General features: G+C 41.2%; 195 protein-coding genes, 1 tRNA gene, 5 pseudogenes and 1 CRISPR repeat array (1 of these 202 only partly in view). Of the genes and pseudogenes, 102 read left to right on the forward strand and 99 right to left on the reverse strand.

Features of this window, described 5'->3' with window-relative positions; genetic code table 11:
- Positions 1 to 678: 678 nt before the first annotated feature.
- Positions 679 to 1,572 carry a nitrogenase iron protein gene (gene nifH, locus GSQ19_RS02165; RefSeq protein WP_011321148.1) on the forward strand — a complete coding sequence of 298 codons (894 nt, stop codon included), beginning with the start codon at positions 679 to 681 and terminating at the stop codon, positions 1,570 to 1,572.
- 252 nt (positions 1,573 to 1,824) lie between these two features.
- Here nifH and GSQ19_RS02170 read toward each other — a convergent pair whose 3' ends face one another.
- Positions 1,825 to 3,483, reverse strand: a complete 1,659-nt coding sequence (locus GSQ19_RS02170) for an alpha-amylase family glycosyl hydrolase (protein ID WP_011321149.1) — start codon at positions 3,481 to 3,483, stop codon at positions 1,825 to 1,827.
- Between the two features lie 291 nt (positions 3,484 to 3,774).
- On the reverse strand, positions 3,775 to 4,152 hold the full coding sequence (locus tag GSQ19_RS02175; RefSeq protein ID WP_011321150.1) for a DUF1823 family protein: 378 nt from the start codon (positions 4,150 to 4,152) through the stop codon (positions 3,775 to 3,777).
- A 106-nt stretch (positions 4,153 to 4,258) separates the two neighbouring features.
- Here GSQ19_RS02175 and GSQ19_RS02180 point away from each other — a divergent pair, with 106 nt between their 5' ends.
- Positions 4,259 to 4,564: an acylphosphatase gene (locus tag GSQ19_RS02180; RefSeq protein ID WP_011321151.1), complete on the forward strand. Its 306-nt coding sequence runs from the start codon at positions 4,259 to 4,261 to the stop codon at positions 4,562 to 4,564.
- 51 nt (positions 4,565 to 4,615) lie between these two features.
- On the opposite strand, the gene GSQ19_RS02185 is transcribed toward GSQ19_RS02180, so the two are convergent.
- Both GSQ19_RS02185 and GSQ19_RS02190 read right to left on the reverse strand, forming a co-directional pair.
- Entirely contained in the window at positions 4,616 to 5,602 is a 987-nt protein-coding gene (locus GSQ19_RS02185; RefSeq protein ID WP_011321152.1) for a zinc-dependent alcohol dehydrogenase family protein, read from the reverse strand.
- A 142-nt stretch (positions 5,603 to 5,744) separates the two neighbouring features.
- The gene (locus tag GSQ19_RS02190; RefSeq protein WP_041456439.1) at positions 5,745 to 6,485 is read right to left on the reverse strand and encodes a hypothetical protein; all 741 of its coding nucleotides are present in this window, start codon (positions 6,483 to 6,485) and stop codon (positions 5,745 to 5,747) included.
- A gap of 250 nt (positions 6,486 to 6,735) precedes the next feature.
- Between GSQ19_RS02190 and GSQ19_RS02195 the strand changes: the two genes are divergently transcribed.
- The gene (locus GSQ19_RS02195) at positions 6,736 to 8,844 is read left to right on the forward strand and encodes a M3 family metallopeptidase (RefSeq protein WP_011321154.1); all 2,109 of its coding nucleotides are present in this window, start codon (positions 6,736 to 6,738) and stop codon (positions 8,842 to 8,844) included.
- A gap of 141 nt (positions 8,845 to 8,985) precedes the next feature.
- Here GSQ19_RS02195 and GSQ19_RS02200 read toward each other — a convergent pair whose 3' ends face one another.
- The gene (locus GSQ19_RS02200) at positions 8,986 to 9,249 is read right to left on the reverse strand and encodes a DUF4278 domain-containing protein (protein WP_011321155.1); all 264 of its coding nucleotides are present in this window, start codon (positions 9,247 to 9,249) and stop codon (positions 8,986 to 8,988) included.
- A 936-nt stretch (positions 9,250 to 10,185) separates the two neighbouring features.
- On the opposite strand from GSQ19_RS02200, the gene GSQ19_RS02205 reads away from it, so the two are divergent.
- Positions 10,186 to 11,037: a universal stress protein gene (locus tag GSQ19_RS02205; RefSeq protein ID WP_041457035.1), complete on the forward strand. Its 852-nt coding sequence runs from the start codon at positions 10,186 to 10,188 to the stop codon at positions 11,035 to 11,037.
- 199 nt (positions 11,038 to 11,236) lie between these two features.
- Here GSQ19_RS02205 and psbM read toward each other — a convergent pair whose 3' ends face one another.
- From psbM to GSQ19_RS02240, 7 genes are all read right to left on the reverse strand, one after another.
- A complete protein-coding gene (gene psbM / locus GSQ19_RS02210; RefSeq protein ID WP_010995057.1) occupies positions 11,237 to 11,353 on the reverse strand; it encodes a photosystem II reaction center protein PsbM in 117 nt (38 codons plus the stop codon).
- Positions 11,354 to 11,452: 99 nt separating this feature from the next.
- Positions 11,453 to 11,749 (reverse strand): 2Fe-2S iron-sulfur cluster-binding protein, encoded by a 297-nt coding sequence (locus GSQ19_RS02215; RefSeq protein WP_011321157.1) that lies wholly within the window; start codon positions 11,747 to 11,749, stop codon positions 11,453 to 11,455.
- Between the two features lie 162 nt (positions 11,750 to 11,911).
- Positions 11,912 to 12,049 carry a photosystem II reaction center protein K gene (locus GSQ19_RS02220; protein ID WP_010995059.1) on the reverse strand — a complete coding sequence of 46 codons (138 nt, stop codon included), beginning with the start codon at positions 12,047 to 12,049 and terminating at the stop codon, positions 11,912 to 11,914.
- Positions 12,050 to 12,326: 277 nt separating this feature from the next.
- The gene (locus GSQ19_RS02225; protein ID WP_011321158.1) at positions 12,327 to 17,879 is read right to left on the reverse strand and encodes a trifunctional serine/threonine-protein kinase/ATP-binding protein/sensor histidine kinase; all 5,553 of its coding nucleotides are present in this window, start codon (positions 17,877 to 17,879) and stop codon (positions 12,327 to 12,329) included.
- Between the two features lie 292 nt (positions 17,880 to 18,171).
- Positions 18,172 to 18,711, reverse strand: coding sequence for a DUF4126 domain-containing protein (locus GSQ19_RS02230; protein ID WP_011321159.1), 540 nt, complete (start codon positions 18,709 to 18,711; stop codon positions 18,172 to 18,174).
- A 444-nt stretch (positions 18,712 to 19,155) separates the two neighbouring features.
- Positions 19,156 to 19,866, reverse strand: a complete 711-nt coding sequence (gene rpiA, locus GSQ19_RS02235) for a ribose-5-phosphate isomerase RpiA (protein WP_011321160.1) — start codon at positions 19,864 to 19,866, stop codon at positions 19,156 to 19,158.
- 306 nt (positions 19,867 to 20,172) lie between these two features.
- Positions 20,173 to 21,990, reverse strand: a complete 1,818-nt coding sequence (locus GSQ19_RS02240) for a tetratricopeptide repeat protein (protein ID WP_011321161.1) — start codon at positions 21,988 to 21,990, stop codon at positions 20,173 to 20,175.
- Positions 21,991 to 22,246: 256 nt separating this feature from the next.
- On the opposite strand from GSQ19_RS02240, the gene GSQ19_RS02245 reads away from it, so the two are divergent.
- On the forward strand, positions 22,247 to 22,474 hold the full coding sequence (locus GSQ19_RS02245) for a hypothetical protein (RefSeq protein WP_104009980.1): 228 nt from the start codon (positions 22,247 to 22,249) through the stop codon (positions 22,472 to 22,474).
- Positions 22,475 to 22,715: 241 nt separating this feature from the next.
- Here GSQ19_RS02245 and GSQ19_RS02250 read toward each other — a convergent pair whose 3' ends face one another.
- The gene (locus GSQ19_RS02250; RefSeq protein ID WP_011321163.1) at positions 22,716 to 23,105 is read right to left on the reverse strand and encodes a DUF6335 family protein; all 390 of its coding nucleotides are present in this window, start codon (positions 23,103 to 23,105) and stop codon (positions 22,716 to 22,718) included.
- Positions 23,106 to 23,416: 311 nt separating this feature from the next.
- Here GSQ19_RS02250 and GSQ19_RS02255 point away from each other — a divergent pair, with 311 nt between their 5' ends.
- From GSQ19_RS02255 to GSQ19_RS02285, 7 genes are all read left to right on the forward strand, one after another.
- The gene (locus GSQ19_RS02255) at positions 23,417 to 23,818 is read left to right on the forward strand and encodes a DUF2267 domain-containing protein (RefSeq protein WP_011321164.1); all 402 of its coding nucleotides are present in this window, start codon (positions 23,417 to 23,419) and stop codon (positions 23,816 to 23,818) included.
- A gap of 43 nt (positions 23,819 to 23,861) precedes the next feature.
- Positions 23,862 to 24,956, forward strand: coding sequence for a DJ-1/PfpI/YhbO family deglycase/protease (locus GSQ19_RS02260; RefSeq protein WP_011321165.1), 1,095 nt, complete (start codon positions 23,862 to 23,864; stop codon positions 24,954 to 24,956).
- Between the two features lie 124 nt (positions 24,957 to 25,080).
- Positions 25,081 to 25,779, forward strand: a complete 699-nt coding sequence (locus tag GSQ19_RS02265; protein ID WP_011321166.1) for an SRPBCC family protein — start codon at positions 25,081 to 25,083, stop codon at positions 25,777 to 25,779.
- A gap of 85 nt (positions 25,780 to 25,864) precedes the next feature.
- The gene (locus tag GSQ19_RS02270; RefSeq protein ID WP_011321167.1) at positions 25,865 to 27,034 is read left to right on the forward strand and encodes a zinc-dependent alcohol dehydrogenase; all 1,170 of its coding nucleotides are present in this window, start codon (positions 25,865 to 25,867) and stop codon (positions 27,032 to 27,034) included.
- 289 nt (positions 27,035 to 27,323) lie between these two features.
- Complete coding sequence (locus GSQ19_RS02275; RefSeq protein ID WP_011321168.1) at positions 27,324 to 27,731, forward strand: hypothetical protein; 408 nt, start codon at positions 27,324 to 27,326, stop codon at positions 27,729 to 27,731.
- A gap of 104 nt (positions 27,732 to 27,835) precedes the next feature.
- A complete protein-coding gene (locus GSQ19_RS02280; protein ID WP_011321169.1) occupies positions 27,836 to 29,014 on the forward strand; it encodes a zinc-dependent alcohol dehydrogenase in 1,179 nt (392 codons plus the stop codon).
- A 2-nt stretch (positions 29,015 to 29,016) separates the two neighbouring features.
- On the forward strand, positions 29,017 to 29,355 hold the full coding sequence (locus tag GSQ19_RS02285; RefSeq protein ID WP_011321170.1) for a cupin domain-containing protein: 339 nt from the start codon (positions 29,017 to 29,019) through the stop codon (positions 29,353 to 29,355).
- Positions 29,356 to 29,629: 274 nt separating this feature from the next.
- Here GSQ19_RS02285 and GSQ19_RS02290 read toward each other — a convergent pair whose 3' ends face one another.
- The gene (locus GSQ19_RS02290) at positions 29,630 to 29,959 is read right to left on the reverse strand and encodes a hypothetical protein (protein ID WP_011321171.1); all 330 of its coding nucleotides are present in this window, start codon (positions 29,957 to 29,959) and stop codon (positions 29,630 to 29,632) included.
- 157 nt (positions 29,960 to 30,116) lie between these two features.
- Between GSQ19_RS02290 and GSQ19_RS02295 the strand changes: the two genes are divergently transcribed.
- The 3 genes from GSQ19_RS02295 (at position 30,117) to GSQ19_RS02305 (ending at position 42,268) form a co-directional block, all read left to right on the forward strand.
- The gene (locus GSQ19_RS02295) at positions 30,117 to 35,510 is read left to right on the forward strand and encodes an ATP-binding sensor histidine kinase (protein WP_011321172.1); all 5,394 of its coding nucleotides are present in this window, start codon (positions 30,117 to 30,119) and stop codon (positions 35,508 to 35,510) included.
- A 216-nt stretch (positions 35,511 to 35,726) separates the two neighbouring features.
- A complete protein-coding gene (locus GSQ19_RS02300) occupies positions 35,727 to 41,114 on the forward strand; it encodes a trifunctional serine/threonine-protein kinase/ATP-binding protein/sensor histidine kinase (protein ID WP_011321173.1) in 5,388 nt (1,795 codons plus the stop codon).
- A 299-nt stretch (positions 41,115 to 41,413) separates the two neighbouring features.
- A complete protein-coding gene (locus GSQ19_RS02305; RefSeq protein WP_011321174.1) occupies positions 41,414 to 42,268 on the forward strand; it encodes a DUF72 domain-containing protein in 855 nt (284 codons plus the stop codon).
- Positions 42,269 to 42,347: 79 nt separating this feature from the next.
- On the opposite strand, the gene GSQ19_RS02310 is transcribed toward GSQ19_RS02305, so the two are convergent.
- The 3 genes from GSQ19_RS02310 to GSQ19_RS02320 form a co-directional block, all read right to left on the reverse strand.
- Complete coding sequence (locus tag GSQ19_RS02310; RefSeq protein WP_011321175.1) at positions 42,348 to 43,094, reverse strand: DsbA family protein; 747 nt, start codon at positions 43,092 to 43,094, stop codon at positions 42,348 to 42,350.
- A 252-nt stretch (positions 43,095 to 43,346) separates the two neighbouring features.
- Complete coding sequence (locus GSQ19_RS02315) at positions 43,347 to 44,207, reverse strand: sulfurtransferase (RefSeq protein ID WP_011321176.1); 861 nt, start codon at positions 44,205 to 44,207, stop codon at positions 43,347 to 43,349.
- A gap of 143 nt (positions 44,208 to 44,350) precedes the next feature.
- Positions 44,351 to 45,439 (reverse strand): PDDEXK nuclease domain-containing protein, encoded by a 1,089-nt coding sequence (locus GSQ19_RS02320; RefSeq protein ID WP_224311688.1) that lies wholly within the window; start codon positions 45,437 to 45,439, stop codon positions 44,351 to 44,353.
- A gap of 73 nt (positions 45,440 to 45,512) precedes the next feature.
- Here GSQ19_RS02320 and GSQ19_RS02325 point away from each other — a divergent pair, with 73 nt between their 5' ends.
- Both GSQ19_RS02325 and GSQ19_RS02330 read left to right on the forward strand, forming a co-directional pair.
- Complete coding sequence (locus GSQ19_RS02325) at positions 45,513 to 46,886, forward strand: GTP-binding protein (protein WP_011321178.1); 1,374 nt, start codon at positions 45,513 to 45,515, stop codon at positions 46,884 to 46,886.
- Positions 46,887 to 47,218: 332 nt separating this feature from the next.
- Positions 47,219 to 47,497 (forward strand): Calvin cycle protein CP12, encoded by a 279-nt coding sequence (locus GSQ19_RS02330; protein WP_011321179.1) that lies wholly within the window; start codon positions 47,219 to 47,221, stop codon positions 47,495 to 47,497.
- Between the two features lie 136 nt (positions 47,498 to 47,633).
- Here GSQ19_RS02330 and GSQ19_RS02335 read toward each other — a convergent pair whose 3' ends face one another.
- From GSQ19_RS02335 to pstS, 6 genes are all read right to left on the reverse strand, one after another.
- A complete protein-coding gene (locus GSQ19_RS02335; RefSeq protein WP_011321180.1) occupies positions 47,634 to 48,452 on the reverse strand; it encodes a TlyA family RNA methyltransferase in 819 nt (272 codons plus the stop codon).
- A 93-nt stretch (positions 48,453 to 48,545) separates the two neighbouring features.
- Positions 48,546 to 49,331, reverse strand: coding sequence for a phosphate ABC transporter ATP-binding protein (locus GSQ19_RS02340; protein ID WP_011321181.1), 786 nt, complete (start codon positions 49,329 to 49,331; stop codon positions 48,546 to 48,548).
- 766 nt (positions 49,332 to 50,097) lie between these two features.
- Positions 50,098 to 50,880, reverse strand: coding sequence for a phosphate ABC transporter ATP-binding protein PstB (gene pstB / locus GSQ19_RS02345; RefSeq protein ID WP_011321182.1), 783 nt, complete (start codon positions 50,878 to 50,880; stop codon positions 50,098 to 50,100).
- A 296-nt stretch (positions 50,881 to 51,176) separates the two neighbouring features.
- Positions 51,177 to 52,058 carry a phosphate ABC transporter permease PstA gene (gene pstA / locus GSQ19_RS02350; RefSeq protein ID WP_011321183.1) on the reverse strand — a complete coding sequence of 294 codons (882 nt, stop codon included), beginning with the start codon at positions 52,056 to 52,058 and terminating at the stop codon, positions 51,177 to 51,179.
- A gap of 22 nt (positions 52,059 to 52,080) precedes the next feature.
- A complete protein-coding gene (gene pstC, locus GSQ19_RS02355) occupies positions 52,081 to 53,055 on the reverse strand; it encodes a phosphate ABC transporter permease subunit PstC (protein WP_041457039.1) in 975 nt (324 codons plus the stop codon).
- Positions 53,056 to 53,151: 96 nt separating this feature from the next.
- Complete coding sequence (gene pstS, locus GSQ19_RS02360) at positions 53,152 to 54,195, reverse strand: phosphate ABC transporter substrate-binding protein PstS (protein WP_011321185.1); 1,044 nt, start codon at positions 54,193 to 54,195, stop codon at positions 53,152 to 53,154.
- Positions 54,196 to 55,277: 1,082 nt separating this feature from the next.
- Here pstS and era point away from each other — a divergent pair.
- Both era and GSQ19_RS02370 read left to right on the forward strand, forming a co-directional pair.
- Positions 55,278 to 56,252: a GTPase Era gene (era, locus tag GSQ19_RS02365; protein WP_041457040.1), complete on the forward strand. Its 975-nt coding sequence runs from the start codon at positions 55,278 to 55,280 to the stop codon at positions 56,250 to 56,252.
- A 152-nt stretch (positions 56,253 to 56,404) separates the two neighbouring features.
- Positions 56,405 to 57,082, forward strand: a complete 678-nt coding sequence (locus tag GSQ19_RS02370) for a response regulator (RefSeq protein ID WP_041457041.1) — start codon at positions 56,405 to 56,407, stop codon at positions 57,080 to 57,082.
- On the opposite strand, the gene GSQ19_RS29935 is transcribed toward GSQ19_RS02370, so the two are convergent.
- Positions 57,012 to 57,245 (reverse strand): hypothetical protein, encoded by a 234-nt coding sequence (locus GSQ19_RS29935; RefSeq protein WP_104009984.1) that lies wholly within the window; start codon positions 57,243 to 57,245, stop codon positions 57,012 to 57,014. The genes GSQ19_RS02370 and GSQ19_RS29935 overlap by 71 nt on opposite strands.
- Before the next feature lie 96 nt (positions 57,246 to 57,341).
- Positions 57,342 to 57,707, reverse strand: coding sequence for an IS200/IS605 family transposase (gene tnpA / locus GSQ19_RS02380; RefSeq protein ID WP_235622522.1), 366 nt, complete (start codon positions 57,705 to 57,707; stop codon positions 57,342 to 57,344).
- Positions 57,708 to 57,827: 120 nt separating this feature from the next.
- Between tnpA and GSQ19_RS29940 the strand changes: the two are divergent.
- Positions 57,828 to 58,919, forward strand: a pseudogene (locus GSQ19_RS29940) (RNA-guided endonuclease InsQ/TnpB family protein); the annotation flags it as partial.
- Between the two features lie 96 nt (positions 58,920 to 59,015).
- The gene (locus GSQ19_RS29945; protein ID WP_041457042.1) at positions 59,016 to 60,557 is read left to right on the forward strand and encodes an NAD(P)/FAD-dependent oxidoreductase; all 1,542 of its coding nucleotides are present in this window, start codon (positions 59,016 to 59,018) and stop codon (positions 60,555 to 60,557) included.
- Positions 60,558 to 60,660: 103 nt separating this feature from the next.
- Here the strand turns inward: GSQ19_RS29945 and GSQ19_RS02390 are convergent, their stop codons facing one another.
- The gene (locus tag GSQ19_RS02390; RefSeq protein WP_011321191.1) at positions 60,661 to 61,011 is read right to left on the reverse strand and encodes a Rieske (2Fe-2S) protein; all 351 of its coding nucleotides are present in this window, start codon (positions 61,009 to 61,011) and stop codon (positions 60,661 to 60,663) included.
- A gap of 496 nt (positions 61,012 to 61,507) precedes the next feature.
- Between GSQ19_RS02390 and GSQ19_RS02395 the strand changes: the two genes are divergently transcribed.
- Positions 61,508 to 62,308: an exosortase-dependent surface protein XDP2 gene (locus GSQ19_RS02395; RefSeq protein ID WP_011321192.1), complete on the forward strand. Its 801-nt coding sequence runs from the start codon at positions 61,508 to 61,510 to the stop codon at positions 62,306 to 62,308.
- A gap of 254 nt (positions 62,309 to 62,562) precedes the next feature.
- Here GSQ19_RS02395 and GSQ19_RS02400 read toward each other — a convergent pair whose 3' ends face one another.
- On the reverse strand, positions 62,563 to 64,077 hold the full coding sequence (locus GSQ19_RS02400; protein WP_011321193.1) for a hypothetical protein: 1,515 nt from the start codon (positions 64,075 to 64,077) through the stop codon (positions 62,563 to 62,565).
- A 320-nt stretch (positions 64,078 to 64,397) separates the two neighbouring features.
- Between GSQ19_RS02400 and GSQ19_RS02405 the strand changes: the two genes are divergently transcribed.
- The gene (locus GSQ19_RS02405; RefSeq protein WP_011321194.1) at positions 64,398 to 65,801 is read left to right on the forward strand and encodes an amidase; all 1,404 of its coding nucleotides are present in this window, start codon (positions 64,398 to 64,400) and stop codon (positions 65,799 to 65,801) included.
- Between the two features lie 153 nt (positions 65,802 to 65,954).
- Here the strand turns inward: GSQ19_RS02405 and GSQ19_RS02410 are convergent, their stop codons facing one another.
- The 6 genes and pseudogenes from GSQ19_RS02410 to GSQ19_RS02430 form a co-directional block, all read right to left on the reverse strand.
- A complete protein-coding gene (locus GSQ19_RS02410) occupies positions 65,955 to 66,251 on the reverse strand; it encodes a hypothetical protein (protein ID WP_011321195.1) in 297 nt (98 codons plus the stop codon).
- A gap of 545 nt (positions 66,252 to 66,796) precedes the next feature.
- Positions 66,797 to 67,636: a lysophospholipid acyltransferase family protein gene (locus GSQ19_RS02415; RefSeq protein WP_104009985.1), complete on the reverse strand. Its 840-nt coding sequence runs from the start codon at positions 67,634 to 67,636 to the stop codon at positions 66,797 to 66,799.
- Between the two features lie 131 nt (positions 67,637 to 67,767).
- Positions 67,768 to 67,896 (reverse strand): annotated as a pseudogene (locus GSQ19_RS29655) (IS5/IS1182 family transposase); the annotation flags it as partial.
- Positions 67,897 to 67,934: 38 nt separating this feature from the next.
- A complete protein-coding gene (locus GSQ19_RS02420) occupies positions 67,935 to 68,720 on the reverse strand; it encodes an SMI1/KNR4 family protein (RefSeq protein ID WP_011321197.1) in 786 nt (261 codons plus the stop codon).
- Between the two features lie 313 nt (positions 68,721 to 69,033).
- Positions 69,034 to 69,693: a (2Fe-2S) ferredoxin domain-containing protein gene (locus GSQ19_RS02425; protein ID WP_011321198.1), complete on the reverse strand. Its 660-nt coding sequence runs from the start codon at positions 69,691 to 69,693 to the stop codon at positions 69,034 to 69,036.
- A gap of 66 nt (positions 69,694 to 69,759) precedes the next feature.
- On the reverse strand, positions 69,760 to 70,017 hold the full coding sequence (locus tag GSQ19_RS02430) for an Asr1405/Asl0597 family protein (protein WP_011321199.1): 258 nt from the start codon (positions 70,015 to 70,017) through the stop codon (positions 69,760 to 69,762).
- A 317-nt stretch (positions 70,018 to 70,334) separates the two neighbouring features.
- Here GSQ19_RS02430 and GSQ19_RS02435 point away from each other — a divergent pair, with 317 nt between their 5' ends.
- The 3 genes from GSQ19_RS02435 (at position 70,335) to GSQ19_RS02445 (ending at position 74,308) form a co-directional block, all read left to right on the forward strand.
- The gene (locus tag GSQ19_RS02435; protein ID WP_011321200.1) at positions 70,335 to 71,030 is read left to right on the forward strand and encodes an S-layer homology domain-containing protein; all 696 of its coding nucleotides are present in this window, start codon (positions 70,335 to 70,337) and stop codon (positions 71,028 to 71,030) included.
- Positions 71,031 to 71,478: 448 nt separating this feature from the next.
- A complete protein-coding gene (gene dxs / locus GSQ19_RS02440) occupies positions 71,479 to 73,386 on the forward strand; it encodes a 1-deoxy-D-xylulose-5-phosphate synthase (protein WP_011321201.1) in 1,908 nt (635 codons plus the stop codon).
- Between the two features lie 433 nt (positions 73,387 to 73,819).
- The gene (locus GSQ19_RS02445; RefSeq protein WP_011321202.1) at positions 73,820 to 74,308 is read left to right on the forward strand and encodes a hypothetical protein; all 489 of its coding nucleotides are present in this window, start codon (positions 73,820 to 73,822) and stop codon (positions 74,306 to 74,308) included.
- Positions 74,309 to 74,418: 110 nt separating this feature from the next.
- Here GSQ19_RS02445 and GSQ19_RS02450 read toward each other — a convergent pair whose 3' ends face one another.
- From GSQ19_RS02450 to GSQ19_RS02470, 5 genes are all read right to left on the reverse strand, one after another.
- Complete coding sequence (locus GSQ19_RS02450) at positions 74,419 to 75,489, reverse strand: anthranilate phosphoribosyltransferase family protein (protein WP_041456442.1); 1,071 nt, start codon at positions 75,487 to 75,489, stop codon at positions 74,419 to 74,421.
- A gap of 317 nt (positions 75,490 to 75,806) precedes the next feature.
- The gene (locus GSQ19_RS02455; RefSeq protein ID WP_011321204.1) at positions 75,807 to 76,745 is read right to left on the reverse strand and encodes a LysR family transcriptional regulator; all 939 of its coding nucleotides are present in this window, start codon (positions 76,743 to 76,745) and stop codon (positions 75,807 to 75,809) included.
- Between the two features lie 255 nt (positions 76,746 to 77,000).
- Positions 77,001 to 78,875: an iron uptake porin gene (locus GSQ19_RS02460; protein ID WP_011321205.1), complete on the reverse strand. Its 1,875-nt coding sequence runs from the start codon at positions 78,873 to 78,875 to the stop codon at positions 77,001 to 77,003.
- Positions 78,876 to 79,206: 331 nt separating this feature from the next.
- The gene (locus GSQ19_RS02465; protein ID WP_011321206.1) at positions 79,207 to 80,409 is read right to left on the reverse strand and encodes a HEAT repeat domain-containing protein; all 1,203 of its coding nucleotides are present in this window, start codon (positions 80,407 to 80,409) and stop codon (positions 79,207 to 79,209) included.
- A 136-nt stretch (positions 80,410 to 80,545) separates the two neighbouring features.
- On the reverse strand, positions 80,546 to 80,956 hold the full coding sequence (locus GSQ19_RS02470) for a QcrA and Rieske domain-containing protein (protein ID WP_011321207.1): 411 nt from the start codon (positions 80,954 to 80,956) through the stop codon (positions 80,546 to 80,548).
- Between the two features lie 827 nt (positions 80,957 to 81,783).
- Between GSQ19_RS02470 and GSQ19_RS02475 the strand changes: the two genes are divergently transcribed.
- From GSQ19_RS02475 to GSQ19_RS02510, 8 genes are all read left to right on the forward strand, one after another.
- Positions 81,784 to 83,394: a ferredoxin--nitrite reductase gene (locus GSQ19_RS02475; RefSeq protein WP_011321208.1), complete on the forward strand. Its 1,611-nt coding sequence runs from the start codon at positions 81,784 to 81,786 to the stop codon at positions 83,392 to 83,394.
- A 156-nt stretch (positions 83,395 to 83,550) separates the two neighbouring features.
- Positions 83,551 to 84,873, forward strand: coding sequence for a CmpA/NrtA family ABC transporter substrate-binding protein (locus tag GSQ19_RS02480; RefSeq protein WP_011321209.1), 1,323 nt, complete (start codon positions 83,551 to 83,553; stop codon positions 84,871 to 84,873).
- Between the two features lie 35 nt (positions 84,874 to 84,908).
- On the forward strand, positions 84,909 to 85,748 hold the full coding sequence (gene ntrB, locus GSQ19_RS02485) for a nitrate ABC transporter permease (RefSeq protein WP_011321210.1): 840 nt from the start codon (positions 84,909 to 84,911) through the stop codon (positions 85,746 to 85,748).
- Positions 85,749 to 85,929: 181 nt separating this feature from the next.
- Positions 85,930 to 87,903: an ABC transporter ATP-binding/substrate-binding protein gene (locus GSQ19_RS02490; protein ID WP_011321211.1), complete on the forward strand. Its 1,974-nt coding sequence runs from the start codon at positions 85,930 to 85,932 to the stop codon at positions 87,901 to 87,903.
- 126 nt (positions 87,904 to 88,029) lie between these two features.
- Positions 88,030 to 88,863: a nitrate ABC transporter ATP-binding protein gene (locus GSQ19_RS02495; protein WP_011321212.1), complete on the forward strand. Its 834-nt coding sequence runs from the start codon at positions 88,030 to 88,032 to the stop codon at positions 88,861 to 88,863.
- Between the two features lie 194 nt (positions 88,864 to 89,057).
- Entirely contained in the window at positions 89,058 to 91,241 is a 2,184-nt protein-coding gene (locus GSQ19_RS02500) for a molybdopterin oxidoreductase family protein (protein WP_011321213.1), read from the forward strand.
- Positions 91,242 to 91,483: 242 nt separating this feature from the next.
- The gene (locus GSQ19_RS02505; RefSeq protein WP_011321214.1) at positions 91,484 to 91,942 is read left to right on the forward strand and encodes a phosphate-starvation-inducible PsiE family protein; all 459 of its coding nucleotides are present in this window, start codon (positions 91,484 to 91,486) and stop codon (positions 91,940 to 91,942) included.
- Positions 91,943 to 92,031: 89 nt separating this feature from the next.
- On the forward strand, positions 92,032 to 92,484 hold the full coding sequence (locus GSQ19_RS02510) for a nitrate reductase associated protein (RefSeq protein ID WP_011321215.1): 453 nt from the start codon (positions 92,032 to 92,034) through the stop codon (positions 92,482 to 92,484).
- A gap of 456 nt (positions 92,485 to 92,940) precedes the next feature.
- On the opposite strand, the gene GSQ19_RS02515 is transcribed toward GSQ19_RS02510, so the two are convergent.
- A complete protein-coding gene (locus GSQ19_RS02515) occupies positions 92,941 to 93,492 on the reverse strand; it encodes a ferritin-like domain-containing protein (RefSeq protein ID WP_011321216.1) in 552 nt (183 codons plus the stop codon).
- 236 nt (positions 93,493 to 93,728) lie between these two features.
- On the opposite strand from GSQ19_RS02515, the gene GSQ19_RS02520 reads away from it, so the two are divergent.
- From GSQ19_RS02520 to GSQ19_RS02530, 3 genes are all read left to right on the forward strand, one after another.
- Complete coding sequence (locus GSQ19_RS02520) at positions 93,729 to 94,409, forward strand: HEAT repeat domain-containing protein (protein WP_011321217.1); 681 nt, start codon at positions 93,729 to 93,731, stop codon at positions 94,407 to 94,409.
- A 71-nt stretch (positions 94,410 to 94,480) separates the two neighbouring features.
- Positions 94,481 to 95,047 (forward strand): phycobiliprotein lyase, encoded by a 567-nt coding sequence (locus tag GSQ19_RS02525; protein WP_011321218.1) that lies wholly within the window; start codon positions 94,481 to 94,483, stop codon positions 95,045 to 95,047.
- A 90-nt stretch (positions 95,048 to 95,137) separates the two neighbouring features.
- Complete coding sequence (locus GSQ19_RS02530; protein WP_011321219.1) at positions 95,138 to 95,854, forward strand: Crp/Fnr family transcriptional regulator; 717 nt, start codon at positions 95,138 to 95,140, stop codon at positions 95,852 to 95,854.
- Positions 95,855 to 95,870: 16 nt separating this feature from the next.
- Here GSQ19_RS02530 and GSQ19_RS02535 read toward each other — a convergent pair whose 3' ends face one another.
- From GSQ19_RS02535 to GSQ19_RS02545, 3 genes are read right to left on the reverse strand one after another with little or no spacing between them, the layout of a single operon-like run.
- A complete protein-coding gene (locus tag GSQ19_RS02535; RefSeq protein ID WP_011321220.1) occupies positions 95,871 to 96,374 on the reverse strand; it encodes a hypothetical protein in 504 nt (167 codons plus the stop codon).
- A 26-nt stretch (positions 96,375 to 96,400) separates the two neighbouring features.
- Positions 96,401 to 96,745: a cupin domain-containing protein gene (locus GSQ19_RS02540; protein WP_041457045.1), complete on the reverse strand. Its 345-nt coding sequence runs from the start codon at positions 96,743 to 96,745 to the stop codon at positions 96,401 to 96,403.
- A gap of 41 nt (positions 96,746 to 96,786) precedes the next feature.
- Complete coding sequence (locus tag GSQ19_RS02545; protein ID WP_011321222.1) at positions 96,787 to 97,572, reverse strand: SAM-dependent methyltransferase; 786 nt, start codon at positions 97,570 to 97,572, stop codon at positions 96,787 to 96,789.
- 310 nt (positions 97,573 to 97,882) lie between these two features.
- On the opposite strand from GSQ19_RS02545, the gene GSQ19_RS02550 reads away from it, so the two are divergent.
- Entirely contained in the window at positions 97,883 to 99,526 is a 1,644-nt protein-coding gene (locus GSQ19_RS02550; protein WP_011321223.1) for a tetratricopeptide repeat protein, read from the forward strand.
- 122 nt (positions 99,527 to 99,648) lie between these two features.
- Here the strand turns inward: GSQ19_RS02550 and GSQ19_RS02555 are convergent, their stop codons facing one another.
- The 4 genes from GSQ19_RS02555 to cax all read right to left on the reverse strand — a co-directional run bounded on the left by GSQ19_RS02555 (position 99,649) and on the right by cax (position 104,408).
- On the reverse strand, positions 99,649 to 101,001 hold the full coding sequence (locus GSQ19_RS02555) for a (Fe-S)-binding protein (protein ID WP_011321224.1): 1,353 nt from the start codon (positions 100,999 to 101,001) through the stop codon (positions 99,649 to 99,651).
- 36 nt (positions 101,002 to 101,037) lie between these two features.
- Positions 101,038 to 102,333, reverse strand: a complete 1,296-nt coding sequence (locus GSQ19_RS02560) for an FAD-binding oxidoreductase (protein WP_011321225.1) — start codon at positions 102,331 to 102,333, stop codon at positions 101,038 to 101,040.
- 186 nt (positions 102,334 to 102,519) lie between these two features.
- Positions 102,520 to 103,209, reverse strand: a complete 690-nt coding sequence (locus GSQ19_RS02565) for a class I SAM-dependent methyltransferase (protein ID WP_011321226.1) — start codon at positions 103,207 to 103,209, stop codon at positions 102,520 to 102,522.
- 107 nt (positions 103,210 to 103,316) lie between these two features.
- A complete protein-coding gene (gene cax, locus GSQ19_RS02570; protein WP_011321227.1) occupies positions 103,317 to 104,408 on the reverse strand; it encodes a calcium/proton exchanger in 1,092 nt (363 codons plus the stop codon).
- A 618-nt stretch (positions 104,409 to 105,026) separates the two neighbouring features.
- Here cax and GSQ19_RS02575 point away from each other — a divergent pair.
- Positions 105,027 to 107,750 carry a DUF3536 domain-containing protein gene (locus GSQ19_RS02575; RefSeq protein WP_011321228.1) on the forward strand — a complete coding sequence of 908 codons (2,724 nt, stop codon included), beginning with the start codon at positions 105,027 to 105,029 and terminating at the stop codon, positions 107,748 to 107,750.
- 74 nt (positions 107,751 to 107,824) lie between these two features.
- Here GSQ19_RS02575 and GSQ19_RS02580 read toward each other — a convergent pair whose 3' ends face one another.
- The 6 genes and pseudogenes from GSQ19_RS02580 to GSQ19_RS02610 form a co-directional block, all read right to left on the reverse strand.
- Complete coding sequence (locus GSQ19_RS02580; protein ID WP_011321229.1) at positions 107,825 to 108,073, reverse strand: hypothetical protein; 249 nt, start codon at positions 108,071 to 108,073, stop codon at positions 107,825 to 107,827.
- Between the two features lie 39 nt (positions 108,074 to 108,112).
- Positions 108,113 to 108,358: an HNH endonuclease gene (locus tag GSQ19_RS02585; protein ID WP_011321230.1), complete on the reverse strand. Its 246-nt coding sequence runs from the start codon at positions 108,356 to 108,358 to the stop codon at positions 108,113 to 108,115.
- Complete coding sequence (locus GSQ19_RS02590) at positions 108,355 to 108,741, reverse strand: KGK domain-containing protein (protein ID WP_011321231.1); 387 nt, start codon at positions 108,739 to 108,741, stop codon at positions 108,355 to 108,357. Before GSQ19_RS02590 ends, GSQ19_RS02585 begins: the two co-directional genes overlap by 4 nt.
- Positions 108,742 to 109,002: 261 nt before the next feature.
- On the reverse strand, positions 109,003 to 109,392 hold the full coding sequence (locus tag GSQ19_RS02595) for a KGK domain-containing protein (protein WP_011321232.1): 390 nt from the start codon (positions 109,390 to 109,392) through the stop codon (positions 109,003 to 109,005).
- A gap of 98 nt (positions 109,393 to 109,490) precedes the next feature.
- On the reverse strand, positions 109,491 to 110,255 hold the full coding sequence (locus GSQ19_RS02600; protein WP_011321233.1) for a hypothetical protein: 765 nt from the start codon (positions 110,253 to 110,255) through the stop codon (positions 109,491 to 109,493).
- 264 nt (positions 110,256 to 110,519) lie between these two features.
- Positions 110,520 to 110,897: pseudogene (locus tag GSQ19_RS02610) on the reverse strand (transposase); the annotation flags it as partial.
- 56 nt (positions 110,898 to 110,953) lie between these two features.
- Here GSQ19_RS02610 and GSQ19_RS02615 point away from each other — a divergent pair.
- On the forward strand, positions 110,954 to 112,426 hold the full coding sequence (locus GSQ19_RS02615; RefSeq protein ID WP_011316419.1) for an IS66-like element ISAva2 family transposase: 1,473 nt from the start codon (positions 110,954 to 110,956) through the stop codon (positions 112,424 to 112,426).
- A gap of 14 nt (positions 112,427 to 112,440) precedes the next feature.
- On the opposite strand, the pseudogene GSQ19_RS02620 reads toward GSQ19_RS02615, so the two are convergent.
- The 3 genes and pseudogenes from GSQ19_RS02620 to ppsA form a co-directional block, all read right to left on the reverse strand.
- Positions 112,441 to 113,730: pseudogene (locus tag GSQ19_RS02620) on the reverse strand (IS5-like element ISAva5 family transposase); the annotation flags it as partial.
- Positions 113,731 to 114,197: 467 nt separating this feature from the next.
- Positions 114,198 to 114,719, reverse strand: a complete 522-nt coding sequence (locus GSQ19_RS02625; RefSeq protein ID WP_011321235.1) for a universal stress protein — start codon at positions 114,717 to 114,719, stop codon at positions 114,198 to 114,200.
- 86 nt (positions 114,720 to 114,805) lie between these two features.
- The gene (gene ppsA, locus GSQ19_RS02630; RefSeq protein ID WP_011321236.1) at positions 114,806 to 117,271 is read right to left on the reverse strand and encodes a phosphoenolpyruvate synthase; all 2,466 of its coding nucleotides are present in this window, start codon (positions 117,269 to 117,271) and stop codon (positions 114,806 to 114,808) included.
- Between the two features lie 337 nt (positions 117,272 to 117,608).
- Between ppsA and GSQ19_RS02635 the strand changes: the two genes are divergently transcribed.
- Positions 117,609 to 117,863, forward strand: a complete 255-nt coding sequence (locus GSQ19_RS02635) for a hypothetical protein (protein WP_041457049.1) — start codon at positions 117,609 to 117,611, stop codon at positions 117,861 to 117,863.
- A gap of 382 nt (positions 117,864 to 118,245) precedes the next feature.
- On the opposite strand, the gene GSQ19_RS02640 is transcribed toward GSQ19_RS02635, so the two are convergent.
- The 3 genes from GSQ19_RS02640 to GSQ19_RS02650 all read right to left on the reverse strand — a co-directional run bounded on the left by GSQ19_RS02640 (position 118,246) and on the right by GSQ19_RS02650 (position 120,929).
- On the reverse strand, positions 118,246 to 118,467 hold the full coding sequence (locus GSQ19_RS02640) for a DUF4327 family protein (RefSeq protein WP_011321238.1): 222 nt from the start codon (positions 118,465 to 118,467) through the stop codon (positions 118,246 to 118,248).
- Positions 118,468 to 118,757: 290 nt separating this feature from the next.
- The gene (locus GSQ19_RS02645) at positions 118,758 to 120,482 is read right to left on the reverse strand and encodes an ABC transporter ATP-binding protein (protein WP_041456447.1); all 1,725 of its coding nucleotides are present in this window, start codon (positions 120,480 to 120,482) and stop codon (positions 118,758 to 118,760) included.
- Between the two features lie 147 nt (positions 120,483 to 120,629).
- Complete coding sequence (locus GSQ19_RS02650) at positions 120,630 to 120,929, reverse strand: YkvA family protein (RefSeq protein WP_011321240.1); 300 nt, start codon at positions 120,927 to 120,929, stop codon at positions 120,630 to 120,632.
- Positions 120,930 to 121,266: 337 nt separating this feature from the next.
- Between GSQ19_RS02650 and GSQ19_RS02655 the strand changes: the two genes are divergently transcribed.
- The 3 genes from GSQ19_RS02655 to GSQ19_RS02665 all read left to right on the forward strand — a co-directional run bounded on the left by GSQ19_RS02655 (position 121,267) and on the right by GSQ19_RS02665 (position 123,640).
- Positions 121,267 to 121,986 carry a MotA/TolQ/ExbB proton channel family protein gene (locus tag GSQ19_RS02655; RefSeq protein WP_011321241.1) on the forward strand — a complete coding sequence of 240 codons (720 nt, stop codon included), beginning with the start codon at positions 121,267 to 121,269 and terminating at the stop codon, positions 121,984 to 121,986.
- Positions 121,987 to 122,242: 256 nt separating this feature from the next.
- A complete protein-coding gene (locus tag GSQ19_RS02660; protein ID WP_011321242.1) occupies positions 122,243 to 122,896 on the forward strand; it encodes a biopolymer transporter ExbD in 654 nt (217 codons plus the stop codon).
- A 378-nt stretch (positions 122,897 to 123,274) separates the two neighbouring features.
- On the forward strand, positions 123,275 to 123,640 hold the full coding sequence (locus tag GSQ19_RS02665; protein ID WP_011321243.1) for a phage holin family protein: 366 nt from the start codon (positions 123,275 to 123,277) through the stop codon (positions 123,638 to 123,640).
- Positions 123,641 to 123,717: 77 nt separating this feature from the next.
- Here GSQ19_RS02665 and psb29 read toward each other — a convergent pair whose 3' ends face one another.
- Positions 123,718 to 124,419 carry a photosystem II biogenesis protein Psp29 gene (gene psb29, locus GSQ19_RS02670; RefSeq protein WP_011321244.1) on the reverse strand — a complete coding sequence of 234 codons (702 nt, stop codon included), beginning with the start codon at positions 124,417 to 124,419 and terminating at the stop codon, positions 123,718 to 123,720.
- Positions 124,420 to 124,928: 509 nt separating this feature from the next.
- Between psb29 and GSQ19_RS02675 the strand changes: the two genes are divergently transcribed.
- Positions 124,929 to 126,152, forward strand: a complete 1,224-nt coding sequence (locus GSQ19_RS02675) for an RNA-guided endonuclease InsQ/TnpB family protein (RefSeq protein ID WP_011321245.1) — start codon at positions 124,929 to 124,931, stop codon at positions 126,150 to 126,152.
- A gap of 90 nt (positions 126,153 to 126,242) precedes the next feature.
- Entirely contained in the window at positions 126,243 to 126,839 is a 597-nt protein-coding gene (locus tag GSQ19_RS02680) for a chromophore lyase CpcT/CpeT (protein ID WP_011321246.1), read from the forward strand.
- 185 nt (positions 126,840 to 127,024) lie between these two features.
- Here the strand turns inward: GSQ19_RS02680 and GSQ19_RS02685 are convergent, their stop codons facing one another.
- Together GSQ19_RS02685 and hemF are read right to left on the reverse strand one after the other, a co-directional pair.
- The gene (locus GSQ19_RS02685; RefSeq protein WP_011321247.1) at positions 127,025 to 127,393 is read right to left on the reverse strand and encodes an STAS domain-containing protein; all 369 of its coding nucleotides are present in this window, start codon (positions 127,391 to 127,393) and stop codon (positions 127,025 to 127,027) included.
- A 414-nt stretch (positions 127,394 to 127,807) separates the two neighbouring features.
- On the reverse strand, positions 127,808 to 128,851 hold the full coding sequence (hemF, locus tag GSQ19_RS02690; RefSeq protein ID WP_011321248.1) for an oxygen-dependent coproporphyrinogen oxidase: 1,044 nt from the start codon (positions 128,849 to 128,851) through the stop codon (positions 127,808 to 127,810).
- 507 nt (positions 128,852 to 129,358) lie between these two features.
- Here hemF and GSQ19_RS02695 point away from each other — a divergent pair.
- From GSQ19_RS02695 to GSQ19_RS02730, 8 genes are all read left to right on the forward strand, one after another.
- Entirely contained in the window at positions 129,359 to 129,883 is a 525-nt protein-coding gene (locus GSQ19_RS02695; protein ID WP_011321249.1) for an SRPBCC family protein, read from the forward strand.
- A 401-nt stretch (positions 129,884 to 130,284) separates the two neighbouring features.
- Positions 130,285 to 131,355 carry an Mrp/NBP35 family ATP-binding protein gene (locus GSQ19_RS02700; protein WP_010994828.1) on the forward strand — a complete coding sequence of 357 codons (1,071 nt, stop codon included), beginning with the start codon at positions 130,285 to 130,287 and terminating at the stop codon, positions 131,353 to 131,355.
- A gap of 213 nt (positions 131,356 to 131,568) precedes the next feature.
- The gene (gene rodA, locus GSQ19_RS02705; protein WP_011321250.1) at positions 131,569 to 132,885 is read left to right on the forward strand and encodes a rod shape-determining protein RodA; all 1,317 of its coding nucleotides are present in this window, start codon (positions 131,569 to 131,571) and stop codon (positions 132,883 to 132,885) included.
- A gap of 96 nt (positions 132,886 to 132,981) precedes the next feature.
- On the forward strand, positions 132,982 to 133,179 hold the full coding sequence (locus tag GSQ19_RS02710) for an NAD(P)H dehydrogenase subunit NdhS (RefSeq protein WP_011321251.1): 198 nt from the start codon (positions 132,982 to 132,984) through the stop codon (positions 133,177 to 133,179).
- An 80-nt stretch (positions 133,180 to 133,259) separates the two neighbouring features.
- Entirely contained in the window at positions 133,260 to 133,916 is a 657-nt protein-coding gene (locus GSQ19_RS02715) for an ATP synthase (protein WP_011321252.1), read from the forward strand.
- 145 nt (positions 133,917 to 134,061) lie between these two features.
- Complete coding sequence (locus GSQ19_RS02720) at positions 134,062 to 136,200, forward strand: cation:proton antiporter domain-containing protein (protein WP_011321253.1); 2,139 nt, start codon at positions 134,062 to 134,064, stop codon at positions 136,198 to 136,200.
- Positions 136,201 to 136,544: 344 nt separating this feature from the next.
- The gene (locus GSQ19_RS02725) at positions 136,545 to 137,480 is read left to right on the forward strand and encodes a UDP-glucuronic acid decarboxylase family protein (RefSeq protein WP_011321254.1); all 936 of its coding nucleotides are present in this window, start codon (positions 136,545 to 136,547) and stop codon (positions 137,478 to 137,480) included.
- Positions 137,481 to 137,636: 156 nt separating this feature from the next.
- Positions 137,637 to 139,025 (forward strand): UDP-glucose dehydrogenase family protein, encoded by a 1,389-nt coding sequence (locus GSQ19_RS02730; protein ID WP_011321255.1) that lies wholly within the window; start codon positions 137,637 to 137,639, stop codon positions 139,023 to 139,025.
- Positions 139,026 to 139,129: 104 nt separating this feature from the next.
- Here the strand turns inward: GSQ19_RS02730 and ybaK are convergent, their stop codons facing one another.
- On the reverse strand, positions 139,130 to 139,600 hold the full coding sequence (gene ybaK / locus GSQ19_RS02735) for a Cys-tRNA(Pro) deacylase (RefSeq protein ID WP_011321256.1): 471 nt from the start codon (positions 139,598 to 139,600) through the stop codon (positions 139,130 to 139,132).
- Between the two features lie 4 nt (positions 139,601 to 139,604).
- Positions 139,605 to 139,751, reverse strand: a complete 147-nt coding sequence (locus GSQ19_RS30605) for a hypothetical protein (RefSeq protein WP_011321257.1) — start codon at positions 139,749 to 139,751, stop codon at positions 139,605 to 139,607.
- Positions 139,752 to 139,872: 121 nt separating this feature from the next.
- Here GSQ19_RS30605 and GSQ19_RS02740 point away from each other — a divergent pair, with 121 nt between their 5' ends.
- The 3 genes from GSQ19_RS02740 to GSQ19_RS02750 all read left to right on the forward strand — a co-directional run bounded on the left by GSQ19_RS02740 (position 139,873) and on the right by GSQ19_RS02750 (position 141,738).
- Complete coding sequence (locus GSQ19_RS02740) at positions 139,873 to 140,160, forward strand: DUF433 domain-containing protein (RefSeq protein ID WP_011321258.1); 288 nt, start codon at positions 139,873 to 139,875, stop codon at positions 140,158 to 140,160.
- A complete protein-coding gene (locus GSQ19_RS02745) occupies positions 140,157 to 140,522 on the forward strand; it encodes a DUF5615 family PIN-like protein (RefSeq protein WP_041456449.1) in 366 nt (121 codons plus the stop codon). Before GSQ19_RS02740 ends, GSQ19_RS02745 begins: the two co-directional genes overlap by 4 nt.
- A gap of 202 nt (positions 140,523 to 140,724) precedes the next feature.
- Entirely contained in the window at positions 140,725 to 141,738 is a 1,014-nt protein-coding gene (locus tag GSQ19_RS02750; RefSeq protein ID WP_011321260.1) for a hypothetical protein, read from the forward strand.
- 163 nt (positions 141,739 to 141,901) lie between these two features.
- Here the strand turns inward: GSQ19_RS02750 and GSQ19_RS02755 are convergent, their stop codons facing one another.
- Both GSQ19_RS02755 and GSQ19_RS02760 read right to left on the reverse strand, forming a co-directional pair.
- On the reverse strand, positions 141,902 to 143,497 hold the full coding sequence (locus GSQ19_RS02755; RefSeq protein ID WP_011321261.1) for a nickel-dependent hydrogenase large subunit: 1,596 nt from the start codon (positions 143,495 to 143,497) through the stop codon (positions 141,902 to 141,904).
- Between the two features lie 75 nt (positions 143,498 to 143,572).
- A complete protein-coding gene (locus GSQ19_RS02760) occupies positions 143,573 to 144,535 on the reverse strand; it encodes a hydrogenase small subunit (RefSeq protein WP_011321262.1) in 963 nt (320 codons plus the stop codon).
- A gap of 469 nt (positions 144,536 to 145,004) precedes the next feature.
- Here GSQ19_RS02760 and GSQ19_RS02765 point away from each other — a divergent pair, with 469 nt between their 5' ends.
- The 12 genes from GSQ19_RS02765 to hypB all read left to right on the forward strand — a co-directional run bounded on the left by GSQ19_RS02765 (position 145,005) and on the right by hypB (position 155,404).
- Positions 145,005 to 145,271 carry an asr0689 family protein gene (locus tag GSQ19_RS02765; RefSeq protein WP_011321263.1) on the forward strand — a complete coding sequence of 89 codons (267 nt, stop codon included), beginning with the start codon at positions 145,005 to 145,007 and terminating at the stop codon, positions 145,269 to 145,271.
- An 8-nt stretch (positions 145,272 to 145,279) separates the two neighbouring features.
- The gene (locus tag GSQ19_RS02770) at positions 145,280 to 145,504 is read left to right on the forward strand and encodes a hypothetical protein (protein ID WP_011321264.1); all 225 of its coding nucleotides are present in this window, start codon (positions 145,280 to 145,282) and stop codon (positions 145,502 to 145,504) included.
- Positions 145,505 to 145,715: 211 nt separating this feature from the next.
- The gene (locus GSQ19_RS02775) at positions 145,716 to 146,693 is read left to right on the forward strand and encodes a hypothetical protein (protein ID WP_011321265.1); all 978 of its coding nucleotides are present in this window, start codon (positions 145,716 to 145,718) and stop codon (positions 146,691 to 146,693) included.
- Positions 146,694 to 146,749: 56 nt separating this feature from the next.
- Positions 146,750 to 147,226 carry a NifU family protein gene (locus GSQ19_RS02780; protein ID WP_011321266.1) on the forward strand — a complete coding sequence of 159 codons (477 nt, stop codon included), beginning with the start codon at positions 146,750 to 146,752 and terminating at the stop codon, positions 147,224 to 147,226.
- Positions 147,227 to 147,251: 25 nt separating this feature from the next.
- Complete coding sequence (locus tag GSQ19_RS02785) at positions 147,252 to 148,424, forward strand: NHL repeat-containing protein (RefSeq protein WP_011321267.1); 1,173 nt, start codon at positions 147,252 to 147,254, stop codon at positions 148,422 to 148,424.
- A gap of 23 nt (positions 148,425 to 148,447) precedes the next feature.
- Complete coding sequence (gene hypF, locus GSQ19_RS02790) at positions 148,448 to 150,808, forward strand: carbamoyltransferase HypF (protein WP_011321268.1); 2,361 nt, start codon at positions 148,448 to 148,450, stop codon at positions 150,806 to 150,808.
- A gap of 89 nt (positions 150,809 to 150,897) precedes the next feature.
- Positions 150,898 to 151,158: a HypC/HybG/HupF family hydrogenase formation chaperone gene (locus GSQ19_RS02795; RefSeq protein WP_011321269.1), complete on the forward strand. Its 261-nt coding sequence runs from the start codon at positions 150,898 to 150,900 to the stop codon at positions 151,156 to 151,158.
- A gap of 234 nt (positions 151,159 to 151,392) precedes the next feature.
- A complete protein-coding gene (gene hypD / locus GSQ19_RS02800; RefSeq protein WP_011321270.1) occupies positions 151,393 to 152,544 on the forward strand; it encodes a hydrogenase formation protein HypD in 1,152 nt (383 codons plus the stop codon).
- Positions 152,545 to 152,597: 53 nt separating this feature from the next.
- Positions 152,598 to 152,813 carry a tautomerase family protein gene (locus tag GSQ19_RS02805; RefSeq protein ID WP_011321271.1) on the forward strand — a complete coding sequence of 72 codons (216 nt, stop codon included), beginning with the start codon at positions 152,598 to 152,600 and terminating at the stop codon, positions 152,811 to 152,813.
- Positions 152,814 to 153,104: 291 nt separating this feature from the next.
- The gene (gene hypE / locus GSQ19_RS02810; RefSeq protein WP_011321272.1) at positions 153,105 to 154,208 is read left to right on the forward strand and encodes a hydrogenase expression/formation protein HypE; all 1,104 of its coding nucleotides are present in this window, start codon (positions 153,105 to 153,107) and stop codon (positions 154,206 to 154,208) included.
- Between the two features lie 18 nt (positions 154,209 to 154,226).
- Positions 154,227 to 154,568, forward strand: a complete 342-nt coding sequence (gene hypA / locus GSQ19_RS02815) for a hydrogenase maturation nickel metallochaperone HypA (protein ID WP_011321273.1) — start codon at positions 154,227 to 154,229, stop codon at positions 154,566 to 154,568.
- On the forward strand, positions 154,559 to 155,404 hold the full coding sequence (gene hypB / locus GSQ19_RS02820; protein WP_011321274.1) for a hydrogenase nickel incorporation protein HypB: 846 nt from the start codon (positions 154,559 to 154,561) through the stop codon (positions 155,402 to 155,404). Before hypA ends, hypB begins: the two co-directional genes overlap by 10 nt.
- 39 nt (positions 155,405 to 155,443) lie before the next feature.
- Here the strand turns inward: hypB and GSQ19_RS02825 are convergent, their stop codons facing one another.
- On the reverse strand, positions 155,444 to 155,656 hold the full coding sequence (locus tag GSQ19_RS02825) for a hypothetical protein (RefSeq protein WP_041456455.1): 213 nt from the start codon (positions 155,654 to 155,656) through the stop codon (positions 155,444 to 155,446).
- A gap of 9 nt (positions 155,657 to 155,665) precedes the next feature.
- A CRISPR array of direct repeats spans positions 155,666 to 158,084; the repeat unit is 37 nt; unit sequence ATTGCAATTAACTAAAATCCCTATCAGGGATTGAAAC.
- A gap of 179 nt (positions 158,085 to 158,263) precedes the next feature.
- Here GSQ19_RS02825 and GSQ19_RS02830 point away from each other — a divergent pair.
- Entirely contained in the window at positions 158,264 to 159,505 is a 1,242-nt protein-coding gene (locus GSQ19_RS02830; RefSeq protein ID WP_041456457.1) for an HhoA/HhoB/HtrA family serine endopeptidase, read from the forward strand.
- Between the two features lie 121 nt (positions 159,506 to 159,626).
- Here the strand turns inward: GSQ19_RS02830 and GSQ19_RS02835 are convergent, their stop codons facing one another.
- From GSQ19_RS02835 to GSQ19_RS02870, 8 genes are all read right to left on the reverse strand, one after another.
- Positions 159,627 to 159,998, reverse strand: coding sequence for a sulfite exporter TauE/SafE family protein (locus GSQ19_RS02835; RefSeq protein WP_011321277.1), 372 nt, complete (start codon positions 159,996 to 159,998; stop codon positions 159,627 to 159,629).
- A 72-nt stretch (positions 159,999 to 160,070) separates the two neighbouring features.
- Positions 160,071 to 161,045 (reverse strand): acetamidase/formamidase family protein, encoded by a 975-nt coding sequence (locus GSQ19_RS02840; RefSeq protein WP_011321278.1) that lies wholly within the window; start codon positions 161,043 to 161,045, stop codon positions 160,071 to 160,073.
- A 130-nt stretch (positions 161,046 to 161,175) separates the two neighbouring features.
- Positions 161,176 to 162,246 carry an IS630-like element ISAva6 family transposase gene (locus GSQ19_RS02845; protein WP_011316335.1) on the reverse strand — a complete coding sequence of 357 codons (1,071 nt, stop codon included), beginning with the start codon at positions 162,244 to 162,246 and terminating at the stop codon, positions 161,176 to 161,178.
- A gap of 145 nt (positions 162,247 to 162,391) precedes the next feature.
- The gene (locus tag GSQ19_RS02850; RefSeq protein ID WP_011321279.1) at positions 162,392 to 164,314 is read right to left on the reverse strand and encodes an Hsp70 family protein; all 1,923 of its coding nucleotides are present in this window, start codon (positions 164,312 to 164,314) and stop codon (positions 162,392 to 162,394) included.
- 12 nt (positions 164,315 to 164,326) lie between these two features.
- On the reverse strand, positions 164,327 to 165,226 hold the full coding sequence (locus tag GSQ19_RS02855) for a hypothetical protein (RefSeq protein ID WP_011321280.1): 900 nt from the start codon (positions 165,224 to 165,226) through the stop codon (positions 164,327 to 164,329).
- A gap of 148 nt (positions 165,227 to 165,374) precedes the next feature.
- Positions 165,375 to 167,663: a 1,4-alpha-glucan branching enzyme gene (gene glgB, locus GSQ19_RS02860; RefSeq protein WP_041457054.1), complete on the reverse strand. Its 2,289-nt coding sequence runs from the start codon at positions 167,661 to 167,663 to the stop codon at positions 165,375 to 165,377.
- Between the two features lie 368 nt (positions 167,664 to 168,031).
- Positions 168,032 to 168,346, reverse strand: coding sequence for a hypothetical protein (locus GSQ19_RS02865; RefSeq protein ID WP_041456459.1), 315 nt, complete (start codon positions 168,344 to 168,346; stop codon positions 168,032 to 168,034).
- 656 nt (positions 168,347 to 169,002) lie between these two features.
- Positions 169,003 to 169,191, reverse strand: a complete 189-nt coding sequence (locus GSQ19_RS02870; RefSeq protein ID WP_011321283.1) for a hypothetical protein — start codon at positions 169,189 to 169,191, stop codon at positions 169,003 to 169,005.
- A gap of 479 nt (positions 169,192 to 169,670) precedes the next feature.
- On the opposite strand from GSQ19_RS02870, the gene GSQ19_RS02875 reads away from it, so the two are divergent.
- The 4 genes from GSQ19_RS02875 (at position 169,671) to GSQ19_RS02890 (ending at position 174,416) form a co-directional block, all read left to right on the forward strand.
- Positions 169,671 to 170,348 (forward strand): hypothetical protein, encoded by a 678-nt coding sequence (locus GSQ19_RS02875; protein WP_041456461.1) that lies wholly within the window; start codon positions 169,671 to 169,673, stop codon positions 170,346 to 170,348.
- Between the two features lie 170 nt (positions 170,349 to 170,518).
- Positions 170,519 to 172,348, forward strand: coding sequence for a peptidoglycan D,D-transpeptidase FtsI family protein (locus tag GSQ19_RS02880; RefSeq protein WP_011321285.1), 1,830 nt, complete (start codon positions 170,519 to 170,521; stop codon positions 172,346 to 172,348).
- Positions 172,349 to 172,495: 147 nt separating this feature from the next.
- A complete protein-coding gene (locus GSQ19_RS02885; RefSeq protein ID WP_011321286.1) occupies positions 172,496 to 173,602 on the forward strand; it encodes an iron-containing redox enzyme family protein in 1,107 nt (368 codons plus the stop codon).
- 121 nt (positions 173,603 to 173,723) lie between these two features.
- The gene (locus GSQ19_RS02890; RefSeq protein WP_011321287.1) at positions 173,724 to 174,416 is read left to right on the forward strand and encodes a class I SAM-dependent methyltransferase; all 693 of its coding nucleotides are present in this window, start codon (positions 173,724 to 173,726) and stop codon (positions 174,414 to 174,416) included.
- Between the two features lie 129 nt (positions 174,417 to 174,545).
- Here GSQ19_RS02890 and GSQ19_RS02895 read toward each other — a convergent pair whose 3' ends face one another.
- A complete protein-coding gene (locus tag GSQ19_RS02895; RefSeq protein WP_011321288.1) occupies positions 174,546 to 175,649 on the reverse strand; it encodes a glutamate-cysteine ligase family protein in 1,104 nt (367 codons plus the stop codon).
- Between the two features lie 168 nt (positions 175,650 to 175,817).
- On the opposite strand from GSQ19_RS02895, the gene GSQ19_RS02900 reads away from it, so the two are divergent.
- Positions 175,818 to 176,738, forward strand: a complete 921-nt coding sequence (locus tag GSQ19_RS02900; RefSeq protein ID WP_011321289.1) for a hypothetical protein — start codon at positions 175,818 to 175,820, stop codon at positions 176,736 to 176,738.
- Positions 176,739 to 176,764: 26 nt separating this feature from the next.
- On the opposite strand, the gene ychF is transcribed toward GSQ19_RS02900, so the two are convergent.
- Together ychF and GSQ19_RS02910 are read right to left on the reverse strand one after the other, a co-directional pair.
- Positions 176,765 to 177,856, reverse strand: coding sequence for a redox-regulated ATPase YchF (gene ychF, locus GSQ19_RS02905; protein WP_011321290.1), 1,092 nt, complete (start codon positions 177,854 to 177,856; stop codon positions 176,765 to 176,767).
- A 21-nt stretch (positions 177,857 to 177,877) separates the two neighbouring features.
- Positions 177,878 to 178,087 (reverse strand): hypothetical protein, encoded by a 210-nt coding sequence (locus tag GSQ19_RS02910; RefSeq protein WP_011321291.1) that lies wholly within the window; start codon positions 178,085 to 178,087, stop codon positions 177,878 to 177,880.
- A gap of 190 nt (positions 178,088 to 178,277) precedes the next feature.
- On the opposite strand from GSQ19_RS02910, the gene GSQ19_RS02915 reads away from it, so the two are divergent.
- On the forward strand, positions 178,278 to 178,727 hold the full coding sequence (locus GSQ19_RS02915) for a hypothetical protein (RefSeq protein ID WP_011321292.1): 450 nt from the start codon (positions 178,278 to 178,280) through the stop codon (positions 178,725 to 178,727).
- A 64-nt stretch (positions 178,728 to 178,791) separates the two neighbouring features.
- Here GSQ19_RS02915 and GSQ19_RS02920 read toward each other — a convergent pair whose 3' ends face one another.
- Positions 178,792 to 180,366, reverse strand: coding sequence for a hypothetical protein (locus tag GSQ19_RS02920; protein WP_011321293.1), 1,575 nt, complete (start codon positions 180,364 to 180,366; stop codon positions 178,792 to 178,794).
- Between the two features lie 343 nt (positions 180,367 to 180,709).
- Positions 180,710 to 181,486 carry a glucosamine-6-phosphate deaminase gene (locus GSQ19_RS02925; protein WP_011321294.1) on the reverse strand — a complete coding sequence of 259 codons (777 nt, stop codon included), beginning with the start codon at positions 181,484 to 181,486 and terminating at the stop codon, positions 180,710 to 180,712.
- 135 nt (positions 181,487 to 181,621) lie between these two features.
- Here GSQ19_RS02925 and GSQ19_RS02930 point away from each other — a divergent pair, with 135 nt between their 5' ends.
- Positions 181,622 to 182,299 carry an HAD family hydrolase gene (locus GSQ19_RS02930; RefSeq protein ID WP_011321295.1) on the forward strand — a complete coding sequence of 226 codons (678 nt, stop codon included), beginning with the start codon at positions 181,622 to 181,624 and terminating at the stop codon, positions 182,297 to 182,299.
- Positions 182,300 to 182,502: 203 nt separating this feature from the next.
- Here GSQ19_RS02930 and GSQ19_RS02935 read toward each other — a convergent pair whose 3' ends face one another.
- A complete protein-coding gene (locus GSQ19_RS02935) occupies positions 182,503 to 187,521 on the reverse strand; it encodes a GAF domain-containing protein (RefSeq protein ID WP_011321296.1) in 5,019 nt (1,672 codons plus the stop codon).
- Between the two features lie 321 nt (positions 187,522 to 187,842).
- On the opposite strand from GSQ19_RS02935, the gene GSQ19_RS02940 reads away from it, so the two are divergent.
- The 5 genes from GSQ19_RS02940 to ureG all read left to right on the forward strand — a co-directional run bounded on the left by GSQ19_RS02940 (position 187,843) and on the right by ureG (position 191,303).
- Positions 187,843 to 188,655, forward strand: a complete 813-nt coding sequence (locus GSQ19_RS02940; RefSeq protein ID WP_011321297.1) for a radical SAM protein — start codon at positions 187,843 to 187,845, stop codon at positions 188,653 to 188,655.
- Between the two features lie 98 nt (positions 188,656 to 188,753).
- The gene (locus GSQ19_RS02945) at positions 188,754 to 189,377 is read left to right on the forward strand and encodes a 4Fe-4S single cluster domain-containing protein (RefSeq protein ID WP_011321298.1); all 624 of its coding nucleotides are present in this window, start codon (positions 188,754 to 188,756) and stop codon (positions 189,375 to 189,377) included.
- A 153-nt stretch (positions 189,378 to 189,530) separates the two neighbouring features.
- Entirely contained in the window at positions 189,531 to 189,974 is a 444-nt protein-coding gene (gene ureE / locus GSQ19_RS02950; protein ID WP_011321299.1) for an urease accessory protein UreE, read from the forward strand.
- Positions 189,952 to 190,641 (forward strand): urease accessory protein UreF, encoded by a 690-nt coding sequence (locus GSQ19_RS02955; RefSeq protein WP_011321300.1) that lies wholly within the window; start codon positions 189,952 to 189,954, stop codon positions 190,639 to 190,641. Before ureE ends, GSQ19_RS02955 begins: the two co-directional genes overlap by 23 nt.
- Positions 190,642 to 190,700: 59 nt before the next feature.
- Positions 190,701 to 191,303, forward strand: a complete 603-nt coding sequence (gene ureG, locus GSQ19_RS02960) for an urease accessory protein UreG (RefSeq protein ID WP_011321301.1) — start codon at positions 190,701 to 190,703, stop codon at positions 191,301 to 191,303.
- 161 nt (positions 191,304 to 191,464) lie between these two features.
- Here the strand turns inward: ureG and trxB are convergent, their stop codons facing one another.
- On the reverse strand, positions 191,465 to 192,835 hold the full coding sequence (gene trxB, locus GSQ19_RS02965; RefSeq protein WP_011321302.1) for a thioredoxin-disulfide reductase: 1,371 nt from the start codon (positions 192,833 to 192,835) through the stop codon (positions 191,465 to 191,467).
- 200 nt (positions 192,836 to 193,035) lie between these two features.
- Between trxB and GSQ19_RS02970 the strand changes: the two genes are divergently transcribed.
- From GSQ19_RS02970 to GSQ19_RS03005, 8 genes are all read left to right on the forward strand, one after another.
- Positions 193,036 to 193,962, forward strand: a complete 927-nt coding sequence (locus tag GSQ19_RS02970) for a carbohydrate ABC transporter permease (protein ID WP_011321303.1) — start codon at positions 193,036 to 193,038, stop codon at positions 193,960 to 193,962.
- 208 nt (positions 193,963 to 194,170) lie between these two features.
- A tRNA-Asn gene (locus GSQ19_RS02975) sits at positions 194,171 to 194,245 on the forward strand.
- Between the two features lie 373 nt (positions 194,246 to 194,618).
- Positions 194,619 to 195,167 (forward strand): RNA 2'-phosphotransferase, encoded by a 549-nt coding sequence (locus GSQ19_RS02980; protein WP_011321304.1) that lies wholly within the window; start codon positions 194,619 to 194,621, stop codon positions 195,165 to 195,167.
- A 9-nt stretch (positions 195,168 to 195,176) separates the two neighbouring features.
- Positions 195,177 to 195,758 (forward strand): YdeI/OmpD-associated family protein, encoded by a 582-nt coding sequence (locus tag GSQ19_RS02985; RefSeq protein WP_011321305.1) that lies wholly within the window; start codon positions 195,177 to 195,179, stop codon positions 195,756 to 195,758.
- Between the two features lie 48 nt (positions 195,759 to 195,806).
- The gene (locus GSQ19_RS02990; protein ID WP_041457058.1) at positions 195,807 to 197,333 is read left to right on the forward strand and encodes a slipin family protein; all 1,527 of its coding nucleotides are present in this window, start codon (positions 195,807 to 195,809) and stop codon (positions 197,331 to 197,333) included.
- Positions 197,334 to 197,539: 206 nt separating this feature from the next.
- Complete coding sequence (gene rbp / locus GSQ19_RS02995) at positions 197,540 to 197,848, forward strand: RNA-binding regulator (RefSeq protein WP_010994915.1); 309 nt, start codon at positions 197,540 to 197,542, stop codon at positions 197,846 to 197,848.
- 130 nt (positions 197,849 to 197,978) lie between these two features.
- The gene (gene rpsU / locus GSQ19_RS03000) at positions 197,979 to 198,167 is read left to right on the forward strand and encodes a 30S ribosomal protein S21 (protein ID WP_010994916.1); all 189 of its coding nucleotides are present in this window, start codon (positions 197,979 to 197,981) and stop codon (positions 198,165 to 198,167) included.
- Positions 198,168 to 198,526: 359 nt separating this feature from the next.
- On the forward strand, positions 198,527 to 198,949 hold the full coding sequence (locus tag GSQ19_RS03005) for a type II toxin-antitoxin system RelE/ParE family toxin (protein ID WP_011321307.1): 423 nt from the start codon (positions 198,527 to 198,529) through the stop codon (positions 198,947 to 198,949).
- Positions 198,950 to 199,302: 353 nt separating this feature from the next.
- Here the strand turns inward: GSQ19_RS03005 and GSQ19_RS03010 are convergent, their stop codons facing one another.
- Positions 199,303 to 200,943, reverse strand: a complete 1,641-nt coding sequence (locus tag GSQ19_RS03010) for an adenylate/guanylate cyclase domain-containing protein (protein ID WP_011321308.1) — start codon at positions 200,941 to 200,943, stop codon at positions 199,303 to 199,305.
- 448 nt (positions 200,944 to 201,391) lie between these two features.
- Between GSQ19_RS03010 and GSQ19_RS03015 the strand changes: the two genes are divergently transcribed.
- The gene (locus GSQ19_RS03015; RefSeq protein ID WP_011321309.1) at positions 201,392 to 202,876 is read left to right on the forward strand and encodes a VanZ family protein; all 1,485 of its coding nucleotides are present in this window, start codon (positions 201,392 to 201,394) and stop codon (positions 202,874 to 202,876) included.
- A 62-nt stretch (positions 202,877 to 202,938) separates the two neighbouring features.
- On the opposite strand, the gene ylqF is transcribed toward GSQ19_RS03015, so the two are convergent.
- From ylqF to rpsO, 5 genes are all read right to left on the reverse strand, one after another.
- Complete coding sequence (gene ylqF, locus GSQ19_RS03020) at positions 202,939 to 203,820, reverse strand: ribosome biogenesis GTPase YlqF (protein ID WP_011321310.1); 882 nt, start codon at positions 203,818 to 203,820, stop codon at positions 202,939 to 202,941.
- Between the two features lie 94 nt (positions 203,821 to 203,914).
- Positions 203,915 to 204,298 (reverse strand): VOC family protein, encoded by a 384-nt coding sequence (locus GSQ19_RS03025; protein ID WP_011321311.1) that lies wholly within the window; start codon positions 204,296 to 204,298, stop codon positions 203,915 to 203,917.
- 116 nt (positions 204,299 to 204,414) lie between these two features.
- Entirely contained in the window at positions 204,415 to 205,473 is a 1,059-nt protein-coding gene (gene aroF, locus GSQ19_RS03030; protein WP_011321312.1) for a 3-deoxy-7-phosphoheptulonate synthase, read from the reverse strand.
- Between the two features lie 430 nt (positions 205,474 to 205,903).
- Complete coding sequence (locus GSQ19_RS03035; RefSeq protein WP_011321313.1) at positions 205,904 to 206,374, reverse strand: PAM68 family protein; 471 nt, start codon at positions 206,372 to 206,374, stop codon at positions 205,904 to 205,906.
- 12 nt (positions 206,375 to 206,386) lie between these two features.
- The gene (gene rpsO / locus GSQ19_RS03040) at positions 206,387 to 206,656 is read right to left on the reverse strand and encodes a 30S ribosomal protein S15 (RefSeq protein WP_011321314.1); all 270 of its coding nucleotides are present in this window, start codon (positions 206,654 to 206,656) and stop codon (positions 206,387 to 206,389) included.
- Positions 206,657 to 206,953: 297 nt separating this feature from the next.
- On the opposite strand from rpsO, the gene GSQ19_RS03045 reads away from it, so the two are divergent.
- From GSQ19_RS03045 to GSQ19_RS03055, 3 genes are all read left to right on the forward strand, one after another.
- On the forward strand, positions 206,954 to 207,496 hold the full coding sequence (locus tag GSQ19_RS03045) for a universal stress protein (protein WP_011321315.1): 543 nt from the start codon (positions 206,954 to 206,956) through the stop codon (positions 207,494 to 207,496).
- A gap of 118 nt (positions 207,497 to 207,614) precedes the next feature.
- Positions 207,615 to 208,109: a bidirectional hydrogenase complex protein HoxE gene (gene hoxE, locus GSQ19_RS03050; protein WP_011321316.1), complete on the forward strand. Its 495-nt coding sequence runs from the start codon at positions 207,615 to 207,617 to the stop codon at positions 208,107 to 208,109.
- Positions 208,110 to 208,319: 210 nt separating this feature from the next.
- Positions 208,320 to 209,927 carry a NuoF family protein gene (locus GSQ19_RS03055; RefSeq protein ID WP_011321317.1) on the forward strand — a complete coding sequence of 536 codons (1,608 nt, stop codon included), beginning with the start codon at positions 208,320 to 208,322 and terminating at the stop codon, positions 209,925 to 209,927.
- 80 nt (positions 209,928 to 210,007) lie between these two features.
- Here the strand turns inward: GSQ19_RS03055 and GSQ19_RS03060 are convergent, their stop codons facing one another.
- Together GSQ19_RS03060 and GSQ19_RS03065 are read right to left on the reverse strand one after the other, a co-directional pair.
- Positions 210,008 to 210,289: a type II toxin-antitoxin system RelE family toxin gene (locus GSQ19_RS03060; protein WP_011321318.1), complete on the reverse strand. Its 282-nt coding sequence runs from the start codon at positions 210,287 to 210,289 to the stop codon at positions 210,008 to 210,010.
- Positions 210,290 to 210,297: 8 nt separating this feature from the next.
- The gene (locus GSQ19_RS03065; protein ID WP_011321319.1) at positions 210,298 to 210,567 is read right to left on the reverse strand and encodes a type II toxin-antitoxin system prevent-host-death family antitoxin; all 270 of its coding nucleotides are present in this window, start codon (positions 210,565 to 210,567) and stop codon (positions 210,298 to 210,300) included.
- Positions 210,568 to 210,884: 317 nt separating this feature from the next.
- Here GSQ19_RS03065 and hoxU point away from each other — a divergent pair, with 317 nt between their 5' ends.
- The 5 genes from hoxU to GSQ19_RS03090 all read left to right on the forward strand — a co-directional run bounded on the left by hoxU (position 210,885) and on the right by GSQ19_RS03090 (position 215,153).
- Positions 210,885 to 211,601 (forward strand): bidirectional hydrogenase complex protein HoxU, encoded by a 717-nt coding sequence (hoxU, locus tag GSQ19_RS03070; protein ID WP_011321320.1) that lies wholly within the window; start codon positions 210,885 to 210,887, stop codon positions 211,599 to 211,601.
- A 114-nt stretch (positions 211,602 to 211,715) separates the two neighbouring features.
- Positions 211,716 to 212,312 (forward strand): DUF3122 domain-containing protein, encoded by a 597-nt coding sequence (locus GSQ19_RS03075; RefSeq protein ID WP_011321321.1) that lies wholly within the window; start codon positions 211,716 to 211,718, stop codon positions 212,310 to 212,312.
- A 72-nt stretch (positions 212,313 to 212,384) separates the two neighbouring features.
- The gene (locus GSQ19_RS03080; protein ID WP_011321322.1) at positions 212,385 to 212,930 is read left to right on the forward strand and encodes an NADH-quinone oxidoreductase subunit B family protein; all 546 of its coding nucleotides are present in this window, start codon (positions 212,385 to 212,387) and stop codon (positions 212,928 to 212,930) included.
- 81 nt (positions 212,931 to 213,011) lie between these two features.
- Positions 213,012 to 213,611, forward strand: a complete 600-nt coding sequence (locus GSQ19_RS03085; protein WP_011321323.1) for a CBS domain-containing protein — start codon at positions 213,012 to 213,014, stop codon at positions 213,609 to 213,611.
- 78 nt (positions 213,612 to 213,689) lie between these two features.
- On the forward strand, positions 213,690 to 215,153 hold the full coding sequence (locus GSQ19_RS03090) for a Ni/Fe hydrogenase subunit alpha (RefSeq protein ID WP_011321324.1): 1,464 nt from the start codon (positions 213,690 to 213,692) through the stop codon (positions 215,151 to 215,153).
- A gap of 75 nt (positions 215,154 to 215,228) precedes the next feature.
- On the opposite strand, the gene GSQ19_RS03095 is transcribed toward GSQ19_RS03090, so the two are convergent.
- The 7 genes from GSQ19_RS03095 to GSQ19_RS03125 all read right to left on the reverse strand — a co-directional run bounded on the left by GSQ19_RS03095 (position 215,229) and on the right by GSQ19_RS03125 (position 223,811).
- Positions 215,229 to 215,786 (reverse strand): RidA family protein, encoded by a 558-nt coding sequence (locus GSQ19_RS03095; protein ID WP_011321325.1) that lies wholly within the window; start codon positions 215,784 to 215,786, stop codon positions 215,229 to 215,231.
- Between the two features lie 121 nt (positions 215,787 to 215,907).
- Complete coding sequence (locus GSQ19_RS03100; RefSeq protein WP_011321326.1) at positions 215,908 to 216,783, reverse strand: GNAT family N-acetyltransferase; 876 nt, start codon at positions 216,781 to 216,783, stop codon at positions 215,908 to 215,910.
- Between the two features lie 112 nt (positions 216,784 to 216,895).
- The gene (locus GSQ19_RS03105; protein WP_011321327.1) at positions 216,896 to 219,652 is read right to left on the reverse strand and encodes a bifunctional acetate--CoA ligase family protein/GNAT family N-acetyltransferase; all 2,757 of its coding nucleotides are present in this window, start codon (positions 219,650 to 219,652) and stop codon (positions 216,896 to 216,898) included.
- A gap of 422 nt (positions 219,653 to 220,074) precedes the next feature.
- Positions 220,075 to 220,551, reverse strand: coding sequence for a HybD peptidase (locus GSQ19_RS03110; RefSeq protein ID WP_011321328.1), 477 nt, complete (start codon positions 220,549 to 220,551; stop codon positions 220,075 to 220,077).
- Positions 220,552 to 220,713: 162 nt separating this feature from the next.
- Positions 220,714 to 221,748: a 4-hydroxyphenylpyruvate dioxygenase gene (gene hppD, locus GSQ19_RS03115; RefSeq protein WP_011321329.1), complete on the reverse strand. Its 1,035-nt coding sequence runs from the start codon at positions 221,746 to 221,748 to the stop codon at positions 220,714 to 220,716.
- Positions 221,749 to 221,863: 115 nt separating this feature from the next.
- Complete coding sequence (locus tag GSQ19_RS03120) at positions 221,864 to 222,568, reverse strand: SDR family oxidoreductase (RefSeq protein WP_011321330.1); 705 nt, start codon at positions 222,566 to 222,568, stop codon at positions 221,864 to 221,866.
- A 628-nt stretch (positions 222,569 to 223,196) separates the two neighbouring features.
- Positions 223,197 to 223,811: a class I SAM-dependent methyltransferase gene (locus GSQ19_RS03125; protein WP_041456469.1), complete on the reverse strand. Its 615-nt coding sequence runs from the start codon at positions 223,809 to 223,811 to the stop codon at positions 223,197 to 223,199.
- A gap of 524 nt (positions 223,812 to 224,335) precedes the next feature.
- On the opposite strand from GSQ19_RS03125, the gene GSQ19_RS03130 reads away from it, so the two are divergent.
- Both GSQ19_RS03130 and GSQ19_RS03135 read left to right on the forward strand, forming a co-directional pair.
- Positions 224,336 to 224,623, forward strand: a complete 288-nt coding sequence (locus GSQ19_RS03130) for a Mo-dependent nitrogenase C-terminal domain-containing protein (RefSeq protein WP_011321332.1) — start codon at positions 224,336 to 224,338, stop codon at positions 224,621 to 224,623.
- 297 nt (positions 224,624 to 224,920) lie between these two features.
- Positions 224,921 to 225,301, forward strand: a pseudogene (locus GSQ19_RS03135) (response regulator transcription factor); the annotation flags it as partial.
- Between the two features lie 185 nt (positions 225,302 to 225,486).
- Here the strand turns inward: GSQ19_RS03135 and shc are convergent.
- A complete protein-coding gene (shc, locus tag GSQ19_RS03140; RefSeq protein ID WP_011321334.1) occupies positions 225,487 to 227,400 on the reverse strand; it encodes a squalene--hopene cyclase in 1,914 nt (637 codons plus the stop codon).
- A gap of 161 nt (positions 227,401 to 227,561) precedes the next feature.
- Between shc and GSQ19_RS03145 the strand changes: the two genes are divergently transcribed.
- A complete protein-coding gene (locus tag GSQ19_RS03145; protein WP_011321335.1) occupies positions 227,562 to 228,761 on the forward strand; it encodes a glycosyltransferase in 1,200 nt (399 codons plus the stop codon).
- Between the two features lie 126 nt (positions 228,762 to 228,887).
- Here the strand turns inward: GSQ19_RS03145 and GSQ19_RS03150 are convergent, their stop codons facing one another.
- Positions 228,888 to 230,216, reverse strand: coding sequence for a serpin family protein (locus GSQ19_RS03150; RefSeq protein WP_011321336.1), 1,329 nt, complete (start codon positions 230,214 to 230,216; stop codon positions 228,888 to 228,890).
- Between the two features lie 410 nt (positions 230,217 to 230,626).
- Positions 230,627 to 230,686: the end of a S8 family serine peptidase gene (locus GSQ19_RS03155; RefSeq protein ID WP_011321337.1), read on the reverse strand. 1,530 nt of this gene lie beyond the right edge of the window; 60 of the gene's 1,590 nt are visible here — the last part of the coding sequence; the start codon falls outside the window, past its right edge; the stop codon is at positions 230,627 to 230,629.

Below are 230,686 nucleotides of genomic sequence, written 5' to 3' on the forward strand. Positions count from 1 at the left end.
ACTGAACATAGCAGCAGAAAAACTCACCATTTTGATTCGCTTACTATGTTCTGGCAATTGCTTATTTTAGTAGATAACCGTTCTTAAGATTTAGGAATTTCAGCATATTGGCAACAGCCACCAATACATTGCCCAAATCGTAGTTTTAGGGGTTGCTGATGTATGGCTTGACTGCTGTAGGTAGAGATTTATCTGCCTGCACGAATTGTAAGCTATGTGAGTGATTTTTCCGGAATATTTGCTAGAAATTACCCAAAAAAGAGCAGAATTAGAATTACTAAGCACTGATGACATATACAAGCGCAGGAAACTTGTAGAACCATTCGGAGTGGATGGCAAATTTGGTTAGTTGGGTTCAGGAATAAAACCTGGATAAATTTAAATTGCCACTGTAGCCACTCTTAAGGCCTGAGCAACCGATGGTGATTTATCACAATGACCTGCAATATATATGTCCAGCTTAACTAAGCTTTGCTCTGCATGAGCAGATACAACTTTGTCTGAATAGGAAGTTCTAGAAACCACTCTAAAATTCCGATTTCATCTTAGGAAACTATCGGACTGTGCTTTTGGTGATACTTGCAATCTTTCCTCGATAAAAATCCTTATCTACGCAACCTCTGACCAATATTTACTCTAGAACATCGTATTTACATTCATCGCAGGAAAACACAAATCATGAGTATCGACAAGAAAATTAGACAAATTGCTTTCTACGGTAAAGGCGGTATTGGTAAGTCTACCACTTCTCAAAACACCTTGGCAGCTATGGCAGAAATGGGTCAACGCATCCTCATCGTAGGTTGCGACCCTAAAGCTGACTCCACCCGTTTGATGCTCCATTCCAAAGCTCAAACCACCGTACTTCACTTGGCGGCTGAACGTGGTGCAGTAGAAGACCTCGAACTCGACGAAGTAATGCTGACTGGTTTCCGTGGCGTTAAGTGCGTAGAATCTGGTGGTCCAGAACCCGGTGTAGGTTGCGCTGGTCGTGGTATCATCACCGCCATTAACTTCTTAGAAGAAAACGGCGCTTACCAAGACGTTGACTTCGTATCTTATGACGTATTAGGCGACGTTGTATGCGGTGGTTTCGCAATGCCTATCCGCGAAAATAAAGCGCAAGAAATCTACATCGTTACCTCTGGTGAAATGATGGCGATGTATGCTGCTAACAACATCGCTCGTGGTATTTTGAAATATGCACACACTGGTGGTGTACGTTTAGGCGGCTTGATTTGTAATAGCCGTAACGTTGACAGAGAAATCGAACTCATCGAAACTCTGGCAAAACGTTTGAACACCCAAATGATTCACTACGTACCCCGCGACAACATTGTTCAACACGCTGAGTTGCGCCGGATGACAGTTAACGAATACGCACCCGACAGCAACCAAGGTAACGAATACCGGATTTTGGCTAACAAAATCATCAACAACGAAAACCTAAAGATTCCTACCCCAATTGAGATGGAAGAATTAGAAGAGTTGCTGATTGAGTTCGGTATTCTCGAAAGCGAAGAAAATGCTGCAAAAATGATTGCTACAACTTCAGAAAGCAAATCTAAGTAAGTAATGTGATGCAGTTCTGATAGGGTTTATAACCCCGACTTTTAGACAAGTCGGGGTTATACCATTTGACTTTAGAATTGGTATAGTGCCCCCCACTTGTACTGTGTAAGATTAGCATTGAATTGTTGAAATCTAGGTAGGGCATTGCCTAACACATCATGGTTTTGGTGGGCAATGCCCACCCTACAGATACTTAGATTTTTATGCACAAGTGTAGGCTACGCTAACAATAATCAAATCGGATTCCTACTATTACTGCCAAACAAATACCTTAGCTTCATAAGGCCCGATATCAGTGATGATACCATCATCACCAGCTTCAACATCATAGTCGCCAGTCCACTCATGCCATGTACCACCAGAGGGGAAATTAGGGACATGATAACCGGCGAGGAAGTCTTCGGAGAAATTCGTCACCACTACCACACGAGAACCTTCATCATTCCAACGGCTGTAGGCTAACACCTTGGCTTCTGGATTTTCGTGGATGAAATCAATATTTTCTGTATACAACGCGTGATTATTCTTACGTAAACCTATCAATCCTCTGTAGTAATCAAACAAACTACGATTGAGATCATTACCTAAGAGTGTCCAATCAATTTTAGATTGGTCTTGTTGTTTGGGTTTATACTCGCCGAATTCTTCTCCCATCCAAATCAAAGGTACACCAACAGCTGTCATTAAAATTGCAGTTCCCAGTTTAGCTCTTCTAAAAGCTTCGTCGTGAAAAATTTCTCGATTACCTAGCTCCACCATGATATGGTCATGGTCATGGTTGGTGAGATAGTTCACAACATTAGTTGCACCCAAGAAACCTTGGCGTTTAGGGTCAATGACATCTTTGAGACTTTCTAAATCAAAGGTGTCACCGCATATATGAGCTTTAATGGTGTGGTAAAAACTATCATGCCAACATCCATCCATCGGCCCATCTAAATTAGTAATGCTAGTGGTTTCTGGGATGTGTTCAGCAACATTATAGAATGGTTTTGCTCCGGCAGTTTTCTTTGCTTCTTGAGCAATCCAGTGCATGAAATCGTAGTTGGCTATTTGCCTTGCTGCATCGTAGCGAATACCATCTAGATGATATTCTCCGACCCAATATCTGACAGTATCACCAATAAATTTTCTTGCTGGATAAGTCTCTAAATTTTCATCATAGTGTTCGTAATTAAACTCTGGCCCCCAGTTATTATCAGGGTCGCGTGGTTCATGGTGATACCAGTAGTCATGGTCAATTTGTGTTAATGGACTGGATGCTTCGGAGTGGTTATAAATCCCGTCCATAATGATGCGAATACCTCGTTGATGGCATTCATCAACCAATTTTTTTAAATCAGCTGTAGAACCATAGCTGGATTCAGTAGCAAAGAAATAGCGAGGATTATAACCCCAACTATAATCACCTGGATATTCTTTTACTGGTAACAACTCAATGGCATTGATGCCCAATTCACACAAATAATCTAACTTTTCAATAACGTGTTTATATTTGCCCCGTGCATAAAGGTCATCTTCTCCACCAGAAAAGTCACCTACGTGTAATTCATAAATAACTAATTCGTGGTCAGCAGGTAAAGGTTTATCATCATGTTGCCAAACATATGTATCAACAATTTTTTCACCATCTTTTATTTTGATGATGCCATTATCTTTACCACTTGATTCATCAATATCAGTAGCATAAGGGTCTGTAACATCTACCCATTGATCTTCTTCAAAAAACCATGATCTTGTTTGTACACGAAATTTATATTGATATGTACCATCTTCTAATTCAATAGTTGCGCGAAAATAACCATCATCACCTTTTTGCATAGGAATTTCTTGCCAATCGGAAAATGAGGCAATTAATGCTGCTCCTTTGTTATAGGGTGCAAATAAGGTAAATTCAATGGGCTTTGCCATAAAAATCAGTAAAATATAAAATGCTAGTATTAAGCATTTTCTAAATTATTAATCAATTTGCAAATCGGTCGCAGGAAATAATTAGTTTTATACTTCCTCTATCAGCAGATAGATGGTCTATTCTATCAATAGATTATTTATTGGTGACTCAAATATTTAAATGATGATGTTTCGACAAAAATATATTGTCTACTGTCATAGGTTATAGATTTATAAATAATATTTTTACTGTATAAAAGCAAATATTCGGGTAAATATAATCTTAATCAACCGAATATTTGCCAAAATGTATTATTTGCCTTGGTCAATTTGCTGCTGCAAATAACTTAGCAACCAGTTAGCAGAAGTAGCTCTGCGAGTTTCTCTTGGTGTAAAGGTACCAATTTTATACCCTTTAAAACCCAGTTTCTCTTTGGTAATTTGTTTGTATTGTTTAGGAATAGAACGAGTTAATTTCATCGTTGCAGGGCGACTTTCTAGAAAGTTTGGTGGTTCTGGATACTCATCACGCCATTCTGATGGAACGGCGTTGTTGTCCCATTTCTCTGTTGTTGCGTCGTAGCGATAGCCCAGGTAATACCAAACTAATTGCATGACTGTAGCATCATCAATTTGATCGTTGAGAATACCCCAGATAGTATCTGTATTCAATGGTGGTAGTTCAGACATAAGTAATGCAAAATTTAGAATTTTAAATTAGCAGATTTCGATCTAAAAAATCCGTTCCTGATTCACAAACAATGTAGACTGGTAATCGTAAATCATAGATGGGTCAATGCCAAATTCTACACCACAGTCGCAGCTAATTCGCGTCCATGTCTTCGTTACTGGTAGAGTGCAGGGGGTAGGTTTTCGTTACTCTACTGTCGATACCGCCAGTCAACTGGGTTTAACTGGTTGGGTGCGGAATCTTCCTGATGGTCGTGTAGAAGCGGTGTTTGAGGGGGCGCGGGACATTGTGGAAGAGATGGTGAGGTGGTGTCATGCAGGCCCACCGGCGGCTGTGGTGCAAGATGTGGCGGTTGAGTATGAAGAACCGGAAGGGTTACGGGGATTTGAGGTGAAACGGTTGGTAAATTAAGTTTAATTGTACTTGACCTGAAAATACTCTTGAAATCCAATATGAGTCTCCTCACTTCATCACTAAAACAGCAGACCCCTCTATTTTGCCACTACGTAGCGCATCTAAAGCCTCATTAGCTTGAGTCAAGGGGAAAGAATTAATCTTTGTCCGGATGGGAATTTGCGGCGCGATAGTCAGAAACTCTTCGCCATCTTGGCGTGTTAAATTAGCTACAGACCTTAACACCCGTTCTTCCCAAAGAATGCTGTAGGGAAATGAGGGGATATCGCTCATATGAATACCAGCACAAACGACTACACCACCTTTAGCAACTGCACGCAAGGCGGTAGGAACTAGTTTCCCCACTGGTGCAAAAATAATTGCTGCATCTAAAGATTCTGGCGGTAATACATCTGAGTCACCAGCCCAATTTGCACCTAATTGACGGGCAAATTCTTGCCCATCAATATCCCCAGGACGAGTGAAAGCAAATACTTTGCGCCCTTGATAACGTGCTAACTGAATTAAGATATGAGCAGAGGAACCGAAACCGTAAAAACCGAGTTTCTCAGCATCTCCAGTCATATTGTAAGCCCGGTAGCCAATTAAACCGCCACATAACAGAGGTGCAGCTTGTAAGTCTGGATAAGTGGGGTCTAAAGGAAAACAAAAGTGGTGGTCAGCTACTGTATAGTCTGCATAGCCGCCGTCTATATTATAACCTGTAAATTCAGCATAATCACAGAGGTTTTCCCGCCCAGAGAGACAGTAAGGACAATGAGCGCAAGTATGACCCAACCAAGGTACACCAACCCTTTGACCTAGATGAAATTGATCAACTTTTTCCCCTAAAGCCTCAATCGTCCCTACAATTTGATGTCCCAAAATCAAAGGTAGTTTTGGGTGTGTCAATTCTCCATCCACTATATGTAAATCAGTGCGACAGACGGCGCAAGCATGAACGCGAATCAATACTTGCTCAGAATTAGGTCTTGGTATTGGTAACTCTGTCAGGCGTAAGGGTTGACGCGGTGCGTCTAAAATCATGGCGCGCATAATAATTCGTAATTCATCCAGAAGTGTAAAAATATTAGTACAGGTAGTTTCCGAGAGTTTACACAATACTAATAAATTACTTATCGCCTATTCCTATAACTCAAGGTGCAAAGTTGTCAGGAGAATTTTGCAAAATTGCTGCTTAACTTGCTTGATTCTTTCGCTTTGTTTTCAATTGTGATAGCTGATTAGCACCAAAGCCTAAAACCGCTATTGTTCCCATGCTAAGTATGAATGAGGGTTCGGGAACTGATTGGGCTGATTGTATTACTTCTGTTTGCTGGTTGATTAAGGTCGGCTCATCTATACCAATACAGGAATTAATACTACCAGGGAAATTATTACATAACGATGGGGATGTTCTCGGTACCAATATTCCCGAATTATATTCTTGAAGTCTTATATTACTAGGTAAAGGGTTAGGAAGCGATTGACCGATTTGGACAAGAAACCGAGGTGTTAATTCCACATTGTATGTAATCCCTTGAGTTACCTGTGGCTGGGATTGCAATGGTGTACCACCACCTATGTCGTTTTTAAACTGAACAATAGCCCCATCATAATACCAGAAAGAGATATCAGAGATGGAACGTTGTACTCCACCAATGGCTTGTACTGCTCCATTTTTGATGACATCTTCTGAATATATTAAAGACGCTCCTTCAAAAAGTTGATATGACAAATTATCTAAATCATTCTCGGTGATGAATTGATTGCTGGTTTGGTCGCTTGACCAATCAACCACTATTTTAGTGACATCAGTGACAAGGGAATTGGAAAATGCCAAAGTAGTCCGAAAATCAGCAGCCATCACAGATGATGACGCATTAGCCAAAGTCATTGTAGTTCCTACTACGATCGCCAACTTTTTGATTAACTTCATAGGATTGGGATAACTGCTGATTTAAGCTACATTGGGGAATATACACGTTGAAGTGTCATGTCTAATAGTACCCTGGAGGGTACCATAAGATGTCGTAAATTTTATCAGTAACAAAGTGGGGCGATCGCTACAATTTTCAGAAAAGAGTCAAAATCGATGGCGATTTTGGCATTATGGCAGGGCGAAATAGTGCAGCGATCGCTACATTAGTAGAATATAGTCACCCATAATCTGCGGCTCACATCAAACCATGAGTGCGAATACTACCATTACTCAAAATCCTTTACTTAAAGGTTCTGGCTTGCCTCCATTTACGGAAATTCAGCCAGAACAAGTACAACCAGCCTTTGAACAATTATTGGCGGAACTGGAACAAGAACTGACTACCTTGGAAGCGAATGTACAGCCTACTTGGGATGGCTTGGTCGAACCTTTGGAAAAGTTAAGCGATCGCCTTACCTGGAGTTGGAGTATAGTAAATCATCTAATGGGTGTGAAAAATAGCCCAGAACTGCGTACAGCCCATGAAGCTGTGCAGCCACAAGTAGTGCAGTTTGCTAACAAGTTGGGACAAAGCCAACCCATCTACAATGCTTTTAAACAACTCCGCGCCAGTGATAGTTGGCAAACTTTAGAATCAGCTCAACAGCGAATTGTGGAAGCAGCCATTCGGGATGCAGAACTGTCCGGTGTGGGCTTGCAAGGAGAAGCACGGGAACGTTTCAATGCTATTCAAATGGAATTGGCAGAATTGGCTACCAAGTTCTCTAACCATGTCCTTGACGCAACCACAGCATTTAGCCTCACCCTCACTACTCAAGCAGAAGTTGACGGCTTACCCCAAAGTTTACTTAGTTTAGCAGCACAAGCCGCACGGGCAACTGGTGCAGAAAATGCCACACCAGAAAATGGCCCTTGGCGTATTACTTTAGATATCCCCAGTTACACCCCCTTCATCCAGCACAGCACCAGGCGTGATTTGCGCGAACAGCTTTACAAAACTTATATTACCCGCGCCTCATCTGGTGAATTAGATAACAACCCAATTATCGAACGGACTTTAGAGTTACGCCAAGAACTGGCAAATTTATTGGGCTTCCAAAATTATGCCGAGTTGAGCCTAGCCAGTAAAATGGCTCCCAATGTGGAAGCAGTTGAAGCACTATTAGAAGAATTACGCAGTGCTAGTTACGATGCATCTGTTAAAGATTTAGAAACCTTGAAAGCCTTTGCAGCCTCTAAAGGAGCGCCAGAAGCCGCAGATTTACGACACTGGGATATTAGCTTTTGGGCTGAACGCCAACGAGAAGAAAAATTTGCCTTCACCGCCGAAGAACTACGTCCTTACTTCCCCCTACCCCAAGTCCTCGATGGCTTATTTGGACTGGTGCATCGGCTGTTTGGCATTACTGTTACCCCAGCAGATGGACAAGCCCCAGTTTGGCACGAAGATATCCGTTATTTCCAAATAGCTGATGAAACTGGCAATCCCATCGCCTATTTCTACTTAGACCCTTACAGCCGTCCAGGTGAAAAGCGTGGCGGTGCATGGATGGATACCTGTATCAATCGCGCCATAATTACAGAAAATGGTGTAAAAACTGTACGTTTACCTGTGGCTTATTTGGTGTGTAACCAAACTCCGCCAGTGGATGGTAAACCTAGTTTGATGACATTCTATGAAGTAGAAACGCTGTTCCATGAATTTGGTCATGGGCTACATCATATGCTCACCAAGGTTAACTATGCTGGAGCCGCAGGCATCAATAATGTAGAGTGGGATGCAGTGGAACTACCAAGTCAGTTTATGGAAAACTGGTGTTATGAACGTACCACCTTATTTAGCTTGGCTAAACATTACGAAACTGGGGAAACACTACCAGAACATTATTATCAAAAGCTCCTAGCCGCCCGTAATTATATGAGTGGTAGCGGTATCTTGCGCCAACTCCACTTTAGTAGCGTTGATTTGGAATTACACTCTCACTATCACCCAGGTGGTCAGGAAACCGCCGCCGATGTGCGTCATCGAGTTGCCCAAAAAACTACTGTCTTACCACCACTACCAGAAGATGCTTTCCTCTGCGCTTTTGGACACATCTTTGCAGGTGGTTATGCTGCGGGATACTACAGTTACAAGTGGGCTGAGGTACTTAGTGCTGATGCTTTCGCCGCTTTTGAAGATGCTGGGCTAGAAGATGAAGTTGCCATTAAAGCTACGGGTAGACGTTATCGAGATACTGTATTAGCTCTTGGTGGTAGCAAGCATCCGATGGAGGTGTTTGCAGCGTTCCGAGGACGGGAACCGAGTACAGCTTCTTTGCTCAAGCATAATGGGTTGCTGCCCAATGCTGCTTAAGTATTGAGGTAGGAACTTAAACGCAGAGTTACGCCAAGGGTTACGGGGAGGAACGCGGAGAGTGTGATACTTCTCTGCGCCTCTGCTTGAGGTTATTTCGCAAAGATGGCACAGCAATTACAGCAATTATTTAAATAGGAATTATACCAACCCGTGAATTTTTACTGCTCCATCGACTGGGTTAATTTCTGGTTGAGTTCTACTGATAAAGTAAGCGATTCCTCGGTAAATTAATTTATGCGCTACAAATGATAAACTAACTTTGTCTACTGTTACCTCAGGGTTAGTATCATAAGCAATCCCCCGATACTTTAACTTATGCGATCGCTGACCGTGGGAAACTTGGTATTTTTCTGCTTGATTGGGTTCGTATTCATAACTCAAACCACGATAGCAAAGTTTCATATTTTTACTTCCTGAATCAATAAATTCACTCTTGATGACTACAAGGATTCCTTTGACCTCAAGCAATCACCAAAGTTATGTTTACTTGGGAGTTATCACAGGTTGATTCGGGATTTACGCATTGATTAATGAAGAAATATTACGCAAAGAGTATTATTTCCTCTGTAATTTGACAACAATAACCAAATGTGGCGAGAAATTCCTAAGAATTTGTTAATGCTCTAGCTGAGTAGATTATGCAAACGACTGGGTAGAGGGAATGACCTACGGTTGGCAAAACGCCATTGCTAGCTGTAATTGACTACCTTACCTATATTATAATCCACGGGAAGATACTAACTGCCAAAGAAATCTTTGCCCATAATACTACTTTACAAAATTACATATATTAGTCTCATTTAAATATATAAAAGTTTGTAAAATATTTGGGCATTTCTTGGTTTAAATTTGCTAATTAACAGCAAAAATAAAGTAAAAAAAGACTCATTGTCATAATAACTCTTTTCTATTATATAAAGTATAAAATAAATCTATTAATCCGGTGCTTTTTTCACATACTTTATCGGTTACATCAGCTATAATCTCAACCAATCACAAGAGGATTAACTTTGCAATATTTAACGTTTCTCTAATTAAAAATATTGAATATAGATTAAAAATAATAACCAACATCATAAATTGTGAATTTTATCAGGCAATATTGAGAGTAAGCTTAATGATTGCAACCTTGATGAAAAGTTAAGTAACTCAAGTGCAATGAAACTTAACAAACATTAGTCTCTTCAAAGGAATTAATTTTTTGAGTGTTGATGGCTAATATCTATATAGTGGCATTGTGCTAACTTAACTACTAAGTTGTTGAGCCAGGTGGTGAACATTTCATCCGAACCAAGAAGAAAAATTAAACACCAAGCAACCTTAAAACAAGAACTAACAATGATAGAAAAGATTTTGCTAGCTGTTTCTGGATTGGGACACGCAGAAGAAATGCTCAAAACTTTGAAAGAAGTGCCATCAATCCAATCTGCAAAAGTTACAGTCCTGCACGTAGTTCCTTCTCAAGCAACATCTTCTGCCATGACAGATAAATGGGAAGAAGGTGGCAAAATTTTGGCTAATGCAATTCAGAGTTTGAACTTAGATCCTAGCCAGGTTTCTTCGATTTTGCGCCAAGGAGATCCTAAAGATGTTGTTTGTCAGGTAGCCGATGAAATTGACGCTGACTTAATTATTATGGGTTCACGCGGACTTAAACGTCTGCAATCGATTTTATCAAACTCAGTGAGTCAGTATGTCTTTCAGCTGTCTTCTCGCCCAATGTTACTGGTTAAAGATGACATTTATGTCAAAAAAATTAAGCGCGTGATGGTAGCGATTGATAATTCTGATGCAGCAAAACATTGCTTAAATCTAGCCTTGTTTTTGTTGCAGGGTATTGTCGGTAGTCAATTAATTTTGGCTAATGTGACAACCGATTTGCGTGGTAAAACCTCAGATGTATCGGAAATTAACCCAGATAAAAATCCTGTTTTGGCTTCAGCCGTAGCGGAAGCACAAAAATATGGTGTACAAACTCGCTGCTTTACCAGTAGCGGCAAACCAGGAGAAGAAATCTGTCGCCTAGCAGATGAGTTGAACGTAGATTTATTATTACTCGGATCACCCGATCGCCGTCCGTCGGTGGCTAAGAATTTTGTCGATCTAGACAGACTCATCGGTGCTTCACTGTCAGACTATGTGCGAGTTAATGCTAGCTGTCCTGTATTATTAGCGAGGACAACTGGTTAAATGGGGGTTTAGGGGTGTAGGGGTGTGGTGAAGTAATTTATAGCTGTTGACTGTTGACGGTTAACAGACTTGAAAGTCTTTTCCTTATCCCTCTACCCCCTTATACCTTTATCCCCCCTACATTCCTCACCCAAACTTTCGACATGAAAAACCCCTCTACCATCGGGTACAGGGGTTTCTTATTTTATACGAAAATCAATCAACTATCTTTTTTACCTTCGCGGCTGGCTGTTTGAATGTACAGAATTATTAAAAACACAGAGGGTACTAGTACGAACAGAATGCTCGCTACGAACCCTAAGTCATTAACTTGCATGGCAAGAACGCCTCTCTTTAATTTCCAGTCAACAATTTTAGAATAGCATCAACGATGCCAGTGTTAGCTCTTTTTTTTTACTTGCTCAATACCAATCCTTCAAGGTTTGGTTACTACACTTACTGGGCCATTTACTAAAGTTTGACAAGCCAAACGGTAATTAGCTGGCTTTTTCTTTAACATCCGATTTTCCACATCTGTCGGAGTAGAAAGATTTTCGATTCCTTCAACTATCTCAACAATACAAGTACCACATTGACCGACACCACCACAATTTGTGAGTTTGCCAAAAAACTTATAAATGTCAACGCCATTATCCATTGCCTTAAGCCGCAGATTTGCACCATCCGCAGCGATTACTTCTTTATCTTCTTTAACGAATTTGATATTACCCATAGCTGACTAATTCCTCGTTGACTGTAAGCGGGTCAAGCTTTACACCTATATTACTGAATTTATCCCCATTTATTACAAAAAATTAAGAATTATCAAGATAGAGTAATTACAAAAAAATAGGACAGGTAAACTACCTGTCCTAGAAATTGACTATAGTTGAACTTACCTAAATCCGACAGCTGCTTGCCACACAAAAGCAAGTAATAAAAAGAAAACAGGAATAATTGGGAGAACATCGACCAGAGGATCGAAGATTTGGTAAGCTTCAGGCAGTTTTGCTAATAATAGTGCTGCTTCCATGTTTGTTTAAATCCACCTAATCCAACACAGCTTTCATAATTGAGATGTATCTTAACATGGATTGGGCAACCCCTTATGGGAATTCAAAATTCAAAATACCCTACGGGAGGCTAAAGCTACAAAATTTAAAATTACAATCCCCATCAAAAAATTTAGCGCCTAGCTAGAGAGGAAGTTGTATTTTTTTATGCTTCGGTCATCAGTCATTAGTTAGTAATTATTACCCTCTGCTCATAGCAATTCATAACAAACATGATGTAGATGAAAACTCTCAAACCTATGCTGAATCACACTTTCTTAATTTTGAATTGGTGTTAGTTGTTTCTCTACTGATTGCAGTATCAAAAGTCTGAATAGGGATTACAATGGTGAACTCTGTACCCATGCCTGGGCCAGAGGAGCAAAGTAATTGACCACCATGCTTTTCTACCACGATCGCGTAACTGATCGATAGTCCTAGACCTGTACCACTACCCACTGGTTTAGTTGTAAAAAAGGGGTCAAATATTTTACTGAGTACTGAATCGCTCATACCAGGGCCATTATCAGCAATGCGAATTAGTATTGATTCTGCATTTTTGACCTCTGTAGATATGGTAATTGTCGGCTGTTTTTCTCTCCCTGATTGATTACTTACATCCTCTTGCAAAGCGTCTATGGCATTACTGAGGATGCTGATAAAGACTTGATTTAACTCGGAAGCATAACAGTAAATTTGTGGGATATTACCGTAGTTTTGTTTGACGGCTATAGGTAAAGATTGCCTATTTTGCTTAAATTTCAGCCGATGTTGCAAAATTAACAAAGTGCTATCAATACCAGAGTGAATGTCTACTCGTTTCATTCCTGCTTCATCTAATCGTGCAAAAGTCCGTAAAGATGAAACAATCTCTTCTATGCGTTGCGCTCCAAACCGCATGGATTTAAGCATTTTAGGCAAATCTTCTGTGATGAAATCTAGTTCAATATCTGAGATTCTTTGCTGAATTTCTGGTAGGGGTTGGGAATATAATTGCTGGTATAAATTAATCAAATCCAATAAGGAGTTAATGTATTCAGATGTGTAGGTCAAATTGCCGTAAATAAAGCTAACAGGGTTGTTAATTTCATGAGCAATACCAGCAACTAATTGACCCAGGCTAGACATTTTTTCGGCTTGAACTAATTGTGATTGGGTTGAGGAAAGTTTTTGCAGTGCGGACTCTAATTGGTTGGCTTTTTCTTTTAATTCTTGAGTACGTTGCTCAACTTTTAATTCTAGATTTTGAGAATATTCTGCTAGTTGTCCGTAAAGCTGCGCATTTTCTAGAGATATAGCGGCTTGGGCCATTAATAGGTTAATAACTTGTAGGCGATCGCTAGTAAATGCCCCTGTGGTTAAATGATTTTCTAGATATAGTATGCCCATCAATTTACCTTGTTTGATGATGGGAGTACATAATAAACTTTTGGGTTCTTTTTTTTGGATATAGGGATCGGAGATAAATGAATCCTCAATTGTCGCATCATCAATTACTAAGGTTTGAGAAGTATGAGATACATAGTTAATTAAAGAGATAGGAATTTCGTCACTTTCTGCAATTGGTATTGATACCAAAATAGTTGATATGGGAATTTGATTGATTGAGGCGATCGCCTCAATCACTAATTTTTCATTTTTGAGTAAAACTAACACACATTTTTTTGCTCCTGCATTCTCGATTACCAATTCCATTAATGCAGAAAGTAGTTTATCAAGCTTGATTTCACTCGCTAGGGCTTGGGAAGCTTTAATGACACTAGATAAATCTAAGACATTAGAATTTGTCGTACTATAGTAATGAGTATTATGTTGGGTTTGATGAATATGTGAGGAATTAGAATCATGTTTGACAATTGTATCATTGGGGTTGAATATCAAGTTCGAGCGTCGAGATAGAAGAGAAAATAGCTGAGAATAACGCTGCTCTAAATCCTTGACTTTTGCTATAGACCCCCAACGTGTATAAGCATAATAAGCATCAGTAAAGTAAACTTGAGCTATTTTCTCTTTACCCAATTCCCAGTAAAATTTAGCTGCTAATTCATTGGCTAAGGCTTCTTCTTGTAAATACTTATTTTCTTTAGCCTTTGTAATAGCAAGGTCATACTCATTCATCGCCTCTAGATATTTACCAAGAACGCGATTTTGCTCTGCTGCTACTAAATAAAATTTATGCTGATGATTCATTGGGGCATAATCTGCCCATTGTTTGATTTTGGCTTGATTCTCACTAACTCGATGCAGAATCTTCTGTTGAATATCAACTGTTGTATGGGGATATAACGCTAGACGAGCCAGGGAATCATAAAATGGTAAAAGTACAACAACATATATTCCTAGAACACCATCTAAATACTGTTCAGCAATTTCTGCATTCTTAATTGCCTGTTCATACTCGCAAAATAGGTAACAAAGAATCAGTTTGTTAATATATAAATGATAAATTGCTGGGCGGTCACTTGCCTGCTCATGTATTGATAACATGACTGCTTCATCGTATATATTGCCCTTAATTTGTAGGTGGTTTTCTGTAACACCAAGCAAGCAGGAAACAGACTGGTAATAGATGTTAAGATAATTGAGAGATGTCTTTTGCTTAAATTGGGCGATCGCCTGAGAATAGATGGACATTTCTTGCTCTAGGCTATATAGTTCGGTGCCAGCTAAATACAAGTAAAGAGTATAGGAAAAAGCACACCAAGCCGACCATTCTAAGTCTCCAGTTTCCCAACCACTATGATACCCTTCAATAAATAGTGGGAACGTATATCTGAGATGTTTTTTCCAATGTTTAATCAAACAACTAACTACACAAAAAGTTTTTGCTTTTAGTTCCTTAGCATCTAGCTTGGCGATTAAATTCAAAGCAAGGTTACCAAATTCATAGCCAGCATCAATATCTCCCATAAATGTGAGTAAAATTGCGCCGTAACTAGCATAAGCAAAAGCTGAAACAGGTGCATTACCATACTTAACTGATAATATTACTTCCTCACAAATCAATGGAGGGAACATTGCGGGATAACCATTATAAGCAGCACCAAACATACTAGAAAGAATAGACAAGGCTGCTAATTTTTCAGGATTGTCCATTTTGGGTAAATTAATTAAATCTGAAGTTGTATTACCCATTAGTACTGAATTTGCATCTTGGAGCGACTTAACAATGTCTGTTTGTGTAGGTTTAGGAGGTAAATGTACACCTAGCATTTGCAAAACGGGCAAAGCAGTTTCAATACCTAATAACAGTTGATTTTGAGCAATGCAGGCTTGTATTTTAATGCTATAAATATTGATTTTATCTAGTAATATTTTGGCATTTTTTAGCACAGTTTGAGCTAGGGTTTCCATCCTCTGAAATTCTGTACTAAGATAAGCTATTTCAACTGCTTCTGAATATAGTGTTAATGTCAACCTATATTGACTTTCCCAACGATTTGCTGTCAGTAATCCTATCCCTAAATTTATATATTCTATGGCTGCACTGTAAGCAGTAGCACTTTTAGCTTTAGTTCCAGCCTGTAAATTTAGCTGTGCTAATTCATGACGTGCTGGCGCTTCTGTAATTAAATCTACCCCAATATTGAATTGATTGACTATTTCAAAAATCTTGTCTTCTCTGGTTTCTGGGGTGCTGTTGGCTAACATTAACTGCCCAATTTTTAAGTGGGTAAGTTTTTTGTTATCTTCGGGAATTAAACTATAAGCAGCTTGTTGAACACGGTCATGGAGAAACTTATATTCAACTGTGATGGGTTCAATATTATTGTTTAAATTATAAGAATTATTGAGAGATAAATCATCATGAAAAAATTTATAAACTTTGTTTGTCGGAATTATTAAACCCTCTCGTAAAGCTGTCCATAAAGCTGCTGCTGTTTCTGCAAGAGATGTTTCGTAAATATTTGCTAGAACGGATAAGTTAAAATGATTATTAATACAAGCAGCTAATTTCAAAACATTCTGCGTTGCTTCAGGTAACTTTTGCAGTTGCAATGACATGAAATCAACGACATCATCTGTTAGAGATAATGTCTTAACTTGGGCTATATTACATTCCCAAAAACCTTTATCAAAATTAAAGCTAATTAAATTTTCATTATATAGATATTTAAGAAACTGATTGCTAAAAAAAGGATTACCTTGTGTTTTTTGATATACTAACTGTGTTAATGGTAAAGCCACTTCTTTATCGCATTTAAGCGTATCAGCAACAAGATAGTTTAAATCCAAAAGCTCTAGAGGTTTTAGAGTAATAGTCTCGATAATTTCTGTGTTTTTTTGAATATCCTGTAGGGTTAAAATTAGAGGATGTCCTGAAGATACTTCGTTATCACGATAAGCTCCTATCAGCAATAGATAATGATTATCTCTTTGGCTCATCAATAACTGAATTAACTTTAATGATGCGGAGTCAGCCCATTGTAAATCATCGAGGAAAATGACTAGAGGATGTTCCTTAGTTGTGAAGACTTGAATAAACTTCAAGAAGAGTGTATTGAAGCGATTTTGTGCTGCACTGGGTTCAAGTTCTGTAACTTGACGTTGCTGACCAATGATTGATTGCAGTTCGGGGATAACATCGATAATTACCTGACCTTGTTCTCCCAATGCGGCTAAAATCCGTGTTTTCCAGTCTTGAATTTGAGTATTGGCTTCACCCAATAATTGTCCCATCAAATCCTGAAATGATTGGACGATCGCAGATAAAGGGATATTCCGTTGGAATTGGTCATATTTACCCTTAATGAAATACCCGCTTTGTTTAACAATTGGTTTGTGGATTTCGTTAACAATTGCAGTTTTCCCGATACCAGAGAACCCCGCAACTAATATCATTTCCCTATGTCCTTGGGATACTCTCTCAAAAGTGGCGAGTAATTGTTGAACTTCTGCTTGGCGACCATACAGTTTTTCTGGGATAATGAAGCGATCGCAAATATCCCTCCTCCCCAACTCAAAAGCGCTAATTTCTCCTTGGGTTTTCCATTGTCGCCAGCAAGTTTCCAAATCATGTTTTAACCCCAAAGCACTTTGGTATCTGTCTTCAGCATTTTTAGCCATCAGCTTGAAGACAATGTTAGACACAGCTAAAGGAATAGTAAAATTAATTTCGTGGACTTGTGGCGGATGTTTGGCAATATGACAGTGGAGTAACTTCATGGGCTCATCACAGCAAAAAGGTAACTGTCCTGTGAGGAGTTCAAAAAAAGTCACCCCAAGAGAGTAAAAATCACTGCGATAGTCAATTCCCCGGTTCATGCGTCCCGTTTGTTCTGGTGAAAGGTAAGCCAGGGTTCCTTCCAAAACGTTAGGACTAGTTAGAGTTTGGGTTTCTCTGGGAAGAAGGGATGCAATCCCAAAGTCAATTAATCTGATTTCTTTAGTTATTGGATTAATCAGGATGTTGCTGGGTTTAATATCTTTGTGAATTACCCGGCTCCGATACAGTCCATCTAAGATGGTGACAATTTGAATAGCTATATGAAAAAACTCATCTAAAGATATTTCGCTATTCTGGTTTGACCAATCTTTGAGAGAAATTCCCCCAAAATCTTCCATTACTAGAGCATAACTATTTTCATAATTTTCTAGACTATAAGTTTGAATGATTCCAGGAATATGGAGATTTTTAGTAATAGTATATTGATTACGAAATTGTACCAATTCACTAAAGCTAGGATATTCATACCGTAATATTTTAAGAACTATTGGCTTTTGATCTTCTTCCCTAATCCCTCGATAAATTAGGGTTCTTGTCCCAGCGTAAATTTGCGTCAAATTTTGATAGCCAACTAACCTAAGCATAGTAACTTGATATATAGATACTTTTTGAGACTAGGGCTAGTTTTGCATTTTTGCAGGAGTATTTAAACGTAATTTTTTGCCTTTAACAAAAACTTTAACACTTATGTATAATTTAATTATAAGTTTTTCCGTAATTACTCGTATATTATTGATGCACAAAAATTTGTTATTGAAATTAAATTGAAGTATATAAGGGCATAAAAGTATAGGAATGTAAGCACTTTACGGTTTTATATCCTCACACCCCCGTACTTTGATACCTGAATTTACTGATTTTCCAGTCCCAAGTCTCTTATGCCTTATTGTGGTACCATTCGTACCATTCTTTCGCACTACGCACAGCAAACCAAAGCAGGATTAAAGCGATGACTCCGCCTTGCCAAGGAGCATCAAAAGCAAACAGTACTAGAGCTACACACAAAGTATCTTGCAAAAAAACAGCCCACAGTGGCAAACCACGCAAGCGATAAAACCAACCTACTTGAACTAATTGCAGGACTAAAGCCAGTGAACTTCCTATAGTAATAATTAGCCAATTTGGGGTTGCTGTTGCTGAAACTACGGCTAAACCCATAATTGCTCCTGCAAGGGGAGATAATAATAACTGAATAACTTGTAAAATCCTTTGTCCCCATAATTTTTTAGAGGCAAATAATTCTACTAATGAGTAAGTGATTAAACAGCCTAATAGAACTGGCGAAGAAATACGAGATAAAATCGGAATATGCGACCAAAAGTTACTCCCCTGCAACAATCCAATAATCAATAAAGGTACGCCTATTCTGATTCCTGCCGCCGCAGAAGCAGAAAGTGTTGCTAGGATTTCAATCATGAGATAAACTCAGGAAATTAACAAATAAGTGGGTATTTATTATTGAGATTACCCACAATGTTGAATAATTCCCGCAGCAATCTGAAATTACTTAATTATTGCTTAATACTTTGGTGTTGCACATTCACGGGAGAATTGTGCTAGGTAAGGTACAACCTTGATAGTGGACTGACACAGCTAAAGTAGTGCATTAGATGTAGGTTGGGTTAAGCAAAGCGCAACCCAACATTGATCTCGAAAACTCAACATAGATTCCTGGTGTTGGGTTTCCTTACGTCAAACGCCACTCGCCCCAAGCCGGGAGACCCGTCCAAGGCGGTGGCTTCCCAACCTACAATTTTTTGCAACATTTTAGCCTTGCCATGCCACTACAAAATTGGATTGGAACTATGATAATTGGAATCTGGGAAAGTGTAGGGAATTTGAACACCTACACCCTTAGTTTTATAGTTGTCTGACTAGTGGCTGGCCGTCTTTGACTTCACCAACTAAAACTATGTCTGCACAGTTGACAAAGATACCATTCTCCAGAACCCCAGGAATATTATTCAATATTTTTTCGAGGTTAACTGGGTCGTCAATGGAATCAAATCTGACATCTAAGACAAAGTTGCCCTGGTCAGTGATGACTGGCCCTGCTTTTTTTACACCCATCCGCAATTCTGGTTTGCCACCTAGCTGCTTAATGGCATTGGTAACGGGGGTGATTGCCATTGGGATGACTTCTACTGGTACGGCAAAAACCGAACCCAAGCGGTCTACTAATTTACCACTGTCTACTACAACGATGAATTGATTAGCTAAGTAATCAACTACTTTTTCGCGGGTATGGGCTGCACCACCACCTTTAATCAGGTTTTTCTGGGGGTCAACTTCATCAGCCCCATCAATAGCGATATCAATATGATCTACAGCGTCTAAGGTTGTGAGAGGAACGCCGTATTGCTTGGATAAAACTTCTGACTGAAATGAGGTCGGAATCCCAACAATATCGGTTAGTTCACCCGACTTGAGGCGATCGCCTAAATATTGAATTGTGTAAGCTGTAGTTGACCCTGTACCTAAGCCTACAATCGAGCCGGACTTTACCAAGGCGGCGGCGGCTTTGCCCACTTCTTGCTTCATCAAAGTCACGGGGTCTGCTGTAACGGTCATTCCCAAAACTCCTGAAATTATCGACTAAACAGATGGCACTATCACAGCAGACTATACTATATTCGCGGGAACTCAAGGTGTATCTGGCTAAAGAAAATGATTGTGTGGTTAGTTGTCAGTTGTCAGTTGTTCGTTGTCCGTTGTTAGTAGGGGTGGGTTTATGAAGATCATCGCCCAAGAGTGAGGATATCTGTAAACCCGCCCTTACAGTTTTCAATAGTCAATAGTCAATAGTCAATAGTTTTCTCCTCCCCCTGCTTCCCCTGCTCCCCTGCTTCCCCTGCCCCCTGCGCCTGCCCCCTGCCCCTACTTAAGTCCAGCTATAATTTCGAGAATTTGTTGATAGTTTTGTGTGTTGCCTTCTTGAGAGTAGAGGTCAGCTGATTTTTGGAAGTCGGTGATCGCTGCTTGATAGTCACCGCGATTACGAAGGATGTCGGCTCGGAGGAGGTAAGCTGAAGCCCAGTGGGGTTGAAACTTCAAGGCTTGGTTTAAGTCAGCTAGTGCTTCTTCTAGGTATCCCAAGAGTAAATAACTACGACCTCGATTGTACCAGTCTTCCGCATAACCAGGGTTGATGGCGATTGATTGGGTATAATCTGCAACTGCTCCTTGATAATCTTGTAAGGCGTAACGGGCATGGGCGCGATCGCTGTAATATCTGGCGGATTCGGGCTGTAGTTCCAAGGCTTGGGTATAGTCGGCGATCGCACTGCGATAATTTTGTTGGTCGTAGTGCAGGGAGCCTCGGTTGTAGTAGGCTTCGCTGAGTTGGGTATTGATTGTTAGGGCTTGATTGTAGTCTGCTAAGGCTCCCTTGGTATCTCCCAACTGACGACGGGCATTGCCGCGATTGCAGTAAGCGGGGGCAAAATCCGGGGATATGCGGATGGAATGTGTATAGTCTGCTATTGCCCCAATCAAGTCTTGTAGGGCTTCGTGGGCGATGGCTCGACCGTAATAGGCTTCAGCAATATTAGGATTAATTTGTAATGCCTGATTGTAATCGGTAATTGCTCCTCGATAATCGCCTAAGCAACGGCGAGATGTGCCACGATCGCAATATCCGGCGGCGAAATTAGGTTGTAGTTGCAGTAAGCGATTGCCGTCTGCTAAGGCGCTGGGGTAGTCTCCTAGATGGCGGTGGATATTGGCACGAACACCATAGACTACAGCTAATTCAGGGTTTAGCTGTAATGCTTGGTTGTAGTCTGCCAATGCACTTTGATAGTCTTGCCAAGCTTCATAAATTAATCCCCGTTGGTAATATGCTTGTGCATCTTTGGAGTTGAAACTTAAGACTTGGTTGAAATCTGCGAAGGCTTGTTGATATTCGTTGAGATAAAAACTAATCAGACCGCGATTATAATATGCTCCTACTTGGTGAGGATTAATTTCTAGTGTGCGGTTGTAATCGGCGATCGCTTTTTGATAAGCTCCTAAGGCATAGTAGGCGTTACCTCTATTTTGGTAAGCTTCGGCTAGGTTGGGGTCTAATTGCACTGCTCGCTCATGGTCGGCGATCGCTTGTCGGTACTCTCCCAATTTATAGTAAATGTTCCCGCGAATGCTGTAAGCGGCGGCAAAGTAAGGATGCCATTGCAACGCTTGTTGTAAATCTATAATCGCTTCTTGATAATTCCCGTGGTCGCTATTATGTAAGCCCCGGTAATAATAGGCGTTAGCAATATCTTCATTTATATTACTGGCTAACAGAGGATCAAACTCAATGGTGCTGATATAGTTGGCAATTGCTTGATCGTAGTCACCTTGAGCCAAGTAAGCGTTACCTCGACAATAATAATATTCTGCGAATGTAGGATTTATTTGTAATGCTTGGTCATAATCGGCGATCGCGGCTGTAAAGTCTGCAAGACAGTAACGCGCATTCCCCCGATGATAGTAGGCTTGGGCATAATTAGGATTAATTTCTACAGCTAGATTAAAAAAGGCGATCGCCCCCTGATAATCTTTCAATTCACGGCTAAAAGTAATCCCTCGTTTACAGTAAGTTTCTGCATCAACCTTGCGATTGGTTGGCTTAGTGCCACCAATGACCGTTCTTTGATATTCTCTCGATAAATTATCGGATAATCCCTGATTAAAAAAATAGTCAGCATTCATCTATTTTTTTGTGCTATTACACTCCATTAAAACTATGATGTAGGCATAAATCGCCCCAGCTACTAGTCGGAGTAGTTTAAACATCACTACTAATAGAGTAAGATATTTGTCTTAATTAAACAATTGAGTTAATCATAAGATATACATCTAGCTGTTGTGAAAGCAATATCTATCTCATTCTATTGCAATATATGAAGATAGCCACATTGCGGGTATTATCCAAATATATATAGAATCTACAACTTTTCTCCGACCTATGGGACTAGACGCGTGCGATGGAGACGGCAATATGTACAGCAAAGAAGACATCCAAGCCATGCTAGATAGCATGAATGTGTCAGACGTGCTAAAGATTATGTCGCAAATTTGTTACGAAAAAGCAGAAATTCTTCGCTCTGACTGGCAAGACATAGAAACAGCTAGAGCCTGGGAAAAAGTTGGTAGAGCCGTCGGCAAAATCAAAATCAAAACCGAGCTATATTAAGTAGCTACTAACAGGCTACCTATTAGCCACCTAAGTATATACTTATAAATCCGTGTTCAGAGAATAGTTCACAAGATTTTTAAATACTTAAGGGTGAATTCTTTAAATAGAATCCACCCACAAATCGCACTTTTGTGCTGTTCAGTTATTGTCTTGCGAAAGTTGAAAAGGAAACAGGGAGAGAGGAGTAAGGTGCAAGGGTGGAGAACTTACTTAAAGATTTTCCCCAATCCCCAATCCCTCAACCCCTATCTTCATAATCTTCAGAAGAAGTGGGATCTAATTCCCAGCGTCTATCATCACGCTGTTCTAAAATCTCATTAGTGTGAAGAAAAGCTTGATCGGGCATTTCTAAACCCACGGCGGCCTCTATTTCCTCAGTGATATCTTGTTCAGGTGTGGGAGCAGTACCACCTACCGCTTCATCACCCACGGTATCTGCCCAATAATTATCGTCATTGCCGTCACTCAGGTCAAATTCTGGGCTAGTCTCTGTGTACTCATGCCCTATACCAATGTTGTATCCTGGTGGTTCTTTGACACCAGTACCATAGGATTCGGTAATTTCCTGCGGCAAATCATCAGTATTAACTTCTTGGTTATTAGTTTCTTCTGTCATAATTCTAGCCATTTCTATGTTCTCACAATAACTTTTTATTTCCATTAAGTTGTACTGCAAAAGATGTACAACTTTAGAAATAAAGGGATCTATCTCCTGAGAACGAAGTAATGCTAGCTATTTACACCTAATCTAAAAAGTATGAAATCAAGGTTAAGCCACTTGTAGTTGAATCTGTTAGTTATGAGTTAGGAGTTTTTAATACCCAGTAAAACTGATCAATAATTTTTAACTCATAACTATTTTTTGTGCTGATCCAAAACATATTTACTGTTATTTGAATCTTACTTTCGACCATCGATTTTCATTAGTGGAGGTAGAAGGTGGAATACAACGAATTTATTACTCATGTACAAAGCCTTGCTCAATCCAATTCTCGTGACGAGGCTCAAAGAGCTACCTGTGCCACTTTAGAAACTATCAAAGAACGCATTTCTGGAGAAGAAGCGCAAACCTTATCTGCTCAACTACCACAAGAGTTGGCAGACTGCTTACGAGGAAGAGCAGGGGAACCAGACGAAAGTTTTAATTTGCAAGATTTCATCATGCGGGTGAGTAGAAAAGAGAATCTAGAACCCACAACAACAGCAATTCATGTACGTGCTGTTTTTGCAGTTTTGCAAAACGCTATTAGACCAGAAGAATTTGCCAAACTACATTCTCACTTCTCCCATGATTATGAAGAAATGTTCGGTACATCACCCACTGGTGAAGTACCAGCATAATTACCAAGTTGAAATTTTAGTTTATCGTTAGACAGGAAACAATATGACCAACCATAATAATTCTGGGAAAAAGAAAGTAGCTATTCTCATCGAACAAGCAGTAGAAGATACCGAGTTTATTATTCCTTGTAATGGTTTAAAACAAGCAGGATTTGAGGTGGTTGTCCTTGGTTCGCGGATGAATGAAAAATATAAGGGAAAACGAGGCAGACTTTCCACCCAAGCTGATGGTACTACAACAGAAGCGATCGCCTCTGAATTTGATGCGGTAGTAATTCCTGGTGGAATGGCTCCCGATAAAATGCGTCGCAACCCCAATACAGTCCGCTTTGTACAAGAAGCGATGGAGCAAGGAAAATTGGTAGCGGCTGTTTGTCACGGGCCACAAGTCTTAATTGAAGGCGACTTACTCCGAGGTAAACAAGCCACCGGTTTTATCGCTATCAGCAAAGACATGATGAATGCTGGTGCTGATTATCTCGATGAAGCGCTAGTTGTTGACGGTAACTTGATTACATCCCGTGAACCTGGAGATTTGGCAATTTTCACCACAGCGATTTTGAGTCGTCTTGGTTATGGCGGTAAAGATGCAGCCTTACCAGATGAAAAAGATAGGAATGCAGAATGGTGGAAACTGGCTGATGCTTGGGGCGGTTCAACCAAAGGTGATATTGTCAGAGGTCTGAACACTGCTTTAGGTGGGGAACGTTATTCTCTGGAAGCGCTGGAGAAGTACACGGAAAAAGAATCTGATGTAGAAGCAAAAGCGCTGTTCCAAGAAATGATTACCAATAAACAGCGTCATATTGAATATCTAGAAACTTATTTGACTAGATTGGGTGAAAAACCGTCCCTCAGTGCAAATATCGCTAATCAATACGCCAAAGTAAAAACCGCTTTAACTGGTAGCGATGACATATATCAAATTCGCAGCGCCTTAGGCGATATACAAACAGGTATTGGTGATATTGGTAATCTCTGCGCCATGTACACTGACCCCATAGCCACCGCTATTTTCAAAGAAATCTACAAAGACTTGGTCAAATACGAACAGCGATTAGTATCACTATACCGTACACGTACAAATGCTACAGTCCAGCCGCCTAAGCCAACAACAGGGGCAGCTGTATCGATGTAAAAGAGGGAATAAAAAGTGGGGAGGAGATTCTTTAATTTTGAATTTTGTACTCCTGCGGAGAACCGAAGGGTATTTTGAATTTTGAATTGGTATCACTCCCCATATTTAATTGGAGATATAGAGCGTGACTTTGACATCAGGAGATAAACAGGGAAATACACCTGGCCAAGCTAGTGATACGGAACGTTGGGCTTCTCTGATTGGCGGCGGGGCGTTAGTGTTGCTGGGTTTAAGACAAGCCTCGTTGCGGGGAGTGCTGACGGCTTTAGCTGGTGGTGGTTTAATTTATCAAGGCGCGACGAAACAAAGCACAATTCAGCAAGCGCAAGAAGCGATAGGGATAAATAAACCCATCAAAGTTGAAAAGACGGTGACAATCAATAAGCCAGCAGATGAACTATACCGTTATTGGCACAACTTTGAGAATCTACCCACATTCATGAAGCATCTTAAATCTGTGAAGGTGTACAACGAAAAACGTTCTCATTGGATAGCCAACGCACCTTTAGGTAACAGTGTGGAATGGGATGCAGACATTTTAGAAGACCGAGAAAATGAGTTTATTTCTTGGGCTTCTGTGGAAGGCGCAGACGTGGAAAACTCCGGTTTTGTGCGTTTTCAAAAAGCCCCAGGCGATCGCGGTACTGAAGTGAAAGTAGTCTTAGAATACAATCCCCCCGGAGGTGCTTTAGCTGCCGTTGTTGCCAAACTTTTCGGTGAGGAACCAGAACAGCAGATTGGCGACGAACTACGCCGTTTCAAGATGCTCATGGAAGCCGGAGAAATCGCCACCACCGAGGGACAACCATCGGGGAGGAAGTAAGAAAGCAGGGGGAGCAGGGGAAGCAGAGAAGAATAACTATGGACTACTGACTACTGACTATTGACCAATGACCAATGACTAAATTATGAAAGCAGTCTGCTGGTATGGTGCTAACGAGGTGCGGGTGGAGAATGTACCAGACCCGAAAATCCTCAATCCGCGTGATGCGATTATTAAAATTACTTCCACCGCAATTTGTGGTTCTGATTTACATATTTACGGCGGCTATATCCCGACAGTGCAGCAGGGTGACATTATTGGTCACGAGTTTATGGGGGAAGTTGTCGAGGTGGGGAGCGGAGTTGATAATTTAAAAATAGGCGATCGCGTTGTTGTTCCTTCTACAATTGGCTGTGGTAGATGCCACTATTGTGAGCATGATATGTGGTCGCTGTGCGATAACTCCAATACCAAAGGTTGGTTAGAAGAAAAACTCTACGGCAACATCACCTCAGCCATTTACGGCTATTCTCACCTCTTAGGTGGTTACGCTGGCGCACAAGCTGAATATATCCGCGTCCCCTTCGCTGATGTCGGTGTGGTGAAAGTTCCACCAGACTTACCAGACGAAATGCTGTTATTCATCTCCGACGCTATCCCCACAGGTTATATGGGTGCAGAGATGTGTGATATTCAACCGGGTGATACTGTCGCCGTTTGGGGTTGTGGCGCTGTTGGACAATTCGCCATGATTAGCGCCTATATGATGGGTGCAGAAAAAGTCATCGCCATAGATCGCTTTCCTGAACGTCTAGAGATGGCGAGAAAATACGCTAAAGCCGAAGTCATAAATTACGAAGAAGTCAATGCAGGTGAGGCTTTAAAAGAAATGACCGGCGGACGAGGCCCTGATGCTTGTATTGACGCGGTTGGGTTGGAAGCGCATGGCGTTGGTTTAGAAGACTTTTACGACCAAACAAAGCAAAAGCTGAAACTAGAAAGCGATCGCCCCCATGTATTGCGGGAAATGATGGTTGCTTGTCGTAAAGGCGGGACTCTCTCAATTATGGGTGTCTACGGTGGATTTGTAGACAAAATACCTTTTGGCGCGGCTTTTAATAAAGGTCTAACCTTCAGGATGGGGCAAATGCACGGTCAAAAATACATGAATTTGTTACTACAACTCATCCTAGATGGCAAACTCGACCCATCTTTTGTAGTCAGTCATCAATTACCTTTAGAACAAGCACCATTTGGTTATCACATTTTCCAACAGAAAAAAGACAACTGCACTAAAGTTGTACTCAAACCGTAAAAATGGAGAGCAAAAGAATTATTAATTAGGACTTACCGATGAAAACGAAAAATCGAGGGTTTGGACAAGGTTTAGAATTCTTACACCCCTATACCCTTACACCCTTACACCCAGACTCAACAGACAACCTGGGCGTGTAAGTCCTATTAATTTCTTCTTACTCCTCACTCAGTACTCATTTCTAGACCGAAACTACTACTAATTACTGATTACTAAACCTAGTTGCGGATAGATGCTTAATTACATTCATTAAACGAACAATATACACATAATCTCATTGAGGATTTTTATGAATCGCGTAATCTCTTGGATACAAAATATTTTGCTTCGTCAAATATTGGTTGTTTTCTTAGTAGCAGCAACATTCTTTATAGGTCAATCTTTTACCTACGGTACTGCGATGATTGCACAAGCTAATACAGTGCAAACACCAGAAGGTACTTACTATAAAGGTACTCCCGACAACGAAGGTATCAGAAATGATAACCAAGTAAGAAATGCCCAAAATCGCCTCAAAAACACCGCAGATAATGTACGTGAAAAGTTAAACTTGGATGAAGAAACACCCAGAGCTACTAAAGATTTTGGTAAATCTGTACAAAGGAAGATAGGTAAAAATGTTAGTCGGAATACTCAGAATGAGGGTGGTTATTATCAACAACCAGAGCGTGTAAGAGAAGCTAGAAGCCGGAGTTAATAATTAACAACCTGCGGGTGTTTAGATCCCCGATTTTTTTAAAAAGTCGGGGATATATGACCTGAATACAGAGATAAGAAATTAATGACTAAGGATTAATAAATATGAAAGCAGTTTGCTGGCACGGGACAAATGATGTCAGGGTAGAAACTGTACCCGATCCAAAAATTCTTAACCCGCGCGACGCAATTATTAAAATTACATCTACCGCTATTTGTGGGTCTGATTTACATATATATAATGGCTATATTCCCACAATGCAAAGTGGCGATATCCTTGGTCATGAATTTATGGGGGAAGTTGTCGAGTTAGGTAGTGCTGTAAAAAATGTGAAAGTAGGCGATCGCGTGGTTGTCCCTTTCACTATTTCCTGCGGTTCTTGCTTCTTCTGTCAACGGGATTTATGGTCTTTGTGCGATAACTCCAACCCCAACGCCTGGATGGTAGAACTGCAAATGGGGCATTCTCCAGCAGGTTTATTCGGCTACTCTCATCTATTTGGCGGCTATGCTGGTGGTCAAGCAGAATACGCCCGTGTACCTTTTGCAGATGTCGGTTTACTCAAAATCCCCGATAATCTACCAGATGAACAAGTATTATTTTTAACTGACATTTTTCCTACCGGCTATATGGCAGCGGAAAACTGCAACATCAAACCAGGCGATATTGTGGCTGTGTGGGGTTGTGGCCCCGTCGGGCAATTTGCTATCAAGAGTGCATATATGTTGGGTGCGGAAAGAGTTATCGCCTTTGACCGCATCCCTGAACGCCTACAAATGGCTAAAGAACAATGTAATGCGGAAGTCCTCAATTACGAAGAGGTAAACATTGGGGAAGCACTGAAAGAAATGACTGGTGGACGCGGCCCTGATGCTTGTATAGATGCGGTGGGAATGGAAGCCCACGGTACAGATTTGATGGCTTTCTACGACCAAGTAAAGCAAGCTGTAAGGCTAGAAACAGACAGACCAACAGCATTACGACAAGTCATTGTGTCTGCGGCTAAAGGCGGTCATGTTTCCCTGGCTGGTGTATATGGCGGCTTTCTAGACAAAATCCCGATGGGTTCAGCAATGAATAAGGGCTTAACTTTCAAGATGGGACAAACTCATGTGCATAAATACTTGAGGCCTTTACTAGAACGCATTCAAAACGGTGAAATTGACACCTCATTTGTCATCACCCACACCCTCCCCCTAGAACAAGCACCCCACGGTTACGAAATTTTTAAGCACAAAAAAGATAACTGCATCAAAGTTGTACTCAAACCCTCAGGTAATTAAATATGAGCGATACCAGCGTCAAAAAAATCGACTCTCACCATTCCCCCAAAGGTAAACTCGGTCAGAAATATTTAGCATCTGGTAAATCCGTTTCTATGCGTCTTTGGGAAGATGAACAACCAGGGGAAGATAAACAACCAACCAGGCGCGAATACGAAACTGTAGGTTATGTAATTAATGGTCGCGCCGAGCTGCGTATTGAAGGACAAATGATCCTACTAGAACCAGGAAGTTCTTGGACCGTACCGAAAGGCACAAGCCACACCTACAAAATTTTAGAACCATTTACTGCCGTGGAAGCAACTAGCCCACCCGCACAAGTTCACGGCCGGGATGAGTAGAAGACGCGATGAATCGCGTCTCTACAGATGGTTTATTTATCGATGAATTCAAAATTCAAATACCCTACGGGTTCGCGTAGCGTTCTCGTACCCCTATGGGGAAGCAAGCTACGCGCAGCGTCTCCAACAGGAGAAGGAGAAGAGTAGGCTACGCCAACAAAATTCAAAATAAATGTTTGAAACCCTTACACCCCTCCCTTACACCCTTACACCCGGTCTCAACAGAAAATTTGGGTGCGTAAGTCCTAATGGTATATCTGAGTATCAACGAAATCTAAATATTGAGGCGACCTGTAGTTAACAATTGATACCCTCCGACAAAGCAAGCCATTGACAGGCAAAATTGCCAAAGACTTGTGGGGTTGAGAATAGCGCGGCTACTGAAAAAGATCAGGAATATTCCTACCCAACCTAAAGCTTTATCCTGACGGGGTAGAACAAATAACATGAGGATTCCAGAAGTGAGAAAAAGTATGGAAGCATCAGCCGCTATACCTCGCCACCAATAGGGATACACGTTAGTGGAAAAGTAAATATTTTGACCAAGAAAGTAGACCCCAGCTAGTAGTAGTGCTAAACCAATCAGTTTGAATAAAAATCTCATGATCAAAATGGGGATGAAGTTCTCAGATTATGTTGCCCAAATCGATTATAGGGTTTTAGTCTTGGGTAATAGACAAAGTTAGAGTTAGCCAAATGATGGGCATACTAAGGGCTAAATATCCTACACAGTTTAGCCCTGTAAGATGAGGTCGTTGTCCATGAGTGCAACCGTAGATACAACTGTTTTACTGTCTGGATATCAGTTGATTGAGCAGCTTTATCACGGTTCTAAAACTCTTGTTTATCGTGGAATACGGCGAAAAGAAAGTGTAGCGCAACCTGTGGTGATTAAGCTGTTGCAACGCGATTATCCTAGCTTTAGTGAACTATTACAGTTTCGCAATCAATACACCATCGCCAAAAATTTAAATATTCCTGGTGTTGTTCGCCCTACTTCTCTAGAACCCTATGGCAACAGCTACGCTTTGGTCATGGAAGATTTTGGTGGGGTATCATTGGGAACATATAGTCAAACCCACTCTTTGTCTTTGGTGGATGTATTAGCGATCGCGCTGCAACTAGCCGATATTCTCCATGAGCTTTATCAGCATCGGGTAATTCATAAGGACATTAAACCCGCTAATATCCTAATTCATCCAGAATCGCAACAAGTCAAACTCATTGATTTTAGTATCGCTTCCCTATTACCGAAAGAAAACGAAGAAATCAAGCACCCCAATGTCTTAGAAGGCACATTAGCTTATATTGCACCAGAGCAAACCGGGCGGATGAATCGGGGCGTTGACTACCGTACAGACTTTTATAGTCTAGGTGTGACGTTGTTTGAATTGTTAACAGGACAGTTACCTTTTGCTGGTAACGATCCTTTAGAACTGGTGCATTGTCACATTGCCAAACCTGCACCCAGGATAGATGAAATTAACTCAGAAATACCAGAAGCGATCGCGCAAATTGTCGCTAAGTTAATGAGCAAAAATGCCGAAGACCGCTACCAAAGTGCTTTAGGCTTAAAGCATGATTTGGCAATTTGTTTAGAACAGTTAAACCAAACAGGCCAGATTGAACAGTTTATCATTGGGCAACGGGATATTTGCGATCGCTTCACCATCCCGGAAAAACTCTATGGACGAGAAACAGAAGTTCAGACACTCTTAGATGCTTTTGCGCGAGTCAGCAACGGTACCTCAGAATTACTGCTAGTAGCTGGTTTCTCTGGGATTGGGAAGACGGCGGTGGTGAATGAAGTTCATAAACCAATCGTCCGGCAACGGGGCTATTTTATTAAAGGTAAATTTGACCAGTATAATCGTAATATCCCCTTCTCTGCTTTTGTCCAAGCCTTTCGAGATTTAATGGGACAGCTGCTTTCAGAATCGGATATCCAACTAAAAGCATGGAAAGCCAGTATTCTTGAGGCTTTGGGAGATCATGCCCATGTAATTATTGATGTCATCCCGGAATTGGAATGTATTCTTGGTATACAACCACCTGTAGCAGAACTATCGGGTACGGCGGCGCAGAATCGGTTTAATTTGTTGTTCCAGAAATTTACTCAAGTTTTTACAACAAAAGAACATCCCTTGGTGATGTTTTTGGATGACTTGCAATGGGCGGATTCTGCATCTTTAAAATTGATGCAGTTGTTGATGAGTGAGAGGGAACAGGGGTATTTGCTGCTAATTGGGGCTTATCGGGATAACGAAGTATTTCCTGGCCATCCGTTAATGCTGACTTTAAATGAAGTCAGCAAAGTAGGAGCTACAATCAACAGAATTACCTTAGCATCTTTGAGTAGAACCAGCCTGAATCAGTTAGTTGCAGATATGCTCAAATGTGCTGAGGTATTGGCGCAACCTCTAGCAGGATTAGTCTATCAAAAAACCCAGGGGAATCCCTTTTTTGCCACGCAATTTCTTAAAACTCTGCATCAAGAGCAATTCATCACCTTTAATATCCAAGCGGGACATTGGCAATGTGATATTACTCAGATACGCAAGGCGGCATTAACCGATGATGTGGTGGAGTTCATGGCCAAGCAGTTGCAAAAATTACCTGATGAGACTCAAAATATCCTGAAACTAGCAGCCTGTATTGGTAATCAATTTGACTTGAATACTCTGGCGATCGTTTCGGAGCAATTGCCGCAACAGGTGGCATCTGACTTGTGGAAAGGGTTACAGGAAGGATTAATTTTACCCATCAGTGAAACCTACAAGTTTTTTCAAGATAATAATTTAAATGATACCAATACTGATGGGATTAGCGTTACTTACAAATTCCTCCACGATCGCGTCCAGCAAGCTGCTTATTCCCTGATTCCCCAGGAAGAGAAACAGGTTGTGCATCTGACAATTGGTCGTCACTTATTGAACCATACATCAGCCGAACAATTAGAGGAGCAAATTTTTGATATCGTCAACCAATTGAATATCGGCTGTACGCTCATCAGTGATACCCTAGAGCAAGCAAGGCTGGTAGAGCTAAATTTAAGAGCAGGACGGAAAGCGATCGCCACTACTGCCTATGATACTGCCACCTATTGCTTAAAATATGCCTGTAATTTGCTGCCGACTGATAGCTGGCAAACTCAGTATGATTTGGCATTAGCTTGCTATAGTAGCGCGGCTGAAGCTGCTTATCTGAATACAGATTTGGTGCAGATGGAAACTTTGGCGGAAATTGTTTTGCAACAAGCGCGGAGTTTGTTAGATGCTGCCAAGGTGTATGAAATTAAAATCGATGCTTACACTAGCCTTGGTGAATTTAGCAAAGCTTTAACCACGGGTTTAAACTTTCTCCAATCTTTTGGGATTGAATTTCCCACTCAGCCTAATAAACAAGATTTTGCCGATTTTCTCCGGCAAACCCGACAGCAATTGGCAGGGCGTTCTCCAGATGAACTGTTAAACTTACCTGTGATGACTTCGCCCCAGTATCAAGCACTGCTGCGAATGTTAGTCCAGATTAGTGGAGCTACTTACTTAGCATCTCCAGCCCTGTATCCTTTGATTTGCTTTCAGCAGGTACAGCTATCAGTCGCCCACGGCAATATTCCCGCCTCCAGCTTTGGATATGTGGTTTATGGACTAATACTTTGTGGTGTAGTTGGTGATATCAAAACAGGTTATGAATTTGGTCAACTGGCTTTACAGTTAGTAGATAAATTCAATAATCAGGAATATGCTGCTAAAGTCTTATACATAACCAGCAAGTTTACTGTTCACTGGGTGAAAAATGCGGCGACAACTCTCCAGCCATTACAAGAAGCCTATACCCTGGGACTAAAAGTCGGCGCTCTTACTTATGCTGGCTATTCTGGTTATACCTACGCCTTTCATGCTTATTTTGTCGGTAAAGAACTTACAGCTTTAGAAACAGAATGTCAGGCTTACAGCATCGGCTTGGCAAACATCGAACAACAAGCATTCTTAGGCTACCTGCATATCGTCCACCAAACCGTTGCCAATCTCTTAGGAAAATGTGAAAACCCAACTAAATTAGTAGGCACAATTTTTGATGAAGGGGTAACTTTAGCAAATCTGGAAAAAGCCAACGACAAAACGGGGTTATGGCATTTCCATCTGTGCAAAGTAACTTTAACCTATTTATTCGAGTGCCATGATCAGACACTTGATCATTGCCAACAAGCAAAGCTGAATGCTGGCGGCGGTAGTGGGATGCTGAACGTGCCAATACTGTATTTTTATAGAGCTTTAGCCTGTTTCACTCAGTTATCGGCACATTCTCAGACAGATGAATTATGGGCATTAATTGCGGATGCTCAAGAAAAGCTGCAAAATTGGGCTATCTATGCACCCATGAATTGTCAGCACCGATATGATTTGATTTGTGCTGAAGAACAGCGTGTTTTAGGACATCCACAACAAGCCATAGATTTCTACGATCGCGCTATTTCTCTAGCCCAAGAAAATGGCTACATTGCAGAACAAGCGATCGCTAATGAACTTACTGCCAAATTCTACCTTGGTTGGGGCAAAGAAAAAATTGCTGCTGTCTATATGCAGGAAGCTTACTATTGCTATGCTCGTTGGGGAGCGAAAGCTAAAACTAATCACCTAGAACATCGCTATCCCCATTTGCTGCGTCCGATTCTTCAGTCAGTTTCCCAACCCTTGAACGTGTGGGAAAGCTTGACAAGCACAATTACACCAGATATTTCCCTTCATACCTCACACTCTAGCTTGGGTAATAGCACAAACATCAATAACGCTATCGATATTGCAAGTATGATCAAGGCTTCTCAAAGTCTATCTGCTACTCTGCAACTCGATGAGTTACTACATCAACTCACCCATATTATTCTCCAAAACTCCGGGGGCGATCGCTGTGCTTTAATCTGTCCTAATTCCGAGGGTGAATGGCAAGTTGTCGCTATAGCTACACCCGAAACCACACAACTTTGTTCAGAACTACTCGATGGTAATCCGAATCTACCTGTGAAATTGATTCAGTATGTCAAAAACACGCAACAAATCGTGATGATTGACAATCTCAAAACGGATTTACCTGTTACAGATGAATATCTGATTCGTCAACAACCAAAGAGTTTGTTATGCTTGCCAATTATTAGCCACGGGCAATTAATTGGGATTGTATCTTTAAAAAATCGCTCCACCAGTGGAGTATTTACTAGCGATCGCATTTTCTTGCTTAACTTTCTCTGCACTCAGGCGGCTATCTCTTTAGAAAATGCCCGACTTTATCAAAAAGCACAAACCTACGCCCAAAAACTAGAACAATCACAACTGCAAATAGTCCAGAGTGAAAAAATGGCTTCCTTGGGTAACTTAGTCGCCGGTGTCGCCCACGAAATCAACAACCCCATCGGCTTTCTTAATGGCAGTATTAGCAATGCCCAAGAATATGTCCAGGATTTACTCGACTATATCGCCCTATATCAACAATATCATCCCAAAGCCGCCGCACCTGTCAAGACAAAGGCAAAAAACATTGATTTAGAATATCTCTGTGAGGATTTACCAAAGTTGCTTAATTCTATGCAGGGTGCAAGCGATCGCATTCAATCTATCAGTACCAGCCTGCGTACCTTTTCTCGTGCTGATAGTGAGTATAAAGTCATGGCTAACCTGCACGAAGGCATTGACAGCACACTGTTAATCTTGAAATATCGCCTCAAAGCTAATGAGTATCGCCCTGCAATTCCAGTAATTACGGAATACAGTGAGTTACCAGCTATTAAATGTTTCCCAGGGCAATTAAATCAAGTATTTATGAACATCCTGGCTAATGCCATTGATATGTTTGATGAGATGGCAAAATCTCAATCTTATAAAGAAATAGAAGCCCATCCTCAAAAAATCACGATTCGCACAACAATGGAGGCAAATCAAGTTATCATCTCGATTGCAGATAATGGTAAGGGTATGAGCGAAGATGTGAAAGTGAGAATCTTCGACCATTTATTTACTACTAAAGGTGTGGGCAAAGGTACAGGTTTAGGATTGGCGATCGCTCGGCAAATTGTGGTAGAAAAACATGGCGGTAGCTTAGAAGTACAATCTCAATTAGGTAAAGGCAGTGATTTTTGCATTCAACTGCCATTGTTGTAAATTTACTGAGCATCATCAGTTTCAGGTAAGGCAACTGACCCTATCAAGTCAACCTCGATTCTCCTGGAAGAAGCTACAAATCCCCAAGCTGGATTCAGGCGGATGTATTCTGAATTCTTCTTCGGTAATAGACAAAGTTAGAGTTAGCCAAATGATGGGCATACTAAGGGCTAAATATCCTATGCAGTTTAGCCCTGTAAGATGAGGTCGTTGTCCATGAGTGCAACCGTAGATACAACTGTTTTACTGTCTGGATATCAGTTGATTGAGCAGCTTTATCACGGCTCTAAAACCCTTGTTTATCGTGGAATACGGCGAAAGGAAAGTGTAGCGCAACCTGTGGTGATTAAGCTGTTGCAACGCGATTATCCTAGCTTTAGTGAACTATTACAATTTCGCAATCAATACACCATCACCAAAAATTTAAATATTCCTGGTGTTGTCCGCCCTAGTTCTCTAGAACCCTATGGCAACAGCTACGCTTTGGTCATGGAAGATTTTGGTGGGGTATCATTGGGAACATATAGTCAAACCCACTCTTTGTCTTTGGTGGATGTATTAGCGATCGCCATTCAACTGGCAAATATTCTACATGATCTCTATCAAAATCGTGTCATCCACAAAGATATCAAACCCGCTAATCTGCTAATTCATCCTGATACTAAAAAAATTCAGCTCATCGATTTTAGTATTGCTTCACTACTACCCAAGGAAACCGAAGCCGTTAAACACCCGAAGGTTTTAGAAGGGACACTCCCCTATCTCGCACCAGAACAAACTGGAAGGATGAACCGGGGGATAGATTATCGTAGCGATTTTTATGCTTTCGGTGTGACATTATTTGAGATGTTAACAGGACAGTTACCTTTTATATCAGATGATCCTTTGGAATTAGTGCATTGTCACATTGCCAAACCTGCGCCCTCGGTGTGTGCATTACGACCAGAAATTCCCTCAGTAATTGGAGAAATCATAGGGAAATTAATGGCGAAGAACGCCGAGGATCGTTATCAAAGTGCATTGGGCTTGCAGTATGATTTACAAAATTGTTTGGAACAACTGCAAAATACAGGTAAAATTGAGGCATTTGAGATTGCTACACGGGATATTTGCGATCGCTTCCTGATTCCTGAAAAACTTTATGGTCGGGAGGAGGAAGTCGCTACACTACTCACAGCCTTTGAGCGTGTCAGCAATGGTAATTCTGAACTGATGTTAGTAGCTGGTTTCTCTGGGATTGGCAAAACAGCCGTTGTCAATGAAGTTCATAAGCCCATTGTTGAGAAGCGGGGCTATTTTATTAAAGGTAAATTTGATCAATTTAATCGCAGTACGCCCTTCTCGGCGTTTGTGCAAGCATTTCGTGATTTAATAGGGCAATTGTTGAGTGAGAGTGATGAGCAATTGCAGACTTGGAAAACCCAGCTTTTACAGGCTTTAGGTGAAAATGGACAAGTCATTATTGAAGTCATTCCCGAATTAGAACGCATTATTGGCGAGCAACCCCCTGCTAGAGAATTATCTGGGAATGCAGCACAAAATCGCTTTAAATTACTATTTCAGAACTTTATCCACGTTTTTACTAAACCGGAGCATCCCTTAGTTATCTTTTTAGATGATTTACAATGGGCAGATTCCGCTTCCCTCAACTTAATGCAAGGATTAATAGCGGAGTCAAAAATAGGTTATTTGCTGCTGCTTGGGGCATATCGTGACCATGAAGTTTACCCTGCTCATCCTTTGATGTTGACTCTGGAGGCAATCGAGAAAACAGGAGCAACAATCAATACAATTACTCTACAACCATTGAGTTTAACTAGTCTCAATCAATTGATTACGGATACCCTAAATTGTACAGCAACCTTAGCGCAACCATTAACTAAATTAGTCAACCAAAAAACCCAGGGTAATCCCTTTTTTGCTACCCAATTTCTCAAGGCATTATATCAAGATGAACTGATTTATTTTGATTTAGTAACCGGATATTGGCAATGTGATCTTGTTCAAGTGAAGGCAGCAGCGTTAACTGATGATGTGGTGGAATTTATGGCATTGCAGTTACAAAAACTGCCACCAGTCACCCAAGATATTTTAAAGTTAGCTGCTTGTATCGGCAATCAATTTGATTTAAATACCCTGGCGATCGTCTCGGAAATATCTCCAGCAGAAACATCTACAATCTTGTGGAAGGCATTACAAGAAGAGTTAATTCTCCCCCTGAGTGAAACATATAAATTCTTCCAGTCTAGCCCACATCAAACAACAGGCGATTGCCAAATTACCATCAGCTATAAATTTTTCCATGACCGTGTACAACAAGCTGCTTATTCTCTAATTCCCCAAGAGCAGAAAACAGCTACTCACTTGAGAATCGGTCAACTCCTTTTAACTCATACCCCAGAAACAGAATTAGAAAATCGCATTTTTGATATTGTTAATCAGTTAAATGTCGGTGTTGCTTATTTAACGGATCAGCCTGAAAAACAGCGATTACTGGAATTAAATTTAATGGCTGGGCGTAAAGCGAAAGTTGCTACTGCTTATGTTGTCGCTGTCGATTATTTAAATACAGCCATCAAACTCCTTGAAGAAGATAGTTGGCAAAATCAATATGAACTTACTCTGAGTTTATATGATTTGGTAGCGGAGACTGAATATTTAAATACGAATTTTCCCACTTCCGAATTACTAGTGAGAGAAATACTGGTAAATGCCAAACATACCTTAGATAAAATCAAAGCTTACGAAATTCAAATTCAAGCTTATACAGCGCAAAATAAACTCATAGAAGCGATCAATATAGGTAGAGAAGTTTTAGGTTTACTTGGTATTGATTTGCCCGAAGATGGCAACATAGAAACCATCATAACTGAACATGGTCGATTGAAGTCACTGTTTGGGGAACGGCTGATTGAAGATTTAGTAAATTTACCCGAACTGACAGATTTACAACAAGGTGCAGCTTTAAGAATCTTATGTGGTTTATTTGCTCCGATTTATCTTGCCAAACCAATGCTGTTACCTTTAAAGATATTCACAATGGTGAAAATCTGTATTCAATATGGTAACTCTCCGCAATCTGCGATCGCTTACAGTTTGTATGGATTATTTTTGTGTGCATCGGAGGAAATTGCTGATGGCTATCAATTCGGTCAATTAGCCATGACAGTGTTGGATAAATTTAATGCCCAAGAGCTAAGAAGTAAAGTTTATCTAACTTTTGCACTGTTTATTAAACATTGGCAAGATAGTATTAACTCCACTTTAAATATATTTTTAGAAGGTCTCAAAAGTGGTCTAGATACTGGTGATTTAGAATATGTTGGTTATTGTGCCAATTGTTATGCTCAGTTTTTATTCTGGACAGGACAAAATCTAGAAATTGCCGAAGCAGAGGCTAATAAGTATTGTGCTTTGATGCAGGATCTTAAACAAGATGTCTCGTTAATTTGGGGAAATACATGGCGACAAACTGTCATGAATTTACAAGCTAAAGTTGATAATCCACAAATGTTAGTGGGTGAATGTTTTGATGAAACCGTCACTCTCCCTGCTTTAATTTCTAGCCGTAATACCAATGGTATTTGTTACGTTTATCTGGCTAAATTATTCTTGGCTTATTTGTTGGGAGCAGATGAGCAAGCTATTAAATACGCCAGTCTATTTGAAGAGTACGAACAGGGTGCGGCTGGTTTATTAATTGTGCCGTTGAAGAATTTTTACCAATCCCTGAGTATACTTTCGTTGTATCCCAAGTTGGATACCGAGCAACAATCTCGCCATTTAGAAAAGATTACAAATAATCAACAAAAAATGCAAAATTGGGCAGATCATGCGCCCCTAAATTATCAACATAAGTTCTATTTAGTCGCAGCCGAAAAACATCGCGTTTTAGACGAGAAAACAGCTGCGATAGAATTATATGACCAAGCGATCGCCCTAGCCAAAACCAACGGTTACATCCAAGAAGCCGCCCTAGCTAACGAACTAGCGGCTAAATTCTACCTGGACTGGGGTAAAGAAAAAGTCGCCGCCGCCTATATGCAGGAGGCTTATTACTGCTATGCCCATTGGGGTAGCCTCGCCAAAACCAATGATCTAGAAAGCCGCTATCCCCAACTGTTACGTCCAATACTGCAACAAGTCATTCACCCCTTGAGCATTTTAGAAACCTTCGCCAGCCTCACTAGTTCCGTGCATTCTACCCGTCACCAAAGTTCTTCCAGCACCAGCATTAACCATATGCTGGATTTTGCCGCACTACTGCAAGTATCCCAGGCAATTTCTAGCACGATTCAACTAGATAAGTTACTACAAACCATGACTGAGACAGTGCTGGAAAATTCCGGGGCTGATTATTGTGCTTTAATACTGTGTCAAGAGGGCGAATGGCAAGTCAAAGTAATAGCTAACTCTCAGCAAACCTCCTTACAATCCACTCCCCTGGAAAACAATCCTACTGTTCCTGTCAAGCTCATTCAGTATGTCAAAAATACCTTAGAAACAGTTGTCATCCATGATCTAAAAACCGAGATACCAGGTGTGATGAGCAATTATCTTGATCAGCATCACCCCAAAAGCGTGCTATGTTTGCCGTTAGTTAATCAAGGTAATTTAAGCGCGATTTTATACCTAGAAAATCAAGTTACCAGTGATGTGTTTACAAGCGATCGCCTCCTGGTGCTGAAATTCCTCTCTAGCCAAGCCGTGATCGCCCTAGAAAATGCTCGTCTTTATCATCAAGTGCAAAAAACCCTAGAGGATCTGCAACAAGCACAAGTGCAAATTGTACAGAGTGAAAAGATGTCTGCATTGGGTAACTTAGTAGCTGGGGTGGCTCACGAAATCAACAATCCCGTCGGCTGTATTGTTGGTAATATTGGTGCAGCCCAAGAATATATTAACGACCTGTTGGGAGTGATTGACCTCTATGGTGAGAAATTTCCCCAGCCCGGTACGGAAATTGAAGATGAACTACAGGCAATTGACTTAGAATATCTGCGGGAAGATTTGCCCAAACTCATCAGGGCGATGAAAGACGGAAGCGATCGCATTAAGGCTATCAGTGAGAGTTTGCGTACATTCTCCCGCGCCGACAGCGACCAAAAACAGCCCTTTAACCTCCACGACGGTCTTGAAAGTACCCTGCTGATTTTACGTCATCGTCTCAAAGCTAACCAATATCGCCCAGCCATTGAAGTTATCACCGAATACGGCAATCTTCCCCTGGTGAAGTGTTTCCCTGGACAATTAAATCAAGTCTTTATGAATATTCTCGCCAATGCCATTGATGCCTTAGATGAATCAAATCCAGGATATAGCTTTACTGAAATTGAAGCCAACCCCAATCGAATTATCATTCGCACCACTGTCGCAGGTGAACAAATCAAGATTGCAATTAGTGATAATGGTCACGGTATCCCAGAAGAAGTGAAAGCCAAAATTTTCGATCACCTGTTCACTACCAAAGGAGTAGGTAAAGGTACGGGTTTAGGACTAGCCATCGCCCATCAAATTATCGTAGAGAAACATGGAGGGGCGATCGCGGTTAACTCTCAACCAGGTATAGGAACTGAGTTCTTATTAACATTGCCAATCTCTTAGAGGTTGTTTGAAAAGTATGATTTTAAACATCAAAATCATAAGGGAACACCAAAAAATACATTATTCCAAATAGACGGTTAATAGGGTGCGTCAGTATGAATAATTTCTTGCTATAGCTGGTTTTTCTCGCACTGACGCACCCTAAATTTTGGATATTTTTTTATTTGTAAGTCCCTAAAAACCTAACCCCTTGAGCCTCCCCTGCCTATCTGAACCATATTGCCCCCTAGCCCCCAATCCCTTTTAATATTTAAGTATGTGAACTCAAAATTTTCCTGTAAATTGTTTTGCCAAAGCTTGTGAACTTTTCTATTGGTTGCGCTGTTTGGGCTTATAAAGGTTGGGTAGGCGAACTTTATCCCCCAGGAACTCGTGCTGGGGAATTTCTTCACCTCTACAGTCGTCGCTTCACTACCGTAGAAGGTAATACTACTTTCTATGCAACACCAAATCAAGAAACTGTCAGCCGTTGGGCAAAAGAAACACCACCAGGCTTTGAGTTTTGTTTGAAATTACCACGGGATATTACCCATCAAGGTTTATTAAAACCCTATATTCCCGCCGCTTTAACATTTTTGGCAGGGATGCGCCCTTTGGGTAAGCGTCTTGGCCCTATATTTGCCCAGTTACCACCAAGTTACGCACCAACATTAATTGAAGATTTGGCTGCTTTTCTGGAAGCTTGGCCGCGCACAACAGCACCCCTAGCCCTAGAAGTAAGACATCCTGACTGGTTTCGAGAACCCCATACAAGTAATTTGACACAGCTTTTAGAAAGTCTGGGCGTGGGAAGAGTACTACTGGATTCACGGCCTATCTACACGGGAGATGATGACCCCCAGTTACAATCAGAACGACGTAAACCAAAATTACCATTACAATTTAGCGTAACTGCACCTTTTAGCTTGATTAGGTTTATTTCCCATCCTAATTTGGCAGTGAATCAACCATTTATGGAAGAGTGGGTACAACAGATTCAACAATGGTTACAAGCAGGGACAAAAATCTATTTCTTTGTTCATTGTCCTATAGAGGAGCGATCGCCTAACACTGCCCGTCACTTCCAAAAACTCTTAGAACAGAACGGTGTACCAGTCCCACCGCTACCGTGGAATCATCTGCAATATCCACCTAATCAACTGAATCTCTGGTAACTTTGGGGGTGTAAGTGAAAGAATTAACAAGTGGAATCGATAGAGTTTTATTCACACCCCTACACCCCTACACCCCTAATTAACTAGCCTCAGCCAATTTGTTTTCTATTTCTGATAACTCGATGCCACCAGAGAAAGTTTTACTATTCATAATGAAGAAAGGTGTGCCAGCAATAGCTAACTTTTGCGCTATTTGGATATCTTTACTAATTGCGGCATCAGCAAGCAGGCGATCGCTGTTAAACTTTTCTAAATCTAGATTGAGTTTTTTGGCAATATCTAAATACAAAGTTTCACCAAGTTGCTTTTGATTAGTAAACAAAGCATCGTGATATTCCCAGAACTTACCTTGCTGAGTGGCTGCCCAAGCTGCCTTGGCTGCTGGCATAGCTTCATTATGAATGGGTATCAAAGGTAGATGTTTATAAACTAAGGTTATTTCACCTGGATGCTTTGCTAGTAATTGTTTCAATGTGTCATGGGCTTTCGCACAGTAAGGACATTGAAAGTCAGAAAATTCTACTACTACCGCCTTTGATTGAGTGGCACTAGTAGTAGGAGAATCACCAATTACTGCTTGTGGATTATTTTTTAAATCTTGGAGAAATGCCTGCCGTATTTGATTGACTTGCTCTTGTTGTTGCTGTTGGTAAACTTGCACAGAATCAATAATTACGTCTGGATGTTCGCGGAGAATTTGTAGAACCTGTTCTTCTAGTTTGGGACTGATGCGGCTGGCTGCTTGCACCGGTAAAGACCAACTTAAAACTAGGCACAATAGACCGAATATCACCCAATTACGTAGATACTGAAATAATTGACGCATAGAAACATCTGGGAGAAAACAACACCTCCCTAGTATTCCCTGGAATTGCGCGAAGTAATAGTCTTGTTGCAAAAATCCAAAATTTTAGAAATCATTAGGACTTACGCACACAGGTTGTCTGTTGAGACCGGATGTCAGGGTGTAAGGTTTTCAAACATTTATACCCCTATACCCCTACACCCCTATACCCCTACACCCCTATACCCTTCTCCCAACCCTTGATCTTTCGTTTTCATGGGTAAGTCCTCATCATTACAAATCAATGACTTTACTATCAATAGGTAAAGAAAAATCACGCGACCACTCATTCCAAGAGCCAAAATAATTCCTAGCAGCAATTCCCACTTCATGGAGAGCCATAATTGTATTAGCAGCCCTAGAACCTTTAAAGCAATAAACATACACAGTAGACTCGGAAGTAATCCCGACTGATTGACAAATGTCTAAGATTTCTGCTGTGGAACGGAACATGGGGATTCCCGTTTCAGAATTCATGAAAAGATGCCATTCCAACCAGATAGCGTTGGGGATTCGACCCTTGCGGGGACAAAAATCAGCACCGTAGGGAGAAGAACTCAGTCCTTGCCATTCGGGGCGATCGCGCACATCTAATTTTATAATGGCTGGATTATCCAGCGCCTCTAACATCTCGCTTGTCGTCACTATCATCTCAGCTTGGGGACGTAATCTAAAGATACTGCTATCCCCTTGCGGAACTTCATCAGTGGTAGGTAAACCAGCCGCCAGCCAAGCTTGATATCCTCCGTGTAAAACAGATACCTGAGGACAACCCAAATACTTGAGTAAAAAAGCGGCTCGACAAGATTGTCCGTAGCCTCTATTGAACGCATCTTCATAGACAATTATTCTCTCCCCCCCAGATATTCCTAAATTGCTCATAATTTTTGCAAAATACTCTTGCAAGTTCTTTAATCCGGTAGGAGAAGAATCTGCTGAAAGATAAGTGAAAAAATCTCGAATATTAACAGATTCAGGAATGTGAGCAACTGCATAATCTTCGGGAGCGCGTGTATCGATAATGACGGTTTTAAATGATTTTAGTGCTAATAAAGACGTGAGTTCTTGAGGAGTGATGAGGAGTTTTGTATTCACGCTTTCATACTTCTGTTATCGTGCTATTGGGCATTATCGCGCCCAGTTAATTTGCACTTTGAAGTAAAAATAACAGAAGTTGACTATAAATTTAGGTAAGCGTTAGGCTTAGGCGATCGCTACTTAATTCATAGTTGTATTATTTATAAATCATCTAGTTTTTCTAATTTTAATACTACGGTTTCCAACTCAGATTCTAACTGCTCGATAGTTGGTAAATTATCTTGCACAAACTCCGGCAAGTTATCTTTTAATTGATATGTAGAAACACCAATAGGTTTATACATATCTCGTAGTGAATATTCGGCGATCACTTTATTTTTACTTCTACACAAAATGATTCCAATCGTAGACTGATCATTAGGGTGTCTCAATAAATCATCTACGGCACTCACATAGAAATTCATTTTGCCAGAAAACTCTGGTTTAAAATCTTCAATCTTCAAATCAATCACCACAAAGCAGCGTAAACGCAGGTGATAAAACAATAAATCTATATAAAAATCTTCGCCACCAACCTCTAGATGATACTGGCTACCAACAAAAGCGAAACCAACTCCTAACTCCAGCAAAAAATCACGGATGTGCTTGATTAAAGCACGCTCTAAATCCCTTTCTAAAAAATCTTCGCCTAAGTTGAGAAAATCAAATGTATAGGGGTCTTTTAATAACTGCTGTGCTAATTCTGATTGTGGTTGAGGTAAGGTGTTGTTAAAGTTTGTGGTTGCTTTACCTTGGCGTTGATATAACTTGCTTTCAATCTGGTGAACTAAAACATTGCGACTCCAACCATTTTGAATGGTTTGCTGTGCATACCATAAACGCTCTGCTGGATCTTTAACAGCATCTAAAAGACGGACATTATGACCCCAAGGAATTTGTGCAACAGCTTGTTGCACAAACTCTTCATCATTATAAGCTTCAGCAAATGCCCGCATATACTTGAGGTTTCTAGATGAAAAGCCTTTGATGTCCGGAAAAGCCTTTCGCAAGTCAGAGGCCAGTCGATCAATTACTTTTGCACCCCACCCTTGCTGCTGTTGCCGATGGAGAATATCTCGCCCAATTTGCCAGTACAGCAAGACTAACTCTTTATTGACTGCAACTACCGCCCTTAATTGTGCGTTGGAAATTCGCGTCTTTAAATCAACTAAAAAATCTTCGTAACCTACAGTATCAGATGTACTACCTTGTGAAAATTTAGGTGTATTATCTGCCATAAATACTTTCATCACCTGACTAACTCTCACTTTACTGTAAGTTGACTAACAATACAGACAGGCTCGGAATTAGATCAAAATAGAAATGTCACTTGTTGTTTATCCTAACCCCGTGCGTAATCTCCAAGAAACTCATTTAAACCGCGCCCGTGCCAGCTTGAGACAAGCACTGTCTTGGTATGGATATCTTCGTAAATCGGGGCATTTATCATCTAACCCAGAGTTGGCTGGTTTGGTGAAACCAGAAATTGAAGCTTTAAACTCCACACTGAACAAGCTGGACTCGAATGTGATTAGAATCGCCGCTTTTGGTCTGGTGAGTCGCGGTAAGTCGGCGGTGTTAAATGCTTTATTGGGCAGTAAAATTTTGCAAACAGGCCCCCTCAACGGTGTGACTCAATGGCCGCGTTCTGTACGTTGGCAGCCAGGGGGCAAGGTGATAGTAGAGTTAATTGATACCCCAGGACTGGATGAAATTCAGGGTGAGTCTCGCGCACAAATGGCGCGGGATGTGGTGCGTCAAGCTGATTTGATTTTATTTGTGGTGTCTGGGGATATTACCCGCACTGAATATCAAGCACTCTTGGAATTACGACAGGCACAGAAACCGCTAATTTTGGTTTTTAACAAAATCGACTTATACCCAGATACAGACCAGGCGGCAATTTATCGAAATTTACAACAACTAGGCGCAGGAAACCCCCAAGCCAAGCCTTTATTACCTGACGAAATTGTTATGGTGGCGGCGGAACCTGCACCGATGGAGGTGCGAGTTGAGTGGCCTGATGGGCGGGTGAGTTATGAATGGGAAACACCACCACCCCAGGTAGACGAACTTAAGCAGACCATTTTAAATATTCTCAACCGGGAAGGCCGATCTCTCCTCGCTTTAAATGCCCTAATTCAAGCAAGGGACGCAGAAGCAGCGATCGCCCAAAAAACTATTGACATCCGCCAACAAGAGGCGGAAGATATCATCTGGCAATTTACTAAATACAAAGCCCTCGCTGTAGGACTAAATCCCATTGCCTTTTTGGATATTCTCGGCGGAACCGTGGCTGATTTGGCTTTAATTCGCTCTCTGGCGCGGTTATATGGTCTGCCTATAACTAGCTATGAAGCCGGAAAAATTTTAAAAACAATCTTCATCAGTTCCGGTGGCTTATTGCTGGGAGAATTGGGTAGTAGCTTTTTATTAGGATTAGGTAAAAGTGCTGCGGCTTTAACTAGTGGCGATAATCCTACAAATGTTACTGCCTTTGCTGGAAGTGCGATCGCTCAAGCCGGAATTGCCGGTTATGGAGCCTATTCTGTTGGCAAAGCTGCCCAAGTATATCTGGAAAAAGGCTGCACTTGGGGGCAGTTAGGCGCTAGTACCGTAATTACAGAAATCTTGTCTCAAGTTGACCAAAATACAATTCTGTATCGGCTGCAACAAGAATTAGGCATGAAATATTGAGAATAAATAAATAATATTGCCCTAATTATTACTATTGTTGAGAAATTGTCAATTTCCATCAAATTCCTCTGATAAACGTGTTCAAATGCAATTTTCAGAGGCAACATAAAAGATATGGCAGTTATTTGCTAATAGTCCAGTTAGCACAGCACTTATACCTGTTTCCATTCAAGATGAAAAGAGAGGAATTCCCAATAAGATTGGCTCACAAAATGGCGGTGTTCACCACTACAATCTTGGGAAAGCCTATCTAAACTGGAAATATCTGCTCTGAAATCAGTTAACTGTTAACTGTTAACAGTCACAGCGTAGTCATAAAAAGGCGAAAAACCATGACAATGACCTTCAACGTAGCCCCAGCAGCCGCAAACTCTGACAACAACGGGACTACAAATTTAGAAAAAGCCATCCTCGCAGCGATCGCTGAAGCTCGTAATACTTGCGAACAAAATGGTGATGGTTCTCCCAACTGTGCCGTAGCTTGGGATATTGTGGAAGAATTACAAGCTGAAAAGTCTCATCAACAGCAAGCACAAAAACGTAAGAATTCTCTAGAAAGTTTCTGCGACCTCCATCCAGAAGCCTTGGAATGTCTGATTTATGATGTTTAATTAATAGGACTTACGCACCCAGATTTTCTGTTGAGAACGGGTGTAAGGGTGTAAGGGTTTCCAACATTTATACCCATAACGGCTAACTGGTAAAACACAATTACCAATTAGCCATTACCAATTTCTTGATAAATATTTAACCCGACTTGATATCAGTCATAGCCAATTGAGTAACTTGTTGAATCGCATTTAAATCTGGTGGTGGCGTTTCGCTTTCCATGTTCAACCATAGGAGATATTCGATATTTCCCGCCGGGCCAGTAATCGGTGACCAAGTTAAGCCCTTATACTTCCAGCCTAATTTATCAGCCGCTTGCCACACCTGAAAAATAGCGTCAGCTTGGTCGTGGGGATCGCGAACAACGCCTTTTTTACCCACACGAGATTTTCCCACCTCAAACTGTGGCTTAACCAATAGCACGGCTTCTCGTGGGGGTTGAGTTAATTGCCATAAGGCTGGCAAAATCTTAGTTAAGGAAATAAAAGAAACATCCACCACTGCCAAATCGGGGATAGCATCCCCATCACCATATAAATCTTCAGGTTGCAATTGACGTAAATTAGTACGTTCGCGCAAAATCACCTGAGGATTGTTTCGTAAACCCCAATCGGTTTGCCCGTAACCCACATCGATACCGTAAACTAGCTTTGCCCCAGCTTGGAGTAAACAATCAGTAAAACCACCCGTAGATATGCCCCCATCCAAGCAAACACGCCCATTTACAGAGATGGCGAATAATTCCAAACCCTTAGCCAGTTTCTCACCACCACGGGAAACAAAGCGCGATCGCTCTTTAATTTTAATCTGAGCCGCAACATCAACCTCTGTCCCCGGCTTATCAATTACCTGTTCATTAACAGTCACTTCCCCCGCCTGAATTAGCCTCTGTGCTAAAGTGCGAGAATTACATAAGTTTAACTCTACTAATAAATTATCTAGTCGCTGTTTAGCCAAATTTACCTTCCACAAATATTCTGGAAATACTAATAATATCAATTCTGGCTAATTACTTACCTTATTCTTAACCTCGTTGCAGGCTATTACAAATTACCCAAGTCTGCTTAAAACATATTCACGAGTGCGAGAATCATGAGGGCTGTTAAATATTTTCTTAGTCAGACCAAATTCAACTAATTGACCAATTCTACTTTCATTGCCTTTAAAAAATGCAGTGAAATCTGATATACGACTAATCTGAGGTAAATTATGGCTGACTATCACCATCGTTAATTCAGAACGAAGACGTAAACTCTGAATTAAACTTTCTACTTTCATACTAGCTATAGGGTCAAGACCAAAACAAGGCTCATCCATTAACAAAACTTTTGGCTTAACTGCTAAAGCACGGGCAATACAAAGTCGTTGTTGTTGACCACCAGAAAGGTCTAATGCGGATTTGTGTATTTTATGTTTTATTTCATCCCACAAATCAGCATCTTTAAGTGCGGATTCTACAATATCATCTATTTCTAATTTTGGTCGCCATCCAACTATTTTTACCCCATAAGCCACATTATCATAAACACTCATGGGGAAAAGATTAGGTTTGGGATGTACCATACTCACTTGTCGGCGTAGCCGATTCAAGTTAACTCGACGCTCATAAATATTTTGATTAAAAAATTCTACCCTGCCTTCTACACGCACTTCTGACTCTAGTTCATTCATCCGATTGAGACATTTAAGGAAGGTAGATTTTCCACAACCACTAGGGCCAATAATAGCAGTTACTTTGCTCTGGTATATCTCCATAGACACCCCCTCAAGTATTTTTTGGGTGTCATAATAAAAGCTGAGATTGTTGACTTTAATGGCTGGAATTAGTTTACTCATAAAAAGGCTGGCAATAAATATTGACTCGACAAAGTAGTAGAAATCAGTGCTGTTGTTTCACGATTTGTGAAGCCAATATTGAATAGTCATGCTTCCAGATTGGGAAGACCAATATTCATTTATAGCTAGATAGCAGTTTTTATCAAACAGATATTTGCATCACAAGCATTTTCTTTACCAAAGATATGTGGTATGATTCAATCAAGTTAAAATCAAGCAGTTAGCAACCCAAACTAAACCTACACTTACTCATGAGTTTAAGGTGAGGTAATTTTTTGTTTATCGTTTGAAATTATCTCATTCCTGTACCCCAATATCAGGAAGTATATTACTTTTATTGCCTAAAGATTGAAAATACTAGTGTATACACTGACTAAATTTAATTTAGACGCTCTGATAAATGGTGATAATTAATTCATGAGACAGATATCTAATACAACACTTACTTAATCATTTATATCTCTGTATTTTACAAAGTATATAATAATTACTATTTTATAAGATGTATTAAAAGTCTTGGTAAACTCATTCGCCCATAAGCGATAAAGTTTACCAAGACTTTATATTATTTAGACGCAAGAAATTTACCCAAGAAATTAGTTGGTCATTTTTATAAATATAGGGCTTACGCAAGTGTCATCATCAAACTAACTGTAGTGTGCGTCAACCCGGATATGATGGGCAATGCCCACCCTACAGATACTTACTTGATTTTGAATTTTGAATTGGTATAATTTATTGTTTGGTGTTTCCTAAATACCTCACTTTAGCCAAAGCGACCTGAAACATAGTCACGGGTGCGAGAATCGAGGGGGTTGCTAAAGATTTGAGTAGTTACACCAAATTCCACCATTTGACCAATACGACTTTCATCCGTACTGAAAAAAGCTGTGAAATCAGATACGCGAGTTGCTTGCTGCATATTATGCGTGACGATCGCAATGGTCAATTCTGAGCGTAAACTATGAATAAGTTCCTCAACTTTCATCGTAGCGATGGGGTCTAGTGCAGAACAAGGCTCATCCATTAACAGAACTTTTGGCTTAATCGCTAAAGCACGCGCAATACAAAGCCGTTGCTGTTGACCTCCAGAAAGCCCTAAAGCTGATTTATTTAACTTATCCTTGACTTCTTGCCATAAAGCTGCACCCTTGAGCGCAGATTCAACAATTTCATCTAAATCTGCTTGTGGTAATTTAGCAGATATTCTCACACCATAAGCCACATTTTCATAAATACTCATGGGGAAGGGATTAGGTCTTTGAAAAACCATACCAATTTGGCGGCGTAATCTATTAATATTGATGCGCGGGTCATAAATATTTTGACCAAAGAAATCAACAACCCCTTCTACCTTGACTGGGCCTTCTAATTCGCTAATACGGTTGAGGGTTTTGATAAAGGTTGACTTACCGCAACCACTAGGGCCGATAATTGCTGTTACTTTATTGCGGTAAATATCCATTGAAATCCCTTCAATGGCTTTTGATGTGTTGTAATAAAAACTCAGGTCTTTAACTTTAATTGCAGGGATTAATTGTTGATTCATAGTGCTAAATTAGGTCAGTATAAATAATTGACTTTAGGTACAAGTAAATTAAGTATTATGTTTTTGCTGGGCATTGCTCATTATATAAGTGCCGAGATTTTTGAGAAAATCCAATCAGATTCCCACATAAAATCAAGAAAAAGCTTTTGTCTTATACCAACTTTATATAAGATTTCACATAATATAAAATTTATTGATTTATCTGCATTTATCTGCGTCCATCTGCGTTCAATTATTCTCGGCATATCATTCTATTTAGCTTCATATTAATTTTGTATGAGTGTGGGTTATATTTTCTATTTAATTTTCTTCTTACGAGTAACTAAACGAGAAAGCAAACTAAAGCTCAAAACTAAGCCTAGTAAAACGATAGAAGTTGTCCAGACGAGTTGATTTTTCTGGGGGTCAGGGTCGTTGTAAAGGTTGTAAATTAAGACTGGTAAGGAAGCTGTGGGGCCGAGTAATCCGGCTGACCAATCTAGACTAAATAAGGCTGTAAAAATTAGGGGTGCTGTTTCACCAGCAGCACGGGCTACAGCTAGTAAAATACCTGTGGTAATTGCGGGTATAGCAGCAGTAACAACGATACGAATGGTAGTTTGAAAGCGCGTTCCTCCCAAGGCGGCTGAGGCGAGGCGTTGGTCTATGGGAATGAGTTTTAAGGCTTCTTCAGTAGTCAGGGCGATGATAGGTAACATGATTGTGGCTAAGGCGAATCCACCAGCGATCGCGCTAAATTGTTTAGTAGCCAAAACTATTAAACCATAAGCGAAGATACCAACAACAATTGAGGGAACACCAGTCAGGATACTAACGATAAAGCGGACAAAGCGAGCTAACGGACTAGTTTGTCCAAATTCTGCTAAAAATATGCCTGTAAACAACCCTATAGGAATACTGAATAAAGAACCAAGAGCAACAACTGTAATAGTTCCTAAAATGGCATTACCAAATCCGTTATCGATGACAGATTTGACAAACATTTCTGCTTTTAAACCGATGATTCCTCGTGTAATAATTTCCCAAAGAATCGAAAATAAAGGAATTAAAGCTAATGCAGAGAATGCAAAAGCGATCACATTCATTACATAAGTAAAGAAAAGTCTTCTTGGTGGTAGAGGACTACATAACTCTGACGCTAAAAGCTGGTCAATTTCTGACGGTTGAGAACTGGTCATATCGTTGACTATTGACTATTGACTATTTATTCTTACTACCAACCCACTGCACTAATAACCTAGCGCTAATATTTACAGCTAAAGTGACAGCAAATAATACTAATCCCAAATAACATAAAGCCCCAATGTGTAATCCAGGTTGAGCTTCGGCAAATTCATTAGCTAATACCGAAGGAATTGTATAAGCTGGATCAAGTAAGGAAAGACTAATTTGCGCTGAGTTTCCTATCACCATCGTTACAGCCATTGTTTCGCCTAAAGCTCTGCCTAAAGCCAGCATGGCTGCACTGACAATTCCCGAAAATCCCGCAGGTAACAATACCCGAAAAATTGTTTCCCAACGAGTACCACCCAAAGCCATAGAAGCACTACGTAATTCTTTAGGGATGGCTCGCAATACATCACGGCTAATTGCTGCCATTGTTGGCAAAATCATAATGGCTAAAATAATCCCAGCCGTTAACATATTTGTGCCAACTGGAAATTCAGAATTAAATAATGGTATCCATTTAAAATTAGTTCCTAACCACTTTTGTACAGGTTCTAAAACTGGAATGAAAATAAAAATCCCCCACAAACCAATAATGACGCTGGGGATAGCAGCAATTAACTCTACAACAAACGCTAAAGTTGTTTGTACAGATGGTGGTAGGAAGTTTTCACTAGTGACTAAGGCAACAGCTATACTCACAGGGACTGCGAAGAAAATAGCGATTATGCTACTCACCAAAGTGCCGTAGATATAAGGCAATGCTCCGAAAATCTCATTAGCTGTATCCCAATCTTGACCCCAGAGAAAACCAATGCCAAACTTATCAATGGCTGGTTTAGCTTCGAGGAAGATGATCCAACTCATCACGAATAACACAGCAACGGCGATCGCTGCAAAAGTATAAACTAACCATGTGAATCCTTTGTCTAGCAAAAAATTTCTGCCGTCGTTAGCTGTTAATCCGAGATTTTCATGATCAAAATTGGGTGGAGCTAAATTTGTCATATAAATTTCAGCAATTATATTCATCAATATCTTGGGACTCGTAAGGGTGGACATATAGTCCACCCAACTGAGAAAAGCCAGTATTAAAATTCCTGACTATGGTTTGACGTTGCTATTGACTGTTTGCAACACACGATTAGCTACAGCATCAGGAATTCTTGTGTAATTAAGGTCATCATTGAATTGTTGACCGTCTTTTAGAACCCAATTGATCCATTTCTTGATGGCTTGAGACTTAGCCGCATCAGCATATTGTCTATAAACCATCATCCAGGTGAGTCCCACAATGGGATAACCTTGTCCTGGATCTCCCACAAAAACGCGGAAATTGTCTGGGAAACTGACAGCTGATAAAGCAGCGTTAGCAGATTGGAGAGAAGGGGCTACAAATTCTCCTTTTTTGTTTTGAATCTGCGCTGATTTGAGGTTATTTTTGGCTGCATAAGCATATTCAACATAACCAATAGAGCCAGGAGTACGAGCCACTAATGATGCTACACCAGGGTTTCCTTTACCTTTGAGGACATTAGGTAAAGTCCATTTGGGTGCAGTATTAGCGCCAATTCTGCCTTTGAAATAACCACTAATAGCACTCAAGTGGTTTGTAAAAATGAATGTGGTACCACTACTATCCGCACGCACAGCAAATCTAATTGGCTGGTTTGGCAGATTTACACCAGGATTATCAGCTTTAATTTTGGCATCATTCCAGTTGGTAATTTGACCAGAAAAAATTGCTGGTAGTGTAGTACGGGATAATCTCAGATTATTGACACCCGGAACGTTATAGACGACGGAAACAGCACCGCCGGCTGTGGGAACAAGGATGACACCATTTTTGACTTTAGCAATTTCAGCATCTGTCATTGCCGCATCACTACCACCGAAGTCAACAGTTCCGGCTGTTACTTGCCGAATACCACCACCACTACCAATTCCTTGATAGTTAATTCTCAGTTCTGGATGCTTTTTTCTAACTTCACGAGCATACCGTTCATAAAGTGGAGCCGGAAAAGTCGCTCCTGCACCGTTGAGAGTTTGAGCTTGAGCGATCGCTGTAAAAATAGGAGTAACAACAACAGCAGATGTTACCACAGCAGTAGTAAATACACGCTGTAAGACGGTGGTGGAAAAATTCATATTACCTCGTAACGTAGCGATTACTTTCGACTTTCATCACAGCAATCAAAAGGTTATATTTATTACCTTTAATTCAAGTTAAGTATAGGTAAACGAGAAGTTAAGATATCTTTAAACTATGCAATTTTCTTCTCTAGATTTTTCAATAAACTGTTGAAATAATTCTTGGCAGCAATGATGGGTTAAATTTAAGTGCTTACGGAAAAGGAGCTAATCTAATTATTCGGATATCCCAAAATAAATAAACCCAGCAGGGGCTAAAACAGCAGACCACCCGCCAGGAAGGCACGGTATATTCTCGCCATGTTTGATCGGGGTAGAGCTTATTTATGAGAAATAATGCCTATCCGTAATCAGGATAACTGAACTAGTTATAACTAAGGGTTAAGAAAATTCAGTGATATGGTTAATTTCAAGTTAAAATATACAAATACGGGAAAGAAAAGATATTACAAGAAAATATTGTTTTATTATGAATTGATCCATCAAAATTTTTCAATAAATTATGTCTTACGAAATAAATTTGTAGAGAAATATTTGTTTGTTTTAGTTTTTTAAAATATAATTAAAATAAATTTTACAGGACTTGATTTAAAATATAGATCAGATCCAATTATCATTGGAAATAAATGTCATATTTTTAAGTGTTTGATTTTAAATCATAAGTGGAACGACTTGGAAAAACAACTTATGTTAAGTGATGTAAAATACTAGGCTTCACTTCGCAGTAAGGAATTTAGTCCTTGTTTGAGAATTAAAGTTTTCACTACAAAAATTTAATTATTTACCCTGTTCTACTTAGTAAAAAGTTCAGCAGAAATAAATGTTTCTCCTATTGCAAGTTAAGGAAACTCAGAATTAAATGTACAGCAGATAAGAGCATAATAGTTAAATTAGAGCAATCCCCTAAAGGAAAGATAATTTTAGATTTTTGTATATTCATATCTCATTTTTTGAGATTAAAGCTAAATATATTTAGTAGTAGATTAAACTAAAGCAAGGCAGTTCCCCCGAAAATCCCAGGGTGAATTTATGCGGGTTATGTGTCTAAAGAAAAAACTAAGTTATCCCAGCTAGAAAATATGACGGCGGAACTAAAAGTGGCTAGTATTGATAATCACATCTCCTCCTTGTCAGGCGAAGTATCAATTCCCCAAGCTCCACCTGAATTTAAATCAGGGTTTATCGGCATTATCGGCCGTCCTAATGTCGGCAAATCTACCTTGATGAATCAATTAGTAGGACAAAAAATTGCCATCACTTCACCAGTAGCCCAGACAACACGCAATCGTTTGAGAGGAATTGTTACTACACCAGAGGCGCAGTTAATCTTTGTTGATACGCCAGGAATTCACAAACCCCATCATCAATTAGGTGAAGTACTGGTAAAAAATGCCAAACTCGCTATCGAATCAGTGGATGTAGTATTGTTTGTTGTCGATGGTACAGTGGCTTGTGGTGCAGGCGATCGCTTTATTGCCGATTTACTAATTCATAGCAAAACCCCAGTTATCTTGGGTATCAATAAGGTAGATCAACAACCCTCCGACTCCCAAAATATAGATGATAGCTACCAGCAGTTAGCAAGTGCATATCAATGGCCGACGGTAAAATTCTCGGCTAAGACTGGTGCAGAGTTGCCCCAACTACAAGAATTATTAGTAGAGCATTTAGAGCATGGGCCGTACTATTATCCCCCAGACTTGGTAACAGACCAGCCAGAACGGTTCATTATGGGGGAGTTAATCAGAGAACAGATTTTGTTGTTGACTCGTGAAGAAGTACCTCATTCAGTAGCGATCGCCATTGACTTAGTTGAAGAAACACCAACTATTACCCGTGTTCTCGCAACAATCCACGTTGAGCGGGACTCCCAAAAAGGCATTCTCATCGGGAAAGGTGGCTCAATGCTCAAATCTATCGGTAGCGCAGCCCGTGAACAAATTCAAAAGCTCATTGCTGGTAAAGTCTACCTAGAGCTATTTGTCAAAGTCCAACCCAAATGGCGACACTCCCGTGTCAGACTAGCAGAGTTAGGCTATCGCGTGGAAGAATGAATCAATTCAAAATTCAAAATACCCTACGGGAAGGCTACGCCAACAAAATTCAAAATAAAAAGTTAGTCATTAGTCATTAGTCAACAGTCAAAACAGTTTTGGACTCTGAACTATAGACTATGGACTATGGACTCTTAACTATTGACAAAAAAATGTCTCCAAATACCGGCTATTTTCTCAATCTGCCAAGTAATGCTCCCCGGTTGCGAATTTTGATTGTGGAAGATGATCCGATGATGCAACTGGGGTTGGAACAGTCATTAATGGCTCATCCCCAATTAGAGATTGTGGGACAAGCAGAAGACGGCTATTTAGGTGTACAAGCAGCACTAGCACTGAAACCGGATTTGGTAGTCATGGATATTGGCTTACCGCGACTTGATGGGATTGCAACCACACAGCAAATCAAGGCCGCACTACCAGAAACTCATGTGGTTATGCTGACATCCCATAAAACAGAAACAGAAATTATTGCCGCACTTTCTAGTGGTGCAGATGCTTATTGTATCAAAGGCGCAAGCATCGAGCGATTATTGAACGCGATCGCCGCCGCCGTCGATGGTGCAGCCTACCTCGATCCCCAGATTGCGCGACAAGTAATTGATCATCTCAAACCCCCCTCAGCGAAGGGAAACACCGCCAATCTATCTGGACGGGAGTTAGAGGTATTAAAACTCATGGTAGAAGGACTGAGTAACCCAGAGATAGCCGAAAAACTATATCTCAGTCCTAATACTGTGAAAACCCACGTCCGGGGAATTATGAATAAATTAGCGGTTGACGATCGCGTACAAGCTGCTGTTGTAGCGCTACGTTCTGGTTTAGTGTAGTTGGCGTAGCATCAGCAACAACGACTGATCCTGGTTGGAGTTGACCGACGGGCGCTGGCTGCATATCGCGGTAATCTAAGATTTGGACAACGATCAGATAGGCGATCGCTAAAATAATCGAAATAGCCCCTGTAATAATTGCCACAATTTTTTTGCGATCCATCATTAGTGCCTAAAATTCAATTTATCAGGATTTGCGGAAAACCCCATCAGTCTACACGGTGGGGATGGATAGCAGTCTGGGGAGCGCAGTAGACAATCATTCTTTTCCACCCGACTGCCCTTTAATATAATCTTTGACTATTTCCAGTGGCGCTCCACCACAAGAAACTACACATTTAGAATCATGCCATAGTTTAACTTTTTCCGACCAGTAAAACTTACCTATTTCTGATTTGTATTGTTGTCTCAAAATTCTGCTAGAAGCAGATTTAAGTGAAGCCATTAAATCAGAAATATTGTTGTCTGGGTGTAGATTGATAAGCAAATGTACATGATCCGGTTCTCCATTGAATTCCTCAAGGATGCACTGATGAGCCGTCAATACCCGCACAAAAATAGGCTCCATATCTGCAAGCATCGCCTCTGTAAAAACTAACCTACGAAACTTGGTTATAAAAACCATGTGTAAATGAATATCAAAAACTACGTGCGCTCCTTTTCTCAAACTATCTCTACTCACTTCGGGTCAACCTTAAAATCTGTGGTATCCTTTTGAGGGTAACATAACTACACAATTCGACTCATGCCGTATGGCTGCCAACAAATACTATTAAACCCTGATAATGATCTTCATGCAATCTTAGAGTTTTTGTGTGGTGAAGCCACAAAACTCTCTAATTGCGGGACTTACTATGCGCGTCAACTTTACTTTAAGACGGGTAAAATTCCTAGCAAATTTGATTTAAATAATGAGCTATCTAACAATATTCATTTTGCGGCAATGTATTCTCAAGCAGCACAACAATGTTTGATGGGTGTAGCGGAGTCATTCAAATCATTCATGGGACTGCTAAAAGGGATAAAAAATAGTACTGTAACGCAAAAACCAAAACTTCCAGGATATCGAGATGGCGGGTTAAGTTTGGTCACATATCCGGCTCAAGCTATAAAACTGAAACCACAAGGTTTACGTTTTCCGTTGGGTAGCAAGGTTAAAGCATGGTTTGGAATAGCCGAATTTTACTTATCTATGCCCTCGAATCTTGACCATAAGCAAATTAGAGAGTATCGGATTCTGCCTAGAAATGGTAAATTCTATCTTGAACTTGTTTACAAACTTCCGACCATTAAATCTGATGTGGATTTCGGTAAATGTCTTGGTGTAGATCCAGGACTCAATAACTGGTTAACCTGTGTTAGCAATATTGGCACATCTTTAATTGTAGATGGACTGCACCTCAAGAGCTTGAATCAATGGTATAACAAACGAGTCTCAGTTCTTAACGAAAACCAGCCGCAAGGCTTCTGGTCTAAGCAGTTAGCTGCTATCACTGAAAAGCGAAATCGACAAGTTCGAGATGCAGTTAATAAAACTGCTCGAATAATATTAAATCACTGCCTTGAAAATCGTATTGGAACAATCGTTTTTGGGTGGAATGAAGGTCAGCGTCAAAACATTAATCTTGGCAATAAGACTAATCAAACATTTGTACAAATTCCTACTGCTAGGTTGAAAGATAGAATCGCTCAACTCTGCGAACAGTACGGACTGAGGTTTGAGGAAACTGAAGAAAGCTACACAAGTAAGGCAAGTTTTTTAGACTCTGATTTGCTACCTACATTCGGCGAAAAACCTGAAGGGTGGCAACCATCTGGGAAAAGAGTAAAACGCGGTCTGTACGCTTGTGCAAGTGGTTTAAAAATAAATGCCGATGCTAACGGTGCAGCAAAGATAGGATCAATACGAGAAACTCTGCTGGAACTCAAACTCATGTCCCTAACTGAAGAAATTCTCTCCCAACTACCAGGAGACGTTCTAGGAAATTTACGCCGTGCTGATGATGTCCTCAAATCTATTCGAGAAAACACTGCACCAACACCCTCAGTAGTTAAAGAAAGCCCAGCCACCTTAGAGACTGTAAACTGGGATGTAATTATTTGTGGTGGTACATTAGGCATTTTAATTGGTTGTGCCTTAGCTGTACGGGGATTGCGGGTGGCGCTACTTGAGAGAGGTACTTTGCAGGGACGGGAACAAGAGTGGAATATCTCCCGTAAAGAGTTAGAAGTCTTTGTGGAGTTGAATCTGCTGACACCAGAGGAGTTAAAGAAAGCGATCGCCACTGAATATAATCCAGCCAGAGTCCAATTTAAAGATGGTGCAGAAGTTTGGGTAAAGGATGTCTTAAATATTGGCGTAGATCCAGTTTATTTACTAGCTACCTTAAAACAGAGATTTTTAGATGCTGGTGGTCAGTTATTTGAACATACACCTTTTAGTGAAGTCGTCATTCATCCAGATGGGGTAATGGTCAATCAGCAATTTACAGCCAAGTTATTGATAGATGCAATGGGACACCTTTCTCCCATTAGCAAACAAGCACGCCAAGGCAAAAAACCAGATGCACTTTGTCTGGTGGTGGGTAGTTGCGCTCAAGGTTTTAGTGAAAATTCTGCCGGTGATTTAATTTTATCTTTTACATCTTTGCAAAACCAATGTCAGTATTTTTGGGAAGCCTTTCCTGCTAGAGATGGTAGAACAACATATTTATTCACCTACATGGATGCTCATCCCCAACGCTTGAGCTTAGAAGACTTGTTTGGAGAATACTTGGGTCTCTTACCAGAATACCAAGGTGTAGAATTACAGCAGTTGAAATTTCAAAGAGCCTTGTTTGGGTTTTTTCCGAGCGATCGCCAAAGTCCATTAAAAACACCCTGGAACCGCATCCTACCAGTAGGAGACAGTAGCGGTAATCAATCACCCCTAAGTTTTGGCGGTTTTGGCGCAATGCTACGTCACCTGCAACGTTTAACATTGGGTACCCAGGAAGCCTTGCAAACTGAGCAATTATCAGCCACAGCACTAGCATTACTGCAACCATATCAACCAAGCCTCAGTGTTACTTGGTTATTTCAAAAAGCCATGAGCGTTGGTGTTAATCAAAATATTGCTCCAGAGCAAATTAACCAACTACTATCAACGGTGTTTCAAGAAATGGCACAACTCGGAACACCCGTATTAAAGCCCTTTTTACAAGATATAGTCCAATTTTCAGCACTGACACAAACACTAGCAAAGACTGGCCTATCTCATCCAGTATTAGTTGCTAAAATAATTCCCCAAGTAGGTTTAGTCAATCTATTAGATTGGCTAGTGCATTACACCAACTTAGGCATTTATACTGCGCTGTTTGCACTAAGTCCAACCCTAGAAATATGGATTAAGAATTTTCCACCTACGCAACAATACTATTGGCATCGTTTAATGGATGCTTGGAAATTCGGTTCTGGCGGTGATTATAACGCTTAAATCCCCACTCACAAGGGCGGGGATTTGGTAACGGGTAATGGGTAATAGGCCAATTACCTATGATTGATTCTTTGATAAAGTATAGTGCGCTACTTTACCAGACTTAAATACTTACCCAAATGCTGCCTTCTTCCACACGGGTAGGAAAGACAGATAGCCCCTTTTCTTTAGAAATCATACCCATGACTTTCCCAATACCGGGAGGAAAGGGAGTCCACTCAGTGGGATTACCACTAGTCAGATCAAAGGCGCTACGGTGAAAAGGACAGACAATCGCTCCATCATCTGTGATTTTGCCCTTTTGTAAAGGTAGCTTCAAGTGGGGGCAAGAATTTTCCACCGCAAAAACTTGGTTGTTATGGTTCAGTAGCAAGATGTTCCGTTGTTCAACCTTGACCACTTTACGCCCATTGGGTGGTAATTCATCTTGGCCAATAACTTTAATCCAGTTCATTGATACCTCTCTTATCGATCAGCCTGTTAAGTACATCATTTCACAAGTTTGTGACTGTATATAGTAATGGGGGGTAGATAAGAGCAACTGAGTTTAAGTCCTCAACGATTGACACGAGTATAACTTTCATTAAATCTTATCAATAAATTGAGTAAATTCAATAGTCTTTTATGTATTTTTCATGTATTAACATTTGCACATTCTTTATTTAAAGCAAGTAGGATAAAGAATACATAAATATTTCTCTGATACAATTAAGTTCCTTTATAAAACTCTTTTAATAAGAAGCTAAATTAAAGCTTATATCTTACAGCAACTTCAAATAACTTGTAGAGATAGAGAATAATTTACCCCATAGTTAATTGAAACATCATCAGATAAATCCTTAGTGAGATTCACACAAAAAATAAACTTACTTTCAGGATATTTACGGGTCACTGTCAGTATTTTCATGGAACATAATGGATGGCATAGCAAGTAAATCAAAGTAAAAACCATGAAAACTAAAAACTTATATATAACTGTCGGATTACTTGTCAGTACAATACTAACTACAGCTAATTCTGCTCAAGCAGCTATTTTCACCAGCAATGTCAGTCAGAACACTAATCCCAAGGCTAATATTTTCTTAAATTCCATTACTCAAAATGGCAAGACATTCAGCAATTTCTCGTATGTAAATAGTGCCAACATATTGTTCAATACTCCTAGAACTATCAAACCAGTTAATGAAGGCGGCGCTAGCACTGATAAAGGAGATAGTGCCAATGCTCCTCTGCCAACTAACGAAGAGCCAACTGGTGCCGAGATTGCTGCATATTTAGGTAACAATAACCTGAACAATATTATTGACACTGAAGACACAGGTTCCTTTGAGATTGATATCTTCTTCGAGCATAAAATAATCAAAGATAACTCAGGACTTGATAATATCTTCTATTGGGAACGTGGTCAGAATAGCTCCATCGGTATTCAGGCTATTGATCATCTGGGAAATACCATTGGTAATTTCATCACCATTACTAAAAATGATCTTACTTACGCAAACTTCGACATTAATACCAAAGAAATTGCTAGCGCTCAACCTGTCGGTTCTGTAGGTATCAGTCTCGACGCATTGGGAGTAACTAGCTTGAGTGGTTTAAAACTTACAGCACATGGTAGCTATCATGGCCCTGACTTCAAATTCATTGCCAGAAAAACAACATCAGAACCAACAACTGTTCTGGGTTTAGGTGCAGTAGCAACTCTGGCTTTCTTACGCCGTCGCCAATTCAAGTTTAATTCTGTTAAATAATCAAGATGAGGTATCTATAGCAAGACTGATAAAACAGTGAGCGGAGAAATTAGTTAAGCTAATACACATCTAAATTGCATAACTACTAATAAGGTCTGTTGACTGTCAACGGTCAACAGACCTATATCTTTACCCCCTTATACTCAGCTTCAACAGACAATCTGGGTGCGTCAGACCCAAGAATTTCGTATACATTAGAGGATTTTCCACATCTGACGCACCCTACTATTGTGCCAGTTGCGTAAATCATATATCTAATTTACAGACTGTAATCTGTTTTGAATGATGGCATTAATTGCTGCATAGTGTGTTTTATAGTTGGGAAGTGTAGCTTGAGCCTGTTGATAAGTAAAGCTATTTCGAGGGATAGCTTCCAATAATGTAATAGCCTGTAGCCATTTATCTTTTGATTGCTGCCAAGCTAATAATGAATTTGGCGAATTTTTTATAAAAAACGCAGCTTCTGTAGCTAACTTTTCGGCTGCTTCTAAGTTCATTAACGCTTGTTGTTCAGATGCTGCTCTTTTATTAATCGCATCATAATTACGTCTGTAACGAATCAGTCTATCGTGTGCCTTTATAGAAACAGATGTTCCTTCGGGAATCAAGTTTAAAAATTTTATTGCCTGCTGCCACTTACTTGCGGCTTTTTGCCAAACTGTCACAGGATGGGGCGGATTTTGAGCTATGGAAGAAGCTTCCATTCCCAGTTTTAAAGCAGATTTGAAGTTACTGGCAGCTTGTGTTTCTGGATCAACATTTTGGGTAGTGTGTTGAGGTTGATTGATTTTATCTTTGATAATTCCAATACCAAAGATTAAAATAACTAAACTTGATGTGATAAATAGAGTTGTATGTAATATTGGTGAGAAATTATTAGCTAGTTTTTCTGTACGGCGATTTATATACTTGTTATTAGTTAAACTTTTCTGTGCCTGCTCTTTTAATTGTTGGCATTCGGTTAAGAAAGCAGTGAGTCTATCCTGGAATTTTTCGCAATCATCGAGAATATCAGTCAATTCTTGAAACTTATTTTCACTAGATATAATTAATTCGTGCGTATCATCTAACCATTCTATAGCAAAGCCTGATTGACCACAAAATGATGATATTGCCAGTAGAATTGTTAATAATCCCTGACTATTTTTAATAGTGTTGACAACATAAAATAGTCTGTCTTGAGCTTTTAATACTTCCTCTTCAATGTTAATAATTTGCTGAATTTGCTTTTCTAGAATTTTAGGATTACTAAAAGCTAACTTGATATCTATACTCTTGCTTAAATGTTCAATATGAGTGCTTAAGCTGGGATGACTAATATCTGCATTGACTTTATTGACCAGATGAGAATCGCTTAAAATATCTGCGGCGATCGCTTGTAATAAATTCCCCCACTCTAACCAGTAATTTATTTTCGATTTTAAAGTATCTAAAGATATTTCTATGGCGGGATTGCCAAATTTTTCAGTAATTAGTCTTGTGTTACCAGTGATAGTTGGTTCTACCCGCAAAATACTAGGTAATAACAAACATCTTGCAGCACTCAGCTGAGGCGGGGTAGCAGTACCTTTATGGGTAGCAAGACTTAATGGTTGAGTAATTGCCTCCGCCAGTGCATAGCTAATCGCCTGTTGAATATTGTGCAGTTGCTCCTGAGCCTGATTAATCAGGACAACTTGTTGTATGATCTCCTGAGAATTACCTAAAGTAAGTCTTAGACCATAAACAATTTTTGGCAAATTATTAATAAGTATTTCCAAATCTGTCATAGCTATCCCTGGGGGATGGAACAAAAATTTATGTAAGACCGTGAAAATAACAATTGGGGATGAGGGACTGGGAACTGGGAAAAGGAATTTTTACTTCCTTGTTGTGTGAGTGATTACATGACTACTATGAAAGAGTTCTGAGTAAAAACCACTAGCCCAAGTACCTCTATTGTTTAAACTTTGAGAAAATGTCTAATAGCACTAGTGAAACTGCTTAATTGTTAAATCATAGGAACGATAGATTTATATTTCCCAGAAATTTTGCTAAAGTAACGAGTCCAGTTTTTGAGTTAAATATCGGGCATTTCTCTTCTGACTTTATGAATGAAACTGATTTAGCTTTTACCCCAGCACTAGAGTTGGCGCAATTGATTCGCCACCGGGAAGTATCGCCGTTAGAGTTGGTGGAAATATATTTACAAAGGATTGAGCTGTTAAACCCGGAATTGGGAAGTTACTTTACGGTGACGGCAGAATTGGCTAGTGCTGATGCTAAAGCCAAAACAGAATTACTCACAACAACCTCAGAACTGCCTCCATTTTTCGGCGTACCAATTTCCATCAAAGACCTTAACGCCGTGGCTGGTGTCCCTTGTACCTACGGCAACCCAGCTTTGTTAAACAACATCCCAGAATTCGATGACGGGGTAGTGACACGCATTAAACAAGCTGGATTCACAATTTTAGGTAAAACAGCTACATCCGAACTAGGTTCATTTCCCTACACAGAACCTACGGGATTTGTCCCAGCCAGAAATCCTTGGAACTTAGAATACACTCCTGGCGGTTCTAGTGGTGGGGCAGCTGCCGCAGTTGCAGCCGGTCTATGTGCGATCGCCCAAGGTTCCGATGGTGGTGGTTCGATTCGGGGGCCTGCGGCTTGTTGCGGCGTGGTAGGCATTAAACCAGCAAGGGGTAGAGTTAGTAAAGCGCCAGTAGGCGATCGCTTGGCGGGTATTTCCACTAATGGGCCAATTGCCCGTACTGTTGCCGACGCAGCCGCCCTATTAGATGCTATGTCTGGTTACGTGACGGGTGATCCTTATTGGCTACCAGATCCTGAACCGTCGTTTTTAACCGCCGCACAAACACCACCCACTCAGTTACGAATCGCATTTGCCACGGATATTCCTCCCTTGGGTGAAGCAGACGCTAATTGCCAACAGGGTGTGTTGACAACAGTTAAATTATTAGAACAACTCGGACATCATATAGAACAAAAGTCTTTAGACTTGAGTGGGTTAGTAGAACCGTTCCAAATCGTTTGGCAATCTGGTGTAGCTGGATCAGGTTTACCACCGGAAATATTACAGCCAGTTAATCGTTGGTTATTGGCCAGAACTGGTACTGTTGCTGATTACATCCAAGCCGTTTACAAAATGCAAATAGTAGCACGGCAAATTGTGGCATTTTTTGACAATATAGACGTATTAGTATTGCCAGTATACCTGCACTCACCTATCCGTGTTGGGGAATGGGCTGCTTTGAGTCCAGAAGATACATTCCAACAAATTATTAACTGGGTAGCCCCTTGTCCACTAGCCAATGCTACCGGACAACCGGCGATCGCTTTACCAGCAGGTTTTGACCGTAACGGTTTACCTATTAGCGTTCAGCTAATTGGCAGACCTGCGGCGGAAGCTACTTTAATCAGCCTGGCAGCACAAATAGAAGCTGCTAATCCTTGGAACAAAGATCGTCCAGCCTTTGCCGTCTTTAGCTAAATTAGCTAACACTACATCTGGCAGCAAGCCGAGGATTTATTGTGGCGAGACCGATTGTTCTCAATTCCAGACTATTAGCGTATCACCCAATAATATTTAAATCCCATATCTGAAGCTGATGTATTAATTACATAAGTCCCGAAAAATCAACAATCAAAACATTGGCTGATGTTCACTATCCCAACATTGATTATCACGCCAATAACGTCCAGTGTATTCGCATTCAGATTTACTATGTAACCAAGGTATGGCTGTAGACTCAAACTTACTACCACTGGCAGCAGATAAACAAGATATCAGGAAGGGATAAAGAGCTGTAGCTGTAGCGTATGTACAAAGTAGGATGGTTATGGTCAAACCTATGTATAACAAATTGCTCAAAGTTGGCAGTTTTTTATTCTGCTTAGTTTGACGAAAAATTTTTGGAGATTTTGAATTTATTGAAGTCATATCTAAATCCCTATGAATATTAGTTAGTTCATGGGATGCACCTTGTTGTAATTCAATCTTGTTCTGTAAATAAGACGATTACTAGGGAAATATTACTGGTTTTAGTTGTTAACTTAATTGATAGTCTCAATAATTAAGAAAAGATAAAAAAACCTATTAGGTTCAGTTTTTAGGCTGAGAGAAAAGTAAAGTTATCATATACTCTTTATGTATTTTTTTTAATCTACAATGATATTTAGGGCTTTATGGGAAAAACCTTTGAATTTGTATAAAAAAGAGTGTATCTAAAAATACATTTGGCACGTATCTTCCAGAAACGATTGTCTGATAAGGCATATCAGGCTTTTAATCTAGAAAAAAAAGTTTAAAAATACTCATATATCTCGTATAAAATAACGCTTACACAACAGGGAATGAGCCATACGCTAAGTGCAGTTCAACTAAGCACTTGACGAACGTCTGAGAGAGTATCTCTAATTTTGCATTTTGTAGGCTTACTCCCTGCGCCCTAACTCCTCTTCTTAATTTTTCGCAGCTTGTGATGGCTACTTCTGTTGTTTGATATTGCTCACTAAATTGTCTAACTCATATTGCGTTTTCGTATAGACTAATTCATAGCAACTATTTACATAATCACGATCCTTAGCTGCATCTTTTCCATAACGTTCAAAAATAATCGGACGACAGACACGAGTGTGAATCTGCACAGGTAGGGGAATATTTGGTAGGGGGCCTATAGACAAACCCCAAGGTAAACCCAAGTATATTGGGAAAACTCCTGGATCTACTTGATAAAACCACGGTAAGCCCCATTGATGGAATTGTTTGACTAAATCATAGCAATCACATAAAACAATCAATGTGTCGTGGGCACCTACTGATATGAGGGGAATGATGGGTACTTCTTTTTTCAAAGCTAGCTTGATAAAACCTTGGTGTCCGGCAAAATTAATTTTGTGGCGTTGGCTGTAAGGACGGAACATATCATATTGTCCTCCAGGGTAAACAAGAACGCTAGCACCCAGATCAAAAGCATTGCTGGCTATTTTTGGATGCGCCACAATAGCGCCGATTTTCTGTGCTAGGTGGGCTATTTGAGGACTTACTTTCCAAGCGTAAGGGTGCATCAGCCCATACACTAAACGCTTAGTCCCAAATCGAGAAAACCAATCATACATCATCATTATCAAGTCAGGGGAAGCCATTCCACCATTGTGAGAACCAACCAGCAGTACTTTGCCTTCTGGTGGGATATGATGCCATCCGTCAGTTGTGACTCGAAAGTAGTAACGATAAAACCATTCCCAAACTGGCATCAATAATTCAATAACCTCAGGATCTCGCTCTATTAATGATGAACCGGGGAGTGAGGTATATGTAGGCATTATTTGATTACTTATAAACATACTTGTAAATAACGTAAGTTCGACGAACTAAAAAACGGTAGGTAACTCTTACCGTGGCGATCATCTACTTTAATGTTTACAAGTATTAGAGCTGATTCGTAAAATAAATATTAAATAGCCAATCGCCTAACCATAAGACGAAGCAAGGAGCCATAAATCATAGCTTCACTTACCTCTGAATACACTTCATAATCTTTACTCAAGCGTCAAAATCGATTCAGCCATCCAAATGTTCCTCTAAGTATAGTTTCTGAGACACGTTGGGGGAAAGCTTCAGCTAAATTGCTATCAAGCCATCAAGCCATAACTCATACCAATCTAAAAACGTTGCTGATGATTCAAAAGTAGGTGGACCCCAATCACCTAGAAACCAACCAATTCGCCCTTTCAGCGATCCATTCAAGACCATAAACCCAAATGGTCCACATTCATCCTTAGAAACAGTAATTGTTCCAAATTGTGGTGACCAGAGTTCTTGCTCGTACTTCTGTTCCCAATGTTCGCCAGCGATCTCGACAAGCCATCGCTCCCATGCTTCATCGCTTTGGTACTCTTCGAGCAAAAGGCAAGGCTGACTTGGAGCTATGAGTGCTTTGTCTTCATCGCCGAAACACAGACCAACAGCCCAATCTTCTAGCCGCAGCATTTCCATCCCATGAACGTCCCCGCCTCCATTCCCAATTTGTTCAAGAAAACTTCGGTACTCTACTGGAAGAAAAGTGTTATACTTGGTCTCCCAAGCATCAATTTTATGCGAACTGAGTGGAGGATTGAATTTAAAGCTATAGTTCAATGGATCGGTTGAGGGGTAAAACTCTTGGTAAAGTTGATTTTGAACACTTTGAAGTTGTCTAGCTTTCTCAAGCTTTTCTTTGATGCGTTCAATCTGAATTGTAATGTTTGTACCTGGAGACCACTGCCAATTGTGCTTACACTTGGGACATGCCAGCCTTAATTCACCTCGATCAATTGGAGTACGTAGTTTTTGAGAGCAGTTTGGACATATAACTATAACCTTTTCTGTATGTGATAACTGTTGTTCACCGGATGATCCTATATTCATCAAGCTCTTACCTAAAATCGGAGAACCATAACGTACAGCAGTTTGGCAAGTTGCAACTTTCTGTTATACACCAAGTTTAGCGTGTCAGAAGTATAGGGAAGCGATCGCCAAGGCGCAAGTGAATTGCTTCGGTTCTTGTCAGATTTTGGTGACGATGAAAGCTTACGCACTTTAAGGCAGTCCCAACTGTCTAAGTAATAAGGGGTGGACAAAATGCCCCACCCCAAAAAATGAATCATTTAATTTTTGATAACGGCATATCAAGTCAACCATTAAAAGAACACAATACAAGAACTCTCGAAGCACCTGATGCTTAAAAAGCGGAAACTTTGGTAAAAGGTTCAAAGTTATTGGTGTTTGATATTACCACCTGATGGGAATGACTTGATTGCTGGCTGTCAGCAAAATGCTTATTCATCAGCTGAGGAACCTGGTCTGCTTGAATACGGGTGTAGCGAGTTTTATCTGGCATCACTAAGTTAGGCCCAGCTTTGCAGTTTTTCATGCAGCCAGTACCTTTAATGGTTACTTGGTCTTCTAAACCGCGATCGCTTAAAGTTGCTTCTAATGCTTGACAAAGTGCCTTCCCGCCCCGTTTCATGCAGTCGGACTTCTGACATACCAAAATCGTAGCTTTAGCTTTATCTGGTTTTGGCTTTGTGTTTTCCATTGCTGGGAGTTGCTTAACGGCTGGTGATGTCTCTGTTCTAGCCGCCATTACAGCTTCAGCTTTGAGAGTAACTTTGCCAGTTTTAGCATCATACTTTTTTTCACCAACTACTTGTAACAAAGTACCAGTAGGTAAACGCCAGTCAAAAGTAAATCTTAATTGCTTGGATAACTTAACGTAACATTCACCGTCAGCAGTTAGCAGTAATAAACCTTTAAGCTTATAGCCATCTTTAATAACAAATTCAATAAATCTGCCTTCAAGGCAAAACTCTGATACATCTTTACTGTGGCATACACCCATATTGTTCCACCTTTGTTTAACTAAAGCGAGTTTGAGTAATTAAGTGAGAAAGATTGCAGCCATCTATCAGGAATACGGATCACCGCTTTGCCAATTAATTTCAAGAGAGTAAATTAAATCTTGGCGAGAAGATGTGAACTGTCGCATCACACTCCAAAGCTGAACAACTGTCATAGGGGTGACAAGTTCAACCTTCAATGGCTGGTTAGCTTCACACCAACAAGGAATTTCTAATTCCTGTAAGCGCTGATATACCTGCCAACGATCTGCCCAATCTACTTCTACAACGGACTTTTCTTCTACTTCGGAACTGAACGGTTTCAAGCGACTAGCCCTCAAGGTGCAACTAACTTGCAGTAATCATCGAACTTTTACTCCCCAATATTGAGAATTTTTAGGAGTACAGTTTCTTCTATTAGCATATCGTAAGTGCAAACAATTCTCAGTTAGTTTAGCAAAAAATTCTCAACAATTTTTTTGATCCCCAAACTCAGGTTGATTCATCGATATCGAAGATGGGACACCTGAGTGAGTAAAAATGCGTCACCATAGTTAAGAGCAACCCCCTGAAGGGGAATTCAAAATTAGAGAATAGCTTACTCAGCACTCAGTATTAAGAACTGCATCGAAACAAATTAACGATGGTAAGAACTATGCGGCCTTTACTCAGTACCCTTTCATTAGTACTACTACTCCAGGGCTTCCCAGTAATTGTTCAAGCCCAAGGAACCGAAAATACTGGGAATGTGGCATCCACAGCAATTCAACAGGTAATTGCTGCCAATTTGATGACTAATTCCGCAGATGGGAACTTTTATCCAGAAAGGTTAATGAATCGTGCCGAACTAGCCTCGATTTTGGTAAAAGCATTCCGCCTCAATAAACAAGAAGCTGCTAACCAACCAAAATCAATCACAGTTGCAGATGTACCTCGTTCTCACTGGGCGTATCAAGATATTCAAACAGTTTTGAAGACAGATGTGATGAAAGGCTATCGGGGGAATTTGTTCTTTCCTAATCAACGGGTGACAAGGGCAGAAGCCTTAGCAATTTTTGCCCAAGCTTATGGAGTATTTCAATTTTCTGATGATGTTGTCAACGAAATACTCGCACCCTACCCAGATGCAAATTCTATACCAACTTGGGCGAGAAGAGCGATCGCCACAGTCATTACAGAAGGATTCATTAACACTGATGCTCAGAATAACATCACCCCATTAAGACCTATGACCCGTGGAGATATGGCTTACTTGCTGAGTAAATATTTGCAAAGACAGCAAAAGCAGCCAGACACGCCAGTAGTTCCCACGACTACAGATAGTCCACAACTGCCTTAATACCCAAACTACGTAAAACTCAGCAGATAAAAGTAAAATTACAACATAGCTATACGGTGCTATTTTTGCTTAAGAGTAGTATGTCTATTTTCGTTGCACCGTATCATAGTAGATTTGGATAGAATAGACTAAATATAGGCTCTATTCCTTAGCCTCTAGACTCTTACCACCCTTGCATAGTGTGTTTTTAACAACCTATCAGCAGGATATTCTTCTACTTTGCTAATTTTGCAAAAATGAATCCAATTACACTTTTTCAAGTAATTTTGCGGTGTAGGTTATAAAGCATGATTACTAGTAAAAAATGCTGACAACCTAGTGCTTAATTACCCATCCTTAGTGAACACATTTTAGGCTGCTACTTAGTAACAGTCTAATTCTCCGGGCTACCCGACCGTGGGAAAATCAGAATACCAAAAGTAGAGATTAGAGAGGAAAACCCTATAATATGCATCTGAGTGAAATCACCCATCCCAATCAGCTGCACGGTCTATCCATCCGTCAACTGCAACAAATTGCCCGTCAGATTCGAGATAAACACCTGCAAACAGTAGCCGAATTTGGTGGACATCTAGGGCCTGGCTTGGGTGTTGTAGAGTTAACACTAGGGCTTTACCAGACTCTAGATTTAGACCGGGATAAAGTTATATGGGATGTAGGACACCAAGCTTATCCCCACAAATTGATTACAGGACGCTACAGCGACTTTCATACCCTTAGGCAAAAAGATGGAATTGCTGGTTATCTCAAGCGTGGTGAAAATAAATTTGATCATTTTGGTGCAGGCCACGCTTCAACCAGCATCTCCGCAGCCTTGGGTATGGCTTTAGCACGAGACATGAACGGGGAAAAGTTTAAAGCCGTGGCCGTGATTGGCGATGGTGCATTAACAGGTGGTATGGCGTTGGAAGCTATCAACCATGCTGGACACTTGCCGAAAACCAACTTATTGGTTGTTCTCAACGACAATGAGATGTCTATCTCTCCCAATGTCGGCGCGATTCCTCGCTACCTCAACAAAATGCGCCTCAGTCCCCCGGTGCAGTTCATCAAGGATAATTTTGAGGAACAGTTCAAACACATTCCCTTTGTTGGCGAATCCCTATCTCCCGAACTAGGAAGAATTAAAGAAGGGATGAAACGTCTAGCTGTTCCCAAGGTAGGTGCAGTATTTGAAGAACTGGGCTTTACCTACATGGGGCCAGTTGATGGGCATAACTTAGAGGAATTGATTGCTACCTTCCAACAAGCACACCAAATAGCTGGGCCAGTGTTAGTTCATGTAGCCACTATCAAAGGTAAAGGCTACGAACTCGCAGAAAAAGACCAAGTAGGCTACCATGCCCAAACTCCTTTTAACCTGACAACTGGCAAGGCAATTCCCTCCAACAAACCCAAACCCCCTGCTTATGCCAAAGTCTTTTCCCATACCTTAGTTAAATTAGCCGAACAAAACCCGAAAATTATTGGGATTACTGCGGCGATGGCGACAGGAACAGGCTTAGATAAGCTACAAGCAAAACTGCCCAATCAATATATTGATGTGGGCATTGCGGAACAACACGCAGTCACCCTTGCAGCTGGGTTGGCTTGTGAAGGAATGCGTCCTGTAGCCGCCATCTACTCTACTTTCTTACAACGGGCATACGACCAAATTATCCATGATGTCTGTATCCAAAATTTACCAGTATTCTTCTGTTTGGATCGGGCAGGAATTGTCGGTTCTGATGGCCCTACCCACCAAGGTATGTATGACATTGCCTATCTACGGTGCATTCCCAACATTGTAATGATGGCACCGAAAGATGAAGCAGAAATGCAACGGATGGTAGTTACTGGTATTGAATATACCACCGGGCCCATCGCTATGCGTTTCCCTCGTGGCAATGGCTACGGTGTACCTCTGATGGAAGAAGGTTGGGAACCTTTGGAAATCGGTAAAGGTGAAATTCTCCGCAACGGTGATGATGTGTTAATCATCGGTTACGGCACAATGGTTTACCCCAGTATGCAGGCGGCGGAAATTCTCAGCGAACACGGGATTGAAGCGACTGTGATTAATGCCCGGTTTGTGAAACCCTTGGATACTGAGTTGATTGTGCCTTTAGCTCAGAAAATCGGCCGAGTTGTCACTCTAGAAGAAGGCTGTGTGATGGGTGGCTTTGGTTCAGCCGTAGCAGAAGCATTGTTAGATGCTGATGTTGTGGTTCCTGTCAAACGCATTGGTATTCCCGATGTATTGGTAGAACACGCCACTCCAGATGAGTCTAAGGCGGAATTAGGTTTAACTAGCCGTCAAATCGCTGAAAGAGTTCTACAGGCTTACTTTCAAAAGCAGGTATCTGCGGTGATTTAGCTTTGGTTAGTAGTTAGTTTTGCGAAGTACAAATTGAGCATCAGGTGGGTATTACCCACCTTTTTTATGCTTCAAGGTGCCCAGGAATTTAATAACCGCATTACGGGATCAAGAAATTGTTCACCCCAAATACTTGATAGTAAACCACATGATATAACCAGCATGGATGCAATACCAATTTGAACTAGATTTAAATCTATGGATGATCCATAGGAAATAGGAATGATGACTATAAGAGTACCGAGTGCCGCGCCCCCAAAAAATCGGTAGATAACCTTACCACGAGAATGTTGCTTGGAGTGAGTGTCTTCTGAGTTCATAAAACTAAGTTTAATTGTTCAAATTGAGAGTATAACGTTCGGAGAATCAATCTATTGAAAGAGCGAATTTCTCTAACTACTAATGATTATAGAACCTCTGCCCAGAGAACGATATGGCTGATGAGCTAGATCAAGTAAAACTAGAATGCTTAATCTCAAGCAAATTACATTCTATGAAACTGAATTTTTCTATGAAAAAGCTCTCAAATTTAGGACGTTGGATAGCTACAAGTGTATTTTGTTTATCAGCGATCGCTTTTGTTTGGCAAGGTGCATTTTTCGCCAACACCTCAGCAATGGCTGATACCTCTACATATTTAATCGCAACTGCCGATGCAACAGATAGTTTACGCGAAAAATCTAAAGAGTTCATCCGCGACACCAAAAATAACGTTAAGGAAGCAGCAAGAACAAATGCTAGCCGTGTCGATGATGCAACCGATAGGGGTAGCGCAGCTGAGCGCAAAGCCAACAAAGATGCGTCTCGGATTCAGAAAAGAGCAGAAGAAGATGCTGCCCGTACAGAAACAGCAGTAGACAAAAATCTAAATGCTGTTGAGCGTACTATTGATAATATCAAAGGCGCTTTCACCAATAATTAGAAAAGAAATATCAAGGGTGCAGATATCCGATTTCTTGAAGAAATCGGGTATCTTATTTTTTGAGTTTTTACCAGGAGACTTTTTCCATCTTGATTCTATGATTTTTGGGTTTAAGTAATCGTGAGTAAATTTTCTGAAAGTGAATTAACCACCTGAATCAGTTCTTGTAATTTGGCAGCTACTACCCCACTATTTAATAATTCTTCTGCCTTAGCAATACCCGATCGCATATCCGCACAAATTCCACTCCGCCAAAGGTAAAACCCACCATTCCACAAGGCTGTTTGTTGTAATTCACTGGATTTACCAGCAATTACGTCTTGTATTTGAGTTAGTAATTCTTCGGTGCTACCCAAAGGTACATTCTTGGTGGTAAAACCATAGTCATGGGGTGAAAGGAAAACTCTTTCTAGCTCTGGTGATATTGAAGATAAGCTAATAATGGCAGTGCGATCGCGTGGTAAATCACAACTCCCTTCTAATCCCTTCACTAAGGTAAATTTAGTAACTCCCCGCAGTTCCAATGCTACTTGTAACATCCCTTCTGTGGGCGGATGAACATACCCAGCAATTACGTGAGTATCCCCAGCATAGGGACACCAAATTAATTCCATCGTTGCCAATGGTGGACGCTTACCTAATTGGTCACGGTATTCCCAAATACTATTGGTTAAGGGAAAATGCCGTGGGGTATAAACAAAGCCGATTCCTGTTTGTGCAAATACTTCTTGGGTTTTTTCTAGCGATAGGGTAGTCCAATTTACTCCTAACCCTTGCCAAATCTCAGTTAAGGGTAAACCATATTTCGTCGGTAGGCGATCGCCTCCGTGCATTACCACTGGTTGTCCGACTGCGGATAGTAGTAGTGCTGTTACCGGACTGATTGGTGCGGTGCGTGTTCTGCCATCATAAGGTATACCAAAAACTATAACTGGGCGTTGAGACGAGATTGGTTGCAGTTTTGGCCCCAGTTCATCGAAAGCATCTAACATTCCCGCTAACTCTTCTCCCGTTGGGCGCTTAATCCGGTGAGCGATCAAAAATGCGCCTATCTGGGCTGGTGTAGCTTCACCCAAAAACATCATCTTAGTGGCGGTGGCGGCTTCAACACGGTTTAAACTTTCTCCCGTATGGTTCCCACTCCCTACTTTTTTCAGCAGATCCCTGAATACAATACTCATAAAAGTCATTAGTCAATGGTCAATAGTCAATAGTCATTCGTCATTGGTCATTCGTTGTGTTGTTGCTTTGGACTGTGGACTTTTGACTGTGAACTATGAACTATTGACTAATCCTATACCTTATATAGGAATCCGATTAGATTTGTGTTAGCGCAGCCTTTCCTGCGGAACGCTACCGCGTTCGCCAAAGGCGTTCTCGCAGAGTACCCGCAGGGTATGAGGGAATTTTGTTGGCGTACCCCTTCGGGGAAGCAAGCTACGCGGTAGCGTCTCGTAGAGAAGCCTTCCCGTAGGGTATTTTGAATTTTGAATTGGTACTACGATGCCGATCGCTGCCGCTCAACTACTGGCGGAATATTTTCTCTCACTAGTTGCCAAAAATGTTTGATAGGAGGAATTTGTAGACGGTCTTGAGTTGTGACCATAACTACTCGACGCGTTAAGCCAGAATTTTCCGGTAATGCACTATTAGCTAGGGGACGCACTGCTAAGGTGGGGTCAAGGCGCGCTTCTACTAATGCGGAAGTAGGAAGCAAAGCAATTAATTCCCCTTGGCGCACAACTCCTCGGAACGCATCTAGGGTGTTGACTTCTAAAGCCGCTTGTAGGGTGGCTTCCAATCGCTCAAATTTTTCCTGCACTAGGCGTTGCATCCCATAGCCATCTTTAAAAACCACCTGGGGATAACGTACCAACTCCGACCAAGGGACGCGCTCATATTCCGCTAAGGGATGATTGGCTGCGGTTAAGAGTTCTATCGGTTCATCATAAAGGACTTCCACCACCATATCCCTACCAGTGGTGAGGAAGCGATTATTCATGACAATTGCCAAATCTACCAAGCCATCTTTGAGGACTTTGAGTGCGCGATCGCTACCTAAGGATGTTACCCGTAATTGTACTTCTGGATAATCACGGCAAAATTTTTGTAACACTGGTGGTAAATAAGAACCACATAGGGAATGAATCGCCGCAATACACAATTCTGGCTGCTTACCGGCGATTAAATCTCCTAACTCCTGTGTAGCAGTTTCCCACTCCAGGCAAATTTTGCGGGCGCGCGGTAACAAACGCTCACCACCCAAGGTTAGCTTGGCATGATTTGTTCTGTGAAACAGTTCTAAACCCAAATCAGCTTCTAATGACTGGATTTGACGACTAATTGTCGATTGGGTGACACCACATTTACCAGCAGCTTTTTGAAAGCTGCCAGTTTCCGCGATCGCCAAAAAAGCTTGCAACTGCTCTAGTCGCATTTGTATGTAGCCTGAATTACATTTATCGCACTAATTTAAGTTAGCGGATTTTGTTCCCCAATTTGGTAGATTCTGCTACATATTTGGTCAATAGTTACCTTCCCTTATGTTCCTCATCTCCCTTAAGGGACTTCCAGATAAAAAATGTCCCAATGTAGGGTGCGTCAGTATGAATAATTTCTTGGTACAGCTAGGTTTTCTCGTACTGACGCACCCTACTAACTTGCGGTTAGCGGCGAGAGAATGTCAATTTTTTTAAAAGGTAAAAGTAGTTCGCAGTACACCTACAGTTGTCGTTTCATTTCGGCTGTCACCTTCTGGGTTAAACAAAATAAATGCACCAGGAGTAATACTGATGTTATCGCTGACCCTGACGCGATAATATGCTTCTAAATGGTAAGGCGTAGCGCGATTTGAACCAAGTACAGCCGCACCGCTAGCATCAGTACGGTAAAGTGGCTGACCAAAAATAATCCCTCCATTATTCCCAGATTTGAATAAATCTTTGAAGTGAACTCCCGCCATCCAACTTGTAAAAGTGGTGGAAGCATCAACGTTATTAGCAGAATCATCAACAAACAGTGCTGCACCATAGCCGGACAAGGCTACTTTAGGAGAAAATCGCCATGTTACAGTACCCCCAAAAGAGTTGAGTTTCACTGGTGTGCCAGGAGAAACACCAGATAAAGCACCGATGTCACCGCTAATTAATCCTGTACCTAAAATATTAATTTCGTGGTAGCTGTTGGCATAGTTTAGACCAATATCAATGTCACGGCTGGGCTTGAAGGTTAACTGTGCAGCAATAACGCTACTACCACTAAAGAACCCTGCACCTAAAGGTGTAGTAGATACTCCTGGTAGCGCTTCAGTTGGAGATTTTTGAGGAAGGTTGGCATTAACACTGCCATATAAAGCTCGGAAATCCAAATTTGGGGAAATGCTATAAATAAATCCCGCCGCCGATGCTAAACCAGAACCAGAAGTTCCACCAGAAACTCGTACTACTGGATTCAAACCTGCAAAACGAGAAATTGATTCTTGTCCCTCGCCGTAAAAAGGTGTAATTGCAGGGAAAGCATCTGATGTTTCCGCCGCAGTTCCCACAAATAAAGTCAATTTATCAGCGACGGGAAAAATATACAACAACTTGTAAAGCTCTAAACTATTCGCCCCAACGCTGGACAAATTCTTGACATTAAGACCAGGAAACTGTGGTTCAAAACTAGTACGAGCGCTACTAGAACTTAGTATGGGCGAACCTAGTCCTAAGCTATTTTGCACACTACCTTCGCCCGTAGCTCCACCTAAAAAGTTGTAAGCTTGCAGACCAGTAATTAATAAATCTTTGCCTGTAAAGCTAGTAGTCAGATTTAACCGCACTCTATTGACGAGAATGAGATTAGAATCATTGCTTCCAGGAGCGCCGCCTGTCGCACCAATAGCGGCAATAATTGCTTCACCATTGAGTTTGGTGGTAGTAGAAAACTGATTTGCTTCTAGTTCTGTGGTACGCGCTTCTAGGGCATCTACTCGACCCCGCAAGGTTGCCAATTCCGCCGCAAATTGTTCTTGCAGTTTTTGCAGGGTTGCTAAATCTTCTTTTTTGACTAAATCAGCAGTTGCTGTAGCAATTAATTCGTTGATTCTATCAAGACACGCATTTAAGCCAGCCGCAAATTCATAGCGAGTCATCGCCCGATTACCACGGTAGGTAAGATTGGGATAACCCGCTATACAACCATAGCGCTCCACCAAGGATTGTAATGCGCCAAATGCCCAATCAGTAGGTTGTACATCAGATAATTGGGATACAGATGTGACTTGGGCCAATTGGTCTGATGGTGGAGATGAATTTGTGGATTCTTGTATGATTAATGGTAAAGAATTAATAGTGTTATCTGAGTCTAAATTTTCACTTTTTTGTGGTTGATTACTTGAGGTTAAATCTTTTTGGGTTAATTCCTGAGATACAAGAGAATCAATATTTTTATGGTTGATATTATTTTGAGCAATTTCGAGATTTTTATCTGAATTATTTAAATTGGTAATGGCTTGTACAGGAAATAATCCACAAAATAACCATAAAAAACCTGCTCCACCAGCAGAGGCTAGTAGATATTTTGCCATGATAACTCCTAAGATATTATGAATTGGAAAAACTTTAATTGTGATGTTTAAATATGATTGATAAGTAAATATAAAGTGTATTTAATCAGCTAACACTGCTTAACTTTAAATCTCAGGAAATTAATTCACTGAAATGGCTTATCAATCTATAAATTTCATCGCAAGTAGTAAATTCTAGTAAATACTATTTTCGAGAACAAATTAACATCGATACTATTGGGTAATTCTATAATTACTATTGACTAATACCCACCATAATGATGACTATTTATGGTATTTGACGGGAGAGAAAGATCACGTTAAGTCTGTATTTGCTTATTGTGGTTTCAACTTATACAGCAGCAGGGGCTAGCTTATTGAGTGCAGCGATCGCATGGACTCGGACAAGTTCATCTGTATCTTGTGACAGCATGGTTAAGCTTTCCGTTGCTTCTGGACTACCTAGCTGACCCAAAGATAAAGCGATCGCACTTTTCACACTATTAGTTTTTATAGCTGGATGTGGCGAGTTCAGTATCTCTAACAGAATGGCTGTGGCTGGTATTTTTAACTCAGGCTTTTGTGTTCTTCCTAGAACTGTGACAACTTCTTGGCAAAGAGTTATGGAAGTGACTTGATTTAAAGCTTGTCGTAAATACTCCAGCGCCTTTAGTGACTCTAGCCAATTCAAAGCGCGAATAATTTCCAGTTGTAAGGTAATAGGTGTGTGAGGTGATATCAAACCTGTGAATAGGTGCTTGGCTGCGTCATCACCACCCATCCGGGCAAGAGCATTGGCAGCTGCACAACACACCTCCACACTAAAGTCGTACAATTTGGGTTGTAATGTGGCGACTAAATTTAATTCTGAAGATAAATCAGAGCGAAAACTTAAACCCTGAATCGCTGTACGTCTGACTGCGGCAGATAAATCATTTAAAGCGTTCAACAGTATGGGTGGTACACGTTCATCATGAAAACTGCTGAGGGCTTCGAGTGCGGCAGCGCGGACGGAGGCTTGAGTATCTTGCACCACACTCAATAAAGGCGCAATAGTTTCTGTACGCCGAATATAAGCAAGCGATCGCACTGCCAAAAGTCTTGTATTTTCTTGTGTTAGCAGTTCTACAAGCACAGGAATAGCCATACTACCCATTTGCGCTATTGCGGATGAGGCGATCGCTTTCAGTTCATCCTCCTCACTAGTTTTCAATAGTTCTACCAGAGGCATAATCGCATCTGGGTGCTGTAATTCACCTAAAATTCGGGCAGCAAACCAGCGCAATTCATCCTCTGTATCTTCATCTTCTAGGATGTCAATTAATGGGTTGATGGTCGCAGTTCCCAAATGAACTAACACCTTGGCAATATCCCAACGTTGCTGAAAATCTCCCATCTCAAAAATAGAGAGGGCTAATTTCAGCAGTTGTTCTGAGTGACCTATTTCATTGCTATCCACTAAAATCAACTGTTGCAGATCATTAATCACCAATGACAAATCATCTGCACTATGCGCCGCCTGCGCTTGTACTAAAAGTTGACCGATATTATTCACAATACCTTTGGAATGGTGAAGTTATGAGTGCTGTAAAGCCCTGTGGGCATAGCTGCGGCGTTTAGCCAGTGCTGAGTCGGGAGTGATAAGTAATAAATTTATTCTTCCCCTGCTCCCTGCTCTCTGCTTGCTTACACTAGCTTTGCTTAACTACAACTGAATCACCCTCAATCTTGGCGGCGTAAGTTTTGAGTGGTTTTGTAGCTGGGTCTTTCTGCACTTTACCATCAACTCCATATTCTGCGCCATGACATGGGCAGACAAATTTTTTGGCTTGGGCTTGCCATGCTACAGTACAGCCTTTGTGGCTACAAGTAGGATTAACAGCAATCAGATTTGCGTCCTTCGATGTACCCACCACCAAAACCGGGCCAATAGGTGAATTTTCGTTGAGTAATTGACCAGTTTTATCTAATTCGGCAACAGTCCCGATCGCTTGCCCCTCTGTAGATGTTACAGGCTGGGAAGAACAAGCAGCGATCGCTACAGGTAAGCTACTTGCTATCCAACCCAAACCTACCCAATTGATAAAATCCCGACGTTTCATAGTTTTTAGTCAATAGTCAATAGTCAATAGTCAGTAAAATCTCATGACACCAATCTAGGAATGAGGTATTAGAGCATATTCACTAACAACTGAGATGGAAAGTGTAGCAATGCTTTACAGGCATTTTGGGCTACTTGTTTAAGTATATGTGATGCAGAAAACGCATGTTAATTATTTAATTTAAGCATTAATACTAGAATTCTGTAGCTACTTATACTATTTTACATTAGATCCCAACATAACCTTAGAAGTATCGAAATTGTTACATAAACATTCACACAAGCCACTTGACAAATTTAGCCAATGTAAAAGATTACAGTTTCCCCCCGGTTTAGTTCTAGAGTTACCTTCAGTGAAACATCGGCGGCGTGTCATTCATTGAAGTAGCGCGATGTGCAACTTATTTTTGAAACCCCTCTCCAAACCTCTCCCCGAAGCGGAGAGAGGCTTTGAATCTTACTCCCCTTCCCTGCGTTCGCGTAGCGTGTCGAAGACAGGGAAGGGTTTGGGGGTTAGGTTTGAGAGAAAGTTGCACACGGTGTGAAGCAGCATAAATCAATTCAAAATACCCTGCGGGAAGGCTGCGCCAACAAAATTAAATATTTCGTTTTTCACTATTAGAACATCGATTCATTAATCAAAAACTTAACCCCCCAGCCCCCTTCCCTTGTGAGGAAGGGGGAGCCAAACTCCCCTCTCCGCGTCGGAGAGGGGTTGGGGGAGAGGTTCTTCCAGAATTACTGAATTGCTATCACTAGACCTCGTAGAACCAGCAAGACTACGGGTGGATTTATCTTGAGCAAATAAAAATTTATGAGAACCAGCTCATGACAGATACAGCAACTACCCCCAAAGCCAGTCTCAATAAGTTTGAGAAATTCAAAGCCGAAAAAGATGGCCTTGCCATCAAGTCAGAGATTGAAAAAATTGCCTCTTTGGGATGGGAAGCAATGGACGAAACAGACCGAGACCATCGCCTCAAATGGGTGGGTGTATTCTTTCGTCCAGTCACCCCTGGCAAATTCATGATGCGGATGCGGATGCCTAATGGTATTCTCACCAGCGATCAAATGCGTGTTTTAGCTGAAGTGGTGCAGCGTTACGGAGATGATGGCAACGCTGATATTACAACTAGGCAGAATATCCAACTACGGGGAATCAGAATAGAAGACTTACCGCACATATTCAATAAATTTCATGCAGTAGGTTTAACTAGTGTGCAGTCGGGGATGGACAATATCCGCAATATTACAGGCGACCCCATAGCAGGGTTGGATGCAGATGAATTGTATGATACCCGTGAGTTAGTGCAGCAAATCCAAGATATGCTCACCAACAAGGGAGAAGGTAATCGAGAGTTTAGTAATTTACCACGGAAATTTAATATTGCGATCGCTGGTGGACGGGATAATTCAGTTCATGCAGAAATCAACGATTTAGCTTTTGTTCCCGCATTCAAAGAAGGGATTGGGGATTGGGTATTGGGAGGTGGTGAAGAATCTTCTACTCACCAAAAAGTCTTTGGATTTAACGTGTTAGTTGGTGGCTTCTTTTCTGCCAAACGTTGTGAAGCGGCAATTCCTTTAAATGCTTGGGTAACAGCTGAAGAAGTCGTAGCCTTATGTAGAGCAGTTCTGGAAGTCTATCGTGACAACGGACTTAGAGCTAATCGGCTTAAGTCTCGCTTGATGTGGCTAATTGATGAATGGGGTATAGATAAGTTCCGTGCAGAAGTCGAACAGCGTTTGGGTAAATCCTTACTATACGCTGCACCCAAAGACGAAATTGATTGGGAAAAACGCGACCATATCGGAGTCTATAAACAAAAGCAAGAGGGATTGAACTATGTAGGCTTACACATACCCGTAGGTAGATTGTATGCCGAAGATATGTTTGAACTAGCTCGGATAGCCGATGTTTACGGTAGCGGTGAAATCCGTATGACTGTTGAACAAAACATCATCATTCCCAACATTACCGACTCGCGGTTAAAGACTTTGTTGACAGATCCTTTACTAGAGAGATTTTCTCTTGATCCGGGAGCATTGACGCGATCGCTAGTTTCCTGCACAGGCGCACAATTTTGCAACTTCGCCCTCATCGAAACCAAAAACCGCGCCCTAGAAATGATTAAAGGCTTAGAAGCAGAGTTAACATTCACCCGTCCAGTGCGAATCCATTGGACAGGTTGCCCCAACTCCTGCGGACAACCCCAAGTTGCAGACATCGGTTTAATGGGAACAAAAGCCCGTAAGAACGGTAAAGCCGTCGAAGGTGTTGACATCTATATGGGGGGCAAAGTCGGCAAAGACGCACATTTAGGTAGTTGTGTACAAAAAGGCATCCCCTGCGAAGACTTGCACCTAGTATTACGAGACTTGCTGATTACTAATTTTGGAGCCAAACCCAGGCAGGAAGCCTTAGTTAGTAGCCAGTAGAGGGGGTAGGGGAGTAGAGGAGCAGAGGAGCAGGGGAAGCAGGGGGAGCAGGGGAAGATTAATGAGTAATGACAACTGACAACTGACGACTGACAACCGACAACTGACAACCGACAACTGACAACCAACAACCGACGAATTAACAACATACAAAAAATGACACACGTTTCCAGAAGAAAATTTCTTTTCACCACAGGTGCGGCGGCGGCGGCTTCTATTTTGGCTCATGGTTGCACTTCCAATGGTTCTCAATCAGCTACCACCGGAGAACAAGCACCTTCAGCAGCACCAGCCGCTAACGTCTCAGCCGCTAACGCACCCAAGGTAGAAACAACCAAAGCCAAGCTAGGATTCATCCCGCTTACTGATGCTGCACCCCTCATCATTGCTAAAGAGAAAGGCTTCTTTGCTAAATATGGCATGACCGATGTTGAAGTCATCAAGCAAAAATCTTGGCCTGTCACCCGCGATAACTTAAAAATTGGCTCATCTGGTGGTGGTATTGATGGCGCACATATCCTTAGTCCCATGCCTTACCTCATGACCATCAAAGATAAAGTGCCAATGTACATTTTGGCTAGATTAAATACTAATGGCCAGGCTATTTCTGTAGCTGAAAAATATAAAGACCTGAACATTAATTTAGAAAGCAAAAACCTTAAAGACGTAGCCGCCAAAGCCAAAGCTGATAAGAAAGCCTGGAAAGCTGGTATTACCTTTCCTGGTGGGACACATGATTTATGGATGCGCTATTGGTTAGCGGCTGGTGGTATTAATCCTGATCAAGATGTTGTGTTGGAACCTGTTCCACCGCCACAAATGGTAGCAAACATGAAAGTTGGGACTGTCGATTCCTTCTGTGTTGGAGAACCTTGGAATGCTCAGTTAGTCAACCAAAAATTAGGTTATTCCGCTTTAGTTACAGGCGAATTATGGAAAGATCATCCAGAAAAAGCCTTTACCATGCGGCAAGATTGGGTTGATCAAAATCCCAATGCAGCCCAGGCAATTTTGATGGCAATTTTAGAAGCACAACAATGGTGCGACAAGGCAGAAAACAAAGAAGAAATGTGTAAAATCTGCGCTGACCGTAAATACTTAAATGTTGCTGCCGCAGATATTGTAGAAAGAGCTAAAGGCAATATCGATTATGGTGATGGTCGTAAGGAAGAAAACTTTGCTTATCGGATGAAATTCTGGGCAGATAATGCTTCCTATCCCTATAAGAGTCACGATATTTGGTTTTTAACTGAAGATATTCGCTGGGGTTATTTACCAAAAGATACTAAAGTTCAAGACATTGTTAACCAAGTTAATAAAGAAGACTTGTGGAAGAAAGCAGCGAAAGCAATTGGTGTGGCTGATGCGGAAATTCCTGCTAGCAGTTCCCGTGGGGTGGAAACTTTCTTTGATGGCGTGAAATTTGACCCAGAAAAGCCAGAAGAATACTTAAATAGTTTGAAAATCAAAAAAGTTTAATTAGGCTGTAAATTTTGAATTTGGAGTAAGGCGAAGTGACAGCTATTTTAGGGAATCGCGCTAGGGTAAGGAAATCTCAAAAAGCCATCAATAATTTCTTGTGGAAAAAAGTTGTACCACCATTAGTAGCATTAGGAATTTTTCTGGTAATTTGGCAACTGCTTTGTTTGAATCCTAACTTTAAATTACCAGGGCCTATAGAAACCTTTTCGGAAACTTGGGACCCTTTTATTATCAATCCATTTTTTGATAACGGTGAAAGCGATAAAGGCTTAGGCTGGCAAATTCTGAGTAGTTTGGGAAGGGTTGGTTTAGGTTTTTCTTTGGCGGCGATCGCCGGAATTATATTAGGCATTTTAATCGGTGTAAATCCCTTAGTTTACAATGCTGTAGATCCTATATTTCAAGTGTTGCGAACTGTACCGCCCCTAGCATGGCTACCCATTTCACTGGCAGCATTTCAACAGGCGAATCCCTCAGCAATTTTCGTTATTTTCATCACCTCAATTTGGCCGATTTTGATTAACACTACAGTCGGTGTACAACAAATTCCCCAGGATTATATCAATGTAGCGAAAGTGTTACGGCTGAAGGGGGTAAAGTACTTTTTTAAGATAGTGTTTCCTGCGACGGTTCCATATATCTTTACAGGATTAAGGATTGGTATCGGTTTATCTTGGTTAGCAATTGTGGCGGCGGAAATGTTAGTTGGTGGTGTGGGGATTGGTTCGTTTATTTGGGATGCCTATAACACAACTACTGAAACTAATTTGAGTGAGATTATTTTGGCATTAATTTATGTTGGGTTGGTGGGGTTGTTGTTAGATAGATTGGTCGGTTTTGTTGCTAGTAAAGTTGTGGCGGAGCAGAAGTAGTTAATTAAGATTTAAACGCGGAGGGGCGCGGAGGTTGGCGCTGAGGTGCGCGGAGAGGTGGGAGAGGGAAGAGAGGGAAGGAATTAGTTAAGGACTAATGACCTCTTTAACTTTGAATTTTGTTGGCGCAAGCCTTGCCGAAGGCTATTTTGAATTTTGAATTCCCCAAAGGGGTTGAGTAATGCCTACTTTTGTTGAAGTTGATCACGTTGATCGGATATTTGATTTACCTAATGGTGGTAGATATATTGCACTGAAAAATATTGAGTTGAAAATTAAGCAGGGGGAGTTTGTTTCTTTAATTGGACATTCTGGTTGTGGTAAGTCTACTTTGCTCAATATTATTGCTGGGTTGGATCGAGCTAGTATTGGCGGTGTGACTTTGGAAGGGCGGGAAATTCGAGAACCTAGTCCAGATAGGATGGTGGTTTTTCAAAATTATTCGCTGCTTCCTTGGTTAACTGTGCGGGAAAATGTTGCTTTGGCCGTGGATGAGGTTTATCAAGGTAAGTCTAAGGGTGAGCGTCGGGCAATTGTTGAAGAACATATTGATATGGTGGGGTTGCGTCTAGCGGCGAATAAACGTCCTCGTGAGTTATCGGGGGGGATGAAACAACGGGTGGCGATCGCCCGCGCTTTAGCTACTCGTCCCAAGTTGTTGCTGTTAGACGAACCTTTTGGGGCTTTGGATGCTTTGACAAGGGGGAGTTTGCAAGAACAGTTGATGAAAATCTGCAATGAACATCAAATTACTTGTGTGATGGTGACACATGATGTGGATGAGGCGCTGTTGTTGAGCGATCGCGTGGTGATGCTTACCAACGGCCCAGAAGCTCACATCGGGCAGATTCTCGAAGTCCCTATCCCCCGTCCCCGTCAACGTTTGGAGGTTGTCAAACATCCCAGCTATTACAATCTGCGGAATGAGATAATTTACTTCCTCAACCAACAAAAGCTAGCTAAGAAACGTCAAACACAGCAGGCTTCTGCACCACTGGGGACAGCCAAAGCCGTCATCGAAATCGGCTTTATGCCTTTGACTGACTCTGCACCTTTAATTGTTGCCAAAGAAAAAGGCTTCTTTGCCAAGTATGGCTTAGATAATGTTATCCTCAACCGGGCAAACAACTGGCAGGCGATCGCTACTGGTGTGGTAACGGGCAAATTAGATGCAGCCCAAATGGTTGCAGGAATGCCGATTGCGTTAACTTTAGGTGCTGGGAGTCAAACACCAACTCCTGTCATCAACGCCTTAAATCTTTCTCGCAACGCTAACGCCATCACCTTCAGCAAAAGACTATACAGCCAAGGCGTGAGAAGCCTAGCTGACTTAAAAGCAGTAATTGATAGTTCCCCAGACAAAATCCTCACCTTAGGGGTAGTTCATTCCGCCTCCATGCAAAACCTAATTCTGCGTTACTGGTTAGCAGCCGGCGGTATAGATCCCGATAGAGATGTTAGCTTGACAGTCATTCCCCCAACCCAAATGGTGTCTCAACTCAAAGCCGGCAACATTGACGGTTACTGTGCAGGAGAACCTTGGAACTACCAAGCAGTCCACGATGATTTAGGCTTCGTTGCAGCTACAGCTTTAGAAATCTGGTCAGGACAGCCGAAAAAAGTCTTGGGAGTGCGGGAAGATTGGGCGCAAAAATATCCAGAAACTTATCTTAACCTCGTCAAAGCACTAATAGAAGCCTGCAAATATTGTGACGACCTCCGCAACCGTGAAGAAATCCTCGAAATACTCTGTCGTCCCGAATATTTAGATGTGAATCCCGCCTACGTCCGCCCTGGCTTCATCGACCCCTACGATCGCGGGGACGGTACACCACCCCAACAACTCACAGCCTACAACCAGTTTTACCTCAACAAAACCAACTATCCCAACCGCACCGAAATCTTGTGGATGATCACACAAATGGCACGTTGGGGCTTAACACCATTCCCCAAAAACTGGGTAGAAATCACCGAAAGAGTTTGCCGCACAGACATATTTGGTGCAGCAGCCCGCGACCTCGGCTTACTAGATATCGGCGAAGACGACCCCATTCACCTATTCGACGGTAAACTATTTAACCCATCAGAACCAATCGAATACCTCAAAAGCTTAGAAATTAGACGACAAATACGTATTGAAGAAGTGTTTATTTAGTCATTAGTCATTAGTCATTAGTCATTAGTCATTGGTCATTAGTCAACAGTCATCTCTCCCCTCTCCCTCCGCGTCTCTGCGCCTCTGCGTGAGCCAATCATAAATCCAATCACCACCGAAAATAATATGCAAATAATCAATAGAAATAATCAAACCAACCCAAAACCCCAAAAAACAGATAACTTCCTAGTAGTTGAAGGCGTAAGCAAAATTTACCCCACCCCCGAAGGCCCCTACACCGTCCTCGATGGAATTGACCTAAAAGTCCGTGAAGGCGAATTTGTCTGCCTAATCGGTCATTCCGGCTGCGGTAAATCAACCCTACTCAACATGATTTCCGGCTTCAACACCCCCAGCGAAGGCGTAGTTCTCCTACAAGACAAACCCATCACCGAACCAGGCCCCGACCGGATGATGGTCTTTCAAAATTATTGCTTACTCCCTTGGTTGAGTGTTTTTGAAAACGTTTACCTAGCCGTAGATGCAGTATTTCCCCACAAACCCCAAGCCGAAAAACGCGCCATCGTCAGAGAACATTTAGCAATGGTGGGGCTGACAGAAGCCGCAGAGAAGAAGCCTAGCCAAATTTCCGGCGGGATGAAACAACGAGTGGCGATCGCTCGCGCTTTATCCATCCGCCCCCAAGTATTGATTCTCGATGAACCTTTCGGCGCATTAGACGCAATCACCAAAGAAGAATTACAAGAAGAACTACTACAAATTTGGAGTGATCATCAAGTCACCGTCCTGATGATTACCCATGACATTGATGAAGCTTTATTCCTAGCTGACAGAGTTGTGATGATGACCAACGGCCCAGCAGCCCAAATCGGCGAAATCCTCGATATTCCCTTCGATCGCCCCCGCAACCGTCGCCGCATCATGGAAGACCCCGAATATTACAACCTCAGAAATTACGCCCTAGATTTCTTATATAACCGCTTTGCTCATGAGGAGTAGTCATTAGTCATTAGTCATTAGTCATTGGTCATTGGTCATTGGTCATTAGTCATTGGTCATTAGTCCATAGTCCATAGTTATTCTTCTCTGCTTCTCCTGCTCCTCCTGCTCCTCTGCTTCCCCTGCTCCCTGCTCACTACCCCACTCTTTTTTTGAATTTTGAATTTTGAATTTTGAATTCGGAGCGCAGCGACGTGACTGAATCTACCAAAACCCTATGTCCTTATTGTGGTGTCGGCTGTGGACTAGAAGTAACACCACCAGCCCAACTCAACAAAGCCACAAATCGAGATAGCCAAGGAAATCCAATTTGGCGGGTGCGGGGTGATAAAGCCCATCCATCTAGCCAGGGGATGGTTTGTGTCAAAGGGGCGACGATCGCTGAGTCTTTGGATAAAAATAGATTACATTACCCAATGGTGCGGGACTCACTAGATCAAGAGTTCCGCCGTGTGAGTTGGGATGAAGCTTTTGACCTCATCACCAAGCGTATTCAAACTGTGCGCCTTACTCAAGGGGCGGAAGCTATATGTATGTATGGTTCCGGTCAATTTCAAACTGAGGATTATTACATAGCCCAAAAACTGATGAAAGGTTGTTTGGGTAGCAATAATTTTGATGCTAACTCCCGCTTATGTATGTCCAGTGCTGTCTCTGGGTATATTCAAAGTTTTGGGGCTGATGGGCCTCCCTGTTGCTATGAAGATTTGGAGTTAACTGACTGTGCATTTTTAATTGGGACAAACACCGCCGAATGTCACCCCATTGTTTTTAACAGACTGGAGAAGTACCACAGAAAAAACCATCAGGTAAAGATGGTTGTGGTTGATCCTCGACGCACACCTACCGCCGAAGCAGCTGATTTACATTTGGCGATTAAACCGGGTACAGATATCGACTTGTTAAATGGTATCGCCCATTTATTGATGCGTTGGAACATGATTGATGTCGGTTTCATCGATGACTGTACCAGCAACTTTTCGGCTTACGCTGAGGTAATTCGCCACTATTCGCCGGAGGTAGTAGCTCGTCAATGTGGTATCACCGTTGAGGATTTAGAAATAGCCGCCCGTTATTGGGGTGAATCGCAGCGTGTGTTGTCTTTGTGGTCGATGGGTGTGAATCAATCGAGTGAAGGTACAGCCAAAGTTAGAACGATTATCAACCTACATTTAATGACCGGACAAGTCGGAAAACCAGGGATGGGGCCTTTTTCTCTCACTGGTCAACCGAATGCAATGGGAGGACGGGAAGCAGGTGGTTTAGCTCATTTATTACCGGGTTATCGATTGGTGAAAAATCCCCAACACCGGGCGGAAGTGGAAGGATTTTGGGGATTCCCATCAGGACAAATTTCACCCCATCCCGGTTTAACTGCGTGGGATATGATCACTGGCTTGGAAGACGGTAATGTGGGTTTACTGTGGATTGCAGCTACTAACCCAGCTGTAAGTATGCCAGATTTGGAACGGACGAAAAAGGCATTATTGCGATCGCCTTTCACAATCTACCAAGATGCTTACCACCCTACAGAAACTACAGCTTACGCTCATGTTCTGTTACCAGCAGCCCAATGGGGTGAAAAAACTGGGGTCATGACCAACTCAGAACGCCGAGTCACACTATGTCAAGCCTTCCGCCAACCACCACGAGAAGCCAAGCCAGATTGGGAAATTTTCGCGGAAGTGGGACGGCGATTAGGTTTTGAGGACAAGTTCGCTTTTGGAAACTCAGATCAAGTCTACGCCGAGTTTGCCCAACTGACCAAGGGTCGCCCTTGTGATATGTCTGGTATTAGCCATCAAAAATTACAAGCCCAAGGCCCCACCCAATGGCCATATCCAGAAATGGGGAATGGGGATAAGAATAAAAGACTCTACACTGACTTACGCTTTCATACCCCTGATGGTCGCGCACGTTTTGGGGCTTATTATTCTCAAGGACTAGCAGAACCACCAGACCCGGCTTATCCTTTTGTGTTGACTACTGGACGATTATACGGACATTGGCACACCCAAACCCGTACAGGTCGGATAGAAAAAATCCGCGCCATGCACCCCGAACCATTTATCGAAATTCATCCTCGTGATGCGGCGAAGTTAGGCATTATAGATCATCAGGTGGTAGAAGTGCGATCGCGTCGAGGTAGTGCTAAGTTTCCCGCCAAGGTGACAAAAGCTATTTCCCCAGGTACAGTTTTCGTCCCTATGCACTGGGGTACACTCTGGGCAGAGGATGCGGAAGCTAATGCACTCACCCATTCAGAATCTTGCCCCGATTCATTACAACCAGAGTTAAAAGCCTGTGCAGTCCAATTAATCCCAATTTCTGTAGAAATTACAGCCGAAAATTATCAACTCCAGTCATCTCAGTGGTAAGCTTCTAGGTATCGATAATCAATAATAGAATAAAACCAATAGTTACCATTAGTATTTAATATGTAATAACTATTGGGATATCAGCTTTATTTGATTACTGTTACTGAATAGTAAGAGTTATAGAAAAGTCAATTTTTCTCTTTTTCTTATTTTTTATAAGAGAGAACTTTTAATCCTCTAGATTAATCTACGGGATTTTTATTTTGACTGAATCAAGGCTTACCAAAACTGGGGTGTAGGTGATGAAGAGATTAATTAAAAGAATTGTGGGAATTGCTAGCGATGAGAACTTCATGCACATTATTGAAAATGTAGAAGTGCTTGTTTCTAAAGTTCTATCTCTTTTTATGGTATTAGTAATTTTGGTGGCGATCGGTGATTTAGGAATCTTTATTGTTAAAGAAGTTTTTACTGTCCCATATGGCAAAATTAACACTACCCTATTCAAGGTTTTTGGTCTATTCCTAAATATTCTCATTGCTTTAGAAATTTTAGAAAATATCACCGCTTATCTCAAAAGACATGTTTTTCAGGTTGAATTAGTAATTGTTACCTCTTTAATTGCCGTTGCCAGGAAAATCATTATTCTTGATTTAGAAAAGGTCAATGGTATTGATATTATTGGTTTAGGTGTTGCCGTACTAGCACTTTCAATTAGCTATCTAATTATTCGTTCCAGTAATTATGGAAATAGAAATTAAATATTTAATTGTATTATTATGCTGATATAATTATAGTCTGACAAGATTGATAGATTTTGGTGTTGAAATTATAGTTTCAATCGCTAATTATGGCAGACTTCTTTAAATTTGAAGCAGACTTTGTTGATTCTCTACGTTGCATACCCATGCAGGTGCGCTACAAACTTGATACCTGCGGCATTAAACTTAAATTATCTGATTGGAACCAAATGACTCAAGCCGAAAGAGAAGCTTTAGTCGAACTACCATGCACTACAACCGCAGAAATTCAATATTATCAAGAATATATCCAGCAGCTGATTGTAAATCGAACTGGCACACTACCCACAACGCTACCGATTGAGTCTGAACCTGCATGGCTAGACTCTAAGGCCATACCAATTAGTATTCAGGATAAAGCTCAAGAAACAGGCGTGATTGTAACTTTATCACAGTGGGAGAATTTAAGCCCATTACAGCGTTTTGCCTTGATTAAACTCAGCCGTTCAGGACATGAAAACAAAAATTTCCCCAAGGCGATCGCAGAGTTTAATATAGTTTAATTAGTTACTGGTAGGCTAACGCACATCTACATGACATAACGGCTGTTAGCTGTTGATTTTGCTGTATAAAAGATTACGAATTAAGTTGCTGTTACGGAGCATATTTGAATAACATTTAGTTGAGTTGATGATTACTTAAATACTGAGCATTTGCGACTAAAGAAATAATCAGCAACGCCGAAAAATAAAACCCCGTTTATTCAACGGGGTAATATCTGCGGCAATTTTGTAGTGCTGCCACTGTATGAAATTTTTAAAGCACAGCAATTATCTTCATTCAAATAAGATTTTATCTCATATATCAAGGTATCTTTTATATCTTTATAAATATATAAATATCTATCAAGCGGCTGAGTTCTATCAAGCGGCTGAGTTTTTGAGATTGGACAAAGGGGAAAAGATACTTACAACATCTTTTCCCCTTGCTTTTACCTTAGTTTACTTTTGGCGATCGCACTAGCGAGACTTACTAGTCTTGGAACCACCTGCTGATTGGGCTTCTTGAATTAACTGCGGCAGATGTTGTTCTATTTTTTGAGCTGTTTGTTCCTCTTGCTGTAAGTTTTGCCGTAACAATTGTACAACTTGATCTTGTCCCATCTGTTCGGCAGCTCTAATCAAACCACGGTAGCAGGCAATTTCTAACTGTTCTACCTTAGCTTGACCACCAGCCAACCCCAAATTAAGAATTGGTTGATTCTCTGAAGCTAGGAGCATTAACTTTTGACCGTCACTGACAAGACCAGCCGCAGCATCACAAGTGACCCGCGTTGGTTGCTGTCCCAAAGCGTTGAACACCTGTTCTAGATTCCGAATTTGTTGTTCTGTTTCTCGGATGTGAGTTTCAATCAAAGACCTGAGTTGATTATTTTGGCAACACTGCAACATTGTCTGCTGGGCCTCCCAAAAGCGATGTTCCGCGTCATAAATCGCCCCAACTTCGTAGATAAACTTTTCTTGGAAGTTGTTGATTCTGGCAGTCCCTGGACGTTCGCTTAGTTGAACCATTGTTCTTCACCTGAACTTCGGTTGACCCCTCTAAACTACGTTTGTCACTCAAGGCTTCTCGTCTTACCTAAGACACAACAGACATTAAATACTGTTAATTCTCAATGCTAAGACAGATACAAAAAACTCTACGGAGGCGGAAAACACTCTACTCTCATTCCTGAACCCCCGACCAAGCCACATGAGACATCAGGTAAAGTAAAGTAAAGATACATTAAGAATGCGCTGAGAATTAAATGACTGTTTCACAATTGCAGGAAATTTCTGCTCAGTTAGAAAGTCCAGATTTGCGCGATCGCATGGTAGCTCTTGCTAATTTGCGAAATATAGCTGCTGAAGATGCTGTACCTTTAATTAAAAAGGTATTGGATGACGAATCTTTGCAGCTGCGATCAATGGCAATTTTTGCTCTAGGCATCAAACAAACAGCAGAGTGTTACCCAATTTTGGTAAAGATTCTCCAAAATGACCCAGATTATGGCATTCGTGCTGATGCGGCTGGCGCATTGGGATACTTGGGTGATATTAGAGCCTTTGAAGTGCTGTCACGAGCATTTTATGAAGACACCGATTGGTTAGTCCGTTTTAGTGCGGCGGTTTCTCTTGGTAATCTCAAAGACCCACGCGCCCATCAAGTCTTGATGCAGGCGTTAGACAGCAAAGAAGGAGTCATCCAACAAGCTGCTATCTCTGCCTTAGGTGAAATACAAGATATTGAATCTGTTGATAGTATCCTGCGCTTCGCTCAGTCAGATGATTGGTTAGTTAGGCAACGTTTAGCAGAATCCTTGGGTAATCTTCCCACCCCCAAAAGTGTATCAGCTTTAAAATATTTAGAAAAAGACAGCCATCCTAATGTTGCTGAAGCTGCAAGGATTGGTCTGAAAAGACTTGAGGAAATGGGTAATCAAGCTTAATATCACGTCCCATACTAGCTTTTAATAATAATAAGTGGGATTTTTAAATTAAGACTCAGGGAATTTAATTCATGAATATTGAAGAATTTTTTGAATTGAGTGCAGGTAAATGGTTTTCTCATCGCACTAGCCATCATTTAGCTTTTAAGCAATCGGAAGATGGCAAATCTGATCTGGTAATCGAGTCACTAGCCGCAGATCATCCAGAAGTCATCAAGTTGTGCGAATTATACGAAGTTCCTGCTAGTGCTGCTTCATGCGGTGCGAGGGTTAGCTGGAACGGTACTATGGAATGGGATGAAGAAAAACATACCGGATCTACAGTGTTAGCTACTGTACCCGATGTGGACAATCCCAACGAAGGCAGATTACTGCGGGAAATGGGTTATGCCGAGAAAGCCCCTGTAGCTGGACGTTACAAGATGGGTGATGATGGCGCTTTAACTCTCACGACAGAGTACGAAACCATGTGGTCTGAAGAACGCTTATGGTTTGCTAGCCCTAATTTACGGATGCGTGTCAGTGTGTTAAAGCGGTTTGGTGGCTTTAGTATGGCTTCCTTTACTTCTGAGATTCGTATGGGCGGAAGTCCAGCTACAGCAAAAGCTGAAGAAGCGGCTAATTCTGCATCCAGTTAAGAATAGGCAGGGAATGGGGAATGGTAAGGCTTGTGAAACTTCCTTAATCATGACTCCTCCCGCCTCCTGCCCCCTTAAATCAGGCTAATTATGCAGGCCTCCCTAGAACAACTTTCACAAATTATGGTGTTTGTAGGTATAGAAACCTCAGACAAGGAAAGTTTGCAACCTTACACTCAGGTGCAAGGCTACAAAAAAGGAGAGATTATTCTGCATGAGGGCGATCGCCTGCCTGCTAAGTTATATGCTGTAGTTAGTGGCTCAATTCAAGTCACCAAAACAGCAACCACAGGAAAAGAAACGATTTTGCGGGGACTGAATGCTGGGGAAATTTTCGCCGCCCCTGCATTGCTAGGAGATAGCATTGCGCCTGCAACTGTGACTGCTGAATCTGATTGTGAAATTCTCACTGTCCAACGTGATGCTTTATTACAAGCCATCCAAAGTAATCCAGAAATTGCTTTACGAATGTTGATGGTTTTTAATACTCGGATTCAGCAACTCCATGAAACAGTTCACGGGTTAGTTTCGGAGAGGGCTATTGTTCGTCTGGCTAGGTTAATCGAATATTTCGCCACGGAATCGGGAACTGAACCAAGTCCACAAGGTCAGATTTTAAAAATCAAGTTATCTTACTATCGGATGGCTCGCAGCATTGGTATTACCTATGAAGAATGCGTGCGGTTAATTAAAACACTCAAGTCAGTTGTTGCCTATAGTCGAGGTGGCAAAATCATTATATTGGATGTTGAGAAATTGAATGCGATCGCCTGTGGTCAGTCAGAGACCATCACCTGTGGAACATAGATGAAATTTGACATCTTTAGGAATTTGCTAAAGCTCCTAAATTTAATCTATCCTGTTCACGAGATGCGACAACTAAAACTAAACACAGCGCTGCAACAGCTTTTTGCCATTCTTGCCTGATTTGTTCGTCTTCCACACCTGCGAACACCCCTACTAAGCGAGGAACAGAAGCTTCTAACGCTGGACGCGGGACAGGACGGTGTAATTCAACTAAATGAGTGAGACTTTCCTGATTATTTACAAAACCCACGACCCATTTTGTTGTATGGTCTGGACTATCAGGAACCCTCTTGACTCCTAACTCATTTTTTAACCAGTTGTAAAAAGGTGGGAGTTCCTTAGCTAAAACTGCTCCGGCCGTGGGTAAGGTTTCTTTGAGCAAATCGATATCTAAACTATTTAGTTCTTGTTGCAATTTGGGTGAATTGAGAACCTCATACAGCGATTTTGAGAGGATAACTTCTAATTCAATGGAGGTAACATCTAAGTGTTGGGTGAATGTGGAAAATAAGGCTGACATTGTACAAAAACCCCAAAAATTATTGATTATTTATCTGTATTTTTTTCAGAAAGTGTGAGCAGAAAAGCTAGATTTTCTTCAGACTTTAGAGCATGAGGTGCATTAGCAGGAATCAAGACAAAAACACCAGGAATGAGAGTAATATCTTGACCTGATAAATTCAAAATTCCTCTGCCTTCTAAAACATTGATAGTGGCGTTGCGAGTAGAGGTATGCTCAGAAATCTCTGTTGTAGCTGCCAGACAAAACAGAGTGTATTGGCAAGCTGTATCTTGAAATATGACTTGGCTTTTAATTCCTTTACGGGGATATTCAATTTGTTCTTGTAGTTGGATAACAAGAGATTTGTTAGTTATGGTTTGGTTAGTCATAGTTGATAAAATTTGATGATTGTGTGACATTTATTGTGCTATCAATTATCCTCTTGAGCTACAGCACAGAGAATGATATAGCCTAATTCGTGGCGGTATTTGTTAAAGATGTGACGCATTGCTAAAACTCTTTCACGGATAGATTTATGCGTCAAGATATTAACTAAAATCTGTATCGTGTTGAAAATACCTTCATCTTGGAACATCCGCCATAAGTTCAATAAATTCATCGAGCCGATTTGATGTTTCTCTACTTTTAATCCTGCTGTTTCACAAGCTGCAATCCAGTTAGTCTCTGAAAGTGGTGTAGAATTTACTCGAATTACTCTTGCTAAATCAGCACGAATTTGTTCTTCTTTGTCATTAGCTAATAATTCATGGGAGAGAAACTTACCCCCCGGTTTGAGTCGATTGTGAATTTCCGCTAACAGCTTGGCTTTCCCTAATGGGGATTGCATTGTGAGAATGGCTTCGGCTAAAACATAATCAAACTTTCCTGGTATTACATCCAGATGGAAAATATCGCCTTCGATAATTTCAATTTGATTTTCTAAACCAGCCACGCGGACATTTTCACGCGCACGAACTACGCTATCAGGATTTTTTTCTACCCCGACTACTTTCACACCATAGCGTTGAGCAAGGGATATTGCACTGTATCCAAAGCTAGAAGCTAACTCTAAAACTGTTTCGCTAGGCTGGAAATTCGCCCACCGGCATAATTGTTCTGTAGCTATTCGTCCACCGGGACGCAGATATTTTTTACCGACTGCTGCGAGAACTTCGTGTCCAGAAGCGTTTTGGAAATTGAGGGTTGTATTGGTCATTTCTTTGACCCTCTGAATTTGTTATACCCTCAATTTGCCAGAAATTTATAATGCTGTCTCTGAGGTAGCTCAAAGAAGGAGATAAAATAACGCCGTGTGCAACTTTCTCTCAGACCTAACCCCCAACCCCTTCCCTATAAGGGAAGGGGAGTAATAATTGAAGCCTCTAACGCCACTTGCTACAACGCGGGTAACCCGCGCAACGCAGTGGCTCCTCCTTGCAGGGGAGAGGTTTGGAGAGGGGTTTTAAGAATAAGTCGCACATCGCGTAAAATAAGGTAAAATCATCAAAAAACTCGCAGAACTATAAATGGACTGGATTACGCTACTGCGATCGCTACAGTCTGATTTTATTAAAAGGTTATCATCTGGTTGTCTGCTGCATTGCGAAATCGAAGGTCAATATAGTGAGTTAACAGTCATCTCTGGCGAAAGATTAAAAACCCTACGAGATTTTTGCTGGCTGATGGCTGAAAAATACAAGCGGGTTTCGCCAGTTCGTGATGTTTTTATTAGCTACCTCAAGGGGAAATTAGGTGAGGAAGTTGTTAAAGAACGTTTAGCTGATTTGATTACCGAAGTAGATTATGAGAAGCGGCTTGGTGGCGATGGCAAGATAGATTTTACTTTAACTGCTAACCCTGCAATTGGCATTGAAGTTAAATCTCGTCATGGCAACATTGATAGAGTGAGATGGTCAGTTAGTGCCGAAGAAGTGGAAAAAAATGCAGTTGTAGTTTGCATTTTTATTAAAGAAGATGTTAATGAAGCACAATCATCATATCATCTGTTATTAGCTGGCTTTTTACCTACTCAAATGATTAAATTAAAGACAGGTAATATCTCATTTGGAATAGAGCAATTACTTTATGGTGGCGGCTTATGGGGTTATTTGGAACAGTTGCAAGCTTCCAGCAACTATCATCAGTTCCAGCAATCTCCGCCAATTTATGAATATCAACCCCAGCCAGAATTTTCAACTAAAATCAATCAAAGTCAATCAATCAAACCAGCTTTATTTACTGGTATCAAAAATATTCTATCTTATAGACGAGAAGAAGATATAAATATAGATTATATAAAACTTGGTGATGAGTGTTTTGCTCAAGGTGAATATACTGCATCTATTAAGAATTATAGCCAAGCTTTACAAGCAAGTAGTAATAATGGTGAATTATATTATAAACGAGGTTTAACTTATTATCAATTGGGAGATTATGAGGCGGCGATCGCTGATTATTCTCAAGCCATAAATCTCAACTTTCACGATGCTAAATCCTATCATAAACGTGGCTTGGCTTTATCACAACTAGCAGCTTATGAAGCGGCAATTGACGATTATAACCAAGCAATTAGAATTAATCCTCATGCTGCTTCTATTTATAAAAACCGAGCAGAAGCACGCTCTCATTTAGGAGATAATCAAGGAGCGATTGAAGATTATACCCAAGCGATCAAGATTAATCCCCAATATGCAGATACATATAAAAATAGAGGCATATCTCGTTATTTATTAGCAACACAACCAGGATTTACCCAAGCAATTAAGATTAATCCCAATGATGCTAATGCTTACAAAAATCGTGGTAATGCGCGTGCTGATATTGGTGATTATGCAGGAGCGATTGAAGATTATAATCAGGCAATCCAAATTAATCCCAAGGCGGCTGATGCTTATTATAACCGTGGTAACGCCCGTTATGATTTAGGGGATGAAGAAGGAGCGATCGCTGATTACACCCAAGCAATCCAAATTAATCCCAGCTATGCTGATGCTTATTATAACCGTGGTAATGTGCGTGCAGGCATAAAAGATAAACAAGGCGCGATCGCTGACTTTCAAAAAGCAGCAGATATATATCGTAAAGAAGGTAAATTAGCAGAACTCAAAGATGCAACAGAAAGAATTGTAGAATTGGAAATAGAAGAATCCATTGATATTTTAAATTTTTAAATTCAAACCTCTACCTGGAGGAGAGGCTTTGACAGCGTTATTTTTCTAACAGAAGCAAGATATTCAAGCCCCTCTCCGCGTCGGAGAGGGGTTGGGGTGAGGTCTATCGAAATCACTTTAAATTACGTCAACTTAATTCCCCTGATTGAATAATCTAACAACTCCATCGGGTGCATAACACCCATTTTCTTACCTTGCAATTCTAAATGTTTAGTAATTTGCAAAGCACAGCCAGGATTAGGAGAAGCAATCAATTCAGCACCAGTATTCAATAAATTTGTGACTTTTTGCTTGCCTAATTCTTCAGCAACTTCCGGTTGCAACATATTATAAACACCAGCACTACCACAACACAAAGCTGCATCTAATGGTTCTTTAATTTGCACCCCTGGTATTTGTTTTAATATCTGACGAGGTTGCACACTAATTTTTTGTCCATGTAATAAATGACAAGCATCTTGATAAACCAAATTCAAAGGTTTATCTTTCAATGGTGAAAGTTTAGCGGTTAATCCTACAGTAGCTAAAAACTCTTGTGCATCTTTAACTTTAGCAGCGAAATTTTTGGCTTTCTCTCGATATTCGGCATCATCTTCTAATATATGACCATATTCTTTTAAAGTATGACCACACCCAGCCGCATTGATAATCACATAATCAACATCAGTATCAGCAAAGCTATCAATCATCTGTTTAGCTAAAGCTTTGGCTTGTTCTGTTTGTCCTTGGTGTTCGGGAAGTGCTGCACAACAACCTTGAGATTTAGGAATAACCACTTCACAACCATTCGCGGTTAAAACCCGTACCGTTGCTTCATTAACTGGGGAGAAAAATAACCGTTGTACGCATCCTAAAATCATGCCGACTCGATAGCGTTTCTTACCCTGTGCAGGAATAATAGTTGGTAGATTGTCTTGGAAAGTTTTGATAGTAATTTTTGGCAGAATCGATTCCATTGCTGCCAATCTTGGAGATATTTTTTTGAGTAAGCCTGTAGCACGAATAACTTGGGAAATTCCCGACTTTTGATAAAAGAATAGGGGGATTAATAGAATGCGTAAAATATCTGGGTTGGGGAATAAAGAAAATATTAATTGACGTACTAACTTATCAGATAAAGTCCGAGGATAATTACGTTCTACTTGATGGCGAGTTGCAGAAATTAACTTGTCATACTGCACACCAGAAGGACAGGTTGACACACAAGCAAGACAACCTAAACAAGAGTCGAAATGCTCTACTGTAGCTGTATTTAGAGCAATTTCCCCCTCATTGATGGCATCCATTAAATAGATGCGTCCTCTGGGAGAATCCATTTCCTTCCCAATCACCCGATAACTGGGACAAGTTGACAGACAAAAACCACAATGTACACAACTATCAATTAATTTTGGGTCTGGTGGATGGCTAGCATCAAATCCTTTTAAATTCTTTATACTGGCGGTATTATTGGTAGAATCTTCTGAAACCTGCATCTTCTTCTGTTCCCCTGTATATCTCTGGTAAGTAGCTTAAATCCCACCTACAAACCGACCCGGACTTAAGATATTCTTACTATCAAACTGTTCTTTAATGCGTCGCATCAATGGTAAAGCATTGCCAGTGTATCCCCATACATCTATTTGTTGTTTTACTGGTACAGGGGCTTGTAGAACTGTTAAAAAACCCTGGTGAGATTGACAAAGCGATCGCACTGGCAAAACTTGATTCTTATCCTCAACTTGTAACACACCTAAACCGCTACCAATATGAATTAAACCAATTTTTACTTGATGTAAAATCTCCACAGCAGCATTAGGTAATACTCCTATTTTGCAGGTAATTGCCGATTCTGTGACAGGAGAATGTATTTGTTCTGACAATCTCTCCCATAGATGACTTTCATCTGCACCAGAAACAACTACTCCTGTTAAACCTAATTTTTCCCCTACTTCTAGCAACCGATTTGATTGTTCCTGCACACTTTCACTAATACTTTGAAAACGGGCAATCAATCCTAGACCCTGACCCAATTCTAAACTAGATACTAATTGAGTAGAGATTAAATCAGCTTGGGTTGGGGTTAATGCTGAACCGCGCAAGGTTGTAGCTGCTTGAGATATTGCTTCGGCTGCACCAGTCAATACTACCGTTCCCGATGTCTCCTGAATTGGATACACACGGAAAGTTACTTGAGTAATAATTCCTAATGTACCGTATGAGCCGGTAAATAACTTCATCAAGTCATAACCAGCGACGTTTTTGACCACCCGTCCCCCAGCTTTGGCAATTTGACCATCAGCACGTACAAAAGTGATACCTAAAAGCTGGTCACGCACACTACCATAACGTTGTCGGAGGGAGTTGGTATCAGATGTGGCGACAATACCGCCGATTGTGGCTGATGCTGGTGTGGAGGGGTCAAGGGCGAGAAATTGCCTAGCATCTGCCAAAATCTTCTGGAGATGGGAAAATTTCATTCCCGCTTCGACGGTGACAGTCAAATCACCAACGGCGTGTTCAATGAGTTGATTGAGGCGTTCTGTACTCACTACCACATCAACATCTTTTGCTAAACCACCCCAACGAAGTTTACTTCCACAACCACAGGGTAGAACGCGCCAGTTATTACTGTAAGCTGTGGCGATAACTGCGGCTAGTTGTTCTTGGTTTTGTGGATAGACAACACAACTGGGGAGATTTCCACCAGCTATTGCTTGACTAAGTTGGAGATTGTTTCCTTGGTAAACGGTGTTTTCTTCACCTACGATAGATGCAAAAGTCGTAGCGTAGATGCTTGGTGGCTTGTCGTTAGACATCACGGTCATTCAGTTTATTTTTGAGTCCCTACATCCCATTCTCTGTGATGATGACATAAATTAGCCCACAGCAGTTACCAAAAGCGCGGCTGATGTGTGCTGTTGGATAAAACTAATTTGCAATTCGCAATTCGCAATTGCCTGCGGTAAGGCTAACGCCAATGCAATTCGCAATAAAAATACATAAGCATATTGCTAAGACTGCATATGACATCTGCGATATTCAATTCGCACTTGCTTAACATCAACTTGCTCAGACTCTAAAAATACAAGTTGTTCTATTGGTTGTAATCCCAAATTTTCCAATTGTTTGAGTTCCGATTCAGATAATGGCCAAGGCGGGCCAGAGGGTTCAGCTTCCGTTTCCCGCACACGATTAATTAATAAAAGTGTCCCATCAGGAGCAACGACGGAGGCAACTGAGGTGATAACTTCAGCACGGACATTTAATGGTAAAGCTTGAATATTACGACATTCAAAAACAAAGTCAAAGGAAAGATGCCATTGTGGGGGGATCGCTAATAAATCGGCAACTATGTAGTTAACATTTGAGTTGGGGAATCTTTCACCACACCAAGCGATCGCTGTAGGAGAAATATCAAAGGCAGTTACCGCAAATCCCAGCTTGGATAAAGCTTCTGCATCATCTCCCAAGCCACAACCAATTACTAAGGCTTTTTGTCCAGATGGGAATGGTTGATGATTTGTCAACCATTCTTGTAGATAAGGGTGGGGGGTTAATTTTGCCCAAGGAATTTGTGTTGTATCTCCTTGAGCTTCAGCATATACAACTTCAAACCATGCTAATGGTTCTGATTTTTGTACGGCTTCGTTCGCTAACTGTTGAATATGAAACCGTAAATTTTCTTTTTGTTGTTCTAGCATAAAAACTGACGCGGTTTTCTATTATTTTCCAGATAAAAAGCGATCGCTCTCTATTTACTAGTAACAGATTCAGAGCGATCGCTGTAAAATTTACCTTGGCAAATACCCTACCCCAGTCCGCCCACATCTGGGTGAAAGTAAAAAGCGAATCCTAGTACTGCATAAGCAGCTAAAAGTAATGTGCCTTCTAACCAGTTGGACTTACCATCAGAACTGATACTGTTGGCAATGAGTACAGATACAACTACAGCCACTAATTCAAAGGGTTGGAAATCCAAATCCATTGGCTGGCCTAGTATCCATCCAGCAATGACTAACACCGGGGCCACAAATAGGGCAATCTGCATACTGGAACCCACCGCCACGGAAACGGAGAGATCCATTTTATCTTTCATGGCGACGGTGACGGCTGTGGCGTGTTCGGCGGCGTTACCGACAATAGGAACGAGTATCACCCCGGTAAACAATGCGGTTAAACCTAATTGGGAGGTGGCGACTTCCAACGCATCAACTAGTAATTCCGACTCCACCGCTACCAGTAGGGTACAGACTAGCAGCACACCAGACCATAAGAAAATATTTGGCTTCGGGTGAGGATTTTCCTCTGTTTCTATTTCCGCCACACCCACATCGTATAAATAGGCGTGGGTTTTCATGGAAAATATCAGCGTCAAGACATAAACCAAAATCAAGACTACAGCCACCGCTACAGATAAATATTGCAGGGTTGCTTCCCCAATTCCCTTGGCGGTGTAGTTCATCGCTGTGGGGAGCAAAATGGCAATGACAGCCAAATTCATTGCTGAGGCGTTGACCCTGGCTACAATTGGCTGAAAGGTCTGTTCTTTGTGGCGTAGTCCACCCAACAGCATGGAAAGACCCATCACCAGCAATAAGTTACCAATAATTGAGCCAGTGATGCTGGCTTTGACGACATTCACCAGCCCAGCGTTTAAAGCCACTAAAGCGATGATTAATTCTGTGGCGTTACCAAAGGTAGCGTTTAACAAGCCTCCTAAGGTCGGCCCGACAACTACAGCGATTTCTTCAGTTGCTGCACCCATCCAGGCGGCTAAGGGCAGAATTGCCAAGCCTGCGGTGACGAAAACAATTAGATCCCCCCACTCTAAATAGTGTGCTGCCAAGGACACCGGGATAAATAGCAATAGGACGAGAAAAACAATATTTTTGCCTGACATTTGTTACTTTTGGTTGAGTGATTACTCACAGTTGTCTGTGATAAATCAATATGTACAAAGAGTTGACAATCAGACTCTAGGATACTCTCAAGCGTAAGCAAAATAGCTCAGAAATTCTACTGTCCATGCTCTACAATGAGATTTGTAACTGATAATTGCAGTTTATAAAGTATTTGCAATCTTTCGTTGCAAAACTATTAGTTGGAGGCGCAATTTTACACCCGAAATTCGGTTTAATATATTAAAAGACAATTAAATTTTTCGATTGGCATTGCCAAGGAAAAAATTCTTAACTAAAATACCCCGTTGAACAAACAATCCGACAGGTTGATTCCCACAACCCAGATATAGGAACTAATTACCAATCAAAATCTAAAATTCAAAATCTAAAATGGTACAAGGTGTTGTTCAATTGCTGATATTTTTGTTACCTTGATCAAACAACTTGACGATAACGCAGATTTATTACCATAGTGAGACAGTTTTTTTCAGAATTAAGCTGTATCCTGTATCCATTAGTTTTCTCTATACCGGATTTTGGGTGCAAATCGTTGTAGAAGGATTTGACTCAAGCATTTCCGGCATACGTATAAGTTTTTTGAGTTGGAATAAATATACATGACATCTGCTGAAATGCCGGCTAACCCTGGCTCAATATCAACATCCCATATAACTAGCAAAGATACGCACCACAGCGATCCCCGGAATCAAGCTGTAGGCGTATATGTGACGGTGCATGGTCACTTTTACCAGCCACCGCGCGAAAACCCTTATCTAGACTCCATTGAACGTCAACCCAGCGCTGCGCCTTTCCACGATTGGAATGAGCGCATCCACTGGGAATGTTACCGTCCCAATGCTTTTGCTAGGGTGTTGAATGACCAAGGCGAAGTGACGGGGATCGTCAATAATTACGAATATATGAGCTTTAACATCGGCCCGACGCTGATGTCATGGCTGGAACGGTATGATGTCGAGGTTTATCAACGGATTTTGGAGGCGGACGCAAAAAGCTGCCAACGTCTGCAAGGTCATGGCAATGCGATCGCGCAAGTATATAATCACATCATCATGCCCTTGGCGAACGAACGGGATAAACGCACCCAAATTCGCTGGGGTAAAGAAGACTTCCGCACCCGCTTTGGCCGTGATCCCGAAGGAATGTGGTTGGCAGAAACAGCCGTAGATTACGCAACCTTAGAAGCTTTAGTGGCTGAAGGTATTCGCTTTATTGTCTTAGCACCATCCCAAGCGCAAAGGTGTCGTCCTTTCCCCACAGCCAATGATCCCCAACCAGAATGGCATGAAGTAGGCGGGAGTCAAATTGATCCCACCCGTCCTTATCGTTGCTATCTGAAGTCTAGACTTAGCAATAAATCTGCTGTTTTGAGTTCAGTAAAAGATAGGGCAATTGCGGACACCAATCCTCAATCTCTGCAAGATTTACCTTATATAGATATCTTCTTCTACGATGGCCCAATTTCACGGGATATGGGTTTTAGTGATGTTGTCTATAACTCCCACCACTTTGCCGGACGGATTGGTTCCGCAGTCCGTGGGGATCATCGGCAATCACAACTGATTTCCGTCGGTACTGATGGGGAAACCTTCGGACACCACAAAAAAGGCACAGAAAAAACTCTCGCCTATGCCTTTATCAAGGAGTTTCCTAGTCAAGGTTGGACTGTAACCAACTTTGCCCATTACCTCAGCTTATGTTCTCCTACCTGGGAAGTAGAAATCAAGCCTGTGACAGCTTGGAGTTGCGCCCACGGTGTAGATAGATGGCAAGAAGATTGTGGTTGCGGTGGTGAAGGCGGTATTTGGCATCAAAAATGGCGGCGGCCGTTGCGGAATGCTTTAAATTGGCTGCGGGATCAATTAGTTGAAGTCTTTGAGGAATATGGTAATCAATTATTCCGTGATCCCTGGCAAGCACGAGACGAGTATATTCAAGTCATCCGCGATCGCTCTCCTGCCAATATTAGCCGTTTTCTCTCCCGTCATCAAACCCACAAACTCACCGCCGCCGAACAAGTAGACGCTTTGCGCTTATTAGAAATGCAGCGTCACGCTTTATTTATGTTCACCAGTTGCGGTTGGTTTTTTGAAGAACTTTCTCGCCCCGAAGGAACCCAGATTCTGCGTTACGCCGCCCGCGCTTTGGAACTGGGTGGGGATGTAGCTGGTGTGCAGTTGGAAAAAGGCTTCCTCAAACGTTTGGGTTTAGCACCTAGTAATGTAGATTCTTTTAAACACGGTGGAGAAGTTTACCGCCAACTAGTACAAACAGCCCAGATTAGTTTTAAACAAGTAGCCGCCCATTACGCGATTTCCTCCCTGTTCAACAATCACAAACAGGTAGAGACACTGCATACCAAGCCTCTACCTGGCACAAAACAACCCCATCCTCACCAAAAACGGGTTTATTGCTACACCGTCAATGAGGTAGATTACCAACTACAACGCATGGGATCATTAACCCTAGCAGTTGGTAACTTAAAACTCGTGTCGGAAATTACCTGGGAAAGCGAAAATTTAGTCTTTGCTGTCCTGCATTTAGGCGGTTGGGATTTCCACTGCTGCATTCAACTATTTACTGGACGACGTGATTACAGCCAATTAAAAGAAAAGCTGTTTACATCACTGCAACAGGCTAGCGCCGCCCAAACTATTTTGGCGATGACCCAAGTATTTGGTGATGAAACCTTCAACTTGCAAAATCTGTTTGCGGAAGAACGTCATCGGATCATGCGCTTATTGAGTCAAGAAACCCTGACAAGGTTAGACCAGTTATATACTCAAGCATACCGGGATAATTATGGTGTGTTGATGGCATTTCACCGTGATGAACTAGCCGTACCACAAGAATTACAAGTGGCGGCGGAGATTGCCTTGGGTTATCGCTGTATGACAACATTGCGATCGCTAGACCAAGATATCACCGAACCCCAACTGAGTTGGAATCACATAGTAGAATTAGAAGCGATCGCCACTGAAGCTAAACATCTGCGTTGCCAATTAAATATTCCTGAAGGTAAGCAGATGCTGGAACAGCTGATTCTGCGCTTGCTTTGGAGATTACTACATGATACTAATGGCAATTTTGCCATAGAGATGCAATGCTTAGAACGGCTAATTAACGTTAGCTATCAGCTAAATATTGGCATTTCCTTACATCAATCCCAAGAACTGTACTTCAGTTGTCTACAAAATCAAATACTACCTTTGTGTTTGACTACTCTTTCTGATAAAGAAGAAACGAGTCAATGTCTACAATTGCTGAAATTGGGACAGAAATTAGCAGTTGATGTTAGTGCAATTCTCAACCAATTCAAGTAGTAAAATTTAACTAACCAAAGCAAAGATCCCCAACTTCTTAAAGAAGTCGGGGATCTTAAACTGGGTATCTTCAACTAATTCACCTTTGGACGCTCTTCACAATGGTAAGGATAAAGCCATTCACACTTAAATAGTCCGCCAGATTTTTGCTCAAAAAATGTCCCAGCGTGACGACTCTTGGATATATTTATGCCTGCCTTTGTTTTAATTTCATATAACCAAGGAAAAGCTGCGAGCAAAACAGCGACAATAGCAAAAGAATACAAAACTTTGGTTTTAAAGTTGTGGAGTTTACGGGAGTTGCTGTTACGGTTTAGAGGCATAATTCTATAACTGACAGTTCATCCAAGCTCCATATTAGCTCAAATTTCAAAATGTCGCCGGAAGCGTGAATCCAGTTTATCAGTCTTGCGTCGGTTGCAGTCAAAACATAAAGTATGTAAGTTACTCATATCATTTTGACCACCACGAGCCAAAGGAATAATATGGTCAATAGTTAAGTCAGCTTCTAAACCCGTTTTACCACAACTTTGACATTGAAATTTATCTCTTTGAAATACATATTGTCTAACTTCTGGTGGTATACGAATCCGAGGAGTTTTGCTCATGATGTTTCCTCATTTATCATCCGACGTAAATCATCAAGAGGAGATTGAGTTTCACTAATTTCCGAATGCGCGTTGTTATCCATTTCTGCTTCTTCTTCAATGTAGAACTCAACACTAATATTAAACTTTACTTTGCCTCTTTTCCAACCTTGTGAACCAATATTTAATATCTGACAATCCAGACCTTCATTAAACCAAGTTTTAGAATGTTGCTGTTGTATAACTATGCCATTTTCATTAAGTTGCTGCTGTAATTCACACGCTAAATCAGAACGATTTGCTTGATGAAAAGCTTGTAAAAATTTAGAAATTTTGTAAGTATAATCTCCAATTTCCAAAACATCATTATCATTACATTCTGCTTGTTTAAATCTATCTTCCATCTCAACCTCAACTTAAAAAACTCTCTTTCTCTCTCTTCTTTGCGTCTCTGCGCCTCTGCGTGAGACAATAAAAACCTATTTAACAAAAAGTTAGTAGGGTGCGTCAGTATGAATAATTTCTTTGTACAGCTAGGTTTTTTCGCACTGACGCACCCTACATTTTGGACATTTTTTTATCTGGAAGTCCCTTAACAAAAAGTGAATTATAAACCCTCCAAAACCGGATATTGTGACCAATACCCACATGACAGACACTAAATTTCATAATGTTTCCTCATCAATCATCCGGCGTAAATCATCAAGAGGGGATTCTGATTCATGAGTTAGAGGTTCATCAGGCATAAATTCTAGAGTTACTTTGATTCTTAATCGTCCCTTTTGCCAACCTTTAGTAGCAGGCTTTAACACTTCACAATCTACACCCTCATCGAACCATTTGTGAGTATATCTATAAAATTTATTGCCAACTAAATAGCCACCAGGATCTATAGATATTCCATAGGAATTTAATAAAGTAAATAATTCTTCTGATAATTTACTGCGGAAAGCTTTTTTGATTGCTTCCTTAATATGAAAAATTTTAAATACCTTATCTTTAACAGACAAAGCATCATCATGACTACAATTCCTGAGGTCAAAATTTTCTTCCATCACAGAATTAGTAATAAATTTAGTGAATTTCTTATCAGTAATTATAATTCCTTTTTAAAGCGAATAAGCACACAAGTAAGAAGCGATCGCTAAAAGTGTTACTTCTTTTTACGCTTAGGAATGGCAGGTAAATTAATATTCTTACCATTAAAGAATCCTTGAATTTTCTTGTTCGGATAGGTTTTGTAATTCCATTGCAAATTAGCGATCGCCGCTTCCCGGTTCCAACGTGGCTCAAATCCTACGCGCACGCCATCCCAGAACAACTCATAACCGATTTTCTGACCGTTGAAATAGCCTTCTATTTTCCGTTTAGGATAAGTCTTTTTAGTCAATTCTAAATGAGCGATCGCCTCAGCGCGCGTTGCCTTCTTTATCTTGCCAACAAACACCCCATCCAAAAATAACTGATATCCCCGTGAATTAATTTGACTTTTATCAGGTAACATTGCACGACTGGGGAATCTCAAGGTAATAGGTTGTGTTCGACACGTTCCCGAATTGCAGAGTTTAATCGCCCCTTGTAATTGTATCGGTCTTGAGTTTGAGAGACATCCTTCAACCCGAACCCTACCCTTTGGTGTATTGATTGCACCAAAAACTGGACAAGTTGGTTCGCTTGCACCTCCAATCGAGACTTTTTGACTAGTCAACAACCCAGAGCGAGTGTAGAGATGATAATAACTTACGTCTGCTTCCACACAGGTGTTCACATCCATCGCAGAGATGCAATTTAGGAAATTCGATTTGGCTTTTGCAGGCTGTGTCGATGAGAGAGTTACTAAGGGAAAACTGAGACTAAAGAGTATAAGAGCTGACAGCAGTGATTTGCGGCGAGACTGGAAATTTTGTGTAATAAACATATATTAATACTTCGATGTTTTCTGTTGGCTTTTGAGCAAACTGACTACCGACAAAAACTATAGCGGTTTGCAATTGATTCCAATACAGACCTAACTCTCAACTGACTTTTCACGTCATGTGGAAAAGCTAACGCCAGACCTAACCCCCCAGCCCCCTTCCCTACTAGGGAAGGGGGAGAAATCAAAGCCTCTCTCCTTGCAGGATACTGTTGGCGAATTGATAGAGGGCAAAACCAATCATCACAAAATAGAAAATCAGGAATACTATGAGGCAGTGGGAGCAATTCGAGCAAAGTGAGAAACGCGAGTCTGACTGCGTGGGACATGTTGCCACCAATCCCACATCCGACTGAAGTTGATAGCAGCAGCAGTAATGATATGCTGCAAGAGAGTTTTGGCAAGACCAATGTAGCGACAACGGCGTAATTGGTAGCGACCAGTAGCTTGGGAAATCAAGCCTTCAACGCCAGCACGTTGGTGATAAATTTGTTGAAAAGATTCAGTTTTTTGGCGAATGCGAGCATCATGTAATGCAAGATGTAGTTCCTGTGGTTTGAGGGTCAGAAGACGCGGTAGTTTTTTGGAGCGAGTGCATTTTGAGCGACTTGAACAAAGCGAACAATCGGATTTGTCAAATTGTAAGGATTCAGGTAACAGAGTATTGACAAAGGGGACAGTAGAGGTGGAGTATCAAAAATATGAACCAAAACTTGCCTCAAGATTTAGACAGAGAAAGTTTGAGCCAGTTATCTAAAGAAGAACTGGTGGACATCATCATTGAGCAGAGCAAGGTAATACGTGAGCTACAAAAGATAATATTAGAACTACAGCAAGAAATAGAGCGTTTAAAAGTCAGCAGAGATTTAGATAGTTCTAATTCATCAAAACCTCCATCACAAGACATTCACAAAAAAAGCGAAAAAGAAAAAGTGCCTCACCTTGAGGAATCAAACCCACCGAAAAAGAAACCAGGTGGGCAACCAGGACATCAAGGTAAAACTCGAAAGGGTTTTGGCAGAGTAGATCGCTATGAAATTTTACGTCCAACGGATTGCATTTACTGTGGTCAAAAAGCATTTGCACCCCTAGCAGTAAAAGTAGAAAAACACGCGGTAGCGCAACTAGTAGAATGTCCCATAGAAATAGTTGAGTATCAACGCCATACGTGCGTGTGTGAATGCTGTGGAAATATACAAACAGCAGCCTGGCCCCAAGAAATTATTCCAGGACAAGATTTAGGAACGTCGTTACAAGCATTTTTAGGGTGGACAAATAACTATGCACATATGCCCTACGAAAAACAGCAGGAAATGCTTTGGGAACTTGGTGAGATTGAAATTGGATTGGGAACTTTAGTCGCCACCAATGAACGAATACAACAAGCAATTGAACCGAGTATTCATGAGTTAAGTAATTGGGTAAAACAGACACAACCTAACATCCATGTAGATGAAACACCTTGGTCAGTTAAAGGGGTTAAAGAATGGTTGTGGGTAGTGGCTAATTCTGAATTCTGCCTGTTTACTGCGGCTGATACTCGTTCTAGAGCCGAACTAGAAGCAATTTTAGGGACTGAGTATACAGGTGTACTCAGCAGCGATGATTTTAGTGTTTATAATGGCTATCAAGCTGTTGCCCAACAGAAATGTTTGGCTCATCTACGTCGTCACTTCAAAAAATTGATTCAACTTCCCGGTCTTCACAACAAAGCTATCGGCGAAACCTTTGTCAATTTAATTGATGAAGCCTTCAGAAGTTATGCTCAATGGTTTGAAACTCTTGACTCAAACAGTTATAACGATTGGATAAATCAATTCAAATTCAAGTTGCAATTTTCTGTTGATCAATGGATTAACTTGGCAGGAGCTACGGCTGGAAACCTTTTACGTTCTTTGCGCGATAAAGCAAGCCAATGGTGGTATTTCCTTGACCATCCTGAAGTTCCTCCTGATAATAATCTCGCTGAACGCTCGCTGCGTTTAGCTGTGACAAAACGTAAGGTTAGTGGTGGTTCACGCTCGATGAAGCGGTTTCAACATACTGCCAATTTGTTGACGGTAGTGCAGACTTGTCGCCGTCAAGGTAGGTCTGTTATTGATTTTTTTGTGCAAGCTCTAATTGCTGATTCTAATAATTCTCACTCTCGCCCCTCTTTACTTCCGCAATATTAGACCTGAATCCTTACGTCAAATTGTATTTTGACTACTGGATTGTCATGGCTATCGACAGTTGTACGCCAGGACTTACTTTGTTTACCCATTGGGCAATCAACACGCATCAAATCCCAATGAATAGTGAAGCAATTTTGCTCAAAGCCGGATTGTGCTGTTGCTTGCCAACTAGTTCCGGGGGGAACTTTTCCTACTAAATCAACATGAAAATGGGATTGACTATCGACTAAGTTTTGAGCATTGACATAGCCAGTATCGACAACATGTTCTTGTGGCAAAAGATTGTTCTGGTTTAAACGAGAATGAATTACTGGTGTCATCTCAACATCCGCACTTGTGGCCACGGACGTTTCCACATTGATAATTAAGTTTGGCAGTATGGGGTGACAAATTTCTGTCAGATGCAGATTATAACCAGTCCAGTTGATTTCTCGCTTGCTGGAATTGCGTGCATCAACATCGTAAGGAGATTCAATCTGTAGTCTATTTGGTGGTAAGTTATCTTGTTCTCGCCAATAGACTTGTTGCAATTGAATATAGTATTGTTGCACCCAAACTATACGTAATGTTTCCACTGATGGAATCTGCCACAGCCAATTACAAGTTGAGTCTGCATACAAAGCGGATAGCAAATGATGACCATCCTCACCAATTTTTCGCCTCAATTTCTCACGTTCGGCTTTTGATTTGGGCAAGCGGTATTGCTCAAATCTCAGGGAGTAACGTTCAAACCAATCAACGTCAACTCTCGATTTGAGCCAATCAGGGGCAAAATAAGCCAAGTCATTTAAGGTATGACGTAAAGTTTCTCCCACTAATTCCAAACGATTTAACTGTCGTACTGCGGCTAATACGTGAGTTGAATCAGTTCTGACACGGCCGCGATTTTTGAGCCAACCTAGTTCTTGGAAACGAGCTAGCATTTGGTTGAGTAACTCTCGCTCTCGTCCTGCTTTGATTAATCGCTGACGAAATTCTGAAAGTACTGAATAATCAAACCCTGGGTCATTTAATTCCAACGATAGTGCGTATTTCCAATCAATATGACCCCTCACTGCATCCGCCGCTTGTCTATCCGTTAAACCTTCGATAAATTGCATTACTGTCACTAATGCCAGTTGTCCTGCTGATATTCCACTTTGACCACAATCTGCGCGGTAAAGTTTGACAAAATCCTCATCCTTATATAACACTCCTATTTCATCCCGCATCTTCATATATATGTTCCCTTTGGGAAATGAATTCCGGGCTACTTGCGCTGTTGTTTCAGGAATCTGCGACATATCACGCGGGTGCAGGGTCATAATCTTTGTAGATGCTACGCTCAATATACTTATTCTCTTTTTTCCACTGTTCCAAACTCTTGAGGGGCTTAACCCCTCAATAATTCGCCAACAGTATCCTACAAGGAGAGAGGTTTGGAGAGGGGTTTTCCAGATCCCGTGAAAAGTCAGAACTCTCAAGGGGAACTAGGACTAAAAGCCTCTCTCTTTGCAGGAGAAAGTCAAAGTATATTGCATACAAATGAGAAGCGCTATATATCCTTTTGTGGGTGGAGTTTTTTGTTGGAAGTCACTTAATCAAGCCTTCACAGAATTACACGTTGTACTTTTTAGATTTATGCACTTCTTGTTTAAAATTAGGGCTTACGCAAGTGTCATAATCAAACTAACTGTAGGGTGCGTCAGATGAGGAAAATTCCCGAATTGGTACGAAATTATTGGGTCTGACGCACCCTGCTATTGTACCAATTGCATAAGTCCTGAAAATCTCAGATGGTTGATGCTGTCTCTGTTGTTTCTGGCGTAGCGGAAATGATTCCCTGCACTGTCAAGACTGAACAGGGAGCATGATGTAAAACATAATTGCTAACACTACCAAGGAAAAATTCACTCAAGCCATGTAAACCCCGACGACCTAAAACAATGAGGTCGGCGTTCCAACTACGGGCAATTTCACAAATCAAGCGACTAGGATCGCCTAGTTCTTGGGTAAAATCAGCCGTTACACCTTGAGCGATCGCCTGATTAGTGAACAGTGTCAAAAAGTCTATTCCCTCTTGCTTGAGAGCGTTCCACTTTCCCACGTAATACTCAACACTATGAACTTGAGAGGTTCCATAAGAACTTTGTGTTTCCATCTCTCCAGCAGTCAAGTAATCTTCATCGAAAGGTGAGATAACGTGTAGCAACAATAATTCAGCGTTAGTTGCTGTTGCTAATGATAAACCTCTCTCAAATACTTGCTTACCCATTTCAGTATTTTCGACAGCAACCAAAATTTTGTTAAACATAGGTATTAGTCAATTGTCAGTTGTCAGTTGTCAGTTGTCAGTTGAGACTGGGTGTAAGAGTTTTACACCCCTACACCCCTACACCCCTAAAGTTCTTTCTCCTCTGCGGCGGCGATTTCTAACAGCGTCTTGAGAACTGAATCGGGGTTGAGGCTGATGGAATCAATTTTTTGTTCGACGAGGAAACGGGCAAAGTCTGGGTAATCGCTTGGCGCTTGACCACAGATACCAATTTTACGTCCGTATTGTTTGACTGTGGCGATCGCTTTGGCAATCATACGCTTAACGGCTTCGTCCCGTTCATCAAATAAATGGGCGACTAACTCCGAATCTCTGTCTAACCCCAGTGTTAACTGTGTTAGGTCATTGGAACCGATGGAGAAACCATCAAATACTTGACTAAATTCGTCTGCTAGCTGCACATTACTAGGTAGTTCACACATAACGTAAACTTGTAAGCCGTTTTCACCTTGCACCAACCCATGTTTTATCATTTCGTCCAACACGCGCCGTCCTTCATTAGGAGTGCGGCAGAAAGGAACCATTAAAATAACGTTGGTTAGACCCATCTCATCCCGTACTCGTTTCATCGCCTGACACTCCAAGGCAAAACCTTCACGGTAGCGGGGGTCATAGTAGCGAGAAGCACCACGCCAGCCAATCATCGGGTTTTCTTCTTTGGGTTCAAACTGTTTACCGCCTAAAAGATTGGCGTATTCGTTGCTTTTGAAGTCAGAGAGACGGACAATAACGGGTTTGGGATAAAAAGCAGCTGCGATCGTGGCAATTCCTTGAGCTAGTTTATCCACAAAGAATAGGGTTTTATCCTCGTATTGAGCCGTTAACTCAGCAATTTTGTATTTAGCTAGTTCGTCTTCTAACTCATCAAAGTGAATCAATGCTAAGGGGTGCGCTTTGATGTGGTTGTTAATGATAAATTCCATCCTTGCCAATCCCACCCCATCATTAGGAATACTAGTTAAGCCAAAAGCTTCTTCGGGATTGCCCACATTCATCATAATTTTGGTGTGTGTGGAAGGTAGTTTCTCTAAAGGAATTTCTTGGACTTCGTAGGGTATTAAACCAGAATAGACTTTACCTGTTTCCCCTTCCGCACAACTAACAGTAATTTCTTGTCCAGTTTTTAAAAAAGTAGTTGCATTACCACAACCGACGATCGCCGGTATTCCCATTTCCCTAGCAATAATCGCCGCATGACAAGTTCTACCACCAGAGTTAGTGACAATGGCGCTAGCACGTTTCATAATTGGTTCCCAATCAGGGTCAGTACGATTAGTTACCAGCACTTCCCCCGCTTGAAACTGGCTAATTTGATGCACATCCAAAATCACTCTGGCTTTACCTTGTCCAATCATTTCCCCGACGCTGCGACCGGTAATAAGAGGGATTAGGGGTTGGGGATTAGGGATTGGGGCTGGAGATAACCTATAATTCCGTAAGACATTGTTCACCTTTTGCGATTGCACTGTTTCTGGCCGTGCTTGGACGATGAACAATTCATTAGTCAAACCGTCTTTAGCCCATTCAATATCCATTGGTGTGTAAACACCACGCACTTGGGAATAATGTTCTTCAATGATGCAGGCCCAATGTGCTAGTTGTAAAATATCTTCATCGTTAAGGGCAAAGACACTGCGTTCTGATGGTGTCACAGAAATGTTTTTAGTCAATTTTGAGCCACCTAAGTCATAAATCATCTTAATTTCTTTAGTACCCAGGCGTTTTTCAATAATTGAACGGTATCCCTGTTTCAGGGTTGGTTTAAATACTAAATATTCATCGGGGTTAACTGCACCTTGGACGACGTTTTCCCCCAAACCATAGGCGGCGGTAATCAAAGCTGCATCTTTAAAACCTGTTTCGGTATCAATAGAGAACATGACACCAGAAGTAGCCAAATCAGAACGTACCATTTTCTGCACGCCGACAGATAGGGCAATGTTGAAGTGATCAAAGCCTTTGATTTGGCGATAAGAGATGGCGCGGTCAGTGAAAATTGAGGCAAAACATTTATGGCAAGATTCGAGAACAGCTTGCAAACCGTGGACATTTAAATAAGTTTCTTGTTGACCGGCAAAGCTAGCATCCGGTAAGTCTTCAGCTGTGGCGCTAGAACGGACAGCAACATCAGTATCATCACCATACTCTTGACAGAGAGTGGCGTAAGCTTGGGCGATCGCTGTTTGTAATTCCTGTGGAAAAGGAGTTTGCAGCATCAGCAACCTTGCTTGTTTACCACGCTGCCGCAAATTCTGCACATCCTCTACATCTAAATCAGCAAAAATTTCTCTTAATTTTGCTTCCAAACCAGCTGAAGTAATGAAATATCTATAAGCATTAGCAGTTGTTGCAAAACCAGTGGGAACTTTTACACCTTTGCGCCGCAACTGTTGAATCATTTCACCTAAAGAAGCATTCTTTCCTCCTACTAAAGGGATATCTGCAATTCCCACTTGGTTCAAAGGTAAAACTAGGGCTTGTTCTTTAAAGACTGAATTAGATGTTTGTGGATCTATTATTATTTCTACCATGATTGATTTTCCTATAACTCAAAGAGGTACTTAATAGATGTGTATTCAAGTTATCTGTCTTTAAGCTTCACACTTATGTTTATAGGGAGTTATTTTGAGGAAGTTGTGAGGATTTAAGCTCTAAACACCAACATATAGACCTCATTTACCCAATAGTAATTACTGCAACTTTAATGTAGAAATATTACAACATATTTATAGTTATAATTTTTCTCACAAATTCCTCATGTCTAATAACTATTCTTAAGATAGATACAGAATATTTGGGTATCACTACGGTTGTAAATTAACCATAATGATATGTAATCAACACATTTTTAAAAAAGGATTTGAGATTATGATTAACTGCCCTTGCTGTTCTGGGTTACTTTTGCCCCACATACGTGGTGATTCGGAAATCCACTGGTTTTGTCGCCACTGTTGGCAAGATATGCCAGTATTTTTGTTCATCACCCCTGGCTCCTTCTCGGAAATGATTGTCAAAAGATTGTCTCGCAGTTTTCCCAACAAAGAACAAGCAAATACCGGCGACTACATCAGCCAACGTCAAACGATTAATGGATGGGTAGAATTACAGGATGTTCCAGCTTAAGGCGATCGCTGGTGGAATTTATATTCCCCATCAATGAGAATATGTTTCTACTGCTTTTTATCTATATTTTCAAACCCTCGATCCTTACGAGGGTTTTTCATGAATATTGGTAATTTTGAGTTCAGTATTTATCGTAAATAAAAGGGTTTAAGACCCCTACGTCTATACGTAGTATCATTTTCAGGCGGGGTTTAAATTCCCCGAAGTTGCCACAACGCGGGGAACCCGCGCAAGGCACTTCTCTTCGTCTGAAAATGTCTTTAATTTTGAATTTTGAATTTTGAATTGTTAACAAAGACGATGTTAACTTAGAAAGCCTGTAAAAGGAAGTAATGGCTATGTTACACTGCGCTAACAAAAATCAAAGCGGAATATTATGGCTTTAGTCTTCTTCCCATTTTTCTTGGCTCAACAAGTCAATAATTCTGTCTCTGAGCAAAAATTCATTTTTTTCCAACTCTAGTTCAAAAAATGGCCAGTCGCGGTCTGGAATATATTTACACAAAGTATAAATTGGCTGTTGGCGATTCACCAGACCCTTGGCAATGAGGAGACGAGCTTCATCCTTGATCACCTCAATATCATATTTGACAGCAGTATCCATAGCTTTTTCCTTTACTCTTAATCAAGGAATAGAGAGTCACAGTAATAAATACTTTCGACTCCAACTTAAATTTATCAAAAAAATGTGAGGAAATTTTGAAAATTTATAATATTAAAATACATAGACTTTATTCATTTTTATTCCCTAAGATAGAAGCTTTTAAAAAAGCTATCTTCAAAAATCAGAGTTTAAGATAAAGCTTAAATATAGGTCGGGTAGAAGAGAGGAAAGCAACATTTATAGTGGGATGAGTAGAGCGATAGTGCAACCCATCCCGGAAATAATGTCTCTTAGGAAAATTGTTGAGTGTAAAACCTGGCATAACGATTTTCCAGGGCTAACAGTTCTTCGTGAGTGCCTGATTCGACAATTTGTCCTCGTTCTAAAACTAAAATGCGATCGCATCTTCTCACTGTACTTAAGCGGTGAGCAATAATAAATACTGTGCGATTCTGCATTAGTCTTTCCAAGGCTTCCTGTACTAATGCCTCCGACTCAGAATCTAAGGCAGATGTCGCCTCATCTAAAATCAAAATTTGTGGGTTCAGCAGTACAGCACGGGCAATAGCTATTCTTTGGCGTTGTCCACCAGATAAATTCACACCCCTTTCGCCCACCCAAGTATTGTAACTTTCTGGCAGTTGGCTAATAAATTGATGAGCGTTGGCAATTTTGGCGGCGGCGGCGACTGCTTCTAAATCAAATACGTCTTGTCCAAAGGCGATATTTTGAGCAACTGTCCCAGAAAACATAATAGTTTCTTGGGGAACAATGCCAATTTGTCGCCGCAAACTTTGTAGTCTGACATCCCGAATATCTACACCGTCAACTAAGATTTGTCCGGTAGAGGGGTCATAAAAACGGGGGAGGAGATTAACAAAAGTAGTTTTACCAGCCCCAGAAGCACCAACAAGGGCGATCGCCTCCCCTGGCATAGCCAATAAATTAATATCTTTTAAGACGGGTTCCCCTGGTTTATAGGCAAAGGTGACACCACTGTATTCTACTTTCCCCTTAACTGGAGGTAAGGTAACAGCATTAGGCTTTTCTAAAACTGTAGGCTGTATCGCTATTAATTCAAAAATCCGGTCAACAGAGGCTTCCCCTTGCTTAAATTCGTTGTAATTATTCGTCACATGACCGATGGGGTCAATTAACAACCCTGCTGCGGCTAGGTAACTGAAAAATTCTCCCACCGTTAAATTGTTTTGCTGAATTTGCCACGCGCCCACCAAAAGCAAAGATAAGGCACTCAACGCTTCCAAAAAGCCCACAATGGGAATTTGCACTGCTTTCAGGCGTTCAGCAGAGTATTTGGCTTGGAAACTGCGTTCAGATTCTCGGCTAAATCTAGTCACCTCGTAATTCTCTGCGGCAAATGCCCTAATCAGCCGAATTCCACTGAAAACTTCTGTGAGGATTGCCGACAAATCAGACACACGATTTTGGCTCCTCAGGGAGTATTTACGCAAGCGTTCCCCAAACCAACCAATTAAAATCCCCATGAATGGGGCAACAATCACCGTTGCTAAGGTGAGTTGCCAATTCAGGTAAATCATGTAGATGGGGATGGCTAGCAACTGCAACACGCAGGGAATAAAGTCGTGAAACAGTTTATTGACAACTTCACCAATGCGGTCAATATCTTCTGTGAGGCGGTAAGATAAATCACCGGCTTTGGCTGTTTCAAAATAGCTTAAATCTAGCTTTTGCAAATGCCCATATACCTGCTTGCGGAGGTAAAAAGCCACTCTTAAAGCAGCCTTAGACATATAAATATCTTGCACAGACTGAAAAAAGCCTCGGACAAGAAACACTAAGCCTAAAATAGCGGCTAATTGAGCGATCGCTGCTACATTACCTTGTCCAAAAGGATTAGCTAACTTGCCTGCAAAGTTAATTAAGGTTAAAGTCGCCAGGACATACCCCACAATGCCGACAAGTCCTTTCGTGATATTCTGCCACTGGGGTCTAATATAGGGCAGCAGTTGCCAGTAATTAGAACGGGTTTTCAAGCTCTCACATCCACAAAAATATTGTTCTTTGTTTGACGCTACCAGCTTTTGTGTAGTTTCAGCCTATTAAAAATCCCCTAATCTAGAATCGCAGTTGTCGGCAGACAACAAAAGTAGGGGATGAAAAATTTTATTTTATTGAATAAGCTACTTGACAGAGACAGCATCGACATCAACTGTTTTTTCAGTAGCGGGGGAATCTGTTGCGGTGCTAGAATCACCCTTCCGCGCTTTCCAACCTTCAAGCACCAGCCCAGATACCTCAGTAACTAAGATTGACAAAACCAAAAAATCATCAATCTGTCCCACAACAGGCAGAAAATCTGGAGCAATATCAATTGGGCTGGCAATATAAAGTATTGTTCCTAGAATTACCCACCAACGATATTTGGGGTTTTGTAGTAAACCGCGATACCAGTTATACAGTGATTGAATGGAAAAATTCATATTTTAACCCTCTATTTACTTTATAATTCTGGCAAATTGACTCAAGAACTTCCGGTAGGAATAACCGCCCTAGTTAGTCTGGAAGACTCTACTCGGACTTACGCACCCAGGTTATATGAGTTTCCCCGGCAGAAAGTTTTTTCGTCATAATCCCGCGTTAAGCTAATTCTCAAGTGTAAAATTCGAGTGTTCAATTCAAGAACCCCAACTTTAAATTCCAGATAGCCTCTAATTAGTCTGGAAATTTATTTTTGTCAGTTCTTAGTTGTCCATTAATCTTTAAAATTAAAATGCCTTGGGATAGTTGCTTGAGTAATGGAGGGAGGAAACTAAAATAGTGGATATTATAGATTTGTTTTACAAGGGTGGGCCGGCAATGTGGCCTTTGCTAGCTCTGTCGATATTATCCTTGAGTGTAATTTTTGAGCGCCTTTGGTTCTGGTTGCGACTTTTCTCACAAGAAAAAGCGATCGTTGACCGAGTTCTAGATGCAGCTCATGATAACTGGGAAATAGCGGCGGATATTGCCAGACAGGCTACAGACCAACCAATTGGCCGATTTCTCTATGCTCCCTTACATTTACAAAAAACTGACGCAGAAACTTTTCGATTAGCACTGGAGTCCACAGCAGAGGACGAATTAGCCGGAATGCGTCGGGGCGAAAAGTTATTAGAAGCTGTTATTGCCCTCGCTCCCCTACTCGGATTGTTGGGTACAGTTTTAGGTTTAATCCAGTCTTTACGCTCAATTCGCATTGGTGATTTGGGAACTGAATCGGCGGCTGGAGTAACAACGGGTATTGGTGAATCCTTAATTAGTACGGCAGCAGGGCTAATAGTTGCCATTGTTAGTTTGGTATTTTACCGACTATTTCAAAGTTTTGTGGTCAATCAACTAAAAGTTTTCCGTAAAGCCGGGAATGAAATGGAATTGTTATATCGCCAGTCTCCACCTGATTTGAGCAACCCCAGACCAGCAATTGTCCGTGATGCTTTACCTAGCAAAACTGGTAGGGGTAAGTTTTCACAACCACCTGAACCACCAAATTTACCTTAGTTAGGATTTGCGCCACAAGACTCTTCATTTTTTGAGGATGGGACTAGGGGTTTGAATCAACTCAAAATTCAAAATAAAGGGAGTGTCGCGGTTGTAAACATGAAACATTTGCTGTGACTAGGTGTAGGGATTAGAAGAAGAACAATATTTATGAGGTATCTTGATTTAATTATTAGTTCCCTTACACCCTTACACCTTTACACCCCTACCTAAGAGCCAAGAAAGCACACTCAATATTAGGCATAAGCATGAAACGATGAAAGTTAATTTACATACCCCAGTTGAAGACGTACAAATCCAAATTATTCCCTTAATTGACGTTGTTTTTTGTATTCTGACCTTCTTTTTATTGGCAGCTTTGCAATTTACTCGACAGCAGGCTATCAATGTTGACTTGCCAAAAGCCAGTACCAGTACAGCCGCCGGGATAAATTCTACAGGAGGTAGCCAAATTGTTAGTGTAGATGCTGTTGGTAATACTTATATAGAAAAAGAACTGGTGAGAAGAGACGAGTTAGCACAAAGATTGAGACAGTATGTGCAAGCAAACCCTAGTGGTGTTTTAGTACTCAATGCTTCACGCACAGCTACTTATAACGATGTGGTTGAGGTCTTAGATTTGTTGCGGCAGGTGGGAGGCGATCGCGTATCCTTAGGAATTATCCCTACTTCTGCCCAAACCCAACCAAATTTTTCCAACTTCCCCATTAATCCTGGTGCAGCACCCATACCCAACACCGCACCAATCCCAGGAATTAATCCCCCACCTAGTGAACTTAGCCCCCAATTACCTACAGACCCTAATCAACCTCCAAGCGGACAAGGTACTATTCCCCTAAATCCTGACTTTTCTCCAGCCGTTCCCCAGGCTCCCGTAGCACCAGGTACTAATCCTGCACCGCAACAATGAGATGTGGTAATTGGTAATTGGTAATGGGGAATACAGTCAAAATTCACCTTTTCGATTGCTCCCCTTCGACTTACCTCGACTTCACTTGGTACAAGTCCCTCAGCGTAAGCCTATTTCCTCATCTCCCCTGAAACCTAAAGATATCTAGAATATTTTTTCATTGGAGAAAATATTTCTGGTAACTTACAAATAATTGGTTAAGCTTCAAATTCAAATACAGCAGTTTGCAATTCAGGGAAGTTATGGAATCCATAACACGCCTTAGATGTTTAGAGTCTTTCACTTCTGACCTCTGACCTCTGGCTTCTGCTGTATTTTTCCATCGATAGACTGGGTTATTTATCGCCAAGCACCATACACGTTTCAGGGGTTGAGGCAATGAACGAAATTGTGACGCTGCTAATTGTTTGGGTAGTTACATCTGTCAGCTTATTGATTATTAGTAAGTTGCCTTTAGGTGTTGAAGTTGACTCTCCACAAAAAGCATTTATTTCTGCTGCGATTCTGGGTATTGTGACGGCAATAATCAGACCCATTTTACGGCTAATATTTGTGGTTCCCGATATCCTCACATTTAACTTGTTATCGGGTTTTTTCACCTTTATGATTGCCGTGGTTTGTTTTAGTATTGCAGCTTGGTTAGTCGAGGGTTTCCGTTTGCGCTTCGGAATCTGGAGTGCTGTGCTAGGCGCTTTCGCCCTGACTATTATTAACAGCTTAATCTACAAATTGTTGGGATTATAAAAATAAATTTGTCAGTTGTCAGTTGTTGGTTTTTACTACTGACAACTGACCGCTAGCTACTGACAATTGACTAATGACTACTCATTTGGCGGAGCTACTGGGGTACTAGCTTGTTGCTGACGCTGTTCGCGTTTTTTGCGGTCTGCTGTCAACATATCAGCCATTACCGCTAGAGCTTGCGTCATTTTGTCCAGATTAGAGCGATATAACTCTAAATCTTTGCTGAGTTTATCGTCAGAGAGATGTAAGCCTGCGGCAATGGTTTTTAGTGCCTCAGTGCGTTGCTTTTCGTCCTTGACTAAATCTGGGTTGGACTGTTCGAGCAATGTAAATAAACCGATCGCAAATAAACGACTGTATTTAAAGTTAGGATTACTCGCGATCGCTTGTAGTTGCGCTTGTAAGTCGGCATCTTGCTGTAAATGATTAGCTTGACTAAGCCACGCTACTAAATCATTTACAGGTAAGCTTTGAGCTACAGCTTTTAACCGTTCAGCATCTTGCCTATAGCGCTGCGGTTCTTGCTCTACAGCCTGACATATAGCACTAAAAATAGATTCCTTATCCCGTTCTGGTTGATAGCCTTGCATGAAGCGGTCAAAGGTAGTGACAACACCCAAGGCATAAATGGGATTGTAGCTAAAATCGACATTTACGGACAGCAGGTGCATTTCCACCATCAACTCTTCTACCACCCGGCGATAAATTGTGTTAATCGGTCGGGTGTGGAGGGCGTAGAAAGTTCGCTTTGTATCAGAGACAGTACGCAATAATTCCATATTTACAAGGCTTTTAGGCGTTATATCTAGTATTTCTAGTAACTGTATAGTAAAACTTGGTTTTTACTGCTTAAAAACGCTTGTTTACGTACAAATGTACTAGATTGCTAGTCTAGTAATTCTCTATTTTACCATCTCTCCATGCTACTTATAGCCGCTTAAGCACTGCCTACTCTATACACCTAACCCTGAGAACTGAGATTAAGGGTGTCTTGTTCTATCTCTACCTAAAAGTTATTGGGGAAAACATAATAAACAAGCCAAAACTATTGCTGTATAAGAATTTCGAGTTAAAAATTGATTGCTTATTTCTTGCTTAAAGATTGATTTATCTAGTATAAGCTAGAAGACTCCCACTACACCGTGTAAGCGGTTAGCAGGAGATGAATAGCCCTCAAAAACGAGACACCCTGTTGAACAATATTTCGTATAGCAAAATAAGTTCAACAAAGTAGTTGAGTTTTCAACAGTAGACATGGTAGCTTAATTGATACTAACTATGTCAATAAATGATAGTCTACGAAGCAAAAGCAGAAGCAACAAAAGAGCAGTTTCTCAAAGTAAATGAAGCTTTGAGGACTGCTCTTTTTGTGCGTAATTCTTGCTTGCGCTATTGGTTGGATGGTCATGCAAAGAACGGTTATGATTTGAATAAATACACGAAAGTTCTGTCAGACAATCCTGAATTTCCTTGGGTATCAAAGTTGAACTCAACGGCAAGACAGGCAATGGCAGAACGTGCCTGGGCAGCAATTGCACGCTTTTTTGATAACTGTAAAAATAAGGTTACTTTCAAGAAAGGATTTCCTCGTTTTCGCAAGCTCCAAACTAGAGCATCTGTCGAATATAAAAAAAGTGGTTGGGTGCTATCCCAGTGCCGTAACTACATAACATTCACAGATAAGTTTTGCATTGGAGCTATGAAACTAAGGGGAACTCGTGACCTAAATTACTATCAATTAAAACAGATAAAACGGGTTAGGATTGTGCGTCGTGCAGATGGGATATACATCCAATTCTGCATCGACCACGAACGAAAAGAGCAGCTAGAACCTACAGGTAAATCTCTTGCTCTTGACCTTGGACTCACTCATTTCTATACAGATAGTGATGGCAACAAAGTTGAGAATCCCCGGTTCTTACGCAAATCAGAACAGGCACTAAAAAAGGTACAACGCAGATTATCTCGTTGTGCCAAAGGTTCTACAAATCGTGCCAGAGCACGAAACAGATTAGGGAGAAAACACCTGAAATTGCAACGCCAGCGTCAAGATTGGTGCATTAAGAAAGCATTAAGCGTAATTAAGTCGGCAGACTTAGTGGTGTTTGAGAATTTGCAGGTGCGGAATATGCTCAAGAATCACAATCTGGCGAAAAGTATTTCCGATGCCAGTTGGAGTATTTTCACTCAATGGTTAGAGTATTTCGGCAAAATATATGGACGAGTAGTGGTTGCTGTGTCACCTGCGTACACGAGTATTGATTGCTCAAACTGTGGGCATCAAGTTCACAAAACTCTCAGCACCAGGACGCACAGTTGCCCTAATTGTTCATACACCGCTTGTCGAGATTACAATGCCAGTCGGAACATCCTTAACAAAGGATTAGAACTGTTTAAAAATACTGCTGGGCAGGCAGGAATTCAACACGCCTCTGGAGAGTTTGACCTCTGCTCGGAGAAGGCAACTTCTAAGAGTAAGTCATCTCAAAGAAAGAGGAAAATCTCACAGTGATGTGGGAATCTCCCGCTACAATGCTTTGCATTTAGCGGGAATGGATGTCAATATATTCTGTGAGCATATTTGCTATTGTGCCTCACATTTATGAGCTTTTCGCCCCAATTAGTTAACTTAGGTAATTACTTAGCTGGAGAATTTGACAACAGAGAACAAGCCTTAGGTGAACCGATTTGGTTTGTTCACTTACGTCTATGGCAAAGACCAGTAGGTTTGTTTTCCGACGATAGCATTACCCTGTTTGCCGAACAAGCCAACATTGTCAATCTAGACCGTCCTTATCGTCAACGTATTCTGCGGTTAATGCCCGCGCCTGACTCGGAAACTGGGCTATATGTACAATACTATATGCCTAAAAATCCCAGTGCTTTAGTTGGTGCAGGTCGTCATCCTGAATTGCTCAAGACTTTAACTCCCCAACAGCTAGAACTACTTCCTGGTTGTGTTCTCTCAGTTAGCCAGAAAACAGTTGCACCTAATAGCTATCAGTTTACTGCTTCCCCACTGCCAGATACTTGCTGTACTTTCAGTTATTTGGGGAACACTGTACAAGTTTCTTTAGGCTTTGCTGTCACAGAGACAGAACTGCACACCTATGATAAGGGAATTGACCAAGAGACAGGCAAGGCAACTTGGGGAGCAATTGTCGGCCCCTATCGCTACACTAAGCGAGAACAGTATTGAGTACAGAGTGCTGAGTTAAGAGAAATGACTTGTGTTAAATAGTTTTCAGCTTGAACAGTGGCCTCAATTGTTTCTACACCAATTGATAAAAAGAACGAGACGGATACAAGCTGGGAAACTTAGCTAAAATATGACTTTCTTAATCACGAATTACAAATTCGTATCATTCAGCACTCATAACTTTTCTAGCTAGCCATACTACGAGGTACACCTTCTAACGCTTCCTCCTCAGTCTCAAAGATTTCAAAGACTGTATCCATCATTGTCACTTCAAACACAAGTTTAGCTTCTGGGTGAACATTACAGATACGAAAACTGCCATTTACCTTATCAGCATCACGCATTCCCGCGACTAAAGATGTAAGTCCGGAACTATCTATAAAATTTACCTGACCAAGATTCACCACTACGTGATGACTGAGTTTAGAAATACACTCTTGTAATTTCAAGCGAAATTGCCAAGCTGTGGTGATGTCTAAGCGGCCTGTTGGTTTTAAGACAATAACTGTATTACCGTCTTGGGTTGTATAGGAATTTTGTTCTATTTGAATCACTAGGCCTCCCCTTGGCACTGATCTCAAAATTGACTTTAGCTGGGTTAGTCCTGAAATTGATGAGCCAAAGCCTAAATCTTTGGCAGCAATTTTTACTGATTCTCAGGCAAAAAGATTTTGAAAAAGCAGTAATTTATTTAACCCACCAATCACAGGACTGTATTTAAGTGCTGAAACTCAATATTAACAAGCTCCAGCTAAATTCATCACCTTTTTTACTAGGTGCTTACATTTAGTAGTTTAACTCACCAAAACTGAGGTGAGTACCCAGCCACAAGTACTGAAGTAGAGAAAACAAAATTTTTTCACCCTGTATTAATGAGTTTGTTATCTTTGAGCAAAGCCAATTTGTATCCCGGAAGGGGGGATAGTACTGACTCTGGCAGAGACATCAATGGCCCCACATTTACAGAATTACTGTTTTGCTGTCCAGTTGCTCCAATCTTGGGGCTTGAGGAATGTATCATATAACTCTGCTTCTGGAGAGTTGGGTTCGGGTTGATAACCGTATTCCCAACGAACCAAAGGTGGTAAAGACATCAAAATAGATTCAGTACGTCCGTTGGTTTGCAAGCCAAAAATTGTGCCTCGGTCATAAACCAAGTTAAATTCGACATACCGACCACGACGATAAAGTTGGAAGTTCCGTTGGCGATCGCCATACTCTATTCCATGACGGCGCTCTACAATGGGGACGTAGGCGGGTAAAAAAGCCTTACCAGAACCTTGGACAAAACTAAACAAATCTTCCCAGTCCCGTGGTGCTGGTTCTCCTACTTGATTACTGTAATTGGCTGCTTCGCCTTTAGGGTTGGGGCCGCGATATAAAACACCTTGTCCATCTTGATAATCGAAAAATAGACCACCTACACCCCTAGTTTCATCGCGGTGTTTAAGATAGAAGTATTCATCACACCAGCGTTTAAAGACTGGGTAATACTCTGGGTGATGTTCGTCACAAGCTCCCTTCAGGGTCTGATGGAAATGAGCCGCATCTTCTGCAAAGGGGTAATAAGGTGTGAGGTCAGCACCGCCACCAAACCACCAAACTGGGCCAGCTTCAAAATAACGGTAATTTAGGTGAACTGTGGGAACATAGGGGTTGCGTGGATGTAAAACCAACGATGTACCTGTGGCATAAAAGCCATGTCCTTCCGCTTCAGGACGCTGGGCTAAAATTGAAGGAGGGAGATGAGAACCCCAAACTTCAGAAAAATTTACCCCAGCTTGCTCAAATATTGCACCATCACGTAGCACACGCGATCGCCCGCCACCCCCCTCAGGACGTTCCCAACTATCTTCATGAAACTGACCCACACCATCAAGTTTTGTTAAGGCTTGTGTAATTTCATCTTGCAACTGTTTCATAAAATTACTGACTCTAGCTTTAGCGTCAGTGGCTGGTAGAGACGGGGATATTTTTGCCTTTACCGTTGGGGTTTGCGAGTTTGTCACCATAGATTCCCGAACCTAAATTACAATTTCCTAAAAAAGCCACAAATCTCTAGTTTAAAAACTTGTGGGTCAAACGAGCCAAAAATTAGGCTCAATTTTTCCCAAGCAACTTTTTTGCTTGTTAAACGTTTACACGATTAATGGACATGACTAGAGTTATTTTCCCTCAAATGCGTATAGGCTTGTATATTGACTAAGTTTTTGTTGTACTTCTTGATGGAAACATTCTGGTGTTAACACCAGACTCTGGTGAACTAGTCTACAAATACCTTGGCCGTGAGGTCACGTTTTCCAGTTCTCAACGAACTGTGTACAGATTCTCTAGTGTACGGATGATGGTGATACCCCACGAGTTTGAGTTTCAACCCAAGAGCAATCTTGTTGTTCTTTATGCCTAATCAAGGTTTATCATGCTGAGGGCAATTGTGAGCAAATATGTTTTAGGGTTGAATCACAGTAGCCAACTATTCCAGAGTTACCAGCAAGTGTCTAGGTAGGAGGATTAGGCAAATGGGAACGTGGTTATCCAAATTCGTCCACCGCAAACGCCGTCGGTTTCGCGTTTCTCTGGCACAGACATATCGAGAAATTAGTTCTGCTTCCGTAGACGAACTGTGGCAGAAAGTAGTTGATTTAACAGATGTTTCTTGGCATCCATTACTTAAAAGTACCAATGTGCCATACGGATTAGTACCCAAACCAGGGTTAATTTACCAAGCAGTGACCCGCTTTTCTCCAATTCCCATCCAGATTTTTGTAGAGCGTGTTAATCCCAGAGAACTACTGTGTATCCGGGTCATGGCTATTCCTGGTGTTGAGGAAAGAGTTACTTACCAAGTAGAGTCAACAGTCTGTGGCACTTGTTTATCTTATTCAGTGACACTACGCGGATGGCTATCGCCCCTAATTTGGTCATTTTCTCGCCCTTATGTAGATCGTGTGGCACGTTCTTTGGTGGAATCTGTAGAAAAAGCCACATTACAGGCAGTATCAGGGAAAGCAAAAAGTCTTAACAATAATTGTTTTGATTTTTAGGTCGGGGATGGGGGAATCTCACAAGTGTAGGTTTTTACTAAGCAGTGATTCATGGCTCTCAGACTAACGAGAGAATAATCATTTCCCTAACCCCTACACCCCTATACCCTTGCACCCCTACACCCCAAAACCGTTGACTTTTAACATCCCTCACCCTGGATGACGCAACTTAAAAGCAGAATCACTGACAGCATCCCCAGTTATTAGTCCCTAATTTTTAACACCTAAAGAAAGTTAAGATTTTATTAGGTGATAATAAAAAAATTTTAAATTTTATTACGCCGATCCATGAGGAAATACTCAGCAACTTTTGCTGATTGATTTTGCAGCTGGTCAAAAACCAGGTCGCATCTATCTCTAGCTTGCATTTTGAATTTTTAATTTTGAGTTTTGAATTGTATATGTACGATGTTCTCGATTCACAATCTGTCTTAGAAGTGTTGCGACCAGTGCAAGACCCAGAACTGCGTAAGAGTCTGGTAGAACTGAATATGATTCGCAACGTCAAAATTGATGGTGGTCAAGTAAGCTTCACCTTGGTTTTGACTACCCCGGCTTGTCCATTGCGGGAATTTATCGTTGAAGATTGCCAAAGAGCCGTGAAAAAGCTACCTGGGGTAACAGATGTCAGTGTAGAAGTCACCGCAGAAACACCCCAACAAAAAAGCTTGCCAGACCGTAACGGTGTTCCTGGGGTAAAAAATATTATCGCCATCTCTAGTGGTAAAGGTGGTGTCGGTAAAAGTACTGTGGCAGTAAATGTTGCGGTGGCTTTAGCGCAAACGGGGGCAAAAGTCGGCTTACTAGATGCGGATATCTACGGCCCCAATGATCCTACGATGCTGGGACTGGGTGATGCCCAAATTGTCGTGCGTTCCACAGAAAAAGGGGAAGTATTGGAACCCGCGTTTAATCATGGTGTCAAATTGGTGTCGATGGGCTTTTTGATTGACCGAGATCAACCTGTAATTTGGCGTGGGCCGATGCTGAATGGGGTAATTCGCCAGTTTCTCTATCAAGTAGAGTGGGGCGAGTTGGACTATTTAATTGTGGATATGCCTCCAGGAACCGGAGATGCCCAATTAACTTTAACTCAGGCTGTACCAATGTCTGGGGCAGTAATTGTGACTACACCCCAAAACGTAGCCTTGTTAGATTCTCGTAAAGGTCTACGTATGTTCCAGCAAATGAACGTCGCTGTTTTGGGAATAGTAGAAAACATGAGCTACTTCATTCCCCCTGATATGCCAGATAAACATTACGATATTTTTGGTTCCGGTGGCGGCTCCAAAACAGCAGCAGAATTAGGTGTACCCTTACTAGGCTGCATACCCTTGGAAATTTCCACCAGAATTGGCGGTGATAATGGTGTACCCATCGTTGTTGCTGACCCAGATTCAGCCTCTGCCAAAGCATTAAAAGCGATCGCTTTAACAATTGCTGGTAAAGTATCAGTCGCAGCCCTAACATAATCAAAAGTTATGCAGGCGGTAAATTCCTGTATAGATGCCCTTAGAGTAGTAATAGGGCGTTGATCGTTCTTTATGGTGAGTGTTGAGTCAATAGTTTTACTCAACACTCCAGGCTTCTATTTTAAATTTTTGTCTAATTTATAGACAAAAGCCCAGGGATACCGAGTTATTAATAGTCAGTAAATCTCATAAGCTAAACCCTCAACTCATACGATGTTATTAAAACGATCGCTTCCCAAAGTGCGTTGGAAATCTTGGTTTAAGCCGTGGCAACAATTAGACTGGCCATTATTTTTCTTACCTTTTGGGGTCAGCATCTTTGGCGGTCTGATGATCTTCAGCACAGAACTCAAGCAGCCAGTAACAGATTGGTGGTGGCACTGGCTAATTGCTAGTATTGGTGCTTTTATTGCCTTATTTCTGGCTCGTTGCCGTTACGAGAATCTTTTGCAATGGCATTGGATTACCTACGCGTTGACTAATATCAGTTTGATTGCTGTGATGGCTGCTGGTACAAGTGCCAAAGGCGCACAACGTTGGTTAACTATCGGGGGATTCAATGTACAACCTTCAGAGTTTGCCAAAATTGGCGTAATCATCACCCTAGCAGCTTTATTGCATAAACACACAGCCAGCAAGATTGAAGACGTTTTTCGCGCCCTGGCGATTACGGCTGTACCTTGGTTATTAGTATTTGTCCAACCAGATTTAGCTACATCCTTAGTGTTTGGGGCGATCGTTCTGGGAATGCTTTATTGGGCAAACGCCAACCCAGGTTGGTTGTTACTCATGATTTCACCAATCATCGCTGCCATACTGTTTACGATGTCTTGGCCTTTATCGACACCAATAATTTTATTTAAAGAAATTTTTATTACTCCCCTTGGTGTTGCTTGGGCAATCGCTATGGCTGTTTTAGGTTGGCTGACTCTTCCCTGGCGACGCTTCAATATAGGTACTATCGGTGCATTAAGCCTGAATTTACTCGGTGGTGAATTAGGTATTTTTGCTTGGAATCATGTACTAAAAGAGTATCAAAAAAATAGGTTGACCGCATTTATCAATCCCGAACATGACCCCCTTGGTTCTGGATATCACCTCATTCAATCACGTATTGCCATTGGTGCTGGGGAAATGTGGGGTTGGGGTTTGTTTAAGGGGCCGATGACTCAACTAAATTTTGTGCCTGAACAACACACCGATTTTATTTTCTCCGCCGTAGGTGAGGAGTTTGGTCTTTTCGGCTGTTTAATTGTTTTGTTTGTTTTCTGCTTGATTTGCTGGCGATTGCTGCACGTAGCGCAAACAGCCAAAGATAATTTTGGTTCTTTGTTAGCGATCGGTGTTTTATCAATGATTGTATTTCAGTTAGTGGTGAATGTGGGCATGAACGTAGGTTTAGCACCTGTAGCCGGTATTCCCTTACCGTGGATGAGTTATGGACGTTCTGCCATGCTGACCAATTTTATTGCTTTAGGAATAGTAGAATCGGTGGCAAACTTTCGGCAGCGACAGAAATATTATTTTTGAGTCAATGGCCAGTAGTTAGTGGAAAATAACTGACCGCTAACAACTGGCATCTCACAAGTATTAAGCTTAAAACAGGAAGTAAGCGAGGCAAAAACCATGATCCTACCTGGAGCAACTGTTAGAGTCAAAAATCCCAACGATACTTATTATCGCTACGAAGGACTGGTACAACGAGTCACTGACGGCAAAGTAGCCGTTATATTTGAAGGCGGTAACTGGGACAAGATCATTACCTTTCGTTTATCGGAATTGGAACCAGTAGAAATTACCGCCGGTAAGAAAAAAGGAAAATAATTAGATAGTTAGTAGTCAGTTGTCAGTAGCTAGTAGCAAACAACTGACAATTGACAACTAACAACTGACAAATAATAATTATGCGCCTCCCTTTACCACAGTTTGACAAAAGCGATCGCCAACCTAGCCACATTGCTGAGGTAGTGGAAACTGCTACAACTGAATTTTTGGCACAATGTCTGGAACCAGAAGACTTGACCTTTCCATCAATGCCACCCTTTGGTAGTTGGGTGTGTGCTGTGGATGAAGAATCCGGTAATCAGGTCTATGCTGTGGTATATCATGCTACTACTATGCCTGTAGATTCCGTCCACAGAGCCGTGGCAATGGGGATGTCACTACAAGACTTGCGCGAGGAACAACCCCAGATATTTGCTATGCTGAAGACGGAATTTAAAGCGGCGATCGTGGGATTTGCTCAGTCATCGACTGTAGCCAACGGCAATGGAAGAATGTATCAGTATTTACCACCACGTCCTCCGCAAATTCATCAGGCTGTACATCGGTGCGATCCAGAAGTTATAGTGAGATTTACCGAAGAACTAGAATTTTTGCGGACTTTGCTATCTATCAACGGCGCACCAGTGGAATCATTAACCGCCGCCGTTATTCGGGATATCTACCAATTACGCAAAGCTGATCGAGACTGGCTCATCAAAGCTGGGCGGAATTTAAGCATATTGCTAAAGGACGACTACGATCGCCTACGGTTCATTCTCAGCCAAATACACCCATAGGTAGTTAGTTTAAACATATTACCTAAGTAGTTTAGATTAAGGCTTTTTTATTTTTTACAGGGTAGCTTTCATAGTTATGTATGATTGATCGGACGATTACCTCAGGGTAATCCCCGCCTTACCGTCGCCCTTTCGCATTCCACTTATGGAACCCTCATCACTAGTTCTTGCTCTAGAACAAAATTCTGAAGTTCTTGGCAAAGAACCACTTGTTCCCTTCGCAATTTTACTGGTAATCCTTTTAGTTGTACCCATCCTCTTTGAAAGGCTAAGATTACCGGGAATAGTGGGTTTAGTCCTATCTGGATTAGTATTAGGGCCATCGGGGTGGAACCTATTCCACACAAAATCACCGATGATTAGCCTGCTATCGGATATTGGTTTAGTTTATTTGATGTTTGTCGCAGGTTTAGAGGTAGACCTAGAATTGTGGCGGCGGCGGCAAAGTCGTGCTTTGGGGTTTGGCTGCGTTAGTTTTACTGTACCATTGTTGATTGGCACTTTGGTAGGAAGATTTTTTCACTTTGGTTGGAATACTTCCGTATTAATCGGCTCACTTTTAACTTCTTATAGCCTGTTAGCTTATCCTATTATCAACCGTTTAGGTGTCATCAGTAACCAAGCAGTCACAATTACTATTGGAGCTACACTTTTTACAGATATCAGCGCACTTATAGTATTAGCTATTTGCATTCCAGCTTTTCAAATGGGAATGTCAAATATTTACCAGATCCTCTCAGTCTTAGTCTGGTTAATTGTTTACTCCATTGTGATTTTAGTGGGATTTGATTGGGCTGGGAGAGAATTTTTTCGGCGTTCAGGAGATGATGAAGGAAATAAATTTGTATTTGTCTTACTCACCGTGTTTCTAGCGGCTGTAGTAGCTCAAATGATTGGGATAGAAAAAATTTTGGGAGCTTTTTTAGCAGGTTTAGCAGTTAATGAGGCTGTTGGCGAGGGGCCTGTTAAAGAAAAAATAGTTTTTGTTGGTAGTGTCTTATTTATTCCGATTTTTTTTATTAACCTCGGCTTGCTGATTGATTTGCCTGGTTTAGTTAATAGTTTGTTTACTCTCCAGTTAACCAGTTTGATTGTCATCGGCTTGATTGCTAGCAAATTTATCGCCGCTTGGTTAGCCAAAGTTTTTTATGGTTACAGTTGGCAAGAAATGTTGACTATGTGGTCACTATCTATGCCCCAGGTCGGTACAACATTAGCTGCTACTTTCGTAGGGTATCACACAGGTTTACTGTCATCGGCAGTTTTAACTAGTGTTGTTATCTTAATGCTAGTGACTGCAACCCTGGGGCCATTAATTACTAGTCGCACAGCCAGAGCTTTAACTACCGTATCCATGACCGCATCGGTGGATGCAAATCTGCCTGAGCCACAGGTAATAGAAACCCAAAATGGTAACTTTACTATCGTTGTACCTATTTATAATCCCCATACTCAACAATATTTGGTGGAAATGGCAGCAATGCTAGCACGTCAAGCTCAAGGGCGAATCATACCATTAACGATCGCCACAGCTGCGGCTCAGATGGATGCACCCCAACTAGAATCAACCTTGCAAAGAAGTGAGAGATTATTGGCTAAAGCCACCAGCCAAAGTCAAGCCTTAGGTGTAGAAGCATCGCCATTACTCCGCATTGACGATGCTTCTGCACCGGGAATTAGTAGAGCAGCTCGTGAGCAAAAAGCGAACTTAATTGTTATGGGCTGGGGTAAGCGGACTGGTTTAAGAGCGCGGTTATTCGGCAATGTCATTGATAACGTCTTGTGGTCATCCCATTGTCCAGTGGCGGTCACACGTCTTGTAGAATCACCCAAGAAAATTCAACGCATCCTCGTACCAGTAGAAAACTTAATCACACCAACATTACAACCGGTGCAATTTGCCCAGATGTTAGCAGAAGCAAATCAAGCCCAGGTGACAGTGCTGAATGTGTGCGATCGCCGCACAAGTTCTAGTAAAATTGCCTGGAGGCGATCGCAACTTGCTTTATTAGTATCTAAATTAGCTTTGCCCAATTCACCAGAAGTTCAAATTATTGCTCATGAAAATGCTGCTCAAGCCATTTTGCAAGCAGCACGATTATATGACCTAGTAGTCTTACCCTTTATCCGTAACCGCACAAGTCCTGGGGGATTAGCTCTCAGCGATGTCACCACCCAGCTAGCCAGTCAACTCACCTGCTCCATCGTCATGTTAGGAGAACCGCAAAGGCTGCAAACAGGTAATATTACGTCTGTAGCTCCTAATACTACGACACCAGTATAAATATTTAAACATAGTAGATCAGGAATAATTTTTCTAGTCAAAAGTCACGCGTAAAAGTATTTTTTCTGTGGTTTTCCAGTCTCTCATCCCCAGTTCCTATAGATTGATGCTCTAACAAGACTTTATTTTGTTGAAGATTTGATGAATTCTTGAGCAAAAGACACAAATACTTCATGATGTTTGTTATTTTGCTAAGTGAATTAACAAAAATCTAAAAAAAATGTAAACACCCCAAGCAAAAATCTGGAATGAGTCTTGTTCCTGCTGTATTGTCATATTTGGGCTAAATGGTTTAGAACCAATATCAAAACCTACTAACAATATCTATAAATAACTGGGAAAATATGAGAATTTTGGTGACTGGCGGTGCAGGATTTATTGGTTCTCATCTTATTGATCGGCTGATACCTCAAGGCCATGAAGTTATTTGTTTAGATAACTTCTACACAGGGGACAAACGTAATATCCATAAATGGGCGAACCACCCCAATTTTGAACTCATCCGCCACGATATAACCGAACCAATTAGGTTAGAAGTCGATCAGATTTATCATTTAGCTTGTCCAGCTTCCCCAGTACACTATCAGTACAACCCAGTCAAAACCGTTAAAACTAACGTGATGGGTACACTAAATATGTTAGGGCTAGCCAAACGTGTCAAGGCGAGATTTTTCCTAGCGTCCACTAGCGAAGTATACGGCGATCCTGAAATCCATCCCCAAACCGAAGAGTACCGGGGTAACGTAAATCCTATTGGTATCCGTTCTTGCTACGACGAAGGTAAAAGAATTGCGGAAACCCTAGCATTTGATTATTACAGACAAAATAAAGTTGATATTCGAGTTGTCCGTATATTCAACACCTACGGCCCCAGAATGTTAGAAAACGATGGACGGGTGGTGAGTAATTTTATAGTTCAAGCTTTACGAGGCACACCTTTAACTGTGTATGGTGATGGCTCACAAACTCGGAGTTTTTGCTATGTTTCTGACTTGGTGGAAGGCTTTATCCGTTTAATGAATAGCGATTACGTCGGGCCAGTTAATTTAGGAAATCCTGGTGAATACACCATTCTAGAATTAGCGCAAGCTGTGCAAAATTTGATCAATCCAGATGCACAGATCAAGTTTGAACCATTGCCTGCTGATGATCCACGTCGTCGCCAACCAGATATTACAAAAGCCAGAACCTTACTCAATTGGGAACCAACCATTCCTCTGCAAGAAGGGTTAAAGCTGACGATAGAAGATTTCCGCGATCGCATCAAGAGTGCCGTCTAGGATACAGGCTACTTAGGAGCCTGGGGTACTGTTCTCAAGTGCTGGCTAACTTTATTTGAGCAGGTATTTCAGCAACAGTACAACATGAAAAAGTGTAAATGTCATTTTGACAAATCTTTGTTTTAAAAGTAACCCCCTAGTGAGGAGTTCAACAAAATGCGTGTTTGTGTAATTGGTACTGGTTATGTTGGCTTGGTAACAGGAGCTTGCTTGGCTCACATCGGACACGATGTGATTTGCATAGATAACAACGAAGAAAAAGTCAAGATCATGAAGGCCGGGCAATCACCAATTTTTGAGCCTGGACTTTCAGAAATTATGCAGTCGGCTATCCAATCCGGCAAGATTCAATTTTCTACCGATTTGGCAGCAGGTGTAGCCCACGGAGAAATTTTATTTATTGCGGTTGGTACACCACCACTACCCACCGGTGAAAGCGATACCCGTTATGTAGAAGCTGTAGCCCGTGGTATCGGTGCTAATCTCAACGGTGGTTATAAAGTAATTGTGAATAAATCTACAGTACCCATCGGCTCAGGTGACTGGGTAAGAATGATTGTTTTGGATGGGATTGCAGAACGGCAAAAAACCCTCGTAACCGCAGGTGGCGGTAGTGTTGAGGATAAATTACCAGAATTACCCCAGTTTGATGTAGTTAGTAACCCTGAGTTCTTGCGTGAAGGTTCAGCTGTATACGACACATTTAACCCTGACCGCATTGTTTTGGGAGGTAATAGCCCTAGAGCGATCGCTTTAATGCAGGAATTATACGCCCCCATTGTCGAGCGCAAATTTGCAGAAAACCAATCTTTACCACCAGTACCCATTCTGGCTACAGACCTCAGTTCCGCAGAAATGATTAAATATGCGGCAAACGCTTTCTTAGCCACTAAGATTAGTTTTATTAACGAAGTAGCTAACATTTGCGATCGTGTTGGTGCAGACGTTACCCAAGTCGCCAAAGGTATTGGTTTAGACTCCCGTATCGGTAACAAATTCTTACAAGCTGGGATTGGTTGGGGTGGTTCCTGCTTCCCCAAAGACGTAGCTGCGCTGATTCACACCGCCGACGACTACGGCTATGAAGCACAGCTATTAAAATCTGCTGTTAGCGTCAACGAACGTCAACGCTTAATTGCTTTAGAAAAACTGCAACAAGTCCTGAAAATCCTCAAAGGTAAAACTGTTGGTTTACTCGGTCTTACATTTAAGCCCGACACCGACGACTTACGTGATGCACCAGCATTGAACTTAATCGAGCAACTAAACCGTTTAGGTGCTAAAGTCAAAGCCTACGACCCCATCGTTTCCCAAACTGGTATGCGCCACGGTCTTTCTGGCGTATTAGTAGAAACCGATGCAGAACGTTTAGCTGATGGTTGTGATGCGTTGGTACTTGTAACCGAATGGCAGCAATTTAGCGGTCTTGACTACGCCAAAATGGCCAAATTAATGAATAACCCCGTCGTGATTGACGGTCGTAATTTCCTCGATCCTGAAACTCTAGTACGGGCTGGATTCCAGTATGTAGGTGTTGGAAGATAGGTAAGTATCTTATTTGCTCAAAAAGTGTAATTAAATAACTCTCAATACCGCTTAGTATTTCTAGGCGGTATTTAATTTTTTGACTTACAGAAATATCTCCATTACTAATCTTGTGCAATAGCCCCCATTATGCCATTGACCGCAGATAAATAATCAGATGGGTTCAGCAAAATTAGCATTCCTCGCATTCCCCCAGAAACGGTAATTTTATCAAACAGGGTTGCTGTTTCGTCAACATAGGTGGGATAGCTTTTTTTACTAGCTAAAGCTGTGACACCACCACGGATATAACCTGTTAGCGGCTGTACCTCCTTCAGTGGAACCGTTTCAATTTTGCGATTTCCAGAAATCCGAGCCAGGGCTTTTAAATCTAAATGAGCATTTCCAGGTAAAACAGCAAAACAGATGCCTGTTTGGTCACCCCTGACTACTAGGGTTTTAAAAACTTGTTCTGGAGGAAGTCCAACTTTTTGGGCTGTACTTTCAGCCGCCAAATCATCAGGATCTACCTCATAGTTAAGAATTTCATAGGCAATGCCTAGTTTATCCAGTAGTCGAGCCGCATTAGTTTTCATTCTATTAATAGTCGCTATCAGCCACACAAATACCTTTACATTTAATACCGTTCGTAGCAGTGCGCTGACAATGAGGACAGAGAACTTTTTCGTCCTCTGTTTCTTGATTGGTATTTATATTAGTACTTCCCTGTAATTTATCTTTTTCCACAGTTATAAAAGATTTCCCATCACTCAAATTATACAAATAGCTGGAGTAGGGAGAGTCATAACCGACCGTCGGAGAACCATATCTAAGTTATTATTAGGGGCAAGACTGAAAAATTTATTGTATGCAAACTATTACTGATATTGGCACATTAATTGTTCGCACACCAGGAACTCTTGGCGGTCGTCCTCACATTGCAGGCACTAGAGTATCCATACAGAGGGTTGCTGCTTGGTACAAAATGGGTCTAAATGCAGAGGAAATTGTAGAAAGAATGGGTAATTTAACGTTAGTGCAGGTTTATGCTGCCTTGACTTACTACCATGCTAACCAAAAAGAAATTGAAGCTTATCTCGCTGCGGAGAAATCAAGCTATGAAGAACTTGCTACTCAAATGAATCAGTCAGTATGAGTGAAATACGACTGTTAATCGATGAGGACGCGATGGATCATCGATTCGTGGGAGCATTGAGAGCCAGGGGGGTAGATGTTACAACTGCTGGTGAGCTAAATACAACGGGTTTCAGCGATGAGGAACAGTTAATTATTGCTACTCAACAGCGAAGAGTATTCTATACATTTAATATTGGTGATTTTTGCCAGCTACATAGTATCTACACGACGGAGAAAAGAACTCATTCCGGTATTATTATTTCGTCACAAGATTATTCAATTGGTGAGCAGATGCGGCGAGTCTTGAAATTGATTGCGACTAAATCTGCTCATGATATGGAAAATCAGCTAGTTTTCCTCAGTGCTTATTTAGGGGAGTAGATTGACTAAATGAGAGATTGATATTGGTTGTCGAGGCGATCGCCTGTTGTGGTCATTTTGTGCGATCGCTTTTAGCAAGTGCATATATTCTTGATGGCTCAAATTAGTTATGTCACTCCATTAATTTATATGATAGTGCATTTAATAAACATAAAAGTTATACTTAAGACGTACGTGATGTAAAATTTACTGAGTAAACGATATGAATGGCTTTCAAAATTCTGAGACTTCAGGTATTGTTCCACAACAGCCTGAAACGATCATCAGCCTTGATGACTTCAAGTCTCTTTTTTATCAACTCAATGCAAAACCAGATACTGAGATACGGTTACTGCCTGGTAAGAAGACTGTGGAACTAGCGGACATCAGTAATATCAATGAACAAATACAAGCTAAACTTAGGAATCATGATGTAGCTGCAAGTATTGGCTCAATTAACTTTATTCTTTCAAATAAAAAAATTAAGGATTATTCTACTTGGGCTGAGTTTGAAAGAGAAAAATGGAATACTATTAATGAAAGAATTAAAACGCTAACTATTCATTGGGATATTGCAATTAAATTACCTCAATATAGTCTTCCGCAAAGACATTCTATCAGATTAAGAATTGGCAGTAATATTCCTCCTAAAGATATATTTCAATTAATATTTACAAGTGACAACATTCAAGAGATAATGGAAGCCAAGACTCCTAGCGTCTGTAAAATTGATTTTATTAATAATATTATTGCCATTGAATTATTAAATATAGTGAGCAATTGGTATGACGGTTTGAGAGATTCACCTGAATCTAGTACTTTAGAGAAAATTCTCAAGAAAAGAGGGAGAATCTTCAGTGAAATTATTCGCTACGCATCTCCTATCGTAGTTTTGATGATCGTATGTCAATACTCTAATTATTTATTGCCTATTTTAGGAATAGGAGAAGAAATATCGATTGAAAACTTGCAAGCATGTTTCATATTTTTGGCAGCATTTTTTATGGTAGGGTTATTTTTTGGATTTAAACTTGAAGCATTTATAGATAAAAGAATAGATGAATTTGAAGAATTTCCCAGTTTTTCTATTACCAAAGGTGATGAGAAAGCTATAGAAAACTTTGAAAAATCTAATAAAAAACTAACCGCACAAATTGTTAATAGAATACTTTGGATTTTATTTAGTGTAATAGTATCTTCATCTTTAAAGTTTATATTAAATCATATCATATCTTGATGAAATTATTATTCTGGATTTATTGAATGTTTTAGCGGCAATTCTCAACTATGAAATATCAATGAGCTAATGACTAACTAAATAAAAACTAGCCATTAGCCATACTCATAAAAAACTCTCCGCGCACCTCCGCGTTGACCTCCGCGCCACTCTGCGTTTAAACTTAAGCAGTGCGAAAACGCGCCAACTCCTCACCAGTCTTCGCATCATGGGCGTGAACAGTACAAACCAGACAAGAGTCAAACGATCGCGCGACGTGTCCCACTTCTACAGGATCTCTAGAATCTTCAATAGGAGTTCCGATCAAAGCTTCCTCAATAGGGCCGCGTACCCCCTCACTATCACGGGGGCCGACGTTCCAAGTAGTCGCCGCAATCACCTGATAATTCTTAATCTTGCCACCTTCGATATCTATCCAGTGACACAAAGAACCCCGTGAGGCTTCCGTTGCACCCCAACCGCGACCGTCTTTTTCTTTGGGTTTGATATACCAAGGGTCATTTAAGACGAACTCACGCAGACATCTTTCCGCTTGGCGATATAACTTGACAATTTCGTGAACTCGTGCAAGTTGACGTAAGTGAATACTAGCACCACCCATTTTTTGAAAAGCATCCAGAATAAACCCGTCGTAGTGTTGCCAAGATTCACCATGCTGACCACCTGCAACTAACTGGCGGGCTAGGGGGCCGACTTCCAAGCGTCCGAAGTCTTGGTGTAATACCGCCGTTGACCAAGAGTAGGCATTTTTGAAGTCTTTAGTATTTTTCTGGGTGGGTTTGGTGGTGCGGTCAAAGGGGTGAACATCTGCGTTACCTTCGTCATACCAGGAGTGGGTGGTATTTTCACGGGCGAAGGTGTGATCCATCAAAGTATGGGTATCGCTGAAGCTGTCATACACACCACTTTTCATAATCATGGCGGCGTTGCGGCCTTCGATGGTTGGCTTTTGGTATTTATCTTCATGGGGTAAGTATCCCCAGGAGACGTATTTACCCACACCAGCGCCATATCTATCTAAACCAATATCTAGACCCATACGCCAATAGAAACCCAAATCTGACTCACGATGCTTGATGTCTGCTTCTAACCAGTCCATGAAGTCATCATAAGTTTGAATTTCTTCGTAGCGTTCCAAAGAGCAACCCAACCATACAGGTTCTAACCAGTTGGTACGGAAGTATTCGAGAATCGCCCATGCGCGGGTGATGTCGGTTAAAGTAGGGGCGCACATAACACCACCAGGCACCATATAACTGCTGTGAGGCCATTGTCCACCAAACAGGGCGTAAATTTCTACGGGTTTGCTGGAAATGGTCACGCCGAGTTCATAGGATTTGCCTGTGAAGGCGGCGAAGCGGCGGACGGCTTCATCGTAGAAGCGGCTACTACGGTATTTTTTGTTTGTTAAGTCAATGGCGAACAATCCATAGAAGTAGCGGGGGATGCTTTGGATGGTTTCGACAATTTGACCGAGGTTTCTGGCTAAGATGGCGTTGCGGGGAACGGTTGTATTCCAGGCTGTATCTAATGCCCAGGATGCAGATGTCAAGTGAGAAGCACCGCAGATACCGCAGATACGAGGCGTGACAATTAGTCCAGCTTGGGGGTCTTTGCCACGAAGAATGATTTCAAAGCCGCGAAATAGTTCGGCGTGAGTCCAAGCGTTAACTACCTGTCCGTCTTCTATTTCCACACGGACATCTAAATCACCCTCGACTCTACCGACGGGTGATATATCTAATGTTTTGATTGTCATATTTGTTAGTTGTCAGTTGTCGGTTGTTAGTTGTCGGTTGTCAGTAGCAACTGACCATTGACTACTGACCACTGACTAAACTGTAAAAAAGTCTTCTTCTGCCCATTTGGGGGCTGTGTCTTTAGCAACCATTGTGAGGACAGCGTAGTTTTTATTGCTTACCCCTGGTGGTAGTTCTTTGGGTACTCCCATGATGGTCTGGGTTTTAAATACGGTTCCGGGTTTGAGGTCGAAGAAGGGGAACTCTGGTTCTGTGCAACCTAAACAGGGCATTCCGGCGCGGGTCTTGGAGGAGACGCGGTTCCAGAGGATGCGGTTGCAGGAAGAATGAGTCATGGGGCCGCGACAACCTAAGTCGTAGAATAGACAGCCTTTGCGTTGTCCAAATTCGGCGGTGGTGGCTTTGTAGGCGAAGTGGACGTTACGGGTACAGCCGGTTTGGGTGAAGGTGTTGAAGAAGGTTTGGGGGCGGTTGAGTTCATCGAGGGCGATGTCTCCTATACGTCCGGTAGCGATCGCCACTAATATCTGCGTAATCCAATCGGGGTGAGATGGACAACCGGGGATATTGATTACTGGTAGCCCTGATTTGGCACGGAAATCTTTACCTAAAAAGCCGCCTTCCTTACGTTTGAGGAATTGCAAGCCTTGTGATTCGCTGGGGTTTGGTTCCATTGCGGGGATTCCTCCCCAAGTGGCGCAGTCTCCCACGGCGACGACAAAACTAGCAGCTTGGGCGAGGTCATTTAACCAATCTTTCATGGGGCGATCGGCAAAACGGTTCCATTCGCCTGTACCGTTGGGGGCATTAACTACAGTACCTTCAAAGACCAAAATGTCTAGAGGTATTTTGCCTAAGATGCAATCCCACAGTAAGGTTTGTACGTTGTCGCCTAGTTCCAGTCCTAAGGAAGGATGCCAAAGTACCTTGATACCAAAATCAGCAATTAAATCGCATACTGTCGGTTCTTCGGCATTAAGAAAAGACATGGTGTTGCCTGAACAAGCACCACCTTGCAGCCAGAGTACGTTAGTCATTGGCTATTAGTTTGTATATTGTTTATCGCACTGGGTGTGTCAGTTGTCAGTTGTCAGTTGTTAGTTGTTAGTTGTTTTGCCACTGACTACTGACAAAACTCTATCCTCTTGTGAGTGGAGTTTTATCAGGCGTGACGCAGGTGTTGACGCTTGTAGAGGTTCACCTGTTTATAAAGGTTTACTTTTCAGAATACAGTATTTTTTATCTGATTGTATATCATTAAATAAATTTATTTTTTAGCAATAGTTAAATCAAAATTATATTTGTTTTAATAGTAGTTTTTTAGACAGATTTTAATTGGTGAATTTGCAATTTTTATGGCTCAATTTTTAGGCATAAATACTGGGTTGTTAGATGATTTTTTTTGATTGACGATCACCCTCTAGAATTTATATATATGGTGTTTTATATTTAAAAGTTAATGAGGCTTTTTTGATCCTGCCAGTTAAGAGAGGAACGTAATAGCTAATGAATGAGTTTTTTAGTAACTCTTATCTTCGTGAATTTCTGACCAATATGGTAACAAGTGATGTCACTTTCATCACAGGATTATTTTGGTTAGTTGTAGCCACGCTTATATCAATGATTGGCGGTGCTATTGGTGGGATGATATTAGCCGGAAAAGATATTGGCTATGGTTTTTCAGCAACAATTGGGGCATTATTTGCGCCGGCGGGGGTAATTCCTGCCATTATTTTGGGTCTGGGTTTACTAAATTTCTTGAGTAATTATTAGGAGGTAATATGTTGGAATTAGGATGGTTGTCGGCGAGGTTGTTTTTGAAAGGTAAGCTACTACGAGACCCCATATATTTTATGAGGCAAACTCTGATAGGTAGTACTATCGGTTTGTTAGTGCTATTATTACTCGCTCAGGCGGAAATTCCTTTTTGTTTACCAGTAACTATCTCTAGTTTAACTACAGGTATAATCATGCCATTTCTTCTCAAAGATTTCAAAATGAAGTGATTTGTTGTTTACTTGTCAAAGTATGGTTGATTGTCAGATTAGTATTGATGAATCACCAAACTAAAAAATAGAAACTGTTGCCTAGAGATTAGGGGCTGAAAAATATTGATTTTTCATCCCTTTTTGTCTGTAAACAAGCTGTATATTTACCTGGAAAATGGTGATTTTTTCTGAAAAATATTAGTTTCTCCTACCTCATAATTCACTTTAAATGACACCCAGCATTACAGATTCAACAGTAAAAGCCGCATTGGCAGCCATTGCATCGGAATCAGCAACAACTGAAGAGAAAATTCAGATGTTGATTGAATTGGCACAAGGTTTGCAGAAAAAACCTAAAACGCCTGGGGATTTATGGAATGCTGTTGAGTTATATCAGCAAGCCATTAAAATGTGTGGTGGGGATTATTCTTTATGGAAAGCCCGTTCTCAGGCGGGGATGGCTGGGGCGTTGAAGTCGATTCCTGATGTGGGGGCGGAATTGCTGCTACAAGCTAAAGCTGGTTATGAGGAGGCGTTACCAGTTCTGCGACAGTTGGCTGGGGCGGTGGAAGTTGCAGAAGCCCAGATGAATTTCGGGTTGGTGTTGCAGTCTTTAGTGCCTTTTAATTTGGCGAGGATAACCGATAGTGTCGCTGCTTATCAGGAGGCGATGGGGGTATTTACGAGTCAGGATTATCCTCAAGAATACGCGATTTTGGCGAATAATATTGCGATCGCCTACCTTTCTATGTCGGGGGGTGCAGAACAGCAAAATCTCTATGCAGGTTTGGCTGTACAGACTTTTGAGTCAGCACTCAAGCAAATTAACTTGATTGACCACCCCAGGGAATATGCGATGTTGCAAAATAACTTGGGTAATGCTTTGCAATATTTACCCAGTTCCCATCCTGTGGAAAATAATTTACGGGCGATCGTAGCTTATGATGAAGCATTAAAGGTGCGTACTTGTCAAGGTACCCCTGTGGAATATGCCAACACAATTGCCAATAAGGCTAATGCTTTATTCAATTTACCTGATGACCCCGAAAAACCAGAGTTAGGTAATTCCCAAAATCTTTTACAAGCCCGTGCTTATTATCAAGAGGCTTGGGAGATATTTAGTCAATGTCAGCAAATGGAACAGGCGCAGGCGGTAGCCCAGGCATTGCATGAGGTAGGGGCAGAAATCCGGATAAGCCACTTGTAGAGACGCGATTCATCGCGTCTTCTTCAGCCAATGATATGTTGATATGTTGCTAACAAATGACAAATTTAGAAGATTTAGTGACAGAAATTAGCCGCTATGAAGCAATTATCTCACAGTGGGATGAAACTCAGCGTGGGGTGGTAGTTGGGTTGAAAAGGGCGATTGAGGATTTACATCAGGAAGCTTTGAGGCGGTTAATTAAAAGTGTGAAGCAGGAATGTTTACTAGCTTTACAAAATGCGGTGCAAGATGAGGTGGTTTACGGGGTTCTACTTTATCATGGGTTGGTGAAACAGCCCCAACCACCGCTTTTACAACGTGTGGAAGCTGCGTTGGAGGAGGTGCGTCCAGGGTTGAAAAGTCATCATGGGGATGTGGAGTTAGTGGCAATTAAACCACCAGATACGGTAGAGGTGCGGTTTATCGGGACTTGTAGTAACTGTGCGGCTTCTACTTTGACGTTATCTCAAGGGGTGGAACAGGCTATTAAGGCGCTGTGTCCAGAAATTATGACGGTGATTGCTGTGAAGTAAAAAATTAACAAACTACTATAAGACTTTGCAACCAGAATTAACAAAAACTCCAGCAAATTTCCCCCTTTCACCTCCAGGGGCGGCGGTGATTTTAGGTGATATTCCTAACTCAGAATTATTAGCGATTCCCCTAGCGCCTACTCCTAGCACCATGTTCGGCCCCCGTGGTGCTTGTTTGGTGGCGGAAACAGGGGCGTTATGGGTGTCAGATACGGGACATCATCGGTTGTTGGGTTGGCGTAAGTTACCTACAACAGATAGTCAACCGGCTGACTGGGTAATTGGACAACCAGATTTTTATCATGAGGGACAAAATGCTAAGGGTACGCCAGGTAGGGCTACTGTGAGTGTACCGACGGGGATTTGTGTCTGTGGTGGAGGTTTGGCAATTGCTGATGCCTGGAATCACCGGGTTTTGATTTGGCACAAGATACCGGAAGATAACAATGTGCCGGCGGATTTGGTGTTGGGACAAGGGAATTTTTCTGACAATGAACCAAATCGGGGTAAGCAATCACCAGATGCGAATACTATGCACTGGCCTTACGGGGTTGCATATCATCAAGGACGGCTATTTGTGGCTGACACTGGTAATCGTCGGTTGTTGATTTGGCAGGAGTTACCAACAGAAAATGGACAACCGGCTGATATAGTTTTGGGACAGCCGGATATGATATCTCGCAATGAGAATGGTGGTGGTTCCCCCACGGCTGGGAGTATGCGTTGGTGTCATGATATTGCCTTTTGGGATGATAATTTAGTTGTCACCGATGCGGGTAATAATCGGGTGATGATTTGGCAGGGGATACCTACCGAAAATAATGTCCCCTGTGCGGTGGTGTTGGGGCAGAAAAGTTTTGATTTGGTGGAGATGAACCAAGGGGTTTATTTTCCCAGTGCTGGTAGTTTAAGTATGCCTTATGGGGTGGGGACGACTGAGGATTGGTTGCTGGTGGCGGATACTGCTAATTCTCGGTTGCTAGGATGGAGGAAACGAGAGTCGATATTATTATTGCAGGGGGCGATCGCTGATGGCATCATCGGCCAAAATTCTTTTCAAAGTAAAAGTGAAAATCGGCATTTTGGGTTGCCTACAAGGGATAGTTTGAATTGGTGTTATGGGGTAAAGGTTTGTGGTAGTACGGCGGTAATATCTGATTCTGGGAATAATCGGGTTTTGTTATGGCGCTTTTTGTAACGCAGAGGGGCGCGGAGTAGTTTATGGCGACTGAGGAAATTCGAGTTCGCGGTACTGTCCAGGGGGTGGGTTTTCGTCCTACGGTGTACCGTCTGGCTAAGGCTTGTGGTTTGCGGGGGGATGTTTGTAATGATGGGGAAGGGGTGTTAATTCGGGTATGTGGTGACGAAGGGGCTTTGGCGGAGTTTGTTGTTAGATTGCAGGAAGAATGTCCACCACTGGCGAAAATTAATGAACTCGTCAGGACACCATATCAAGGTGAGTTGAACTTCCATGATTTTGTTATTTCTCATAGTGTTAGTGGCGTAGTGAGAACGGAAATTAGTCCTGATGCGGCTACTTGTGTTGAATGTCAGCGAGAAATTTTTGACCCCTTTAGCCGTTTTTACCGTTATCCCTTTACTAACTGTACTCATTGCGGCCCCCGGTTGAGTATTATTCGTGCCATTCCCTATGACAGATGTAATACCAGTATGTCTGCGTTTGTCATGTGTTCTGAATGTGAAAAAGAATATCATGATATCGAAAACCGCCGCTTCCACGCCCAACCTGTCGCCTGTCACACCTGCGGCCCTAAAGCTTGGCTAGAACGGGCTGATGGTAAACCTGTGACGGCTTCTATGTTTTCTATGTTGGATGATGTGGATGCTGTTTGTACTTTGTTACAGAAGGGTGAAATTGTCGCTATTAAGGGAATTGGTGGTTTTCATTTAGCTTGTGATGCTACCCAAGAAGCGGCTGTGGAGAAATTGCGTCAGCGTAAGCGAAGATATGATAAGCCTTTTGCTTTGATGGCACGGGATATTACTGTTATTGAAAAATATTGCTTTGTTAATGATAAGGAACGGGAGTTATTAGATAGTCCTACTGCACCGATTGTTTTGTTAGGAAAAAGGACAGAGGAAATAAGTTCTTTCCCTATCGCCTCCACTGTCGCACCTGGACAAAATATTCTTGGTTTCATGCTACCTTATACGCCGTTGCATCATTTGATGCTCAAGCGGATGAATCGCCCAATTGTTTTGACAAGTGGCAATATTTCTGATGAACCACAATGTATTGATAATGATGAATCGAAAGAAAAGCTAAGTCATATAGCTGATTATTTTCTTCTACATAATCGGGAGATTGTGAATAGAGTTGATGATTCAGTTGTGCGGGTGATTGATAATAAAATACAAATCATGCGTCGTGCTAGAGGTTATGCGCCAGCAACGATAAAATTACCACCAGGATTTGATAATATTCACCAAATTTTAGCGATGGGTAGTGAGTTAAAAAACACCTTTTGTTTATTGAGAGATTATGAAGCAATTCTATCTCAACATTTGGGAGATTTAGAAAATGCTTTGGCGTTTAATTGTTATCAGGATACATTGAATTTGTATTTAAATTTGTTGCAACACAAACCAGAGGCGATCGCCGTTGATTTACACCCTGAATATTTATCCACAAAACTTGGTCAAGAATTAGCCGCCGCCAACCAGATTCAACTGCAATATATTCAACATCATCACGCCCACATTGCCGCTTGTATGGCAGAAAATCTTATTCCTTTAGATTCTTTGCCAGTCTTAGGTATTGCTTGTGATGGACTAGGTTACGGTGCAGATGGTAAACTTTGGGGAGGAGAATTTCTTTTAGCTGATTATACTCAATTCCAACGCCTGGCTACATTTAAACCAGTGGCAATGATTGGTGGTGAGCAAGCAATTTATCAGCCTTGGCGTAATACCTATGCTCATTTATTAAGTGCCAATCTTTGGGATAATTGTCAATTAAATTACCATGACTTAGAAATTATTAAATTTTTACAAAAACAGCCGATAAATTTACTCAATCAACTTATAGAACAAAGTATTAATACTCCTTTAGCTTCTTCTGTAGGAAGGCTCTTTGATGCTGTGGCTGCGGCTATCGGCATTTGTCCAGAAAAATGTAGCTACGAAGGACAAGCAGCGATCGCCCTAGAATCTATAGTCGATATCCACACATTAAATAATCCTAAAGAAACAGCAGTTTATCCCTTTCAGGTTACTTTTTCCGATAATATTTATTGTATAGACTCATGCTCCATGTGGCAATTATTGCTTGATGACTTACAGCAGCAAACTCCTCAACAAGTTATTGCTGCTAAATTTCATTTAAGTTTGGCTAATGTCATTGTGGAGACAGTCAAACATCTTCGTCAACAAAACTTATTTAATCAAGTCGCCCTAACAGGAGGAGTGTTTCAGAATAGTATCTTATTACAACTAGTCACTAAGCAGTTACAAAACTTAGAAATTAACGTACTTACTCATAGCTTAGTTCCTACAAATGACGGTGGTTTATCACTAGGTCAAGCAATTATCACAGCCGCCAGATTAATGAAAAACTCTTGATATTAAACATCCCTAAATACTCATAAAAACTCTCTGCGCCTCTGCGTGAAAAAAAATCTTTCTTCCCTCTCCACCAAAGAACAACAAAAATGTGTTTAGGAATCCCCGGACAAATCGTCGAAATCACCGACATCAACCACAAACTAGCCATCGTCGATGTGGGTGGAGTTAAACGCCAAGTCAATATCGCCTGTATAGTAGACGAACAACATCCACCCGAAGCTTGTTTAGGAGATTGGGTGTTAGTTCATGTAGGCTTTGCTATGAATAGAATCAACGAACAAGAAGCAGCCGAAACTTTAAAATTATTACAGGAAATTGCCACATTTCAAGCAGAAGTTAGTCATTAATTTTTCGGTGTTGCTGATTAGTGGGATGGTTTTTGTATCACGCATACCGCTAAGGCGGAACCGCTTGCGGTAGGCGCAAAGGCGCAAAGGTTTAAAACCCAACCCATTCTGTCTTTGATTTTGAATTTTGAATTTTGAATTTTGAATTTTGAATTTTGAATTTTGAATTTTGAATTTTGAATTTTGAATTTTGAATTGATTCATCTCCCAGTCCCCAATCCCCAATCCCCATATATGAAATACGTCGATGAATTTCGGGAACCAGAAAAAGCTGAAGCCTTACGTCGTGAGATAGAAAAACTCAGCCAGCAATTAGATAAACATATCAAGATTATGGAAGTATGCGGCGGGCATACTCACTCTATTTTTAAATACGGTATTGAAGAAATTTTACCAGCCAACATAGAACTGATTCACGGGCCTGGTTGTCCAGTCTGTGTTATGCCTAAGGGGAGATTGGATGATGCGATCGCTATTGCTCAAAATCCTAACGTCATTTTAGCAACCTTTGGCGACACCATGCGCGTCCCCGGTTCCAAAACCAGCTTGCTGCAAGCCAAAGCCACAGGCGCAGATATCCGCATGGTTTACTCTCCCCTAGATAGCCTGCAAATTGCGAGAAATCACCCTGATAAAGAAATTGTATTCTTCGCTTTAGGCTTTGAAACCACAGCCCCCAGCACCGCTTTTACCATCCTCCAAGCTGCTTCAGAAAATATTACTAACTTTAGTATGTTTTCTAATCACGTCCTCGTCATTCCCGCCCTGCAAGCTTTATTAAATAACCCTGATTTGCAGCTAGATGGCTTTATTGGCCCCGGTCATGTGAGTATGGTAATTGGTACTGAACCTTATGAATTTATTGCCCAAAAATATCATAAACCAATTGTTGTTTCCGGCTTTGAACCATTAGATATTCTCCAATCAATTTGGATGTTGTTACAGCAACTAAGAGAAAATCGCTGTGCAGTAGAAAATCAATATAATAGATTAGTCCAAAAACAAGGGAATCAAATAGCACTAGAAGCTATGCACAAAGTGTTTGCAGTCCGGGAAACATTTGCATGGCGTGGCTTAGACGAAATTCCGGATTCTGGGTTAAAAATTCGCCCAGAATATGCCCAATTTGATGCTGAATTAAAATTTACCACTCCTAACTTGAAAGTTGCCGACCATAAAGCCTGTCAGTGTGGCGAAATTCTTCAAGGAGTCCTCAAACCTTGGCAGTGTAAGGTATTTGGTACAGCCTGCACACCAGAATCACCAATAGGTACCTGCATGGTGTCCTCAGAAGGAGCTTGTGCCGCATACTATAAATATGGCAGATTTTCGACAACGTTACAAAAACAAGCAGCCGAAAAGCCAAAAGTGACTATCTCGTCATAACCTCCAAAAAAGCAGCGACACACTCCACACAACAACACTGCGAGGACATTAGTATGCCATTTGTCACCGTTAAAATTGCTAGAGGACACTCCATCGAAAAAAAACGGCATTTAGTAGAAGCCATTACTAATGCTTTAGTAACTGCTTTAGATACTAAACCGGAATGGATAACCGTTCACATTGATGAATTTGAACGCGAAAATTGGGCTGTGAATGGTATCTTGCATTGTGATAGGCATCGTGGAAGACACGATGAAACAGGTAGATAAAATTTACCAATAAAAACTCCACCCGCAAAGGAATGGAGTTTTGTCAGTGGTCAGTGGTCAGTGGCAAAGATATGGGAATCCGATTTGATTATTGAAAATATCTAAGTATCTGTGGGGTGGGCAATGCCCACCCTACGTATGTTTCAAAAATCAAATACTAGTCCTATATGTAAAAATCACGCCACAAGGGGTTGGGGTATTAGACCATATCCTTTCAACAACTGACAACTGACAACTGACACGGAAATCTTAATAAATACTCTCTTAATTACAAACTACGAATGATAAAAAATGGACTTTTCAAAAACTAACTCAGTATCAAATCCCCTGTTTCAAAAAATCGAACAAGTCCGCCGTCGCCCAGCTAAAGTAAAAGATACTCACATTAATTTGGCACATGGTAGCGGCGGTAAAGCCATGCGCGACTTAATTGATGATATTTTTGTTAGTAATTTTGATAATCCTCTTCTCTCACAATTAGAAGACCAAGCCAGCTTGGATTTATCTAGTCTTTTACAACAGGGAGATAGGCTAGCTTTTACCACAGATTCCTATGTTGTAGACCCCTTATTTTTTCCTGGTAGTGATATAGGAGAATTAGCAGTAAATGGCACAGTTAATGACTTAGCTATGAGTGGTGCTAAACCCTTATATCTTACCTGTAGTGTAATTTTAGAAGAGGGATTACCAACAGAAACCCTCCGCCGTGTCGCTACCAGCATGAAAATAGCCGCCCAAAAAGCTGGAGTGCAAATTGTCACAGGTGACACTAAAGTTGTTCATCGTGGTTGTGCGGATAAACTCTTTATTAACACTGCTGGTATTGGTATTATTCCCAGTGGCGTTAATATTTCTGCACACAATATTCAACCAGGAGATGCCATAATTGTTAATGGTGAGTTAGGCAATCATGGGGCAGCAATTTTAATCGCTCGTGGGGAATTAGCTTTAGAAACAAATATAGAAAGTGACTGTCAACCGTTGCATGATTTAGTCGCAACTATTCTCCATGTATGTCCCCAAGTTCACGCCATGCGGGATGCTACACGAGGAGGTTTAGCAACAGTTTTAAATGAATTTGCCCTAACTTCTAATGTAGGAATACGCATTCATGAAGCATCTATACCTGTGCGTGAAGAAGTCAAAGGAATTTGTGAAATTTTGGGTTTAGACCCTTTATATTTAGCTAATGAAGGCAAATTAGTAGTAGTGGTTAGGGCTGAACAAGCACACACAGTTTTATCTGCAATGAAGTCTCACCCGGTGGGTAAAGATGCGTGTATTATTGGTGAGGTTATTGCTTCTCCTCCAGGAGTAGTGTTTCTAAAAACTACTTTTGGTACAGAACGGATTATTGATATGCTAGTAGGCGATCAACTACCACGTATTTGTTGATAATAAGTAGAGCGTTTCATGCACGAACTAGGAATTACGCAAAATATCGTAGCCATTGTTAATGAATATGCTCATGGTGCAAAAGTGCGCCGAGTTTTGCTAGAAATTGGTAAACTTTCAGCTATTATGCCAGATGCGATAAAATTCTGTTTTGATATTTGTAGCCAAGGTACAGTCTTGGAAGGTGCAGTATTAGAGATTTTGGAGATTCCTGGTTTAGCTAAATGTCGCCAATGTGGTGCAGAAATTGCTTTAGAGAAACCATTTGGAATATGTAATTGTGGTAGTGTGCATTTAGATTTAATTACTGGCGAAGAACTGAAAATTAAAGAGATAGAAGTTGAGGAAGTATGTGTGTAACCTGCGGTTGTTCTGATGATGCTGACGGCACAATCACTAATTTACAAACAGGTGAGATGGAACATAATCACCATCACCATACCCATAATTTGCCAGATGGTACTGTGATTACTCACTCCCATCATCACGACAATGAACCATCGCAAATTCATGCAAAAATTCACGGCACAACTATATCTTTAGAACAAGAGATTTTAGGAAAAAATAACCTATTAGCTGCCCAAAATCGGGGATGGTTTAAAGGTCGAAATATTCTCGCTCTCAATCTAATGAGTTCCCCTGGTGCAGGAAAAACAACTCTTTTAACTCGCACCATTAATGATTTAAAACATAAATTACCTATAACCGTCATTGAGGGCGACCAAGAAACAATTAATGATGCCCAAAAAATTAAAGAAACAGGGTGTCAAGTTGTTCAAATTAATACTGGTACAGGCTGTCATTTAGATGCTTCTATGATTGAACGGGGTTTACAACAATTAAACCCACCCATTAACTCAGTTTTAATGATTGAAAATGTCGGTAATTTAGTTTGTCCAGCATTGTTTGATTTAGGCGAACAGGCAAAAGTTGTCATTCTCTCGGTGACGGAAGGCGAAGATAAACCAATCAAATATCCCCATATGTTCCGTGCTAGTGAGATTATGATTCTCACTAAAACTGATTTGTTACCTTATGTGCAGTTTGATGTGCAGCGTTGTCTAGAATATGTACAGCAAGTAAATCCCAATATGCAGGTTTTCCAAGTTTCTGCAACTACAGGTGTGGGATTAGATACTTGGTATCAATGGCTAACGCAGAAAGTAGCCAATTCTCCACAACCAGTAGTGATGTAAGCAGTAACTTTGCGTCAACCCATAGATGTTTTTCCAAACTTATGAGATTTTCTGCTGGAAAAGCTTATCCCCTATGGGTTTGAAGTGGTTTTGACTCGCTATGAGGTTGACGCAATCACCAAATCTCTTACAGTCACTGATTTCCACATATTTTTTAGGTACTACCTCTTGACAAAGCGATCGCTCAACAGCTACCTTAGTCACAAGTTCACGCAACCGCACCTTGAAAACCAAATATATCAAGCTTTCCATGCCTGAGCCATTGCAATTAACTAAAATCCCTATCAGGGATTGAAACATACCTAGATTCCCACCGAATACAATCCAATTGATTGCAATTAACTAAAATCCCTATCAGGGATTGAAACAATTCATTAAGCCTAGACGATCTTGTCTGCACTCGATATTGCAATTAACTAAAATCCCTATCAGGGATTGAAACGATGAGCTAATTTCCAATGCCAGTCTTTACGACGGTTGGCGATGATTGCAATTAACTAAAATCCCTATCAGGGATTGAAACAGCAATTCTCAAATCAGCCCGCCACAAGCAATTTATTGCAATTAACTAAAATCCCTATCAGGGATTGAAACGTCAATTGGTTTAAGTTGTAGCACTCCTATCTTATATTGCAATTAACTAAAATCCCTATCAGGGATTGAAACATCGCAAGAGATGTAACGCCTAAGAGTAAAAAAGAATTGCAATTAACTAAAATCCCTATCAGGGATTGAAACGTAAAAATCATGATTTTTACTATTGAAAAAATCCTGATTGCAATTAACTAAAATCCCTATCAGGGATTGAAACCAATTTAACTTATTTGATAGTGATATCTATCGGTATATAATTGCAATTAACTAAAATCCCTATCAGGGATTGAAACAAAGAAGTTGCAAGTAGAGCTAATTTAGCAATCACATTGCAATTAACTAAAATCCCTATCAGGGATTGAAACACTATGTATGGGGGTGAATATTAGTGGCATTTCGTCCACCCATTGCAATTAACTAAAATCCCTATCAGGGATTGAAACACTATTCTCTGCCGCTAAATCAAAAACAGAGCTAATTGCAATTAACTAAAATCCCTATCAGGGATTGAAACCAACTTACTGGGACAACCGCAGCAACCACCTTAATATTGCAATTAACTAAAATCCCTATCAGGGATTGAAACGAGTTGGTTCGACTGATAGTTGATTTGAACAAGATTGCAATTAACTAAAATCCCTATCAGGGATTGAAACGCACCTGAGATGACGCAAGCAGCAAAGGCAAGCATTGCAATTAACTAAAATCCCTATCAGGGATTGAAACAAAGTTGGTTCCGCCATAAAACTGATTTTTGAATTGCAATTAACTAAAATCCCTATCAGGGATTGAAACGGGAACGCGCCCTTAAGGTTTATGAAATTGTCTAATTGCAATTAACTAAAATCCCTATCAGGGATTGAAACTAAATCGGTCGAGCTAGTAACGCTTCGGCTTGCATTGCAATTAACTAAAATCCCTATCAGGGATTGAAACAGTGGTATCTTTGGCACAATCTTCAGGATTGTCGATTGCAATTAACTAAAATCCCTATCAGGGATTGAAACCGAGTTACCGCCCCTTTAATCGGTAGGGACAGGATTGCAATTAACTAAAATCCCTATCAGGGATTGAAACGGAATCAGGGAAAGGGTTAGGACCTGCAAGATTATTGCAATTAACTAAAATCCCTATCAGGGATTGAAACAGCGAATTAACACTTTATTAACCTTCTCTATTTGTATTGCAATTAACTAAAATCCCTATCAGGGATTGAAACTAAATTCCTTAGCTAAATCCAATAAGGCCAAGGAAATTGCAATTAACTAAAATCCCTATCAGGGATTGAAACTATGGAATCCTGGCAACCTACGGGCTGAGGAATATTGCAATTAACTAAAATCCCTATCAGGGATTGAAACAGAAGACGGGGAGGAGGAGAAATGCAAGCTAAAACGATTGCAATTAACTAAAATCCCTATCAGGGATTGAAACCTGGATATTTATCCAAATGCCGATCCTCTATCGAATTGCAATTAACTAAAATCCCTATCAGGGATTGAAACAGCTGCGCGACATCGCCAAGTATTACAAAATCCATTGCAATTAACTAAAATCCCTATCAGGGATTGAAACCTAGCGATCGCCGCCGCCTTTACCCCTTCTAAATATTGCAATTAACTAAAATCCCTATCAGGGATTGAAACCCTATACAGGGTTCACAAACACTATCCAATCTAGGGATTGCAATTAACTAAAATCCCTATCAGGGATTGAAACAAAAAATCCAAAAGGGCATATATCTCTTTGTATCGATTCGATATTGCAATTAACTAAAATCCCTATCAGGGATTGAAACAAGTAAGCCAATACTGAAGTTTTCGTGTTATATTATTGCAATTAACTAAAATCCCTATCAGGGATTGAAACCAACCCAGAATCGGCTTATCATACACCAGAGATAAATTGCAATTAACTAAAATCCCTATCAGGGATTGAAACTCCTTAATTGACTCTAAAGCACTATATACAATATCAAATTGCAATTAACTAAAATCCCTATCAGGGATTGAAACGCAACATTCGTTTCTACAATAATATTGGTGTAGCATTGCAATTAACTAAAATCCCTATCAGGGATTGAAACGTAGGAAAAAATAGATTTGTTGTACTCGCAACATTGAGTTCCAATTAATACAACGCGAATCCTTAGCCCCTAAAATCGAGAAATATTGCAACTCTTCATCAAAAAGCAATAACAAAGCAACAAAACTGTCATAAATGCTATCTAAAGTAATAATAAACATAGTTTCCTCGCTCAAGGCCATGCAAAACCAAGTACACGATGAATCTCAACCCTTAAATCCTAAAAACCAGAATCACGCACCTTGGAAAAAAGCGGCTGCATCTCTATCACTAGTACTGCTGGGATCTGGTATGACTTTAGCTGGTGGATATTTAGCAGGAAACCAGCAACAATTGGCACAAAAAGCATCTGACTTGGCCGTGAGCCGAGTAGATGCAGCACCGCCATTAGGAAATAACACAGACCCCAACTTTGTAACTCAAGTAGTACAGAAAGTTGGGCCGGCTGTTGTGCGTATTGAAGCGTCTCGGACTGTCACATCTCGATTACCAGCCGAATTTAACGATCCATTTTTCCGTCGCTTCTTCGGTTCCCAACTACCTCAACAACAAGAGAGAGTACAACGGGGTACTGGTTCCGGGTTTCTTATTAGTGCTGATGGTAGTATTCTTACCAATGCTCACGTTGTTGATGGTGCAGATACGGTGCGAGTCATCCTCAAAGATGGGCGCAGTTTTCAGGGTAAGGTATTAGGTACAGATAATTTAACAGATGTAGCTGTTGTCAAAATTCAGGCAAATAACTTGCCGACCTTAGCAGTGGGTAATTCTGACCAATTACAACCTGGACAATGGGCGATCGCTATTGGTAATCCTTTAGGTTTAGATAACACCGTCACCACAGGTATAATTAGTGCAACTGGACGTACCAGCAATCAAATTGGCGCACCAGATAAGCGTGTAGAATATATTCAAACTGACGCAGCAATTAATCCAGGTAACTCTGGTGGCCCCTTGCTGAACTATCGTGGTGAAGTTATTGGGATGAATACCGCCATTATTCAAGGCGCGCAGGGTCTAGGTTTTGCCATCCCTATCAAAACAGCACAGCGTATTTCTAATCAACTTATAGCCACAGGTAAAGTACAGCATCCTTACCTGGGTATTCAAATGGTAGGATTAACACCCCAAGTCAGACAAAACATTAACTCTGACCCCAATAGTGGTTTGAGTGTTGATACAGACAAGGGTGTTTTAGTGGTCAGAGTCATGCCAAATTCGCCAGCCGCAAGAGCAGGGTTACGCGCTGGCGATGTTATTCAAAAGCTGAACGGCCAATCTGTTACGGATGCTAGTAATGTACAAAGAGCCGTAGAGAACGCTCAAGTCGGTGGACAATTGCAGCTAGAATTATGGCGCAATGGTCGAAATGTTAACTTAGCTGTACAAGCAGGCGCTTTCCCGACTCAACAGGTGGAATAGGGGTTTAGGGGTTTAGGGGTTTAGGGGTTTAGGGGTTCAAAGCTGTTAAACTCTTACACCCTCACACCCTCACACCCTCATACCCTCATACCCTCATACCCTCATACCCCTAATCCTTCAACTAACGTACTAATAAATATCTGAAACCAATGGCTAACAAAAAGATGCCGTATAGTTTTTTCATGGTTTCGCTCGTAATAAATGGCTGATTGGCAAACATCGCGCCAAATAAGTTGCCAACTAATAAGCCTACTGCAATAATCACAGCATATTTAAAATTAATATTGCCGCTACGATGATAAACAGCTGCTCCTAAAAGCCCAATGGGTAAGATTTGGGCTGCAATAGACGTACCAGTGGCAAATTTTTGATCAAGCCCCATTAATAGAACCATTGCTGGAACCATAATTGCGCCACCACCAATGCCAAACATTCCTCCAGCAACACCAGCAGCCAGTCCAATTAGCAACAGTTGTACAAGTAAATTAGACATACAAACGTGTAATTTCTCTGTGAATTACAAATAATTTTAGGTGAAAAGATTGGTTGATAAATAGGAGGATTTCTAATTTATTATTACTTTCATAGCTTTCTCAAACAATTTTTTCGGTAGTAAACCATGCACACCTTTATTGGGACTGTTGACAACTTGAGTGATACGAAAATTCACCGCTAAACTACACAAAACATAAGCATCTTCTGGAGATAAATTGACGAAATGTTCCAGAAAATCAATCATATTTTTGAGGGCTTGTTCTAATGCTGCATCTAAAGTTGGTGCAAACCCCATTGTGATGATATCAGTGGGCGTTTCTGCAATGGGTGTAGTGAAGTGCAAATCCTTACGCAGGGTTAACTGGATACGGCCATTCATGGAAGTTTCAATCGCCGTCACATTAACTTCGCCATCCCCCTGGGCTGAATGTCCGTCACCAAGGGAAAATAAGCCGCCAGGGACAAATATCGGCAAAAATATGCGAGAGCCTGCTTGAAGTTCACGGTTGTCTATGTTACCGCCATAATAGCCAGGGGGAACGGATGACCGAGAATCTTCTGGGGTAGCGACACCAAGGATACCAAAAAAAGGCTTGAGGGGAATTTTAATCCCGCTATTGAGAGGGAATTCCGCAGTGTTATTAGCTAAATCTAAGGGAATAAATCTCAAAGCTGGTTGAGTAAACTGATTGGGTAAGGCTCCCCAACCTGAACGAATTGCATTAAACCCAACAGGTAAACTAGGTGCGATCGCCTCTAATTGTACTTCTAAAACATCCCCTGGTTCAGCATCCTTGACATAAATTGGCCCGGTCAGTAGATGCGGCCCGGCGGCAATTTTGCGTTCCGGTGACAAATTTTGGCAGATATCCAAAAATTCTGGTGTGAGAAACTCTGGTGGTGCTTTATCGTAAATGTAATAACCTGTGTAAGTTTCTACATCAATGGTGTCACCAGACTCAACTTTTATTGCTGGTTCTAATAAATTGGAGAAACCGCCTAAATGTACTGTTGATGTGGTGGCTTTAAGGATGTGATGAGTCATCGCCGCTATGCTATTTATTCAGTATTATTGCTTAGAATAGCGAGCTTATGATTTTTTATGCAATCATCAACAAAAACGACTCATATTTCATACTAAATTGGGAAAGGAAGTATTAATTGAATAACTGAGGTCAAATTTGGCAAATCCAATCAAACCCAACCTTGCCATGAACAATTTGAGGGTGAGACATTAACCATTGACAACGAGAAATTAACACAGTTTCTAGTTCATCGAGAGTAGAAAACATCTGATTAGCAACAGCTTCACGTAGAAGCGACCAAACACACTCAGTCGGTTGGAGTTGAGGTGTATAAGCAGGCAGAGGAAACAGAATGATACCAGCTGGCAACATTAATTGTTTACTGGTATGCCAACCAGCTTGATCAACAAGCAAAACAATGATTTTGTGATGATGAGGATTGACTTCAGCGGCAAAAGCATCTAAAGCCATTTGCATGACAGCAATGTTGACTCTGGGTAAAATCAAGAAAAAACTCTCGCCAGTAGCTGGATGGACAAATCCATAAGTATAAAGCCATTGGTAACGAGTGCGATGCACAGCATTGGGACGATGACCTACTGGTGTCCAAACTCGACGGACGATGGGTTTGAGGCCTAATCGAGCTTCATCTTCTGCCCAAACTTCAACTGATTTGTGCGGATGGAGGAAACGTAACAATCGCACAAACTCCGTTAACTCAGTTTTAAACATCTGTCTTTGAACAAAAGTTGCCGCCTCAGTATGCAGAGGTCGTGGTTGTTGCAGACTAAATCCTAGCCTTTTGAGGTAATCCCAAGCTGTAGTGACATGGAGTGTAATTCCAAACTGTACTCGGATCAATTCCCCTACTTTTGGCGCACTCCATAACCCCCCATCTTCTGGTGGTGAAGCTAACCTTTGGCGCAACCACTGTTGTTGCTCGTTTGTGAGTGCAAGTTTTTTTCCTCCTGGTTTCAGTTTCTGTTGATTGATGATTCCGTTTGCTCCTAGCTTGTTGTATCGCCGCACGATTTTTCTCACCCAGTCCCCTGAGAATCCCACAATCTCTGCTACCTTTTGCGCTGACAACTGTGGTTGTTGATTGAGCAATTTAATCACTAACCATCGGGTTTTCTCTTGTGCATCTTCACATCGGCGATAACTTTGTTCTATTTCTTCTGTTGATAGATGCTCTGTTAGTTTTATCCTGGGACGTACCATTTTTCTAGCCTTTTTCCCTCTGCTTCAAATGATACTACCTTTCCCTATTCAGTATCATAAGTATTTGTGGCTGTTCAAAGATGATTTATAAAGTAAACATTAATCCCTATAACAGTTACACAAGCAAATTGACAATTTAGATACATTATTGAATCAAAATTATTGCCTCTTGCACCTTATTAGAAAGAGCTTTTTGTAGTCCTTGCTCAACTTTACTAATTAGTTCGTTAAAAGCATCTTGATTTGCTGTCAATTGTTCTTGAATTACCTTGTCTAACTCAGGCTTAACTTGTTTACACATATCTTCAATTTTCCGGTCGTTCAAAAAACTAGAACGAATCCAACTAGGAACATTGACATTTGTTTTAATTGCCTCTTTCACCGTCTCTCGATTTAGCTCCATACCTGCTGCTATTACCGAAGCCCCGTAAACTAATGCAATAGGCCAGGTCAAATGTCCAGTCAGTATGAGAGTGATGATACTGGCGAGAGTACCACCACCAATTAAAACATTAACGATGAATGCTACGGTTTCGCCTAAGATAGCGTCTCCAATACGCAACTCTGGGTTAACTAAAGCAGGCTCAATACTATCTTCAAATCTCAAACTGCTTCTGGGTATATGGAACTTGCGACATATCGGGTCAGTTTCTGCGGCTAAATCTGGTTGAATTTTCTGATTAAACCAACTGATACATTGGTTGTTAACTATCTTTTGAGCTATATCACTTTGCAGCCACTTTTCTGCTCGCTGCTTCATGGAGGTTTCCAAATCAGCTAAAGTACGGATTTGGTTTTTTTGCCAATCTTTTACTCCTGGTCTAACTGCGTTCTCAATTAACCCCTCGGCTAATGGCTTGGTCAAGGATTCTATTAACTCTGGAATATGTTTACCAATCAATTCTTTGAGCTGGTTGGATTCCAACAGTTTATTGACTTCTTGTTTAAAAGCATTAGCTCGTAAGTCCCAGCGTCCCACCCGCGCTAAACCCAAGGCAATACATCTTTCTGGCTCTGGGTCTGGACGCAGCAGGGTTTGTGGTTCAGGGAAAAATTCCTGACAAAGTTGATGGGTAAATTTCATCCGAGATGCACCACCAGTCATTAACACTAGTTTCGGTGTGATACCTTGCTGGTCTAACTTTTGTTTTGCTTCCTTTAATGCTGAGTGAAATGATTGTAACCAACTTTTTTCCCCTAGTTCGGGTAAAGGTTGGTTCAATATTTCTTCCATCATTAATTTGTTGACTTGGGGGATAAAATAAATCTGTTCGTTGATAGATTCAAAGCCACGGGCAAAGGATTGAGAATCGCTATAAAGCTGTTCGTTAGAAAAGTAATCTTCCTTAGCTTTGCGACAGGCTAATTCACAACGCGCTTGATGATGGGGATATTCCTGAAATACTTTTTCTAGTAATGACTTTTGTTCGTGTTTGGCGAGAGTTTTAGTAAAAATAGCTTGATCAATTAAAGATGCTCCTAAAGCATTATTACCAAAATCTAAAGGTATTTCTTGTAAGCTTTTAACTAAGGTAAAATCTGTAGTTGAAGAACCAATATCAACAATTAGTACTGACGAAATAAGTTTTTCATATTCTAGTTTCCCGGCTTCCTTAGCCTGCATAAAAGCTGCCCTTGATTCGGGAACAACATTTAGCAAAGAAATGCCGGCTTGTTGTAGTAGTTGTCGATATTCGGAACGTTCTTTCACTGACCATCCTGAAGGACAACCAACGTAAAAGTAAGTATTGTCTTGAGTTTCAATTTGCCTACTTTGTTTTAGTAGGTGGTAGTAGGTGGCAATAAAAGTACTAATGGTTTTGCGATATTTGGGATCGTTATTGGGTTTTTCCTTGAAAGTAATTGCTAGTTGCGTCACACCAGCTTGAATTAAGGCTTGTTCACCGACTAGATAACCTAATTGAGGATGCCAACCCAGTGCTGTGATTTGGTTTTTTTTGTTATTAATCTCCAACATTTGGGGCGGTTCGATACTCTCCACAATTGCCTTAGCAACTGCTGTTTCACCGTGTCCCAAATCAAAACCGACTATTTCTAAAATTTCCATACTACATATTGTCTATGATTCTCTGGCTTGCGAGTATGCTGGCTCAATTACCCTACCCCGTCTTAGCAAGCGATCGCCTCTCAACAAAGCTGGCGTAATCGTGACATAATCTTGGTTATCAGGGTCGATACTTGGCTCAAAGTCAAAATAAGTGCGATCGCTATCAGGTTCTTTTGCTTGGTAAATTTGAGCGCGAATCCCTTGAGACATCAAAACTTGTGGCAAAAGTTTCGTTAGTTCCATCACCATCTGGGGTTTATTCAAAGACGACGCACCCATAAGTCTTTGCAAGAAATTCAAGAGTTCCGGCAATTCTTCCATATTCCGTTCATCTTTGGCTTTGTCAGAGTCAGCAAATCTAGCAACTACTAAATCGATAGTGTTGAGTGCATCACTCAGTTGAGCTAAAAGAATTGTGCTATCTACTTTGAGGATAGGTTTAGCTAGTTCCCTGACCTCCGGTAAGCTTGAACCATTTTTATCAAGTTGCAGCACCACCTCCAATCCTAGCAGCACAGAAGCGAGTAAAATCCCCATCCATGCGCCTGGGGTGGTATTTGTTAGATAAAATAACCAACATAAAATACCTGCATAAAGTAGTACTTTTAGCACTTTCAAAATTAATCTATTGGGGGAAGACGTAAGCGCTAGATTAGTAATTTGTTGATGTTCTGCTACCTCAATCTGAGCAATTCCAACCGCCCCAAGAGTGGGGATTGACTGACGCAACACATCTAAAAAAAATGCAGCTAAACGCACTTGAGTTATATTGAGTTCGCTAACATAAATTCTTTCTAGATTGTCAAGTTCATTTTGAACGAGTTTAACTACATCTTCAATATTACTTAAGTTATTAATCTCTGTCTGAAGTTGATTACCTTCTTCGCTAAAAAGTGAAGTTATCGTTTTCATTACGATGCTTAAAAATTAAATTTTTGCCGGATCATTTTATGCTTGTGTGCAGTATATCTATTTTAGAGCGATTATTTGGAAATGCTTGACAAAAGTAAAGGATGAGCGCCTAGCCCATCCCTAAGATAAAAACAATGTGATGTATTGTTTAAGAACCTGATGCTTTAGCCGTTTTTTCCTTATCCATCTTCAAAATCAAAACTCCCAGAGGTGGTAAACATAAATCCAGTGAATAGGGGCGACTGTGCATCGACCAATCATCAGTCCACTTACCACCTAAGTTACCCATGTTGCTACCGCCATACTGACGAGCATCACTATTGAATAACTCGGTGTAAAAACCTTTTTCTGGGACACCAATACGGTAATGAGAATGAGGCTGGGGTGTGAAGTTACAAACCACCACAACGAAATTCTCAGTATCTTTTTCACGGCGAATAAACGAGACTACGCTGTGGCGATTATCGCTACAATCAATCCAATCAAACCCTTCTCTAGCAAAATCTAAAGTGTATAAAGCAGGTTCAGAACGGTAAAGTTTATTCAGTTCAGTGAAGAATTTTTTCAACTGTTGGTGTGGTTCAAACTGTAACAAAGGCCACTCCAAGTCAGCCCAAACATTCCACTCACTCCATTGCCCAAATTCCATGCTCATAAACATGGTTTTCTTACCTGGGTGAGCAAACATATAGGCAAACAGACAACGCACATTTGCCAACTTCTGCCACTTATCACCAGGCATTTTACCGATGATATTGCTCTTACCATGTACGACTTCATCATGGGATAGAGCCAGCATGAAGTTCTCACTGTGGTTATACCACATACTAAAGGTGACGTTGTTTTGGTGGAATTGCCTAAACCAAGGGTCCATGCTGAAATAATCCAGCATATCGTGCATCCAGCCCATGTTCCACTTGAGGTTAAATCCTAAACCACCTGTGTAGGTAGGCCAAGACACCATCGGCCAATCTGTGGATTCTTCCGCAATGGAAAGCACACCAGGAAAATAGCTAAAAAGCAAGTGATTTACCTGACGCAGAAAATCTGCTGCTTCTAGATTTTCTCTACCACCGTACTGGTTAGGCAACCATTCGCCCTCTTTGCGACAGTAGTCGAGATAAAGCATGGAAGCCACCGCATCAACACGAATACCATCTATGTGGTATTTGTCAAACCAGAACAGGGCATTTGCTACCAAAAAGTTGCGGACTTCGTTCCGGCTATAATTGAAAACCAGAGTCCCCCACTCTTTATGTTCACCTTTACGGGAGTCGGCGTGTTCATATAGGTGAGTACCATCAAAGAAGGCTAAACCATGCCCATCCTTGGGGAAGTGACCAGGAACCCAATCGACAATTACACCGATGTTGTTTTGGTGACACTGATCAACAAAATACATAAAGTCTTCAGGAGTCCCAAAACGCGAAGTAGGGGCGTAGTATCCTGTTACCTGATAACCCCAAGACCCATCAAAAGGATGTTCGGCGATTGGTAATAATTCTATGTGGGTATATCCTAGTTCTTTAACATAGGGAATGAGTCTGCTGGCTAGTTCCCGATATGTTAAAAAACGTGCGCCTGGATTGAGTTCTGAAGCAATGACTACAGGCTCAGTTTCACCATTAGGTAGTTTAGCTGGTTCTGCACTAGCAGCGTGTAACCAAGAACCCAGGTGTACTTCATAAACTGAAATCGGCTGGGTTAAAGGATCTGTATGACGGCGCTGTTCTAACCAGTTTTCGTCACTCCAGTTGTATGAATTTAAGTTACTAACAATTGAGGCTGTTTTGGGGCGGGGTTCTTGTTGAAAACCGAAGGGGTCGGATTTTTCATAAATATGCCCTGCAAAATTTTTGATTTCGTATTTGTAATGCTCCCCTACCCCGATTTCGGGAATGAATAATTCCCAAACGCCAGTAGCGCCTTTACGCATCTGATGTTTACGTCCATCCCAGAGGTTGAAATCTCCCAAAACAGAGACATTTCGAGCATTGGGGGCCCAGACTGCAAAGTAAACACCTGTAACGCCATCTACTTCTGTGAAATGCGCTCCCAGTTTTTCGTAAATGCGATGGTGATTACCTTCAGCAAACAAATGTAAGTCAAAGTCTGTTAAACGAGGGGAACGAAAAGCGTAAGGATCGTAGGAAACACGCTCATGTTCTCCTTCTTTAGTTTTTAACTGGTAGTTTGATAGTTCGGAAGTTTCAATAATACATTCAAAAAAGTGTGGATCATGCACCGTCTGCATGGCGTATTCTTGCCGTTGTTCTGGAAGAACGACCCATGCTGCACTGGCATTTGGTAGGTAGGCTCTCACAACCCAAACGTTTTTGCCGTTTTGTTCTATGGGATGAGAACCGAGGATTTCAAAAGGATCATGATGCTGGTTCCAGACGATGCGGTTAACCTGTTCAGGAGCGATCGTGGTCATGGGCATTAAGCTACCTACGTAGAATAAATTGGTTGACTAAATTGAGTTTTGTATATATATATTCTTTACATTTATTTGCAATTTTGTCGCCACCGTTATCGTATCGCACAATGTGTCATTGGGATGGAGTTTTTGCCAGTGGTCAGTGGTCAGTAGTCAGTAGCATTCGCGCAGCTTGTACCCTTGGGAAAAGATACGTAAAAACCATAGGACTTAGGCACCCAGATTTTCTGCTGAGACCGGGTGTAGGGGTGTAAGGGTTTCAAACATTTATTGGTAAGTTATGAGCCACCCAAAAGGGATAAGATATTAAACCATTCCAAAAACAACTGACAACTGACAACTGACAACTGACAACTGACCAATTCTCACAAATTTAAGAAGGGGAAAAACTGAAGCAGAAATTTACGCATACGGGTCAGGAAAATAGTTTGTCGTATGTTGGTGCTAAGTTTCGGGGGAGGGCTGATTTGTAATTGTTCTTGTAATTGTGCATACTCCGCCGCAGTCAGAGGCTGGCCATCTATGGGCGATCGCGCATCTATAATAATTTCTGTTCGTAATATTTCTTCTGGGATATCCTTGACTGGAGATAGCGCCAAGACTGAATTTCCCCAATGACCACTCAACCAAACCAAAATGCTACTGCTGAGAGCGACAATAGATAGTCTTATCCACTTCATGGGATGTCTTGTGAAGTTCTGCATTAATGACCTCAGATACATCTGTGTCGTATTTATGTTGTTCTTCAATTGCCAAGGAACTAAAACACTTAACTACGACCCAAATATAGTTGACCTTATTTTATAGATATAGTCGGACTTTGGTGTTCTCTCAGGAACGGAGGTGATTTTTAATTATGAATTTAGATAATTACTAATTCTTATGAGATAAATAAATTACTCAAAGGCTTCGGCACCAAAACGGAAAACAGTAGTATTCCTGTAACATATTTAATTTTTTTATATGTAACGTCACATTATACTGGCATATTAACTTTTCGGTTTTGTATAATATTTAACAAATAACTGAATAATAAGCTTTGATTAAGAGTGTTTTAAACTACAATTCTACTTAAAACTTGTGTTTGAATAAGCTCCAAGTAAATCCAGATAGAAGAAAGACAGAGAGGAGAAGGCTTGAGAAAATAAGTTTGCTCTTTGCCAAGAGGTTTTTAACTTCCACCGCTTGTTGCTGCTTTTCTCTCCTTTTGCCTTCTGCCTTTCCAATAGACAACTTTTTGCTACTTGATGAGGCTAGTACTTTTGTTCAAACTCATGACCTCCACCAATGAAAGAAAGACTTACTAGAAATCTTTCTTGGAAAGGTTATCAATTATCTAGGGGGTAGTAGTAGGACTAGCAGCAGGGGTAGTTGCCGCAGGGGTAGTTGCCGCAGGGGTAGCCGCGCCAGTGTCAGTTGGCTCACCTGTAGCAGGGGTTGTTTGATCACCGCCACCGCCTTCGCAAGCTCCGAGAAATGCAGCCAGACTTAACATTAGAGCAAAACCAAAGATTTTAGTTCTCATATAACTCCTCTTTCACCAATTGTGGCAATAAAATTTTTCGCCTGTTGAATACGATAACCTATTTATTGCAAGTTTTTAAAACCGCACATATTACATATTTATTTGATTTAGTTATTATGTACAAGACTGATTAGTATGCCCTGGATTGAAAAAGACGCTGGAGATTAGGGGCTAGGGACTGGGAAGCGCTTAGTCTAAGTATAGAAAAGCGATTCTTTTCATTTCCCTTTTCCTTGACCTTTGCCTTTTTGATCAGCTGTCAGGCATTGAACTTGCACATCTTTTCGTGCTGGCTGTTGACATTTAACTGTCAGCAGTCAGCAAACCATACAAGTGACTATGTAATTTAAAAGCGTCATAGCTTATCTTGCTCAAGTACTTACCTAACATTAAGTGTACTTATCACAAAAAAGGCGAGTTCAACCTTAGCAAAATCAGATAAACGGTCTAGAATACATTATTTTATATCTGTAAAAATTATGGCTGCTGTTCGCAAATCGGATGTTTCTGTAACTGGTGGTTGGTTTCGGCGAGGTTCTACCTCATCTTTAAGAAAGCGGCGGACTAGTCCGGGGTCAATAATGAGCAATGATTCTAAACTTGCCACCGAACCCGCATTAATTCCCCCAGCAAGACAGCGACGTTCCTCGAATAATGTATCTTTCTCTGGGAAAACAAGGGTACAGAGTCCGGCAACACAACAAACTTCTAATCTCACAGCCAAGCCCAATCGCAGACAAAGAGGTCTTCAATCACATTCACAGCACCTGCCTGTTGTACCTACTGCCAAAGCATTACCTTTATGGTTACTGCGACTACACAGCATACATCGTTACTCTTCAATCGCCGCATTTTTATTAGTAGCAGGAACTTTAACAGTTTATGGATTGACAGTATATACCCAAGAATTGTGGAGTCAAGGTTACAGCCGACTACAAAAGCTACAACGCGATGAGCGACAAATTACCACAACTAACGCGACACTAACTCACAAAATGGCTGAGGAAGCAGAAACACCATCGGCGGGATTAATATCACCAACTCCAGCTAGGACTATTTTCTTATCTCCACTACCTCAGAAACCAGAGGTAGTATCTCCTAGTTCCACAGCGAATCAACAACCGCAACCATTAAATTCTCCACGACTGGGATATTAATCAATATGGGGAGCGGGAAAAACCACTTTTATGCCTGGCGATGAACAAAGTTCATGGAGGTGGACTTTCCATGTAAACAGCTATCGAGTATGTGGTATTGTGGTTCACACCTGTGATGAGACTAATAGCTAAAAACTGAATAACTCACAACTGACTAACTGAGCAGAGTAATGCAAAAGTCACCAAGTAGATTGAAGTTTAGAAAGTTTCAAAAGCCGGAGTTCACCAGGCGCAAAAGGGTACCGCAAAAGGTGGCAATGAAGACAATCGCCCCCAATACCCAAGAGCCATTAACAAGTGCCAAAACCAGACTTTTGATTGTCTGGGGCATATTAATGACTGCTGGACTGGGGTTGGCAATTAATGTGTATAACTTGCAAATTTTGCAGGGAGCAAAACTGACAGAAAGAGCGCGAAACCAACAAATGGTAAGCTTGCGCCCCTATATGCCTCGCCGCTTGGTGGTGGATCGCAATGATAATGTGTTGGCTGTTGACCGCCCTGTCTATACTTTATATGCCCACCCTAAGCTATTTAAAAAGACGAACGAAGAAATAAGCGATCGCCTAGCTCCTATTATTGATAGAAACCCTGCTGATTTAGTCAAGATTTTTCAAGGTCGAAAAAGTGGTATTACTTTGACCTCCTCTTTACCAGAGGAACTGGCCGAGCGCGTCAGGAAATTAAGCTTAGATGGCTTGGAAATGATTCCCAAATATTCCCGCTATTATCCCCAGGATGATTTAGTGGCGGATGTAGTGGGATATGTAGACGTTGACCGTCGTGGTCAGGCGGGTGTGGAACGTAGCCAAGAGAAATGGCTAGAACGTTCTGTGAAAACAATACGCTTAAGTAGGGCGGGTAATGGGGCTTTGATGCCTGATTATGCTCCTGAAGGTTTTTTAAATTCTGATGATTTGCGGATGCAATTGACTATTGACAGTCGTTTGCAAAGGGCTACCAGGAATGCGCTGAAAGAACAGCTAGAAAAGTTTGGCGGGAAACGAGGAGCAGTGATTGTGATGGATGCGATGGATGGCTCTATCCTCGCTTTGGCATCTCAACCTACTTATAACCCGAATGAATACTCGAAAGCGGATATTTCGCTGTTCAAAAACTGGACGGTGGCTGATCTCTATGAGCCTGGTTCGACATTTAAACCATTGAATGTGGCGATCGCTCTGGAAAATGGCGTAATCAAAGCAGATGATGTGTTTAATGATTCTGGTGCAATTCGCATCGGTTCTCATACGATTAGAAACGCTCAACGCAACGGTTACGGACGCATCAATATTGCTCAAATTCTCCAAAACTCCAGCAATATTGGCATGGTGCAAATGATCCAACGCCTAAAGCCTTCGATTTACTACAATTGGCTGGAACGTTTAGGACTGGGACAACCAGTAGATACAGATTTACCTTTTGCGGTCAGTGGCACACTCAAAAGCCAAGAAAAATTTATTCACTCCCCCATTGAACCGGCAACAACTTCTTTTGGACAGGGCTTTTCCTTAACACCCTTACAATTAGTGCAGATGCACGGTGCCTTAGCTAACGGTGGTAAATTGGTGACACCTCATGTTGTCCGGGGACTAATTGATACTAAAGGACAAATCCACTACACACCCAATCACCCAGCACCAAGGCAAATTTTCTCAGCCGCAACGACCCAAAAAGTTGTGGAAATGATGGAAACGGTAGTTACAGAAGGTACTGGCAAGGTTGCTCAAATCCCTGGCTATCGCATCGCCGGCAAAACAGGTACAGCCCAAAAAGCCAGTCCTAACGGCGGCTACATCGTTGGCGCTCGGATTACTAGCTTTGTTGCTATTTTACCCGTTGAATCGCCCCGCTATGTAATTTTGGCCTTAGTTGATGAGCCAAAAGGAGCCAACGCCTACGGTTCAACTGTCGCAGCCCCAATTGTTAAATCCGTTATGGAAGCACTAATTCCCATTGAACGCTTAGCACCCAGCCAGCCAATTGAGGAAAAACCTTAAATGGGTAATGACCATTGACCATTGACTAATAACCAATGACTTCTTTCTTTATTACCGGAGAAAGAGGTAGACAATGTTACTCGTGTGGAATCTTAGATATTAAGGGTGAAATTAATTTCACGCCTGTGCCAAGTCACTGAAGATTCCATGCAAAGCAATTTAGTTATGTTCCCAATTGTCGAGGTTGTAAGGCCAGGTACGCAAGTCAAAGAAACAAATTCTACTGATTACGAAGGTGCCGAGCAGCAATTTTTATTACTTTTGGCAACTGAGGACTTAGACGATAACTTAGATAGACAAGCTGCAATTGTCAGTGATTTTGAACAGGCGGTTTCCAGGGCAATTAATGGGGCTTATAAACGTGAGTGCCAAGATGACTTAGCACATCGGTTTTTGCAACGGATTCTCTATCGGATTAATCGGCTGAATCTGTTTTGGTTTGATGATTTGCGACAGTATACTAATGAGCGATCGCTCTATTTATCCTCATGTCGTAACCAAATTGAGGCTGCTTGGCAAAAGTGGGAACTTGCACAAGTAGATGTCGCTGCAATACAAAAATTAGATGTCAAACAAGCATTAATAGACCGTGCTGATGCTGATTTAGACCCGCCACTATCAGCCGCTAGTCGCTATATTCGTGAAGAGATGAGCGAAGCTGGCTACCGTCAATTGTTGGCGATCGGTTCTTTCGATGGTTTGGTTGAAGGTAGTCGTCTTTCCCGAATTTTAGGCGGCGCAGCTAATGAGGTGCAGTGTACCCTCGTGCGGGTACTACTGGAAGAGTACGGCAACGGTCGTTTATCTCGTAAGCATTCGACCTTTTTTGCTCAAATGTTGGCTGAGTTTGGTATGAACACCACACCAGAAGCATACTTTGATTTAGTCCCCTGGGAAGTTTTAGCTTGTGCCAATCATAATTTCTTGCTGACTGAACGCAGACGTTATTACCTGCGTTACAGTGGCGGATTGACCTATTTTGAAGTAGCTGGGCCTGCGGCTTATCGCAATTATCTCGCAGCCGCACAAAGATTAGGATTATCAAATGCAGCGATGGGTTATTGGGAATTGCACATCAGGGAAGATGAACGCCACGGACGCTGGATGCTGGACGATGTGGCTTTGCCTTTAGCACAACGTTATCCCGATGATGCTTGGGAGTTAGTACTGGGATATGACCAGGAAAAATTAATGGGCGATCGCGCGGCTGAAGCTGTTGTCAGGTCTACTCGCCAAGCTGAATCAATTAATTAAGAGCTTAGGAATTTTCCGCTAATAGCATCATTTCTTTAGTAAAAAAACTATCGCTAAAGAAGTAATTTTTTGTCTAAATTTTTGTTGAATTTTGATGACATTAAAGTTGAGGCGAAATCTCATGAAAGATGTTTTCTTTTGTCCTGAAGAGTCTAATTTCTACTCAAACTGCGTAGAAAATTTTATTCTCAGGAATAGTGATCAATCTGATGCCATTATTGAATTTGGTTCTGGTGATGGTAGCCCTGTAATTAACTCATTATTAAGAAACCAGTTCAATGGTGTTATATATGGTTTTGAGTTAAATACCTCTGCGTGGAAAACCGCAAATTTAACGATTGATGAATATAATCTTACTGATAAATATGTAGTTAACAACTCCAGCTTATTTGAAGCTAGTACACCTGAAGCTAACTATCTAATCGCCAATCCGCCATATTTACCAGCACCAGATGCCGATATTTATATGCCCTTATTATTTGGTGGTGAAGATGGGGCGACAGTTACTAATGATCTTTTATGTTTAGGTTATGAAAATGCTTTACTTTTAGTCTCTAGCTTTTCTAATCCTATCAGTACAATTAAGCAGGCACAAAATAATGGATATAACGTTAGTAACTTTATAATTCTCCCATTAAAATTTGGTTACTATAGCTCAGAAACAAAAGTTAAAAATCATATAGAAAAACTACGAAAAAATAATATGGCGTTTTATTCTAGAGAATATTATTTTTTGGCTGGTGTTTTATTCCAAAAAAAAGCATCTGTGATTGATTTATCTCAAGAGTTAACCCAAGTGATGACGAGTTTATAATTGATGGGATTTATCCCTGATATCTGAAATATCCTTAGTGCTGTTGATTAATGCCGCTTAATCATCATAGGGTAGGTAATGCCCACCCTAACAGCACTCATAGACTTTTGAGAATCAAATTGGATTCCCCTACGTCTGATAGGTACATTTTAATGTTTCTTCTATTGAACCTAAATTTTTAAATAATTCTATTAATGTATGAGATTTTGTTCTCCTTTTTGTCAAAATTACCTTTAATGGTGCTAATAGAGCAATATCTGGATCATCTCTCAGGGCAAACTCAGCAGCTTGCAAAATTGTTGCAGCATTCGTAAAAATACCTTCATCATCGAAGCCAAATTTTGCAGACAGTTTATGTAATTCCGCATCAGGTACAGTAGCCCTACCTGGCAGAGATTCATCTATAACTAAACCTTTTAATAGCGCCAGCAATGCTGCATAAATAGAGAAGTCATCACAACTATCAAAAGCTTTAAATTCTATACGACCTACTTCCGCAGGTAGGCGAGCAATTTTGGTTAATGCTGGCACACTATTAATTAGTTGCTCTTTTCCTTGAACAAATATTAAAGTTGCTGGTCTTTTGCCTGTTCTAATAAAGGTCCTGACTGATAATCCTTCCCATAAAGTGCCATTATAAAAAGGTGAACTGTAACTAAAAGGCACAATATAAGGACTGTAATATGTTAACTTTTTGCCGATATCAATTACACGTTCATGGGGTAAATCGGCAACAGAAATATTTAAATCTGGCCCATATGTAACCATATAAATGTTAGCAGTTTGATCATCAGGATCGGTTTGTAACTGCTTAAGTTCATATTCATTTAATGGTGGATTGGGTGCAAAAGATGTTTTATAAGGATGAAAGCTAGTTAATATTGGTGAAAAGCCAAATTCAGCCGCAACTTCACATAATAAATTAAAACTATCTGATAGTTCTGTGATGGCATTTTGAATATTAGAATGAATGGTTGTTCTAATTTCTATGCCCTTTGACAGACAATCAATTACCTCATCTGAATCAGCAAATCTTTCAAACCCCTCAATATACCATCGCTTCTTTCTAATGCCTGCATCACCCACGCGTAATTGCAAATGATCATTAGGGTATATGGGTAATCTGTCTACGACTTGATTGAACTCTGCAAATGTTGTAGAGTCAAAATCTGCCAACTTTCCTTCTCTGTTGAGAAAAGCGACTTCATGTTCGATGCCGAATGAAAATACCATAGGATCTAATAGAAAAAATTCTCAATAATCTAACAAAACTATCTTACCCCAAATAGTACTGTTGCGGTTTAGCAAATGTATCTGTTTTAATTGCACAGACTAGGCAGTTATCTGCGATGGCTTAACGCAAGAGCCTAGCTGATCACTCTCCACAGAAGAGTACTATTAATGAAATATATAAAATCAAAGTTAATTCTCAAAATATTGATTTTGGGATCATTGTTACTCATATCTCAACAGGTTTTAGCACAAAGTTGGCGACCAGTTCGCGGTAGTGTTCTTTTCGGTATCAGTGGTATGGCGCTGATTAGCCAACAAAACTCTTCTCTAGATTTTCTCGTCGTCCACGACAATAAACAAGCCGATCAAGAACGTTTAGGAATCATTACAATTAAGGGTAAAAATCAACCCGAATATTTGAGTGTAAGTTGGCAAAGTAATACTCAATTACCTATTGATTTAGAAGCTTTAACCTCTATTCCCAACACAAAAGATAGTTTTATTGCTTTAAGCAGTAGTGGCAAAGTTTACAACTTTAAATTAAATTCTGATAAAAAAACTATATCTGTATCGAAAGAGTTTGAATTACCAGCAATACCTCCGGGTAGTAATTTTGAAGGATTTGCCCTGCAAAATATAGAAGGTAAATTAGTTGCTATGTGGGCGCACAGAGGAGAAGGAGAACAACCATCTACTGTTTATTGGGGAGTCTTAGATTTAAATAAATATCAAATTACATCTACAAATTCTGCCAAGCTCAAAGTACCGTTTCCCTCTGGAAATGTGCGGCACATTTCCGATATAAAAATAGATTCAGGTGGAATTGTCTATATTTCTGCCGCCAGTGATGCAGGAGATAATGGCCCATTTCAATCAGCTATTTATGTTGCTGGTTACTTAACTTTAAGCAATAGTTCTGGGCAAATTAGCTGGCGGCAGAGTCCCCAATTAGTCCCCCTCTACCGCTTTAATCACCATAAAATTGAAGGGATAGAACTTATTCCCGGTGCGGATGGTGGCTTAATAGTAGGTACAGATGATGAAAACTTTGGTGCTTATGTTTATAGTTTGGGTGATAACGTTTTGTAGAGACGCGACGAATCGCGTCTTGATAATTAGACGTTAAATCGGAATAACATCACATCACCTTCCTGCACAATATATTCTTTACCTTCGCTGCGAACTAACCCTTTTTCTTTTGCAGCGATCAGAGAACCATTTGCAACTAAATCATTGTATGCAACGGTTTCCGCACGAATAAATCCTCGCTCAAAATCAGAGTGAATTACACCTGCGGCTTGGGGTGCTGACATTCCTGCATTGATTGTCCAAGCACGGGTTTCTTTTTGTCCACTGGTGAAATAAGTCCGTAATCCCAATAGAGCATAAGTAGCACGAATCAAAGATTTTAATCCGCCTTCTTTTACCCCTAAAGATTCTAAAAAATCCGCCTTGTCTTCTTCCGGTAATTCTACAAGTTCTGCTTCTACTTGAGCAGAAACAACCACAACTTGAGCATTTTCCTGGGCTGCAACTTGGCGTACTCTTTCCACAAATTCATTACCAGTTGCTAATTCTTCTTCAGAAACATTAGCCGCGTAAATAATCGGCTTATTTGTCAACAGTCCCAGTCCCTTAATAATTTCCGCTTCTTCTTCAGTTAAACTTATTTGCCGCACTGATTTACCTTCATTTAAGGCAGCAGCTAACTTTTCTAAAACTGTGATCTCAAATTGTGCATCTTTGCTGGTACGTGCTTGCTTACGCGTGCGTTCAATCCGGCGTTCAATTTGAGCTAAATCTGATAAACCCAATTCGATGCTAATGATTTCAATATCTCTTGCAGGGTCAACTGAACCGGCAACGTGGATGATATCATCATTCTCAAAACAACGTACTACATGAACGATCGCATCAACTTCTCGGATATGAGATAAAAATTGATTACCTAATCCTTCACCTTGGCTTGCGCCTTTCACTAAGCCGGCAATATCCACAAACTCAACTCGTGCGGGAATAATTTGTGCCGAACCGGAAATTTGTGAAAGCACATTTAGCCGCTCATCTGGGACTGCAACTACGCCGACATTCGGTTCAATTGTGCAGAATGGGAAGTTAGCCGCTTCTGCTTTGGCATTAGCGACTACAGCATTAAATAAAGTAGATTTTCCAACGTTGGGAAGTCCGACAATTCCGGCTCTTAGCATTTTAGATGTGGGATTTTGAGTTTATACAGGCCCCGGTATGGTTTGGGGAATAGGTTCTGGTACAGTTTGGGGAATAGTCCCTGGAACTGTTTGGGGAATAGGAGCAGGTACAGGCTCCGGTATCGGTTGGGGAGTCATTGGTTCTGGTGTAGGTTCAGAACCAGGTAGCGGGTTTGGTTCAGGGTTGGGAATTTGTGGCTCAGGAATCGAAATAGCTGTGGGATAAATCATCCTAAATCTAAATCATTGGACTTTCCCAAGCTAGATGACAACTTGAATTGTTGACATCCCCCTAAATGACTATACCTAAACCCTTTGATAATTCACAACTATGTAGGAGTCCTCATTTAATCCTGCTCAGTATACTAAGAAGTAAATCTTTATAGAGCAAGTTTCTAGCGAAAGGAGTTAGGTAGATAATATGCCAACAAATTATCCGACGAAAATTGCCATTTTGTGGATAGTGTTCCTTTTAGGAACTTTATTTCATACTCAACTGGGTTTAATGCCGCTTTTTCACGGTTTGAGTGTAATTGAATCGCAAAAAGCCACAAACATCAATGAGATATCAGGAATCATGTGGTTGATGCTGGGCTTTTTTGTACTGCCGATGTTGGCAACCATTGGCAATATATTCATTGAGAATAAACGCTATAGATTAGTACATTTTGGATTGACCATAATTTATAGCGTTTTAAATTTCATCCATCTAGTGTTAGATTTGCTACTGCCACAAATCATTTGGTATCAAATTACATTAATGGTGCTATTATTTCTCATTGGATTACTATTGAATCTTGTGGCTTTCCAATGGATGAAATCGCCGCCCAAAAATAATCATTCTCCAGAGCGTTTAACATCTACTTACTAAATTTATCAAAGTTTATTGGTCAGTTGTCGGTTGCCAACTAACCATTTCTTTGTATGTGTAAATTTTAACTATCCGATAGACGATAAACATAATATAAAGGAGTTTCGGCAATGATTTGAGATTTTTCTTGATATTTTGCCAATTCTTGGGGAAATTTTTCATTTTTCTTAAGCTTATAATTTCCTAATGATTCATATTTTGTATGAATAATGTAAAAGCCTGCTTGACATTCAGCTATAAAATTCAGACTTCTTTTAGTAATATAACGGTCAATGTACTCATCGTTTCTCAGATTGCGATAATTGCCATTAGGTTGACAAAGAGTAGATTTCTCAGGCAAATTTCTCAGACTATCTGCTACATCGCGGGTACTAAGAATCCTGGGAATACCTGATCTACTGCTTATATAATTAAGATGTAAGTTTAAATTAATTATCAAAGAAATAGTAATACAGGCGATGATAAATACTGATAGAAAACTATTAAAATTTTTGGAAAAATTTAGATAAGCTAAACTACAAACCGTGAAAAAGATAGGAGCCAGATAAATTAACAATTTATAAAATGTAGGATTATAAGTCTTTTCCATATCTGTGGACGAATAGGCAGCTAGGAATACCAGCCAGATTAAGAATAATAAATTTAACAGTATCCGATTGCCTCGAAATTTTATAATCCCCAATCCTAATATCAAAGCAAGAAAGACTAGGGAAATTAATCCACTTTTCCAAGATTCACCAGCAAAATAGACTTCTTGACCTAATCCAAAATAACCGTTGAATATAGCCTTGAATCTTGATAACAGCGAAATGCCATATTCTTTACTGCTACTAGATTTTGTTGCTACGGCGATAATTCTGGTGGTGTTTATCCAGTTTCTGCCAATTTCACCGACCCAGTACGGTGTCATCGTAATGATGGCAGATAAAATAGCTACACCAGACAACATCCATCTTCTCTTTTGTCGGAAATTTATAGAAATATAAAAAATAATCGTAATGACAAAAACTACTGGCATTACATAGAGAGTAGAAAAGTGTAAATTTGATATTATTGCTAGTACAAAACCATAAGCTATCCAAGACAATAACTCTAGATTTGAAGATAGTTTACCTTCCAGTTGATAAGTGTATAGTAATACAAAACAAAGTAGAAAAAATGTAATTGATACGGGATTTCCAGCAATACTATTACCTGTACTCATGACAATATTTTGAAACAGACAGATATACCAGAATCCTGCTAATGCTGATAGAAATAACCTTTTATCACGTTCAACATTTTCTAGCAGTTTATAAGTGGTTAAAGTAAGTAAAGGAATGGAACAGAAAGTAAGGAGAGCATTTGGCATTGCTTGAGCAGATAAATCAGCAGTCAAGGCAGTGAAAGGAAATACTAAATAGTAATATAAAGGTGGCAGATAAAATTCGCCGACCAGACCTGACCAAGCAGTAGGGCCTGAACCTAATGTGGGCCATTTGTCATCCCATGTTGCCATAATTCTGTAGGCATCATTGATTTGGTCGCCACTATAATCACTGAAATTTATGACAACAAAACTTAAAATATAAATTCCCCATATCAAAGATAAAAACATCATGACATAGCTCAATTTTTTAAGACTTATATGCTGTAGCATGGTTCTTTAATTAACCTGACTTTTCGGAAAATTATCAATGTCATAGTAATATAAAGAATGGTTGTATTAAGAACGTCAGATACAAGCTATACAGATTCTTTATAAATCAATTGCCATAATAAAGTTCTCAAAAACTTAAAACCGATTTAGTCCAGATAATTTCTGTGAAGACTTAGGCAAATACCTCACCAGAATTTTATATATTTTCTAGTGAAAAAATATACGTTTTTGTATTAAAGACGAAAATCATTGAAGATTTAAATGCCCAAGGTTTTAATCACCAACTGGTGCAAAACTCTGGACATCAACACTGGAAAAATTAGATCACACGCAACGGAAAAAGTTAAGAGGATAATAAGTTAGCTGAATTAATATCCAAAAATAAAGTTGCTTGTGGTTGTTGGCGTAACACAGAAGCTGGGCAAGTTTTACTAATTGACCCTTGTAGCATTTGTTTGACAATCTGTGCTTTACGTTGTTCTGGTGCTAGACAGAATATTTTTTTAGCTGAACAGATTAATGGCAAGGTGACAGTAAAAGCGTACTGAGGAACACTATCAAGATGAGGAAATTGTCCTGTATTAACCTGCTGTTGACGGTTTACCGGATCTAGTTTCACCAGCTTGACGCTGTAAGGGTCTTGGAAATTCGCTACAGATGGATCATTAAAAGCTAAGTGTCCGTTTTCACCAACGCCAAGACAACACAGGTCTATTGGTTGTGCTTGTAGTAATTTAGTATAGCGATCGCATTCTGCCAAGGGTTCTAATGTATCACCCTCAATATAGTGAAATTGTTGGGGAAAAACTCGCTTTTCTACGCGTTCCTGCATATAGCGGCGAAAACTTGCCGGATGATCAGCCGTAATTCCTAAATATTCGTCCAAATGAAATAAGGTAATTCTTGACCAATCTATACCACCCAAGGCTATCAACGCATCCAAAAATTTTAGTTGAGAATTTCCTGTTGCTAGCAACACAGCAGCAGTCTTTTTTTCTTCTAGTAAAGATTGTAGATACTTGCGTACAATCGCTGCCACATCCTGAGCCATGTCGGCTTCAGATTTGTAAATTTGGACTGACAGATGATCAACACGAAAAAAGTTTGTAGCGGCTACCATATCGAGAACTGAGGACTGGGTAATACCTTTAATCTAACCTCTAACCTCTATGGGAGTCGGAGATGACTGAGGAACACAAAACAATGTAGACTATCTAAATTAAGTTAATAATTATTTACATTACATCCAAAAATCATGGTAACTGCGATTCTCTTTGATTTGGACGGTACTATTGTCAATACTGATCCTATACATTACCAAGCTTGGCAACAAATGTTGTGGAAATACAACATAGAAATTGATGAAAAATTTTATAAATCTCGAATTAGTGGTCGTTTAAACCCGGAAATTGTTAAGGACATTCTGCCAGAATTATCATCAGCCGCAGGTAGAGAATTTGCCGATGAAAAAGAAGCCTTGTTTCGGCAACTAGCCTCCCATCTTCAACCATTAAACGGATTTGCTGAACTCATAGCTTGGACAGAACTACATCAACTGAAACGTGCTTTAGTAACCAATGCTCCGAGATTAAATGCAGAGTTTATGTTGGAGGTGTTGGGGATAACAGAAAGTTTTCATCAAATTGTCTTGGCTGATGATTGCGTAGCAGGTAAACCAGATCCAGCACCTTATCAAGTTGCTTTGGGCAAATTGGGAATTTCAGCAGAAAAGGCGATCGCGTTGGAAGATTCCCCCTCTGGGATTCGCGCAGCAGTTGGTGCAGGTATTCGGACTATTGGCATTGCTTCTACTCACGACCCAGATGTTTTGCAGGAGGTTGGCTCATTTATGGCGATTCATGATTTTACAGATTTACATTTGTGGACATTACTCAATTCATTAATTGAGCCAGATTTAATTCGTAGTACGTGATGGTTATAGGGGTGTAAGGGTATGGTGTTGATTTTGTAGTGAAAAATTCATGCACAATCCTTTCCTAGCTAGCCTAACGCACATCTATGAAGCGGTGCGTTATGGCTAAATTTAATTTTTAATTTTTAATTTTTAATTGATTTATAGCCGTAACACACCCTACTGGCGTGGTAATGCTAACTCCTAAGTTCGATGAATTTTGATTACGAAACATCTTTGATAGTACTAACTATCTGCATAATTTTTTCAAACTGGAAATTATGGGCTAAATCTACGAAATACTCTTTCAAAGCAGTATTTTCGCAAGATATTTCTTCGGTTAACTTTAAAATGAGATCATCGCTACATTGGGCGGCAGCATTATATAAATTTATTACCCAATCTCTTGGTAATGTAGATAACAAAGGCAACAAATTATCATGTGCAAATATTGTTGTCCTAGCTTTTAGTGTTTGAGAACTGTCTTCTTGATAAAGGTATTTTATTCCTAAGTATTTATTGAGCTTTTCTAGAATTTCTTTTTCGGAGAACGGCTTGTTAATTAAATCATCACAGCCCACTTGCAGCATTGCCTGGCGTTGTTCTTCAAAAGCGTGAGCAGTCAAAGCAATGATAATCGTGTGGGGGTTGGGTATGGTGGTGTGATTCTCTGTTTCAGCAGAACGAATGAAGTGGGTGGCTTCATAACCATCCATTATTGGCATCCGCATATCCATCAAGATTAACTGTGGATGCCACTGTTGCCATATAGCCAGAGCTTCTTGACCGTTGGCAGCTTCTTGCACCACAAAACCAACAGATGACAGGAGTTTCACCAACAATAATCGACTGTCTGCTACATCATCCACTACCAAGATGCGACATTCTTGTTGTTGTGGTGCTAAACCGATGACTGAGCGTGCAGTAGGCTGACAGGGAATTTCATGGGCAGAAACTAAACCCACTTGTATCCGAAAACTAAATGTACTCCCCACCCCCACAGTACTACTAATGCTAATATCACCCCCCATCAGTTGTACGTATTTACGGCTAATAGCTAAACCTAATCCTGTACCTTGTTGAGATTTTCTACCGGCTTCTGTTTGTCCAAATGCTTCAAACAATACACCCACTTCATCATCACAGATGCCGATGCCAGTATCTTGTATTTCAAATATCAGGAACCGGGGATTAGTGATGGGGAATTGGGTGTTAGGTGTTGAGAGATGAGTTTTTGTCTCATCCTCAGTCCCTCCTTCGGAGTTCGTCAGTTGCACCTTTACGGGAAGGCTAACGCCAACATGGGGGAAACCCCCTTCGCGCAGTGTCTCGTAGAGAAGACCGCGCTGACTCACCAGTCCCCAGTCCCCATCCCCCATCTTCACCCGTAAGATGATACTGCCCGTTTCGGTAAACTTGATGGCATTACCTAAGATGTTGAGTAAGACTTGACGTAGTTTACTTTCGTCAGCTTGGATATGTTGGGCTATGTTAGGGGCGTATTCAAATTGGAGGTGTAAACCCTTTGCCTTGGCTCGGCCTTGCATCATTTCTTGCAAGTTATCCAAGAGGTGAATTAAATCAAAGTTATTAATGTTTAAGGTGGTTCTACCCGCTTCTATTTTTGACATTTCTAGAACGTCGTTGATCAAGTCTAGTAAATGTTCTCCTGCGCGGTTAATAATCGTTAGGTTCTGTTGGTTGTCTTTTGACAGTGTTTTGTCATGGCTCATAATTTGTGTGAAGCCTAAAATTGCGTTGAGTGGTGTCCGCAATTCGTGGCTCATATTGGCGAGGAATTCGCTTTTGGCTCGGTTTGCTCCATCTGCGGCGATCGCAGCTGCTTCTAGGGCTTGTGATTGTCTTTGGGTTTGTGTCAGCAGTTGTGCTTGCTGCAAAGCAACTTCTAACTGATTACCGATTTGAATGACAATGTTAATTTCGCCAGTTTTCCATTGACGAGGGCCAGAGTTTTGGTAAGTTGCTAATAATCCCCAAACTTGATCACCAGATAAAATGGGGACAATAATATACGCTTTTGCTTGCAAGCGCTCTAAAAATTCAATGTAGCAAGAACCAAATCCAGCTTGATAAATGTCGGAAACGCAGAGAAAATTTTTGTCTGGGGTAGATTGTGGAGTGTATTCTAACAACTTGGCCAGACAACTTTGGTCTTGCACTGTATTTTCTGTCAGATGGGGTGCATTTTTATGTGTTTCCATGAGGGAAATCCAATCTTTTCCCCAAGATTCAGCGACAAATTCACCACTCCCCTGGGAATCGAAACGATAAACTACGGCGCGATCGCAGTTGAGGACCTGTCTGAGTTCTTCGGTGGTAGCAGTAAATATGGTATCTAAATCTAGGGTTTGGCGCATTCGTTGAATGACTTGGGCGATCGCTCTTTCCCTCTCGACGCTTTCTTTGAGAGCTTCTTCTGCTCGTTGGCGATCGCTAATTTCTACTATCACTTTACCCACACCAGAAAGCTGATTACCCTCCCCAGGAATGGGAAAATAAGAAACTAAAAAGTGACGTAGGCTATCTGGTTGGTTGACTGCGGGCAGACTCAATTCTACATTCAGAATTGGTTGACTGGTTAAGAGTACTTGTTGGCAGAATGGTGTGACTAGAGGGGCGATTTGGGGTGCTATCTCTTCCAGAGTCCTGCCAATATGTTCTTGAGCAGATTTACCGTGAATATCTGCTATCAACTCATTAATTTGCACAAACCGTAGTTGATCATCGAAAATGCTCATACCCACAGGAGCGCCACTGAAAAAGGCATTGAGACGAGCTTCTCGCAATTCTAGTTCTTTTTCTAAAATTTTTCGCTCTGTAATGTCTTTGGTCGTACCTGTCATCCGTAAAGGCTGACCTTGTTCGTCGCGTTCCACAATTTGGCCACGAGACTGTACCCATTTCCAACCCCCGGCGGCGCAACGCATCCGAAATTCCATTTCATAAACGGGAGTAACACCTTGCAAATGATCAGCGATGGCTGATGTGACTCCGGCTAAATCTTCAGGATGTAACAATTGCTGAATGACTCGTTCGTCATCTTCTATATCCTCTTGTGCGTAACCTAACATCTTTTGCCATTGCCAGTCCCGATAAATTTTACCTGTGGCAATATTCCAATCCCATAACCCTAAATCGCTGGCTTCTAAGGCTAGTTGTAAACGTTCTTCGCTCTTTCTGTGAGCAGATTCTATTAACTTGCGTTCAATCAAGCTACCTAATTGGGTAGCAACAGCACCTAGCAGCATGAGTAAACGCTTATCTATGGAGATAGAACTGCGCTTGAAAAATATCAAAACTGCCAATACTTCCTTTCCCGCAAGAATCGGAATACCAAACCCTGCTTTTAAACCTACTTTGGCTGCTTGTGGCGATCGCAAAAATTGTCCTTGCTTGACTTGAGAAACATCTTCAATCCATTCAGATTGTTTGGTTTGCCAAACTCGTCCTGGTAGTCCGTCACCCGGTGCAATTCTTAGATTTTGACTTTGGTGACAAAATTCCTCTAAACTTGCTTCCTCGCAGTAACAAACCAAACTATGTTCTAAAACATGAGATTCACGATTGGGTGTCCATGCTTCCCCAAAATCCCAGCCAATGGTTTGGCAAATTACCCGCAATACTAAGGTTAAGGCGCTTTTCACATCAACTGCACGGGCGATCGCTTGGGTTGTTAATAGTAATAAACGGCTTTCCGCTTCGGCTTGCTTGCGTTCTGTAATATCTTTTGCTGTACCCAGGATGTACTTTTGTCCATCAATTTCAATCATTTCCGCACTAAACAGCGTCGTTTTAATTTCTCCACTGCTAGTGCGAAAATCAACTTCATGGTTGCGAATGGCTTTGGCTTTTTCGAGAATTCGGGACAGAAAATTGCACTCTTCTAGATTTACCCAAATATTTAATTCTTTATCGGTGTTACCAATGACTTGAGAACGAGAATAACCAAATAAGCGACAAAAACTGTCGTTAACTTCGATATAACGTGTTTCTGGATAAGTACAAAGAGTAATGGGGTCAGGAGATGCTCTAAAGGCTGATGCTAGTTTTTGTTCGGAAATCCGATGTGCTGCTTCTGCACGCTGGCGTTCCCGTGCTTCCAAGGCTAAGGACACTAAGTTAGTTAAAGAACGAGCAAAATTTTGGTCTTCGGGTGTCCAATGATGAGGTGATTTTACTGCTTCCAAACATAAAACCCCGACGGTTTCACCTGCTAGACGAATGGGTGTATCTAGCATGGCTGTGATATTCAAAGGGGTGAGGTAAGATTGAGCAAATTCTTTTGTTCTCGGATCTGTATAAGCATCATCTGCGGCGATCGCTTCATCTTGATGCAAGGCTTGAAAATAAGTGGGATAATCTTTTGCTGATAAAGACATTCCTGCACTGTGTTGATTGCGACTATATTCAAATAGATCGGCACATTGAATTTTAGTAAGTGTTTCGTCATATAACCAAATACTTGCTCGCTCTATACCTAAATTATGAGCAGCAACATTTGTAATTTCTGCAAGGGCTGTTTTTAAATTCCCTTGATATAGGATTGGATTTTTTCCCAGTTTCGTTAATACTAAATTATGTTTGTACAGCTTGACAGTATTAGTCTGGTATTCCTGCGTATTGTTTTTTGAGCTTGTAATCTTGCTGTTACTACTTACTAACGAATGGGAGTTTAATGATTGATTAATACTTTCTTCGTTATTTAACTCTGATAGTTGCCAACAACATTCTTTTTTATTACTTATGACATTTTGATTCAGTGCGTTATTCAACGATATTAAACCATCCACAACTGGAAACGACTGATGAGGTTCTTCTAATTGATTTTTCTGTTTGCTTTGAATTTTTAATTGATTTCTCATCCGTAACAAAAATTCTTCTTGGCGTAATGGCTTACTAATAAAGTCAGATACACCTATTTGAAAATAACTGCTATATTCAGAAAGCTGTTCAATATAAGTGAGCAAGAGAATAGATATGTCTTGGAGGGACTTCTCCGCCTTTAAATTTTGGCAAAAAGAAAGTCCGTCTATTTTATCAATAGAACTATCTATTAAAATTAGATCAGGCATTAATTCACTGACACTGCTGATTGATATTTTAGCAGTGCTAACCCTTTGTAATGAGTACTTTGTTTCTGCTAAAAAACCTGACAAACAGCGCCAATTTTCCAAAGAATTATCAATTAATAAAATTTTTGTTCGTTGATAATCTATGAGCATACTATCAAATTAGGCAGCAAATTTTAAAAGAGATAAACGAACTAAAAAATTTAAACGTGATCAAAATCATGAAAAGTCAGCAATTTGGCGAAAATATCGCCAAAAAAACTCAATTAGTAATAATTGTCCCCACAATTATTCACAACTATAACGCACATTTGTTACATAAATGACAAAAGACTGGTGAGTATGGAGAGAGGAGAAAGAACGAGAACTTTTAACGGCTGCTTCGTCTGAACAGCCTCACAAGTTCCTCATGTTATGGCTATAAATTTTTGCTAATGACTCTTAGGCGATCGCCATTACGGTGATAGAACAAATATGAGTGCTATGCAATCCCCCAAAAATTTTAGTTGTTCCTCTGTGTATGGGCCTGTCAAATCTTGGCGATTTGGAAATTCTCTTGGTATCGATCCCATTGGGGTTGTATCTACCTGCTCGTTTAACTGCGTCTACTGTCAGTTAGGGCAAATTCAAGCACATACCAGTCAGCGTCAGATTTTCGTCCCTACAAGCCAATTATGGGAGGATTTGCAAGCACTTGCGCCTTACGACCAGGTAGATGTCGTTACCCTTAGTGGCAGTGGCGAACCTACTTTAGCACTAAACTTAGAGGAAATTTTGGCGATCGCAAAACAGGTAACACAAAGGCCAACAGTAGTCTTAACCAACAGTACCTTGCTGAGTGACACTACAGTCCGTCATGCTTTGCAATCAGCAGATATTGTGGCTGTTAAACTAGATGCGATTTCGTCAAATCAATTGCAGCGCATCAATCAACCTGTAGCGACAATTAATCTACCGCACATTCTTGCAGGTATTGAGCAATTTCGAGAAGAATATCAAGGGAATCTCGCTATTCAAACAATGGTGTTGTCTCCCTGGACAACGGAAATGATAGAGATTTACATCCAACAGATAGAACGTCTAAATCCTCAGGAAATTCAACTTAACGTTCCTGCTCGCCCCCGTGTTTTAGTTCGACAATTAGATGCTAGGGGAAATGATGCAATTGAATCCGTCTCAGATAGTATACGTCAACTTAAATGTCTCAGTGCGAATATCCTCAAGCCACTGGCTGACACAATCCACTATGCCACAAAAATTCCTGTACGTTGCGCCCCGATAAACTAGGGGTATGGGGGTAAATCCGTCTTTCCCTTACACCCACCGCCAACAATATTTCTGTGTCGTTCAACTAGTTAACAACCAACGCTTCCAAGGAGAAACCAATGGAAACCCAATCAACCAACCCACCAATTACACTTCCAGAAATTCCCCCTGGCTATCTCAACATTATGGGTTACATCGATGAGTCAGAGGTAAATGGCCCCGGCTGTCGTGCAGTAGTTTGGGTACAAGGTTGTCCCCGTGAATGTCCAGGATGTTTTAATCCTGATTCATGGACGTTTGAAATCAACCAACTAGTTTCTGTAGATTCTCTTGTTGAGCAAATTCTCAGCAAACCGCAAAATCAAGGTGTGACATTTTCCGGTGGAGAACCTTTTTATCAAGCAACAGCATTGGCGGAATTAGCTCGTAAGCTGAAAGCTGCTGGTTTAAGTGTCATGTCTTTTACAGGCTTCACCCTGAAACAACTACAATCTGAATCAGCACCCCCTGCTTCTCAAGCATTATTAGAACAACTTGATATTTTAATTGATGGGCCATTTGTGGAGTCTTTAGCAATTAATTCTCCAGATTCTCCAGTTTCCTCCAAAAATCAAAAAGTTCATGTTTTTAACCCCGCCTTTGTAGATAAAGTTACCTGGGCTAGTGATCAAATAGAAGTTCACATTCTCAAAGATGGAAACCGTATTGTTACTGGTTATCAAGGATGGTTGGAATTGACTTGAAAATGGTTGATTGTTGACTGTTGGCTGTTGAATATAGAACTGATGAACTCAAATGCTCCAATGATCTGAATGTAGGGTGCGTCAGTGTGATAGAACCTAACTATACTCAGAAATTATTCATACTGACGCACCCTACCAAACTAACGACTGATAATGTTGACCTTGACGCAACTTGTAACACCCAATCCTAATTTAGCAGTCACTCTAACCTTGCCTCTCACAGCAGAAGAACGCTGTCGCTCTCGTCATCGCTTTGAAATAGAAGATGGTCAGGTTGTGTTTTTGCGTTTACCTAGAGGTACAGTTTTGCAGGATGGGGATATTCTCCAAGATGAAACCAATGGCAATTTAATCAGAATTGTGGCTAAACCAGAACCAGTATTAACGGCGGTTGCTCAAACTCAACTTTTATTAATGCGAGCAGCGTATCATTTAGGTAATCGTCACGTACCTGTAGAAATTACCCCGACTTATCTACGCTTATCGCCTGATACCGTTTTGCGGACAATGTTGGAACACATGGGGTTAGAAATTACCGCAGAAATTCTCCCCTTTCAACCAGAATTGGGCGCTTATGGACACAATCACCCTCACTGATCACCATTTTTTACATATCTTACAACTAGCTAGTTCTGCTTTACCTGTGGGAGCTTATAGCTACTCGGAAGGATTAGAAACACTGGTAGAAAGTGGGACAATTACTAGTCAATCAACTCTGCAACAATGGTTAGAGGCTGAACTAAGTTATGGGGCGATTCGTCTAGAAGCTGCGGTGATGGTGAGATCATATCAAGCTACCATAATGGGTGAGATGGAAACCTTACGCTATTGGAATCTGTGGTTATCTGCGGCGAGGGAAACCCAAGAATTACGCAATTCTAGCTGGCAAATGGGGCGATCGCTCATGCAGTTACTTGGTAAAATACAACCAGAAATTCTATCTTTAGCCAATAGTGTAGGTAATCCTTGTAATTATGCGATCGCTTTTGCAATTGCCTCTGCACATTGGCAAGTAAATATTCAAGCCGCCTTATTAGCATATCTGCATAGTTGGGCAACTAATTTAATTACGGCTGGTGTCAAACTCATCCCCCTTGGACAAACAGCAGGACAAGAATTACTACTTCAGTTGCAACCGTTAATTAGTCATGCAACAGTAGAAATTATGTCTTTAAAAGATGATGAACTCAGTTGTTGTAGTTGGGGTTTATCTTTAGCCAGTATGCAGCACGAAACGCAATATACAAGGTTGTTTAGGAGTTGACAGTTGACAGTTAACAGTTAACAGTTAACAGTTAACTGTTAACAGTTAACAGTTGACTTATGAATGCTTTTCGTGTTGGGGTAGCAGGCCCGGTGGGTTCGGGGAAGACGGCTTTAGTTGATGCTTTGTGTAAAGCATTGCGCGATCGCTATAAGCTGGCAGTGGTAACAAATGATATATATACTCAAGAAGATGCCCAATTTTTAGTCCGTTCGCAAGCCTTGACAAGCGATCGCATTTTAGGCGTAGAGACAGGCGGTTGTCCACACACAGCAATTCGAGAAGATGCTTCCATGAATTTGGCAGCAATTGAACAGCTAGAACAGCGTTTCACCGATTTAGATTTAGTCTTTTTAGAAAGCGGTGGAGATAATTTAGCTGCTACCTTTAGTCCTGAGTTAGTAGATTTAACAATTTACGTCATCGATGTAGCCGCCGGTGATAAAATCCCCCGCAAAGGCGGGCCGGGAATTACCAAATCTGACTTATTAGTAATTAATAAAACTGACCTAGCCCCCTACGTCGGCGCAGATTTAAGTGTTATGGAAAGAGACGCAAAAAAAATGCGTGGCGATAAACCCTTTATTTTTACTAATTTAAAAACTCAACAAGGACTCAACGATGTAATTGAATTTGTTTGTCATCATATCTGTCCTGTGTAGGGGAAAATGGGTCTTGGGTACTAATACCGTTTCTTAATGAAGATGTGCTTTATTCTGGACTGTAGAGACGTTCCATGCAACGTCTCTACATCATTTATTTGTTACAACTTCATAGAGAATTGGTATAAGCATTAAAAATAATTGTACCCATTCCCCATTCCCTAGAGATTAGCTTCAATCAACTGACGATACTCACTTTTTTGCTTAACACCCTTAACTTCTTTCACCAGTTCTTTATCCTTAAAGAACTGAACAGTTGGTGTGCCGGTTACCCCAGCATTTTCCGCAATATCCCGGTCTTGGTCAATGTCGATTTCCACAAAGTGGATTTTGCCGTCAAATTCATCGACTACTTTATTTAAGATTGGCTTGAGAGTATGGCAAGGGCCACAGCCAGGGGAGACGTATTTGACAATGAGTAGGCGATCGCTTTCATGAAATAATTTTCGTAAAGCATAGCCACCAGCATGGCGAGTTGCGCTCAAAGCAAATCCCGCCTCTTGTTCCGCTTCTGTTTTCTGCGCTACTGGCTGAGTTTCTAACTCATTATTGATTGTTGGTTCTTGATGGAACTCTTGAATCAACGCATTCGCAGACAACCAACGTTCCGCTAACAGCGCCGCCGCGCAGCCACTACCAGCCGCCGTAATTGCTTGACGATACTCATGGTCTTGTACGTCACCCGCCGCGAACACACCCTCTACACTAGTTTCTGGCGAACCATGTTTGGTAACAACATAACCAATTTCATCTAGTTCTAGTTGTCCCTGAAATAAGGAAGTGTTGGGCTTGTGACCAATAGCGTAGAACAAACCCCTGGCGTGTACTGTGGTTTCTTCCCCAGTCTTATTATTGCGGACTTTCACCCCATCCATGTGACCATTACCAAACACATCCACAACTTCTGTGTTCCAATGCACTTGGATTTTGGGGTTACTCAAAACGCGGTCTTGCATAGCTTTAGAAGCCCGCATCTTTTCAGAACGCACCAACAAATTAACCTTCGAGCCGTACTTGGTGAGATATATGGACTCTTCCGCCGCCGAGTCACCAGCACCAATCACAGCTAACTCTGCACCGTGGAAAATTGGGGTTGCACCATCACAAATTGCACAAGCCGAAATCCCCCGACTCCAGAATTGATGCTCGCTAGGTAAACCTAAACGTTTTGCCGTCGCACCAGTGGCAATAATAATACTGTGTGCTTTAAATTCTCTTTCCTCTGAGCGCACAGTAAATGGACGTTGGCTCAAGTCAACTGATATAACATCTTCAGTATATAACTCAGCCCCCCAGCGTTCTGCTTGAGCCTTCATCCTATCCATTAAATCCGGCCCGGTAATCCCTTGGGGAAACCCTGGAAAGTTTTCTACCTCAGTCGTTGTCATAAGTTGCCCACCAGGCAAACCCCCAGCTTGAAAACCTTCAAATACAACGGGTTTTAGGTTAGCTCTCGCCGCATAGATAGCAGCCGTGTACCCTGCTGGCCCAGAACCAATAATGACTAAGTTTTCTACAGTTGGGTTAGACATAATATTTATACGAACTCATAACGACTACGTTTAATATAACATAACATATCAGATCGGCAAGGGGAATGACAAGAAAACATCTACTAGCTTGAGCCACTTCAAGATAGCTATTGGCTTTTCGCCCGTCTCCTGCGCAATCAGTGGCAACTGTTCGTGTAAGATAAATTAGCTTTGGTAGATAGCAGAGATAGAACGCTTTTATGAATCAATTGACGGTTAAAGATTGGATACTCATCAAGCGGCGGCTGACTCCCTATCTGTTCTTGCTACCTGCTTTGATTTTGTTGGGGTTAACAGTCTTTTGGCCGGCATTGCAAGCGTTTTACCTGAGTTTTACTAGCTACGAAGACCTGAGCCAACCACCCCAGTGGATAGGGATTAAAAACTTTCTTCGGTTGTGGAAAGATGCTGTTTTCTGGAAAACTTTAGAAAATACATTTCTTTATCTTGTCGCTGTAGTGCCGATTTTGGTGATTGCGCCTTTAGGGTTGGCAATCTTAGTGAATCAAAAACTACGCGGAATTAATTGGTTTAGAGCCGCGTACTACACACCAGTAGTAATTTCTATGGTGGTCGCAGGTATCGCTTGGAAATGGCTATACGCCGAAAATGGTTTACTTAATCAGTTGCTCAAAACAATTGGTCTTTTCCCAGAAGGTATTCCCTGGCTCACTACTTCCGCTAAAGTTTTCGGTATTGTGCCAATCTCCCTAGCCAGTGTCATGGCTGTGACGATATGGAAAGGACTAGGCTATTACATGGTGATTTATCTAGCTGGGTTGCAATCAATTCCCGCAGATGTGTATGAAGCCGCCGCCATTGATGGCTCAGATGGTATTAGTAAACATTGGGATATTACCATCCCTTTAATGAAACCCTATTTAGCACTAGTAGCGGTAATTTCCGCGATTTCTGCTACTAAGGTATTTGAGGAAGTTTACATCATGACTCAAGGGGGGCCGCTCAATAGCTCGAAAACCATTGTTTATTATCTCTATGAGCAAGCCTTTAGTAATTTAGAAATTAGCTACGCCTGCACCATTGGACTAGTACTATTTTTGATAATTTTAGCTTTGTCAGTTTTGCGGTTAGTGATTAGTCAACCAGGGGGAGACGGTCTAGTTTAATACTGAGACTACCGCCTTAAATTTTCCTATGCTACATTAAGTTACAAGATAGTAATATATTTGCCGAGCTATGGTTTGGGTTCTGTATACCCAACTGGTGCGCCAACCTCTGGATTGAGCGTATACCGCAAAGTAATAGGTTACTGTTTTGCACCGTTTGATAAGGCCAGTGGCAGAGCCGATAAAGCTTATGCTACATCAAACAACGCGAAAGTTAGCTCACTGGTAGAGCGATCGACTGTTAATCGATTTGTTGTAGGTTCGATTCCTATACTTTCTCCCAACCCTGTCAGGGTCAAAAGACACTACTCTGCAAAAGTAGCCCATTTAACTTTAGAAAAACTCTGTGATGTAGGTTTACTATTGGTCATCACCAGGTGATGTTCAATAGTAGCAGTGAAGAAGCTAGAGCGGATGTTCTCTCTCTAACTTGAGTATGTTCCTTCGGTTTCCTATTTAGGCAAACTGAACGACATATTTGATGCTGTTGTCTATTTCTAGATGACCCTTGGGTACTCTAGACGCAAGTAGCAGCAATCTTAATCCAGTTTTGGAGACACATTCGCCCGCAACTGAACTGTAAACACCTACATTTGCAGAGTTTTAAAATATCATGTAGTATAATACTACATATAGTGAATTGAAATTGAGAGACGATGGAGCAAGCACGTCAAGTCAAAATCAGCAAATTCTTAAGTAAGCATTTGCGTCATACACCAGAACGCCTTGGTTTGGTTTTGGCTCCTGGCGGTTGGGTAGCAGTTGATGAGTTACTATCTGCTTGTGCATCCCATCAATTTCCTATTTCTCGTGCAGACTTGGAACAGGTTGTATCTAACAATGATAAGCAGCGCTTCTCATTCGATGAAACTGCAACTAAAATTCGAGCCAATCAGGGACATAGTGTGGAAGTAGATTTGCAACTACAACCACAACTTCCACCACCAATTCTTTATCACGGTACAGGTGAAAAATCAGTACCAGCAATCTTAAAATCTGGATTGCTGAAAATGTCACGTCACCATGTGCATTTATCTAAAGATATAGAAACTGCCCGAACAGTAGGAATACGGCATGGTAAACCAGTTATATTTTCTGTTGATGCTATGGTTATGTATCAATCAGGATTTACTTTTTATTGTTCAGATAATGGGGTTTATTTAGTGGATCATGTTCCACCTGAGTATTTACATATGATGAATTAAGTTATTCTAATGCCAAACTTTGATAATCAATTACAAACATTCCAGGCCAGCGATCGCCAAGAATGGCGGGAATGGTTGACACAAAACTATCAAACATCAATTGGGGTATGGCTAATTTACTACAAAGTCAAAAGTGGTAAACCGAGTATTAAATATAATGAGGCAGTCAAAGAAGCCTTATGTTTTGGTTGGATTGACAGTAAAGTTAAATCCTTGGACAAAGAACGTTATATGCAGATATTTACCCCCCGAAAACCGAAGAGTGGATGGTCAAAATTAAATAAGCAATATATCCAAGAACTTACTCTGCAAGGTTTGATTACCGAGGCTGGTTTAGCGAAGATTACAGTTGCAAAACAAGACGGTTCATGGACTATCTTAGATGCAATAGAAGCATTAATTATTCCCGATGACTTACAACAAGCCTTAGCAGCTAATGAAACAGCTAGTACATATTTTTTAGGATTAAGTAGCTCATCGAAGAAAAATATTCTTTTACGGCTTGCCAGCGCTAAACGTCCGGAAACAAGGCTGAAGCGAATTGAGGAAACTATAAATTTAGCATTACAAAACAAAATCACCAAGTTATAAATGTCTTGGAATTGAATCAAATTATCTGAGTTTTTTATGCAAATTGATATGTGGAAATATTTTTATATTAAACCTAACGAAATCGGCATTTTATATCATCGGAGTGATTTCAAAAAAATCTTACAGCCGGGGACTTACATTTATTTTGGTAGGCATTGGCAAGTTAAAACTTATGATCTCAATCAGCCTGAAGCTAAGATTGAGAACTTGGAATTATTACTAAGAAATCATGGTGCAGAATTACAGGAGTATTTGCTAGTAGTTAGGACAGGATTTAATCAAGCTGCTTTAGTCAGGTGTGGTCAAATTTGGCTTAGTGTTTTACCTAATCAATTGCGGGTATTTTGGCGTGGTTTTATAGAGGTACAAGCTCATTTTTTCAATTTGGAAACAAGTTTGGAATTACCTGCTGAGTTTGTGCAGCAAGTAAGGGGAATTGCTTTGAGTGGAATCAAGAAATTCCCAATTTCTGAGTATGAGCTTGGTTTGCTGTATGTGCAGAACAACTTTGTGCGATCGCTCTCTACCGGAGAGTACGCTTTTTGGTCGATTGATCGGGATGTTTCTGTGCGGACTATCAGTCGTCTTGTCCCTAATCCAGACTTTCCCTTAGAAGAAATATTGATTGAGCGACACCCTGATTTTGTGGCTACTTATTGCGAAACGGTACAGTTACAAAGTCAACAAGTAGCGATCGCTCGTTATCAAGGTAAAGTCATTGCTATCCTACCACCAACCAGCCGCAAGCTATTCTGGCAAGACGTGGAAGTAGAAGTAATTGACATCAGCACCGATGCTAAATTGCCAACTTCCCTTATTGGTGAGTTAGTGTCTGGTTCACGAGAGGTTGTAGCCTTGAGCCACAATTACTTACACCTTTGTGAAGTACCACCACAACACATTGGCTTGTTATACATTAATCAAGAGTTTCAAACACAACTCCCTTCAGGGAAACACGCCTGGTGGGTGTTTGGACGTTCTTGGCAAACGGAAGTCTTTGACCTACGTCAACAAACTTTGGAAGTATCCGGGCAAGATATCCTCACCAAGGATAAAGTACCCTTACGCTTGAACTTAACTGCTGGCTACCGCCTTCTTGACCCCTTGAAAGCCAGAAACAGCTTATCAGATATTCTCAACTATTTGTATAAAGAATTGCAGTTTGCCTTACGTGGTGCTGTGGGGGAGAGGAGTTTGGATGCTTTACTGGAGGATAAAGGCACAATTGATAGAAGTATTTTTGAGTATATTCGTCAGAAAACTGCCGACTATGGAATCGAAGTAGATTCTGTTGGAGTGAAAGATATTATTCTTCCCGGCGAAATTAAAACTATTTTGAGCAAAGTAGTGGAAGCCGAAAAAGCTGCCCAAGCTAACGTAGTTCGTCGTCGTGAAGAAACAGCCGCCACTCGCAGTATGTTGAATACCGCCAAGGTCATGGAAGATAACCCCGTAGCCTTGCGTTTAAAGGAATTGGAGGTGTTAGAGCGAATTGCCGAGAAGATTGAGAAAATACAAGTAAATGGCAGCTTGGACAGCATTTTGACGGAATTAATTCGGATTAATCGCAATTAAACGCTATATTTTCGATAATTTACAATCCTACGTAACTAATTATCTAAGATAGATGCAGAGAATTGGCTTCTATGTCATCCTAGAAAAGGAGAGTTAATTCGGTGAGTATCTTTGTTTTTAGTATTGACGGGCTTTTCCCTTTTAGTATTTACAGGCTTTTCTCCGAAATTTACATCTCTAGACAGTAACAATTTTGGAGACCATCGATGTCAATTTATGTAGGCAACCTCTCTTACGAAGTTACCCAAGACACCTTAAGTGCCGTTTTTGCAGAATACGGTACTGTAAAGCGTGTTCAACTACCTACTGACCGCGAAACAGGACAACCACGGGGTTTTGGTTTTGTGGAAATGGGAAGTGAAGCTGAAGAAGCAGCCGCTATCGAAGCTCTTGATGGTGCTGAATGGATGGGACGTGACCTAAAAGTTAACAAAGCCAAGCCCAGAGAAGACCGAGGTCCTTCTGGTGGTAATCGGGGAGGATACGGTGGAGGCGGTGGACGCAACCGCTACTAAGCTTTAAAAGCTGAAATTTTTGTAGCCGATTTTCAGATTAGACAAAGAGTACGCCTTTTTTTTAAACTTGAGTCAACTGGACGGCTTACCATTATGAGCCATTAATTAAGCTAATTTAGCAGGAGAGATAATGACCCAAATAGTAGTGGGTGAGAATGAACACATTGAGTCAGCCTTACGCCGATTCAAGCGAGAAGTTTCCAAAGCGGGAATTTTCCAAGACATGAGGAAACACCGTCACTTTGAAACGCCTATTGAAAAAAGCAAGCGCAAAAAACTCGCCTTGCACAAACAAAGCAAAAGACGTTTCCGTACCTAAAGGATGACATAGAGACAAAAGAAAACCCTCATAGTGCTTATGAGGGTTTTCTTTTGGCGATTTAGCTCAGAAGAGGAAAAATTCAGCAATAAGTACTTCTAACTGGACAGCTGATGCACGATATCAAAGTTTGGTAGGGTACGTCAGTACAACAGAACCTAAATATACTCGGAAACTCTTTATACTGACGCACCCTAAATTTTGAATATTTTTTATCTGGAAGTCCCTTGGCAAAGATAATAATTTTCATTGTGATGTAAAGAAAATAGCCTTACACAAGAAAATTGTTGAAGTGAGTGGTTCTTTTATTTACTTGCTATACTGTTGAAAATATATGTCTCATTATCAATAATAGATAAGTGTGGAACGTTGAATTTCATGATGAGTTTGAATCAGAATTTGATGATTTACCTGAAGAAGTACAAGATGAACTAAGCGCTACAGCACAGCTATTAGAAGAATTTGGTTCACAGCTCAAACGTCCTCATGCTGACACGCTCAACGGTTCCCAATACAGCAATATGAAAGAGTTGAGGTTTAATGCTGATGGTGGTGTTTGGCGTGTAGCGTTCGCTTTTGATCCAAAAAGGCAAGCAATCTTACTCGTAGCAGGTGATAAATCAGGTGTTAGCCAAAAGCGTTTTTACAAGGAATTAATCAAAAAAGCTGATGCTCGATATAAAAGTCATCTTTTAAAGTTAGAAAAGGATTCAGCACAAGATGGGAAAGAGCTTAAGAGACAAAATCAAAGAACTACCAATAGAACGCCAGAAAAAGATTGAAGCACGCGCTCAGGAGTTGATAGCGCAAGAGCTTAAGAGACAAAAAATGAAGCAAGAAAAATACAGAATGAGAAAGTCAGGAGTTTTTTCTAGCAGAGAAGTAGCTGTTCTTAGAAAAATTCAAGAGCAGGTGTTAGTTTAATACAGCAAAATAATTAAGTCTCAAGGTTGTTATCAAGGATATGCTGAAAACCCCATATCTTTTCACAATGATGGCTAGAACTTACGCAGGTATCACATAATATACGTCGTGTAGGGTGCGTCAGACGGCTCAAATGCTGTCAATAAAAATATTCTTGATATCTGACGCACCCTACTAATATGCCAGTTGCGTAAGTGTTGAGGACACGTAACTAATGATTAATAATAGTTGTGACGTGTTGTAGCTTTGTTTGATACACCTTGACTAATCTATCAATTCCTTTAAAACGATAATCTCCCATTTTTTGAAAATCATAACGTTGTGAAAGTAATTCATAAGTGGCTTCACTAATGACGCATTCGCTAGGTGGACACACTGCTTCCATACGCGCAGCTAAATTAATTGTTCCGCCTAAGGCTGTGTACTCTACCCTTTGAGAACTACCAACATCCCCAACAACAGCCTTACCACTGTTAATGGCTATACGTAACTGTAGCGGTTCTTGCCAGAAACCATTGGCGTTGAGATGTTCCATCCGAATAAGCATACCTTTAGCCGCAGCAGTGGCGCGATCAGCGTGGTCTGCTTGGGGTTCGGGCGCGCCAAAAAATGCCATGATACAATCACCGATATATTTATCTAAAGTGCCGCCACAGGCAAACACTTCTTGTAACATCTCTTCAAATAAGTTATTTAATAATTGAGCGATCGCTGTTGGTGTTAATCTTTCGGAAATAGCTGTAAATCCCACTAAATCAGCAAACAAAATACTGATTTCGCTTTCCGCCGGCGGTAAGCGACCATCTGGTAAACCACCAATAGAAATCAATTGTTGGACGACGGCCGGAGAATGATAACGTTCTAGGCGATGGCGAATGACTTCTTCTGTTTTCAGTTTCTCTGCTAATAACCAACGTTGGACGCTAGAAGCCACAAGATTTGCCAAAGCGGAAAAAAAGCTGAGTTCTTCTTCGCCATCTCTCTCCCAGTGATAAGAAGACAAATGAGCATCAGCATAAAGCACGCCTACAACTTTATTTTCATCCCATAACGGTACAGCCATCGCGCTACGAATGCCTTTGAGTAAAATGCTGTGTTCACTAGAAAACCGCTCATCTTTGTGAGTGTCAGCAGTTTGGATGACGATTTTTTCTTCAAATACCTTTTGACAGATACTACGACTAATCCAACTAGCATCAGCTAATAAATATTGCTGTTGAGTTTTACTTCTAGTACCAGCGTTGACTAGCTCTAGATGACCGCAACCATTGACATCAATTAATAATGCTAAACGGTCAATACTACCGAGGTAACGAAACACAACCTGTTGTACCTGAAAAAAGATTTCCTCGATGGATGCAGCTGCACACAGATTTTTGGCGATGTCTACTAAGTCCTTAAGCCGGGCAATTGTTTTATTCTTATTGCTGATGTCACCATCATCACTATTAGCTTCTATCCATTGTTGTTGTAGTTGCTTGGCACTGCGAAAAATGGTTCTCTGTTCGCCAACATCAGAAACTGGTACTGGCTCAATCGAGACTACTGTTACAGGTTTTTGAAACATCACGACTAAATTCACATTCCCCAACCAAATGACATCACCATGCTGCAACTGTCGTGGATGGCTAACAATGCTTTGATTAACTTGTGTTCCGTTTTTACTACCCAGATCCTCAATTATCCATTTACCATCAGCTTTTTTTACCAATTGAGCGTGCTTACGAGAAACACCAGCGAACGGTAAGTATAAATTACATTCCGGCAACCGACCAATTGTGAACACATCTCGATTCACGGTAACAGTTGTTTCCGTATCTCCTTGTTGTAGGCGTAAAGTCAGTTCAGTCATGGGTGTAATATATGTATCCTGACAGATGGGAACACAAAGTTGTCTAAGGCAAAGAATAGAAGGATAGTCTTTACCTTTTCTTTATGGCACTCTTAATGAAGATCGACAACTATATGTAGTAAATATTACGCATCTATTATATTGAAAAGTTTTTAAAGCTCTATGAGAGGCGACTCAGAGAAATTACTTAATTTCCTCTGAATATGATCTGTATATATAGGAAATAATCTCATTTTGTCTTGGGTTATACAATGTTTATCACTAACCAAAATAAAAGCCACATTTTAAGTATAAGCAAGTATCTTTATTTTTAATTTATAATATCTTCATATAAAAAATACATTTATTTGATCAGAATTTTATTTGAGCAAATAATATTAGAAGAGCGTCAGAATTATCTCAATCTATATACTGAGTATTCATCAGTAATTATTAACAATTATTCCTTATGGTGAGAAGCCAACAAAATCCGCAAAAATATAATTGGATATTTTTCCTTGTTAGCGTTTTTATTGTATTAATAGCTACTCTTTACCCATTTAATTTTTCAAAAATAGTAAAATTTTCAATTACTGAAATTATCGCTAGCTTTAATAATTCAAGCTCCTTCCAAGACCAGGTGAATAATATTTTATTATTTCTACCCGTGGGTTGGACTTTCGGTAACTTATGCCAAAATTCGATCAAAAAAATTACATTACAAATTTTCTTCGTAATTTTGGTTAGCTTTGGCTTGTCATTAACAGTTGAATTTCTCCAGATATTCTTACCCTCTAGAAGTCCTACGCCTGCTGATTTATTGAATAATAGTTTAGGAGGCTTATTTGGGTTTATTGGTTTTTCTATATGGAATGCAAAAAGCTTTAGTAGTACAGTAGAAAAACTAGAGTCAAGTCGAGTGAGTAAATCATCTAAACTAATTATTTGTTTTTTCTGTGGTTATTTAGTTTTGACATTGTTTATCTCACTATTCTGGCAAGGTACAACTAATTTAAGTAATTGGGATAGTAATTATTACTTGAGTGTTGGTAATGAAATTACAGGTAATAAAGCATGGGCAGGATATGTATCGGAAATCTCTATTGTTGATAGAGCTATATCCAAAAATGAGGCATCACAAACTTTAGCTGATGCCAATTACTTGCATAAGCTCGGTAATTCTTTAGTAGCTCACTATAAACTGAATGGTGAATGTTGCTATCAAGACCAAACAGGTAATCAGCCAGAGCTATTATGGCAAGGAAGGTCTGCCAGTACATCAAAAAGCCAAGGTGCATTTTTAGATGCTCATCATTGGTTGAAAACATCGACTCCTGTCAGCCATCTTAGCCAAAGAATGAGTCAGACATCGGAGTTTACTATTAGTACAGCGATCGCCACTAGTAATCTAAACCAGAAAGGCCCAGCACGAATTATCTCTGTTTCTGGTAGTTCTCAACGCCGCAATTGGACGCTAGGACAGCAGGGAAATAGCCTAGACTTCCGCTTACGTACACCACTTACGGGAGAAAATGGGACGGAATTGAAATTAAATATACCTAATGTCTTTACGGACACTTACCTTCATCATCTTGTTATCACCTATTCCAGAGGTAATATCCAAATATATGTAGATAAGCTAGAAAATTTTCATTCTTTTAGCTTGCTGGATTTAATTCCCAAAGAGCAGCGAATTTTTTATTATGCACTCACTTTCATGCCTTTAGGAATAGGTTTAGGAATAATCACTTTCCTAGCTAGAAAAAAATTAATATTTTATAGAATTTTATTTTATAGTGGAATTCTGATACCTTCTTTGATGTTAGAAGGTATTTTAGTTAGTGAAAGTGGCAAAGATTTCAGTATCAAACACCTACTGCTTGGTATCTCTTTTACAGCAGTGACCATGATATTTTTGAGAATCCGGGCAGCTAGACTAAAAACGATCAGTTAGTGGTCAACCCATTCGGGAATTCAAAATTCAAAAAAGGTCAGCAGTATTTTAATTCCTGCGATTTACATTGGTGGTAACTCTAAAGGTAAAGTTCCCAATAAGCCTTTGCGATAGTCAGTTAATAATTGCCTTGCCGTTCTTTCCACATCCCCCTTGTGGCGATATTCTGCTAGAGCGTGTAAATACCCTTCTCCTGTGTGGGGTGTAGGGTCGAGTTCGTACCGTGCGTATAGGGGTGATCTTGGTAATAACTCACCGGCTTGTTCTTGGAGTGAATTGACTATATCAATCAAGGCCGCAGCTACTAGCTGATTGTCATAAGATGCTTGACCAATATCGTCACAAATTGCTAGTTTCACTGCTGCTTCTTGATTACCCAATTTAACGGGGATGACTCCGGGAGCATCCAACAGTTCTAACTGGTCAGAAATTCGCACCCAGCGTAGTTGACGTGTTACACCAGGACGAGCAGCACTTTCTACAACGCGTTTTCCTAATAAACGGTTGATTAAGGCTGACTTACCAACGTTAGGAAAGCCGATAACCACTGCACGCACTGCGCGAGGTAGCATTCCTCTATCGCGTCTTCTTTGATTCAGTTCTACCCCTGCGGCTTGGGCTGCTTTTGCCACACCAGCCACACCTTGACCGTGTTGGGCATTAGTACAATAAGGGACTTCGCCGCGATTTTGGAAATAATCTATCCACAGAGATCGCACCTGTGGAGGTATCATATCTAATCGGTTTAACACCAAAATTCGCGCCTTATTTCCCACCCACTCGTCTATTTGTGGATGATGAGTAGCCAAAGGAATCCGCGCATCTCTAACCTCAAATACCACATCTACCCGCGATAGCTGTTCTTTAAGATTCTTTTCCGCTTTGGCAATATGCCCCGGATACCATTGAATTAAATTTAATTTGTAGTTATCAGTTAAGCCCATAATTTGAGGGAGTAGGGAGTATTAATCAATTCAAAATTCAAAATTCAAAATTAAAGACAGCCACGCACAAGGGACGCGGTTTTGAACCTCACTTCTAATTATTACCTGTGATGGCTTGATGTAAAATCAGACGGTTACCATCTGGGTCGTAGGCGTAAATTTCTCTGCCGTGGGAGGCGATCGCAATTTCTCCTGGTGGGGGATAACCTAAATCGGTGATATGTGCGATCGCTGCTTCTAAATTACTGACTTCTAAACACAAACTCACTTTACTTTTAGTTGAATTGTGAAATTCGGACTCGTGAGTCTGTTTAGGTTGAAAAATACCTAATCGCATTCCAGCAACAAGAAACTCGGCATACACATTGGGTATGGAAGTTATTGGTTGTTGTTCTAAGAAGTTAGTGTAAAAGGTCACCAATTGATTAATATTGAGTGTGGCGAGAGTGATTAGTGCATCTGTATAGTGGAAACCCATAATTATTGATGAATATAGCGTCTGCCATTGAGTCGCTAGATTAGAAGTCACAGGAGTATCAATTATGCTCAATACCCCTGTTGATTTTCGCGCTTTGATTAACTTATTAATGCAGTTTATGCAGTTACAACTGCTGGTTGTGGCCAGCGTCCTACAGCTTTACCAATGACTGCTAATTCCTGCATTAAGCGGTCAAAATGTTCTGGTGTGAGGGATTGCGGCCCGTCGGATAGGGCTTTTTTGGGATTGGGGTGTACTTCAATCATCAAAGAATCAGTACCAGCTGCGATCGCTGCCATCGCCATTGATGGTACATACTCAGCCCAACCAGTACCATGACTGGGATCAATCATAATTGGTAGGTGAGTTAATTTCCTCAATACTGGAACTACCGACAAATCTAAAGTGTTACGTGTATATTGACGGTCAAAAGTACGAATACCTCGTTCACATAAAATTACATTAGGGTTACCTGCTGCTAGAACGTACTCGGCTGCCATCAACCAATCTTCGATAGTAGCTGCCATCCCTCGCTTCAGTAATACTGGTTTTGGCTGCGCCCCTACTTTTTTCAGTAGGGAGAAATTCTGCATATTTCTTGCACCTACCTGGATAACATCAGCCACTTCTGCAATAATATCCAGTTCCGACGCGTCCATCACTTCGGTGATGATACCTAAGCCGCTAACATCCCGCGCCTTTGCCAACAATTCCAAAGCACTTTCGCCGTGACCTTGAAAAGCGTAAGGTGAAGTACGGGGCTTATATGCACCACCGCGTAAAAACTTAGCGCCGGCTGCCTTGACGCGCTGCGCCGTCTCAATAATCATTTCCTCATTTTCGACGGAACAGGGACCAGCAACCACCACTAAAGCTTGGTTTTCACCAAATACGACTGGACCATCTGGAGTATTAACAACTACTTCCGAGGCTTCACCGTGACGATATTGGCGGCTAGCGCGTTTATAAGGCAGTTCTACCCGTAATACTTGCTCAATCCAAGGGCTAACTTCTTGGATTTGTAAGGGGTCTAAATCGGCGGTTTCACCTACTAAGCCAATTACTACTTTGTGTTTGCCGATAATTTTTTCTGGTGTCAGCCCCCAACTGGTTAATTCATCATTAATCCGGTTGATTTCCACTTCTGGGGAACCGACTTTCATGACTACTATCATATAAAAATCCCTATTTATATAGTGATCAGTTCTCAGTCACCTTAGAGGTTGTTTGAAAAGTATTATTTTAAACATCAAAATCTTAAGAACCTAACCCCCCTAGCCCCCATTCCCTACAAGGGAATGGGGGTTTCAAAGCCTCTCTCCGCTTCGGGGAGAGGTTTGGAGAGGGGTCTTTATTATCATTCATAACTTTTCAAACATCGTCTTAGTTCTTATATATTAATTGGTGACTTCCTCAAAGGTTTAAATATAGGTTTAATAAATATAAAAAACACAAGCGCTCAGTGCCTTTGTGACTGCCTATTGGGTTGAGTTGATGATTCTTAATTTTTCCTTAGTAATGTTGAAGTTATTCAAGTGTAAACTTCAACATCGACTCCAAAACTTACCCAACAAGACAGTTATCTGAACACTTGAGCGCCGTTTTTCACACCTTTTTTTGCCGCGTTTCACGCCAACCTTCTACCATTCGTCCCCAGTTGGTGCCAAATTCACCTAAACCCAAGAGACTACCAGTTCTTTCTTCATCCCAAGAGGCAGATAGGACACCATAAGTGATCCCCAGAACCCCCAAACCAAAAAACCCCATATTCACCAATAAAACAGCGATGGGAGCTAGTTGGATATCAGAATAAATGGTCAGCAGGTAACTAGAAACTAAAGTAGTGATACCCAAAGCTGTTGGTATACCGCAGAATGCCGCTACACGGCGGATCATCCTTTGGCTTACCACTTGGGGAATTGCCATCTCTTCTTTAGTATAAGGTAGCTGCTTTTTGTCCTGCTTGTCGGCTTCTTTTAGCTGTACTGGTGGCTTACTGGGAGCTTTTGCAGGTTTTTGGCGCTTTTTTTTTGGTTCAAAAGGCAAACGACTGCGTTCAGATTCTTCAGCAGGCATAAACGGTAGTCCCTATCCACGAATACCAAGACGACTAATCAAAGCCTGATATTTTTCCCGACTTTCTTGTTGCAAGTAAGCCAAAAGGCGCTTGCGATGACCAATCAGTTTTAATAATCCCCGGCGAGAAGAATGGTCTTTTTTATTGGCTTGTAGATGCTCGCTGAGGCGGTTAATCCGTTCAGTCAGCATAGCGATTTGGACATCGGTAGAACCGGTGTCAGTTCCGTGAACTTGGTAGTTATTAATTATTTCTTGTTTGCGCTGTTGCGTCAGAGCCATGATTGATTCAATTTATATTCATTCTAAATGTATGCAGCAGTCTCCCATCATATCACAGCCCTTAATTTGTGTGGTGTTTTGCAGAAATATAGGGGCTAGTAGTTCACCAACCTTGAATAGGGGAGTGTAGGGGAAGTGGGGAAGCAGGGGAAGAAAGATATTTTTTCGGTGCTATTAAGCTGGGATGGTTTCCCCTCACAAGTTCCTCAAATTATTCTTCTATAAACAAGATATAAGGTCAAAACTTGAGTTATGAGTGGGGAGTAATTTTTTACTCCCCACACCTCAGAGGTAGATATGTTAAAAAAAATTTTAGTTGCATTGGATCGCTCCGACATAGGGCAGCAAGTTTTTGAACAAGCGCTGGTTTTAGCAAAAGCAACACAAGCCAAATTATTATTGCTGCACGTCCTATCTCCGGAAGAAGAAGGCAGTCCGCATATACCGATGGTGTCTGGTTATGACTACTATCCTGGTTTAAACGGTCAAAGTTTTGAGTTATACCAAAAACAATGGGACACCTTTAAAAATGAGGGTGTACGGATGTTGCAAACTCTGTGTGCCAAAGCAAATACCCAAGGAGTTTCCACTGAATTTTCCCAAACCCTGGGCAACCCTGGCCGCACCATCTGTAAATTAGCTACTAATTGGAATGCTGATTTAATTGTGATGGGACATCGGGGCTTATCCGGTGTCAAAGAATTATTCCTTGGTAGTGTCAGTAATTACGTCCTGCACCATACCCCTTGTTCAGTGCATATAGTACATGATTTAGGCAGAGTTAAAGATACAGAACCAGTGCAGGATCCAACTCAAGAACCGCAGCCATTGCCTGCATAGTTAGAAATAGGGGTGTAGGGGTATAGGGGTAAATCTTTCTTTTCCTCATACCCTCATACCCTCATACCCTCCCTCATACCCTCACACCCTCACACCTAGTAAAGACCTCAAATTACCCATGACTACCACAACGCCGCCTCATCCCCATCCCAGTGGTGATAAACGCTTGAAGATGCTGGATGCAGCTATCAAGCGTCACCAGTATCAGCAAGACGCATTAATTGAAATTCTTCACAAAGCCCAAGAACTGTTTGGCTATTTAGAAAACGACTTATTACTTTATATTGCCCATAGCTTGAAGCTACCGCCTAGCCGAGTGTATGGAGTAGCAACTTTCTATCATTTGTTTTCCCTAGCGCCCCAGGGAGTCCATAGTTGTGTGGTGTGTACGGGTACGGCTTGTTATGTGAAAGGCGCACAAGCAATTTTGACTGATTTGGAAAAGTCTACTCGCATTCATGCTGGGGAAACTACTGCGGATGGTCAATTATCACTGCTAACGGCACGGTGTTTGGGTGCTTGTGGGATTGCTCCGGCTGTGGTTTTTGATGGCAAAGTATTAGGTAATCAAACCCCAGAATCAGTGAGTGAGCGTGTGCAAGGATGGCTATGAGCAATTCAAAATTCAAAATTCAAAATTAAGAAAGTCAGATTTGATTTTGGTTTTCAGGTTGATATCTGTAGGACTTATAGTCCATAGCCAATAGTCAAAATTAAGGTTTTTGGACTGTGGACTATTGACTATTGACCACCCTCAGAAGTTTTTTTGGTTCAGTGCGTAAATCCTAATGTGTTGCCTTGTTTTGGGGAGTTGAGAGAAAACATGGAACTGAATGAATTACTAGATATTGGCAGACAGGAACGCTCTCAACAGAAACCAGTGCAGATTCGTTGCTGTACGGCGGCTGGTTGTTTGTCTGCGAATTCGCAAGCGGTTAAACAACAATTAGAAGAGGCAGTGAAAGCTGAAGGTTTGGAGGATGGGGTACAAGTCGCTGGTGTTGGTTGTATGCGCTTGTGTTGTCAGGGGCCTTTGGTGGAGGTAGAGGGGAGTGGGGAAGAAGAGACGACACAAAAGCTTTACGGGAAGGTTAGGTCTGAGGATGCGTCAGTGATTGTTGGTACTTTAAGAGGGAAAGCGGCACAATTGTCAGTTGTTGACTTAAAACAGCCATTTTTTACTTATCAAGCGCCAATTGTTTTAGAGAACAGTGGCAAAATTGACCCGGAAAGGATTCAAGCTTATATTGCGGCTCAAGGTTATCAGGCGCTTTACCAAGTGTTGCGGGAGATGACACCGGCGGGAGTTGTAGACAGTGTTAACCGTAGTGGTTTGCGGGGGCGTGGTGGTGCTGGCTATCCCACGGGTTTGAAATGGGCAACGGTGGCTAAGGCGAAGGGAGAGCGCAAATTTGTCATCTGTAACGCGGATGAGGGAGACCCAGGGGCTTTCATGGATAGGAGTGTGTTGGAAAGTGATCCGCATCGGGTGTTGGAGGGAATGGCGATCGCTGCCTATGCTGTGGGTGCTAGTCAAGGTTATATTTATGTTAGGGCAGAATATCCCATTGCTATCAAACGCCTACAAACTGCTATTCATCAAGCCCAAAGGCTCGGTTTGTTAGGTAGTAATATATTTGAGTCTCCCTTTGATTTTAAAATCGATATCCGCATTGGTGCGGGGGCTTATGTCTGCGGTGAAGAAACAGCCTTGATGGCTTCCATTGAGGGTAAACGCGGTGTCCCTCATCCCCGTCCTCCTTACCCGGCTGAGTCTGGTTTATGGGGTTATCCTACTTTAATTAATAACGTCGAAACATTCGCCAATATTGCCCCCATCATTCGTAAAGGTGCGGACTGGTTTGCTAGTATCGGTACGGCTAAAAGTAAGGGGACGAAGGTTTTTGCTCTGGCTGGTAAGATTCGCAACACGGGTTTAATTGAAGTGCCGATGGGTACATCCTTACGGCAAATAGTCGAACAGATGGGTGGTGGTATTCCCGATGGTGGTGTTGCTAAAGCTGTACAAACAGGCGGCCCTTCTGGGGGATGTATTCCCGCTTCTGCTTTTGATACTCCTGTAGACTACGAATCTTTAACTAACTTGGGTTCTATGATGGGTTCTGGCGGGATGATTGTTATGGATGACACCACCAACATGGTAGATGTTGCCCGATTTTTCATGGAATTTTGTATGGATGAATCTTGTGGTAAGTGTATTCCTTGCCGGGTGGGAACTGTGCAGCTACATGGATTATTGAGCAAGATTCGGGAAGGTAAGGCTTCATTTGCTGACTTAGAACTGTTAGAAGAACTGTGCGATATGGTGAAAAATACCAGCTTGTGTGGTCTTGGTCAGTCTGCACCTAATCCGGTATTTAGTACATTACGTTACTTTCGTGATGAATATTTGGCGTTGATAGCCGAGTGAAAGGATGAATTTGTCGGACTAAGAGTTTTAAAATTAAAATTTTATGATTTCATCCCACATTTATGCAATGCCGTAAATTCTTACCCCAGCAAACGTTTGAGTTGTTTGTATACTTCATCATCGTTACGTTTACCAACTAAAATCACTTCAACTAAATCTGCATCTGGATCAAAGCGGTAAACAATACGATATTCTCTCGAATCTACGCGATAGTATCCAGGATAACCAGTTAATTCTTTATAGTCTGCGGGTAGGGGGTCAATATTGAGCGACATGACTTTTTTGGCGATGTGAGCAGCTATTTTAGGCTGTAAACCTTTGAGAAATTCGAGAACTGTTTCTAAACCGTCTAATTTTTCCATACTGTAAATTAGTCATCAAGCGCTGCTAAACGTTCGAGTTCTGCGGTAAAAATTTCTGAGCCTATCATGTTAGATTTAGCCACAGCCATTTGTGCTTGTTGACCTAAAATCAAATCTTCTAATTGGGTAATTCGATTCATTAATTGCTCGTAATTTTCTACTGACATAATCACGTAACTAGATTGTGACTCACTTGTCAGGATGATGGGTTCGGTTGTAGCTTGTTGTAGGGCATCACTGTGGAGATTTTGGATTTCTTGAAGGGGAAACTGGCGCATTTTCAAGTTTTACTTAATGCTTTTTTAGTTATTTTAACAAGTGGGTTATTGATATTTCTGTTAAGTCTGATTATCCTAACACCTTGCGAAAAAATAAACGCGAACTGACTAGTCAGCGCTTCACAATCGCACATCTTTACACAAGCAAAAGGCGATCGCACTTTCCGCCTTAAAGATTTCTGAAGCTTTCCTCTGTTTTCTTGTCGCTATTTTCCTTGACCTTCACAAGTTCCTCAAACTCTTCACCTATAACTCAAGGTGTGAGTGATGAATTATGACACCAACCAAAGGCTAATTCTCAACCGGGGCTAAGAGCAATGTCAGTCAAGACTTTAACAATTAACGACCAACTCATTAGCGCTCAGGAGGAGGAAACCTTACTACAAGCAGCGCAGGAGGCGGGGATTCATATTCCTACACTGTGCCATTTAGAAGGTGTTGGTGATGTGGGTGCTTGTCGGCTGTGTTTGGTGGAAGTTGCTGGTAGTAACAAATTGTTGCCTGCTTGTGTGACGAAAGTTGCTGAAGGGATGGAAGTTTCCACAAATAGCGATCGCCTACAAAGATACCGTCGTACAATTGTCGAAATGCTTTTTGCCGAAGGTAATCATATTTGCTCGGTTTGCGTGGCTAACAATAATTGCGAACTGCAAGACTTAGCCATTGAAATGGGTATGGATCATGTGCGATTAGAATACCATTTCCCTAACCGCAAAGTTGATATTTCTCACGATCGCTTTGGGGTTGACCATAACCGTTGTGTACTTTGTACTCGCTGCATCCGTGTTTGTGACGAAATCGAAGGCGCACACACTTGGGATATGGCAGGTAGAGGAACAAATTCTCATGTAATTACCGACCTCAGCCAACCTTGGGGAACTTCCGACACTTGTACTTCCTGCGGTAAATGCGTCAATGCTTGCCCCACAGGAGCTATATTTTACCAGGGTTCTAGTGTTGGGGAAATGAAACGCGATCGCGCCAAACTCGATTTTTTAGTTACAGCACGGGAAAAACAACAATGGAACCTTTAGAGAGAGATGGGGAAGGAAAAGAGGCAGGGGCGCAGGGGGCGGGGAGCAGAGGGGAAACATTTCTTAAAGTCCCTTCTCTTCCCTCGTCTCTAAGAAAACCAGGAGGTGAAACTGATGGGCAAAACTACCAGACAAGCAACAATCAGAAGCAACAAGAAGACTCGATTCCCATTGTCGATGTGCTTATCTCCGACTTCTTTCAAAACTCTGTTTTGGTGGCTGCTATTGTTGGGGATAATGACGCTATATATATTCCTGGGTTTAGGAAGCCTACCGTCACCAACCCTCTTGGCCAACGCTGCTGTCAATCCGTCAGAAGCAGCATCAAAAGAAATTCTTTATCGCTCACTCACAAAATTAGATGATCAATCAGGACACGTTTGGCAGGTTGTACTGTTTAAGCAAGTTTATCCTGGTCAAGCCGAAACCGTAAATTTGCGGCTGGTAGGCTTTCCCGGTTCTGCCGAGTTGCTTCATCCCCAACCTTTAAAGATTACCACCGCCACAGGTAAAGTTTTGACTGCTGCCGATGTCTTCCTAGATGAAGCACCAGCACCGACTATCGGTCAGTATGACTTTAAGGATATACTGCCCCAACTATCTATAGAACCGTTAGTTTTAAGTATCCCTTTACCCAGCGATACCATCAATATTTCAGTCCCCCAACGCGTTGTTCAAGATTGGCAGAAAGTAATGAATGGGGAGTCATGAGTGCTGAGTAATGAGCTTTTTGAATCTCCCAGTCCCCAATCCCCAATCCCCAATCCCCAATCCCCAATTATTATGTCTCGTTTGAAGTTAGCAACAGTATGGTTAGGTGGATGTTCTGGCTGTCATATGTCCTTTCTTGATTTGGACGAATGGCTGATTGATTTAGCTGCACAGGCAGATGTAGTTTTTAGTCCTTTTGCAGATATCAAGGAATATCCAGAGGGAGTGGATGTAGTATTGGTGGAAGGTGCGATCGCTAATGAAGAACATCTCACCACTATTAAAATTGTCAGGGAACGTTCTCAAATATTAATTTCCTTCGGTGACTGTGCAGTAACAGGTAACGTCACAGCCTTACGTAATCCCTTGGGTAGTGCTGAACCAGTCTTGCAACGCTGTTATATCCAAGCAGTCGATATTAACCCCCAAATTCCTCAAGAACCGGGAATCGTGCCGCCTTTATTAGATAGAGTGACACCTGTACATTCCATAGTTCCAGTAGATATTTATTTACCAGGTTGTCCACCCTCAGCAACCCGAATTAGAGCAGCTTTAGAACCACTATTACAAGGCAAAACACCACATTTATCTGGGCGGGAATTTATTAAATTTGGTTGATATATTGATTTTGAATTTTGTTGGCGTAGGCTATTTTGAATTTTGAATTTTGAATTCCCCGAAGGGGTTAACAGGGTAATTATGTTAAAAGCATCAGACGTTATGACTAAAGATGTGGCTACTATTCGTAGTTCCGCAACCGTAGCTGAAGCCGTGAAATTAATGCGTGCTAGAGATTGGCGAGCGCTAATTGTAGACCGTCGCCACGAACAAGATGCTTATGGGATTATTAGTGAGAGCGATATTGTTTATAAAGTCATTGCTTATGGTAGAGACCCTTATAAAATACGAGTCTACGAAATCATGAGCAAGCCTTGTATCGCTGTTAATCCTGACCTTGGGTTAGAGTACGTAGCTCGACTATTTGCTGATTATGGTCTCCACAGAGCGCCTGTGATTCAGGGTGAATTAGTAGGTATTATTTCCCTAACTGATATTTTGGCTCAGAGTGACTTTCTGGAACAACCCTATACTATTCTTCTAGAACAACAATTACAAGACGAAATTAAAAAAGCTCGTGCTGTCTGCACTCAAAAAGGAATTAATTCTGAAGAATGCGCCGCCGCCTGGGATGTAATTGAGGAAATGCAGGCAGAAATGGCACACCAACGAGCTGAAAAAGTTAGCAAAATCGCCTTTGATGATTACTGCGACGAGTATCCAGAAGCCTTAGAAGCCTAATTGATGAACTGTCAAACTTAGGAGTGCTGAGTCATAAGTCATCGGTCAACAGTCAACCGTCAACTGTCCACAATCCCTATGTCTAAACGAATCGTCATCGACCCCGTTACCCGCATTGAAGGTCACGCCAAGATTAGTATCTACCTGGACGATACTGGACAAGTGAGCGATGCGCGTTTTCATGTCACGGAATTTCGTGGGTTTGAAAAGTTTTGTGAGGGTCGTCCTTTGTGGGAAATGCCGGGAATTACGGCGCGGATTTGTGGTATTTGTCCGGTGAGTCACTTGTTGGCTTCTGCAAAAGCAGGCGATCGCATTTTATCTGTTACCATACCCCCAACAGCAACTAAACTGCGCCGCCTGATGAATTTGGGGCAAATCCTCCAATCCCATGCACTCAGTTTCTTTCACCTCACCGCCCCAGATTTATTGCTGGGAATGGATAGCGACCCCCAAAAGCGCAATATCTTCGGGTTAATTGCAGCTCAACCAGAACTCGCTCGTGGTGGGATTCGTCTGCGCCAATTTGGACAAGAAATTATTGAAGTGTTGGGAGGAGCAAAAATTCACCCAGCTTGGGCTGTTCCTGGTGGTGTACGAGAACCCCTATCTGTTGAAGGGCGGACTCATATACAAGAACGCATTCCTGAAGCCCGGACTATTGCCTTGGATGCGTTGGATAGATTCAAGAAACTGCTCAAAGATTATGAAAAAGAGGTGCAGACTTTTGGTAACTTCCCCAGTTTGTTTATGGGTTTGGTAACACCTGATGGCTTGTGGGAAACTTACGATGGATATATTCGTTTTGTGGATAGTGCAGGTAATATCATTGCGGATAAACTAGACCCCGCACGTTATCAAGAATTTATTGGCGAAGCAGTTCAACCAGATTCTTATTTAAAATCGCCTTATTATCGACCTTTGGGTTATCCTGACCAACATGACCAATGTCGGATAGATAGCGGAATGTATCGAGTAGGGCCGTTAGCTCGGCTGAATATTTGTAGTCACATTGGTACAACTTTAGCAGATCGTGAATTGCGAGAATTCCGGGAACTGACTTCAGGTACAGCTAAATCATCGTTTTTCTACCACTATGCTCGTTTAATTGAAATTCTGGCTTGTATAGAACACATTGAAATGTTACTTGATGACCCAGATATTCTGTCAAATCGATTGCGTTCCGAAGCAGGTGTGAATCAATTAGAAGCCGTTGGTGTGAGTGAAGCACCAAGAGGTACATTATTTCATCATTATCAAGTCGATGAAAATGGCTTACTGCAAAAAGTGAATTTAATTATCGCTACTGGTCAAAATAACTTAGCGATGAATCGCACAGTGGCCCAAATCGCCAGACATTTCATTCAAGGAACAGAAATTCCTGAAGGAATGCTCAATCGTGTAGAAGCAGGAATCCGGGCTTTTGACCCCTGTTTAAGTTGTTCCACCCATGCAGCCGGACAAATGCCATTACACATTCAATTAGTTGCAGCAAATGGAAATATTGTTAATCAAGTTTGGCGAGAAAAATTAGGGGTATAGGGGTTTAGGGGTTTAGGGGTGTAGTATTGAGAACTCTTACACCCTTACACCCTCACACCCCTACACCCTTGTTGATTAATCTTTCTCTGGAATCACCGCATAAGCATCAATTTCAAATAACATCCCGTCAAGTGCAAGTCTAGGAACAGGAATGAGGGTGTTGGCTGGTGGTCGAAATGGCCATAGATTTTGAATTTGTCTCCCTAAGGGAATCAATTTATCTTGAGTATGATCAACTATAAGTACAGTTGTTTTGACAACATCGCTGGGTTTTGCACCAACTGCGTCTAAGGCAAAGCGGAGGTTCTGAAAAGCCCTGATTAACTGTGGTTCAAACTCAGGGGAGACAAGATTTCCTTGCAAATCCGAACCAAATTGACCAGAAATATAGACTGTTCTCGACTTTGCTGGTGTCACAGCTATATGACTATAACCATTTCGGGTTGCATCATATAAGGTTGGTGGGTTCACCAATTGCACATCTTTTTTCTGTTGGGATGTAGCCATTACTCCCTTCTGTGTTCCGAGAACAAAACCAGTACCTAGTCCACTACCTCCAAGCCACAAAAGCGTATTTCGTCGTGATAGTTTTGTTCTTAGTGAATTTACTGCATGGGTAAGACGTTCAGTCATTAAAACTCCTTAAATATGAGTTGTTTGTTTTTCTCATCTCTAGTTATATTATCTTTCTAATTGGAGTAAAAAAGCACTAATAAATATACTGATTTAAGGACACTTACGCAATTTCTCCTTCCTAACACCTCGCAGAACGCGGTAGCATAAATTTCTCCCCTACGGCTGCAAATTGACCACGAATCATCAATACAGTGTCTTCTAATTTATACGGAAATGCTTGTACATTATCGACATCAAGCAGGTCTGGACTAAAGTAAATTTTCACTTCTTCAATTACTTCAGATGTTCTTCCCAAAATCTCTTTTAAAGAGCAGATTTTTGTGGCTACTAAATCAAAGATATGCAGTCGATTGTTCTCTATCTTTATACAAGCAATTAAGTCTAAATCTTCTGCATAATATAAGTCTCTGCTGCCTTCGTTGACAAAGAATACAGGTTTTTCATTAACTACCCCAACTACATGAGAAACTGGTGCGCGTGTTTCTAGAAGTCTATGCAGCAATGCTAAATCTTGGTTGTCTGAAAAATCAAGGATTCTCCAGCCATTTACATTACCTTTGGAACTACATTTCAGATGAAAAATATATTCTTCCACCACCCGAAAACCAAAAGGTAAATGATATTCTGGTTCTGGTGTTGTTAATATTAAAGTTTCATAAATTTGGTCGCAATATTCCAGTACTTCCTCTATCACTTCCCGGTAATAACCTTTTCTCCGAAATTCGGGACGGGTAGCTACTCCGTGGATTCCACCCACTGTTACCCTTTGTCCCATAATTACCATGGGAATTTCCAACACACCTACATGGGTAATAGCTACATCATCATGAAAGCGAATAAACGGGGTAGATGCACTTTCCCAAGATGCGCCTAATTTTCGTCCACGTTCTACTAAATCATTAAGTCCAGGGAATATGACTTCTATCAATTCAAAAAGGCGATCGCTCAAGTTAGGATCACTTGAGAATGACCACTTAAATCGATATTGAAACATATTTGTAGTATTAACTGATTACAACAACTTTATACTACAAAAACTACAGTTTTCTTCTAGCAGTAAGTAACAATAGTTTACAAGAAGAAAACTGTTGACTGTTGACCAATGACTAATGACCAATAACCAATTCCGCTTTCATAACACTTGCTTCGGCGGTGCGTTCTAGCTTAAAACCTAGCTTTTCGCACACTCGCTGCATCCCATAATTATCAGCTAGGATATCGGCTGTGATGCGTTCGATTTGCTCATCGCGTCCAATTTGCAGCAAGCGCCGCAGTAACTCTGCACCTAAACCCTGACATTGATAGCGATCGCTTACTAACATAGCAAACTCGGCTGTCTTTGTCCCATGCAGTTTACTTAACCTCCCAACTGCCAAAATTTCCCCTTGAGACTCTATAACCAAAGCCATTTCTCGGTCATAGTCAATAAAGCAGATGCGGGTGAGTCGTTCATGGGTGATGCGATGACTCAATTTCATCAGGTGGAAGTAACGAAAGTAAACGCTTTCCTCGGAAAGTGTCTTGTGGAATTGTACTAACAACGGCTCATCTTCGGGACGAATTGGACGGATGGTTACGGGAGTCCCGTCTTTCATTGTCCACTGTTCCACATATTGGGTGGGGTAAGGTCGAATTGCTAACTTTGGTAGTTGGTCTTCTGTCACATCTGGTTCATGCAAAACAACCCGTGCATCTAGGGCAATCAGTGAGGAGTTTTCCCCATTCTCCTGCACAGGTGAAGCCAGCAAGGGATTAATATCAATTTCCTTAATCCAACGCTGTTCGACTACCAACCGACTAAACGCCACCATTAGTTGTTCTAGTCCTTCCATATCGACACTTTGCCTTCCCCGCACACCTTTAAGGGCTTTGTAAATCTTGGTGTGTTCCATCATGCGCCGAGCTAAGGTACTATTAAGGGGAGGAAGGGCGATCGCTCGATCTTGAAATACTTCCACTAATTGTCCACCAGCACCAAATAACAACACTGGCCCAAATTGGGGGTCAAGGCTACTCCCAATAATCAATTCGTAGCCATCCATTTTTACCATTGGCTGGACAGTTACACCCAAGAAATGTTCACTACCCACTTTCTGTTCCACCGATGCAGCAATCATCCGATAAGCGCGGCGTACTGCGTCTGCATCGGGGAGGTTTAACTGCACACCACCCACATCAGTTTTATGGGTAATTGTGTGGGAATACAGTTTGACAACGACGGGATAACCAATACTCTCAGCACATTTAATCGCCTCATCCTCAGTTTTAGCCACACAAGTAGCCACAATCGGGATGCCATAGGCTGCTAAAATCTGCTTGGATTCATCTTCAGTTAAAATTGTCCGTTTTGCCTGACGGGCTGTAGAGATAATATTCTCTACTAAATGACGGTCTGGTAAACCAGATGCAGCATCCACAGGTAATACAGGCGTTTCGTAGATACCACGCAGATTGTAGCTAGATTGCCACATATAACTAAACACCCGCGCCGCCGTATCTGGATAAGCATAAGTGGGGATACGTTGACGATTGAGAATAACTTCTCCCGTAGCCACATCTGCACCCCCCATCCAACTTGCCAAAATGGGTTTACCAGCAATTTGGGCGTAGGGTTTCAACTGTTCCGCCGTTTGGGTGGGGTCTGTCATGGCTTGGGGAGTGAGAATCACCAATAAACCATCGCTGTTGGGGTCTTTAGCAGCGATTTCTAAAGCTTGAGTGTAGCGTTGGGGGTCAGCATCACCGAGAATATCAATTGGGTTAGCATGACTCCAGTGTGTAGGTAGGATTTGGTCGAGGGAGGTAATTGTTTCTGGGGAAATGGGGGCAATTTCGCCGCCAGTTTCAATTAACGCATCTGTGGCCAGGACTCCAGGCCCGCCAGCATTAGTCAAAATCGTCAGTCTTGGGCCTTTGGGGCGGGGTTGTTTGGCTAGTACTTCCGCCATATCGAACAAATCAGAAATACTATTTACCCGCAATACCCCACAACGCCGGAAAGCTGCATCTAACACAGCATCACTCCCCGCCAATGCACCAGTATGAGAGGCGGCTGCTTTGGCGGCTGCTTCTGTACGTCCGGCTTTAATCACAATTATTGGTTTGGTGAGTGCAACTTCTCGTGCTGCGGAGATAAAAGACCGCGCATCACCAATTGATTCCATGTATATGACTATACTTTTAGTCTGGGGGTCATCACCAAGATAATAAATCAGGTCGCCCCAACCCACATCTAGCATGGAACCAATGGAGACAAAGGCACTAAAACCGACATTTTCCCGCACACTCCAATCCAGGATGGCGGTACACAGTGCGCCACTTTGACTGAGAAAACCCACATTTCCAGAACGCGCCATTGAACTGGCGAAGGTAGCATTTAGGCCAGTACGGGGACTCATCACACCCAAGCAGTTGGGGCCAATGATGCGAATGTTACCGCGCCGCGCCTCTGCTAAAATCTGCCTTTCTAAAGCTATACCCTCAGCACCAGCTTCTTTAAAGCCAGCAGAAATAATAATTGCCCCTTGCACACCCGCATCCACACACTCAGAAATAATCCCCGGTACTGTGGGTGCTGGGGTAGCGATAATTGCCAAATCTACGGTTTCGGGAATAGACGCAATTGAAGGGTAGGCTTTAATTCCCAAAACACTATGACGTTTAGGATTGACTGGGAAAACAGTACCGCCAAAGGGGTTACTAATCAAGTTCCATAAGATGGTGCGTCCTACACTACCCACCTTTTCGCTAGCACCAATAATGGCGACACTTTGGGGCGCAAAGATGGCATCAAGGGGGTTTAACTTCTCTGCCTGTAAGATATCAGAGGTACGGTCACTGCTTGGCTTGAGAGATTTCTGCATCTATACCTCCAGCATGATAATTTTTAATAGCCTGCGGCTAGCGTAATACTCGCTTTTGACAAGAAGCAAGCTACGTAATTAAGTGTGTAATTACAAATTAGTTAGGCACAACTATCTTGTAGGGTATTATCAATTACGAATTACCTTCGTTTGAATATTTTGTTTTACTTAGGGGCTTCCAGATAAAAAATATCCATAATGTAGTGTGCGTCAGTGAGATAGAACCTAACTATACTCAACTATTATTCATACTGACGCATCCTACCAAACTATCAATTTCGGATAATTTATTTTTTGGTGTTCCCTTATCTTGTGCTTGTTTCCTAAAGTTTAGCAATAGTTTCCAGCCCATAAATCTGGATAAAATTTGAATTTTTAAATTATGAATTATCAATCACGAATCGTAAATTAGAAATTATCAATTATGCTACAGCCCCAATTTCAAACCATAAATTTTTCACTTTGTCAAGTATTTGAATGATTTTCACTAAAGCGATCGCCTTCCCAGTTTCCGCAGTGGGTGAAAAGCGATCGCCTATTTCAAAGTTAACGCCTGGAATCGTTACCCACCAAGCTGTTGGACAATTACCATAAAGGGCTTGTGTCAAGGCTAAAAGCGATCGCGGATCACCTGTATGGACGTTACTATCGATATCATCGGCCGCTAAGAGTGGCTGTACTTTGACATCAAAGCCATCTACTGGCAAACAAGCATCGATAAAAATAGCCATGTTAACATTGGCTAATGAATCCGCTAAATCAGTTGTAAGTTGATGAACTGCAAGGGATTCAACAGATGGTAAATGCCAGGAATCTACCTCATTAGCGATCCATTTTCCAATACCGTCATCACTACGCAGATCATTGCCATATCCAATCACCATTACAGTTTTTTTCATGATTTTTGGCTCTTATACAAATTCATCTCAGTCATGGGTTTGTTTCATGGGAATTATTCTACAAAACTCCAGATTCGACTAGGTTTGAGAGTAAGAGAAAAATTTGAGGATGTCGTGAGGAAACGAAAATTTATAGAAAATAAGGGAGTGGGGCGGAAATTATTATTGAAGAGTTCCCCGCTTCATTTGTTCGCTTTCGATGGCTTCAAATAAGGCGCGGAAGTTACCTTCACCGAAGCCTTGTGCTTGGGAACGACGTTCAATAAATTCTAAGAAAAAAGTTGGTTCTGCAAATATGGGTTGGCTGAAAATTTGCAATAATACCCCATTTTGATTATCTTTTCGCCAGTCTACCAGAATTTCTTGTTGAGCGATCGCCTCTAATTCTGTAGATGAGAGAGGGATTTCTAGACGCTGTTTGAGTTGTGTGTAATAAGTTTGCGGAACTGAAAGCAATGGTAAACCACCGTTACGAAATTGGGCGATCGCATCGACAATATTTTGTGTTTGCAAGGCAATATGTTGAATACCTGCTCCTCGGTTAAAGTTGAGAAATTCTTGTATTTGGGAATTGCTGGATGCTGGCTCGTTAATTGGCAATTGTACACTACCATCACGGGAAACCATGACTTGGCTGTGCAGCGCCGAGCGATCGGTTTGGATTTTAAAAGCTTGTCGGGGTTGCAAATCGAGAATTTTCTCATACCAAGCTACAGCCGCTTCTAACTCACCTATGGCGACGTTTAAGACTATATGGTCTATAGCGGTAATAAAATTAGGTGATGCAATTATTTGGCTATCTGGACTTAATTTTTCGATTAACGTATGAGTTAAGCCACCCCAAGCCGCAATTTTGCCACACTTGCGGGAGATATTACCAATGCGACGTTCCCCTATGGATTGTAGGATTGTAGCACCGTGAGCCTCGGCATGAGCGATCGCTGTTTCTACATCTTTTACCGCAAAAGCCACATCTGCCACACCAGGAGGATGTTGACGCAGAAATTCCGCTACGGGACTAGTAGGCAATAATGGAGAAGATAGCAAAAAGCAGACATCTCCACTTTTCACTACCTCTGTACAGGTGTGTAGAGAACTGATATTACTAGTTACTGCGGTAAAGCCCAAATATTTGAGGAACCAATCCCGCCACACCTTGGCATCTTCGACATAGAAATGAACATGATCAATTTTCATAAATCTTGAAAATCCAGCACCACAGCTTATCTAACTGTAAATTTTGTCTTTTTAGCCAGATTTTCGCTTCCTGCCTAAGCAAGAATTATATAAACACATAAGAGCTACTTTAATTCTAGAAAAACAAGTGGCTATCAGGCTGAATGTTAATTTCTAGCGGTACAGCTTGTGGTTCAGCCGAGAGAGCAAAGAAAATAGCATTAGCGGCAGTCTCAGTACTCAGCATTTTTTTCCTGTCTACCTTCAGACTGACATTATCCCAGAATGGGGAGTCTACGCCACCAAAATAAAATAAGGTAAATTTAATCCCAAAACGCTTCAGTTCTTCCGCCAAGCATTTGCTAAAACCCACAACACCAAACTTAGAGGCAGAATAAGCAGCAGCCATCGGCATTGAGTGCTTACCTAAAATTCCCACGACATTGCAAATATGTCCAGACTTGCGTTTCTGCATCTCTTCGGCTGCTGCTTGAGTTGTGTAGAAGCTACCTTTGAGGTTGACATCTAACATTTTGTCTAAATCGGCTGGTTCCACGCTGTTGTACGGCTTGAGAATACCAACACCAGCTGCGTTTACTAATACATCTATTTGACCAAACTCCGCCACTGTTTTTTGGATTAAATTCTCCACCTGTGACGCGTCAGTAATGTCTGTAGGAATAGTTAAGACTTCCCCCGGTAAATCATTCGCCAACGCCGCCAAACGACTGCTATCTCTGGCTGCTAGCACTAATTTCGCCCCAACAGAAGCTAGTTTATCAGCCAAGGCTGAACCAATACCGCCACTCGCACCCACAATTACCACAACTTTATTCTGCATTATTTTATTTACATTTCTTCACATATTACATAATACTCAATTACGGGCGGAAAAAGGGTGTAGAGACGAAGCAAAAGCGATCGCTCATACATGGATGAGTAGCCAGATAGTTTGTATCTTTTTTATCTTCGGTCAATAATAATGAATGTCATTCCTAGAATGAGCAACATTACTTAAGAATTAAAGAAGCGATCGCTCAAATAACTATGACTATCTTGCCAGATATTTCCATCAATTTTATCCAGATAAATAGCAGGCTAGAGCATAAAATGAACATTGGGAAAAAGTAAAGTTTATTTGCAAGTAATTCCCAACGTTTATAGCGGGTGCTAATCTAATAATTGAAGCTACAGATAAAGCTTCCCTGGCAGATGTAACAGCTAGTGTGTAAAACAAGATAAAGAGGTAAAAAACGCTGTTTAATTTAAGGTCTGTCTCGTTTAAAACCGACAACACCCAACACGAAAGTTGATATTTCCTCATATATCCTAAAATGGGGGCGCTGTAATCTATTACTATTGCTTGAATGTAATGGTAAATGGTGATTATATCCCTGAATAAAATAAGCAAGGAGAGGAAATTCTAACAACTAGTAGATGTTTGGGTGTTGTTGCGTTATCAGTAAAAATCAGCTTGGTTTAGCAAAAATAGTCAGCAAAACCGGCCCTAATAAATAATGATGATTCACACACAATAGCCCCGCCGATGAGCCGAGAACTTCACGTTGGTGGGGGCTATAGAATCTAATTCCCTGAGAAGATATTGGCAATATTTCTGGTAATTTTTCCCTTGTGGTGGTAAAGTCCACCAAATAAAAACGTCCACCAGGAGAAAGCACCCGCGACACTTCTTGTAGCACCTGTTCCGGTTCACGATAATGCAAGAAACTGATGGTGTTGAACACAGCATCAAATTGACCATCACCGAAAGGAAGAGATTCCGCTTTCCCTTCCAGAAAAATTAACCGGGGATGATGGCGATTACTCAGTCTTGCTTGGCGTAACATATTAGAAGATAAATCTAAGCCTGTACCTCGCAGTTTTGGAAATTTATTCGCAAGGCGTTCTAATAAGCGCCCAGTTCCACAACCTAAATCAAGTATGTTGGCTGGCTGTGGTAAATCGACAAATTCCAGCAACCGCTTGTGAATGGCTTGGTAAAAAATTGAGGGAAATAGCCAGTCATAACTATTAGCCCAACGGTCAAAAATAAACTTTTTGTTCTTTAAGAAATCATTAGTCATCATTTTCTTGTGGAGTATTGATGCTTAATACCGTTTCTTGATGTAGCTTGCCTGGCGTAGCCATAGATGCACTTTATTCTGTACTGTAGAGACATTGTATGCAACGTCTCTACATCATTTATTAGGCGCAACTTTATTGAGAATTGGTATAAGCTGGGCTTAAAGAATTTTGCGCTACATTTAACAATATAGCAATCCAATTTAATGATTGAAGATATTAGTAATATCTGTAGGATGGGTGTTGTCAATCACATCAAGTTTTTGGTAAGCAATTTCTACTCTAAGTATAGTTATAAAATCGCATATTCATCCTATGTCTAGACTAGTATTTAGCAACACAGTTATGGGAAGTATGGTGATTAATCTTCCGTAATCCTAGTATTGGTAGGTGTAGTTAAGAATGTTCTCAGATATAGGAGTTAACTCTACTGAGAATTAAAAAGCGAATAACTACTGCATAAAAACAGGTACTCCAACCGTATGTACTTATAGAGGTTAAAAATCAACAACAGAGGTGAATTATGATGACAAGCTTACTGCAAACTTACTCTCACAAAGACTTACTACATCCTATCCGCATATGGTTAGGAAGAGTTGAAATTCATAACTCTAAACTAGCTCGTCTGTTATGCAAAGTCATCCCTGCTCAATGTCCGTTTGAAAGAGACGTGAACCTATTTGGCCGTATATTGTTTCATATTCCGCCAATGTGTAAGTTAAATCCTTTATATGAGGAAGTTGTGGGTTTACGTTTCAAAGCCTTGTGTTACCTAGCTGATGAGTGTGGAGAAGATATCACAGTTTATTGCTAGGGAAAAGAAGCTAAGATTGAGGGATGAAAGGCTAAAGATAAGATTTTTTACTCATCACAAAAGACACTACTCAACGCCCTACTACCCCTAATAGTATTTATTACTGTGCAAACTTACGGTTGTTACTTAAGCAAAAGTATAATAAGCTAGCCTAGAACTAATTAGATGTCCATATTATTGGCGTTATAACTGGCTATTACAGCGTATTATCAATAACAAGACTATATGCGATCGCCTAAACGCTTACAGTATTGGTATCTCACAATTGTTACCTTACCTTTTTACTTTTGCTCGATCATGACGCACATCTTACTGGTTGAAGATGAAGTCAAACTAGCACGATTTCTGGAATTGGAACTAAACTATCAAGGGTATCAGGTTAGTGTCGCCTACGATGGATTAACTGCAATGATTGCAGCAGGGCAATTGCAGCTAGATTTGATAATTTTAGATTGGAAAATTCCTGGTTTGTCGGCGTGGGAAATTTGCCACCGCTTGAGGAATAGTGCCAAAAATATACCGATAATATTGTTAACGGTTAAAGATGAAGTCACTGCTCGCATTGCTGGTTTAGATGCTAGTGCTGCCGATTATGTGGTCAAACCCTTTAATATTGAGGAATTATTAGCTAAAGTCTGCTCTCATTTACGCAAAACGCAACAAGCAGATGCAGCTGATAAATAGTGAGAGAAGAGAGCAGGGGGAGCATGGGTGGCAGAGGGAGCAGAGGGAGAGAACCCCTGCGTAAACACAGAGACTTCAAAAAGGACGTATTGTTTCTTCCTTCTTAAGAAGGAGGCTTCTAACCACTCACGGAGGGCATTCTCCCCCAGCTACCCCAGCCCTCCTTTCCGGTGAGGCAGTTAAAGAGGGTTAATTGCTTGATAACGACCAAGGGCAATTAAAGGAAAGTACTGTTGATAGTAGTGATACTTCAAATAAAAGTGACAGGGGAAACCTGTTCCGGTAAAGTATGCCTCAAACCAACTACCGTCTGGTTGTTGAGTGGATACCAGATGATTAATTCCCCGTTCAATGACATCATGAGCAAAATTACCAGTAGCTTCGCCAGCTGCTATCAACCCAATTAACGCCCAGGCTGTTTGGGATGGTGTACTGTCACCTTGACCTTTCAGGCTGGGGTCGTTGTAGCTAAAGCAAGTTTCACCCCAGCCGCCATCGGGGTTTTGACAACCCACTAACCAAGTCGCCCCCTGTTGAATATGGCGTTGATATTTTTGCGGATTGATTAAAGCCAAGGCACAGAGAACGCCGCTAGTTCCATAAATGTAATTTACGCCCCAACGCCCAAACCAACAGCCTTCTGCTTCCTGTTCATTTAATAGATAAGTCAGCGCCCGTTCCAAGTCGTGGGAATCGATAGATAAATTACAAGCACCCAACATTTCGATTACCCTGGCGGTAACATCTGCTGTGTTGGGGTCAATCATGGCTTTTAAGTCGCCATAGGGTACGGCATTGAGCCAATCTTGGTCATTATCAATATCAAAAGCTGCCCAACCGCCTGGTTTGCACTGCATTGATGCTACCCATTGGAGAGCGCGATCGCACGCCTTCTGTTTTAATTGTTCATGAGGGAGTTTAGCGGCGTGGAGTGCCATAACGACAACAGCCGTATCATCCACATCTGGATAAAAGCGATTATCAAACTCAAAAGCCCAAGCCCCTGGCTGACCTTGGCGATTTTTGACGTTCCAATCACCATAGTCAAAAATTTGCTTTTGTAATAGCCATTCTCCCGCCTTGACTATAGCCGGATGGTCTGGTGCCATACCAGAGTCAATCAACGCCCGGATAACCCAAGCTGTATCCCACACAGGTGACACACAAGGCTGGACTCGATAACAATCTGCTGTTTCGATGGCAAAGTTATCAATGGCTTGTAAACCTCGTTCTACAATTGGGTCGTTTGTGGCATAACCCAGAACACGCAAAGCCAGCATCGAATTTAACATGGCGGGAATAATTCCCCCCCAATCGCCTGTAGCCTCTTGGCGTTCTATAATCCACTTTTCGGCGGCTTTAATACCTTCTTCTCGAAAGGGAATAAAATTGAAACTTTCCGCCAGCTTGAAGCCTTCATCTAAAGTGAGAAATAAATCAGTCCAGTCGCCACTACGGGGTAATTCATAGCGGACATTCTCTACACCTTCCGCGTATAACTCATCTAGAGTAATGGCTGGGTTGACTTGATAAACAGGTTTTTGGTCAAAGACAATCAACAGTGGGACAGTGCTGGAACGTGCCCAACTGGACATCTCGTAAATATTCACAGGGAACTGATTGGGTAACAGCATCACCCAAGCTGGGAGGGAAGGAAGACCACGCCAGTTGTAACAGCCGATGAGTGCGAGGTGAAACTTGGTAAAAATGCGGGTTTTGCTGATACCACCACGCTGGAGAATAAAATCTCGCGCCTGAATCATGGCGGGGTCGGTTGCAGGTACACCAAGCAACTTCAGCGCCATGTACGCCTCAACCGATGTACTGAGTTCGCCCCCATCCCCATAAAATAGTTCCCAACCACCATGTTGCTTTTGCTGCGATCGCAGGTAAGCTTCTATTTTATGTAGAGGTCGAGTTTTATCTGTTCCCCAAATTTTGTGGAGTAAAACAACCTCAGCCGTGATGGTGACATTCGATTCCAACTCCGCCCACCAGTAACCAGTCGGATTTTGTAGTGATAGCAGATATTTTTGACTAGCTGCGATCGCCTCTGCAATAGAATTGACTTGTACCCTGTCTTGTGTTCGCATCAAATACTACAAAAAATTTTTACCACACTCAGCAAATATTGTATTGTGTTTCAGTCCTTAAATTCAGCCAGGAGTTAGAAACCATAAAGAAAATGGACAGTCCCAGGAGTAAGGTATTTTGAATTTTGAATTTTGAATTTTGAATTGGAGCGCAGCGACAGATGGGTGCATTCTTTCTAGGGTTAATATTGTTATCTTTAGTTATTTGGTTGGGATTATTGGTTTTTTGGGGGCAGTTTTGGCGGTTAGACCAGAGATTAGAAGGTGAGGAGATTCCGTTAGTATCTTTACCGAAAATTTGTGCGGTTATCCCTGCACGTAACGAAGCTGAGTTAATACCGATGAGCTTGCGATCGCTCCTTCTTCAAGATTATCCTGGAGACTTCCACATCTTTTTAGTTGATGACCAAAGTACAGATGGTACAGCCGCTTTTGCTGAAGGGGTAGCCCATGCTGTAGACAAGGCCCAACAATTACACATTGTTTCTGGCGAATCCTTACCCCCTGGTTGGTCTGGTAAACTCTGGGCAGTTGAACAAGGCATTCAAAAAGCCAAGACATTTGCACCAGATTATTTTTTCCTCACGGATGCAGACATTGAACATGATGTCAGCAACCTGCGGCGATTAGTCGCCAAAGCCCTACAGGAAGATTTAGACCTAGCATCTGTAATGGTAAAACTCAGGTGTGAAAGCTTTTGGGAAAAATTTTTAATTCCCGCCTTTGTCTTTTTCTTTCAACAACTCTACCCCTTTCGCTGGGTAAATAACCCCAAAAACAAAATGGCTGCGGCGGCTGGTGGGTCTATTTTAATTCGTCGAGAAGCCCTAGAACAAATTGGTGGTATTCAAGTCATTCGCCAAGCCTTAATTGATGATTGCACCCTCGCACAAATCGTCAAATCTGGGGGACAAGGAAGAAAAGGAGACAAATTAAACAATGCTACTTCCAGAAAAATCTGGCTAGGACTGAGTTCATCAACTCGCAGTCTACGACCATATGAATCTTTGCAAACAATTTGGGATATGGTGGCGCGGACTGCATACACTCAGTTAAATTATTCCCCCTGGTTACTGTTGGGAACTGTTGTAGGGATGACGTTAATTTATTTGCTCCCACCTGTAGCTACTATTATCGGTGTATTGATAGCAGATTGGGCGATCGCATTTTCAGGTTTAGTTGTATGGTTGTTGATGTCCTTGGCTTATTTCCCCACGATTCGTTTTTATAAACTTTCTCCGTTATTAGCTTTTAGTTTACCAGCGATCGCCTTTCTCTATACCCTCATGACCATTGACTCTGCATTCCGTCATTGGCAAGGGCGCGGTGGTGCGTGGAAAGGTAGAGTATACCCAGGCTAGTACCGCAAGGCGGAATTCAAAATTCAAAATTCAAAATACCCTACGGGAAGCCAAAGCTACAAAATTCAAAATGAATACAGCATAAGGGTTTTGTTGACTGGAGTGGTTAGTTTATTGCGAATTGGTTCACGTTGGTTCTACAACCGCACCCATAAACAAGATATTTTTGCTTTGATTATCACGAATTGCATAGAAAAAGGGACGGTCAACAATCATTTTAAATGGTTGTTGTGGCTCTCTCAAAGATGTCGCTACCATGCCTACAGAAGTTGCTGCACTAGCTTCTGTACCTTCTTCATTCACATCAATCACAGTTTTATGTCTAACTTGGCTAATAGTTAAATTGTCGCCGATGCCAGAAAAGTTGGCTTTATCACTAAAGGCTTCTGCCATGCCTAAAGATTTCAGGGCATCATTCAGGGTGATATCATAGTTTGTTTGAAAGCGCGGTAAACGAATAGAGCCTTCACGGTTCCTAAACTGAGGCATCCATGTTTCCCAATTCTCTGCATTTAAGTTTTGATAAAAGGCTTTGAGATTAGAGTTTTTCGTGGGCAAAAAGATATACAAACTCACCTTACCATCTTGACCATAAGGTAAACTGACAGACTGAAATTGTGGTGTTTCATAATATCTATATTCACCCGTTTGTGACATCATTGGGTGTTGTTTCTGCTGACCCGATGCAGTGTAAAAGGTCTGTGGTGTTGTTTGAGACTTATCAAAAGCACTACTCCATTTACCGTTAAAATATATGGCGTTGATGAGAAATAGCGCCTGATTTGGTTCAATATTATCGACAATTTTGTCAATTTTACCTTTAGTATTTTCCTTCACCCAGGAATTGATTGTATTTACAGCCGCGACATTTTTAAAATCTAAATTTGTCACCCTAGCTTGATAGAAATCGCGGGTAGTTTGCAGAAAATCGGGACGCAAACTCACATCTTGATTAGCCCACAGGGAGTTAGCTATAGTCAGTTGGACATTTTCACCAGGATTTTGTAGCAGCTTGTTTAATGAAGCGTAAGCAGAGTTAAGTTCTGGTAGACTGATACCCTGTAACTCTAAGGTTTTAGCCATTGCTTTTTGCGTAGAGCCGCTAGCGCCATTGTAGGTCATAGCTAGGGCGATCGCTACACTCGTCGGCGATACAGAAATATTCTTGGCGTTACCATCTTCTTTTGCAATTTCCGAAAATAGCTTAAAGCCAAACTTATTATTAGCATCGACAATTTTAGTATCAGGCACTACTGTTTTTTTTTGCAATGAAGATTCTGCTGGAGATACCCCAGTCTGGGCCAGCGCACTTGTGTCAGGATTAACTTGAGAACAACCTAGTACACTGAATAGAACCACGCTAGCTGCTGCTAGAACATAACGTCTTCCCAGACTAACAGCGTAACGTCTTTGTAAAAAACTGTCTTTCACACCACTGAACTTCTGCCGATTCATGTTACTACCTCGTGTGCCAAAGTTTTTAGCTATCTACCAAACTTGACGTTAATGCCGTATTGCTTATTTACTATTGCATTAACACAACTGAAACACTCGACGGTTACAGTTTTAGTAACAATGAATTTGGCAAGAAAGGTAAATATATCTATTGCAAAAAATCCCTCAATGTGGCACCGCCTATTGACTTTGCAGACTTTAATTTTGGTAGTTTATCTTAAGGCTGAATATTTGTATTTTAGACTACTAAATATAGGCTCAATTCCCAACTTTTAAACTAATTAGGACTGATGCAACCAGTTTGTCTGTTGAGACTGGGTGTAAGGTTGTAAGGGTTTTAAACATTGATACCTCTACCCATACACCCTTCTCCAAACCCTTGATCTTTCGTTGTCATGCGTAAGTCCTAATTAATTAGACACTGTCCACCAAGCTAAGGCATAGGGTTGAGTGGCTTCATTAAGTTGTTT

The sequence above is a fragment of the Trichormus variabilis 0441 genome, assembly GCF_009856605.1.
Classification (GTDB): Bacteria; Cyanobacteriota; Cyanobacteriia; order Cyanobacteriales; family Nostocaceae; genus Trichormus; species Trichormus variabilis.

Excerpts from the sequence above, each read along its gene's own strand:
- GSQ19_RS02665 (WP_011321243.1), top strand. The coding sequence starts at position 123,275 with ATGAACGAAATTGTGACGCTGCTAATTGTTTGGGTAGTTACATCTGTC.
- GSQ19_RS02955 (WP_011321300.1), top strand. The coding sequence starts at position 189,952 with ATGGACACAATCACCCTCACTGATCACCATTTTTTACATATCTTACAA.
- GSQ19_RS02770 (WP_011321264.1), top strand. The coding sequence starts at position 145,280 with ATGTTGGAATTAGGATGGTTGTCGGCGAGGTTGTTTTTGAAAGGTAAG.
- GSQ19_RS02765 (WP_011321263.1), top strand. The coding sequence starts at position 145,005 with ATGAATGAGTTTTTTAGTAACTCTTATCTTCGTGAATTTCTGACCAAT.
- GSQ19_RS02415 (WP_104009985.1), bottom strand. The coding sequence starts at position 67,636 with ATGCCTACATATACCTCACTCCCCGGTTCATCATTAATAGAGCGAGAT.
- hypA (WP_011321273.1), top strand. The coding sequence starts at position 154,227 with ATGCACGAACTAGGAATTACGCAAAATATCGTAGCCATTGTTAATGAA.
- GSQ19_RS02420 (WP_011321197.1), bottom strand. The coding sequence starts at position 68,720 with ATGAATATAGGATCATCCGGTGAACAACAGTTATCACATACAGAAAAG.
- GSQ19_RS02640 (WP_011321238.1), bottom strand. The coding sequence starts at position 118,467 with ATGGATACTGCTGTCAAATATGATATTGAGGTGATCAAGGATGAAGCT.
- ureE (WP_011321299.1), top strand. The coding sequence starts at position 189,531 with ATGTTGACCTTGACGCAACTTGTAACACCCAATCCTAATTTAGCAGTC.
- ylqF (WP_011321310.1), bottom strand. The coding sequence starts at position 203,820 with ATGGGCTTAACTGATAACTACAAATTAAATTTAATTCAATGGTATCCG.
- GSQ19_RS02830 (WP_041456457.1), top strand. The coding sequence starts at position 158,264 with ATGCAAAACCAAGTACACGATGAATCTCAACCCTTAAATCCTAAAAAC.
- GSQ19_RS03105 (WP_011321327.1), bottom strand. The coding sequence starts at position 219,652 with ATGCAGAAATCTCTCAAGCCAAGCAGTGACCGTACCTCTGATATCTTA.
- GSQ19_RS02880 (WP_011321285.1), top strand. The coding sequence starts at position 170,519 with ATGCAAAAGTCACCAAGTAGATTGAAGTTTAGAAAGTTTCAAAAGCCG.
- GSQ19_RS02615 (WP_011316419.1), top strand. The coding sequence starts at position 110,954 with ATGAACCAAAACTTGCCTCAAGATTTAGACAGAGAAAGTTTGAGCCAG.
- GSQ19_RS02845 (WP_011316335.1), bottom strand. The coding sequence starts at position 162,246 with ATGGTACGTCCCAGGATAAAACTAACAGAGCATCTATCAACAGAAGAA.
- GSQ19_RS02805 (WP_011321271.1), top strand. The coding sequence starts at position 152,598 with ATGCCATTTGTCACCGTTAAAATTGCTAGAGGACACTCCATCGAAAAA.
- era (WP_041457040.1), top strand. The coding sequence starts at position 55,278 with ATGACGGCGGAACTAAAAGTGGCTAGTATTGATAATCACATCTCCTCC.
- GSQ19_RS02740 (WP_011321258.1), top strand. The coding sequence starts at position 139,873 with ATGCAAACTATTACTGATATTGGCACATTAATTGTTCGCACACCAGGA.
- rodA (WP_011321250.1), top strand. The coding sequence starts at position 131,569 with ATGTTATTAAAACGATCGCTTCCCAAAGTGCGTTGGAAATCTTGGTTT.
- GSQ19_RS02580 (WP_011321229.1), bottom strand. The coding sequence starts at position 108,073 with ATGCCTCTAAACCGTAACAGCAACTCCCGTAAACTCCACAACTTTAAA.
- GSQ19_RS02660 (WP_011321242.1), top strand. The coding sequence starts at position 122,243 with ATGAAAGTTAATTTACATACCCCAGTTGAAGACGTACAAATCCAAATT.
- GSQ19_RS02940 (WP_011321297.1), top strand. The coding sequence starts at position 187,843 with ATGAGTGCTATGCAATCCCCCAAAAATTTTAGTTGTTCCTCTGTGTAT.
- GSQ19_RS03130 (WP_011321332.1), top strand. The coding sequence starts at position 224,336 with ATGACAAGCTTACTGCAAACTTACTCTCACAAAGACTTACTACATCCT.
- GSQ19_RS02710 (WP_011321251.1), top strand. The coding sequence starts at position 132,982 with ATGATCCTACCTGGAGCAACTGTTAGAGTCAAAAATCCCAACGATACT.
- GSQ19_RS02550 (WP_011321223.1), top strand. The coding sequence starts at position 97,883 with ATGGACTGGATTACGCTACTGCGATCGCTACAGTCTGATTTTATTAAA.
- GSQ19_RS03110 (WP_011321328.1), bottom strand. The coding sequence starts at position 220,551 with ATGAAAAAAACTGTAATGGTGATTGGATATGGCAATGATCTGCGTAGT.
- GSQ19_RS02470 (WP_011321207.1), bottom strand. The coding sequence starts at position 80,956 with ATGAAACGTCGGGATTTTATCAATTGGGTAGGTTTGGGTTGGATAGCA.
- GSQ19_RS02215 (WP_011321157.1), bottom strand. The coding sequence starts at position 11,749 with ATGGGTAATATCAAATTCGTTAAAGAAGATAAAGAAGTAATCGCTGCG.
- GSQ19_RS02680 (WP_011321246.1), top strand. The coding sequence starts at position 126,243 with ATGAGCTTTTCGCCCCAATTAGTTAACTTAGGTAATTACTTAGCTGGA.
- GSQ19_RS02980 (WP_011321304.1), top strand. The coding sequence starts at position 194,619 with ATGGAGCAAGCACGTCAAGTCAAAATCAGCAAATTCTTAAGTAAGCAT.
- GSQ19_RS02285 (WP_011321170.1), top strand. The coding sequence starts at position 29,017 with ATGAGCGATACCAGCGTCAAAAAAATCGACTCTCACCATTCCCCCAAA.
- ychF (WP_011321290.1), bottom strand. The coding sequence starts at position 177,856 with ATGCTAAGAGCCGGAATTGTCGGACTTCCCAACGTTGGAAAATCTACT.
- GSQ19_RS02370 (WP_041457041.1), top strand. The coding sequence starts at position 56,405 with ATGTCTCCAAATACCGGCTATTTTCTCAATCTGCCAAGTAATGCTCCC.
- GSQ19_RS02170 (WP_011321149.1), bottom strand. The coding sequence starts at position 3,483 with ATGGCAAAGCCCATTGAATTTACCTTATTTGCACCCTATAACAAAGGA.
- GSQ19_RS02575 (WP_011321228.1), top strand. The coding sequence starts at position 105,027 with ATGACATCTGCTGAAATGCCGGCTAACCCTGGCTCAATATCAACATCC.
- GSQ19_RS02250 (WP_011321163.1), bottom strand. The coding sequence starts at position 23,105 with ATGGCTAGAATTATGACAGAAGAAACTAATAACCAAGAAGTTAATACT.
- GSQ19_RS02460 (WP_011321205.1), bottom strand. The coding sequence starts at position 78,875 with ATGGCAAAATATCTACTAGCCTCTGCTGGTGGAGCAGGTTTTTTATGG.
- glgB (WP_041457054.1), bottom strand. The coding sequence starts at position 167,663 with ATGACCACGATCGCTCCTGAACAGGTTAACCGCATCGTCTGGAACCAG.
- GSQ19_RS03035 (WP_011321313.1), bottom strand. The coding sequence starts at position 206,374 with ATGCCTGCTGAAGAATCTGAACGCAGTCGTTTGCCTTTTGAACCAAAA.
- GSQ19_RS02755 (WP_011321261.1), bottom strand. The coding sequence starts at position 143,497 with ATGACAATCAAAACATTAGATATATCACCCGTCGGTAGAGTCGAGGGT.
- GSQ19_RS02715 (WP_011321252.1), top strand. The coding sequence starts at position 133,260 with ATGCGCCTCCCTTTACCACAGTTTGACAAAAGCGATCGCCAACCTAGC.
- pstA (WP_011321183.1), bottom strand. The coding sequence starts at position 52,058 with ATGACCAGTTCTCAACCGTCAGAAATTGACCAGCTTTTAGCGTCAGAG.
- GSQ19_RS02320 (WP_224311688.1), bottom strand. The coding sequence starts at position 45,439 with ATGAAAGTATTTATGGCAGATAATACACCTAAATTTTCACAAGGTAGT.
- hoxU (WP_011321320.1), top strand. The coding sequence starts at position 210,885 with ATGTCAGTCAAGACTTTAACAATTAACGACCAACTCATTAGCGCTCAG.
- GSQ19_RS02900 (WP_011321289.1), top strand. The coding sequence starts at position 175,818 with ATGAAATATATAAAATCAAAGTTAATTCTCAAAATATTGATTTTGGGA.
- GSQ19_RS02505 (WP_011321214.1), top strand. The coding sequence starts at position 91,484 with ATGAAGAGATTAATTAAAAGAATTGTGGGAATTGCTAGCGATGAGAAC.
- GSQ19_RS02450 (WP_041456442.1), bottom strand. The coding sequence starts at position 75,489 with ATGAGTATTGTATTCAGGGATCTGCTGAAAAAAGTAGGGAGTGGGAAC.
- GSQ19_RS02435 (WP_011321200.1), top strand. The coding sequence starts at position 70,335 with ATGGTAAGAACTATGCGGCCTTTACTCAGTACCCTTTCATTAGTACTA.
- GSQ19_RS02400 (WP_011321193.1), bottom strand. The coding sequence starts at position 64,077 with ATGACAGATTTGGAAATACTTATTAATAATTTGCCAAAAATTGTTTAT.
- GSQ19_RS02520 (WP_011321217.1), top strand. The coding sequence starts at position 93,729 with ATGACTGTTTCACAATTGCAGGAAATTTCTGCTCAGTTAGAAAGTCCA.
- rpsO (WP_011321314.1), bottom strand. The coding sequence starts at position 206,656 with ATGGCTCTGACGCAACAGCGCAAACAAGAAATAATTAATAACTACCAA.
- GSQ19_RS03150 (WP_011321336.1), bottom strand. The coding sequence starts at position 230,216 with ATGAATCGGCAGAAGTTCAGTGGTGTGAAAGACAGTTTTTTACAAAGA.
- GSQ19_RS02750 (WP_011321260.1), top strand. The coding sequence starts at position 140,725 with ATGAATGGCTTTCAAAATTCTGAGACTTCAGGTATTGTTCCACAACAG.
- GSQ19_RS02540 (WP_041457045.1), bottom strand. The coding sequence starts at position 96,745 with ATGACTAACCAAACCATAACTAACAAATCTCTTGTTATCCAACTACAA.
- GSQ19_RS02930 (WP_011321295.1), top strand. The coding sequence starts at position 181,622 with ATGGTAACTGCGATTCTCTTTGATTTGGACGGTACTATTGTCAATACT.
- pstC (WP_041457039.1), bottom strand. The coding sequence starts at position 53,055 with ATGACAAATTTAGCTCCACCCAATTTTGATCATGAAAATCTCGGATTA.
- hemF (WP_011321248.1), bottom strand. The coding sequence starts at position 128,851 with ATGGTGACAAACTCGCAAACCCCAACGGTAAAGGCAAAAATATCCCCG.
- GSQ19_RS02700 (WP_010994828.1), top strand. The coding sequence starts at position 130,285 with ATGTACGATGTTCTCGATTCACAATCTGTCTTAGAAGTGTTGCGACCA.
- GSQ19_RS02910 (WP_011321291.1), bottom strand. The coding sequence starts at position 178,087 with ATGATTTATCCCACAGCTATTTCGATTCCTGAGCCACAAATTCCCAAC.
- GSQ19_RS03045 (WP_011321315.1), top strand. The coding sequence starts at position 206,954 with ATGTTAAAAAAAATTTTAGTTGCATTGGATCGCTCCGACATAGGGCAG.
- GSQ19_RS02855 (WP_011321280.1), bottom strand. The coding sequence starts at position 165,226 with ATGAAAACGATAACTTCACTTTTTAGCGAAGAAGGTAATCAACTTCAG.
- GSQ19_RS02200 (WP_011321155.1), bottom strand. The coding sequence starts at position 9,249 with ATGAAACTTTGCTATCGTGGTTTGAGTTATGAATACGAACCCAATCAA.
- GSQ19_RS02935 (WP_011321296.1), bottom strand. The coding sequence starts at position 187,521 with ATGCTCATAGATTATCAACGAACAAAAATTTTATTAATTGATAATTCT.
- GSQ19_RS02295 (WP_011321172.1), top strand. The coding sequence starts at position 30,117 with ATGAGTGCAACCGTAGATACAACTGTTTTACTGTCTGGATATCAGTTG.
- GSQ19_RS02395 (WP_011321192.1), top strand. The coding sequence starts at position 61,508 with ATGAAAACTAAAAACTTATATATAACTGTCGGATTACTTGTCAGTACA.
- GSQ19_RS29935 (WP_104009984.1), bottom strand. The coding sequence starts at position 57,245 with ATGGATCGCAAAAAAATTGTGGCAATTATTACAGGGGCTATTTCGATT.
- ureG (WP_011321301.1), top strand. The coding sequence starts at position 190,701 with ATGAATGCTTTTCGTGTTGGGGTAGCAGGCCCGGTGGGTTCGGGGAAG.
- GSQ19_RS03125 (WP_041456469.1), bottom strand. The coding sequence starts at position 223,811 with ATGACTAATGATTTCTTAAAGAACAAAAAGTTTATTTTTGACCGTTGG.
- GSQ19_RS02300 (WP_011321173.1), top strand. The coding sequence starts at position 35,727 with ATGAGTGCAACCGTAGATACAACTGTTTTACTGTCTGGATATCAGTTG.
- GSQ19_RS02555 (WP_011321224.1), bottom strand. The coding sequence starts at position 101,001 with ATGCAGGTTTCAGAAGATTCTACCAATAATACCGCCAGTATAAAGAAT.
- GSQ19_RS02515 (WP_011321216.1), bottom strand. The coding sequence starts at position 93,492 with ATGGTTCAACTAAGCGAACGTCCAGGGACTGCCAGAATCAACAACTTC.
- GSQ19_RS02445 (WP_011321202.1), top strand. The coding sequence starts at position 73,820 with ATGGCTGATGAGCTAGATCAAGTAAAACTAGAATGCTTAATCTCAAGC.
- GSQ19_RS02725 (WP_011321254.1), top strand. The coding sequence starts at position 136,545 with ATGAGAATTTTGGTGACTGGCGGTGCAGGATTTATTGGTTCTCATCTT.
- GSQ19_RS02600 (WP_011321233.1), bottom strand. The coding sequence starts at position 110,255 with ATGTTTATTACACAAAATTTCCAGTCTCGCCGCAAATCACTGCTGTCA.
- GSQ19_RS02390 (WP_011321191.1), bottom strand. The coding sequence starts at position 61,011 with ATGAACTGGATTAAAGTTATTGGCCAAGATGAATTACCACCCAATGGG.
- GSQ19_RS02560 (WP_011321225.1), bottom strand. The coding sequence starts at position 102,333 with ATGACCGTGATGTCTAACGACAAGCCACCAAGCATCTACGCTACGACT.
- GSQ19_RS02490 (WP_011321211.1), top strand. The coding sequence starts at position 85,930 with ATGCCTACTTTTGTTGAAGTTGATCACGTTGATCGGATATTTGATTTA.
- GSQ19_RS03065 (WP_011321319.1), bottom strand. The coding sequence starts at position 210,567 with ATGCGCCAGTTTCCCCTTCAAGAAATCCAAAATCTCCACAGTGATGCC.
- tnpA (WP_235622522.1), bottom strand. The coding sequence starts at position 57,707 with ATGGTTTTTATAACCAAGTTTCGTAGGTTAGTTTTTACAGAGGCGATG.
- GSQ19_RS03090 (WP_011321324.1), top strand. The coding sequence starts at position 213,690 with ATGTCTAAACGAATCGTCATCGACCCCGTTACCCGCATTGAAGGTCAC.
- hypE (WP_011321272.1), top strand. The coding sequence starts at position 153,105 with ATGGACTTTTCAAAAACTAACTCAGTATCAAATCCCCTGTTTCAAAAA.
- rpsU (WP_010994916.1), top strand. The coding sequence starts at position 197,979 with ATGACCCAAATAGTAGTGGGTGAGAATGAACACATTGAGTCAGCCTTA.
- pstS (WP_011321185.1), bottom strand. The coding sequence starts at position 54,195 with ATGAATTTTTCCACCACCGTCTTACAGCGTGTATTTACTACTGCTGTG.
- GSQ19_RS02730 (WP_011321255.1), top strand. The coding sequence starts at position 137,637 with ATGCGTGTTTGTGTAATTGGTACTGGTTATGTTGGCTTGGTAACAGGA.
- GSQ19_RS02795 (WP_011321269.1), top strand. The coding sequence starts at position 150,898 with ATGTGTTTAGGAATCCCCGGACAAATCGTCGAAATCACCGACATCAAC.
- GSQ19_RS02970 (WP_011321303.1), top strand. The coding sequence starts at position 193,036 with ATGAATCAATTGACGGTTAAAGATTGGATACTCATCAAGCGGCGGCTG.
- GSQ19_RS02510 (WP_011321215.1), top strand. The coding sequence starts at position 92,032 with ATGGCAGACTTCTTTAAATTTGAAGCAGACTTTGTTGATTCTCTACGT.
- GSQ19_RS02990 (WP_041457058.1), top strand. The coding sequence starts at position 195,807 with ATGTGGAAATATTTTTATATTAAACCTAACGAAATCGGCATTTTATAT.
- GSQ19_RS02405 (WP_011321194.1), top strand. The coding sequence starts at position 64,398 with ATGAATGAAACTGATTTAGCTTTTACCCCAGCACTAGAGTTGGCGCAA.
- GSQ19_RS02920 (WP_011321293.1), bottom strand. The coding sequence starts at position 180,366 with ATGCTACAGCATATAAGTCTTAAAAAATTGAGCTATGTCATGATGTTT.
- GSQ19_RS02840 (WP_011321278.1), bottom strand. The coding sequence starts at position 161,045 with ATGACTCATCACATCCTTAAAGCCACCACATCAACAGTACATTTAGGC.
- GSQ19_RS03055 (WP_011321317.1), top strand. The coding sequence starts at position 208,320 with ATGGAACTGAATGAATTACTAGATATTGGCAGACAGGAACGCTCTCAA.
- GSQ19_RS02525 (WP_011321218.1), top strand. The coding sequence starts at position 94,481 with ATGAATATTGAAGAATTTTTTGAATTGAGTGCAGGTAAATGGTTTTCT.
- GSQ19_RS02825 (WP_041456455.1), bottom strand. The coding sequence starts at position 155,656 with ATGGAAAGCTTGATATATTTGGTTTTCAAGGTGCGGTTGCGTGAACTT.
- GSQ19_RS02985 (WP_011321305.1), top strand. The coding sequence starts at position 195,177 with ATGCCAAACTTTGATAATCAATTACAAACATTCCAGGCCAGCGATCGC.
- GSQ19_RS02890 (WP_011321287.1), top strand. The coding sequence starts at position 173,724 with ATGAAAGATGTTTTCTTTTGTCCTGAAGAGTCTAATTTCTACTCAAAC.
- pstB (WP_011321182.1), bottom strand. The coding sequence starts at position 50,880 with ATGAATCAACAATTAATCCCTGCAATTAAAGTTAAAGACCTGAGTTTT.
- GSQ19_RS02530 (WP_011321219.1), top strand. The coding sequence starts at position 95,138 with ATGCAGGCCTCCCTAGAACAACTTTCACAAATTATGGTGTTTGTAGGT.
- rpiA (WP_011321160.1), bottom strand. The coding sequence starts at position 19,866 with ATGACCGTTACAGCAGACCCCGTGACTTTGATGAAGCAAGAAGTGGGC.
- psbM (WP_010995057.1), bottom strand. The coding sequence starts at position 11,353 with ATGCAAGTTAATGACTTAGGGTTCGTAGCGAGCATTCTGTTCGTACTA.
- GSQ19_RS02195 (WP_011321154.1), top strand. The coding sequence starts at position 6,736 with ATGAGTGCGAATACTACCATTACTCAAAATCCTTTACTTAAAGGTTCT.
- GSQ19_RS02635 (WP_041457049.1), top strand. The coding sequence starts at position 117,609 with ATGATTAACTGCCCTTGCTGTTCTGGGTTACTTTTGCCCCACATACGT.
- GSQ19_RS03085 (WP_011321323.1), top strand. The coding sequence starts at position 213,012 with ATGTTAAAAGCATCAGACGTTATGACTAAAGATGTGGCTACTATTCGT.
- GSQ19_RS02280 (WP_011321169.1), top strand. The coding sequence starts at position 27,836 with ATGAAAGCAGTTTGCTGGCACGGGACAAATGATGTCAGGGTAGAAACT.
- GSQ19_RS02410 (WP_011321195.1), bottom strand. The coding sequence starts at position 66,251 with ATGACTTCAATAAATTCAAAATCTCCAAAAATTTTTCGTCAAACTAAG.
- GSQ19_RS03145 (WP_011321335.1), top strand. The coding sequence starts at position 227,562 with ATGGGTGCATTCTTTCTAGGGTTAATATTGTTATCTTTAGTTATTTGG.
- ybaK (WP_011321256.1), bottom strand. The coding sequence starts at position 139,600 with ATGAAAACTAATGCGGCTCGACTACTGGATAAACTAGGCATTGCCTAT.
- GSQ19_RS02720 (WP_011321253.1), top strand. The coding sequence starts at position 134,062 with ATGGAACCCTCATCACTAGTTCTTGCTCTAGAACAAAATTCTGAAGTT.
- GSQ19_RS02290 (WP_011321171.1), bottom strand. The coding sequence starts at position 29,959 with ATGAGATTTTTATTCAAACTGATTGGTTTAGCACTACTACTAGCTGGG.
- dxs (WP_011321201.1), top strand. The coding sequence starts at position 71,479 with ATGCATCTGAGTGAAATCACCCATCCCAATCAGCTGCACGGTCTATCC.
- aroF (WP_011321312.1), bottom strand. The coding sequence starts at position 205,473 with ATGATAGTAGTCATGAAAGTCGGTTCCCCAGAAGTGGAAATCAACCGG.
- GSQ19_RS02875 (WP_041456461.1), top strand. The coding sequence starts at position 169,671 with ATGGCTGCTGTTCGCAAATCGGATGTTTCTGTAACTGGTGGTTGGTTT.
- GSQ19_RS02340 (WP_011321181.1), bottom strand. The coding sequence starts at position 49,331 with ATGAGTAAACTAATTCCAGCCATTAAAGTCAACAATCTCAGCTTTTAT.
- GSQ19_RS02625 (WP_011321235.1), bottom strand. The coding sequence starts at position 114,719 with ATGTTTAACAAAATTTTGGTTGCTGTCGAAAATACTGAAATGGGTAAG.
- nifH (WP_011321148.1), top strand. The coding sequence starts at position 679 with ATGAGTATCGACAAGAAAATTAGACAAATTGCTTTCTACGGTAAAGGC.
- GSQ19_RS02425 (WP_011321198.1), bottom strand. The coding sequence starts at position 69,693 with ATGGGTGTATGCCACAGTAAAGATGTATCAGAGTTTTGCCTTGAAGGC.
- hypB (WP_011321274.1), top strand. The coding sequence starts at position 154,559 with ATGTGTGTAACCTGCGGTTGTTCTGATGATGCTGACGGCACAATCACT.
- GSQ19_RS02895 (WP_011321288.1), bottom strand. The coding sequence starts at position 175,649 with ATGGTATTTTCATTCGGCATCGAACATGAAGTCGCTTTTCTCAACAGA.
- GSQ19_RS02590 (WP_011321231.1), bottom strand. The coding sequence starts at position 108,741 with ATGGAAGATAGATTTAAACAAGCAGAATGTAATGATAATGATGTTTTG.
- GSQ19_RS02870 (WP_011321283.1), bottom strand. The coding sequence starts at position 169,191 with ATGAGAACTAAAATCTTTGGTTTTGCTCTAATGTTAAGTCTGGCTGCA.
- GSQ19_RS03060 (WP_011321318.1), bottom strand. The coding sequence starts at position 210,289 with ATGGAAAAATTAGACGGTTTAGAAACAGTTCTCGAATTTCTCAAAGGT.
- hypD (WP_011321270.1), top strand. The coding sequence starts at position 151,393 with ATGAAATACGTCGATGAATTTCGGGAACCAGAAAAAGCTGAAGCCTTA.
- GSQ19_RS02535 (WP_011321220.1), bottom strand. The coding sequence starts at position 96,374 with ATGTCAGCCTTATTTTCCACATTCACCCAACACTTAGATGTTACCTCC.
- hoxE (WP_011321316.1), top strand. The coding sequence starts at position 207,615 with ATGACTACCACAACGCCGCCTCATCCCCATCCCAGTGGTGATAAACGC.
- cax (WP_011321227.1), bottom strand. The coding sequence starts at position 104,408 with ATGTCAGGCAAAAATATTGTTTTTCTCGTCCTATTGCTATTTATCCCG.
- GSQ19_RS02565 (WP_011321226.1), bottom strand. The coding sequence starts at position 103,209 with ATGCTAGAACAACAAAAAGAAAATTTACGGTTTCATATTCAACAGTTA.
- GSQ19_RS02260 (WP_011321165.1), top strand. The coding sequence starts at position 23,862 with ATGACCAACCATAATAATTCTGGGAAAAAGAAAGTAGCTATTCTCATC.
- GSQ19_RS02865 (WP_041456459.1), bottom strand. The coding sequence starts at position 168,346 with ATGAAGTGGATAAGACTATCTATTGTCGCTCTCAGCAGTAGCATTTTG.
- GSQ19_RS02885 (WP_011321286.1), top strand. The coding sequence starts at position 172,496 with ATGCAAAGCAATTTAGTTATGTTCCCAATTGTCGAGGTTGTAAGGCCA.
- rbp (WP_010994915.1), top strand. The coding sequence starts at position 197,540 with ATGTCAATTTATGTAGGCAACCTCTCTTACGAAGTTACCCAAGACACC.
- GSQ19_RS02925 (WP_011321294.1), bottom strand. The coding sequence starts at position 181,486 with ATGGTAGCCGCTACAAACTTTTTTCGTGTTGATCATCTGTCAGTCCAA.
- GSQ19_RS02185 (WP_011321152.1), bottom strand. The coding sequence starts at position 5,602 with ATGCGCGCCATGATTTTAGACGCACCGCGTCAACCCTTACGCCTGACA.
- GSQ19_RS02330 (WP_011321179.1), top strand. The coding sequence starts at position 47,219 with ATGACAATGACCTTCAACGTAGCCCCAGCAGCCGCAAACTCTGACAAC.
- GSQ19_RS02475 (WP_011321208.1), top strand. The coding sequence starts at position 81,784 with ATGACAGATACAGCAACTACCCCCAAAGCCAGTCTCAATAAGTTTGAG.
- shc (WP_011321334.1), bottom strand. The coding sequence starts at position 227,400 with ATGCGAACACAAGACAGGGTACAAGTCAATTCTATTGCAGAGGCGATC.
- GSQ19_RS03010 (WP_011321308.1), bottom strand. The coding sequence starts at position 200,943 with ATGACTGAACTGACTTTACGCCTACAACAAGGAGATACGGAAACAACT.
- ppsA (WP_011321236.1), bottom strand. The coding sequence starts at position 117,271 with ATGGTAGAAATAATAATAGATCCACAAACATCTAATTCAGTCTTTAAA.
- GSQ19_RS02850 (WP_011321279.1), bottom strand. The coding sequence starts at position 164,314 with ATGGAAATTTTAGAAATAGTCGGTTTTGATTTGGGACACGGTGAAACA.
- hypF (WP_011321268.1), top strand. The coding sequence starts at position 148,448 with ATGGCGACTGAGGAAATTCGAGTTCGCGGTACTGTCCAGGGGGTGGGT.
- GSQ19_RS02595 (WP_011321232.1), bottom strand. The coding sequence starts at position 109,392 with ATGGAAGAAAATTTTGACCTCAGGAATTGTAGTCATGATGATGCTTTG.
- GSQ19_RS02180 (WP_011321151.1), top strand. The coding sequence starts at position 4,259 with ATGCCAAATTCTACACCACAGTCGCAGCTAATTCGCGTCCATGTCTTC.
- GSQ19_RS03120 (WP_011321330.1), bottom strand. The coding sequence starts at position 222,568 with ATGCAGAATAAAGTTGTGGTAATTGTGGGTGCGAGTGGCGGTATTGGT.
- GSQ19_RS02495 (WP_011321212.1), top strand. The coding sequence starts at position 88,030 with ATGCAAATAATCAATAGAAATAATCAAACCAACCCAAAACCCCAAAAA.
- GSQ19_RS02190 (WP_041456439.1), bottom strand. The coding sequence starts at position 6,485 with ATGAAGTTAATCAAAAAGTTGGCGATCGTAGTAGGAACTACAATGACT.
- GSQ19_RS02175 (WP_011321150.1), bottom strand. The coding sequence starts at position 4,152 with ATGTCTGAACTACCACCATTGAATACAGATACTATCTGGGGTATTCTC.
- GSQ19_RS02675 (WP_011321245.1), top strand. The coding sequence starts at position 124,929 with ATGATAGTCTACGAAGCAAAAGCAGAAGCAACAAAAGAGCAGTTTCTC.
- GSQ19_RS02915 (WP_011321292.1), top strand. The coding sequence starts at position 178,278 with ATGCCAACAAATTATCCGACGAAAATTGCCATTTTGTGGATAGTGTTC.
- GSQ19_RS02760 (WP_011321262.1), bottom strand. The coding sequence starts at position 144,535 with ATGACTAACGTACTCTGGCTGCAAGGTGGTGCTTGTTCAGGCAACACC.
- GSQ19_RS02230 (WP_011321159.1), bottom strand. The coding sequence starts at position 18,711 with ATGATTGAAATCCTAGCAACACTTTCTGCTTCTGCGGCGGCAGGAATC.
- GSQ19_RS02545 (WP_011321222.1), bottom strand. The coding sequence starts at position 97,572 with ATGACCAATACAACCCTCAATTTCCAAAACGCTTCTGGACACGAAGTT.
- GSQ19_RS02480 (WP_011321209.1), top strand. The coding sequence starts at position 83,551 with ATGACACACGTTTCCAGAAGAAAATTTCTTTTCACCACAGGTGCGGCG.
- hppD (WP_011321329.1), bottom strand. The coding sequence starts at position 221,748 with ATGAAAATTGATCATGTTCATTTCTATGTCGAAGATGCCAAGGTGTGG.
- GSQ19_RS02225 (WP_011321158.1), bottom strand. The coding sequence starts at position 17,879 with ATGCTTAGGTTAGTTGGCTATCAAAATTTGACGCAAATTTACGCTGGG.
- GSQ19_RS02650 (WP_011321240.1), bottom strand. The coding sequence starts at position 120,929 with ATGAATTTTTCCATTCAATCACTGTATAACTGGTATCGCGGTTTACTA.
- GSQ19_RS02220 (WP_010995059.1), bottom strand. The coding sequence starts at position 12,049 with ATGGAAGCAGCACTATTATTAGCAAAACTGCCTGAAGCTTACCAAATC.
- GSQ19_RS03015 (WP_011321309.1), top strand. The coding sequence starts at position 201,392 with ATGGTGAGAAGCCAACAAAATCCGCAAAAATATAATTGGATATTTTTC.
- GSQ19_RS29945 (WP_041457042.1), top strand. The coding sequence starts at position 59,016 with ATGTCCCTAACTGAAGAAATTCTCTCCCAACTACCAGGAGACGTTCTA.
- psb29 (WP_011321244.1), bottom strand. The coding sequence starts at position 124,419 with ATGGAATTATTGCGTACTGTCTCTGATACAAAGCGAACTTTCTACGCC.
- GSQ19_RS03025 (WP_011321311.1), bottom strand. The coding sequence starts at position 204,298 with ATGGGTTTCCACTATACAGATGCACTAATCACTCTCGCCACACTCAAT.
- GSQ19_RS02270 (WP_011321167.1), top strand. The coding sequence starts at position 25,865 with ATGAAAGCAGTCTGCTGGTATGGTGCTAACGAGGTGCGGGTGGAGAAT.
- trxB (WP_011321302.1), bottom strand. The coding sequence starts at position 192,835 with ATGTCTAACCCAACTGTAGAAAACTTAGTCATTATTGGTTCTGGGCCA.
- GSQ19_RS02585 (WP_011321230.1), bottom strand. The coding sequence starts at position 108,358 with ATGAGCAAAACTCCTCGGATTCGTATACCACCAGAAGTTAGACAATAT.
- GSQ19_RS02835 (WP_011321277.1), bottom strand. The coding sequence starts at position 159,998 with ATGTCTAATTTACTTGTACAACTGTTGCTAATTGGACTGGCTGCTGGT.
- GSQ19_RS02205 (WP_041457035.1), top strand. The coding sequence starts at position 10,186 with ATGATAGAAAAGATTTTGCTAGCTGTTTCTGGATTGGGACACGCAGAA.
- GSQ19_RS02245 (WP_104009980.1), top strand. The coding sequence starts at position 22,247 with ATGGGACTAGACGCGTGCGATGGAGACGGCAATATGTACAGCAAAGAA.
- GSQ19_RS03080 (WP_011321322.1), top strand. The coding sequence starts at position 212,385 with ATGTCTCGTTTGAAGTTAGCAACAGTATGGTTAGGTGGATGTTCTGGC.
- GSQ19_RS03095 (WP_011321325.1), bottom strand. The coding sequence starts at position 215,786 with ATGACTGAACGTCTTACCCATGCAGTAAATTCACTAAGAACAAAACTA.
- GSQ19_RS02775 (WP_011321265.1), top strand. The coding sequence starts at position 145,716 with ATGACACCCAGCATTACAGATTCAACAGTAAAAGCCGCATTGGCAGCC.
- GSQ19_RS02240 (WP_011321161.1), bottom strand. The coding sequence starts at position 21,990 with ATGAATGCTGACTATTTTTTTAATCAGGGATTATCCGATAATTTATCG.
- GSQ19_RS02325 (WP_011321178.1), top strand. The coding sequence starts at position 45,513 with ATGTCACTTGTTGTTTATCCTAACCCCGTGCGTAATCTCCAAGAAACT.
- GSQ19_RS02455 (WP_011321204.1), bottom strand. The coding sequence starts at position 76,745 with ATGCGACTAGAGCAGTTGCAAGCTTTTTTGGCGATCGCGGAAACTGGC.
- GSQ19_RS03075 (WP_011321321.1), top strand. The coding sequence starts at position 211,716 with ATGGGCAAAACTACCAGACAAGCAACAATCAGAAGCAACAAGAAGACT.
- GSQ19_RS02310 (WP_011321175.1), bottom strand. The coding sequence starts at position 43,094 with ATGCGTCAATTATTTCAGTATCTACGTAATTGGGTGATATTCGGTCTA.
- GSQ19_RS02945 (WP_011321298.1), top strand. The coding sequence starts at position 188,754 with ATGGAAACCCAATCAACCAACCCACCAATTACACTTCCAGAAATTCCC.
- GSQ19_RS03100 (WP_011321326.1), bottom strand. The coding sequence starts at position 216,783 with ATGTTTCAATATCGATTTAAGTGGTCATTCTCAAGTGATCCTAACTTG.
- GSQ19_RS02780 (WP_011321266.1), top strand. The coding sequence starts at position 146,750 with ATGACAAATTTAGAAGATTTAGTGACAGAAATTAGCCGCTATGAAGCA.
- GSQ19_RS02695 (WP_011321249.1), top strand. The coding sequence starts at position 129,359 with ATGGGAACGTGGTTATCCAAATTCGTCCACCGCAAACGCCGTCGGTTT.
- GSQ19_RS02275 (WP_011321168.1), top strand. The coding sequence starts at position 27,324 with ATGAATCGCGTAATCTCTTGGATACAAAATATTTTGCTTCGTCAAATA.
- GSQ19_RS02745 (WP_041456449.1), top strand. The coding sequence starts at position 140,157 with ATGAGTGAAATACGACTGTTAATCGATGAGGACGCGATGGATCATCGA.